Consider the following 228278-nt stretch of genomic DNA (forward strand, 5'->3'; position numbering starts at 1 on the left):
GGCCGCGTCCTTCATCACCATCGAGCCGGCGATCTTGAATGCCATTTCCGACGAGTCGACCTCGTGGTACTGGCCGTCGAGCAGCGTCAGCTTCACACCCACCAGCGGGAAGCCCGCCAGGATGCCGTACTGAAGCGCGTCCTGCGCACCGGCGTCCACCGACGGGATGAACTCCCGGGGGATGCGGCCACCGCTGACGGCGTTGGCGAACTCGTAGGTCGGCGATTCGTTGTCCAGCGGCAGCGGCTCGACGCTCACGATGACGCGGGCGTACTGGCCGGAGCCACCGGTCTGCTTCTTGTGGGTGTACTCGACCTTGTCCACCTTGCGGCGGATGGTCTCGCGGTATGCCACCTGCGGCTTGCCGACGTTGGCCTCGACGTTGAACTCACGCCGCATCCGGTCGACCAGGATGTCCAGGTGCAGCTCGCCCATGCCGGAGATGACCGTCTGACCGGTCTCCTCGTCCAAGCGGACGCGGAAGGTCGGGTCCTCTTCGGCCAGCCGCTGGATCGCGGTGCCGAGCTTCTCCTGGTCGGACTTGGTCTTCGGCTCGATCGCCACCGAGATGACCGGCTCCGGGAAGGTCATCGACTCCAGGATCACCGGGTTCGCCGGGTCGGAGAGCGTGTCGCCGGTGGTGGTTTGCTTGAGACCCTGCACGGCGATGATGTCGCCGGCCTGCGCCGTCGGACGCTCTTCGCGCTTGTTGGCGTGCATCTGGTAGATCTTGCCGATCCGCTCCTTGCGGTCCTTGGTGGAGTTGACCACCTGGGAACCGGACTCGAGAAGACCGGAGTAGACCCGGACGTAGGTGAGCTTGCCGAGGTGCTTGTCCGTCTGGATCTTGAAGGCCAGACCGGAGAACGGCTCCGACTTGGAAGGCTTGCGGAGCAGCGGCGTCTCGCCGTCCGGCGCGGTGCCCTCGATGGCCGGAACGTCCAGCGGCGACGGCAGGAAGTCGACCACGGCGTCGAGCATGGGCTGGACGCCCTTGTTCTTGAACGCCGAGCCGCACAGCACCGGGTTGGCCTTGCCGGCGATGGTGGCACGCCGGATGGCGGCCTTGATCTCCTCGGGGGAGACCTCCTCGCCTTCCAGGTACTTCTCCATCACCGAGTCGTCGACGTCGGCCAGGGTCTCCATCAGCTTCTCGCGCCACTCGGCCGCGGAGTCGGCCAGCTCGGCCGGGATCTCCTCGATCGCGTAGTCGTCACCCTTCTGGGTCTCCCCACGCCAGGTGAGAGCGCGCATGCCGATCAGGTCGACGACACCGATGTGGTCGCCCTCGAGCCCGATCGGGATCTGGAGCACCAGCGGGGTGGCGTTCAGCCGGTCGATCATCATCTGCACGCAGCGGAAGAAGTCGGCGCCGGTCCGGTCGAGCTTGTTGACGAAGCACATACGCGGGACGTTGTACTTGTCGGCCTGCCGCCAGACGTTCTCCGTCTGCGGCTCCACGCCGGCGACACCGTCGTAGACCGCGACCGCACCATCCAGAACCCGCAACGACCGCTCGACCTCGACCGTGAAGTCGACGTGGCCCGGCGTGTCGATGATCTGGATCGTGTGGCCCTTCCACTCACACTTGGTAGCAGCGGAGGTGATGGTGATGCCACGCTCCTGCTCCTGCTCCATCCAGTCCATGACGGCAGCGCCCTCGTGGACCTCACCGATCTTGTACGTGATGCCGGTGTAGAACAGGATCCGCTCGGTGGTCGTGGTCTTACCGGCATCGATGTGCGCCATGATGCCGATGTTGCGTACGTTGGCGAGCGCGTCTGCGGCGGCCACTTCAATCCCTACTTATCGTCGTCTCGACTCAACTGGTGGCGGTTCCGGCGCCGCGAGGGCGCCGGAACCAGGGTGTTACCAGCGGTAGTGCGCGAAGGCCTTGTTCGACTCGGCCATCTTGTGCGTGTCCTCGCGCCGCTTGACGGCGGCACCGAGGCCGTTGCTCGCGTCCAGCAGCTCGTTCATCAGCCGCTCGACCATGGTCTTCTCGCGACGAGCGCGGGAGTAGGTGACCAGCCAGCGCAGGCCCAGCGTGGTCGCCCGGGTCGGGCGGACCTCGACCGGCACCTGGTAGGTGGCGCCACCGACACGACGGCTGCGTACCTCGAGGGTCGGCTTGACGTTGTCCATCGCCCGCTTGAGGGTGACGACCGGGTCGGTGCCGGACTTCTCGCGGCAGCCCTCGAGGGCCGCGTACACGATCGACTCGGCGAGCTGACGCTTGCCGCGGAGCAGGATCTTGTTCACCAGCTGGGTGACCAGCGGCGAGTTGTACACCGGGTCAGCGACCAGTGGCCGCCGCGGAGCGGGTCCCTTACGCGGCATGTCAGCTCTTCTCCTTCTTCGCGCCGTAACGGCTGCGCGCCTGCTTGCGGTTGCGGACACCCTGGGTGTCCAGCGAGCCGCGAACGATCTTGTAACGCACGCCGGGGAGGTCCTTCACCCGGCCACCGCGCACGAGCACGATCGAGTGCTCCTGGAGGTTGTGACCGACGCCCGGGATGTAGGCGGTCACCTCGATCTGGCTGCTGAGCTTCACGCGAGCGACCTTGCGCAGCGCCGAGTTCGGCTTCTTGGGAGTGGTGGTGTACACGCGGGTGCACACGCCGCGCCGCTGAGGGGAACCCTTCAGCGCCGGGGTCTTGGTCTTGGTCGTCTTCGCCTGGCGGCCCTTTCGGACCAGCTGCTGGATCGTGGGCACCGGGTTTCTCCGCTCCCTTCGGCCGCATTCGCGGCCGCGCCGTCGCTCGTTAGCCGGCCTGATGACCGGCTCTCCTACATTCCGACCAGGGTCACCTTGCGGAGACCCCGGCACCCGCGGTCGGGCGTGTCGCCCTCGTCACGGCCCCGTTGCGACGCTTTCGCGTGCGTACCGGGTTTGTTCACCGGTGCGCGGGTCGCCCCGCCCCGGATCTTTGGCTTGTCGTGCCGCCGCCCGGACTCCGGGGACAGCGCACGCACGAGTTGCCCGGGCATGCCCGGGCACAAGGGGAAAGAGTACCTACCACAACCGCCCAGGTCAAAACGGAATGGCCCGGCGACTGTCTCACATCCGCCGGCCGGATCTCGTCCTGCCCCGTCGCCCGCGATGGGCACCTGCAGACATAAGTGTACCGGCTTCCCCCGCGCGGCCACCCGTCGGCCCCGGGCCGGCACCGGGTGGTCGCCGCGGGACCTCCGCATCGCGGACCGGACGGTGACGGGCCTCAGGCCAGGGTGAGAAGCAGCGCCAGGCCCAGGCCCAGGAGGCTGAGCACCCCTCCCGCCACGCCACAGCTGATTCCGGCCACGGCAAGCCCACGGCCGGTGAACCGGACCGCAGGAGGCGCCACCGGCCGACGGATCTGCCGCTGACCGAGCAGACCGGTGACGATCGCCGCCACGCCGGCCAGCACCCCGAGCACGGTGAACGCTCCGGAGGCCCAGGCCCCGCCGTCGTCCTTGAAGCTCACCCCGAAGCAGATCACCAGCAGCGAGACCAGGACGGAGGCCACCCCGGCCACCAGCGCCCCGACGGCCAACCCGGAGGTGACCGGCGCCACGTCCAGGTGCACGACACCGAACGGCGTGCCGGGCACCATCTCCACCCGCTTCGGTGGCCGGCGTTGGTCATCGGTGGGCGGCGGCACCGGATGCCCGGTCATGCCACCCCAACCGGGCGCGTGACCCGGTGGCGGCGGCCCCCAACCCGCAGGCGCGCCGGGCCCGGACGGCGGCGGACCCCAACCGGGAGGCGCGCCGGGCCCGGCAGGCGGCGGCCCCCAACCGGGAGGCGAACCAGGCCCGGACGACGGCGGACCCCAACCGGGAGGCGCGCCAGGCCCAGACGAAGGCGGACCCCAACCGGGCGGGGTCGGCGCACCGGAGACCGGGTACGGCTGGCTGGAGCCGGTCGGGGTGGTCGGGCCCCAGCCGGGGTGCGGCGCGGGAGATGACGGCGCAGGCGATGACGGCGCGCTCGGCGTGGCCGCGGGCGGGTGCGGCTCGCTGCTCGGGTCCGGTCGCGCCCAGTCACTCGGCTCGGGCGGGGTCGGCGCGTCCGGATGACCGGCCGGTTCGTCCGCAGGGGGCCGCGCCGGTTCCGTCACGAGGTCCTCCTGTCGAAAGGGCACCGCCGCCGCACGGCGGACACCGGCCAGGCTACCGCCGAGAGCGCCGCCGTCCGCGCCCGGCGCGGCCACGGGCGGCTCAGTCCATGTTCGCCGGGTAGTCATGGCCGAACGGCGCGCCGGCCAACCGCACCACCCCGATCACCACCGCGACCACCACGGTGACCGCGACCAGCACGAGGCCGGTCCAGGCCATCCGCTCCCCCCGTCGCAGCCAGGCGCCGCCGGTCAGGAAACCCCCCGAGGCGTACGCCTCACGGCGCGCCTGCCGGGCCAGTTGCAGCGCCACCGTCGCCGGCACCACCCCGCCGATGAAGAGCCCGGTCAGCATGCCGAGCAACCCCAGCGCGAAGACCGCCCGCGCCTTGGTGGCACGGGCCGGATCCGGGTCCAGCGGGTGGCGCAGGCCCTGCTGCGCGACGGGCACCTGCCCGGGTGCGGTCGTCATACCCCCATCATGCCGAACTCGGCCCGGGGGTGGGTGGGTCCGGACACGACGAGGCCCCCGGCGGAAACCGGGGGCCTCGTCGTGCGATTGGTGCTTAGCGGTACGACCCGAAGTCGAAGTCGTCCAGCGGCACAGCCTGCCCGCCGGCCGGCCCGAAGCCGTAGTCGGTCTCCGGGTACCCGGTCATCGAGTAGACCTTGGCCTTGGCCTCCTCGGTCGGCTCCACCCGGACGTTGCGGTACTTGCTGATGCCCGTACCGGCCGGGATGAGCTTTCCGATGATCACGTTCTCCTTGAGGCCGACCAGCGAGTCGCTGCGCGAGTTGATCGCAGCGTCGGTCAGCACCCGGGTGGTCTCCTGGAAGGAGGCCGCCGAGAGCCAGGAGTCCGTGGCCAGCGAGGCCTTGGTGATACCCATCAGCACCGGACGACCAGCGGCGGGCTCGCCGCCCTCCGAGACGAGTCGGCGGTTCTCCGACTCGAACAGCGCCCGGTCGACCAGCACACCCGGCAGGAACTCGGTCGAGCCGGAGTCGATGACCGTCACCCGCTTGAGCATCTGGCGGATGATGATCTCGATGTGCTTGTCGTGGATGAGCACACCCTGCGAGCGGTAGACCTCCTGGACCTCACTGGTCAGGTGGACCTGGACCGCCCGCGGACCCATGATCCGCAGAAGCTCGTGCGGGTCGATGGTGCCCTCGGTCAGCTTCTCGCCGACCGCGACGTGACCGCCGTCGTGGGTCCGGAGCTTGACGCGCTTCGAGATCTTGTCGTAGACGATCTCTTCGCTGCCGTCGTCCGGCACCACGATGATCTTGCGCGAGCGCTCGCCGTCCTCGATCCGGATCCGGCCGGGGGTGTCGGCGATGGGCGCCTTACCCTTCGGGACCCGAGCCTCGAAGATTTCCTGAACACGCGGCAGACCCTGGGTGATGTCCTCACCAGCGACACCACCGGTGTGGAAGGTACGCATCGTCAGCTGCGTACCGGGCTCACCGATGGACTGGGCGGCGATGATGCCGACCGCCTCGCCGATGTCGACCGACTTACCGGTCGGCAGCGACCGGCCGTAGCAGGCCGCGCAGACACCCAGCTTGGACTCGCAGGTGAGCACGCTGCGCACCCGGACCGTCTCCACACCGGCGGCGACGATCTTGTCGACCCCGATGGAGTTGATGTCCTGGCCGCGCTCGGCCACCACGGTGCCGTCCGGCCCCTTGATGTCGTCGGCCAGCGTCCGGGCGTGCACGCTGGTCTCGGCGTGGGTGTGGACGACGAGCTTGCCGTCCAGCTTCTCGCCGATCTGCATCGGGATCGCCCGGTCGGTGCCGCAGTCCTCTTCACGGATGATGACGTCCTGCGAGACGTCCACCAGACGACGGGTCAGGTAACCCGAGTCGGCGGTCCGCAGCGCGGTGTCGGCGAGACCCTTACGAGCACCGTGCGTGGAGATGAAGTACTCCAGCACGGACAGACCCTCCCGGTAGCTGGCCTTGATCGGCCGCGGGATGATCTCGCCCTTCGGGTTGGCCACCAGACCACGGATCGCCGCGATCTGCCGGAGCTGGAGCAGGTTACCGCGGGCACCCGAGTGGATCATCTTCCACAGTGGGTTCTCCTGCGGCAGCGCGGTGTCCATCTCCTTGGCGACCTCGTTGGTCGCCTTGGTCCAGATCTCGATGAGCTCGCCGCGACGCTCCTCGGCGGTCATCAGACCACGCTGGTACTGCTTGTCGATCCGGTCGGCTTCCTTCTCGTACTTCGCCAGGATCTCCGCCTTGCGCGGCGGAGCGATGACGTCCTCCATGCCGATCGTCACGCCGGACCAGGTGGCCCAGTGGAAACCGGCCTCCTTGAGCCCGTCCAGGGTGGCGGCCAGCGCCACCTTGGGGAAGCGCTCGGCGAGGTCGTTGACGATCGCGGAGAGCTGACCCTTGCGGATCTCGTAGTTCACGAAGCGGTAGCCCTGCGGCAGCGTCTCGTTGAACAGCACCCGACCCAGGGTGGTCTCCACGGTCAGCGCGTCACCCTCGACGAAGCCCTCCGGAGCGGACCACGCCTCGGCGCCGGCACCGTTGTCGACCTCGACCACACCACGAAGGCGGATCTTGACGGGCGCCTGCAGGTGCAGCTCACCGTTGTCGAAGGCCATCCGCGCCTCGGCGTCCGAGCTGAACGCCCGGCCCTCGCCCTTCTCACCGGCGGTGAGGTGGGTGAGGTGGTAGAGACCGATGACCATGTCCTGGGTGGGCATGGTGACCGGCTTACCGTCGGCCGGCTTGAGGATGTTGTTCGACGACAGCATCAGGATCCGAGCCTCGGCCTGAGCCTCGGCGGACAGCGGCACGTGCACCGCCATCTGGTCACCGTCGAAGTCGGCGTTGAACGCCGTGCAGACCAGCGGGTGGATCTGGATGGCCTTGCCCTCGACCAGCTGCGGCTCGAAGGCCTGGATGCCCAGGCGGTGCAGGGTCGGCGCCCGGTTGAGCAGCACCGGGTGCTCGCCGATGACCTCTTCCAGCACGTCCCACACGACCGGGCGCTGACGCTCGACCATCCGCTTGGCGGACTTGATGTTCTGCGCGTGGTTGAGGTCCACCAGCCGCTTCATGACGAACGGCTTGAACAGCTCCAGGGCCATCTGCTTGGGCAGACCGCACTGGTGCAGCTTGAGCTTCGGGCCGACCACGATGACCGAACGGCCGGAGTAGTCGACGCGCTTGCCCAGCAGGTTCTGGCGGAACCGGCCCTGCTTGCCCTTGAGCATGTCGGACAGCGACTTGAGCGGGCGGTTACCCGGGCCGGTGACCGGCCGGCCGCGACGGCCGTTGTCGAACAGCGCGTCGACGGCCTCCTGGAGCATCCGCTTCTCGTTGTTGACGATGATCTCGGGAGCACCGAGGTCGATCAGCCGCTTGAGGCGGTTGTTCCGGTTGATCACGCGGCGGTACAGGTCGTTCAGGTCGGAGGTCGCGAACCGGCCACCGTCGAGCTGCACCATCGGGCGCAGGTCCGGCGGGATGACCGGGACGCAGTCCAGCACCATGCCGAGCGGCGAGTTGCGGGTGTTCAGGAACGCCGCCACGACCTTGAGCCGCTTGAGCGCCCGGATCTTTCGCTGGCCCTTGCCGGACCGGATGGTCTCCCGCAGGCTCTCGGCCTCGGCGTCGAGGTCCATGTTCTGGACCAGCGCCTTGATCGCCTCCGCGCCCATGGAACCGGTGAAGTACTCACCGAACCGGTCGCGCAGCTCGCGGTAGAGCAGCTCGTCGGTGACCAGCTGCTTCGGCTCCAGCTTGCGGAAGGTGTCCAGCACCTCGTCCAGGCGGTCGATCTCGCGCTGGGCCCGGTCGCGGATCTGGCGCATTTCGCGCTCTCCGCCCTCCTTGACCTTGCGCCGGACGTCCGCCTTCGCGCCCTCGGCCTCCAGCTCGGCCAGGTCGGCCTCGAGCTTGGCGGCGCGCTTCTCGATCTCCGAGTCGCGGCTGTTCTCGGACTGCCGCTTCTCGGCCAGGATCTCGTTCTCGATCGTCGAGAGGTCACGGTGACGCGACTCCGCGTCCACGCTCGTCACGACGTACGAGGCGAAGTAGATGATCTTTTCGAGGTCCTTGGGGGCGAGGTCCAGCAGGTAGCCCAGCCGGCTCGGAACGCCCTTGAAGTACCAGATGTGGGTCACCGGAGCAGCGAGCTCGATGTGCCCCATCCGCTCACGACGGACCTTGGAGCGAGTCACCTCGACGCCGCAGCGCTCACAGATGATGCCCTTGAACCGAACGCGCTTGTACTTACCGCAGTAGCACTCCCAGTCGCGCTGCGGACCGAAGATCTTCTCGCAGAAGAGCCCGTCCTTCTCCGGCTTCAGGGTGCGGTAGTTGATCGTCTCAGGCTTCTTGACCTCGCCGTGCGACCACTGACGGATGTCGTCGGCGGTGGCGAGACCAATGCGCAGCTCGTCGAAGAAGTTGACGTCGAGCACTATGTCCCCTATGTCGTCGTCTGTACTGCTAATTCTCGGGCGGGGTCGGGGGCCGGCGAACCGGCCCCCGACCGCTCACCTCAGACCTCTTCGACCGAGCTCGGCTCGCGCCGGGACAGGTCGATGCCCAGCTCCTCAGCGGCCCGGAACACCTCGTCGTCGGTCTCGCGCATTTCCAGGGCCACACCGTCGCTGGAGAGCACCTCAACGTTGAGGCACAGCGACTGCAGCTCCTTGAGCAGCACCTTGAACGACTCCGGGATGCCCGGCTCCGGGATGTTCTCGCCCTTGACGATGGCCTCGTAGACCTTCACCCGGCCGAGCACGTCGTCGGACTTGATCGTGAGCAGCTCCTGCAGGGCGTACGCGGCGCCGTACGCCTGCATCGCCCAGCACTCCATCTCACCGAAACGCTGACCACCGAACTGCGCCTTACCACCCAGCGGCTGCTGCGTGATCATCGAGTACGGCCCGGTCGAACGAGCGTGGATCTTGTCGTCGACCAGGTGGTTGAGCTTCAGGATGTAGACGTAGCCGACCGCGATCGGGTCGGGCAGCGGCTCGCCGGAACGACCGTCGAACAGCTGCGCCTTGCCGGTACGCCCGATCAGCTGCTTGCCGTCCCGGTTGGGCAGGGTCGACTCGAGCAGACCGGAGATCTCCTCCTCGCGGGCACCGTCGAAGACCGGGGTGGCCACGTTGGTGTCCCCCTCGGACTCGTGCGCGTCGATCGAGCGGAGCTGGCGCTTCCAGTCGGCGTCGTCACCCTCGACCTTCCAACCGGTCTTGGCGACCCAACCGAGGTGGGTCTCCAGAACCTGGCCGATGTTCATCCGGCTCGGCACACCGAGCGGGTTGAGCACGATGTCGACCGGGGTGCCGTCCTCAAGGAACGGCATGTCCTCGATCGGAAGGATCTTCGAGATGACGCCCTTGTTGCCGTGCCGGCCGGCGAGCTTGTCGCCGTCCTGGATCTTGCGCTTCTGGGCGACGTAGACCCGGACCAGCTCGTTGACACCCGGCGGCAACTCGTCGCCGTCCTCGCGGGAGAACGTGCGCACACCGATGACCGTGCCGGTCTCGCCGTGCGGCACCTTCAGCGAGGTGTCCCGAACCTCACGCGCCTTCTCACCGAAGATCGCGCGGAGCAGTCGCTCCTCCGGGGTCAGCTCGGTCTCACCCTTGGGCGTGACCTTGCCGACCAGGATGTCACCGGGGACGACCTCGGCACCGATCCGGATGATGCCGCGCTCGTCGAGGTCAGCGAGCATTTCCTCGCTGACGTTCGGGATGTCGCGGGTGATCTCCTCCGGACCGAGCTTGGTGTCCCGGGCGTCGACCTCGTGCTCCTCGATGTGGATCGAGGTGAGCACGTCCTGCTGCACGAGGCGCTGCGACAGGATGATCGCGTCCTCGTAGTTGTGACCCTCCCAGCACATGAACGCCACCAGCAGGTTGCGTCCGAGTGCCATCTCGCCTTCGTCGGTGCACGGACCGTCGGCGATGACCTGACCGGCCTCGACGCGGTCGCCCTCGAAGACCACCGGCTTCTGGTTGACGCAGGAGCCGGCGTTGGAGCGGCGGAACTTGTGCAGCAGGTACGTCCGGCGGTGGCCGTCATCCTGGTGGATGGTGACGTAGTCGGCACAGAGATCCTCGATCACACCGCCGACCTCGGCGACAACCACGTCGCCAGCGTCGACCGCGGCCCGGTATTCCATGCCCGTACCCACGAGCGGCGCCTCGGCCTTGACCAGCGGCACCGCCTGGCGCTGCATGTTCGCGCCCATCAGTGCCCGGTTGGCGTCGTCGTGCTCGAGGAACGGGATCATGGCGGTCGCGACCGAGGTCATCTGCCGGGGCGAGACGTCCATGTAGTCGACGGCACCGGGGACGACGTCCTCGGTCTCGCCGCCCTTACGACGGCAGAGCACCCGTTCCTCGGCGAACGTGCCGTCAGCCTTCAGGCGCGCGTTGGCCTGGGCCTTGACGAACCGGTCCTCCTCGTCCGCGGTCAGGTAGTCGATCTGGTCGGTGACCCGACCCTCGACGACCTTCCGGTACGGCGTCTCGATGAAGCCGAACGGGTTGACCCGGGCGAAGGTGGACAGGGCGCCGATCAGGCCGATGTTCGGGCCTTCCGGCGTCTCGATCGGGCACATCCGGCCGTAGTGGGACGGGTGCACGTCGCGGACCTCGAAGCCGGCCCGCTCACGGGACAGACCACCCGGGCCGAGCGCGCTCAGCCGGCGCCGGTGGGTCAAGCCCGCCAGCGGGTTGGTCTGGTCCATGAACTGGGACAGCTGCGACGTACCGAAGAACTCCTTGATCGCCGCCACCACCGGGCGGATGTTGATCAGGGTCTGCGGCGTGATCGCCTCGACGTCCTGCGTGGTCATCCGCTCGCGGACGACACGCTCCATGCGGGACAGGCCGACCCGAACCTGGTTCTGGATCAGCTCACCCACGGTGCGCAGACGACGGTTGCCGAAGTGGTCGATGTCGTCGGCCTCGTAGCCGTCCTCACCGGCGTGCAGCCGGCACAGGTATTCCACGGTGGCGACGATGTCGTCCTCGGTGAGCGTGCCAGTGGTGATCGGCACGTTCACTTCGAGCTTCTTGTTGAACTTGTAGCGCCCGACCTTGGCGACGTCGTACCGCTTCGGGTTGAAGAAGAGGTTGTCGAGCAGGGTCTGGGCGTTCTCGCGCGTCGGCGGCTCGCCAGGGCGCAGCTTGCGGTAGATGTCGAGCAGAGCCTCGTCGGCGCCGGCGATGTGGTCCTTCTCGAGCGTGGTCATCATCAGCTCGGACCAACCGAACCGCTCGCGGATCCGCTCAGCCGACCATCCGACGGCCTTGAGCAGGACCGTGACGGCCTGCCGACGCTTACGGTCGATACGTACACCGACCGTGTCGCGCTTGTCGATGTCAAACTCCAGCCAGGCACCCCGGCTCGGGATGACCTTGACGCTGGAGAGGTCGCGGTCGGAGGTCTTGTCCGGCTGCTTGTCGAAATACACGCCCGGAGACCGGACGAGCTGGCTGACCACGACGCGCTCGGTGCCGTTGATGACGAAGGTGCCCTTGGGCGTCATCATCGGGAAGTCACCCATGAACACCGTCTGGCTCTTGATCTCGCCAGTGGTGTTGTTGGTGAACTCCGCGGTCACGAAGAGCGGAGCGCAGTAGGTCAGGTCCTTCTCCTTGCACTCCTCGATCGAGGCCTTGACCTCGTCGAAGCGCGGCGCAGAGAAGGAAAGTGACATGGTGCCGGAGAAGTCCTCAATGGGACTGATCTCTTCAAGGATCTCCGCGAGACCCGAGCGTGCGTGCGGGTCGTCCGCCGACCGGCCCTGCCAAGCCTCGTTGCCGACGAGCCAGTCGAAGGACTCGTTCTGGATGGCAAGGAGGTTGGGGACCTCGAGGTGTTCGGTGATCCTGCCGAATGAAACTCGGCGGGGAGCGAATGCGCTCGACGTACGACTGGTCTTCGCAGGGCGGGAAGCTGCCAAGATGCGTCCTTCCGAGGACCGGTGCTGCAGAACGGCTGGTACGCGTGCACTCCAATGACCCCACCAGAAATATCCGTAAACGGACATTTCCGAGCAGGGGTCAAGTCGGAAGGCAGCGCAAACTAGCAGTGTAGCCGAGAGGCTAACCGCTGTCCAGCCCACCCCGCAGGTCGTTTGCGGAACGTGCCTCGGCCCCCGTCAACCGGGGTCTGCCGGGCCGCTCAGAACGCAACGTCCCCACTGGGCCGCTCGGGTCGAAGCGGCCGATGGTGCCGCCGCTGTCATACCCACGTCGTGGCCGTCGCAAGCGCGGTGTCTTGCTGGTGTCAGCGTGCCTGGCAGCCTGGGGCCGCGTCAAGGGCCGGTATCCGGGTCGCCGCTTCTTTCCTCCTGGCGGGCGACCCTCCGCGCTCGTTCGGACCGCCGGCGCCGGTGGTCCTGGCCCAGCTCAGAGCCGGTCGGCGCCGGATCCACCAACACGGCGGGCGGCGATCCGTGTCGGATCACCGCCCGCCGCGATGCGATCGTGTCCCGGCTCACGAGCCGGGACACGCGCGCTGGTGGAGCTCAGGTCACTTGAGGGTGACCTTGGCGCCTTCGCCCTCGAGCTTGGCCTTCGCCTTGTCGGCGGTCTCCTTGTTGACCTTCTCCAGGATGGCCTTCGGCGCGGACTCGACCGCGTCCTTGGCCTCCTTGAGGCCCAGGCCGGTCAGCTCACGCACGACCTTGATGACCTGGATCTTCTTGCCGCCGTCAGCCTCGAGGATGACGTCGAACTCGTCCTTCTCCTCCTCGGCCGGGGCAGCAGCGCCACCGGCGCCACCGCCGGCAGCGGCAACCGCGACCGGAGCCGCGGCGGTGACCTCGAAGGTCTCCTCGAACTGCTTCACGAACTCAGAGAGCTCGATCAGCGTCATCTCCTTGAACGCGTCGAGCAGCTCGACAGTGCTGAGCTTCGCCATATCTGGCGTCCTTTCCTGATTCTGTTAAGTAAGAACTGGTGCGCCGTGGGGGCCATCAGGCCGCCTCGGCGCCCTCCTTCTCGCGCTTGTCCTGCAGAGCTGCCGCCAGGCGGGCGGTCTTCGACAGCGGGGCCTGGAACAGGGCCGCGGCCTTGCTCAGGTTGCCCTTCATCGCGCCGGCCAGCTTGGCCAGCAGCACCTCGCGGGACTCCAGGTCGGCAAGCTTCGTGACCTCGGCCGCGGAAATGGCCTTGCCCTCGAAGACACCGCCCTTGATGACGAGCTTCGGGTTGGCCTTCGCGAAGTCGCGAAGCCCCTTCGCCGCCTCGACGACGTCGCCCGAAACGAAAGTCAGCGCGGTAGGACCGGTGAACAGCTCGTCGAGGCCGGTGATGCCCGCGTCCGTCGCAGCACGCTTCGCGAGCGTGTTCTTCGCGACCGTGTAGCTGGTGTCGGCGCCGAGCGAGCGCCGAAGCTGGGTGAGCTGGGAAACCGTCAGACCGCGGTACTCGGTCAGCACGGTGGCGCCTGAGCTGCGGAAGCTCTCGGTCAGCTCAGCAACGGCCGTGGCCTTGTCGGCCCGGATCGGCTTGTCCGCCATGTCCCTCCTCTCTCGTTACTCGAGGCTGGTCCCCGTCACCGCCGAGGCGGGAACGGGGGCGGAGGCAGCACGACAACGAAAAAGCCCCGGCGCAGGGCGCACGGGGCGAGGGCCGGAAGATCATCACGGTCGGCGGACCATGAACACTGCCGAGTTACGCTTGCCGCCCTACGCGGGTCGCCCGATGTCGCGGGGCCTTCGACCGTGCCGAAGCACGGTGACCAGCGGTCTCTGGGTGGTTCCTCATCCGTGAGAACACGGATGACGGTTGAAGAGTACGCGCCCCGGCCACCAGCGCCAAATCGCGGTCGGTGAGCCGCGCCACGGACGGCCGGCACCGGTCAGCCCTGGGCCCGCCGCCGCCACAGATAGCCGCCGAGCACCGCAGCGCTCCAGGCCAGCGCCCACCCGCTCAACCCCAGCAGGGTCAGCGCGGCCGCGTCGCCGCCGGTGGTGCGTGCGGCGGCCATGATCGGCGGCGCCAGCCAGGGGGCCACCGACCCACTCAGCCCGAGCACCACCGCGCCGACCCCGCCGAGGGCCAGCACCGCGACGCCGTAACCGGCACCGCCCACCGACGCCCGGCTGGCCAGCGCGCCGAGGGCAACCGCAGCGGGTACGGCGAGCAGGTGCGCCCACACTCCCAGCGCGAGCCCGACCGGGATCGACCGGTCCCCCGGGTCGACCGGGCCGGAGACCCCGCCGACCAGCCACGGAAAGAGCAGCGCCACGGCCACCGTCACCAGAGCCGCCACACCGGCGGCGAGGAGCCCGGCCAGCCGCTCCCGGGCCACCCCGACCGCCACCTGCGCCAGGCGGCGCTGCACGTCCGGCTCCACGTCCAGCAGGATCTTGGTCTGCCAGGCGACGACCGGGAAGAGGACCACGGCCGAGACGCCGTACGCCTCCGCCGGCTGCGCGCGGCCACCGCCGTAGAGGGTGCCGAGAACGACCAGGCCGGCGAGCAACGGGGCCACCGCACGCCCGGTGCGCAGGAAACCGGCCAACCTCATCCGCACCAGGGGGATCACCGGGCCTCCCCCGCTGCTGGCTCGATCATCGGGTCGACGCCCTGGTCGGCCCCGGACTGCCCGGGTGTCGGCTCACCGGTCGCCGATCGGATCGACGGTGCGGCGGGTCGCGCCTGTGCGGCGGCGGTGGAGGCGTCGGCGCGTACTCCCAGGACGTGGTGGCCCTCGGCGCGCAACCGGGCGACGGTGCCGGCGACCCGCGCGGCCGGCACCGCGACCTCGACCACGGCGAACGTCTCGTCCGCCGACGACGTCTCCTCGGTCAGCGAACCGTCGGCCACCAGCCAGCGGCGCGCGGCCGGCAGCCGGATCGTCTCGCCACGGTGGTCGCTGACCAGAACGGCGCCGTCGGCGGCGAGCACCTCGGCGATCAGCTCGGGAACCAGCTCGCGGGTGGCGGCGTCCAGCCCCTCCCACGGCTCGTCGAGCACCAGCAGGCCCGGCGGGCGCAGCATCGCCTGGGCCAGGCCCACCTTCTGCGCGGTTCCCTTGGACAGCTCGGGCAGTCGGACCGAGCGGAAGGCGGACAGCCCGAGCCGGTCGGTCCAGGAGGTCACCGCCTCGTCGGCCGCCGCTCCGCGCAACCCCGCCACCCGGGCCATCCCGGTGAGATAGCGGGCCACGGTGAACGGCTGGTCGGCCGGGAAACGCTCCGGCACCCAGCCCACCCGCGTCGGGCGGCCGGTGACCCGGCCCCGGCCCGGCCGGAGCACGCCAGCGGCCACCTGGAGCAGTGTCGACTTGCCCACCCCGTTGCGGCCCAGCACGACAGCCGCCTCGCCCGGACCGATGTGCACGTCGATGCCTCGCAGCACCCACCGCCCCCGCCGGTGGTACCGCAACCAGACGTCTTCCAGCCGCATGGGCCGAGACTGCCACATCTCAAACGCGCCGGGGCGCCGCCACAGTAGTGGCGGCGCCCCGGCGGAGCGAACTGTCGGCTCAGGCCTCGGCCTGGTCCTCCCGGAGGTTCTTCACCAGGTTCGGGTCGACCGGGACGCCCGGGCCCATCGTGGTGGTCAGGATGACCTTGCGGAGGTACTTGCCCTTGGACGCGGACGGCTTGGCACGCAGCACCTCGTCGAGCACCGCAGCGTAGTTGTCCACCAGCTGGCTCTCCGTGAAGGAGGCCTTGCCGATGATCAGGTGCAGGTTGGAGTGCTTGTCCACCCGGAAGGTGATCTTGCCACCCTTGATGTCCTGCACCGCCTTGGTGACGTCCATGGTCACAGTGCCGGTCTTCGGGTTCGGCATGAGACCGCGCGGGCCCAGGATCCGCGCGATCCGGCCGATCTTGGCCATCTGGTCCGGCGTGGCGATCGCCGCGTCGAAGTCCAGCCAACCACCCTGGATCCGGGCGACCAGCTCGTCGGTGCCCACCTCGTCGGCACCCGCGGCGGCGGCCTCTTCGGCCTTCGCGCCGCTGGCGAACACGATCACGCGGGCGGTCTTACCGGTGCCGTGCGGCAGGTTGACCACGCCGCGGACCATCTGGTCCGCCTTGCGGGGGTCGACGCCGAGGCGCATGGCGACCTCAACCGTGGCGTCGAACTTGACGTTGGTGGTCTCCTTGGCCAGCTTCACGGCCTCGGAGGGGGTGTAGAGCTTCGACCGGTCGATGACATCGGCGGCCTTGCGGTAGCTCTTGCTGCGCTGCATTGCTGATTACTCCTGTGGTCTCTGGCGGGCCGCTCGGCGCGAGCCCTCCCACGGTCGGGTCGAAGGCTTTGGCCGACGTCAGTCGTTGACGGTGATGCCCATCGACCGGGCGGTGCCGGCGATGATCTTCTCGGCCTGGGCCAGGTCGTTGGCGTTGAGGTCGGCCATCTTCTTCTCGGCGATCTCACGCAACTGGGCGCGGCTGACCGAGCCGACCTTCTCGGACTGCGGAACACCCGAGCCCTTCTGCACACCGGCGGCCTTGATCAGCAGCCGGGCAGCGGGCGGGGTCTTCAGCACGAAGGTGAAGGACCGGTCCTCGTAGACGCTGATCTCGGCGGGGACGATGTCGCCCCGCTGGGACTCGGTCTGCGAGTTGTAGGACTTGCAGAACTCCATGATGTTCACGCCGTGCTGGCCGAGCGCGGGGCCGACCGGCGGCGCCGGCGTGGCCTGGCCCGCCGGCAGCTGAAGCGTGAACGTCTTGACGAGCTTCTTCTTCGGAGGCATGTCACTTCCTGGGGCTTGGAGCTGGGAAAATGCGGCTGTCGCCGCCCTCGGAGCGCGCACGGTCAGCGCGGTGCGACAGCGGCGACATTCAAGAGTAGCGCAGGCCGCAGCCCACTCGTCCGCCGAGGTCGAGCGGGAGGGCATACGCCGACGTCGGCGGCGGGCCAGGCCCGCCGCCGACGACCAGTCAGATCTTGGCGACCTGGTTGAAGTTGAGCTCCACCGGGGTCTCGCGACCGAAGATCGACACCAGCACCTTGAGCTTCTGCTGGTCGGCGTTGATCTCGCTGATGGTGGCCGGCAGCGATGCGAACGCGCCGTCGGTGACGGTGACGGAGTCGCCCACCTCGAAGTCGAGGACCTTGATCTCCGGCTTCGACTTCTTCTGCTCGGTCTCGACGGCCGGCGCCAGCCACTTCAGCACCTCGTCGAGGGAGAGCGGGGCGGGCCGGTCGGCCCGGTCGGTCGCGCCGACGAAGCCGGTCACGCCCGGGGTGTTACGGACACAGGAGTACGACTCGGCGGTCAGCTCCATCCGGACCAGGATGTAGCCCGGGAAGACCTTGGCCTGGATCTGGGAACGCTTACCGTTCTTGACCTCGACCTCTTCCCGGGTCGGCACCTCGACCTGGTAGATGAAGTCCTCCATGTCGAGGCTCGTGATCCGGGTCTCGAGGTTGGTCTTGACCTTGTTCTCGTAGCCGGCGTAAGAGTGCACCACATACCAGTCACCCGGCGCGTAGCGCAGCTTCTGCCTCAGCTCGGCAACTGCGTCGAACTCCTCGTCCGGTGCGGGCTCGGTCGTTGGGAACTCCGGCTCGCTGGCGGCCTCAACCGACTCGTCACCAGCCGCCGTCGCGACCGTGGACTGCTCGTCCACCTGTCCGGCGGTCTCGTCGTACTCAGGCACGCTCGCTCACTTCCGTCACTATCGGCTGGAGGCAGCCGGTCAGTCCGAGTTGCCAAAGACAAACAGCACGACCTTGGCGAAGCCGTAGTCCAGCACACCGACGATCGTCAGCATGACCGCAACGAACGTCACCACCACGGCGGTGTAGGTCAGCAACTCCTTGCGGGTCGGCCAGATGACCTTACGCAGTTCGGCTACGACCTCGCGGAAGAACCGGGCGATGCGGCCGAACACGCCCACCCGACCCGTTTCCGACCGGGTGGTCGGTCGGCTGTCCGCCGACTCTGCCCGGGCGCGGGACCGCGTGGCGGTGCCTCCCCGGGATACCGGCTCGTCCGCGCTGGAGGCGTCGTCGTCGGCTACGTCGTCGACGACCTCGTCGTCCAGACGATCGTCGCCGGCGTCCTCGCCGTGCCGCTTGTTGTCGGCCACTTCGCCCTCCGTCGCGGAATCTCGGGTCGCACGCCGAGTGGCGTACGCGGCGCTGGTCACGCCGGCCGGGCCCAACCGTCCCGCGACGGGCCGCGGCCGGTGGATCATCCGGAGGGCCCCGATTGCCTCGGAACCACCCCGCCGATGCCACCACCACGGGCCGGACGCCGCCAAGCTGGCGGCGCGACCCACGGGAACGGTCAGGCCTGAGGCGCAGGGGTGACAGGACTTGAACCTGCAGCCTGCGGTTTTGGAGACCGCTGCTCTGCCAATTGAGCTACACCCCTATGTGGCAACACTCGCCCCACGCGGCCACAGACGACCGAGCAGGGGTCACTTGCCCCACGGCGGACCAGTGTACGGGTAGCCACCCGACTTTCCCAACCGGTCTCCCCGCCACGCGTGGCGGGGAGAGTTCAGCGGGTCGAACGGATGGTCGCCCGTGCCTGTGAGAGCACCTTCTCGCCCCCGCAGACCGCTGTCACATCGATTCGGGTCAGGCCGTCCTCGGTCACCTCACGGACCCGCGCGGTGACCTCGATCTCAGTCCCCTGGTCGTCGTCGGGGACGACCACGGGCCGGGTGAAACGGACGTTGTACTCAACCACCGCGTCCGGTGCCCCGGCCCACTCGGTGATCGCCCGGCCGACCAGCGCCATGGTGAACATGCCATGGGCGATCACCCCGGGCAGACCCACCTTGGTGGCGACCCGGTCGCTCCAGTGGATCGGGTTGAAGTCGCCCGAGGCGCCGGCGTAGCGGACCAGGTCCGCGCGGGTCACCCGGAACGTCTGTGCTGCCAAGTCCATCTCAGGCCTCCCCGCGTACGACGTACTTGGCCCAGACGGACACGACCGGGTCCCCGCCGACGGTGCTCACGTCGGTGCGGGTGGTCAGGAAACCGTGCCCACCCCGGGTGCTGACGTCCTCGATGGTGTTGGTGCAGACCAGCTCGTCACCGGCGACGACCGGCCGGGTGTACGCGAACCGCTGGTCGCCGTGCACCACCCGGCTGTAGTCCACACCCAGGGCCGGGTCCTCGATGATCTGGCTGCTCGCGGCCATCGTGATGATCACCGGGAAGGTCGGCGGGGCCACCACATCGGAGTGGCCCAGCGCCCGAGCGGCCTCCGGGTCGTGATGAGCCGGGTCGGTGGCGCCGATGGCGCTGGCGAACTCACGGATCTTTTCTCGGCCCACCTGATAGGGGGCGGTCGGCGGATAGGTCCGGCCGACGAAGGAAGGGTCGAGAGACATGCCGCGAACCTACACGGAAAGCACAATCGCCGATCTGGTCGGCAGGCGGCGGCGGAGCCGCGCCAAACCGGTCAGATCGGCGATTGAAAGCTTCGACAGCGGCCGGCGTGAAACCGGCCCCGGGTCAGCGGGTCTCGCGGTGGACCGTGTGCCGACCGTCGCGCGGGCAGAACTTCTTCAGCTCGATGCGGTCGGGGTCGTTACGCCGGTTCTTGCGCGTGATGTAGTTGCGCTCCTTGCACTCCACACACGCCAAAGTGATCTTCGGCCGGACATCGGTAGCCTTCGCCACGGCGGAGTGCCTTCCTCGCTAACGGAAACAACTACGACGCGCCAGCCTAGACGCTGACAGCGCGGACATGCAAAGTGGGCGCCAGAAGCGCCCATTTTCTTACGACCACCGGCAACGAGCCCGGAAGACGAGAGTAGCGGTGGCCGGACTTGAACCGGCGACACAGCGATTATGAGCCGCTTGCTCTACCATCTGAGCTACACCGCTGCGATGGGTCCAGCTGAACCCTCGAGCCCCCTTACGGAATCGAACCGTAGACCTTCTCCTTACCATGGAGACGCTCTGCCGACTGAGCTAAGGGGGCCTGCGCGATCTCCCCGTGGGGCGCGCAGGAGTAAGAGTACACGGCCCGGCTCGACAGGTGAAATCGGATCCCCGGTGATCGTTTGCGCCCTGCTCAGGGCACGACACGCAGGCGCGGAAGCTCCCCGCTGGCGACCGTCTCCGTCTCGACCTGGGCACCGAACCAGGCAGCCAACCGCTCGTACGGCAGTGGCCTGCTGAACAGGAAGCCCTGCCCGATCTCACAGCCGATGTCCTGGAGAAGCTCCAGGGTCAACTCGCTCTCCACGCCCTCGGCCACCACCGCCAGGCCGAACTGCTGTGAGAGGGTCACCACGGCGTTGACGATCGCCAGGTCCCCCGGGTCGGTCGCCATGCCCTGCACGAAGGAGCGGTCCACCTTCACCTCGTGCACCGGCAGCCGGCGCAGGTGCGCCAGGGACGAGTCACCCGTGCCGAAGTCGTCCACCGACAACCGCACGCCGAGATCCCGCAGCCGCCGCAGGGTCGGGATGGGCCGGTCCGTGCCGTCCAGCACGCCCGCCTCGGTGATCTCCAGGGTGAGCCGCTGCGCCGGCACCCCGTACTCGGTCAGCAGCTCCTGGACCCGGTCCGGGAAGTGCTGGTCGGTGAGCGTACGGGCGGCGAGGTTGACCGCGATGGGCAGCGGCTGATCGGCCAGCGCCCAGTCCCGGCTGCGGCGCAGCCCCTCGCGGAGCACCACCTCCGTGAGCCGGCTCAACTGGCCGGTGTGCTCGGCCACCGCCACGAAGTCCTCGGGGGCGACAGTGCCGTGCGTCGGGTGCTCCCACCGGGCCAGGCACTCGACACCCACCAGGCGCCGATCCCTGAGAGTCACCTTGGGCTGGAAGTAGACCTCCAGCTCGTCGTCGTCCAGCGCTCGGCGCAGATCGCCGGCCAGACCCAACCGGCGCAGCGATCGGGACTCCAGCGCCGGGTTGAACAGCTGCACGCTGCCCGGCACCGACTTGGCCGCCGTGGCTGCCAGGTCGACCCGCAGCAGCAGGGCCGCCGCATCGCTGCCGTGATCGGGGTGTACGGCCACCCCGACAGCGGTGTTGACGTCGAGGGTGAGCGCGTTGAAGACCATCTCGTCGCGGATCTGCTCACGCAACTGGCCGGCCAGCTCAAGTGCCGCCTCGGCGCTCTCCAACCGCAACGTCACCAGGAACTCGTCGCCGCTCGCACGGCCGACCAGCGCCGACGACGGAGCATTGGCGCGCAACCGGTTGGCAACCTCGGCCAGGACCTTGTCTCCCGCGGCGTGGCCCAACGACTCGTTGACCTGCCGCAACCCGTCCACGTCGAACAGCAGCAGCGCCACCACTTCGCCGGGAAGGCGGATCTTGACCGACTCGTCCAGTGCCCCGGTGATCCGCCGCCGATTGGGCAGCCCGGTCAACGTGTCGTGGTACGCGTCGTGCCGCAGCCGGTCGACCAGCCGCGAGTTTTCCAGCGCAACGGCGACGTGGGCGGCCACGGTCTCGAAGACCGGGATGTCAGCGGCCGTGAAATGGCCGACGTCACTGAGCCGGTTGACCACTTCGAGGGTGCCGATCACCGCCTGGCCGGACCGCAGCGGCACCGCGATCACATCCTTGACCTTCGAGTCGGCAAGTGCGGACCGCAGCGCCGGGTCACCGCCGAAGGCCCGACCGATGGCAACTGTGTGGCCCGACTCACGGACGGTCTCCCGCAACAGCGGCGGGGTCTGGGCGACGTCGAGCAGACCCAGGTCGTCGAGGCGTGACGTCAGCAGGACTTCCGGGTGCCGACCCTGCGCCGGAAGCCACAGCGTCGCATACTCCGCCTGCATCAGAGAGCGGATCCGGCCGAGCAGCACGTCCGCCAGGTTGCCCTCCTGGCCCGCCTCGCTCATGGCTCGGGTCAGTTCGTACATGTCGCCCAGCGTCCGGTGCTGCCGAAGGAACTGGGAGTAGGAGCGGTAGAGCAACGCGCCAGCCACCGCCAGCGAGAGCAGGAGCAAACTCGACCAGAGGGTCGTCACCAACGCGATGAGGATGAGCATCCCGACCGCTACGTTCAGCGCCGAGGTCAGCAGGACCTGGACGACGGTGCTCAACGTCTCCCGGGTGCCCTGCCAGCCCTGCAGGAGGGTGATCACGCCGACCACAGCCGCCAGGCTGATGAGTGAGTTGGCGGTGACGGCCGCGAAGAGCACGCCCCAGGTGGACGGCCGTACCGAGGTCAGCTGCGGCGACGCGGCCAGCACAAGGCCGGCCACCGAAACGCCGGCCGCAGCCCGGGCGACGTTGAACCAGACCTTCGGCGGCGCGTAGCCGCGATGCATCTGGGTGAACACTTCGGCCACCGTGGCGGTGACGATGACGAGCAGCGGCGACAGCCAATACAGCGCGAGCACGAGCGGGATCTCGGTGAGGGTCACCACGACCGCCTGACGGCGGACCACGAAGTTGAGCGTCGGTATCCCGGCGGCGACCATCACCATCAGCAGCACTACGGCGATCGGCCAGTCCGCGAAGCGGATCGGCTCCGACAGCGCGAGGACCAACATGCCCACCAACGCGATCCCGGCGAGGGGAGCCGTGATCAGCCAGGCGTGTTCGGTCGTCCGACGTCGGCTGGCCTCAGATGCCAACGCACTGCCCTGTCATCGTTTGCGCCGTGTTGGCACCAGGATCACCGACCGACGGCTGACTGCGCTCCACTCGAAATCGAAACGCTGTGGCCGGCGGGGGCGCCCCACTCGATGCCGGTGGCTTGGTAGTCCTCGCCGATGTGCGCGCCGAGGAGGCCAACGGCCAGCACAGCGAGGGCGATGGACGCCAAACGCAGCCGGCCATACCTTCGACCAGACATTTGGAGCTCCTGTCGGCAGGGGGCCTGTGAGGGGATGGAGATTCCACGATGGTGCCACAGCGGCGTCCGCCTGGAAAGTTCCCCCACCCGCAATCAGACCGACCGCCCCGCAGGCCGACCCGGTCGGCCGGGCCCGCACATCGTCCGGCCAGATCATCCGCTGATCAACCCACACTCAGATGCTCAAGAAACGACCTAGCGGAGGAAAGCACCCCCACCAGACGTATCGGTTGATACGAACTGCGCGGCCCCCGCCTCGGCTTCGCACACTACTCGCCGCCACCTCGCCGCAACAGGTCACTGTCATCTATATCGTGACCGTTATCGCGCCTTGCGGGACGACCCGAACCTCACTTCGATGGGGTGCGGCGAGCACCCGGGCAACCCGGTCTGCCCAGTCGTCCGTCCTACGGGTCGGCCGCCTCTGGGCCAGCGTCGACAGCACGGTGTGCGTACGGCGACTTCTTGAAGAGTGCGCGACGGTTGTACCGCGACCGCCGTCAGGATGTTCGCAGCGGGCGGAACGCGGCCCGCATCTCGGCGGAGAAGAGCTCCGGCTGCTCCCAAACTGCGAAGTGGCCACCACTGTCGACTTCGTTGATGTACGCGACGCCGGGGTAGGCCGCCTCGACCCAACTGCGCGGGGCGGCCCAGATCTCCCCGGGAACGTCGCGAAGCCGACCGGAACCGTGACCGGAGGAGGAGCCTGACCGGCGGCCTGGAACCGGCCGAACTCCCAGTACCAACGCGGAGACCGGGCGGCCGGTCGCCGGGTCGAAGGGCTCTCCCGCGCTGGCCGCCTGGACCAGATCGGCGCGGAACGAGTGCGCCAGGGCTTTGGTACGAAACATGTCCCCGAAGCGTTGGTTGCTCACCGCCCAACGGACCCGCCACGGTCGAGCCTTCCGGTCAGCGCGTCTACCGATCTCGCAGATCTGCACCGCGTAGCTCTTCACATGGCGTCCTGCTCCAGGTTGCCGAGCCACCGCCCCTACGGCGAGTCGAATCCGGTGGTCCGGGATGCAGGTCCGCCGGTACTGTCCGGGCTCACCAGGAACCCGAGCGGCGAGGTCGACATGAGCAGCGATGGCGGGACGACGGTGCTGTGGCGCCCAACCGGACCGAACGAGCTGGCTCTCGTCCGCGACTCCGGATGGCGGGCGTGGCCGCCGCGCCTGCCGGATCAGCCGATCTTCTACCCGGTCCTGAACGAGGACTACGCGATCATGATCGCCCGAGACTGGAACGTGCCCGCGTCCGGCGTCGGCTACGTGACCCGCTTCCGGGTCGAGTCGGAGTTCCTGAGCCGGTACCCGGTCCGCCAGGCAGGCGGCAAGACCATTCTGGAGCTGTGGGTGCCGGCCGAGGAACTGGACGAGTTCAACGCCCACATCGTCGGGCAAATCGAGGTCGTGCACGAGTTCCGGTAGCCGCCGGCCGGCGGCGGGGGTGGCCGTCATCAGCCGCTGATGCGCACCCCACCCCTCAACACCCCTCGTCTCACCACGGCCACGGGAGCTGCACCACAACCCTCCCGCGACGGGGGCATCAACGCCAGGCCGGGTTGTCGCTTACGCGGAACGTGTTGAAGAGCGACTCATGCATGTCACCGTCGGGGCCGAGCAGAACAAAATCCGGCTCAGTACGGGCAACCGACTCGTGCAGCTTCGCCAGCAGGTCCTCGACCGGCGTCTGCGGCAACCCCAGCTCTCGGCGCAGCGGCTCCTGCTGCTGTTTGGCTTGCGGGAAGTCCTGCTGCAGGTCATGTTCCAGCCGCACTGCAGCCAACCGCATCTCGTCGAGACTGCCTCCTCCAGAAAACTTCAGGCAGTCCTGCCAGTACGGCACCCCAACGATCAGTTCCAATGCCTCGGCGAGGCTCGCCGCGATCAGGCCAGCCTGCCCCTCCGAAGTCGCGAAGATCATCGGCCGGGAGGATCCGACTCCGCAGAGGTAGTAGACGCCACCAGTGCTTTCGCCTGCGATGGCCTCCAGCGCCGCGCCTGACGCCAATCGAGTTTCCTCAGCAGGCTCATCGCCTGTTACCTCAAAGTCGAAGTAGCCGGCCAACAGGTCAGCGGCTACGGCACTGCTCTTGATGCGTGCGAGCATCAGATCAGCATCAGACACGGCCAGAAGGCTAGCGCCAGCCATACCTGAGGCGAGCGCCCGCCCACCGAGACCGGGATGCTGGAATCCGAAGGCCCGGCAGGGCCATCCGTGGGCCAGCAACTATGGCGCGCAACGGGCACGAGCGGGCACGAGACGCAACCTGGCCCGCCGCCGCCCGCAGGCGTTTCGGGCATCACGACCCGCTTGAGCACGCTCTTCCAAACTGGCGGTGCCTCACGACCTCTAACGACGCCCGACACCGGTGCACCCGCTCACGCGCGGCTGGTCCGAGGTTAGAAACAGCATGAACGCACAGGGCGGAACTTTCACTGTCACAGTGCCCAGCCGTACGGATTCCGTCCCGCAATCCCGAAGTCGCTCCGCGGCCTCCTGCAGCCCGATCGTCGGCTGGCCTGTTCTCCGGGCGTGCCGCTCGCGGCGCCGATAGATCGCCTCCAGGTGGGATGCCGGAATTCCGTCATCCCAGATGACAACCTCAGCGCCCTGGAGCAAGGCCTGCCGGCACGCGCGATGGGCCGGCACATGATCAACAAGGGCGCTCAGAAGTTCGTCTCGCGTCACCAACCAGCTCCCGTCTGGGCCGTGCCGCAGCTCCAGGACGTGCCCGCTACGTGCCCGATCGGCCGGAGAGTGAGGGACAGTAGCGGTCAACGGTCGCAGGAGACGACGAAGGCCTCCGAACTGCGTTTACGCAGCTCGGAGGCCTTGTCTTTGCCTGGTGGCGGGTAGAGGATTCGAACCTCTGAAGCTTTTGCGACGGATTTACAGGGCGTCCGCGATCTTGAGGCACCTAGGGGGTCTCAGCTGCGGTTTTGGCTCCGCCGCCCGCCCACTCATGCTCGACTGCCCATCATCTGCCCACGCCCACGCAGACCGTCTAACGTTCCAAACCTAACCATCGAGGCTTTTTTTAAAGCCACTGCTTGCGCTAGGACCCGGGCCAAGCCGAGCAGTCGCAGCCGAGAGGCTACATAGCAAGATCGCGGTTTTTTGCAGACGCGTCAGGACTGAGGGCTGCCGCGCTGGCGGCGAGGGCAGCAGCGATGCCCGACATGATCAGTTGGAATCGCGACGGGGCCTCCGCGAAGCCAGCAGACGCCGCGGTCCAGGTCGCGCCTGCCGTAAAGAAGGCACTCACAACCCTCCGCCGACGCTCACGACTCATTGCCACGGGCACGATAATGGCACTGGGCTGCAACATCAGCCGAGAGCCTCGCCGATCTTGTCGTTCATGGTGTCGTCTCCCCCGTCGATGCAGTTGGCGTAGACGCGGAGCAGGACGGCGACTCCGTGGCCCAGGCGCCGGGCTACCTCGGTCGGCGGGACGCCGGCATTCAGCCAGAGCAAGGCCCCCGCTGTTCACCACATCTCGTCCAGCAGGGCCAGGCGTCGTCGGAACGTGCGAGCGTCCCGCTTGGGCAGCGCATGGGCGACGACTTCGAGGATCGCTCGCGCACAAGGCGGACTGACCAACCGATAAGTGGGCTCATAAGGTGCCCGGTACGCCGAATCATCTATCCGGTGGGCCGGATGCCGCACCGCCTTTTCCCAGATCTCGAGCGCCCGCTCCACGTCGAAAGGCCCGAGCCGCGTGAGTTCAAGATCAAGGATTGCGGCCAGACCGCGACCTGATAGACCAGGTACCACTGAGAAGTGGTAGGCCAGCATCCCGCAGCGGCACAAGGCCGAGCGTGTCGAGCGGGAGCGCCGAAGCTCCCCGGGCCGTCTACGCGGCATGGTCCTTTCGGAGAACAGACATGCCGAGATCTTCGCACGATGGCGGAGCGTGGTCATCCGAGCGCGTCGCCGATCTTGTCGTTCATGGTGTCGTCGCCACCGTCGATGCAGTTGGCGTAAACGCGGAGCAGGACGGCGACTCCGTGGCCCAGGCGCCGGGCGACCTCGGTCGGTGGGACGCCGGGCTGGGGTAATCATGTGGACCGGTCGGGCTCCTACAGCGCCATATAGGGGGCAGACCGTGCTTCAGATTGCTTTCTACTTTTCAGCGAAGCGACGAGGGGTTACTGGGCGGCTTAAGCGAAGCCTTAGCGCCCCTTTCGGGGCCCAGCCGGGCAATCTTTCCGCACGTCGCAGCTCCCGTCTTGCACTCTTGTTCGATAACAGGAGTGGCTAACGCCTGGGTCGGCAGACGGAACTAGCCTCGCGGTCGGTGTGCTGACGTCCTAGCCCGCCGGTGATTCGCCCCGCTGCCGAATTTCTCTGTTCTGGATCAAGGCGCCGCGCTCCGCGCGCCGCGGGCGGTGAGCCGGCCGGCGGCAAGCCGCCCCGGCCGCCTCCGGCGCCGGGGCGGAGAGCCACCGACTGCCGCCGGACCGCCGCCCCCGAACATCCATTGACTAGACGCAGCACGACCACGGCTAGGCGGTACGGAAGCCGTCAGGTCGACCTAACCGAGGGCCAGGGCTTCCGGCTGCCGCGCCAGTCCAACCCCGGGACTGGCTTGCCCCCGGCCTACCTCCGCGGCCAGGCAAGCCCCACGGCACCCGTAACCGGTCGCTCCAGGCGGGTTCGCACCGGGCCGGCCTCCCCAGGGCACGAGCGTTCGCAGCCTCAGAGAAGCCCTGAGAGGCAAGATCGACCTGCCCACCATCTGCCCACAACCAGTCGCCAACGGCTGGACTCAGCCGGACTCGACCAGACAAACGACAACGGCCCCCGATCAGCATCTCTGCTGGTCAGGGGCCGTGTTTGCACCTGGTGGCGGGTAGAGGATTCGAACCTCTGAAGCTTTCGCGACGGATTTACAGTCCGCTCCCATTGGCCGCTCGGGCAACCCGCCAGGGCACCCCACCGCGTCGTAACGCGGCGGCGGAAGCAAGGATAGCGGCTTCCCCCGGGACCTCCGCAACCGGGTACGGTCAGGGGGTCGTGCCGCTGGTCGGCGGCCGACGGCAAGCCCAGACCGCCGGACAGCAGGAGCAGAAACATGGCAGCGAACCCGTCGTTCGACATCGTGAGCAAGGTTGACCGCCAGGAGGTCGACAACGCCCTTCGGCAGGCGGAAAAGGAGCTCGCGACGCGGTTCGACTTCCGCGGCACCGGTGCGGAGATCTCCTGGTCCGGCGAGGAGGCGATCGGTCTTCAGGCAGAGACCGAGGAGCGGGTCCTCGCCGCACTGGACGTGTTCAAGGAGAAGCTGGTCAAGCGGAACATTTCGCTGAAGTCGCTGGACGCTGGCGAGCCGCGCCCGTCCGGCAAGATTTTCAAGATCGACTGCAAGGTGATCCAGGGCATCGAGACGGACAAGGCCAAGGCGATCAGCAAGAAGATCCGCGACGAGGGTCCCAAGGGCGTGCAGGCGCAGATCCAGGGCGACCAGCTGCGGGTCACCGGCAAGAAGAGGGACGACCTCCAGGCCGTCATCTCGCTGCTCAAGGGTGAGGACTTCGGCGTCGCCCTCCAGTTCAACAACTACAGGTAAGGCGGCGACCGCCGGCCTGGTAAGCGGATCGATCATGCTGTCAAGCTGGCCCAGATGACCGCCCAGACTCACTGGCAGGCGTGGCATGAGCCGTACGCCGACGAAAACTCCCCGCTGTCTCGTCGGCTGCGGCTGGTCCAGCAGCACATTGCCTCGTGGCTGGATCAGCGCCTCGACGAACGGCTGACTGCGATAAGCGTGTGCGCGGGGCAAGGGCATGACCTTATCGGCGTCCTCGCCTCAAGGGCTGATGCTCAACGTGTACGTGGAACCCTGCTTGAGTTCGACTCGGGCAATGTGACTGCCGCTCAGGCCGCCGCCGATCAGGCCGGCATCTCCAACATCGTGATCAGGCAGGCTGACGCGGGCCAACTCTCCGCGTATGCGGGGACCGTTCCGGCCGACCTGGTGCTCATGGTCGGGGTCTTCGGCAACATCTCAGACGCAGACGTGGAGCGAACCGTTGCTGCCCTGCCCCGGTTGTGCGCTGAGGGTGCCACCGTGATCTGGACCAGGACCCGGCGAGACCCGGACCTGACGCCAGCTGTACGGGAGTGGCTCCGGGGTGCCGGCTTCGTGGAGCAGGCATTCCACGCTCCGGACGATGCGCAATTTTCTGTGGGCGTTCACCGGTTCGAAGGTTCTCCGCAGCTTCTGGACCCTGCGGACACTGTCTTCACGTTCCTGCGCTGACGCCAACTGGTCGCTGCCCGACAACGGGCAGCCGACGCCTACTCACAGGGCTTCGCCGGTTGCCGTCGTTGATGACTGCTGTTTGACCGCGTTTGGCGGTGTCTTGCGCCCCATCTCCGCCCCGAGCGCCTGCCGGGCGGCTTCGCCCATGGGGTCGTCGCGGGTCGGCATCCCCCGGATGGTCGGCAGCACCTCTTCCCGAAAGACGCCGTGCAGCCGGCGCAGTTCCCGCGCCGGATGCTCGGAATCGTCGACCCGTACGTCCCAGAGCGGGTACGGCTGATCGCCGACCACCGTGACGGTCGCCGACCGTGCGCCGTGCCGGTCACCGCCGGCCTCCTCGCCGGCCCCGATGGCCAGAACGAGCCGCTCCGCCAGGTCGAGTTCGCCGCTCTCCTCGAACACCCGGACGATCTCCGCGAGGGTCTGCGGGCCCACCAGTCGGTTGCCCTGCACCGCGTAACCCGGCCCGTTGCGGTGCCCCGCCCAGTCCTTCGTGCGGGAGCCGGTGAAGGCGTACGAGCTGCCGTTGCCGTCGACCATGCCGACCTGCCGCACCTCCCGACCCGGGTCACGGGCCAGCAGTTCGGTCAGGACGTCCTGCGGCGAGCGGCCCTCGCCGAGCAGCGGCAGGCCGTCGTAGGCCAGGAACGGATTGGGGGTGGCCTGGGTCGCCACCGCACCACTGCCCGACTGGACGTGTGCGACGAGCTTGCCGACGGCGGGCCTGGCCGTCAGGGCTCCCACCCCGAGCTGGCCGGTACGACGACACCGTGCGGCGATCGAGAAGGTCACGCCCGGCAGATACCCGGACGAACTTCCGGCATGCAGGCCCCGCCGTTGCCGTCGTCGGCACCTCCGCATGGCGCCGCGATCCGTTCACACCGTGTCCTACTGCCTGATCCGCTCCGGATGCACACCGTCGACCATGTCGTGCCCCGGCACCTGGATGCAGAGCGCCCCCGGCTCTGCCCCGCACACCGGGCAGCGCCGCCAATCCTCGATCGAGCCCGGATCGTGCCCCAGTTCACCAGCCATGCGGCTGATCTCCACCGCCGCCTGATGCAGGTCTTCGTCCTGATGCCGGGTAGCGGCCCGATGGACCTTGCGCACCGCGCTCTTCGCACGCTCTTCCATGGGGTCGGGGTCGGGGTCGGGCATGGCAGCGTCGTTCCCGGGATGCACGACCTGAAACGGATCCAGTTGCCGAGCGGCGGGGTTCAGCGGTCGGCCGTCGAACCACCCAGGCAGGCATGAACGTCCGGGTCGGCATGGACCCACCCAGGCCGTCGTCAACCACCGGGTCGGCGTCGACCGCCCCGGCCCGGCGGCGGCTCGCTCCGCTCGTCAGGCGGGAGTCCATCGACGACCAGGCATGGACAGTCGGGTTCAGTAGACGACGCTGTACCAGTGCTCGGTCTCGCCGGGCAGTGGCACCAACCGCACCTTGGTGCCGCCCGGGTGGTCGAACATACGCACCCCGTCGCCGAGCAGCACCGGGGCGAAGAACATCAGGATCTCGTCGAGCAGACCAGCCTCGATGCACTGCTTGGCGACATTCGCGCCGAGGATGTTGACGTACCGGTCCCCGGCGGCCTCCTTGGCCTGGGCGACGGCGGTGTGCAGGTCACCGACGAACGTGACGTCGGCGGGTGGCTCGGCCGGTGGTTGGTGGGTGAGGACGAAGACCGGCCCGTGGTACTGGCCGCCGAACGCGCCTTCGCTGTCGGTGCCGCGGTTGGGGTCGTCGCCGCCGAAGGTGCCGTTGCCGGCCAGGATCGCGCCGACGCTGTGCAGCAGGCGCTCCGCCGTCGGGTTTTCGCCGCCGAGGTGGTCGGTCAGCCAGGACATGTCGCCGCCGGGGCCGGCGATGTAGCCGTCGAGTGACGCCGTCGCCGAATATAGAACCTTGGCCATGCGCCCAGGGTAGGCGGCGGAACTCGGATTCCTGGAAGTCGGGGTATCCGCCGCGCAGGAACACCCCGACTTCAAGGAACCCGAGTGGATCAAGCCCGCACGGAACGCACGCCCGCGGAATGCAGCGGGGTCAGACCGTCACGGGCTGTTCGGCGCGTACCGCCGTGTTTTCCGCACGGGCGATGGGCCCGGCGGGCAGCGCGGCGACCGCGGCCCCGACTGCGACGGCCGCTCCGGCGAAGAGGAACGCCCAGCTGACGCCGCCGGTGTGGTCCACGATCAGGCCGGCCACCGAGCCGCCGGCGGCGCTCGACGCGACCGCCACGGTGACCACCCAGGTGTACGCCTCGTTCAGCATTCCGGCCGGGGCGATCCGGCCGACCAGGGTGTTCTCCAGGGTCAGCGCGGGCGCGATGGCGGCCCCGCCGACGACCAACGCGACACCCAGCGCCAGCGGGGTGGGCATCACCGCGAACACCACGAAGGTGCCGGCCACGGCGGAGAGCAGCAGGGCGAACTGGCGGGTCATGTTCGGTGCCGGCTTGCGGACGCCGAACCAGAACCCGCCGATGGCGCTGCCGACCCCCCAGACGGCGAGCAGAATCCCGGCCAGGCTCTCCGGGTCGTCGGTGGTGTGGCCGCTCGCGTACGCCGGGACGATCACCCCGGCGGCGCCGAACGCGATGCCGAGGCTGGCCACGCAGACCAGCAGGGCCGGGAATCCACCGACCCGCAGCGGCCCGAGCCCTCTGGCGTGGTGCTCCTTCGCGTGCGGGCGCCAGCCGCGCATCACCTCGCCGAGGGCCACGGCGGTCGTGCCGACCAGGGTGACCACAGCCGCGCCGATCAGCGCGGCTGCCGCGTCGGCGAACAGCACGAAGCCGGCGACGAGCAGCGGGCCGAGCACGAAGACGATCTCGAACAGCGACGTCTCGGCGGCCAGCGCGGTGTTGCGCAGGGCGTACCGGCCGGAGCTGGGGCTGGTCAGGTCGTTCCAGGCGTTACGGATGGCGGCGGTGAGCGGCGGGTACGTGGCGCCGGCCACGGCACTGGCGAGGTAGATGGTGGGTAGGGCGTCGTCACCCGAGCGGCTGGCCAGCAGCAGCGCGATGAGCGCCACCGGGTGGGCCACGGCGGTGACCAGCAGGACGGGGGTGGGGCCGACCCGGTCGGCGACCCGCCCGGCCACGGGGCTGAGCGCGGCGCCGGCGACGGCGTAGATCCCGCCCGCGATGGCCGCCAGCGCGTACCGCCCGGTCACCTGCTCGACCACCAGGAGCAGCGCCAGTGGGGTCATGCCGATCCCGAGTCGCCCGATGATGCCGGTGATCAGCAGCATCGGTGCGCCCGGGATCCGCCACACACCCAGGTACTGACGCAGCGCGGCCACCGAAACCTCCGAAAATGTAATGAGCGTGAGCCGTTACGACCCTAACGCCGCCGCCGGACGGGACGACACCGGATATCAGCCTCGACACAGCGCTCCGCCCGTACCCGGTGTGACCGGGTACGGGCGGAGACGTGAATCAGCAGCGGGTCAGCGCTGGAACTGCACCGGCCCCGCGTTGGCGGCCATCTGCTCCAGCCGGGCGACCCGGTCCTCCATCTTGGGGTGGGTGGAGAAGAGCGCCGCCATGCCGCCGCCCCGGAACGGGTTGGCGATCATGAGGTGGGCGGTGCTGGTGAGCTGGCCCTGGGCCGGCAACGGCCGGCGGCGGGCCACCGCATCGATCTTGCGGAGCGCGCTGGCCAGGGCCAGCGGGTCGCGGCTCAACTCGGCACCCGAGGCGTCCGCCTGGAACTCACGGCTCCGGCTGATCGCCAACTGGATCACCGTGGCGGCGATCGGGCCGAGGATCAGGGTGAGCAGCAGCACGGCAGGGTTCGGCCGGTCCTCGTCGTCCCCGCCGCCCAGCGGGATGAAGAAGGCGAGGTTCGCCAGCAGGGTGATGATGCTGGCCAGACCCGCCGCCACGCTGGAGATCAGGATGTCCCGGTTGTAGACGTGTGACAGCTCGTGCCCGATCACACCGCGCAGCTCGCGGTAGTCGAGGATCTCGGTGATCCCCTGGGTCACGCACACCGCCGCGTGCTGCGGGTTACGACCCGTGGCGAACGCGTTGGGCTGCGAGGTCGGGCTCACATAGAGGCGCGGCATCGGCTGCTGGGCGTCGGTAGCCAGCTCCCGCACCATCCGGTACAGCTCGGGGAACTGCGCCTCGGTGACTGGTTGCGCCCCCATCGAGCGCAGTGCGAGCTTGTCGGAGTAGAAGTAGGTGACGCCGTTCATGACCAGTGAGACGACGACAGCGATGACCAGACCGCCACTGCCGCCGAACCAGTAGCCCACCGCGAGGATCAGGGCGCTGAGCAGGCCAAGCAGCGCTGCGGTCTTCAGACGGTTGTGGTGCACGATGTCTCCTTCGGTGCACGGATCGCCGGGATCCGCTGACCGGTTCAACAACCCGGTACCCACCAACCATCCGTCTCAACGCTGAGAGTTCACTGAGACCGAAGTGCCAGGTCAGGTCAGCGGCCGGCCAGATCGAGCACCAACTGCGGGGCGACGCCGAGCACCACGGCGGCCACCGTCGCCACCGCCAGCACCACGGCCACCACACCCACCACGGGTACGGCAGCCGCACCGCCACCGGCTTGCGCCGCGGCCGGGCCGGGCGTCGTCGTCGCCGGTGCCCAGAGCGCGGCGGTCACCCGCAGGTAGTAGGCGAGCCCGATCACCGCATTCAGCGCCACCACGAGCGCCAGCCAGGCCGCCCCACCGTCGAGCAGCGCCCGGACCACTGTCACCTTCGCGAACAGGCCGGCGAGCCCCGGCGGCAGGCCGGCCAGGCCCACCAGCGCGAGACCGAGCGCCGCAGCCCGCCAGGGGTGCCGGCGGGCCGCCCCACGGAGGTCGTCCAGCGTGCCGCCGTCCGCACCGGCCGGGCGCAGCGCGGTCACAGCGGCGAACGCGGCCAACTCCAACACCACGAAGAAGACGGCGTACGCCATCGCGGCGGCGTACGCGGCGGAGCGTGCCTCGTCGGTGCGGCCGGCGGCCAGCGCCAACGCCCCCAGCGGGGCGAGGATGTAGCCGGCCTGCGCGACGGACGACCAGGCCAGCAGCCGGACGGTACGCCGCTGGCGCAGCGCGACCAGGTTGCCGACGGTCATGGTGAGCACCGCGAGCAGGGCGAGCACCGGGCCGGTCTGATCCGGTGGGAGTGCCCGCTGCACGACGGCGAGCAGTGCGACAAGGCCGCCCAGCTTCGACGCCGTCGACAGGTACGCGGCCACCGGCAGCGGCGCGCCGTCGTAGGTGGCCGGCGCCCACGCGTGGAACGGCACCGCCGCCACCTTGAAGGCCAGCCCGACCAGCAGCACCGCCACCGCTGCGGTGGTCAGCGGCAGGTCCCGCAACTCCGGCCGTTCGGCGAGCAACGCGCTGAGCCGGTCCAGGTGCAGCCCACCGGTCACCGCGTACAGCAGCGCCGCGCCGAGCAGGGTCAGCGTGGTCGCCACCACGCTGACCACGAAGAACGTCACCGCCGCCTCGGCGCTGGCGAGGCTCCCCCGACGCAGGCCCACCAGCACGTACAGCGGCAGGGTCAGCGTCTCCAGGGCGACGATCAGGGTGATCAGGTCGCCGGCCGCGCCGAGCACCACGCCGCCGGTCATCGAGCAGGCCAGCAGGAAGCAGTATTCCCCCACCGGCGACCGCCCCGCCCGCAGCGCGGGTGCGGAGAGCCCGAGCACGCCCAGGGTGAGCAGGGCCACCACCGCGCCGACCAGGGCGGCCCGGCCGCCGAAGATCCAGGAGCAGTCCGCGCCGACACAGAACGTCCGCCGCTCCCCAGCCGCGCCGACCAGGGCGGCGCCGACGGCGGTGCCGAGCGCGCCCAGCGCGGCCACCACGATGGTGGCCCGTGGCCGGGCCAGCAGCAGGTCGGTGAGGAGCACGAGCACTGCGGTGCCGGCGGCCAGGTAGGCCGGCAGCAGCGCGACGCTGTCCACGCTCTGCACCACGTTCATGTGAGCCTGCCTCTGTTCGCGACTGCGGGGCTCCGCTTCGCCGTACGCCTCGCGCTCACCGGGAGACCACCCCGATCAGGGCGTCGACCGGAGCCTCGGCGACGCCGAGGACCAGCGCCGGGGCCAGCCCGATGGCCAACGCGAGCAGCACCAGCGGCACCCACGCGGTCAACTCCGCACCGGCCAGGCCGGGGCCGACCCGCCCCACGGCGGGGCTCGGACGGTTGTGCGTGACCTGGCGCAGCAACCGCAGGAAGTACGCCGCGGTGAGCGCACCGCCGATCGCGGCCAGCACCCCGAGGGTGGTCCAGAGCGGGCCGCCCACCTGGACGGCCGCGATCACCGCGAACGCCTCGCCCCAGAACCCGGCCAGCCCGGGCAGACCGAGCGACGCGACAGCCGCGAACGCGAGCAGACCGGCCAACCGGGGCGCGGTCTCCCGCAGCCCGGACAACTCGGCGAGGGTGCCCGTGCCGGTTCGGTCCTTCACAGCCCCGGCCAGGAAGAACAGCAGAGCGGTGATCACCCCGTGCGCGATGTTGCCGATCAACGCCGCCTGGATGCCGATGGTGGTCAGCGTAGCGACGCCCAGCAGCACGAAGCCCATGTGCCCCACGCTGGAGTACGCGATCAGTCGCTTGACGTCGGACTGGGCCAGGCAGACCAGTGAGCCGACCAGGATCGCGGCAACGGCCAGCACGCCGAGCACCGGCGCCGCCCAACGGGCGCCCTCCGGCGCCACCCCCACCGCCACCCGGATCAGACCGTAGGTGCCCATCTTCAGCAGTACGCCGGCCAGCACCACACTGCCCACCGTTGGCGCCTGGGTGTGCGCGTCGGGCAGCCAGGAGTGCAATGGCCACAGCGGGCTCTTCACCGCGAAGGCCAACGCCAGCAGGGTGAACGCGGCCAGCTGGGTGCCCCTGGACATCCCCGCACCGCCGGTCAGGGCCACCACGTCCGCGGTGCCGGCGGCGGCGACCACCACGTACACGCCGACCAGCAGCAACACCGAGCCGAACAGGGTGTAGAGCGCGAACTTGCGGGCCGCCCGACGCCGGTCCGCACCACCCCAGCCGGCGATGATCGCGTACATCGGCAGCAGGACGACCTCGAAGAACAGGAAGAACAGCACCAGGTCCAGGGCGAGGAAGGTGCCCAGGATGCCCACCTCGACCACCAGCAGCAACGCGACCAACGCCCGGCCACTGCCGCCGTCCGGAACCCGCCACATCGTGTACGCGCAGCAGAGCAACGTGAGCAGCGCGGTCAACACCACCAGCGGCCACGAGATGCCGTCCACGCCGAGATGGAAGCGCAACTCCAGGCCGGGCACCCAGGGCAGGTCAAGTTGGTGCCACGGGCGCACCGCCGGCGCCCCGGCCGACCAGGCGACCCAACCCCGACCGCCGAACACCAGCGGCACCGCGGCCAGCAGGGTCAGCGCCGCCGCGACAGTGCCGACCAACCTTGCCGCCCGGTCCCGGGGAGTCGCCGCCACAGCGACCGCGCCGAGCGCCGGCACCGCCAGGACGGCGACCAGCAACACCTGCCCAAACGTCATAGGTTCACCCCTATTACGGCGGCCAGCCCGATCAGCAGCGCGCCGGCCAGCACACCGGCGGCGGCCCGGGGCAACGCCGCTCGGTGCAGCGTGGCCAGCCCCGCGCCCAGACCGGATGCGGCCCGGCCGCTGCCCTCGACCACGCCGTCCACCACCACCTCGTCGCCGGTGCGCGCTACGCGGGCCAGCGCGCGGACGGGACGTACGACAAGGGTGTGCTGGACGTCGTCGAGCCGGAACGCGCGGGCGAAGACCGGCCGCAGCGGGCCCAGCGCGACCGCCGGGTCGGCGGTCGGGTCCCGACGCCAGCCCAGCGTGACCAGCCCGGCGCCAACCAGCAGCAACACGAGCGGAAGCAGCACCCCCGGCCCCACGTGGACCAGGCCGTCCTCAGAGCCCGCCACCGGCACGGTCGGGAAGCGCAGGCGATCGGCGAACGCCCCGACGAACCCGGCCAGACCGAGCAGCGCGGCCGGCACGGCCAGCAGCAGCACCGGCCACCGCAGCACCGCCGGCGGGTCGTGCGGGCGAACCAGCGGCAGGCGTGGTGTGCCGAAGAACGCGCGCAGCAGCAGCCGGCCGGCGTACCAGGCGGTGATCGCCACGCCGAGCAGCCCGGCCATCCACACCAGCCAGCCCACCCAGGACGGTGCCGGGCCGGTGCCCTCCAACGCGGCGGACTCGGCGACCGTCAACACGCCGTCCTTGCTCCAGAAACCGGCGAGCGGCGGCACCCCGGCCAGCGCACCCAGGCCCACCACGGTGCACCAGAACGTCACCGGCATGCTGCGCCGCAGCCCGCCCATCTCCGACATCAGGGTCGTGCCGACCGCGTGGATGACCACGCCGGCGGCGAGGAACAGCAGCGCCTTGAACGCGGCGTGGGTGAGCAGGTGGAACAGCGCCGCAGACGGAGAGCCGACCGCCAGCGCGCCGGTCATGTAACCCAACTGGGACACCGTCGACCAGGCCAGCACGCGCTTGATGTCGTCCTGGGCGGTGGCGGCGAGCGCGCCGAGCAGCAGGGTGATCGCGCCGACCACCCCGAGCACGGTCAGCGTCACCGGCGCGGCCGTGAACAGCGGGTAGAGGCGGGCCACGGCGTAGACGCCGGCGGCGACCATCGTGGCGGCGTGGATCAGCGCGGAGATCGGCGTCGGACCGGCCATCGCGTCCGGCAGCCACGTGTGCAGCGGGAACTGCGCGCTCTTGCCGGCGACACCGGCGAGCAGCAGCAGGCCGGCAGCGGTCAACGTCACGCCGGAGTGGTCGTGGGCGAGCACGTCGGCGATCCGGAAACTGCCCGTGGACACGCCCAGCAGCGCGATGCCGAGCAGGAACCCGACGTCACCCACCCGGGTCACCAGGAACGCCTTCATCGCGGCGGCCGGCGCGCCGGGCAGTCGACGGTCGTGGGCGATGAGCAGGTACGAACAGAGGCCCATCACCTCCCAGCCGACCAGCAGCATGATCAGGTCGCCGGCGACCACCACCAGCAGCATCGCACCGGTGAAGAGGCTGATCTGGGCCGCGTACGGCGCGTAGCGGTGGTCGACGTCGATGTCGTCGTGCGGGCCGCGTCGCAGATAGCCGATCGAGTAGACCTGCACCGCCAGGGCGACCGCGGTGACCGCCACCGCGACCAGTGCGGCGGCGCCGTCCAGCCGTACGCCGAGGGTCACCATCAGCCCGCCGACGTCGACCCAGGTGGTCGACGTCTCCGTCGGCCCGTCGACAGTCAGCAGCAGCGCGACGGCCAACGCCAGCGCGACGGCCGCACCGGCGACCCCGAGCGCGACGGCCGCGCTGCGGGCCCGATCGCCGCCGGTCGCGCTGTTGCCCCGTGGGGCCGGTGGCAGCAGCAGGCCGAGCAGGCCGGCGGCCAGCGGTACGGCGGGCAGCAGCGCCCCGATCAGCCCGGTCACCGGCGAGCCTCCGTGTCCAGGACGGCCGGCTCTCGCCCGTCGAAGGGCTGCGCCGGCTCGGTCAGCGGCACGTCATCCACCGCGACGGTGGCCCGCAGCCGGTAGAGCTGGAGGACGATCGCCAGCCCCACGCCGATCTCGGCGGCGGCGAGGACGATGACGAACAATGCGAAGACCTGCCCCGAGTGCGGCAGCACGGCACGGGCGGTGGTGTCCGCGGTGACCAGGATCAGGTTGACCGCGTTGAGCATCAACTCGACCGACATCAGCACCAGCACCGCGTTGCGGCGGCGCAACACGCCGTAGACGCCGAGGCCGAACAGCAGCGCGGCGGTGACGTACGGGATGACCGGCCTCACCGGCGCCCCCCGGGCTCGACGTCGACCCGGGCGTCCGGTGCTGCCGTGGCGTCGCGTTGCGGGGCGGGTCGGCCGATGTCCGGCCGGGACAGCACGATCGCGCCCACCAGCGCGGAGAGCAGGAGCACGGACAGCACCTCGAACGGCAGCACCCAGGACTGGAAGATCTGCTCCCCCAGCCGCTCCGCGGTGCCCGCGGCGGGAAGCGCGACGCTGCTCCAGCGGTACGCGTCGATCAGCAGGACGGTCAGCCCGAGCCCGGCGCCGCCACCGATCAGGGCGGCCGGCCAGCCAGGCCGGTCCAGGTCGTCGGAGGCACCGATCGGGGCCCGGGTCAGCATCACCGCGAACAGCAGCAGGACCACCACCGCGCCCACGTAGATCAGCACCTGCACCCAGGCCACCAGCTCGGCGCTGAGCACCAGGAAGTCACCGGCCAGCGCGCCCAGGCACACCACCAGGTAGAGCCCGGCCCGGACCAGGTGTTTCGTGGTCACCACCAGCACGCCGGCGCCAACCGCCACCGCGCCGAGGGCGAGCAGCAGCACATCCGCTCCGGTCACCGGGCCGCCTCTCCGGCTCGGGCGCTCACGACGCCGGGTCCTGGTCGGCGTCGGAGCGTACCGATGGAGGGGCCGGACGGGCGGCGGCCGCCTTGCGCGCGGCGGCGGTCTCCTCCTTGGCCGGCTCACCGTTCGGGTCGTGCGCGGGCGGCGGCGGAACCGTGGCCATCCACTGACCCAGGTGGTCCTTGTCGTGCAGCAGGTCCTTGATGTCGTACTCGGCGTACTCGAATTCCGGTGACCAGTAGAGCGCGTCGAACGGGCAGACCTCGATGCAGATACCGCAGTACATGCAGAGCGAGAAGTCGATGTCGAACTTGTCGAGCACGTTGCGCTGGCGGGGGCGGGCGGCGCCGGGCACCGCCACCTCCTCCTTGTGCGAGTCGATGTAGATGCACCAGTCCGGACACTCACGGGCGCAGAGCATGCAGACCGTGCAGTTCTCCTCGGACAACGCGATCACGCCACGCGAGCGGGGCGGCAGCTCAGGGGCGACGTCCGGGTACTGCTGGGTGGTCGTCCGGCTGGTCATCGTCTTGAGGGTGACCGCCAACCCCTTCACCAGGCCCGCGCCGGGCAGGCCACGCGCACCGGTGGCGCTGGCCGGGTCGCCGTGCTCGCTGGGGTCGCTCATGCCGACCATCCTGCCCTGTGGCCCCGGCGCGCGCGACCACCACCCACAGGTCCAGGGCGGTACCGTGGTCGCGGGGAGAACGAACGCACCTGGAAGGACCTGCCATGACCGCCGCGCTGCAGAGCGACTACCCGCCCGACGGCGGGTGGACGACTGACGATCTGGATGCGCTGCCCGAGGATGGCCGCCGCCGGGAACTGCTCGATGGAGTGCTGCTGATGTCCCCCTCCCCCACCCGCACGCACCAAATCATCGCTGGGCTACTGATGGCCGAGCTGCACGCTGACTGCCCCGACGGCTATGACGTGACCCAGGGCGTCGAGGTGCGGATCAACCGCACCCGGTCCTTCATCCCCGACGTGCTGATCACCACGGCCACCGCAGCTGCGCGGGAGCCGTCGAAGTACGAGCCACACGAGGTGGTCCTTGCCGTCGAGATCGTCTCACCGAGCACCCGCTCCATCGACCGGGTGTTGAAGCCGGCGCTGTACGCCCAGGCGGGCATCCCGTTCTACTGGCGGATCGAGACGCAGGGTGGCGCGCTGGAGGTCGTCACCTACCGGATCGACGCGGTGAACGAGGTCTACAGCGAGACGGGGCGGTGGACGAAGTTCGTCGACACCGGCGAGCCCTTCCCGATCAACCTGGCGATCAGCCGGATCACGCCCCGGGTCCGCTGACGACGGTCGGTGGGAGCATCTCGACGCCGAGCTGCTGGAGGAGCTGGAACAGCTCGTTGCAGCTCCACACCTCGACGATCCGGCCCGCCCCGTCGAAGCGCAGGAACGTCGCACCGGAGTAGCTGACCACCTGCCCGGTCGGCGGCACCGGCCCGAACTGCCCCACGTGCGTGCCCGCCGCCCGCCAGTGCACGGCCACCCGCTCGCCGGCCGCCACCACGTCCACGATCTTGTAGCGCAGGTCCGGGAAGGCCGCCCGGCGCTCGCGGTGCCAGGCCAGCGTCGCCTCCGGCCCGGTGCCGCCCAGCCCCGGGCAGTCGTCGGCGATCAACTCGTACGCGGACTCCTCCCGGCGCGCGTTCCACACGTCGGCGATGAACCGGCGGGCCGCCGCCTCCACATCCGTCATGCCGGCAGGGTAACCGGGTCCACTCCGCGTCGCTGAGCGGTAGATCCGTAAGGATGGGGTACAGACACTGACCGGACCGGGAGGGTGACGTGGGCGAGGAAACAGGCGGGAAGTACGTCGAGCCGGGTGGCGAGTTCACCCGCGACCAGCGGTACATCGCCACTCGGATCACCGAGGACGGGCGGGACGGGTACCCGGTGGAGCCGGGCCGGTACCGGCTGGCGGTCAGTCGGGCCTGCCCGTGGGCCAACCGCCTGATCATCGTGCGACGGCTGCTCGGCCTGGAGGACGCCATCTCGATGGCGGTGGCCGGCCCCACCCACGACGCCCGGAGCTGGACCTTCGACCTCGACCCGGACGGCCGGGACCCGGTGCTCGGCATCGAGCGCATCCAGGAGGCGTACTTCAAGCGCTTCCCCGGCTACGAGCGCGGCATCACCGTGCCGGCGATGGTGGACGTGCCGACCGGGCAGGTGGTGACCAACGACTACGCGCAGATGAGCCTCGACCTGTCGACGCAGTGGGGCGCGTACCACCGCGACGGCGCTCCGCAGCTCTACCCGGAGCACCTGCGGGCGCAGATCGACGAGGTCAACGCGGTGGTGTTCCGGGACGTCAACAACGGCGTCTACCGGTGCGGCTTCGCCGGCAGCCAGGAGGCGTACGACAAGGCGTACCACCAGCTCTTCGACCGGCTGGACTGGTTGACCGAGCGGCTGACCGACCAGCGTTACCTGGTCGGTGACACCATCACCGAGGCCGACGTGCGACTGTTCACCACCCTGGTCCGCTTCGACCCCGTCTACCACGGTCACTTCAAGTGCAACAGGCAGAAGCTGAGCGAGATGCCGGTGCTGTGGGCGTACGCCCGGGACCTGTTCCAGACCCCCGGTTTCGGCGACACCATCGACTTCGACCACATCAAGCGGCACTACTACGAGGTGCACCGCGACATCAACCCGACCGGGATAGTGCCGCTCGGCCCCGACCTGTCGAACTGGCTCACCCCGCACGGCCGGGAAACGCTGGGTGGCCGCCCGTTCGGCGACGGCACCCCACCCCCGCCGCCGGCCGAGCCCGTCGACCCCGCACACACCCCGTTGCGCTGAGCGGCGCTCCTACAGGGCGACGCGGACGGCTGCCGTGAGGACCAGTTGGGCGAGGGACGCTGGCACCAGCACCAGCCAGCAGAGCCGCTGGAGCTGGTCCTCACGCAGCCGGGGGTAGGACACCCGGAGCCAGATGATCACGAAGGACACGGCGAAGACCTTCAGCAGGGTCCAGAGCCAACCCAACTGGTCGTCCGCGAACGGGCCCTGCCATCCGCCGAGGAACAGCACAGTGGTCAGCGCGGCGATCACCACGATGCCGACGTACTCGGCGAGCAGGAAGAACGCGAAACGCAGCCCGGTGTATTCGGTCATGTAACCGAAGACCAGCTCCGAGTCGGCCACCGGCATGTCGAACGGCGGCCGGCGGATCTCGGCCACCCCGGCGACGAAGAAAATGATCATCGCGGGCGCCTGCCAGAGCAGCCACCACGGTTGCCACGCCTCGACGATGCCCGACAGGCTGAGCGTGCCCGCCGCCATCGCCACCGACGCGGCGGCCAGCACCAGCGGCAGCTCGTAACCGAGCAGCTGTGCGGCACCGCGCAGCCCACCGAGCAGGCTGTATTTGTTGGCCGACGCCCACGCCGACATCAGCACCGCCACCACCCCGACACCGACCACGGCCAGCACGAAGAACAAGCCGATGTCCAGAGGTTGCCCGACCAGGTCGTTGGGGCCGAGCGGGATGACCAGCAGCACCAGCAGGTAGGGCACCAGGGCCACCACCGGGGCCAGCCGGAACACCGCCCGGTCCGCCTCGCGTGGGGTCACGTCCTCCTTCTGCACGAACTTGACCCCGTCCGCGACCAGCTGGGCCCAACCGTGGAAGCCGCCCGCGTACATCGGGCCGAGCCGGCCCTGCATGTGCGCCATCACCTTGTGCTCGGCCTGGCCCACCAGCAACGGCAGGGTGAGGAACGCGACCAGCACGCCACCCACCCGCAGCACCAGCTCCACCCAGAGCGGCATCAGGTCGTACCCCCGTCGTCGTCGGTGCGCTCGGCGCGGGCCGGCGGGTCCGCGACCGGGCCGGGCGCCGGCTGGTCGGGTGAGCCCGGGCCGGCAGCGGGCGCGGGCTGCTCGGGCACGGCCGGGCCGTGGTCGGCCGCTGCAGACCGGGGAGTACGCGCCGGACGGGCCCCCGGAGCGGGCCGTGCCGGACGGTCACCGGCGGGTCTGGCCGGGGTGCCGCCACGCGGCCCCTCCCCCACACCACCCGCGCCGGCCGGGGTGGGCGTGGGGCCCCACTCACCCGGAGCCGGAACACCCGGCGGGCGGATCGGTCGACGCCCACCGCCGGCCTCCGACTCGCCCGGTTCCTTCGCGCCCGGCCAGGGCTTGGCCACCCGGGAAGCGAGCACGAACTCCTTGCGCAGCGGGTGACCCTCGAACTCCGGGGGCAGCAGCAGCGGACGCAACTCGCCGTGGCCGGCGAAGCCGATGCCGAACATCTCGTGCGTCTCCCGCTCGTGCCAGGCGGCACCCGGGTAGACATCCACCACAGAGGCGACAGTGGCATCGGCACGCGGCAACCGGGTACGCAGCAGCACACCGTGCCGCAGCCGCGTCGACCAGAGATGCGCCACCACGTCGAAGCCCTCGGCCAACTCGTCGACGGCGGAGAGCCAGTCGAAGAAGTCGCAGGCCAGCTCGGTGTCGTCGCGGGCCGCGCGAACGGCGACCAGCCAGCTCTCCGGCGGCACGTCAACGGTGGCCCGGGCGAACCGCTGCCCGCCGGAGACCGACGGGGTCGCCTCGACCGGCGCGAGCAGCGCCACCAGCCGAGCACCGAGGGCTTCGGGAGTCATGCCGCTGATCCTAGTGCCGACCGGGCCCGGGCCCGGGCCGCCGCCGATGCCAGATGATCTGCCGGCTTTGGGCGCGGCGCAGCCCTCGGCGAGGAAAGATGAGGGCGTGCGCGCTGTGACTGTGAAACCCGGGGTCGCCAACTCGCTGAACCTCGTCGAGGATCAGCCGGAGCCGGCTGCCGAGGAAGGCTCGGTCCTGGTCGAGGCGCTGGCGGTGGGGATCTGCGGCACCGACCACGAAATCATCGCCGGAGAGTACGGCGAGGCGCCACCGGGGCGGGACCGCCTGGTCATCGGGCACGAGTCACTGGGCCGGGTGATCGAGGACCCGAGCGGCACCATGCAACCCGGCGACCTGGTGGCCGGCATCGTCCGGCATCCCGACCCGGTCCCCTGCCCCAACTGCGCGGTCGGCGAGTGGGACATGTGCCGCAACGGCCAGTACACCGAACACGGCATCAAGGCGCTACCCGGGTTCGCCCGTGACCGCTGGCGGATCGAGCCCCGGTTCGCGGTCGCGCTCGACCCGGCGCTGGCCCAGGTCGGCGTGCTGTTGGAACCGACCAGTGTGGTGGCGAAGGCCTGGGACCACATCGAGCGGATCGGGCACCGGGCCGAGTGGCAGCCGCAGACCGTCCTGGTGACCGGGGCCGGGCCGATCGGGCTGCTGGCCGCGTTGCTCGCCACCCAGCGCGGGTTCACCGTCCACGTGCTGGACCGGAACACCGACGGGCCGAAGCCGGAGCTGGTCGCCGGGCTCGGCGCCACCTACCACACGGTGCCGGTCAACGACCTGCCCTTCGAGCCGGACGTGGTGATCGAGTGCACCGGTGCGCCCACCGTGGTCCTCGACGTCATGTGCAAGGCGGGCCCCACCGGGATCGTCTGCCTGGCAGGGGTGTCCAGCGGCGGCCGGACCATCAACTTCGACGCCGGCGCACTCAACCGGGAGCTGGTGCTGGAGAACAACGTGGTGTTCGGCTCGGTGAACGCCAACCGGCGGCACTGGGACATGGCCGCGCAGGCGCTGGCCGGCGCCGACCAGGTCTGGCTCGAGTCGCTGATCACCCGTCGGGTGCCGGTGAACAGGTACGCCGACGCGTACACCCCGGGGCCGGACGACATCAAGGTGGTTCTGGAGTTCGCGTCCTGAGCGACGCCACGCCCGATCAGATGCCCGGCAGCCGGCCGTTGCGGAACAGGTCGACGAAGAGCTGGTGGTCCTGCCGGGCGCGCACCCCGTACGCGTGGGCGAAGTCCACCAGGTGGGCGACGAAGCCCGGCTCGTCGGCGTCCACCGCCGCGACGATCGCCTCCTCGGTGGAATAGTCCACCAGGTCGTGACTGGACTCGTCGTCGGCGACCGAGTGCATCCGGGCCACCGCCCGACCGAGGTCGACGAGCACCCCGGTCAGTTCCTCCGGCTCGTTGACGTCCGACCAGTCCAGGTCCGCGGCGTACGGGGAGACCTCGGCGACGAGCTGCCCGGCCCCGTCCAGCTCGGTGAAGCCCAGCCACGGGTCGGCGTGTGCCTGCAACGCCCGCTGCGACTCGGCTGTCCGGTGGCCCTGGTGCTGGAAGTAGCCGCGGACCGACTCGTCGGTCACGTACCGCGCCACCGCCGGCACCTGCGCCTGCTTCATGTAGATGACGACGTCGTTCTCCAGGGCCTGGGTGTGCCCCTCCAACAGCAGGTTGTACGACGGCAGCCCGGCCGAGCCGATGCCCACCCCCTTGCGCAGCACCACGTCCTTGATCCGCGCCGCCACCGGCCGAAGCTGCGTCGAAGCGTTCGGCAGTGTGCCCAGGTAGTCCTGGAAGGCGGCACGCACCCGGTCCCGGGTGGCGTCGTCGATCTCGAAGACCCCGTCACCGATGGAGAACCGTCGCTCGTAGTTGTCGATGGTGGTCTGCGCGGCCAGCAGGTCGACGCGGGTGTTGAGCCGGGCCTGCTGAAGCACCCGGCGCAGCACACCGTCGGCGTTCTCCAGGGTGATCGAGCCGATCGCGTCGTCCCCTCCGGCGGCGATCGCCCGCAGCTCGGTCAGGTACGACCGGGCGAAGCCGGCCACCAGATCGCCGATCGCCGTGTCGGAGAGCGCCTTGCCGTAGCCGAGCAGCGCCACGCTGGCCGCGAGCCGCCGCAGATCCCAGGTGAACGGCCCGACGTACGCCTCGTCGAAGTCGTTGACGTTGAACACCAGCTGCCCGGAGGCGTTCATGTAGGTGCCGAAGTTCTCCGCGTGCAGGTCACCGTGGATCCACACCCGGCTGGTCCGCCCGTCGGAGAACCGGTCGTCGGCGAAGTCGCCGAGCTGGTCGGCGTAGAACAACGCCGCGCTGCCCCGGTAGAAGGCGAACGGCGACGCGGCCATCTTGCGAAACTTGCGGCGGAAGGCGGCCGGGTCGACAGCCATCGACGCGCCGAACTCCTCGGTGAGCACGTCGATGATGTGGGCGGACCGCTGGTCTGCGGAATTGCTCATAGTGCGCAGGCTAGCCGGGCCCGGCGAGCACCGGCGTCAGCTCGCGGTGGGTGGGCGGACCGGCGGGGCCGTGAGCGAGTCGACCGAGCGTGGCGCGGCGGCCTCGCGGGGCGGGGCGTCCAGCGGCGCGGCGAGCACATCGCGCTGGGGCACTCCGCCGATTCCGGACTGCTCGGCGGCGATCTTCTCCTGTAGGCGCAGGATGCCGTGCAGCAGCGCCTCCGGGCGCGGCGGGCAGCCGGGCACGTACACGTCGACGGGAATGAGCTGGTCGACGCCCTTGGTCACCGAGTACGAGTCCCAGTAGGGGCCGCCGCAGTTGGAGCACGCGCCGAACGAGATGACGTACTTCGGCTCGGGCATCTGGTCGTAGAGCCGCTTGATGGCCGGGGCCATCTTGTCGGTCACGGTGCCGGAGACGACCATGAGGTCGGCCTGCCGGGGGCCGTGTGCGAACGGGATCACGCCCAGCCTGATGAAGTCGTGTCGACCCATGCTGGTGGCGATGAACTCGATCGCGCAGCAGGCCAGCCCGAAGTTGAAGACCCAGAGCGAGTAGCGGCGCCCCCAGTTCAGCACGAACCGGATCGGCTCACCGAGCACTGCCGGTAGCTGCACCTCGGGCCTCCCTCAGCTGTCTCCGAGTCGACAGTCAACCACAGGCACCACGGCGGCAACCCGCGCAACCGATACCCGCGTCAGGGCGTGTGACCGACGTGACCGCGTTGGCGGCACGCGTACGGGGAGGACCAGATGACGGTGATGAGGGAGCCACGGCTCGACGAGCCGCCACCCGAGGGGACCGCGGAGCGGTCGGCGCGGTCGCAGGAGCGCGAGGTGATCGACTTCGACGGGCTCTACCATGCGCACTTCCGGTCGTTGACGCTGCAGCTCGCCGCCTACTGCGGTGACCTGTCGCAGGCACAGGACCTGGTGCAGGAGGCGTTCTGCCGTGCGTTCGCCCGCTGGTCGCGGGTGTCCCGCTACGACGATCCGGTGGCCTGGGTGCGTCGGGTCGCCTGGAACCTGGCCACCAGCCGCTGGCGGCGGCTGCGGACAGCCCAGTCGTGGCTGCACCGGCAGCGCGAGGAGCACATGCCGGGGCCGGGGCCGGACCGGGTCGCGCTCACCGCCGCCCTGGCCCAGTTGCCGACCACCCAGCGCCGCGCCGTGGTGCTGCACTACCTGGCCGATCTCAGCGTCGTGCAGATCGCGGCGCAGGAGGGAGTGCCGGAAGGCACTGTCAAGTCCTGGCTGCACCGGGGACGGGCAGCTCTGGCGGTCAGCCTGGCCACCGCGAACGAGGTGAACGACAATGACTGAGCTCGACGATATCCTGGTCGGCGGCGAGTTCGCCGCGTTCCGCGAGGCGTACGCCCCGGCGGTGCACCCGGCCGGGACGGCTGCGGTGCGGGAGACAATCCGGCGTCGGCGCCGGCGTACCTCGATGGTCACCGCGGCGGCCGTTGTGCTCGCCGTGGCGATCCCGGTGGGCGCGAACGCAGCCCTGCACCGGCCGCCCGAGCCCGGACCGGCTCAGACCGTGACTCCGACCCCGTCGGGGACGAGCGCCCCGCCCACCTCGCCCGCACCGAGCACGGCCAGCCCCATCTCGGCCGCGCCGGACGGTCGGATCACCCGGTCGCAGCTGCTCGCCGCCCGACTCGCCCTGCCGCGCTGGCCGCAGGGCGCCCCGACGACCTGCCTCACCGACGAAGTCCGGCTCCGGTCCGGGTCGCAGCAGGACTCGGTGGCGACGCTGCTGGGCGACCCCCGCTACGCCGACCTCGACGGCGACGGTGCCACTGAGACGGTCGCCCTGGTCGCCTGCCGCCAGGGCGAGGCCTCGGCCAAGCAGGTGATCGCCTTCGACCGGGACGGGGCCGGCCGCGTGGTCACGATGGGCCGAGTGGTCGGCACCCGGGAGGGGATGGACGACGTCACGGACTTCGCCGTGCAGGCCGACGGAGAGATCCGGGTGCACGTGGCGGACATCCAGCCCTGCTGCAGCACCCCGGAGTGGGCGCCGCAGCGGCAGTGGCGGACGTACGCCTGGACCGGCGAGCGGTTCGACCAGACCGCCGGGCCGACGAAGTTCGGGGTCGACCCCCGGCTGACCGACCTCACCCTGACGGCCGGTGACCTGATCGTCGGGGCACCGGACGCGAAGGGCAAGCGGGCCGCAACGTTGACCGTCACGGTGGTGAACAAGGGACCCGTGGACGTGCCCCTGCTCGGGTTCAGCAACTTCTACACAGTTGGGGAGCCCGCCGGCGGGGACCTGGCCCGGTGCCGGGAGGTGCGCTCCGATGGGCCGGACGCCTGCGTCCTGGACGGCCTGCCGGCCGGGGATCGGAAGACGTACACCTTCACGTTCCGCTACGCGCCGCCGAGCATCGACAATCCGCCGAACCTGCAGGTCATCCACTACGACTCCCAGGAGCGGTGGTGGAGCGACCTGAAATGGAAGGACAACGAGGTCGAGCTGAAGACGGCCGGCTAGCCGCGCGACGACCCGGGCCGCGGTGTCAGATTGGCGACAGGCGCAGCCGCAACCAACCATCCACATAGGACGTGTGCACACCATCGGGCGACGGAGATGCCGCCACCCAGCAACGGGGATCCACGGGAGGACTTCGACATGACCACACGCACCGCACGGCGGCTGGCCGCCCTTGTGCTCGGCCCGGCAGCGGCGCTGCTGGCGTTCAGCGCACCCGCCGCGGCGGCACCTGCCGGCCACGGCCTCGACGCTGACGTCTCGGTGGGCCAGCTGGTGCTCAACCCGACCGAGCGCGGTTACCAGGGCAACCTGCCGATCACGGTGACGAACCGCGGTCCAGCCGACACCTACTTCAGCGTCACGATCGTCGAGCCGGTCGCCGGCTCCATCGGCAACCTGTCGCCGGACAGCGCGTGCGGGTTCCAGGGCCTGCAGGACAACCGCCGGGTCGTCAACTGCTCGGTGCCCGGCGACAACCTCAAGCCGGGCGAGCGGCGGTCGTTCACTGTCGCCTTCCAGGCGCTCACCACGCCACGCGGCGTGGCGATGATCGCGAGGGGAGGCAGGGTCGAGGTGAACGTCGGCGACGGCAGCGAGGCGATCGGGGACGCGGAGAGCTTCGCCGCGCGCTTCCGCTCCACCTCGGGCTCTCTGCGCAACCCCGTGCCGTACGTGCAGGACAGCCAGGCACGAGCGTCGATCAGCACGGCCGCCGCGGCCACGCTGGTGCGGCAGGAGGACGGCAGTTACCAGGGCCGACTGCCGGTGACCGTCCGGTGGGCCGGTGACGCCGCGCACGATCTCCTCTTCGGCGAAGCGACCACGTTGCCGGCCGGCGTGCAGATCTGGGGCACCGACCCGCAGGACATGCCGAGCTTCTTCACCAACTTCGTCGTCCCGGGCGGGCGCTTCATGGCCGGCGAGGAGCGGAGCTTCGACGTGCTGCTCCGGGCGGAGCCCGGCACCGTCCCGGGTGATCTCGGTGCCGCCACCTTCCAGCTCGACACCCAGTGGGACAGCATCGTGGTGGCGGACGCCAGCCCGGGCGACAACACCGCCTCGTTCACCGTGACGGCCGGCTGATCACGAGGCACCGCCCGACCAGGGCCCGGGACCACTGCGGTCCCGGGCCCTCGTCGTCGCCGGGGTCGCACCCGAGCAGCTGTCCGGGACCCGACAGACAGTTCCGCCGGTACCCCGCAACCGGCTGGCGCGTCCGGCTGTGTGATCGATGCGGGCGGACGTACGCCCGTGGCTACCGCGGGGGAGGACGGGTGGTTGTGACGAGAGACGAAGGTGTGGGCGGGCGTCCACCGGACTGGCCGGGAACCGCCGTCCTACCACCGACGAAGCTGGTCTTCGACGACTTCTACCACGCGCACTTTCGGGGGCTGGTGGTGCAGCTGACCGCATACACGGGCGACCGTGGGCAGGCGCAGGACCTCGTCCAGGAGGCGTTCTGCCGGGCCTACACCCGCTGGGACCGGCTCGCAGGGTACGAGGATCCGCTGGCCTGGGTTCGTCGGGTCGCCTGGAACCTCGGCCACAACCGGTGGCGGCGACTGCGGACCGCCCAGTCGTGGCTGCTGCGGCAGCGGGAGACACACGTCGCGGGGCCGAGCCCCGACCGGGTGGCGGTCGACGCCGCACTGGCGAAGTTGCCGCCGAAGCAGCGGCGGGCCGTCATCCTGCACTACCTCGCCGACCTGACGGTCGCCGAGATCGCCGACCAGGAGCGGGTCGCGGAAGGGACCGTCAAGTCCTGGCTGCACCGGGGCCGGGCGGCACTCGCGACCCACCTGCACGACCCCAACGAGGAGGTGCGGGATGTCTGAGCAGGAGCCCCTCGGCATCGCCGAGGAATTCGCCCGCTACCGCCGTACCGTGCTGGCGGAGGTCGAGGCGCCCGGGCCCGCCGCCGTCCGTCGGGCCGCACGGCAGCGCGGCCGGCGCCGGCTGGCCGCGACGACCACGGCGGTGCTCGCGCTGCTCAGCGGTTCCGCCATCGGGTACGCGGCGACGAACGGCCCGGACCCTCAGCCGGGCCCGGTCGAGCCGACGCCGAGCGTGTCGGCGTCGCCGACGCCGAGCGACATCCCCAGTCCCTCCGTGACCAGCGCCAGCCCGACCTCGACAGTGCCCGACGGTCGCATCAGTCGAGCCAAGCTGTTGGAGACTCCGGTGACCCTGCCGGCGTGGCGGGCCGGTCCGGCCTGCCCGACGTCACAGATCCGGCTCACCGCTGACGCTCGTGAGGGCACGAACTGGCTCATGGTGCTCGACCACGGGGACGTGGACGGGGATGGTGCGGTGGAAACCGTGGCGCTCGTGCAGTGCGTGCTCGGCACGGGCGGACCGATGCAGGTGGTCGCCTTCGACCGGAACGAGGACAACGAGGTGATCACGCTCGGCCGCGTGGTGGCGAGCACCCGCGACAAGCCACAGTGGCTGTTCGCACTTGATGTGGTGGACGGCGGCACGGTTAGGGTGCAGGTCGGCGACCTCGCGCCCGGGGGCGGCTGGGACGCCAGGTGGTCGCAGCGGCAGTGGCGGAGCTATCGCTGGACGGGTGACGCCTTCGCGCAGACCTCCGGGCCGACGACCTTCGGTCCGAATCCACACCTCGTGAACCTCTCGGTGACGGCCGCCGACTTCTCCTGGGGTCCGAAGGAGCCCGACGGGACCCGAACCGGCACGATGGAGGTCGTTGTCCGCAACGTCGGCACGACGCCCGCCGCCCTCGTCGAGTTGAACCTGGGCTTGCAGCCCGGTGCCGTCGCCGAGGGCGGAGGCTGGTCCGTCTGCGCGGGCGGACCCCCGTCGAAGTCGCCACTCACCTGCCGCATCGGACCCCTCGCTCCCGGTGCTACGCGCACCCTCCAGCTCGGGCTGCGGGACAAGAGCACGATGAGCGGCAGCGGCATCGCCCGGGTCAGGCCGATCGGTGCCGCTGACAACCCGCTGTTCGAGTCGGCGCAGGAGGACAACGAGGACCGCTACCGCTACCGATGAACCATCCAGTGGTACGGCACGCCCGAATTCCCGGCGTGCCGTACCACCGTCCGTGGCTGCTCCGGACGACGGGCACACGGTCGTCGCCGCGTCACCAGGCGGGACGTTGAAGCAAGCCCACGAACTCCACAAGCAGTCGTTCCCGCAACCGCGCCGGGGCCGCGTCGAGCAGGGTGTTCACGGCCGCCATCCGATCCAGGGCCCCGGTGCCGAGGCCCAGCCCGGCGGCCAGGCCGGCAACCAGTTCCGGGGTGAGCGCGTCCGGGGTCAGCGACGTCGCCAGCGCCCGCAGTTCGGGCGGGAGGGCGACCGGGCCGGTCGCCCGAGCCGCCGTCACCGCGTCGGCCAGGTCCGGGCCGAACTCGGCCACCCGGGGCGCGACCGAGGCGGTCACCGTGAGGTGCACGCTGGCCGGCAGGCCGGCGTACGACAGCTGGGGTTGGGTGTGCCAGCCGCGTGCGGTCAGCTCGTCCACCAGGACGAACAGGTCGGGGCCGTCGTCAGTCGCGGTGAAGCAGACCACCGTGGACTCCGGCTCGGCCATCAGCCGCAGCCCGTCAACGGCGCGGACCGCGTCGGCCAGGCCGGCGACCGCGTCCCGGGTGACGCCGGCCAGCCGCAGGTAGCCGGCGTCGCCGAGGTGTCGCAGGGTGGCGTACGCAGCCGCGATCGGCCCGCCCGAACGGGTGGACGCGATCACCGGGTTGATCATCGTGTAGCCGGGCCAGTCGGCGTACGCGAAGTACTGCGGCGCACGGAGCGCGGCGTCGCGGTGCAGCAGCACCGACACGCCCTTCGGCGCGTACGCGTACTTGTGCAGGTCCACCGACATGGAGGTGACGCCGGGCACCGCGAAGTCGAACGCCGGCACCGGCTCACCGAGGCGACGCAGGTACGGCAGGGTCCAGCCGCCGAAGCAGGCGTCCACGTGGCAGCGCACCCCGGCCTCGGCGGCCGCGCCTGCGATCTCCGCGACGGGATCCACCACCCCGTGCGCGTACGACGGCGCGGAGCAGGCCACCAGCACCGTCTCCGGGCGGATCGCGGCGGCCATCGCGGCCGGGTCGGGGCGCAACGTGTCCACCGAGACCGGCACCACGTCCAGCGCCACCCGCAGGTAGTGCGCCGCCTTGGCGAACGCGGCGTGCGCGCTCGACGGCACCACGATCCGGGGTTCGGCGATCTCCGGGTGGGCGTCCCGGGCCGCCTTGACCGCGAGGATCAGCGACTCGGTGCCGCCGCTGGTGACGCTGCCGACGACGTCCGGCGCGGTCGTGCCCGGCCCGCCGCCGAGCACCCGGCCGGCCGCGCCGACAAGCGCGTTCTCCATGGCCAGCAGGGACGGGAAAGCGGTCGGGTCGAGCCCGTTGACGTGGGCGCTCTCCCGGTGCGCGGCGGCAGCCAGGTCGTCCAGCCCAGGCACCGCCGGGTCATAGACGTACGCGAACAGACGCCCGCCGTGCGTGGGCCGGTCGGCGGCACGCAGTTGGCGAACCTCCGCCAGCGCGACATCCGCGGCCACCCCGTCGGACGACAGTGCCCCGCCCGCAACCCTGCTCTTGTCGATCATGGAGTCGTGGTGCCTTTCTTTTTAGGTTTTGCCGCTTTCATCCCCCACCACAACTCCATGATCGACGCGTCCGTTGCTAGTGGCGGCCGCCAGCACGGCGGGGGTCAGGGTGTAGCGGCGGAGGAGGAGGATCGGAGGGCCGATCAGCAGGGCCGGGAGGACCGTGAACCCGAGGAGGACGCCCAGCCGTGCCGTGTCGGACTGGGCGGCGGCCGTGCCCGTGTCGGAGGAGACGTACCCGGAGAGCTGGAGCACCAGGCCGTAGATGCCCGGGCCGAGGGCCAGACCGAGGGTCTCCCCGGCGGTCCAGAGGCCGGTGAAGACGCCAGCCTGCCGCCGTCCGGTGCGCGCCGTGTCGTACGCGATGCAGTCCGGCAGCATGGCCAGCGCGAACACCTGCTGCCCGGCGTACCCGACGCCGAGCACCGCGACCACCAGGTAGACGGCGACCGGTGGCAGCACCGGGGCGGCGACCAGGGCGAGCGCCCCGGCAGTGAGGATCAGCGCGGCGACGACAAGTGCGACCCGCTTGCCCAATCGGGCGCCGACCCGGGACCAGAGCGGCATCACCAGCAGTGCCGGCCCGACGAAGCAGACGAAGAGCAGGGTCGGGCCGCTCTGCTCGTCGCGCAGGACCTGCCCGGCGAAGTAATTGACCCCGGCGAGGATGGTCGCCACGCCCGCGGACTGCACCACGAAGCAGATCAGCAGCGCCCGGAACGGCCGGTTGGCACCGGCCACGGCGAGTTGGGCGCGCAGTGTCGGCTCGCTGCCGCCCACCACACCCCTCGGCGCGGACCGGGTGCCGAAGAACGCGCCGAGGGCGCCGAGGACGATGAGCGCCGCCACGAACAGCCCCATCCAGCGGTGCCCGGGCACGCCGTCGCCGCCGGCCGTCACCACCAGCGGGGCAACCGCGCCGGAGACCAGGATGGCCAGCGCCAGCACGGCGATCCGCCAGGTCATCAGCCGGGTGCGCTCGGCGTAGTCGTCGGTCATCTCGGCCGGCATGGCCACGTACGGCACCTGGAAGAACGCGAACGCGGTGGCGGTGGCCAGGAAGGCGAGCGCCACGTACGCCACGGCGGCCGGACCGTTGCCGAAGGGCGCGGCGAAGATGGCCGCGAACAGCACGGCGAGCCCGAGACCGGCGACGAGCAGGTACGGCCGGCGAGCGCCCCAGCGTGACCGGGTGCGGTCGGAGATCCGCCCGGCGACCGGGTTGACCAGCACGTCCCATGCCTTGGGCAGCAGCACCAGCAGGGCGGCCATGCCGGCGGCCACGCCCAGCGTGTCGGTGAGGTACGGCAGCAGCAACAGACCGGGCACGGTGCCGAACGCGCCGGTGGCCAGCGAGCCGAGCGCGTACCCGGCGTGCACGCCACGGGGCAGCCGGCCGTTGGCTGACGAGCCGGCGCCCGGCTGCGTTTTCATGGGGACGAATGTTACTCACGTTTGGACGGCGGTCACATCCCCTCATCAGGCGACCAACGGGCCGCCCTGATGTCCACGCCCTCGCCGCGCAACGGCACCCCCTCGGCACGCAGTCGGGCCCGCGCCTCCCGCTCGTGGCCCGGCGGCAGCCGGCCGGCGGAGGTCACCACCCGGTGCCAGGGCACCGAACCGCCGTGGCGGGCCATGATGTTGCCCACCAGCCGAGCCGAGGCGCGGCCCGAGCGCTCGGCCAGGGCGTCGGCGACCCCGCCGTACGACATCACCCGGCCTTCCGGGATCCGCTCGACCAGGTCGAGCACCGCCTCGACGTACTCGTCAGGTGTCACAATCGGCCACCATATGGGAACGCCGCCGGGCGATGCGGCCGTGACCACGCAGAATGGGCGGGTGCGCGACGCAGTCACGACGGCCCGGCGGGTCGTCGTCAAGATCGGATCCTCCTCGTTGACCACCGCCACCGGCGGCCTGGCCGACGAGCGCGTCGACACGCTGGTCGACACCCTCGGTCGGCTCACCGCCGAAGGCCGCGAGGTGGTGCTGGTGTCCTCCGGCGCGATCGCCGCCGGCCTCGCCCCACTCGGCCTTATCCGACGCCCGCGCGACCTGGCCACCCAGCAGGCAGCCGCCAGCGTCGGGCAGGGCCTGCTGATCGGCCGGTACGCGGCCAGCTTCGCCCGGCACGGCCGCACTGTCGGGCAGGTGCTGCTCACCGTCGACGACGTGACCCGGCGCGCGCACTACCGCAACGCGTACCGGACGCTGCGCAAGCTGCTCGACCTGCGGGCGGTGCCGATCGTCAACGAGAACGACACGGTGGCCACCCAGGAGATCCGGTTCGGCGACAACGACCGGCTGGCCGCGCTGGTGGCCGCCCTGGTGCACGCCGACCTGCTGGTGCTCCTCTCCGACGTGGACGCGCTCTGGACCGGCGACCCCGCCAAGCCGCAGTCGACCCGGATCACCGAGGTCCACGGCGACGCGGATCTCGCCGGAATCACCATCGGCGGGGCCGGCCGGTCCGGTGTGGGCACGGGCGGCATGGTGACCAAGGTCGAGGCCGCCCGGATCGCCACCGGTTTCGGCATCCCGGTGGTGCTCACCGCCGCCGACCTGGCCGGTGCGGCGTTGGCCGGCGAGCCGGTCGGCACCCTGTTCCACCCGCAGCGGCAGCGCCCGACGGCCCGGCTGTTCTGGCTGGCCCACGCCACCTCGCCCCGAGGGCGGCTGCACCTCGACCCGGGTGCGGTGGCCGCCGTCGTCGGGCGGCGCAAGTCGCTGCTGCCCGCCGGCATCACCGCAGTGGACGGCACGTTCACCGCTGGTGACCCGGTGGATCTGGTGGACACCGCCGGCGCGTCGGTCGCCCGAGGGCTGGTCAACTACGACGCGGTGGAGCTGCCCGGGCTGCTCGGCCGCTCCACCTCCGAACTCGCCGCGGCGCTCGGCCCGGCGTACGAACGAGAGGTCGTCCACCGCGACGACCTGGTGCTGCTCTAAGGAGTCAACAGTGAGTGAGCGTCAGCGAACGAATCATCGGCTCAGGGCGGTGGTGCCTCAGGGCGGCACGGAGCGCAGCGGAGTGCCGGCATGAGCGTCAGCGAGCAGGCCCGACGGGCGCGGGACGCCGCCGCCGAGTTGGCCGTGGCCACGCGTACGGTCAAGGACGCCGCGCTGGTGGCGATGGCCGACGCGCTGGTGGCGCGTACCCCGGAGATCCTGACCGCCAACGAGACGGACCTGGCGGCCGGCCGGGAGGCCGGGCTGAGCGCGGCCGTGCTGGACCGGCTCGCCCTCGACGCGGGCCGGGTGGCCGTCATCGCCGACGCGCTGCGCCAGATGGCCGCGCTGCCCGACCCGGTCGGTGAGGTGGTCCGCGGCTCGACCCTGCCCAACGGGCTGGAGCTGCGCCAGATCCGGGTGCCGTTCGGCGTGGTCGGCATCATCTACGAGGCGCGACCAAACGTGACAGTGGACGCCGCTGGGATCTGCCTCAAGTCCGGCAACGCGGCGCTGCTGCGCGGGTCGTCCTCGGCGGCGCACTCCAACGCCGCGCTGGTCGCGGTGCTGCGGGACGCGGTCGCCGACGCCGGGCTGCCGGCCGACGCGGTGCAGCTGCTCGACGCCAGCTCCCGCGACTCGGTCAAGGAGCTGATGCGCGCCCGTGGGCTCGTCGACGTGCTGATTCCGCGCGGGGGCGCGTCGCTGATCCGCACGGTGGTCGAGGAGTCGACCGTTCCGGTGATCGAGACCGGGGTGGGCAACTGTCACGTCTACGTCGACGCCGCCGCCGATGTGGCCAAGGCCGTCGCGGTGACGCTGAACGCCAAGACGCAGCGCCTCTCCACCTGCAACACCGCCGAGTCACTGCTGGTGCACGCGAGCGTCGCCGACGCGTTCCTGCCGCCGATGCTGGCCGCTCTCGCCGAGGCCGGGGTGACAGTGCACGGCTCCCCCGAGGTGGCCGCCTACTCCGCCGCCGTGGTCCCGGCCACCGAGGAGGACTTCGCCACCGAATACCTGTCGGCCGACATCTCGGTCGCCGTGGTCGACTCGCTGGACGCGGCGGTCGCGCACATCCGCCGCTTCGGCACCGGGCACACCGAGGCGATCCTCACCGACTCGGCGAGCGCGGCCCGCGACTTCGTCGCCCGGGTGGACGCGGCGGCGGTGATGGTGAACGCCTCCACCCGGTTCACTGACGGCGGCGAGTTCGGGTTCGGCGCGGAGATCGGCATCTCCACTCAGAAGCTGCACGCCCGCGGCCCGATGGGTCTGCCCGAGCTGACCAGCACCAAGTACGTCGTCACCGGGGACGGGCACCTGCGCTGAGGCCTGCGGCAAGGTCCTCGGCCCGGCCGAGGACCTTGGCAGGTTGTAGGCCGGCCTCAGCCCGGCTGCGAGGCGGCTCCGGCCGTCGCGGGCCGGGCGGCCCGGATCGCGGACAACGTGGCGTGCACGTCGAACTGGTGGCCGTCGTCGCTCTCCCAGCCGCCGTCGCTGCGCTGCGTCTCGGTCAGCCGGCGCAACGCCCGCACCATGATCCAGTCCTGCGGGTCGATGCCGGCCCGGCGCAGCGTGGATGCCAACCACGCCACGTCCCCCGGGGACATCTTCGGCATCCGTTCGGCGAGCACCACCTGGATCCGCGCCGACTCCTGGAACATCTCCTGTCGGTGCAGCACGGCCGCGCTCAGCCAGCCGGCGGCGAGGTACGAGGGCCAGCTGCCGTCCGGACGCAGCCGCGCGGCGAGCGAGTGGGCCGCCGCCTGCACCACCCCGGCGTACGCCCCACCGACCCGATGGTCGAGCGGGCCCGACGCGCGGGCGTCCAGGCCGGCGACGGTGAGCCAGAAACCGGCGTTGGCCGTCTGGAGGAACCCGGCCTCCGGATCGCCGGGTCGGGCCCACTCCGGGGCCGAGTCGGCCAGCGACGCGTCCTCGTCCCAACTGCCGTCGGCCTGCTGTCGCGACGCCAGCCAGTCGAGTGCCCGGCGAGCGGCGGGGCGGCCGAGCGCACCCAGGTCGTCCAACTCGGCGAGCCGGAAACAGGTGGCGTCGATCGAGGCCATCGCACCGCCCCAGGTGGCCGGCCAACCACCGTCGGGTGACTGGCCGATCTCGGCCGTCTCCAGCAGCTCGGGGGGCACAGCGGTGCCGTTGCGAAGCCAGGAGAGGCGGGCTCGTTCCACCGCGTCCCCATGCGCCACGACGAACCCGATCGCCGCTTCCAAGTCGACCACGGCGGGAACGCTACCTGCGCAGACGCGATCCCGCCTCGGAGAATCGGTTGGCCCGGAGTGGCTGCGTCGCTCCGGGTGCCCGGTCCGAGCGGCGTCACGTGCGTCGATTGCCGGGGCGGCGGTGTGGGCCGCCCCGGCAATCGATCAGTACGCGGGCAGCGCCGGGTCGATCTGCTTGATCCAGGAGAGCACGCCGCCCTGCACGTGCACGGCGTCCCGGAAACCCGCCGCCTTGAGCGCGGCGAGCGCCTCCGCGGACCGGACGCCGGACTTGCAGTGCAGCACGATCTGCCGGTCCTGCGGCAGCTTCGCGAGGGCCTCGCCGGAGATGATGTCGCCCTTGGGGATCAGCGTGGATCCGGGGATGCGGACGATCTCGTACTCGGCCGGCTCCCGGACGTCGACCAGGAAGATGTCCTTGCCGGCGTCCTGCCACTCCTTGAGTTCGAGTGCCGTGATCGTCGCGTCGAGCGTCGCCTCCTGGGCCTCCTCGGAGACCGCGCCGCAGAAGTCCTCGTAGTCTTCCAGCAGGTCGGTGACCGTCGGGTTCTCGCCGCAGAGCGCGCAGTTCGGGTCCTTGCGGACCTTGATCTTGCGGTATTCCATCTCCAGGGCGTCGTAGACCATCAGGCGGCCGACCAGCGGCTCACCGATGCCGGTGAGCAGCTTGATCGCCTCGTTCACCTGGATCGAACCGATCGACGCGCAGAGCACCCCGAGTACGCCACCCTCGGCGCAGGAGGGGACCATGCCGGGCGGCGGCGGCTCCGGGTAGAGGCAGCGGTAGCAGGGGCCGTGCTCGGCCCAGAACACCGACGCCTGGCCGTCGAAGCGGTAGATCGAGCCCCAGACGTACGGCTTGCCGAGCAGCACCGCCGCGTCGTTGACCATGTAGCGGGTGGCGAAGTTGTCGGTGCCGTCGACGATCAGGTCGTACTGCGCGAAGATCTCGCGGACGTTCTCCCGGTCCAGCGCGGTGTTGTGGATCTCCACGTTGACCAGCGGGTTGATCTCACGGATCGACGCGGCGGCGGACTCGGCCTTGGACCGGCCGATGTCGGACACCCCGTGGATGATCTGACGCTGGAGGTTGGACTCGTCGACGGTGTCGAAGTCGATGATGCCGAGGGTGCCGACCCCGGCCGCGGCGAGGTACATCAGGGCGGGTGACCCGAGGCCACCGGCGCCGACACAGAGCACCCGGGCGTTCTTCAGCCGCTTCTGCCCGGTCACCCCGACATCCGGGATGATCAGGTGGCGCGAGTAGCGGCGGATCTCGTCAACGGTCAGCTCGGCGGCGGGCTCGACGAGCGGGGGCAACGACACGGTGGACTCCCCGGGATCGGCGGTGTGAACCGCGCCATTGTTGCTCGCCGGAGCCCTGCTCGGCCATGAGGGACGACACGTGGTCCGCGATGCGGGAGCGGGAATAACCGACGACCCGGTCGATCAGGGGACGATGTCACCCGCGTAGCGACGGCCGTCGAGGTAGGGCCAGGCGTTGGCGACGCAGCCGTTCAGGCCGTACGTCTGCTGCTGCATCACCGGCGCGGGCTCCCCCGGCCCGGGGCAGGCCTCGTGCTCCTCGCCGAACTCGTGGCCCACCTCATGGTTGATCACATAGGTGCGGTAGGTGTCCAGCGAGGCGCCGTAGTCGGGGACCGCCTCCATCCAGCGGGCCAGGTTGATGATGACCTGGCCCGGCAGGCGGCAGGAGGTGTAGCGCTCGGTGGTCAGCCCGCCCTCGGCACACATCCGCTCGGACGTGACCGGGGTGGCCAGGTAGATGGTGAAGTCGGCGGCCCCCGCGTCGGCCACCCTTTGCACCCGCAGGTCGCCGGAGGCGATCCAACTGCGCGGGTCGCCCAGCACCTCGTCGACAGTGGCGGCGAACGCGTCGGCGTCCTGGCCGGTGCCACGTTCGACAGCGACCCGGTAACGGCGCAGCGGACCGTCCGCACCGTGCTCGGGTGTCTCGCCGTCGGCTGCGGTGAATCGTCCCGCTCCGACCGACGGATAGCTGGTGGGCACCGGGTGCGCGGCCACCCCGCCCCCGTGACCCATGCCGCCCTGGGTCGTGGCGGGAGTCTCGGCTGGCGGCTCGCCGGTGCGGTAGAGCGTCACGCCGATCGCGGTGGCGAGGACGAGCAGGCCGAGCAGCAGGCTGCGGCGGCGGCGCCGGTGCATCCGGACGAGCGTGGGACGCACGTACGCCGGACGGCCCGACGGGTCGGGCGGCTGGGGTGGGCCGTAACGGGACGACGGCGTCATGACGTCGAGCCTGCCAGATTATTCGGGCATTTCTCCGAATTTGCCGCTTTTGCCGCAAGACGCCTGATGGGGGCTGGAACGTCGGCGTGTCGGCCCGTCGGTCAGAGGGCAGGACCGGCGTAACGACGCCCGTCGAGGTACGGCCACTGGTTGACCCGGCACCCGTTGAGGAACAGCGTCTGCTGCATCATCACCGGTGCCGGCCTGCCCGCCCCCGGGCAGCGCTCGTGCCGATGCCCGAGCTGGTGACCCACCTCGTGGTTCACCACGTACGTCCGGTAGACCGTCAGCGGCACTCCGGCCGAGACGAAGTGCGGCACGGACAGCCGCCACCGATCCAGGTTGATGATCACCTGGCCGGGCGCGCGGCAGGACGTGTACGGCCGACCCCCGACCCGGATGTCCACCCCACCATCGGCGCACATCCGACCCGCCGTACGGGCGGTGGCCAGGTAGACGGTGAAGTCGCGAGGCGCGTCCCCGGGCACCTGCTGAAGCCGCAACCTGCCGCTGTCGACCCAACTGCCCGGCCCGGCGAGCGCCGTCTGCACCGCCAGCGCGAACTCGACGGCGTCCTCGTTGCTGCCCGACTCCACAGCGACCCGGTAACGCCGCAGCTCACCCGCACGGCCCAGCACCGGGCCGGAGCGGGCGTCGTAGCCGAAACGCCCCGTGCCGGCACTCGGAACCGCACCGGGCGCCCGCAGCACCGGAGACGGGCTGGACGCAACCGCCTCGGAGGGCGACGGGCTGACCGACGGCGGCAGTGGCGCGGCCACCAGCGGCGGCAGCGAGGCGATCTCGTCGGCGGCCAACCGGTCGGCAGCGGGATGCCCACCCGGCCCCTCGGCGATCACTGTCACCACCGCGCCGACAGCCAACACCACCGCCACCAATTGGGCGAACAGCGCGAAGCGTCGCTGACGGCGACCGGGGAGGGGGGCTGAGCTGGGCATCCACGTCAGCCTGCCAGATCAGGCCGCCTGGCGGTGTCCCCCGTTTCGGCGAGGAGGCCGACCACCGCCCGGGCAACCAGCCGGGGCACCTCCAACTGCGCCACATGACCGACACCGTCGAGCATCATCAGCCGACTGTCCGGGATGACCCGGGCGGTCTGCGGCGCGACCCGTACGTCGACCAGGCGATCCGCTCGGCCGCCCACCACCAGGGTCGGTGCGCGCACCGCCTCGGCGAGGCGCCACAGCGAACCCGGCCCGGGCAGGTACGCCCGCAGAAAGCTGGAGACCAGACCGCGGAACGTCCGGACGTACGCGGCGGCGTAGTGCTCCGCCTCGTACCGGACCCGGATCTCCTCCAGCGCCTCGGCCCGGCGCTGGTCGCAGATGCGGGTCAGATCGGCGACGCACGCCTCCAGCACCTGCTGGGCCATCACCTCGGGAGCGAGCTGGGTGAGGTGCCGGGCGACCAGCCGTTCGCCGCGCGGGATGGCGAGCACCGGCAGCATCCGCCCCTGCAACGAGCGACGGAAGTCGAGGAACGGCAGCGCCGGGGAGATCAGGGTGAGCGTACGGACCAGGTCGGGCCGCAGCCCGGCCACCTGGACCGCGACCGTGCCGCCCAGCGAGTTGCCGAACAGGTGAACCGGGCCCCGACCGGAGTGCTCGATCCAGCGGACCACCAGATCAGCGAACGCCGGAATCGTGTAGCGGGGGCCCGGCTCGCTACGGCCGAAGCCGGGCAGGTCGATGGCCTGACCATCGAGGCGGTCGGCGAGCAGCCCGGCCAGGTCGGTCCAGTTCTGCGACGACCCGCCCAGGCCGTGCACGTACAGTGCCGGCTCCGCGCCGGCGGCGGTGGCCGGGGTGTCCCGTACGTAGGTGACCCGGCCGTCGAGGCGGACCTCCCTGCCCGGCCACGGTGGCGGGACATGGTGGTCGGGAAGCAGGTGGTCCGGCCAGAGGGTGGCGCGTCTCATCGTTCCAGTCTGCCTCGGACCACTCAGGACAGCAGCGCCTCCAGCCGACGGTTCACCGCCGCGAGGGTCGCCCGGACCACCGCCTGCCGGGGATCACCGGCGACCAGAGCCGAGCCGGCGAGCTGCTCGACCCAGCCCTCACAGACGAGCAGTGCCACCACGGTGGCCACCTCGCAGTTGCCGAACGGCACCACCGCCGCGTGCTCGACGAAGCAGCGCCCCCGCTCGGCGTTCTCGGCGCCGCGCAGCAACTCGTCCACCGCGGCGGCGGCCGCGACCGCGCAGAGCCGCAGCACGTAGCCGTCCACCGCCGGCCCGGTCGCGTACCCGGAGGCGCTGTCGCCCCCGGCCAGCAGCCGGACCTCCACGTTCGCGTCCAGGCCGAAGGTGCTGACCTGCACGTGGTCGATCACCACCCGGGGCCCCGGCGTGCCGCCGGTGTCCAGCGGTCGGGACGGCGCCGACTCCGTAGTGGTCACCTGACCACCGGAGTACGACGTGCCGAGCGTCGCCGGGCTCCCGGTCGCGCCACCGGCCGGCGCGGCCGAGACCGATCCCGGCTCCTCGACCGTGGCGCGACCCCGGTGTGGGGCGTTCGACCGGCGGCGGCGCGAGATGTCGGTGGCGGGCCTCTGCTCAATGCCTGCCGGCATGGCCTCCACCCGAGCACCCGACGGACGACCGCTCGTCGGCGTCTCGACCGCCCGCACCTCACCGGTACGCGCTTCGGCGCCGGCATCGCGTGCGGTCACGCTCTGCTCCGGGGTACGCCGTTCGGCGGCCCGGGGTTCGGCAACGCGACGGCGAACCGGCGGCGGCGGCGTGCTGGGCAGACCGGGCACGTTCTGCGGGGCGGCGGCCAGCCCCATCCGATCCTGAAGCAGCCGGGCCACCTGTCGGCTCACCTCGGCCGGGTCGGCGCCGTCAGCCAGGTCGAGCCGGAGACTGTGCGCTCCCGCCGGGGTACGACGCAGCGCAGCGTCGCGGACACCGGCCACCTCGCGGACGGCGTCCAGGATCGCGTTGACGTCGAACCCCTCGGGGCGCTCCCGCAACGGGGCTGGCTCGTCGTCCCGACGAAGGTGGGTGGCGATGCGGGCGAGTTCCGGAGTTTCGGCGGGTGGCTCCACAGCTGGCGGCTCCGGCACGACGGGCACGTCCGGTTCTGCGGGGACGCGCTGCGGCAGCACCACCGCTTTCGGGTCCGACTGCCGGGCGTCGTCGGCCGGTTCGGACGACGACGTCGGGTCGGGTGCGGATCGGCGAGCCGCATAGGGGGAGGCGGACACGGGTCCTGGCCGGTCGTGGGGCTCGGACCCGTTCGTGGCAGGGGGCGGAGTCGATCCCGTCGAGGACGACGTGAGGTCACCGGGTGACGGGGCGTTGGTCGGCGCGGCCGGGCGGTGCGAGTCGACGGGAGACGGGCCGGGCAGGTCTGGCGTCGCCGGGCGGAGCCGGAATGGCGCGGTGGCTGGTCGGATCTCGGGCCGTGGCATTCCCGGGGTCTCGCCGTCGTCACCCCCACGGGGCATGGACGACTGGATCGCCCCCCACGAGGGACGGTCGACGGGGGTGGCGGGGATGCGGCCCTCGGACCAGTCCGGCCGTTCTTCCCGCGCGGTGCTCACCGGGCTGGTGGGCGGCCCGCCAGCCCAGGTGGGGCGCTCGGCGACCAGGGGCGGGCCCGCCGGAGCCGGTGGCGCCTCGGCCAGTGCGGGAGGTGGCCCGGCTGGCGCCGGCGGTGGCGCGTCAGCCGATGCCGGGCTGGCAGCCCAGGAGGGCCGCGCCGGTGGCGCACTGGTCGGCTCGGGATCGGCCGCACCGCCAGCCCACGACGGGCGGAGCGACGGCGTACCGGTCGATGCCGGGTCGGAACCCCCGGCCCAGGACGGCCGCGCCGGCGGGCCACTGGTGGGCTCGGGATCGGCCGCACCGCCAGCCCACGACGGGCGGACCGACGGCGTACCGGTCGATGCCGGGTCGGAACCCCTGGCCCAGGACGGCCGCGCCGGCGGGCCACTGGTGGGCTCGGGATCGGCCGCACCGCCAGCCCAGGACGGCCGGTCGATCCGGGGCGTACGGCTGGCTCCGGGCCCGGCCCAGGACGGCCGGTTGGCCGGCGGACCGCTGGTCGGCGTCGGGCCGTCTGCCCAGGCCGGGCGCTCCACGGCCGGTGGCGGCGTGCCCGGCGGGACCAGCGGCGGCGTGCCTGACGACGGCACGGCCGGCTCGCCGGTCGGGGCCTGGTCCGGGTCGACAGCCCGGAGCGGGCGATCGGTGGGCGGGACAGCGGGCGGGGCTGCCCAGGTCGGCCGGTTGGCCGGGGGCCCGCTGGTCGGTTCCGCCGGGCGCTCCGGCGCCGCCTCGGACGCGACGTCGCTCCGGACGGGGTCGTACCCGCGGGGCGGCTCGGCGCGGACCGGCTCGTACGGGCGGGGTGACTCGGCCCGCACCGGCTCGTACGGCTGGATGGGCTCGGCGACCCAACCCGGCGCGGACTCGTCGGTGGTCGGCGGACCAGCCGGCTCGTCGTCCGGACGGGACCAGGGCGGCGCCCAGCCACCGCCCCAACTCGGGCGGTTCCAGCTCGGCCCCGACCAGTCCGGCTCGATGGCCGACGATTCCCCGGCCCGGTGCGCGTCACCCGGGCGGGGGCCTTCGGCGGCGCGAGCCGGCTCGGTCGCGTCGGCGTGCCCGGCCGGCCCCGGGGTGCGTCCCGGTGCTGCCTGGTGCTCCGGAGCGAGCGGGTCCCGCCGGTCGCGTGACCCGGCGACCGGTGGGTCCTCGGCGGCCAGCCGTTCGGCGTTGGGCGCGTGGAAGCCGGGCGGCACCTCGAAACCCGACGCGGCGGTGCCGACGGGCGGCACCTGGACGGCAGGCGGCGCGGAGGTGGGCAGGCCGGGCTCGGCCCAGCGGGCGCGGTGGGCGGCGGCCGGATCGGCGGCGGAGCGGTCGGGCTCGTCGACCCCCTGCTCCACACGCGGGGCGGGACGTTGGGCGGGCACGACAAGTCGGTCGCTGGCCGGCTCGGGGCGGCCCTCGACGGGCAGCCCGGGGGGTGCGCTCACCGGCGTGGGACGTCCCACTGTCGGTTCGGGGCCGGGGCGACGGACGCCGTTGGCGTCATCGGGATGGTGCACACCGTTGGCGTTGTGGCCGTTGACCCGGGTCGGCGGATCGAGGTCACCCGGCAGCCCGGCCAGCGGCGACGGCAGGTCGCCGTGCCTGGTGGAGGAGGTGCGCCAGCCGGACGCGGGGTCCGGCTGCCAACGCGGCGCCTGCTCCCGGGCATCCTCGTGATCGGCGGCTCGCGGCCACCCACCCGCCGGGGGTGCCCACCCGCTGACGGAACGGCTCGGGTCGTCGTGCTGACCCGCTCCGTCACCGTGCTCTCCCGGGGTAGCGGCTCCGGGTTGACCTGTTTCACTCACCGCGCGCTCCTTGGTCGCCCCCGCTGAGGCTACCGTGTGCCGAGAGTGGCGATAAGTTACAGCGGCGGGCCATTTCCACGACGGTGGTCGCGGGCCTCGCCCGGTCTGGGGGGAAAATGCCGGCTCGTACGGAGAACTCGGAGGAACCCATGACCGCTGCGGGCAACGGTGCACAGACCACTGGACGACCCACCCGTCTGCCCCGCTCCGCGCGTCGTAAGCAGCTTCTCGCTGCGGCGCAGGAGGTGTTCGTCGCACAGGGTTACCACGCCGCCGCGATGGACGACATCGCCGAGCGGGCCGGGGTTTCGAAGCCCGTGCTCTACCAACACTTTCCCGGAAAGATGGATCTGTACCTGGCGCTGCTCGACACGCACTGTGACGCCATCGTCGCTCAGGTGCAGGACGCGATGCACGGCACCAGCGACAACAAGGAACGGGTCAGCGCGTCGGTGCGGGCGTACTTCGACTTCGTCGACCACGAGAGCGAGGCGTTCCGGCTCGTCTTCGAGTCGGACCTGCGCAACGACCCGGCGGTGCGGCAACGGGTGGAGCGGGTCGAGCAGGGCTGCATCGCGGCGATCACCGACACCATCATCTCGGACACCGGCGTGAGCCGGTCGCACGCCGAGTTGCTCGCCTCCGGGCTGGTCGGCGCCGCGGAGACGGCCGCGCAGTTCTGGCTGGCCGGTGGCCGGCAGGTGCCGAAGGCCGAGGCCGAGGCGCTGGTGGCCGCGCTGTCGTGGCGGGGCATCGCGAGCTTCCCGCTGCAAGGTGAGTCAGCCTGACCGCCGACCCCGTGATCGGATAGCCTTCGCAGGGCGGTTCTTTCGCCCCAGTTGAGGAGGCACAGTGGAGGTCAAGATCGGCGTGCAGTACGCGCCGCGTGAGCTGGTAGTCGACAGCGCGCAGTCGCCGGCCGAGATCGAGCAGATCGTGACCGACGCCTTCGCCGGTAACGGCGGCACGCTCTCCCTGACCGACGAGAAGGGCCGACGGGTCATCGTGCCGGTCGAGAAGGTCGCCTACGTCGAGATCGCCGAGGCGTCGTCCCGGGCGGTCGGTTTCACCGTCCGCTGACTGGTCCGGCCATCGCGGCAGGTCGGCATCGGCCCACCTGCCGCAGGCCGGCACCGGCTTCCCGGGCGGTCAGTTGTTCAGCCCGGCGCCGGCCATCCGCGCTGTGTGCGCGGCGGTGAGCCTGCCGAACAGACCCGGCACGTCGACCCGGTCGCCCCGCACGATCAGCGCGGTGAGTGCGACCCGCGCGGCGGCGGAACCGGCTCGCCTGGGACAACGCCTCGCCGACCAGCCGCCGCGCCCACATGGAGAGCCGGCCGGCCACCCGGGAGTCGTCGGCGACGGCCACCCGGATCTCCGCCGCGGCGAAGACCGCGTAACGGGAGTCGTGAGGACGTCCAGCACCAGCCGCCCGGGCCGGTTCTTCCAGCGCGGGACCGGGGATGCTCGGCGTGGACACGAGCGCAGGCCAACGGCATCCCACGAGGCGGATAGACGTGACGTAGGTCACAATTACTTGCCCCGCGTGGCGAGTGGCCGGGTGGGAATCGGGACGGGCGCATCCCTGTTCAGGTAGCATGGAGCAGTTGCCGTGGGCGCCGATCTGATCGAAGCTCAGCCCGCGGCGCGCGTGCGGCCCGGTCCGGCTCGGCAATCTGCCGCCGACCGTGTGGCCCGCGTCATACCGAACGCGCCCTGAGGACATGACGGGCGCACCCACGAGAGGGCACCCCCACATCCACATGAGCGACCTGACTCAAGATTTGATGGACGGCCAGGAACTGGCCCCCACTGCCCCGGTTCGACCGGAGGCCCCCACGTTCGCCGCACTCGGCGCCCGCGCCGAGACCGTCGAGGCCCTGGCCTCGGCGGGCATCACCCGCGCCTTCGCCATCCAGGAATACGCGATCCCGATCGCGCTGCGCGGCGTCGACCTGATCGGTCAGGCGCCCACCGGCACCGGCAAGACCCTCGGCTTCGGCGTGCCCCTGCTGGATCGCGTCTTCGCGCCGGGCGAGGGCAGCGACGGCGTCCCCCAGGCGCTGGTCGTCGTCCCCACCCGTGAGCTGGGCATCCAGGTCGCCAAGGACCTGGCCGCCGCCGGCCGGACGCGGGGCGTCCGGGTGCTGCCGATCTACGGCGGCGTCGCGTACGAGCCGCAGATCGACGCGCTGCGCAAGGGCGTCGAGATCCTGGTCGGCACCCCGGGTCGGCTGATGGACCTGCAGAAGCAGAAGCACCTCCGTCTGGACCGGGTGCACGCGCTCGTCCTCGACGAGGCCGACCGGATGCTCGACCTGGGCTTCCTCGACGACGTCGAGAAGATCCTCGCGATGCTTCCGGAAGACCGGCAGACGATGCTCTTCTCGGCCACCATGCCGGACCCGATCGTCACCCTGTCCCGGCGCTTCCTGCGCCAGCCGATGACGATCCACGCCGGGCACACCGCCGAGACCGGTCCGTCGCCGCAGACCCAGCAGCTGGTCTACCGCACCCACTCGATGAACAAGGTCGAGGTGGTGGCGCGCATCCTCCAGGCGGAGGGGCGTGGGCTGACCATGATCTTCACCCGCACCAAGCGGGCCGCCGACCGCGTCGCCGAGGACCTCGACTTCCGCGGGTTCGCGGTCGCTGCGGTGCACGGCGACCTCGGCCAGGGTGCCCGCGAGCGGGCGCTGCGGGCCTTCCGGGCCGGCAAGATCGACATTCTGGTCGCCACCGACGTGGCGGCCCGAGGGCTGGACGTCACCGGCGTCACCCACGTCATCAACTACGACTGCCCCGAAGACCAGGACACCTACACCCACCGGATCGGTCGTACCGGCCGGGCCGGCGCGACGGGTGTCGCGGTGACCTTCGTCGACTGGGACGACATGCCGCGCTGGCGGATCATCGACAAGACCCTTGGTCTGGAGATGCCGGAGCCGCCGGAGACGTACCACACGTCGCCGCACCTCTACACCGACCTGCACATCCCGACCGAGGTCAGCGGCACCCTGCCGACGGCCGAGCGCACCCGCGCCGGGCTGTCCGCCGAGATCGAAGAGGACCTGGGCGGGACGACGCGCTCCCGTCGGGGCGACAGCGGTGGCGGCCGGAGCCCCCGACGCGGTGAGAGCCGTGGCGAGGGGCGAGGCGAGCGCCGTGGTCGGGGCGACAGCCGCCGTGACCGCTCCGACGCCGGCACGCCGGCAGCGGCCGAGGCCGAGGCACCGGCGATCGCCGAGGCTGGCGACACCGCCGACGAAGGCACCCGTACCCCGCGCCGCCGGCGTCGCCGCCGGGCCGGCGAGACGGTCGTGGGCGAGCCGACCGCGGTGATCTCCGCCGATCCTGGCAGTGACGCCGAGCCGACCGCCGCGTCCGACGGCGAACCGTCGAAGCCGCGCCGCCGCCGGCGCCGCCGTGGTGGCGGTTCCGGTGCGGGTACGCCGGCCGAGGCGACCGCGGACTGACCCACAGCCACACCTGACATCCCCCGCACCGCCTCGCGCGGTACGGGGGATGTTCCCTTCCCACCCCACCTGCCGAAGATGGAACGATGCCGGAACCACTGGATGTTGCCCTGACCGAGGTTCGGGCGCTGCTGCTCGACCCCGCGCTGACCCGGGCGGTCGCCGCCGGACGACGCCGTGGGCGCCATCCCGTGGTGGCTCGGGCCGAACTGCGGCCGGTGCGGCTCAAGGCCGGCCCGCGACTGCAGATCGCCACCTCCGACGGCACGCGCCCGTACACCCGCAACGTCGCCCCCGGTCCGGAGGCGATCCAGGCGATCGACGAGCTGCTGGCCGAACCCTTCGGCAACTGGCACGTGGAGACGGCCGACGCGACGCTCCAACTCCGGGTGACCAAGTCCGGCGAGGCGCAGGTGCACCGCGCCGCGACGTCCCGCCCGGCGGCCACACCGAGCGGGAACGACCGGACGAAGGAATACCTGCTCGACCCCGGTGACCCGATCTTCGCCGAGATCGGCGGCTCGGCGGCCAAACGCCGCCAGGTGGACGCGTTCCTGCGTGCCCTGGCCGCGACCCTGCCCGACGATCTGACCGGTTCGCTGCGGGTGGTCGATCTGGGCTGCGGCAACGCGTACCTCACGTTCGCCGCGTACCGCTACCTGGCAAGTCGAGGGCTCGACGTCCAACTGATCGGCGTGGACGTCCGGGAGGACCAGCGGCGACGCAACACCGAGCTGGCGCAGCGGCTGGGCTGGGCCGACCAGATCAGCTTCGTCGCCGGCACGATCGCCGACGCCGTCGTCGACCCTGCACCCGACCTGGTGCTGGCGCTGCACGCCTGCGACACCGCCACGGACGAGGCGTTGGCCCGCGCGGTGCGCTGGGAGGCCCGCTGGGTGCTGGCCGCGCCGTGCTGCCACCACGACCTGGCGAAGCAGCTCCGCGCCCACCCCACCCCGGCACCGTACGAGCTGCTGACCCGGCAGGGCATCCTGCGCGAGCGGTTCGCCGACGTGCTCACCGACGCGCTGCGCGCCGGGTTGTTGCGGGTGCACGGGTACCGAACCGAGGTCGTGGAGTTCGTCGACTCCCAGCACACGCCACGCAACCTGCTGATCCGTGCCCGCCGCACCGGCAGCGAGGCCAGCGCACAGCAGAACGCGGAGTACCGCGAACTGGTGGACCAGTGGCAGGTCACACCCCGACTGGAGACCCTGCTCTCCGCCGCCGAGGAGCCCACCGCCTAGCGACGGCGATCGCGGCCGCCACTGCGGTCCCGGGCACCGTTGCGCTCGCCGGCGCCACGGTCGAGGACCGATATCCGGTCGCCGCCGTTGCGCTGGGTGGCCCGCTCACCGTCGCCCAGGACGGTCGGAAAGGGCACGACCTTGCCCGCGCTCTCGGCGTTGCCGGCGGCGGCGAAGGCGTTCCAGGAGATGTCCACCAGCAGCTTCTTGGTCTCGGCGTGCCGAATGGCAGCGCTGTGCTGCAACGCCATCCGGGCACCCAGCACGACCGCGACCAGCGTGGTGGTGATCGCACCGGTGGCGGCCAGCACCTGGAGACCGGTCGCAGAACTGGTGCGGAGCACCAGAACCAGCAGCCAGATCCAGAACGCGGCGGCGAAGACGCCGGCCTTGGCAACGAAGAACATGCTCACCGCACCGGGCTGGTACGGCTGGGGGCGGCTCGGTTCGGCCATGGTGCTCCTCGGGCGGTGGTGCGGTCGGACGCGGCAGACGGGACCATGCCGGGACGGGCACCGAGCTTAGTGGAAGAACGATAGTGATCGCTTGATGCAATTTTCGGTTGGCATCATGCTGTCGCGGAAAAGTCTCGTCCACGGGACAGATTGTGCGGTCAGTCAATTGTTTCCGGCTGTGGGCGTACTACCCTCGGAAAGGCGCATCGTCCCGGTGCTGCGGCAAGGGGGAAAGACACACAGGGATGGGACCAGCCGAGGTATCACCGCAGATGGCCTTCGCCCGCTTCGTCCGGCGCGCCATCGATGACGCTCGTGACGAACGTGGCTGGACCGTGACCGATCTTGCCTCGCACACGGGCGTGGGACGTTCCACCGTGTTCCGCTGGTTGGCGGGTGACTGGCAGGATTATCCCGAGCTGGCCAAGGTGCGCGGCTTCTGCGCCGCACTGGACCTACCGGTCGCTGCCGCGTTCCGCGCGCTCGGGCTGCCCGACGCCGGCCCCACCCCCCGTCGACGCCACGACGACGGCCCCGTCGAAGCCGACGTCCGCGCCATCCTGGACCGGCTGGCCGACCCGACGGTCCCCGCCGAGGAGAAGCACCACATCCGCGACCTGCTCCGCTACCTGGCCCGCCGCCCCATCCGCCGAGCCGGCTAACCCCCCACCCCCACGCACCCCGCCCCCACCCGCGGGGGTTGGCCCGGGGGTTAGGGGACCGTGAGGGTGAACTCGGCGGTGTGGACTTCGGTCCCTACCTGGAAGTCCAGGTACAGGCGGTAGCGGCCGGAGCCGGGGGTGGTCAGCCAGAACTTGACCTGGCCGTCCACCAGCTCTGGTTCCGGGTGCACGTGCAGGTAGCCGAGGTCGCCCTCGCGCAACGCCACCAGATGCCCGTACGCCCCGAGGTACCGCTCCAGCGGGGCGGCGCCGCCAGCACCGTCGACCCGGAACGTCAGCGGCACTGTCGCCCCCGCCTGCGGGGTGCCCTGGTAGCCGACCGTGAACCGGTCCACCGTCGTCGAGGTGGCCGGACCCGGCAGCGGGCGGGGCTGGTAGTCACCGGGCACGACCAGGTCCGCGCCGAGGGTCACCGCGGTCTGCGCGCCGTTGTCGGCGACGACGGTGAAATCGGCGTACGCGCGCCAGACCCCGGACTGCGCGAGGGTCAACGGCACCGACCAGGTGCCGTCCGCCGCCATGGTCGGGTGCAGGTGCTGGTAACCGGTCAGGTCCCGGCGGACGACGATGAGGTGCATCGGCTTGTCGTGCACGACGGCGAAGCGGGTGACGGGCCGGCGCTGCACGTCGCGCACCTGGAAGCGGAGCTGACCGGGCCTGCCGGCCGCGAACTCGATCGTCAGGGGCGCCAGGGTGAACCCTGCTGAGCTGACCGCCAGACCGCCCGGCTCGGTGGCCGTGCCCTGATCGGTGCTCGCGGCGCTGCCGTGGTTGTGCGGCCCGGTCCCCGGTGGGTCGGTGTGATCGGCGGCCAACGACGGGCTGCCGGTGGCGGTGCCTGTCGTGTTCATCCGGCCGAGGCCGAAACCGAGCAGCACCGCCAGCACCAGCCCACCGACCACCAGCGCCAGCCGGAGCGTGCTCCGGTCCGGCGCGGCGGAGACCTGGTCAGGCACCGCCGACACCCAGCACGTGGCCCGCCTCGGCGACGGCGGTCCTACCCGTGACGTCGTGCGCGCGGGTGACGGGCTGCTGGTCGGTCATACCGCCCACGGTACCGCCGCGTCGGGGCGGCCCAGGCCGACGCCCGGACGGCGTGGCGACGGTCGCATTCGACGCTGCCCGGGAACTTTCCCACCCGACCGGCGCAGACCGCGCCGCAGCGCCGGTCAACGCCCTCGACCAGGCATGGACGACGCCCCGAACCCGTGCAGCGCCGACGACCGGCCCCACGCCCGTCGGGTCAGCCGGCGACGGCGAGGGCGAGCGGGAGCACGTCGGGCGCACCGGCCCGGCGCAGGGCCCGAGCGACCAGCGTCATCGTCCAACCCGAGTCGATCAGGTCGTCGACGAGCAGCACCGGGCCGTCCAGGCCCGTCAGGGCGTCCGCCAGGTCGGTCGGCACGGTGAAGGTGTCGTGCAGCGCGCGTACCCGTTGGGCGCTGTTGCCGCGCGGCCCGGCCGGACCGCCCGGACCGGCCGGGACGACCTCGCCGAGCAGCGGCAGCCGGCCCACGGCGGCGATCCGCTCGGCGAGCGACCCGACCAGTCGGGGCCGTCGCCGCGAACCGACCGCGACCACTCCCACCGGCCGGCGGGGCCACGGGTCGTCGCCGTGCGCCCACGCCTTCAACACCTCCACCACCGCGCCGACGACGTCGTCGGGCACCGGCGCGTCCGGCGCCTCCGGGCCGACGAGATCACGCAACCGGCCACCCCAACCGAGGTCCGACAGGCGCCCGACGGCACGGCCCGGCAACGCCTGCTCCGCGGGGGCGATCCGGCCCTTGAGGGGTACGCCCACCGCGTCCAACCCGGTCGGCCAGAGCTTCTTCGGGGCGATCTCCACGCCGGGGCGGCCCAGGAAGGTCTGCGCAGCGGCGAGCGCGGCTGTCGACACGTCGGCGGAGAAGAGCGGGTCGGCGCACCTGTCGCACCGGCCGCAGTCGGTCGCCCCGGTGTCGTCCAGGCGTTCCCGTAGATACCGCATCCGGCAGTCGGACGTGGTCGCGTACTCCCGCATGGCCTGCTGCTCGACGGTGCGCGCCTCGGCGACGCGGCGCAACCGGGCCTCGTCGTAGACCCAGGGCTCGCCGGTGGCGAGCCATCCACCGCGCACCCGGCGGACCGCGCCGTCCACGTCGAGCACCTTGAGCATCAGCTCCAGGCGGGTGCGGCGCAGGTCGACGAGCGGTTCGAGGGCCTGGGTGGAGAGCGGACGGTCGGGGTGCAGGGCGGCCAGCACGGCGCGCACCTGCTGCTCCGGTGGGAACGCCAGCGAGGCGAAGTATCGCCAGATGGCGGCGTCCTCGACGCCGGGCAGCAGCAGCACCTCGGCGTGCTCGACGGCGCGGCCAGCGCGGCCGACCTGCTGGTAGTACGCGATCGGCGAGGGCGGCGCGCCGAGGTGGACGACGAAGCCCAGGTCAGGCTTGTCGAAGCCCATGCCGAGAGCGCTCGTCGCGACCAACGCCTTGATCTTGTTGTCGAGCAGGTCCTGCTCGGCGGCGCGCCGGTCGGCGTCGTCGGCCTGCCCGGTGTACGACGCCACCGGGTAACCCCGGGAGCGCAGGAACTCGGCCGTCTCCCCCGCTGCCGCGACGGTCAGCGTGTAGACGATGCCCGAGCCGGGGAGCTGATCGAGGTGGTCGGCGAGCCAGGCCAGCCGGTGTGCCGGGCTGGGCAGGTCGAGGACCCCGAGGCGCAGCGACTCGCGGTCCAGGGTGCCGCGCAGGATGAGGGCGTCGCCCAACTGCTCCGCCACGTCCTGGGTGACCCGCGAGTTGGCGGTGGCGGTGGTCGCCAGCACCGGGGTGCGCTCGGGGAGCTCGGCGAGGAAGGTGCGCAGCCGCCGGTAGTCCGGCCGGAAGTCGTGCCCCCAGTCGGAGACGCAGTGTGCCTCGTCGACCACCAGCAGCCCGGTGGTGGCGGCCAGCTTCGGCAGCACGCCGTCGCGGAAGTCCGGGTTGTTGAGCCGTTCCGGGCTGATCAGCAGCACGTCCACTGCACCGGTCTGGATCTCCGCGGTGATCTCGTCCCACTCGTCGAGGTTCGCCGAGTTGATCGTGCGGGCCTTGATGCCCGCCCGGGCCGCCGCCTCGACCTGGTTACGCATCAGCGCCAGCAGCGGCGAGACGATGACGGTCGGGCCGTGCTCCCCGCGCTCGCGCAGCAGGGCGGTGGCCACGAAGTAGACCGCCGACTTGCCCCAACCCGTCCGCTGCACACAGAGCACCCGTCGCCGGTCGACGACCAGTGCCTCGATGGCCCGCCACTGGTCCTCACGCAGACGGGCGTGGTCACCGGCCAGCCGGCGCAGCACCGCCTCGGCCCGCTCCCGGATTGCCGCCCGCTCTGCTGTCTCCACCCGGCATTTCTACCAGCCCACGCCGCAGAACCCCCACGATCAGCGGGACACAGTGGGCCCCGCCTCCACTGCCGCCGGCGTGTCCGTCGGCAGGACGGGCGGCGGCAGGAACAGCAGGACGCCGCGGAGACCGTCGACAACCGCGAGGGGCAGCGGGCAGCGCGCGGCCAACTCCTCCATCGACGCGTACGGGCCGCGTACCCACCGGTCCATCGCCACCTGCCGGCGTTGCGCGTCGGTGAGCCCGGGCAGTGTGGCGAGCACGTGGTCGGGTACGGCGTTGATGTCCACGAGCCCGCCGTCGTCGAAGGCGCGGGGCAGGTCGGGGCGGCCGATCGCGAACTCCAGACGCGCCGAGGGATAGAGGTGCAGCAGGTTGCGCGCCTGCTCGCGGCGCACCCGGCGCTCCTCGTCGCGTGCCTGCGCCATCTGCGGCCGACCGGTGATCCGCCCCCAGACCCACCGGTTGAGCAGGACCACGTGCAGGGCGCCCACCAGCCAGCAGAGGCCGATCACGCCGAGCCCGAGGAACGCCTCGGCCGCCGAGTCCTCCTTCTCCAGGTCGTCGGTGGCGATCATGAAGACCAGCAGCACCGCGGTGACGAGATAGCCGACGGCCGCGAGGCCGAGCCGTCGACTGCGGCGCCGCACCGCGTACGCCAGCATCACCAGCCAGGTGCCGGTGCCGAACGAGAGCAGTGGCAGGAGGGTGCCGGCGACGGTGGCCGTGGTGCTCACCCACGTCGGCAGCGGCTGCCGCTCCCGGCGCGGCTGGTCGACCGCGAACGGGGACGGCTGTCCGGTGGGCAGGCCGGCCAGAGCGGGGTACAGCGGCGAGGGCAGATCCGCGTACGGCGGGACGGCCGCCTGGGGCAGCGGGCCCGACGCTTGGGGCGACGGGCCCGAGGCCCGGAGCGCTGGGGTCGCCTGGGGCGGTGGCGTCGCCTGGGTCGGGACGGCCTGGGCGGGCGGTGGTGCGGAGGGCGGTGCGGCCGGGGCAGCCGGATGTGAGTCGGCGGACGGGTGCGCCGGCACCCTGTTCTCCGCCTGCCGCGCGGCGGAAGCCGAAGCTGGCCACCCTGTTTCCGGGACGCCGGCGGTGAGGGTCGGGTCGGCGCGCAGGATCCGACCGTGCAACTCGCGTAACGCCTCGCCGGGCCCGATGCCGTATTCCTCCCGGAGCAGGCTGTCGATATCCCGGTAAGCGGCCAACGCCTCGGCCTGCCGTCCGCTGCGGTAGAGCGCCAGCATGTACTGGTGGCGCAGCCGCTCCCGGACCGGGAACTCGGCCACCAACTCGACCAACTCGCCGACCAGCTCGCGGTGCCGCCCGCTGTCCAGTTTCAGCTCCGCGCGGGTCTCCAGGGCGACGGCCCGCAACTCCACCAGGCGGTGCCGGGCAGCCTCGAACACCGCACCGGAGAAGCCGGTGAACGGCTCCCCGTGCCACAGGTCCAGAGCGGCGGTCAGCTCGGCGAGCGCCTGCTCCGTGACGCCGGACTCGTGCCGCCGCCGGGCGGCCTGGACGCCCCGCTCGAAACGGACCGCGTCCACCGCCTCGGGATCCACGCGCAGCAGATAGCCGGCGTCGGTCAGGCTGAGCACCTGCCCCGGTGTACGCGGCGACCGGTCCGGCTCCAGCACCCGGCGCAGCCCGGCGACGTACTTCTGCACCACGTTGGGGCCGTTCGCGGGCGGATCGTCCGGCCAGACCGCCTCGACGATCTGCCCGGTGGCCACCGGACGACCCGTGGAGAGCAGCAGCACGGCCAGCACCGCACGCTGCTTGCCGGGACCGAGGTCGATTTCACGGTCGGCGTACCAGGCCCGCTGAAGCCCGAGGATCTCGAAACGCAGCGTTCCTGACATGCGAATTTCCGCTCCTGACACCCCCGACGATCGCCGGACGGCAGTGCCCGGCAGCCGGACGGCAGCATATCGGCAGCGGTACCGCCGTGCCCGCCCACAACATGGTCATCGGCACAAGCCACGCAGCGAGAAAGAGAAATGTGATGACACAGGCAACGGGCAGCGCGAGCACCATCCGACGGACGATGGGCGTGGTCACTGCCATGCTGGCCACGACCACCCTGCTCGGTGGGTGCGGGCCCAAGAGCGAACCGGCCTCGGCACCGCAGAGCGGCCCGAGCGCCAGCCCGACCGTCGACCCGAAGCAGGCGCTCCTCGACGCCGTCCCGGACGGCACCGAGGGGACGTTCAAGTTCAGTGGCAAGGACTCCTCCAACACGCACAGCGGACGGGTCGACCCGGCTTCGAAGGCTGTCGAGATCAACACCACTGGCGCACCGGGCTCCGATGGCATCACCACGAAGATGTCGTTCCTGCTCATCGGTGAGGAGGTCTGGCTGAAGGCGAAGTTCAGCGGCCAGCCGGGCCTGCCGAAGTTCCCGGACAAGTGGATGAAGCTGGACCGCACGAAGCTGGCCGAGAGCGACACCATCCCGGCCTACGACGGTGCGGACCAGGGCAACGCCGGCCCGCTCATCGAGGCGGCCACCTCCGTCAAGGAGCAGAGCCCCGGGCAGTACGCCGGGGTCGTCGACGTGAGCACTGGCAACGCGGCCCAGGTGCTGGAGGAGGGCGAGGCGGCAGCGCTCGGCGAAGCTGCCAAGTCGGTGCCGTTCACCGCAGTTGTCGACGCGGACAAGCACCTGACCTCGCTGACGCTGAAGATCCCGGCCGCCGGCAAGGCGAAGGCGTACGACTACGTCGTCACCTACGCCGACTACGGCACCTCGCCGAAGATCAGCGTGCCGACCGGTTCCGCCGCGACGAAGGCTCCGGCGATGGCCTACGAGATGCTGAACGGCTGACCCACGACGCAGGAGGGCGGCGGCCACACGGGGGGCCGCCGCCCTTCAGTCGTTCATGGGCGCGCGCGTGCATCAGCGGCCGAGGACCGAGCCCCCGTTGACGCCGAGGACCTGACCGGTGACGTAACCGGCGGCCGGGCTGGCGAGATAGCGGACGGCCTCGGCGATGTCGTCCGGCAGCCCGGCCCGCCCGACCAGGGTCGCCGCGACCCGCTTCGCGTGCCCCTCGGCGGTCATCCGGTCGCCGAAGAACTCGGTCTCTGCGACATAGCCGGGGCTCACCACGTTGACCGTGATCTGGTCCGGGCCGAGCTGAGCCGCCAGGTCGTACGCCCAGCCGTGCAGGGCCGCCTTCGCCGCCGAGTACGCCCCGCCGCCGCCGCGCTGAGCGGCGATCGAGCTGACCAGGATCACCCGCCCGCCGGGGCGACGCAGTGCCGGCCGCAACGCCTCGGTCAGCAGTACGGCGGTGAGCACGTTGGCGTCCAGGTTGGCCCGCCAGTGTGCGGCTGTCCCGGCCAGGGTGCCGGTGTCCCCGCCCAGGTAGCCGCCCGCGTTGTTGACCACCACGTCGACCGGCCGAGCGTCGACCGCCGCGAGCACCCGGTCGAGCTGCTCCGGGTCGGTCAGGTCGGCGGGGACCGCGTTGACAGCGTTGGCCCGACCACACTCGGCGGAGATCCGTTCGGCGGCGGCCGACAGCACATCCGACCGCCGGCCGACGATCAGAACGTCGTACCCGTCCCGAACGAGCGCCTCCGCAACGGCGGCCCCGATCCCGGTCCCACCCCCACTGACAACAGCAACCCGAGAGTCCATCTCCCCCAGCCTCCCCTCCGCGACAACACCCCGTCGATCATGAAGTTATCGCCATCCGCCGCGGCGTGTCGTGGCTATAACTTCATGAACGACGGGGGCAGAAGGGGGTTGGGGTCAGCGTGGGGGGCGGAGGGTGCGGGTCAGGTGGGACAGGCGGGGGGCCAGGCTCGTCAGGCCTCCTGGGAAGAAGTAGACGGCCAGGATGAAGACAGTGCCCAGGACGAACAGCGGCTGGCTCAGCGGGTGGCTGAGGACGGCCGGCAGGTTGTCCACCGCGTCGCTCGTGCCGAATGCGGTGAGCCGGTGGTCCAGGTACATGTAGAGGACACCGCCGAGCACCGGCCCCCACCTGGTGCCCGGCCCGCCGAGCACCACCATGACCAGCAGCGACAGGGTCAGCTCGGAGGACGTGATGTGCGGCGACGCGCCGCCGACGATGAGGACGTAGACCACCCCGCCCGCCGACGCCAGCCCGCCGGCGAGGGTGAACGCCACCAGCTTGTAGCGGTACGGGTCCAGCCCGAGCACACCGATCCGCCGCTCGTCGTCACGCAGCCCGGCGAGCACCCGACCGGTCGGGGAACCGCTCACCCGGTGCACCACGAAGACCACCAGCGTCAGGTACGCGAGCGCCAGCCAGTACAGGTTGACGGTGTTCGTCACCCCCACCAGCCCGGCGGGCAGCCCGGACACGTCCAGCGGCAGACCTTCCTCGCCACCGGTGAGCCCACCGAAGTCCCGGGCCACCAGGATCGCGCCGACCTGGGCGAAGGCCAACGTGACCATGGCGAACGCGATGCCCACGGTGCGCAGCGCCACCGCGCCGAGCAGCGCGGCGAGGATCGTCCCGCCGGTGATGGTCAGCAACGCCGCCTGCCACAGCGGCAGACCGGCCCGGGTGATGAGGATGTCGGTGCCGTACACACCGGCCGCGAAGTACAGCGCGTGCCCGAAGGAGAGCATGCCGGTCCGGCCGAAGAGCAGGTCGTACCCGGCCGCCAGACCGCCGAAGATCAGGCAGATGGCGAGCAGTTGCAGGGTGCCGGGCGAGTTGACCGGCCCCTCGAAGATCCCCGGCAGGGAGATCGTCGAGTACGGCAGGATCGCCAGCACGACCAGCGCGACCAGCGGCAGGAACGGGCGGACCCGGTGCCACCGCCCCCGCTGCGGGGTCAACTCGTCGGGCACCTGCGCGGGAGGCGCGTCGATCACCGTCATGCCGTTGCCACCTTTCCGGCGATGCCCTGCGGGCGCAGCAGCAGCACCACGGCCAGCAGCCCGACCACGCAGATGTCGCCCAGCCCGGACGTGCCGTAGTAGTTGACGAACTGCTGAACCAGGCCGACCACGACCGCCGCGTACGCGGAGCCGACCACCGAGCCCATCCCGCCGATCACCACCACGATGAACGCGAAGATCAGCAGCGAGCTGCCCTGACCGGGCGAGACGGTGCCGAAGTAGACCCCGCCGAGCGCACCGGCGAGCGCGGCGGCCGCCCCACCGATCGCGAAGACCAGCGTGAACGCCTTGCGGACGTCGATGCCGAGGGCGGTCACCATCTCCCGGTTCTCCACCCCGGCCCGGATCACCAGGCCGTACCGGGTCCAGCGCAGGAACGCCAGGATCGCGCCGAGCACCAGCACCGCCGCGATGATCAGCAGCAGGCCGCCGTTGGGCACCTGCGCGCCGAGGATCCCGGTCACCTGCCGAGTCCAGTCGGGGCGCGGAAACGGGCGTGCGTCCGCGCCCCAGGTGGCCTGCAACAACGCCACCCCGGCCAGGGACAGGCCGACGGTCACCAGCACCTGCTCGATGGTGCGGGAGTAGAGCGGGCGGATCAGCACCAGCTCGACCAGGATCGCGACCAGCGTGCCGGCGGCCACCCCGAAGGCGACAGCGAGCACGAAGCCGAACCCGTCGGAGCCCGCGCCCGGCAGGTTGCCCGCCGCCCACCAGGTGCCGTACGCGCCCACGCCGAGGAACAGCCCGTGCGCGAAGTTGAGCACGTCGGCCAGACCGAAGACCAGGGACAGGCCCGACGCGACCAGGAAGTACAGCGCCGCCAGGCCCAGCCCGGTCAACGCCAACAGAATCACGGTCCCCATCAGTGGGACACCTCCGCCGAGCCGACACCCAGCAACGACCTGGTCAGCGCCGTCTCCAACAACAGCTCACGGGCGTCGCCGGTCCAGGCCACCTTGCCGGCGGCCAGCACCACCGCGTCGCGGGCCAGTCGGCGTACGACGGCCAGGTTCTGCTCGACGAGCAGCACCGGCACCGACTCCGCGACCCGTTCCAACACCTCGGCCACCTCGGTCACCACCTTCGGCGCCAACCCCTTGGTCGGCTCGTCGACCAGCAGCAGCCGGTTGTCGTTGAGCAGCACCCGCCCGATCGCGAGCATCTGCTGCTGCCCGCCGGACAGCGAACCCGCCCGTTGCCGTCCGCGCCGGTCCAGCTCCGGGAAGAGCGCGAAGACCTTGTCGTACGCCGGGCTGGTGCCGCGCCGCTCGGCGAGCCGCAGGTTCTCGGCGACGGTGAGGCCGGCGAACACGCAGCGGTCCTCGGGCACGTAGCCGAGCCCACCGCGGACCAGTCGGTGCGTGCGCTGGGCCAGCAGGTTCTGCGCACCCATCCGGATGGTGCCGCGGACCTCCCCGGCGGGTGGGGTGAGGCCGACGATCGCGCGCAACGTGGTGGTCTTGCCGACGCCGTTGCGACCGAGCAGGACGGTCACGCCGGTCGGGGCGACCGCGAAGGACACCCCCTGGAGGATGTGCAGCCCGGAGATCCGGACCGACAGGTCCTCCACAGTGAGAACTGGTTCCATCAGGCCCGCCTCCGTTCGCGACTGCGGGGCTCGCAAACCCGGCTCACTCCTCGCGCTCACAGCGACTCCCCCAGGTAGGCCTCTTGCACCGTGGGGTTCGCCATCACCGTCTCCGGGGTGTCGCAGGCCAGCAGCGCGCCGTGGTGCATGACGGCGATCCGGTCGGCCAGCTCCAGGATGACGTCCATGTGGTGCTCGACCATCAGCACCGCCCGGCCGCTGTCGCCGGTCAGCGACTTGATGACGGCCACCAGTTCGGGGATGTCCTCCGCGCTGACGCCGGCCATCGGTTCGTCCAGCAGCATCACCCGCGGTTCACCGGCGAGCAGCAGGGCAATCTCCAACTTGCGCTTCTCGCCGTGGGCCAGGGTGCCGGCGAGTGCCGTACCCCGGTGGGCGAGACCGACCCGGTCGAGCGCCGCGTCGGCGGCGGCGGCGACCTCCCGGTCGGCCGCCGCCCGCCGCCACAGTGCCATCGAGCCCCCGCGGTGCGCCTGCACGGCGAGCCGGACGTTCTCCCGCACGCTGAGCGAGCCGAAGACCGAGGACGCCTGGAAGGTACGGCCCAGTCCGAGGCGGGCCCGCCGGTGCGGCGGGAGCGCCCCGATGTCCTGACCGTCCAGAACTATCCGGCCCTCCGTGGCCCGGCGCAGGCCAGTGATCAGGTTGAACAGTGAGGTCTTGCCGGCGCCGTTCGGCCCGATCACGCCCAGGAACTCCCCGGGCGCGAGGTCGAGGTAGACGCTGTCGACGATGGCGACCTCACCGATCCGCCAGGTCAGACCGCGGGTGGCGAGCATGGGTCAGCCCTTCATCGCCACGGCCGGTGGCGCGGACTCGTCACCGGTGAGGCTCTTCTGCGCGGTGGCCGTGAACTCGGTGCCGCTGCCGGTCAGCTTGGCCTGGAACATCGGCTGGAGCAGCGCGTGGTCGGCGGCCCGGATGGTCATCTTGCCCTTGACCCCGTCGAAGCTCCAGCCCTCCAGGGCGGTGACCATCTTGTCGACGTCGTCCCCGCCCTCCTGCGCCGCGCGGACCACCATCTGGGCGGCGGCGAAGCCGTCCGGGTGGAACAGGTCGATGGTGGTGACCTTCGCCTTCAATGCCTTGCTGGCCTCGGTGTCGCTGGCACCGTCGAAGTAGTGCGACAGGAAGGAGATCTTGGCGCCGGCGGTGCCGAAGGTCTGCCACGAGGCGCGGATGTCCAGGCCCGTGACGACAGTGGTGGACGAGAGCACGCCCTGCTGGTCGAGGGTCTGCCACATCGCCGGGGCGGTGGTGCCCGCCCAGGCCACGAACAGCAGGTCCGGCTTCGCCGCCTTGATCTGGCTGGCGAACGGGGTGAACTCGGTGGCGCTGGCCGGCGCCCGGACACTGCTCACGGTGGCGCCCGCGCTGCCGATGACGGCCTTGACGGCTGCCTCGTTGGCGTCACCGAACGCGCCGTCCTGGGCGAAGACCACGACCTTCTTGCCGGCCGGGTCGCCGATGAACGACTTGGCGGTCACCACGTCCTGGTAGGACTGCCGGCCGGAGCGGAACGTGTACTTGTTCGCGCCGGTCACCGCGTCCGTGGCGGCCGGGCCGGAGATGAACAGCACCTTGTTCTGCGCCGCGATGGGCGCGACCTGGAGCGCCACGCCCGAGGCGGTGGAACCGGCAATGATCTTCGCGCCCTTGCCGATCAGGTCCTTCGCGGCGGAGACCGCCTTGGCCGGGTCGCCCGCGTCGTCGACCTCGGTCAACTCGATCTTCCGGTCACCGACCTTGCCGGTGCCCTTGGTGGCGAAGTCCAGCCCCGCCTTGAAACCCTCGATGTACTGCTTTCCGTAGCTGGCCAGGGCACCCGACTGGGAGTACACCAGGCCGACCTTGACTGGCGCGGCGTTGTCGCCGCCGCCGGTGGCGGTGTCCTGCGGGCTACCACAGGCCGTGGCGGCCAGCGCCGCGGCCATCATCGTGGCGGCGGAGAGGAACACCCGCCGCGTCGTCCGGACCGTCATTGCGACTCCACATGAGGACTCGGAGGGAGAGAACTTCTTCGTGACGGCTCACGCTAGAAGTGACGTCACCCACGAGCTATGTGGCGGAAACACACAAGTAACAGGAATGAGGTGGCCGGGGGTTACAACGGGCCGCACGGTCACCGGAGAGCCGGCGTTCCCGGTGGCCTGAACCTCCACGGACCACCCGAGGTCTGTGTCGCCTCGCCCCATCTGCCCCGATCGGTCAACCACAGGGACCGTCGTGGGCCGCCGGGCGCGGGCAGCGCAGATGACCGTCGAGCAGGCGAAGATCGCGTCAACTTCCCTGTTGTTGCTGTCTCAACCCGCCGCAAGGCAGCAACATCGGTGAAGTTGCTGCCGCGTCCGGACCCCGGATGTGTCGCTGGCCCGCCGTCCGGGTGGCGGACGGCGGGCCAGCGGGTGGGCCGGGCGTGATCGGCCCGGCGGTCGGCTCGGAGCGGATCAGCTCCGGGCCGAGGTGGGCTCGGTGGCGGCAGGTTCCCCGCCGACGGGGCAGAGAGGTCAGTTTCCGGCTAGGGCGGCGACGGCGGTGTCCGGATGGTCGCTGAAGACGCCGTCCAGGCCCAGGCCGAGGAAGAGTTCGTACTCGGCGGTGATGTCGCCGCGCGCGTTGGGGTCGGTGCCGATCCGGAAGTCCACCGGGAGGAACTGGTTCTCCGCGCGGAACGTCCAGGAGTGCACGAGCAGCCGCTCACGGTGCGCGTCGCGCACCACGTTGGTGGGGGCAAGCAGGGCGCCGGTGGCGTCCCGGGGCACGAGCAGGTTCTTGTTCGCCCCGATGCCGTCGGCGTACCCGGCGATCCACTTCAGCCCGGCTGGCGTGACGAGGTCCTGGTAGCTGCGGGTGTCACCGGCGACGGTGAAGTCGTACGGGCGGCCGGCGGCGTCGAGCAGTTGGACCAGCTTCACGTCGGTGATCCGGCTCAGCCGTCGCAGGTTGGCCGTCTCGAACGACTGGATGAAGACCGGCGAGTTTCTGCGGTCCAGCTTGTTCTGCCGCAGCACCCGCAGCAGCGGCTCCTCCAACGGCAGGCCGATCGACGTGAAGTAGGTCGGGTGCTTGGTCTCCGGGTAGATGCCGATGGTGCGGCCCCGTGTCCGCCCTTCGGTCCGGGCCAGGTCGATGACCTCCTGGAGGGTGGGCACCTCGAAGCGACCGTCGAACGCGGTGTTCGCCACGCGGACCTGCGGCAGTCGTTCCTTGGCCCGCAGCGTCTTCAGCTCGGCCAGTGTGAAGTCCTCGGTGAACCAGCCGGTCACGGCGACACCGTCGATGGTCTTGGTCGCCTTGCGGGCCGCGAACTCCGGGTGCGTCGACACGTCGGTGGTGCCGGAGATCTCGTTCTCGTGCCGGGCGACCAGGACGCCGTCGGAGGTGGACACCAGGTCCGGCTCGATGTAGTCGGCGCCCATCCGGATCGCCAGCCGGTACGCCTCCAAGGTGTGTTCCGGCCGGTAGCCGCTGGCACCTCGGTGACCGATCACGATCGGCCGGTCGTTCGCCCGGGTGCGGTCCGCGCCGGTCGAGGGCTCGGCGGCGGCGATGGTGGGCACGGCCATGGCGGCGGCTGCGAGCAGCACGCCGGCCAGGCCGAGGGTCGAAAGGGTACGTCGCAACGCCGTCTCCTGTCGTCGGGGTGAGCCGCTTCAGGAGACCGCCCCGGATTGGCCGGCAGTTGGTCGAGGGTTGGCCGGGAGGTGAATCTCCGGAATGAGCGTTCCCGCTCCCGGCGACGGGCGGGAAAGGAAGATTGTCTGGTGCGCCGGTTTTTCCGCAACCCCGTGCGGCTGGTGCCGCTGGGGTTCCTGGTGCCGATCCTGCTGGGCACCGGGCTGCTGATGACCCGCTGGTCGACCATCGAGCATCAGCGTCCACCCCTGGTCACCGCGTTGTTCACCGCCACGTCGGCGGTGTCGGTGACGGGGATGGCGATCAACGACACCCCCAACTACTGGTCCGGCGCCGGCCTTGTGGTGATCACCGTGCTCACCCAGCTCGGTGGTCTCGGCATCCTCACGGCGGCGGCGCTGGTCATCCTGGTGGTCTCACGCCAGCTCGGCCTGCGTAACCGGCTGCTGGTGCAGGCCGAGACGGCGGAGTTCGGCATCGGTGAAGTGGGCCGGCTGCTGCGCCGGATCGCGGTCACCGTCTTCGCCTGCGAGGCCGTGATGACCGCTGTGGTCGCCGGCCGCCTCTGGTGGGCGTACGACTATCCGCCCGGACGGGCCCTGTGGTCGGGCGTGTTCCACGCCGTCCAGGCGTTCAACAACGGTGGTTTCGCGCTCTACACCGAGGGTCTGCTGGCCTTCGACCGTGATCCGTGGGTGTCGCTGCCGCTGGTGTTCGGGGCCATCGTCGGTGGGCTGGGGTTTCCCGCCCTGTTCGAGGCCGCCCGGGAATGGCGCAAGCCGGCTGGCTGGGCGGTGGCCACCAAGTTGACCATCTGGGGCAGCGTGGTCCTGCTGCTGCTCGGCTTCGTCGGCCTGCTCGCCGCCGAGTGGACCAACGCCAGCACCATCGGCTCGTACGACGTCGGGGGCAAGGTGCTCGCGTCGTTCACCCAGATCGCGTTGAGCCGCACCGGTGGCTTCAACGTGCTGAACATCGCCGACCTCCAGGAGGAGAGCTACCCGCTGCTGATCGTGCTGATGTTCATCGGCGGTGGCAGCGCCAGCACGGCCGGCGGCATCAAGGTGTCCACGTTCTTCCTGCTCGCGTTCACCATCTGGGCCGAGTTGCGCGGCGAGCCCGACGTGACGGTCGGGCACCGCCGGGTGGCCACCGCGAGTCAGCGGCAGGCCGTGACGGTGGCCCTGCTCAGCGTCGCGCTGGTGACGGCCGGGACCATGCTCCTGCTGCTGCTCACCGAGGGCGTGCGGTTCGTCGCAGCCCTGTTCGAGGTCACCTCGGCGTTCAGCACCACCGGGCTCACCGTCGGTCTGGCCAGCGAGCTGCCGGCCAGCGGCCAGCTGGTGCTGACCGTGCTGATGTTCATCGGCCGGGTCGGGCCGCTCACCGTCGGGTCGGCGATCGCCCTGAACACCCGGCGCAGGCTCTACCGCTACCCCCAGGAACAACCCATTGTCGGCTAGGAGCGAGGAGGGTCGAGGTGTCGGCGAGACGATCGGACGGCGGCGGCATCGTGGTGATCGGGTTGGGTCGCTTCGGCTGCCATCTGGCCGCATCGCTCAACCGGATGGACCGCGAGGTGCTGGCCGTCGACCGCAACCCGGATCAGGTGCAGCGCTTCTCGGCGCAGCTCGACCGGGTGGTCCAGGCCGACGCGACGGAGGACGGTGCGCTGCGGCAGCTCGGCGTCACCAGCTTCGGCCGGGCGGTGGTGGCCATCGGGGCGTCGGTGGAGGCGAGCGTCCTCACCGTGCTGGCGTTGGTCGAGCTGGGTGTGCCGCAGATCTGGGCGCGTGCCACTTCGCAGAAACACGCCAAGATCCTGTCGTCGGTCGGCGCGCACCATGTGATCTTCCCGGAGGCGGAGACCGGCGAGCGGGTGGCGCACCTGATCGTCAGCCGGCTGCTCGACTTCATCGAGTTCGACGACGACTTCGCCATCGCCACCGTCCGGGTGCCGGAGTCGCTCGTCGGGCGCACCCTGCTCGATCTGCGCCCGGAGGAGCGTTCCGGGGTCCGGGTGATCGGCGCGAAGGCACCTGGTGAGCGTTTCCGGTACGCCTCGGACGACACAGCGCTGGCGCAGGGTGGGCTGCTGGTCGTGGAGGGTGGGATCGACCAGGTGCAACGGTTCGCGGGGCGACGCTGACCGTCACTTCTTACCGCCGTGCCCCTTCCCCTTGCCCTTTGTCACTTTCCCGCTTTTCCCGGACCACCACCCGGCCCTTTGCCCTTGCCGGGCTTCTCAGGCTTGGCCTTGGGGCCACCCGAACCCGGGCCGCCGCCAGCTGTCGCCGCCTTCGGCGGGGCCTTGGGTTGGGTCTTCGTCGTGGTGGTCGCCGTGCTCGCCGGGGCGGTGGACGGCGTGCTGCCGGCCACCCCGGAGACGCGTACGCCGCAGGCCACGTCGCCGAGCCGGAACTCGACCGGCAGCTGGTTCGCCCCGCTGTACGTGCCGGTGAGGGTGAGCTTCTCGGCCGCGCCGGGCGCCAGCGTGGTGCGCTCGGCCACCGGCCGGACCAGCACGGTGTTCCCCTGCTGCTGCACCGGCGCGGGCTCCGCCTTCGTGACGGTCTGCTGACCGGGGAAGGTGAAACTCATCGCCCAGTCCCGCAGCTCACTCTCACCGGTGTTGGTCAACGTCAGCTCGGCGGCGAAGTCGGTGCCGGAGTCCGTGCGCAGCGCGTACGCCACCTCGCACGGCACCTTCTCCGGCAGGCCCATCCGGGCCTCGGTGGTCGGCCGGCCCTCGCCGCTGGCCGGGGTACGCGAGGTGAAGCCCCACATCACGCCGGTGACCGCGATCAGCCCGACGGCAGCCACCCCGGCCTCCACCCGCCGACGACGGCTCACCCGCTGGCGGACCCTCTGGTTCCGCTGGCGGGTACGGGAGATCGGCAACGCGTCGGTCTCCGCCGACCAGGGCAGGATCGTGGTGCCCGCGCTGGCGAGCGCGGCCGGGTCCAGCGGCCCTCCGGCCGGGGAGACCGGCACCGCCGCCAGCATCCCCGCCGCGTCGGCGAGGGTCCGGGCCACCTCGGCGGTCGCCGGCCGGTCCGCGGGTTGCTTGGCAAGGCAGCGCCGCACCAGGTCGGTCACCTCGTCGGGCAGCCCCGGCACCTCCGGCATCGGATCCGGGTCGGTGTACATGTGCGCCCGCAACATCTGGGTGGTGGTGCTGGCCTGCCACGGCAGCCGACCGGTGAGCATCCGGTAGAGCAGCAGCCCTACGGCGTACACGTCGGTGGCCGGGGAGACCTGACCGTTGTCCAGCCGTTCCGGGGCGAGGTACGCGGGGGTGCCCAGCAGCGTGCCGTCCGGCCCCTTCTCGCTCTCCCCCACCAGCGCGGAGATGCCGAAGTCGACAACCTTGACCCCGGTCGACGTGAGCATCACGTTGCCCGGGGTCACGTCACGGTGCACCACACCACGGGCGTGCGCGGTGGCCAGCGCCGAGCTGACCTCCGCGCCGATGGTCATGGCCTCCCGCCAGGGAAGCTGGCTCTCCCGGCCCAGCCGGCTGGCCAGGGAGGTGCCGTCGATCAGTTCCATCACCACGTACGGCACGGTCAGCCCGACCTGCTCGGACTCGCCGTAGTCGTACACGTTGGTGATGTTGGGGTGGCAGAGCCGCGCGGCGGCCTGCGCCTCGATCCGGATCCGGTGGCGGAAGGCCCGGTCGCTGGCCAACCGGGAGGCCAGTACCTTCACCGCGACCTGGCGACCGAGCACCTCGTCGTACCCGCGCCAGACCACCGACATGCCGCCCGCGCCGAGCTGCTCGATCAGCCGGTACCGCTGATCGAGCAGTTGCGCGCCGTTCCGGTCCCCACCACCCATGGTGTGCGTTGTTGCCCACAAGCAACCGACCTACACCCGGAGGATCGGAATCGGTCAGGATTGTCACTCGTTCAGGCGGTAGCCAGCAGTTGGTCCACCGGGGCGTAGTCGTCGGTCAACACCATCGCCCCACCGACGAAATCCGTCAGCTCCGCGCCGGACAGCAGGCTGACCTTGGGGTCCACCTCGCTCAGTCGGGTGCGGACGGCGTCCAGCGGCAGCGGCGCGTCGGAGCCGACGATGAGGAAGTTGGAACCCTGCTCCTCGGCGAGCGCCTCCGGCGGCGCGATCAACGCGACGTGCCGGAACTCGGCCGCCACGGTGGCCAGCTCGGCGCGGATGAACCGCAGCGGTGGATAGTCGATGACGTTCTGCACGTACACGCCGCCGGGGCGGGTGACCCGCCGGACCTCGGCGGCCATCTCCCGGGTGGCCAGGTGCCAGGGCACCACCAGGTGACCGAACGCGTCACCGACCACCAGGTCGCGGCTGTCCGTCGGCTCGCCGACGACCAGCATGCGGGCGTCGCCCACCACCGTCCGCAGCTGCGGCCCCGGGCGTACGCCCAGCTCCCGCTCGCCCAGCTCGACCAGCCCGCCGTCTATCTCGAACACGACGTTCTCGGTGCCCGGCCGGGTCGCGGTCAGGTAGGTCGGCACGGTGAACCCGCCGCCGCCCAGGTGCAGCGCGTCCAGCCGCTGACCGGCCGGCGCGGCGACGTCGGCGACGGCGCCGATCCACTTCGTGTACGCGTACTCCAGGTGTTTCGGGTCGGCGAGGTCCACGTAGGAGTGGTGGGCCGAGTTGAGCAGCAGCGTCCGTCCGGTGGGCCGGTCCGGGTCGGCGGTGACCCGGGCGCAGTGGTAGGCCGTCTCGATGTCGCACGGGTTCGGCGCCACGGTGGTCAGCCCTGCCCCGACCAGGCCGAGCACGGCCAGCGCGGCCCGGGTCCGGGCCGGACCGGGCAGCTCGGTGGGCTCCTGCCGGCGCAGGTACCAGCCGAGGCCGAGGCCGACCAGCCCGAGCGCGACCGCGAGGGTCAGCAGGATGACGGTGCTGCGCAGCGCGGCGACCAGCACGAAGCCGGTGAGCAGGGTGGCGGTGATGCCGCCCAGCGTGCCGATCCCGGAGAGTCGACCGACCACCTGGCCGGTGCGGCGCAGGTCGGCGAGCTGGAGCTTCACGACCAGCGGGGTGACGGCCGCCAGCAACGCGGCCGGCACGAACACGGCCAGAGCCACCAGCAGCAGGATCGCGCTGGCCGCGCCGCCCCGCAGCACCTCACCGGCGTACCGGACGACGGGCAGGGTGATGGCGGTGGCGATGCCGGCCAGCACCAGCGCCGGTGCCAGCAGGCCACGCGGGTTGCGCCGGTCGGCCAGCCAACCACCGGACCAGGCCCCGTAGGCGATAGCGGCCAACGCGATGCCGATCACCGAGCTGGTCACCTGGAGGGTCACCCCGACGTAGGGGCCGACCAGGCGCAACGCGACGGTTTCCAGCACCAGCACGGCGCCGCTGGAGAAGAAGACCAGGAAGGCGGCCAGGCCGTTGGGCAGCGCCCGGCCGGTGACCGCAACGGGCGGGGCCGAGGACGCCGGCGGGGCCGCTACGTCGGACGGTGGGGTGCTCATCGTCGCGATGGTACGCAGCGAAGCTGGTGCTCCGGGTCAGTACATCGAGAGATGAACATGGTTCGTGTGGGATGCGGCGGGGCTGCCGCTGCCGCTGTACGAACGCCACCCCGTGCCGGGGTGCCAGATCTGCCTGTACCAGATCACGTAGAGCACGCCGAGACGGTCGGCGTTTCGCACGTGCCAGGCGGCGAGGCTGTCGCCGTACGCCTTGTCGCCACCGGTCGCGTTGCGATCCTCGAAGCCGTTCGTGGCGGCCGCGAAGTCGCAGGCACGCCCCTTCGGGTGCTCGCCGCCACCGCCCTCGCGCTTACAGGAGACGTGCCGCTTGTAGCCGGCCGCCTGGGTCTGCTTGAGCGCGTTCAGGGTGCGCGGGGTGATGCAGCCGGAGGTGGTCGGGTCCTTCACCGAGCACGACTCCGACGGCCAGGACCCGTCCGAGTTGCGCGGGGCCGGCTTCGCCGAGGTGGAACTGCCGCCGCTGAACCCGTTGCTGCTGCCCGAGCTGACCTCGGCGAGCGCCGCCTCGGCCTCCTTCTTCTTCTTCGCCATCACGGCGAGCTGCTTCTGCTGCTCACGGACCTCGGCGTCGATGGCGATCTTGGCCTGCTGCGCCTGCTCCCGAGTCTCGACGAGGTCACGCAGCCGCTTGCTGTCGCGCTGGGCCATCATGTCGAGGTCGCTGACGCGTTCCAGGAACGCCTGCGGCGTGCTGGTGTTGAGCAGCATGGTCGCCGGGGTGAGCCGGCCGACCCGGTACGACTGGGCGGCCACCTCGCCGACCTGGGCGCTCAGCCCGACCAGTCGACCCTCGACCGCCGCCAACTCACCGGTCAGCGCCGTCTGGCGACGCTTGGAGTTGTCCAGTTTGGCCTTCGCCTCTATGTGCCCCTTGGCGGTCAGCTCCAACGCGTCCTGCAGCTTCTTGCTGCCCCCCTCGCCGGGCTCCGCGTACGCGGGCACGGCGGCACCGCCGAGCACGAGCGCGACGGCGGCGAGCAGAGCGAACAGAGTGCGGCGACCGAGCCGCGGGTGGAGCATGGTCCTGGGCACGAAAGCGTCCTTCCGTCGACCGCCGGCCCCCGGTGAACCACTGCGCGGCGGCGTCCCCGCCGGCGCCGGTCGGCGGCCTGCTGGCGGAGACCGCCGGTCACGATACCGGACTGTGGGCTGCTGACCATCCCCCTGACCGCCGGGCCGCCCAGATGTCGACAGAGCGTCCCAGTGCCATCGCGCAGAGCGTCCAGAAGCCTCGCGCAGAGCGTCCAGAAGCCTCGCGCAGAGCGTCCAGGAGCCCGCGCAGCGCCCGGATCAGGGGCTGAGCAGGGCGCCGCGTACCTCGTCCCAGATCTGCTCGTTGGCCGCGACGAGCAGCCCGCGGCCGTCGTCGGAGGGGTGGTAGTCGGCGCCGTCGAACCTGCGGGCGACGCCACCGGCCGCGCGGACCAGCAGGGTGCCCGGGGCGTGGTCCCACGGCAGGGTGCGCCAGAAGAGCACGAACTGCTGCTCACCGGTGAGGATGTCCAGGTATTCGCGGCCGGCGCAGTGCTGGCCGGGCAGCAGCTCACCGAGGTGTCGACCGCCGGCGCGGACCCGGTCCCGGATCTCCGGCGGCAGGAACTTGGTCATCGCCGCGCCCCGCAGCTCGCCGAGCGGCGGCAGCGAGGCGGTGGTGTCGACCGGTCGGCCGTTGAGCAGGGTGCCGTCGTCCGCCGAGCCCACGGCGAGGGTGTCGGCGAGCGGGTCGAGGATCCAGCCGGCGTTCGGCCGCCCGTCGGTCAGCAGCGACACCATCAGGGCGAACGGCCGGCGACCAGCGGCGAAGTTGGCGGTGCCGTCGACCGGGTCGACCAACCAGACGTCCCCACCGTCGCCCAGGTGGCGCAGCAGTCCCGGGTCGTCGGCGACGCCCTCCTCGCCGACCACCATCGAGCCCGGACGCAGTCGGCGCAACCCCGCCGACAGCAGCTCCTCGGCCCGCTGGTCGGCGACGGTGACCACCTCACCGTGCGCCTTCTCCGAAACGTCCGCGTCGTCGAGCTTGCGGAACAGCGGCAGCACGACCTGGTCGGCGGCCTCCCGGAGCAGGTCGCCAACGTCGTCGAGCAGGGTGTCAGCCACGCGGCGGCAACTTGACCACGCTGACGAAGAACTCGTCGATCTGGCGGACCACCGAGATGAAGCGCTCGAAGTCCACCGGCTTGGTCACGTAGGCGTTGGCGTGCAGCTGGTAGCTGCGCAGGATGTCCTCGTCGGCTTGCGAGGTGGTGAGCACCACGACCGGGATCCGGCGCAGTTCCTCGTCCTTCTTGATCTCTTCCAGCACCTCCCGGCCGTCGCGGCGGGGCAGGTTGAGGTCGAGCAGGATCAGGTCGGGGGCCACCGCGTCGGCGTACTGGCCCTCCCGCCGCAGGTAGGCGAGCGCCTCGGCGCCGTCGGAGACGACGGTCAGCCGGTTACGCAGCTTGTGCTCCTCGAACGCCTCCTGGGTCATCAACACGTCACCCGGGTCGTCCTCCACGAGCAGGACCTCGATCGGGCTCTTGCCATCCGCCGGCGCGGTCATCCCACCGTCTCCCTCATGTCACCCGTTCTACCGCTTTCCGGCGCCCCGTCGGCCAGGTCCGGCCGGTCCGACCCTCCGGACTGCTCCGCCGAGTCTGCCGGATCCTCGTTCGAGGCCGTCGTGTCGCCCGCCGCCAGGGCCGGCGGCGTCTCGGCCGAGTCGACAGCGGCAGCCGCCTGCACGTCCGCCGGGAGCGCCGGCAGGGTGAAGCGGATCGCGGTGCCCTCCGGTACGTCGGTGTCCACCCACACCCGGCCACCGTGGTATTCGACGATCTTCTTGACGATGGCCAGCCCGATCCCGGTGCCCGGGTACGCGTCCTTCGAGTGCAGCCGCTGGAAGATCACGAAGATCTTGTCGGCGAACTCCGGCTCGATCCCGATGCCGTTGTCCTGACAGGTGATCTCCCACTCGGCGCCCACCAACCGGGCCGAGATGTGCACCTTGGGCGCGACGTCCGCGCGCCGGAACTTGATCGAGTTGCTGACCAGGTTGGCCAGCAGGTTGGTGAGCAGCGGTTCCTCACCCGAGATCACCGGCAGGTCCGTCCAGGTCAGCTCGGCGTCGGCGTACTGCCGCGCGGCCTCGGTCTGGCCGGCCACGTCGCCCATCACCTTGTTGAGGTCGACCTCGACGAAACCGGTGGTGAGCCGGCCGATCCGGGAGAACGCGAGCAGATCGTTGATCAGGCGCTGCATGCGTTGCGCGCCGTCCACCGCGAAGGCGATGTACTGGTCGGCCCGCTCGTCGAGCTGCCCGGCATAGCGGCGCTGGAGCAACTGGCAGAAGCTGGCCACCTTGCGCAGCGGCTCCTGGAGGTCGTGCGAGGCCACGTACGCGAACTGCTCCAGGTCACGGTTGGACCGGGTCAGCTCCTCGGCCTGCTTCTGGAGCTGGCTGTTGACCCACTCGATGCGCTCGCGGGCAGCCCGCACCTCGGCCAGGTCGGCGGCGATCTTCTGACGCATCGCGTCCACGTCCTCGCCGAGCCGGATGAACTCCGGCGGGCCGACGGTGGCGATGCGGTGCTGGTAGTCGCCCTCGGCGACCTCGCGGACCTGGATGGCCAGGGCGGTCAGTGGCCGGACCACCATCCGGTCCAGCGAGAGCAGCAGGACCGCACCGGCCACGACCACCACCAGGGCGGCGACGATCAGCAGGACGACCAGCACGTTGCTGCTGGTGCGTACGTTCCTGGCGGTCTGTTCCCGGGCGGCCAGGACCTCCTCCTGGAGGTCGTTGACCGCCGTGCGCACGTCGTCGAACTGCTGCCGTGCCTGCTCGGTGACCAGTGCCTGGCCCGCGCTGGTGCCGCTGCGCTCGGTGGTGGTGATCACCGGCTCGGCGACCGACTGCCGCCACTGCGCGATGCGGTCCTCGACGGTCCGCAGCTCCTGGCTGATCTGCGGATAGTTGTCGAGCAGCCCTCGCATCGAGGCGGTGACGCTCTTCTCCTGGGTGAGCCCTTCCCGATAGGGGATCAGGTCGTCCTGGTCACCGCTGACCGCGTAGCCGCGGATCGCCGTCTCCTGGTCGAGCAACGCGTTGAGCAGCTCCTGGGACTGCACCCGCAACGGGCCGGTCTCGTTCAGGACGGCGTCGATCTGGGTGCGGTTGCGGGCGGCCATCGCCGCCTCCGCGCCGGCCAGGGCGATCAACAGGAAGCCCACCACGGTGAGCAGGCTGATGACCCGGCGGCGCAGACTCCAGCCGCCGACCACCGGCTTCACCGGCCACCACCCCGGCTGACCAGCAGCATGGCCACGTCGTCGGCGAGCGCGCCACCGTTGAGCCGCTCGGCCCGGCCGACCAGCCAGGCCGGCAGCTCGGGCAGCGACACCGACCGGTTGGCCGGCTCGTCGAGCAGCCCGGTCAGCCCCGGCACGTCGAGGCGTTCGTTGCCCGCTCCCACCCGCCCCTCGATGAGGCCGTCGGTGTACATCAGCAGGGACCAGTCATCGGTGTCGAACTCCAGGTCGTAGGCGATCGGCCGGCGGGGTCGTACGCCCAGCAGTCGGCCGCCGGGCGCGGGCACCGGGGCGACCCGCCCGCCGGAGAGCAGCAGCGGCGGCGGGTGCCCGGCGAGTCGGACGGTAGCCCGGTTGGCATCCAGGTCCAGTCGGGTGGTGGCCACCGTCGCGAAGATCTCCTGGAGGCGGCGCTCACTCATCAGGACCTGCTCCAGTGCGGGCAGCACCTCGTCGTCCGGCACTCCGGCGAGCACCAGGGCCCGCCAGGCCACCCGCAGCTCGACGCCGAGCGCTGCCTCGTCCACCCCGTGCCCGCAGACGTCACCGACGATCAGGTCGATGCGGTCCGGGCGGGTCTGCACCACGTCGAAGAAGTCCCCGCCGATCAACGCGGCGTGCCGGCCGGGCCGGTAGAAGGTGTGCACCGCCACCTGGTCGGTCGTCATCAGCGGCTGGGGCAGCAGGCCGCGTTCGAGTCGCGCCGACTCGGCCTGACGCAACTCGACCTCGCGCAGCCGTCGGGCGTTCTCGTCGGCGCGCTTACGCTCAACGGCGTAGCGCAGTGCCCGGGTCAGCAGCACCCCGTCGACCTGACCCTTGACCAGGTAGTCCTGTGCGCCCTCGGCGACCGCCACGACACCCAGGTGCTCGTCCGATCGGCCGGTCAGCACGCAGACCGCGGCGCCGCTGGACATCTCCAGCACCTGGCGCAGCCCGTCCAACCCCTGCGCGTCGGGCAGGCCCAGGTCGAGCAGGACGCAGTCGACGTCGGCGATCCGCTGCCGCGCCTCCCAGAGGCTGGTGGCGATCATCAGGTCGATCATCGAGTTCGTCTCGGCGAGCAGCTCGCCGACCAGGAAGGCATCGCCCTCGTCGTCCTCCACCAGCAGCACCCGCAACCGCTCGCCAGGTGGCAGGTTGGCATGCCGCGCCAGACCGCCGTGCGGGTACGGCACTACTGGGGAACCGGTCAGACCGGCTCCCCGGGTCGGCCGGGTCACCGCCGCGAGGCGCGGGAGTTCGCTGGTGATGTCGGGCTCCTTCCGAGTGCCCTGCTGATCCTGTATTAGACAACGGTCGCACACAACACGATGGCTCCGGCGCGGGCGGGGGCGGTGCGGATCACTGCCCGTCGGATGACGAACCGGGCGGGCGGTCGATGGGGGGCCTACCGGCCGTCCCATCGGTGACCGCTGACGGGCAGGATGGTGCCACCCCAGGCCCCACCACCCCCCGAGGAGTTCCCGTGGGCGCACCCACCACCCCGGCCACGACGGGCACGCCGGCCCATTCGGCTCCAGGCGTACCCCCTGCCGACCGGGCCCTGACGCGACCTCGCCGGCGGCTCCTGGCCGCCGCTGCGGCTCTGGTCGCGCTGGCCGCCGTCGGCGCCGGCAGCCTGCTCGACCTGCGCACCCCGGCGCCGAAGCCGGTGGATGCGCCGGCGGGTGAGTTCAGCGCCAGCCGGGCGTACGAGGACGTCCAGGTGATCGCCGCCCGGACGCACGTCGCCGGCAGCCCGGCCAACGACCAGGTCCGCACGCACCTTGAGCAGCAGTTGCGCGGCCTGGGCCTGGAAACCGAGGTGCAGGACACTGTGGCACCAGAGGCCGGCCAGCTCAGCGGGGCGGCGGGCGGGGCGACTCTGGCCCGCGTGCGCAACGTCGTGGCCCGGCTGCCCGGCACCGATTCGACCGGTCGGGTCTTCCTGGCCGCCCACTACGACTCGGTGCAGACCGGGCCGGGTGGCAACGACGACGCCGCCGGCACGTCGGCCATCCTGGAGGTGGCCCGCGCGCTGACCACCGGCCCTCGGCCACGCAACGACATCGTCTTCGTGCTCACCGACGCCGAGGAGGCGTGCCTGTGCGGCGCGGCGGCGTTCGCCACCAGTCACCCGCTGGCCGCCGACGGCGGGGTCGTGCTCAACCTGGAGGCGCGGGGCTCCACCGGGCCGGTGATCATGTTCGAGACGTCCCGGAACAACGCGAAACTGGTGGACGTCTTCGGCCGGGCCGCACCGCACCCGGTCGGCACCTCGTTCGCGGTGGAGATCTACCGGGCGCTGCCCAACGACACCGACTTCACGGCGTTCCTGGACCAGAAGTTCATCGGGCTGAACTCGGCGTACATCGACGGTGGTGCGATCTACCACACACCGTTGGACACGCCGGAGGCCATGGACCGGGGCAGCCTCCAACAGCACGGGGACAACGCGCTGGGCCTGGCCCGGGAGTTCGGCGCGACCGACCTGACCGAGCTGCGCTCCGGGCACGACGCGACCTACTTCCCGGTCCCCGGCGGCCTCGTCCGCTACCCGGGCACACTCACCCTGCCGCTGGCCCTGCTCGCGGTGGCCGCGGTCGCCGCGCTGGGCTGGCTGACCCGTCGGCAGGGCCGGGCCAGCGTCGGCCGGCTCGCCGCCGGCTTCGGGCTGGCCCTGGTGCCGATCGTGGTCGCGCCGGTCGCCGCCCAACTGCTCTGGCTGGCGATCACCGCGATCCGACCGGGGTACGCGGAACTGCTCGACCCGTACCGGCCGATCTGGTACCGCCTGGCCGTCGTGGCGCTCGCCGCCGCCATCCTGTTCGCCTGGTACGCGCTGACCCGCCGCCGGATCGGCCCGGCCGCACTCGCGGTCGGCGGGCTGGCCTGGCTGGCGCTGCTCGGAGTGCTGCTCGCCGTGGCGGTGCCCGGCGGGGCGTACCTCACCACAGTGCCGGCGCTGGCCGGCGCCCTCGGTGGGCTGGTCGCGCTGCGTACCCGGCAGACCGGGCCGTGGCCGGTGGTGGCCGTGACCGCCGCCGCGGCCGTTGGTGTGGTCATCCTGCTGCCCACCGTGGTGCTGCTCTTCCCCGCGCTGGGGATGGGCATGGGCGGGGTTGCCGCGCTGGTCGCGGTGCTGCTCGGTCTGACCGCCCTGCCGGTGGTCGACCTGCTGCACCCGCAGGCCGGCGGCCAGCGCGGCCTGCTGGCACTGCGGGCCCGACGGCTCGGCGTGCTCCCGGCCGCCGCCACGGCCGTGGCGGCGGTGGTGCTCGCCGGGGTCGGGCTGGGCGTCGACCGCTTCGACGCCGACCATCCCGCGCCCACCCACCTGATGTACGCCATGGACGCCGGCACCGGCCAGGCCCGCTGGCTCAGCCACGAGAGTGACCCGCAGTCGTGGACGGACGGCTACGTGGACGGGACGGCCGACGTCGGGGACGACTTCCCCGGGCTCGGCGACGGTGAGCTGCGGGCCGGGCCGGCACAGCCGGCGAACCTGCCGGCCCCGAAGCTGGACGTGGTGGCCGACGCCACGGCTGGTGGAGAACGCACGCTGCGTCTGCGGCTCACCCCGCAGCGGGCCGCCCGGCTCGCCACCCTGCACGTCGACACGTCGACCGCCACCGTGCTGCGGGCCGAGGTCGCCGGGCGGCCGGTGCCGGTGGAGCCCCGCGAGGGCAAGTGGGGCTTCGGGCTGGTGTTCCACGCCCCGCCCACCGAGGGCATCGAGGTCACGTTGACAGTGCGGCCCATCGCCGGGCAGGTGGCGTTGCGGGCCATGGACGCCAGTGACGGGTTGGACGCGCTGCCCGGCTTCCGCGCCCGGCCGCCGGCCGTCGGCGTCGTCGGGTCGCACAGCTCCGAGATGCTGGCGGTCGCCCGCACCTATCCGATCTGACCCGAAGCGGCCCGGCGGAGTTCCTCGTCCGCCGGGCCGCCGCTCTTCGGCGTCAGTGCGGCGCGGCCGGGCCCAGGTCGCTGGGGTCGGTGTTGCCGCCGCAGACGATCACCGCCACCCGCTCCCCCGCCTGCGGCACGTACGCGCCGCCGACCAGCGCGGCCAGCGCGGTGGCGCCACCGAACTCGGCGGCGACCCTCAGCTCCGACCAGAGCAGCCGACGCGCCCGCACCAGATCCTCGTCGCTGACCAGCACGGAGACCACGCCGGTCCGGCGGGCGGTGTCGAACGCGATGTCGCCGATCCGGCGGGCGCCCAGCGAGTCCGTGGCGATACCGCCCACCTCGATGTCGACCGGTCCACCCGCCTTCAGCGCGGAGTGCAGGGTGGGGATCTGCTCGGGCTCGACGGCGACGACACGTACCGACCCGTCGAACCAACTGGCGATGCCGGACACCAACCCGCCGCCGCCGACCGCCACCAGCACGGTGTCGATCCCGTCCACCTGCCGTTCCAGCTCCCGGCCGACGGTGCCCTGACCGGCCACCACCTCCGGCTGGTCGTACGCGTGCACGACCAACGCGCCGGTCTCGTCGGCCCGCTGGGTGCTCGCGGCCAACGCCTCGGCGTAGTGCTGGCCCACCTGGCGCACCTGGGCGCCCAGCCCGGCCAACCGCTGCACCTTCACCGGCGAGGAGGTCACCGGCACGAACACCTCCGCCGGCACGCCCAGCGACCGGGCCGCGTACGCGACCGCGAGGCCATGGTTTCCGCCCGAAGCGGCGATCACCCCCGTCGGCGGCAGCGGCCCCTGGAGCATCCGGTTGAACGCGCCGCGCGGCTTGAACGAGCCGGTGTGCTGGTGCAACTCCAGCTTGAGGCTGAGCTGCCCGGGCACGCCCAGGTCGGCGCCGTCGACAGCGATGACCGGGGTTTCCCGCACCCGCCCCTGCACCAACGCGGCCGCCGCCTCGACGTCGCTTCTGTTCACCATGGGAAACGCCCTTCACTACGACCGTCGTCGGTGAGCCATCCTATGGAGCTTCGCCGGCCATCCTTCGCCGATGCCCTCTGCGACAGTGGCGGGGTCCGCCCACGTCAGCGCGGTGGATGGTCACCGCGGTCGGCGGCGCGCCGCAGCCGGCGGTGTTCGGCGGTCACCACCCCCAGCAGGGCCAGGTCGAGCGCGACCACGGCAACCGCACCGAACTGGTTGACAGTGAAGTTGAAAACCTGCCCGAACAGCAGGTTGACCAGCAGCGCGAGCTTGAAGAACCGGAACGCCTCGGGGCGGTTCGGGCGCAGCAGCCACGCCGCCCGCAGGCTGAGCACCGCCGTGACCAGCGCCGTTGCGGTGACACCGACCACCGCACCCCACTCGCGCTCCTGGTCCAGCTCTCCGGTCACACCGTCCAGCAGCACCGCCACCATGATCAGCACCGGCTCCACGACCAGATAGGCCACCACCAGCCAGACCAGCCAGCGCTGCCTGGTCGCCCAGACGGCGAGATGCCGGAATCGGTCCGCCGCGCGCTGCCAGAACCGGACCGGGGACGGTTCCCGCCGAGGCACCGTGTCCAGCAACTGCTCCATGGCCGCCTTGGTGGCCGGCCCGGCGCCCCGCACGAGATGCCGTACGTCCGCTCTGCGCCGGTCGGTCAGCCCGGCGGGCAGACCGCTGAGCACCATGTCCAGCGCGTTGGCGGTGCGCTCGGCCGAAGTCAGCCGGGACCGGCCGGTACGCCCGCGTACCGCCTGGGTGAGCAGGACGAGCAGGGCGAACGCGACGTAGATGATGGCGGCGGCCGGCGCGTAGAAGTAGTCGGTGCCGGTGGTGACGAACTTGCCCACCTCGTCGATGAACAGCCCGAACCCGATACCGCCGACCACGGCCCCGGCGGTACGCGGCCATTCGCCGAGGAAGACCAGCGGGATCCCCAGGCCGACCGCGAGCAGCAGGCCGCCCCAGAGCACGTGCGCGATGTGCAACCCACCGCCGCCGAGCTGCGGATAGTTGGTGGCCTCCAGGTACGCCCGCAAGGCCAGCACGGTGACCACGCCGGAGAGCACGAACGCCTGGAGGTGGGACGCCGCCTCAACCGCACGGGTCGGCAACCTGGTAGCCACGTGGATCCCTGCCCTCGTTACTGCTCGTCGCCGGTGAGGTGGACGTCGAACTCCACCGGCGCTACCCCACGAGCAAACCACCGCAGCCGTCCGAGACGCGCTGAATGCGGTCCGCCAGCTACACCAGCCGCAATGATCTCATCGCCGCCATCATCTGGCTCCGATGACCGGCACCGCAGTCGAAGTGGCGCACTACCGCGTCACGCTGTGGAACGCGGTAAATGGCGGCGTCGAGAGCAAGGTGCGCTTGAGCGTTGGCCAGTCGCAACTCCACCAGCGGAGCAACGTCCGCCAAGCTCGCCGGCCGAACCGTCAGCATCAGAGTGACCAGGTCTGGACGACGTCGTCAGGGCCCCAGATGAGATCCACGGCCCCGGCCGGGAGGTCGACTCCGGAGCGGCTGACGACGACCAGGCCGCTGGTCCCGGGCTGAAAACCCGGGATCATCGGGGCGTGGCGCCGCAGCTCGTCGAGATGGTGCCGGTCGAATGGGCCGTCCTGCCATTTGATGGAGCCGGCGAACGCGATGCGGGAGGCGATCGGGGCGCGGTCGCCCCCGACAAGATCGATTTCCACGTTGGATTGGCGGTTCCACCAGCCGCCGACCTCCCACGTATCGGTCCAGGGCAAGGCCCCGGCACCGGCGGAGATGGCGAGCGCATCGCGGATGATCGGCTCGACGGCGTTGCCCCGCCAGGTGGACCACCGAAGATCGAGGAGGGCGCGGGCGGCCGCTGTCCGATCGCGCAGAACCAGTTGATGCACATCGCGCAGAATGGCCAGATACAGGCGCAGGTTACTGTCAGCGATCCGGTACTGAGCCAGCTTGCTCGGCTTGGTGGACAGCGGTTTGTCGACAGCGAGAATCTGTTTTTCCTCGACGAGCCGGTGAAGCAGCGGGGACAGGGTGCCGGAGCTGACCGGGCCGCCGCGGTCCCCGGCGGCAGCGGCGATGTTGCTGAACGTGCGGCTACCTGTCCCGCCGACCGCTTCCAAGATGCGCCGGGCAGTGTCCGGAGCGGGAAACTCCGACGCCAGAGACTGTTCAGGGACGGTGAACAATGCTGAAGTCTTGTTGGAGATCTCCTGACTCAGGAAATCGGCGGGTGGCGTGCCCGGGGACCACTCCAGGGCGATACCGGGTAACCCACCAGTGATCAAGTGGGCATCGATCGCGTCCGCGCCGCCCAGCCCCGTCACGGCGGCGGTTTCGGCAGGATTGAACGGGCCGAGAACCATGTTCGCGGCCCTGCCGTAGAAGGGCCGGTCGTACTCGGTGAACCGCTGCATCATGTGCAGATCACTGCCGAGCAGCAGCAGTAGCACTGGCTTGCTGGAGATGAGCCGATCCCAGGCGACCTGAAGGTGCCCGTCGAACGTCGTGTCCTGCTCCGAGATCCAGGGCAGTTCGTCGAGAACGACCACACTCGGCGCATCGGGCAGGACACCCGCCAGGATCCGCAACATGTCTCCCCAGCCACCCGTCGGCGGCTGGGACGGCAGAAGGTCACGACCGCCGGGGGTAAGCAGCGAAGAGTCGCGCAAGGCACCAAGAAAGTAGCCGACCGCTTCGATGCTCGATGCGCCCTTGACCGCGGTGTAGAAGCAGTAGGGCAGATCGACGCGGTCGCACAACTCCTGCACCAGCCGTGACTTGCCCACCTGTCGCCGACCACGGATAGCCACAGAGCGGCCCTCACCGGTGCGCTTCACGTGATCAAGCTGTTTGGTCAGCAGGTCGAGTTCCGTGCGCCGGCCGATGAACATCGACCCTCCCGAAGCTAGATTCAATCTTACTTCGGAACAGTCTACCTAAGCACAGGTCGCTAATGCCGCTCCTACTTCCAGCGGAAGTGCACGAAGAGCCTGCCGAAGTTCTTCGAGTCCTTCTCCACGCGGTGGTAGAGCTGCTTGACGTCCTTCTGGTCGAGGAACCGCAGCACGCGCTTCTTGAGCTGACCGGACCCCTTGCCGGGGATGATCTCGACGAGGGTGGCCTTCTTCGCCACCGCCTCGTCCATGATCCCGCGCAACGCGCGGTCGATGTCCTGGCCCTTGTTGAAGATCTCGTGCAGGTCCAGCTTGAGCTTCATGCCGCAGTCCCCGGCCGGTCAGGTCCCATGTCCGCCATCCTAGGGCCCGTTTCACGAGGACCGGCCGCCCCGCGGCGGGCCCCGAAAGACGAAGGGGCGGCCCCGGAGGACCGCCCCTGCCATGTCACCGTTCCACGCTCAGCGTGTGCCGCCCACCCGGGTCTCCACCCGCTCCAGCGCGATCCGGTAGTCGTCGTTGGTCGCGTACATCGCCGCGGCGATCCGCAGGTGCCGCAGCGCGTCGTTGTGCCGGTTGAGCCGCTCCAGCGTCCGACCGAGCACGTGGTGCGAGTAGTGGTCGCTCGGGTCCCGGTCGACCAGCTCCCGCAGGTGCTCCTCGGCGCGGTTGAGCTGCGCCGACTGGAAGTACGCCCGGGCCAGCAACTGCCGTACTGCCGTGTTGCCGGGTTCGGCGTCGATGATCGGCTCCAGCAGTCGGGCCGCTCCGCTCGGGTCACCGGTTTCGAAGAACATGGTCGCCCGCCGGTAGTCCGCCAGAAGATCCATCTGCCCCACCCCCTCGGGTCGCACCGTCACCTGTTCCGACGCTGGCACAACACCGGGCGTTTGGCGACTGTTCCCGGCAGTCGCGATCGGGTCAGTTGCGGCACCGACAAGGTCAGGTGCGGGCGTCCCGGCGGCCGACGGAGAGCTCCCACGCGCGGACACCGCCGACGATCCCGGCGGTGTTCGGCACCACCACCACGTCGTCGCCCATCCGGGCCAGCTGCTCGGGTCGGATCAGCCGGGAGTTGCCCCCGCCCAGGTAGAGGCGGTCCCAGCGGAACACCGGGCGGAGCCCGTCGACCACCTGCCGGATCCGCCGGGACCAGAAGGCGTCGCCGAGCCGCCGGCGTTCCGGCTCACCCACGTACGTGTCGTAGGTGGTGCCCCACCGCACCGGCGCGTGCGACAGCTCCAGGTGCGGTGCGAGGACCCCGCCGTCGAAGAGCGCGCTGCCCAGCCCGGTGCCCAGGGTCAGCACCAGCTCGCAGCCGGTGCCGGCGACCACCCCGGCGCCGTGCACCTCGGCGTCGTTGAGCACCAGCGCCGGCACCCCGAACGCGTCGGCCAGCGCGCCCCGCGCGTCCCAGCCGGACCACTCGGCGAGCAGATCCGGGTCGACGCGACTGCGGGGGCCGCTGCGGGTCACGTAGTGCGGCGTGGCGACCACCACCCCGTGCCGGATCATTCCGGGTACGCCGACGGTCAGGCGGTCCGCCGTCGGCAGGCGCCCGCCCAGATCGAGCAGGGTCCGGACGAAGAGCTCAGGCGGCAACGGGTACGGCGTGGGCACCCGCAACGGCCGGGCCCGCATCGTTCCCGCCTCGTCGAGCACGGAGGCCTTGATGCCTCCGCCGCCGCAGTCGATCGCGAGTGTGGTCACCACGTCGTTGAGTCTGCCCGCTGCCGGCCGCTCGTATGCGGGGGGCCGGATAGGCTGCCGTCCTGATGAGCGCCACGATGATCGTCAAGGACCTGGCAGCCGGGCACGGCGACCGCCCGCTTTTCGCCGGATTGGACCTGGTGGTCGCCCCCGGTGACGTGATCGGCCTGGTCGGGCCGAACGGGGCCGGCAAGTCGACGCTGCTGCGTACCCTCGCCGGGTTGCTGCCGGTCGAGGCCGGCACCGTGCGACTCAGCCCGCCCTCCGCGAGCGTCGGGCACCTGCCGCAGGAGCCGGAACGGCGGCCGGGCGAGACGGTACGGGACTTCCTGGCCCGACGGACCGGGGTGACCGCCGCGCAGGCGGCGTTGGACGCGGCGACCGAGGCGTTGACCGCCGGGGCGGCGGGTGCTGACGACGCGTACGCCGACGCGCTGGAGCGCTGGCTCGCCCTCGGTGGCGCGGACCTGGACGAGCGCGCCGAGCAGGTGAGCGCCGACCTGGGCCTCGCGGTCGACCTGGACCACCCGACGACCGGGTTGTCCGGCGGTCAGGCGGCCCGGGCGGGGCTGGCGTCGCTGCTGCTCAGCCGCTACGACGTGTTCCTGCTCGACGAGCCGACCAACGACCTGGACCTGGCCGGGTTGGAGCGCCTGGAGGAGTTCGTCACCGGGCTGCGCGCCGGCACGGTGCTGGTCAGCCACGACCGCGAGTTCCTCACCCGCACGGTGACCCGGATTCTGGAGTTGGACCTGCCCCAGCAGCAGGTGCACCACTACGGCGGTGGCTACGCGGCCTACCTGGAGGAGCGCGAGGTGGCGCGCCGGCACGCCCGCGCGGACTTCGAGGAGTACGCCGACACGAAGGCCGGTCTGGAGGCGCGGGCCCGCACCCAGCGTGGGTGGATGGAGAAGGGTGTGAAGAACGCCCGCCGCAAGGCCACCGACAACGACAAGATCGGCCGCAAGTTCCGCAGTGAGTCGAGCGAGAAGCAGGCCGCCAAGGCCAAGCAGACCGAGCGGCTGATCGAACGGCTCGACGTGATCGAGGAGCCGCGCAAGGAGTGGGAGCTGCGGATGGAGATCGCCGCCGCCCCCCGCGCCGGCGCCGTCGTGGCCACGCTGCGAGGTGCTGTGGTACGCCGAGGCGGGTTCACCCTCGGCCCGGTCGACCTCCAGATCGACTGGGCGGACCGGGTGGCGGTGACCGGGGCGAACGGCTCGGGCAAGTCCACCCTGCTGGCCGCGCTGCTGGGGCGGCTGCCGCTGGACGCGGGCACCGCCACACTCGGGCCCGGCGTGGTGATCGGCGAGGTGGACCAGGCCCGAGGGTTGTTCCTCGGCGACGCGCCGCTGATCGACGCGTTCCACGCTGCCGTACCCCACATGTCGCCGGCGGACGCGCGGACCCTGCTGGCCAAGTTCGGGCTGCGTTCGGCGCACGTGCCGCGACCGGCGGCCACCCTCTCCCCCGGCGAGCGGACCCGGGCGGCGCTGGCCCTGCTCCAGGGTCGCGGGGTCAACCTGCTGGTGCTGGACGAGCCCACCAACCACCTGGATCTGCCCGCCATCGAGCAGCTTGAGTCGGCGCTGGCCAGCTACCCCGGAACGCTGCTGCTGGTCACCCACGACCGGCGGATGCTGGCCGCGATCGAGACGAACCGGCGGCTCCGCGTCGACGGCGGGCGGATCGCCGAGGATTGATCCGTGCCGGCGGGCCAGCGCGGGGTGAGAATGACGCCATGCTCAAGTGGGAGTACGCCCTGCTGGTCCGCCGCCGCCAGGCCGCGACCAACGACCTCGGCTGGGAGGTCGTCTTCGTCTGGTACGGCCCGGACGGCTCGATGGTCGACGTGACGCCGTACGGCGACACCGCCCTGGCCCACCTGAACCGGGCCGGTGACCAGGGCTGGGAGTTGGTCGCGATGAGCGAGGACCCGTCCCTGCCCGGCAACAACGAGCTGCACCGCTATCACCTCAAGCGGCCGAAGCCCGCGGAGCCGCCGCCCCGCCAACGGATGCGCGGCGGTCGCCGTACCCTCTCGGGCTGACCCGAGCCGGCTGGCCGGCTCGGCTGGTGACGCGGTGTCTCCTTCGAGCGTGATGCCCCTGAGTCATCTTGATGACTGTGTGGCATCACGACGATTGCCGTCCTGCCCCGCATCCTGCGACACGCCCATGGCCCGCCGCGCCGGAGCAGGCGACGACGAGGACGAGCGGGGCATACCGGGCGCGATTGCGGGTATCGCGCGGCGGGAGGTGGCCCGAATGGTCGCTTTGGCACTGACTCCGCCCTCGGCCGACCGGCTGCGGGCGATCGACGATTCCCTCGCCCAGGCATGGGCGGACCGGGCTCGACACGACGACCGGCTGCGGGGCCTCGCCGTGGAGGTGCGGTTCGACCGGGGGGTGGCCCATCTCAGCGGAGACGTCGCCGAACCGAGCCAGTTACGGCTGGTACGGGACCTGGTGGGCCGGCTGGCCGGCGTCTACGGCATCTGGTGCCGGGTCGGCATCGGTGGGCGGGCGCCGGTGGTCGTGGACCTCGGTTGCGGGCCGACCAAGCAGTGGTCGAGCAACCTGGGGCTGGACATCTATCCGGCGCCGGGGGTGAACGCGGTCGCGGACCTGTCCGGCTCGCTGCCACTCGCGGACAACTCGGTGGACGTCCTGTTCGCGGTGCACATCCTGGAGCACCTGATCGACTTTCTGCCGCTGGTGGACGAGTGTCACCGGGTGCTGCGGCCGGGTGGCGTGCTGCACGTGATGAGTCCCTGGTGGGGGCACGTGAACGCGGTGGCCGACCCGACCCACGTCCGGCTGATGGACGTGCAGACGTTCAAGGGGATCTGCCAGGGCCGCCCACCGGGCACCCCACGGTGGTATCCCCTGCACGCAGGCTGCGACGGCGCCTCGATCTTCGCCGACCTGACTCCGCTCCCACCGGACGCCGACACCGCCCCGAAGTCCCACCTGGCCCGCTTCTTCGACTGACCGGCCGGGCGACGGCTTACGGGGTCCGGGTGGATTCGCGGATTTCCAGGCGGTAGGGGGCGGAGACCTCCTTCGCCGGGGCGGTGCGGTCGCCGTCCAGGCGGTTGGCGAGGAGTTCGACCGCCAGTTGGGCGATCTTCTCTTTGTCCGGGGCGACGGTGCTCAGGGTCGGGATGGAGAACCGGCCGTCCTCGATGTCGTCGAAGCCGACCACCGCCACGTCCTCGGGCACCCGCAGACCCGCCTCGTGCAGCGCGCGTAGGGCACCCAGGGCGAGCGTGTCGTTGAAGCAGAAGACGGCGTCGGGGCGTACGCCGGAGGTGAGCAGGCCCTGCATGGCGGCCGCACCGTCAGCACGGTGCCAGGCCGACGCGGGCGCCACCAGGGCTTCGTCGTAGTCGAGCCCGGCGGCGCGCAGCGCGTCGGCGTAGCCGGCCAGGCGCAGCCGGGCGCTGGCGCCCTCGTCGGTGCGCTGGGAGCCGATGGCGGCGATCCGGCGGTGGCCGAGCTGGATCAGGTGAGCGGTGATCTCCCGGGCCGCGGTCACGTTGTCGATCACCACTCGGTCGGCGGGGCCGTGTTCGACCCGCTCGCCGAGCAGCACCATGGGTGTGCCGTCCAGGCCGGCCAGGTCCTCGGCGGTCAGCGCCAACGGGCTGAAGATGAGCCCGTCGATCAGGTGGTCGGTGATGCCGGAGGCGACCACCCGTTCCTGCTCGCGCCGACCGCCGGTCTGGTCGATCAGCACCGTCCAGCCGTAGGCGGCTGCGGCGTTGACCACGTAGCGGGCCAGCTCGGCGAAGTACGGGATGTCCAGTTCCGGAACGGCCAGCGCGATCACGCCGGTGCGGCCCTTGCGCAGGTGGCGGGCCGAGAGGTTGGGCCGGTAGTTGAGTTCGGCGATCGCCTCCTCGACGCGAGCACGGGTGTCCGGCCGAACGTGCACGTAGCCGTTGACGACGTTGGAGACGGTCTTCACCGACACCCCGGCCCGTTCAGCCACGTCCTTGAGCCTGTGTCGCACTCCGCAACCTCCCCGATGTAACCCAGCGCACCATACCTCGTCATCAGCCCTTTACAACGTTGCCTACAACGTTGTAGAAACGATGGACACCGGGTGAACGGTGACCGCGCTCACCCGGCATCGGCACGAGGAAAGGTGGCACCCCCTTGCGGACCGCGCAGCTGACGATCGACCCGGCCTTCTCCATCGGCCCGGCCGACCGACGCCTCTTCGGCTCATTCGTCGAGCACATGGGGCGGTGCGTCTACGGCGGCATCTACGAGCCCGGCCACCCCAGCGCCGACTCCCGGGGCCTGCGCCGCGACGTGCTGGACCTGACCCGTGAGCTGGGCGTCTCGGTGGTCCGCTACCCGGGCGGCAACTTCGTCTCCGGCTACCGCTGGGAGGACGGGGTCGGCCCCGTCGGCAACCGGCCCCGCCGACTCGACCTGGCCTGGAAGACGATCGAGACCAACGCGTTCGGGCTGGACGAGTTCATGACCTGGGCCGCCGAGGCCGGCGTCGAACCGATGATGGCGGTCAACCTCGGCACGCGCGGGGTCCAGGAGGCACTGGACCTGCTGGAGTACGCCAACCACCCGGGCGGCACGGAGCTCTCCGACCTGCGGCGCAAGCACGGCGCCGAGGACCCGTACGGGGTGCGGCTGTGGTGCCTGGGCAACGAGATGGACGGCCCGTGGCAGGTCGGCCACAAGACCGCCGACGAGTACGGCCGCGTCGCCGCCGAGGCCGCCCGCGCGATGAAGATGATCGACCCGTCGGTCAGCCTCATCGCCTGCGGCAGCTCCAACCGGCGGATGCCCACCTTCGCCTCCTGGGAGGCGACGGTGCTGGAGCACACCTACGAGCACGTCGACTACATCTCGGCGCACACCTACTACGACCCGTCCGACGGCGACCAGGCCAGCATCCTGGCCTCGGCCGTCGACATGGACAACTTCATCACCGAGGTCGTCGCGACCGCCGACCACGTGGCCGCCAAGCAGCGGCACAAGCGCAAGTTGAAGATCTCCTTCGACGAGTGGAACGTCTGGTACGAGTCCCGCCTCCAGGCCGACCTGGACCGGCGCGGTTGGGTCGAGGCTCCGGCGCTGATCGAGGACGACTTCACAGCGGTCGACGCGGTGGTCGTCGGCGACCTGCTGATCACCCTGCTGCGCCACGCGGACCGGGTCGGGGTGGCCGCGCAGGCCCAGCTCGCCAACGTGATCGCGCCGATCCGCACCCGCAACGGCGGCCCGGCCTGGCGGCAGAGCATCTTCCACCCGTTCGCGCTGACTGCCCGGTACGCCCGGGGCACCGTGCTGCGCACCGACCCGGTGTCGCCGCGCTACGACACGAAGAAGTACGGGGACGTGCCGGTGCTCGACACCGTCGCCGTGCACGACGAGGAAACCGGCGAGTTGACCGTCTTCGCGGTCAACCGGGACCAGACGGACCTCGCCTTGGACATCGATTTGCGCGGTCTGCCGGGACTATCCGGTTATTCCTTCCAGAGCATCGCTGCCGGGTCTGACCCGTCGGCGACGAACACCGAGGCCGACCCCGACCGGGTGACGCCTCGGGACCTGCCCACCCCCACCCCCGACGGCGGCCGGTGCACAGTGCGCCTGCCCGCCGTGTCCTGGAGCGTGCTCCGCTTCGGCCCGGCCAACGCGTAGGTGTCACACCGGTTCTGAGCAGGCACAATTCATCCGTCCCCCTCAAGGAGAGATAAAGCATGATCCAGAACGACATGAGCCGGCGTCGCCTGCTCGGCCTCGGTCTCGGACTCGGCGCCGCGGCCTCGCTGACCCTCGCGGGCTGCGGTGGCGGCGACGACAGCGCCTCCGGTCCGGCCGCGGGCAACGGGGGCAAGGAGTACACCGGCCCCAAGGTGGACCTGAAGCTGTGGAACGGCTTCACCGGCGGTGACGGCGAGATCTTCAAGACGCTGGTCAACCAGTTCAACACCGAGCACAAGAACATCGCCGTGTCGGTGGCCACGTACCAGTGGGAGGACTACTACAACAAGCTCCCCGGCGCGGCCTCCAGCGGCAACGGGCCGGACATCGCGGTCATGCACATGGACCAGCTCGCCACCTTCGCCGCCCGCGGCGTGATCACCGAGCTGGACGACGTCGCCAAGAACCTGGAGCTCGCCGAGGGCGACTTCGCCCCCACCGTGTGGAAGGGCGGGCTCTACAACAACAAGCGGTACGGCATCCCGCTGGACATGCACCCGCTGGGCTTCTACTACAACAAGTCCGTCATGCAGAAGGCCGGCCTGGACCCGAACAAGCCGCCGACGACGAAGGACGACTACGTCGCCGCGCTGACCGAGCTGAAGAAGGCCGGCATCCAGGGCTTCTGGGTCAGCCCGTTCCAGTTCACCGGCGGCATGACCTTCTACTCGCTGCTCAACCAGTGGGGCGCCACCCTGTTCGACGCCGAGGTCGCAAAGGCCACCTTCAACTCGGACCCGGCGGTCGAGGCGTGCACCTGGCTGGTCGACATGATCAAGCAGGGCTTCTCGCCGGCCAACGTCGGTCAGGACGCCGACTACCTGTCGTTCAAGAGCGGCAAGAACGCCTTCACCTGGAACGGCATCTGGCAGATCAACGATCTGAAGAAGAGCCCCGAGGTGCAGTGGGGCGTCGCTCCGCTCCCCCAGATCGGCAGCAAGCCGGCGGCCTGGGCCAACTCGCACAACTTCACCATCGTCAAGCAGCGGGCCAACGACGCCAACAAGGTCTCCGGCGCCAAGGTCTTCATCAACTGGCTCAGCGAGCACTCACTGGACTGGGCGAAGGGCGGCCAGATCCCGGCCCGAAAGGCCGTCCGCGAGGGCGCCGAGTTCAAGGCGCTGCCGGAGATCTCGTCGCTCGCCCCCGAGCTGGAGTACGCGGCGTTCCCGCCGGCGGCCCCGGGTCTCGGCGAGGTCATGACCACCTTCTACAACTCCTTCAACGAGGCGGCGCTGGGCAAGAAGTCGCCCAAGCAGGCGCTGGACGACGGTGTGGCGAAGGCCAACAAGCAGCTCGAGGACAACCGCAAGAAGTACGGGAGCTGATACCCCGTGGCGGACGTGATCGAGGTCGGGGCGGCGCGCGGTGACGCGCCGCCCCCGGCGGCCAGGGCTGCCCGTCGGGCCGCCTCGGCGGGTCGGACCAGACGGGCGACGCCATATCTGTTCCTCGCCCCCTACCTGGTCCTGTTCGGGGTGTTCGGCCTGCTGCCGATCATCCTCGGCCTCTGGCTGAGCGTGCACCAGTGGGACTTCCAGCTGCCCAACCGGCCGTTCGTCGGGTTGGACAACTACAAGCAGCTCTTCTCCAGCGACTCCGCCGTCTACGGCGACTGGTGGCAGAGCATCCGGGCCACCGCGATCTTCACTGTGCTGTCGGTGCCGCTGCTGGTGGTCGTACCGCTGGGGTTGGCACTGCTGCTCAACCGGTCCTTCCCGGGCCGGACGTTCTTCCGGGCGATCTACTTCGCTCCGTACGTGCTGGGTGTCGCGGTGATCGGCCTGCTCTGGCGGTTCCTGCTCGACGCCAACCTGGGCCTGGTCAACCGGCTCCTCGGCGTGGTCGGGTTGCCGTCGGACACCCCCTGGGTGACGAACATGCCGTGGGCGTGGATCTCGCTGGTCGGGGTGACCGTCTGGTGGACCTCCGGCTTCAACGCGGTGATCTACCTGGCCGGCCTCCAGGACATCTCGCCGGAGCTGTACGAGGCGGCCCGGATGGACGGCGCGAACGCGTGGCAGCGGTTCCGCAACGTCACGCTGCCCGGGCTGCGGCCGGTGCTGCTCTTCGTGATCACGACGACCGTGCTCGCCTCGGCGAACATGTTCGGCCAGTCGTTCCTGATCACCCAGGGGACGCCCGGCACGGAGACCCGCACTGTGGTGTGGTTCATCGTCGAGGAGGGCCTGCGCAACAACAACGCCGGTCGTGCCGCCGCGATGAGCATCGTGTTCGCCCTGCTGCTGGCGGTCGTGAGCATCGCCAACTTCCGCCTCTTCCGCTACAAGGAAGACTGAGGGGACCGCCATGACGACGCCCACGCCGACCACCGACGGCTCCGCACCGGGGCTGCGCCGGGTCGGGCTCTACGCCACCCTGGTCGCCCTGGCCCTGATCTTCCTGGTCCCGCTGGTGTGGATGGTCATCACCTCACTGAAGACCTACACGGCCGCCCAGCAGATCCCACCGAGCTGGCTGCCGAACCCGCTCGCCGGTTACGGCTACGAGCAGATCCTCAACAACTCGGCGAACCCGGTGCTGCGCTGGTTCCTCAACAGCATGGTGGCCGCCACGCTGCACTCGGCGTTGGTGCTGGTGACCGCCTCGATGGCCGCGTACTCCCTGGCCCGGCTGAAGTTCCGGGGTCGCGGGGTGACCTTCGCACTGATCGTCGGGACGCTGTTCATCCCACCGACCTCGCTGATCATCCCGAACTTCCTGATCGTCGACCAGCTCAACTGGATCGACACCCTCGCCGTGGTCGTGGTGCCCGGCGCGGCCAGCGCGTTCGGGGTGTTCTTCCTGCGGCAGTTCTTCCTCTCCCTGCCGAACGAGCTGGAGGAGGCCGCCACGCTGGACGGCGCCAACCAGTGGCAGATCTTCTACAAGGTGGTGCTGCCGCTGTCCAGGCCGGCGCTGGCCACCCTGGCCGTGCTGTCGTTCCTCACCAACTGGAACGACTTCCTCTGGCCGATCTTCGTGCTGTTCAGCCCGGAGAATCTCACCCTGCCGCCGGGCCTGGGCCTGCTCCAGGGCTCGTACGTCACCGACTACCCGGTGATCATGGCGGGCGCGGTGCTGGCCAGCCTGCCGGTGCTGATCCTCTTCGTGCTGGCCCAGCGGCACATCATCCAGGGTGTCTCCCGCAGCGGTCTGAAGGGATGACGCGTACGACCGCCCGGCGACGTGGCGCGGCGGCGATCGTTCTCGCCGCCGCGTTGCTCGTCGCGGGCTGCTCCGCCGGCACCGAACCCACCCCCACGAGCAGCGGGAGCGACTCCAGCGTGTTCACCAACCCGGTCGTGAAGACCGACGCCCCGGACCCGCAGGCGATCCAGGTGGGCGACACCTGGTACCTGTTCCACACCAACTCCGGCGGCCGCAACGTCCCGGTGCTCACCTCGACCGACCTGGTCAACTGGACCGAGGCCGGGGATGCCCTGCCGGCGCTGCCGGACTGGGCGGACGCCGGGAAGACCTGGGCACCTGAGGCGATCCAGCTCGCACCGGAGGTGTTCCTGCTCTACTACACGGTCGCCGGCCGGGAGTCCGGGCGGCAGTGCGTCGGACGGGCGGTGGCGAGCGCGCCGCAGGGACCGTACTCCGACGACGCGGCCGGCCCGCTGATCTGCCAGGCCGACCTGGGCGGGGCGATCGACGCCAGCCCGTACCGGGACACCGACGGCAGCCTGTGGCTGCTGTGGAAGAACGACGGCAACGCGATCGGGGTGGACACCTGGCTCTGGTCGCAGCGCCTCGCCGACGACGGCCTGACCCTGGTCGGTGAGCCGACGAAGCTGCTGAAGCAGACCGAGCCGTGGGAGGGCACCCTGATCGAAGGGCCGTTCTTCCACCGCCAGGATGGCCGGCTGTACCTGTTCTTTGCGGCCAACGCCTACGACAAGGCCGAGTACGCCGAGGGCTACGCGGTCTGCGAGGGCCCGACCGGCCCGTGCGTGAAGGCAGGCGAGAACCCGATCCTGAAGAGCAACGAGGCGGCCTCGGGCCCCGGCCACGCGTCGATGGTGGTCAAGGACGGGCGAACCTGGCTGCTGTACCACGCCTGGCCGCCGGGCCAGGAGGGCAGCACCGACCCGGGCCGGCAGGTGTGGCTCGACGAGGTGACCTGGGCCGACGGCAAGCCAGTCGTCAAGGGCCCGACGGCCACGCCGCAACCCCGCCCCTGAGCTGGCCGTGCGGAAGGGTCCCGAAGCTGGGGCCCTTCCGCACGTGTCGGTCAGGCGGTCGGCTCGCGGGGGGCCGGGGCAACCGCCGGCTCGTGCTGGGCCAGCCGGTTGCGGCGGTGGCCGTAGCCGAAGTAGATGACCGCGCCGAGCAGCATCCAGGCCAGGAACCGCAGCCAGGTCTCCACCGACAGGTTGAGCATCAGGTAGAAGCAGGCCAGCGCGGAGACGATCGGCAGCACCGGGGAGAACGGCACCCGGAACGGGCGCTCCAGGTCGGGGCGCTTGCGACGCAGGATCGGCACCGCGACCGACACGAGCACGAACGCGCAGAGCGCGCCGATGCTGACCAGGTCGGCCAACGCGGACAGCGGCAGGAAACCGGCCAGCAACGCGACCGCCACCGTCATGATCGCGGAGATCCGGTACGGGGTGCCCCAGCGCGGGTGCACCTTCGCGATCGAGGGCGGGATCAGCCCGTCCCGGGCGATGGCGAACCCGATCCGGCCCATCGCCACCAGGTCGACGAGGATGACGCTGGTCAGGCCAGCGACCGCAGCGATGGAGACCAGCACCGCCGCCCAGCCCGCCCCGACCGACTCGAACGCCGACGCGATCGGGGCGCCCCGGTCGATCTCGGTGTAGGGCACCATTCCGACCACCACGAGCGAGACGCCGATGTAGAGCACTGTGGAGATCAACAGCGTGCCGAGCAGACCCAGCGTGAGGTCCCGCTTGGGCTTCCGGGTCTCCTCACCCAGGTTGGCCACGGCCTCGAAGCCGGTGTACGCGAAGAAGACCACCGCGGCGGCGCTGAGCACCCCCACGAAGCCGAAGACCGACGGCTCCAGCCCGAAGAGCGCCTGCGTGACCGGTTGCTTGATGCCGTCGTCGCCGCTGCCGGCGGGCTCGGCCGGTGGGATGAACGGGGTGAGGTTCGCGGCCTTGACGAAGAACAGGCCGGCGACCACCACGAAGACGCAGATGGCCACCTTGACCAGCACCAGCAGGTTGGTGATCCGGGCGGATTCCCGGATGCCGACGATCGCGACGATGCCGAGGATCAGCACGATGGCGATGGCGCCGATGTTGACAGTGCTGCCCTCCTCGCCGAACCAACGGGTCGGCAGGTCGAGCAGTTCGGCCAGGTAGCCGGACCAGCCGCGGGCCACCACGGCGGCGCCGAGTGCGAACTCCAGCAGCAGGTCCCAGCCGATGATCCAGGCGACGATCTCGCCCATCGTGGCGTACGCGTAGGTGTAGGCGCTGCCGGCGGTCGGCACGCTGGAGGCCAGCTCGGCGTAGCAGAGCGCGGCCAGCAGGGCGACCATGCCGGCGATGGCGAAGGAGATCACCACGCCCGGGCCGGCGCTGTCGCGGGCCTCGATTCCGGTGAGGGTGAAGATGCCGGTGCCGATCACGATGCCGATGCCGAAGCCGGTGAGGTCGATCGCACCGAGCCGCCTCTTCAGCCCCAGCTGGCCGTCACTGCCGTCCGCCTCACCTTGAGCTATCACGTCCTTGATCGGTTTTGTGCGCAGCACGGACATGCGCTCACCCCTCCCACCACCGTGCGACCACCCCCGTGGCGGCCGGTGACCGGCGTTGCTACCCAGCGACAGGAATGGTCAACCACGAGCCCTTGCGGTAACGGCCCGACTGTGAAAATTTCCTACCAGCGGTAGATAGCCGTCGGCGAATCTTGCCGAGGGTGCCGCGCTCATCACACGGGAGCCCCAACGGAGGGACACACCGCATGAAGCCAACTCGCCTCGCAGCCGCCGGGCTGATCACCACCCTGCTCGGCAGCCTCGTCGCCGCCGCCCCCGCGAACGCGGCGCCCGACACGGCCAGCGCCACCAGCACCTCCAGCACCAGCTGCACCACCGACCCCGCCACACCGAAGCGGCAGTTCCGGGCCATGTGGATCTCGTCGGTGGTCAACATCGACTGGCCCAGCAAGGCGTCCCAGACCAGCCCGGACCGGGTCGCCGCCCAGCAGGCCGAATATCGGGAACTGCTCGACCTCGCCGAGCGGCTGAACCACAACGCCGTCGTGGTGCAGGTCCGGCCGACCGCCGACGCGCTCTGGCCGTCGCCGCACGAGCCCTGGTCGGAGTACCTGACCGGCACCCGTGGACAGGACCCGGGCTGGGACCCGCTGGCGTTCCTGGTCGACGAGTCGCACAGGCGCAACCTGGAATTCCACGCCTGGTTCAACCCGTACCGCGTCTCCATGCCGGCCCCCGGCGGCGCCGGCGCGGACCTCAACCTGCTCGCCCCCGGCCACCCGGCCCGGCAGCACCCCGACTGGACCTTCGCCTACCCGCCGGCCGGCGTGGCCGGCAGCCGGCTCTACTACAACCCCGGACTCCCCGAGGTACGCGAGTTCGTGCAGACCGCGATGATGGACGCGGTCAGCCGGTACGACGTCGACGGCGTGCACTTCGACGACTACTTCTACCCCTACCCCAGTGGCAGCTACCAGGTGCCCGACGACGCCGCCTTCGCCGCACACAACCGGGGCTTCACCGACCGGGCGGACTGGCGGCGGGACAACATCAACCTGCTGATCCAGGAGATGAACGGCAAGATCAAGGCGGCGAAGCCGTGGGTGAAGTTCGGGGTCAGCCCGTTCGGCATCTGGCGCAACCAGACCGCCGACCCGCTCGGCTCGGACACCACCGGCAGCCAGTCGTACGACATCATCTCCGCCGACACCCGCAAGTGGGTCAAGCAGGAGTGGATCGACTACGTGGTGCCGCAGCTCTACTGGTACATCGGCCAGTACCCGGCCGCCGACTACGCGCGACTCGTCCCGTGGTGGGCCGAGACGGTGCGCGGCACCCGCGTGCAGCTCTACATCGGCCAGGCCGACTACAAGAGCGGCGACCCGGCGTACGGGCCGTTCTGGCAGAACCCGCGCGAGCTGTCCGACCACCTGACGCTCAACCGGTCGTACCCGGAGGTGCAGGGCAACGTGCACTTCTCCGCCGTCCAGGTGCGGGCCAACCGCCTCGGCGCCACCGACATCTACGCGGCCGAGCACTACTCCCGGCCCGCGCTGGTGCCGGCCATGACGCACCTGCCGGCCAAGCCACTGCTCTTCCCGGTGGTCACCAAGGCGGCCCGACAGGCAGACGGCGGAGTACGGCTGACCTGGCGCCAGCCGGCGGACGGCGCCGGGCCATTCGGCACCGCCACCTCGTACGCGATCTACCGTTTCGACGGCACCACAGTGCCCGGTCGGTGTGCCACGGCGGACGCCGCGCACCTGGTCGACACCGTCCGGGCCACGCCCGGCGGGGCACAGTCCTGGGTGGACACCTCGGCCGTGCCCGGTAAGCGCTACACCTACCAGGTGACCGCGCTGGACCGGTCGGCCAACGAGAGCCCGGCCAGCCCGCCGGCATTCGTCCTGCGCTGACCCGTTCTCCCGAATGCCCCGGGCGCCTCGTGTGCCCGGGGCATTCGTCTGTTTGAACGCATGTCACCAATAGTTGGCGAGGCACATACCGAGCAGTTGATCAGTTGATCGAAACTGATCGACATCCGGTGACCCGCCGGTAACTTCGGTCCCACCCGCCCACCCCCGCGGAGGTAACCCGTGCCCCGACGTCTCGCCACCCTGTTCGCCTCGGGCGCGCTCGCGCTGCTCGCCACCCTCGTCATCGCCTCCCCCGCCGCCGCCGTCACCCCCGCAGAGAAGCTGTCCGTGCTGTCCAGTTGGACGCAGACCAGCTCGTCCAGCTACAACGCCTGGAACAGTGCCCGGGTCAACCGGGCCCCCTGGGCCGAGTACAACTTCAACTGGTCCACCGACTACTGCTCGTCCAGCCCGGACAACCCGCTCGGGTTCACCTTCAACCTGGGCTGCTACCGGCACGACTTCGGCTACCGCAACTACAAGGCGGTCGGCCAGTTCCCCGCCAACAAGTCCCGACTGGACAGCGCCTTCTACGAGGACCTGAAGCGCGTCTGCACCAGGTACAACGCGGTCGTCCGACCGGCCTGCTACAGCCTCGCCTGGACCTACTACCAGGCGGTCAGCGTCTTCGGTTCCGTGGCGGCCGTACAGCAGGCCGACATCGACCGCGCCGCGAAAATGAAGGCCAAGGCCGAAGCCGCAGCCGCCGCAGCCCGCGCCTAACCCCACCCCAACCCCAACCCCCTTGGCGGCGTTGATCAAGAGGTTTCGGTCACCGGGAGCCTGTTTCCTGACGCAAATCTCTTGATCAACAAAGCTGAGGGGTGGGGGTGCGTGGGGCCGGGTGGGGTTAGGCGCGTTCGGTTCGGGTTGCCGGGTGGCGGTCCGGGTCGGCGGGACGACGGGGGGTTGGCTGGGACAGGCCGGTGCTGAAGCGGGTCGAGTCGGCCGCCAGGTCCGGGTGTTCCACGTCGAGGGCCAGCGCCGCCGCCTCGTCCAGCCCCAACTCGGCACCCTCGCCGTACGCGTCGTCGAAGGCCGCGTCGCCCAGCACCGTACGCAGCTGCGCCTGCTGCTCCGCCCAGTAGCCGCCGTAGATGCCCGGGGTCGCCCGCATGCTCGCCCGGGTGGCCTGCGCCGCCCCGAACAGGCGAGCCGCGGTCAACCGGTCCCCGCCGATGGCGCAGCGCACCGCGACCGCGTTCAACGTGTCGCATGCCCGGCCGTGGTAGCCGTGACCCATCCGGGAACGCAGCGCCACCAGCAGGTGCTCGTGTGCGGCGACGACGTCGCCCCGGGCCAGCGCGACCATCCCGAGCAGCATGTCCACCGAACGCCGACCCCGCTCCACAGGCCGGGCCGCCTCCACCGGGCGGACCGCCCCGAGCAGGTCGGCCGCCTCCTCCAGGGCACCCCGCCGCCACAGCAGCTCGGCCAGGCTGAACACCGCGAACAGCGCTTCGCCGACCACGTCCTGCCCGTGCGCCCAGTCGATGACCTCCCGGCACACCCGCTCGGCCTCGACGAACTGCCCCATGTCCACCAGTGGCGCGGCCCTGCCGGCGAGCACCCGGGCCAGCAAGCCGGCGTCACCGGCCTGACGGGCGGCTGCCTCCGCGCGCTGTGAGTAGCGCAGCTCCTCCGCGAACTCGCCGTCGGCGCCGGCGTGCAGCGAGTGCATGTGGTACGCCGCCGCCAGCTCCGCCTCCGGGATCCGCTCGCCCGTTTCGGCGATCCGCCCGTACAGCCGGAACAACCACAGCCGCCCCTCCCGGGCCAGGCCCCGCTCAAGCCACCACTGGTCCAGGCCACCAGCCAGACCGAGACCGGCACGGGCACTGCCACCGGTGGCGCACCATCGCAGCGCGGCGCGCAACTCCCCGGCCAACGGGTCCAGGGCGTACAACGACAACGTGACGGGCCGGCCGTCCTGGCCCAGGTGTGCCTGGCCCAGCGCATGCGCCGACCAGGCCACGTGCCGGTTCCGGGCGGCCTGCTCCTCACCCGCCTCGGCCAACCGCCGCGCCGCGTACGCCCGGATGGGGTCGAGCATCCGGTAGGTGCTGCCCGCCGCACGCGGCTCGGCCAGGACCATCGATTTGTCCACCAGCACCGACAGCGGGTCCAGCGGGTCGTCGCCCAGCAGCCACTCCACCGTGCCGAGGTCAACCGGCCCGGCGAAGACCGCCAGCCAGCGCAGCAGGCGGGCGGCCCGGGGCCCCAGCGTCCGGTACGACCAGGTGACGGTGGCCTGCATGGTCAGGTGCCGCTCGGTGGCCGAGCGATGCACCGCCCTGGTCGCCGGGCTGGGCGGTGTCGCGCCCGCCGCCGCCGCGACCAGGTCCACGGTGTCCTGCTGGTTGCCGGACCAGCCCCGCTCCACCGGCGGCGGCTCCGGGTCTTCCCGGCCGGCGTCCAAGGTGCCGAGCACGTCGTCCAGTCGCTCGGCGAGCTGGCCGACGGAGAGCACCCGCAGCCGGGCTGCGGCCAACTCGATGGCGAGCGGCAACCCGTCGAGCCGCTGCACCACCCGACGCAGATCGGCCGACTCGGCCGGGTCCGGCTGCCGGCCGCCGCGCGCCGCCGCCGTCCGGTCCAACAGGAGCGCCACCGCGTCGCTCTCCGCGCCGTCCGGCCGCGGGTCGACCGAGAGCGGCGGGATCCGCCACACCACCTCGCCCGGCAGGCTGAACGACTCCCGACTGGTGGCCAGCACCCGTACGCCGCTCCCACCGGACAGCAGCCGCGCGATCACCTCCGCGCAGGCGGCCGGTTGGGTGTCGCAGGTGTCCAGTACGACCAGCATGCGGCGGTTGGCCGCGTACTCGACCAGGGTGTCCAGCATCGGCCGGCCCGGCTCGGGTCGCAGGCCGAGCACCGCGGCGATCGCGAACGCCACCAGCCCCGGGTCGGTCACCGCGGCGATGTCGACGAACCAGACCCCGTCCGGGTACGCCTCGACGACGCCGCTGGCCAGCTCCACAGCGAGGCGGGTCTTGCCCGCGCCGCCCGCCCCCAGCACGGTGACCAGGCGGTGTTGTCGCACCAACAGGCCCAGCTCGACGCGCTCGGTCTGCCGACCGACGAACGAGGTCACCTGGGTCGGCAGGTTGTGCGGCACCGTGTCGGCGGTGCGGGGCCGGGGGAACTGCCGCTCCAGGCCCGGTGCGATGAGTTGGAACAGCCGCTCCCGGTCGTCGAAGCCGCGCAACCGGTGCAGGCCCAGGTCGAGCAGGGTCGCACCGGGCGGCAACGGTTCGGCCCGACGGGCGGTGGACGCCGAGCAGAGCACCTGCCCACCGTGGGCGGCGGCGGCCACGCGGGCGGCCCGGTGCACCTCGGGGCTGGCGTACTCGCCGTCGCGCGGCTCGGCGTAACCGGTGTGCAGGCCCATCCGCACCCTGGGTGCGGCTTCCGCTGTGGGCCAGTCGTGGTTGGACAATGCCCGTTGGGCGGTCAGGCAGGCGGTCAGCGCCGAGGCCGGGTCCTCGAAGGCCAGGAAGAACGAGTCGCCCTCGGTCAGCAGCTCCGCGCCACCCGTGCTGGCCAGCGTCCGGCGCAGCAACCGCCGATGCTCAGCGAGCACCGGTCGGTAGTCCGGACCGAGCAGTTGGGCCAGCCGGGTCGAGCCCTCGATATCGGTGAACACGAAAGTCACCCAACCGCTCGGGAGCTGGATCCGTGGCGACATGCGTGGAACCTCCGCCCGTGACGTCGGATTCATGCTGCCTGAATCCGAGCGATCACGCATCGTGAGAACGGCCGGGCAGGTGCCGCCTCAAGGTGCCACTCGGACCCGCTCCCGGCAAGGACTGTCCACCAGGCGGCGGCGAACTGGCCCGATCAGCAGCCGCAGGCGCCACCGCAGCAGCCACCACCGGCGGGCGCCGGAGCACCACCGGCGGAACCACCTCGGCCGGTGACCGCGACGGCGGAAAGCAGCTTGACCGTGTCGGCGTGTCCCTGTGGGCAGGTGGCCGGCTCACCGGCCGCAGCCATCGAACGGTTGACCTCGAAGGTGTCTCCGCAGGCGCGGCAGCGGAACTCGTACCGGGGCATGGCACCCAGGGTACGTGGATCTGGCATTCGGCGGGGCATGGGTGATACTCGAAGGGTGGTGGACGGTGAGGACGACACGCGTGTGCAACCGTTACGACCGGCCGCGCCGCTGGACGGCCCACTGGAGGGCTCGGGGGCCGCGCCCGATCCGGTGCGCGCGGTGCCCCGTCCCCGCAGGCCATGGCTGAGCGGACGGTCCGGGACTGGGCCGACCACACCAGCGGCCACACCCGCACCGACCGCCCCCGACCCGGCCGCGAAGGTCGAGGCCACCACGGTCGCAGACCCGAAGACAGCGGACCCGAAGACAGCGGACCCGAAGATCGCGGACGCCACGGTGGAGGACGCGAAGGCGGACGCCGTGGCCGACGATGCGAAGGCCGCCGCCGTGGCCACCGCGGATCCGGCGAAGACCATGGTGGACGGCGTACCCGTCGTGCCGGCATCCGATCCCGCCCGGCGGCGGCGGGTGCCGTTCGCGCACGCGGTACGGCTGGAGCCACGCCGGGCAGCGGCCTCCGCGGCCCACGCGACCCGCGCCTGGGCTCGTCGACCGAGCGGTCGGCTCACCCTGCCCGGTGTGTTCCTGCTGGCACTGGTGGCCGCGACCGCGGCGGCGGGCGCGCTGCTCGTGCCGGCCACCATCCGCGCACCGCGCCCGGTCGCGGCCGACTCCTCCGCTACGCCGGCCGTACCGCCAGCGGCGCCGTCCGGCTTCCCCACCGGGCCGCTGCCCACCGGGCCGGTGCCGACCGCGCCGCTGCCCAGCGGTGGGCTGCCCGGTGGCGGCCTCCCCGGCAGTGGGCTGCCGACCGGGCCCGCCATCGGGCCGGTGGTCGGGGGTCGACCGTCGGACGCTCTGGCCGGTTGGGCTCAGCAGGTCGGTGCCAAGGTCGGTGTCCCCGCGACCGCCATGCAGGCGTACGGGTACGCCGAGCTGGTGCTCGCCCAGACCAACCGCAGCTGCGCATTGAGCTGGACCACGCTGGCCGCGATCGGCAAGGTCGAGTCGGGGCACGGCTCGGCCAACGGCGCGCGGTTGGGGCCGGACGGCATGGCGCTGCCGAAGATCATCGGGCTGCCTCTGGACGGCAAGGACGGCCGGATGCGGATCATCGACACCGACCGTGGGGCGCTCGACGGAGACCCGGACCTCGACAAGGCGATCGGGCCGATGCAGTTCATCCCGACCACCTGGCAGGAGATCGGCGCGGACGCCGACAACGACGGCAAGAAGGACCCGCACGACCTGGACGACGCCGCCCTGGCAGCGGGGAACTACCTCTGCAAGGGTGGCCGAAACCTGAGCATTCCGGGCGACTGGTGGAACGCGATCCTCTCCTACAACGACGTGCGGCGCTACGCCCAGGCCGTCTTCGACACCGCGAACCAGTACGGACGGGCCAGCCGCTAGTGAAGTGATCGTCTCGATACGTTGGAGAACTGGACACTTCCCCCCGGCCTCTGTTAGCGGCAAGCTAGACGGGTGATGGTGCGCGAGTGGGACCCCAGGACCGCGTCGTCCGCCGAGATCGCGTCGCTGCTGGCGACGCTGAACGCGGTCCTGGCGGCCGATCTGCCGCAGGACCCGCCGTGGCGGGAGACCTCGCTGCGGGAATACCTCGCCGAGGTGATGCCCGGCGAGCGGCGGATCTCCTGGATCGCCCAGGCTGAGCCGACCGACCCCGGCGACCCGGGCGCGTTGCTCGGCCAGGTGCACGTGCTGCTCCTCGGTGACATCGGCGTGCTCGAGGTGTTGGTGCACCCGTCCGTGCGGCGCAGCGGTCTCGGTCGTGACCTGGTGTTGCGCGCCGCCCGCCGGGTCTACCAGGAGGGCTTTCAGTCGATCGGGGTGGAGGTGGTCGGCGACACGCCGGCGGTGGCCTTCTACGAGTCGCTCGGCTTCGCCCGGGAATACGTGGAGACCCGCAGCGTGCTCGACCTGACCGCTGTCGACTGGGCCGAGCTGGCCGAGATGGCGACCGGCATCGGGGCGGGTTACCACCTGGAGTTCTTCCCCGGCGGGCCACCGGATGACCTGATCGAGGCGTACGCGCGGGCGAAGGCCGAGGTGCGCGACGTCGACGACGGTGAGCTGCGCCCCAGCTCCTACGACCCGGAGCGGCTGCGCGACAGCCTCGACACCCTGCACCGGCGGGGCATGAAGCCGTACATCGTGCTCGCCCGGCACGAGCAGAGCGGCGAGGTGGCCGGCCTTACCGAGGTGGTGGTCCCGGCGCAGCACCCGACCCGTGCCGACCAGTACGACACGATCGTCGCGCAGGACCACCGGGGCTACGGCATCGACCGGGCGATCAAGGCTCGGATGCTGCTGGAGCTGCGCTCCGCCGAGCCGGAGCTGATCGAGGTGCAGACCTGGAACGCGCAGGCCAACGAGGCGATGTTGAAGGTCAACGCGGAGTTGGGTTACCGGTCCGACCGGGACTGGTGCGAATACAGCGTGGACGTCGCTGAGCTGGTGCACCGCCTCGACCCACCCCGCTGAGGAATTCACGAAACTGTCCAGTTGGGGATGGACGGCGGACAGCCGCGCACCTTAACGTGCGTTCGACCCCCATCCACCCATCGTGGAGGCCCTATGCGCCCGCGCCGCTCAATCGCCGCGCTCGCGACCGCCACCGCCGCCGTGACCATCACGGCGCTCGGCGTCGCACCCACCGCGGCCAGCGCCGCGCCCACCGACCTGTTCATCTCGGAGTACGTCGAAGGCTCGTCGAACAACAAGGCGATCGAGCTGTTCAACGGCACCGGCGCCGCCGTGGACCTGACGGCCGGCGGCTACCAGTTGCAGCTCTACTTCAACGGCTCCACCACGGCCACCACGATCGCATTGACCGGGAGCGTGGCCGCTGGTGACGCGTTCGTGTTCGCGAGCGCCTCGGCCGGGGCCGCCATCCTCGCCCAGGCCGACCAGACCAGCGGGGCGAGCCTGTTCAACGGTGACGACGCGATCGTGCTGCGCCGGGGCACCACAGTGCTCGACTCGATCGGTCAGGTCGGGGTCGACCCGGGCACCGAGTGGGGGGCCGGCACGACCAGCACCGCCGACAACACCCTGCGCCGACTGCCGATCGTGGCCGCCGGCGACACGGACCCATCGGACGCGTTCGACCCGGCCGCGCAGTGGGCGGGCTTCCCGGTCGACACCTTCGACGGGCTCGGCGCGCACACAGTCGACGGCGGCGGCCCGGTGGACGTGCCGGCCACGCTGATCTGCGGGGGGCCGTTGGTCACCGCGGCGGGCACGGCCGCGACGCGCGAGGTCACCGCCACCGACCCAGACGACACGGTCGTCGATCTGGCGGTGACGGGGGTCAGCCCGACCCCGACCAGCGGCTCGATCACCCGCACCGCGCTCACCCCCGCGGAGGGGTTGGGCGGCACCGCCCGCGCGACGGTCGGCACCAGCGCCGACCTGACCGCCGGGGCGTACACCGTCACCCTGACCGCGACCGACGCGGACGGTGGCACCGCCAGCTGCGCGCTGGTCGTGCAGGTGACCCGGGAGCTGACCGTCGGCGAGGTGCAGGGTCCGACCACCGACGCCGAGTCCGGTCCGAGCGACCGGTCGCCGCTCGCACCGGCGAGCGGCAACGGCACGAGCAGCACGCTGTACGACGTCCGCGGCGTGATCACCCAGTTGACCCTGGCGCGGACCTCGGCGGGGGCGGAGCAGCACGGCTTCTTCCTCCAGAGCCGCACGGGCGACACCGACGGAGACCCGACCAGTTCCGACGGCATCTTCGTGTTCATGGGCACGTTCACCTCACTGGTCGGCGGTTACGTCCCGACGGTCGGCGACGAGGTGGTTTTGCGGGCCCGGGTGTCGGAGTACTTCGGCTTCACCCAGCTCTCCGGCGCCTCGCTGGTCCGCCGGATCGCTGGCGGGCTGGCCGTGGACACCGCGGTCGAGGTCACCGACGCGGTGCCACCGGTCGAGGTGACCGACGCGCAGCGTTTCTGGGAGCGGCACGAGGGCGCCCGGATGCGGGTACGCGCGGGCAGCGGCGCGGTGAGCGGACGGGACGTCTTCTCGTCCACTGCCGACGCCGAGCTGTGGGTGGTGGATCGGGACGATCCACTGCTGGACCGCGCCGACCCGTACACCCGGCGGGTCTTCCGTGATTCGCACCCGCTGGACAACGACCCGACCCGCCGTTTCGACGACGGCAACGGCCAGCGGACGCTGCTCGGCAGCATGGGTGTGAAGGCCACCGCCGGGGACAGCGCCGCGCTGCTCCCGCCGGCGCACACCTTCGACACGCTGCGCGCGGACGCGGTGGGTGGGGTCTACTACTCGTTCGAGAAGTACGGCGTCCAGGTCGAGCGGGCGGAATTCGACGCCGGGGCCGACCCGTCGAAGAACAACCCGCCCAAGCCGGCCGACCGGTCGCAGGAGGTGGCCGTCGCCACCTACAACGTGGAGAACCTGTACGACTACCGGGACGACCCGTTCGACGGCTGTGACTTCACCGGCAATGCCGGCTGCCCGGGCGTCAACCCGCCGTTCGACTACGTGCCGAGCAGTGAGGCGGACTACCGGCAGCAGCTCGGTGCTCTCGCCGACCAGATCGTCAAGGATTTGCACGCACCGGACCTGATCCTGGTGCAGGAGGCCGAGGACCAGGACATCTGCACGGTCTCCGGCGCCACGTTGAGCTGCGGTGACACCGACAACGCGGACGGCGCTCCGGACAGCATCCAGGAGTTGGCGCTGGCGGTGGCGGCAGCCGGTGGGCCGGCGTACGCCGCTGCCTATGACCGGACCGGCGCGGACGCCCGCGGGATCACCGCAGCCTTCCTGTACCGCACGGACCGGTTGTCGCTGGCGGCCGCGACGGCGGACGACCCGCTGCTGGGTTCGGCGCCGACCGTCCAGTACCGCTCTGCGGGGTTGCCGGCCAACGCGGACGTGCAGAACCCGAAGGCCCTCAACGCGGTGCTGCCATCGGACGTGGACACGTCCACCGGTCGGGACGGCAGCAACGTCTTCACCCGCGCTCCCCAGTTGGGCAAGTTCACAGTGGCCGCCGCACCCGGCTCGACGGAGCGGTTCACCCTGTACGCGCTCAGCAACCACTACTCCTCGGGCCCGGACAGCCGGGTCGGGCAGCGGCGGGAGCAGGCGCGCTACGGCGCGGCGATCGTCACCGCGATCGAGGCGGCCGACCAGACCGCCCGGGTGGTCTACGGAGGGGACCTGAACGTCTTCCCCCGCCCGGACGATCCCATCGCGACCGGCAGCCAGCCCACTCCCTCGGACCAGCTCGCACCGCTCTACGAGGCGGGCCTGCACAACCTGTGGGACAACCTGGTGGCGGACGTGCCGGCGTCGGCATACTCGTACAGCTTCGAGGGGCAGGCGCAGACGCTCGACCACCTGTTCGTCAACGACGCGCTCTACGGCGACCTGGTGCAGGTGCGGGCCGCGCACATCAACGCCGACTGGCCGGCGGAGTTCGCCGGCGACGGGTCGCGGGGTTCCAGCGACCACGACCCGCAGGTGGCCCGGTTCCGGTCCCGGGCGTCGTTGACCGTCGCCGACACGGCGGTGGTCGAGGGCAACCAGGGCACCAGGCAGCTCACCTTCACCGCCACGGTGTCCCGGCCGCTGTCCCAGCCGGTGTTGCTCTGCGCCACGACGGTCGGCCTCACGGCGCAGGGTGGTGCGGACTTCGACCCGTACGCCGGTTGCAAGGTGTTGGCGGCCGGGCAGACGTCGGTGGCGTTCCCGGTGTCGGTGCGCGGTGACCGTAAGCGGGAGGCGGACGAGAAGCTGACGCTGCTGGTGGCCGGGGTCCCTGGTCTCCGGCTGGCTGACCCGCTCGCGATCGGCACGATTACCAACGACGACTGACGTCGCGTTTTCCCGGCGAGGCCCGCAGATCCGTTCCGGATCGGCGGGCCTCGCTGGTGTCAAGGTGAGACCACCCCGCGCGGGGGCCACGGCGGTCGGGGCAGGTGCCGGTGTTGAGCCACACGCACCTCCCACTGGCTTCGGCGCCGCATCGCGTCCCGAACTGCCCGGTTGCGGTAGAACGTCTCGGGCGGGCGGGCCAGCCCGTAGATGTCCGCCCACCATTCGCCCGGCTCAGGGTCGAGAATGGTGTCGAGGTGCGACGGGTAGCGACGCTCCGCGCCGTTGTACGTGTCCTGCCAGTCCTGCATCGGTTTGAGCACCCGGCCGAACTCGTCCACCACGGCCAGCCGGCAGCCCAGCACACCGATGATGCGCCGAAGCAGGACGATGCTCGGCACCATGCGGCCGGCCTCGATCCGGCCAATGGTGGCATGGTGCACACCCGCCCACCGGGCCAGCTCGCGCTGGCTCAGGTCGGCGCGACGGCGGACCGCCCGGACGATACCGGCGGCAGGCCAGGGCGCGTCGGAAGGCTCGCTGAGCAGGACCGGCTCGGCTGAGGCTTGCGAATCACTCATGCCGCCACCGTCCCGCCTGGTGGAGTCGGCCGCAATCCCGCTTACCGTGCCTGTGGATAACCAGCTGACCTGTGGACATCGTTTACGGCCCGGCGGATCACTTTCCGTGCTCGCGGCACCGATCGCACCACCACTACAGCGCGTCACAGGGCTTTGCGCTGCTCCGTCGAGCCGCCCCGACCAAGGACAGACACGCCACCGGGCTGAGCAGGGGAATCCCCAACCTCGCCAGCAGACACACCACCCCCCGCCCGCCCCCTTTGCTCTGCAGTTCAATATGCACCGAGAGCGGAGGGTGAGCGTCGCCGTCGTGGGTGCAGAGCAAAGGCGGGAGAGGAGGTGGTGGTGGCGGCTCGTCAGATGGTTACGCTCCGCTAACCGTTATTGCCGGCAGGACCGCAGGCCGCAGGCCGGCCGATCCGCAGGCTGGTCGGTCCACAGGCTGGTCGGTCCACAGGTCAGTCGGTCCACGAGCCGGTACGGCCGGGAAGCTCAACCACGCCGCCCGCCGACGGGACACGCGGTCAGGACGCGCCGGCCGTGCGCGAGCCGGTGCCGCGCCCGCCCCCGCACGCTAGGAAGACAGCGCGGTCAGAGTTGGACCTGGGGTCAGTAGCGCTGGCGCAGCAGCCCGGCGGCCTCGACCGCCCAGTAGGTGAGGATGACCTGCGCGCCGGCCCGCTTGATCGAGGTGAGCGTCTCCAACATCACGCGCTCCCGGTCGATCCAGCCGTTCGCGGCGGCAGCCTCGACCATCGCGTACTCACCGGAGACCTGGTAGGCGGCGACCGGGACGTCCACCGCGGCCCGCACCGCCGACACCACGTCGAGGTAGGGCAGCGCCGGCTTGACCATCACCAGGTCGGCGCCCTCGGCGACGTCCAGCGCCACCTCACGCAGCGACTCGCGCAGGTTGGCCGGGTCCTGCTGGTAGGTGCGTCGGTCGCCCTCCAGCGCCGACTCCACCGCCTCCCGGAACGGGCCGTAGAAGGCGGAGGCGTACTTCACGGCGTACGCCAGCACGGCGACATCCTGGTGCCCGGCTGCGTCGAGCGCCCGGCGCACCACGCCGACCTGGCCGTCCATCATCCCGGACGGCCCGACCATGCCGGCCCCGGCGGCGGCCTGGGCCACCGCCATCTCGGCGTACGCGGCCAGGGTGGAGTCGTTGTCCACCTCGCCGTCGGGGGTGAGCAGGCCGCAGTGCCCGTGCGAGGTGAACTCGTCCAGGCACAGGTCGCTCATCACCACGGTGTCGTCACCCACCTCGGCCACCACGTCGCGGATGGCGACGTTGAGGATGCCGTTCGGGTCGATGCCGCCGGAGCCGGTCGGGTCGCGCCGTTCCGGCACACCGAAGAGCATGATCCCGCCGACGCCGGCCTGGACCGCCTCGGCCGCCGCCTTGCGCAGCGAGTCCCGGGAGTGCTGGAGCACCCCCGGGAGCGAACCGATGGCCCGCGGCTCGGTCAGCCCTTCCTTGACGAACATCGGCACGACCAGCTCGGCCGGGTCGACTCGGGTCTCCGACACCAGCCGGCGGATCGCCGGGGTGCGGCGCAGCCGGCGGGGCCGGATCTCGGGGTACGACATGGAAGGGCCTCCTCGAACGACTACCGGAAGCGCAGAGCGGTCGGGCCCTGCACCTTCGAGCCGCGGCGCTGCTTGGCCGGCATGGCGGCCAACTTCTCGCGCAGCTCGACGGCGTAGGCGGCGAGCGCCTCCACCAGGTCGGGCACCGAGGCGTGTGGCGGCTGGACGTCGACCCGCAGGCCGAACTCCGTCGCGGTCTCCGCCGTCTTGGGCCCAATGACGGCAACAACGGTCCGGGCGTGCGGCTTCCCGGCGATGCCGACCAGGTTGCGCACGGTGGAGGACGAGGTGAAGAGCACCGCGTCGAAGCCGCCCGACTTGATGGCGTCCCGGATCTCGGCGGGCGGCGGCGCGGCCCGCACCGTCCGGTACGCGGTCACGTCGTCGACCTCCCAGCCGCGCTCGGTGAGCCCGGCGGCGAGCGTCTCGGTGGCGATGTCGGCGCGCGGCAGCAGCACCCGGCCCACCGGGTCGAGGATCTCGTCGTGCGGGGAGAACTCGGCCAGCAGCCCTTCGGAGGACTGCTCCCCGGTGGGGATCAGCTCCGGCTGGATGCCGAACGCGCGGACCGCGTCCGCCGTCGCCTCACCGATGCAGGCGATCTTGACGCCGCCGAAGTGCCGGGCGTCCAGACCGTGCTCGGCGAACTTCTCCCAGACCGCGCGGACCGCGTTCACCGAGGTGAAGATCACCCAGGCGTACCGGCCGTCGACCAGGCCCTTGACCGCACGCTCCATCTGCGCCGGGGTGCGCGGCGGCTCGACCGCGATGGTCGGCACCTCACACGGGATCGCCCCGTACGCGCGCAGTCGGGCGCTCATCACGCCGGCCTGCTCCTTGGTCCGGGGTACGAGCACCTTCCAGCCGTACAGCGGGCGGTTCTCCCACCAGCTCAGCTTGTCGCGCTGACCCACCCCGACACCGACGGTGAGCACCACCCGGCCGGTGAAGCCGAGCGCGGCGGCCACGAAGCTGTCCACTGTCGACGTGGTCGTGTACTGGGTCTCGCCGGTGCCGTCGCCGGTCACGCCGACGCCGGTGGTGCCGTCGACCCCGGCGGCGAGCAGCCCGTCCCGGACGGCGGCGAGGTCACCGGCGTCCACGGCGAGCGCGAGCGAACCCCGGCCGACGGCCGTGGCCAGCGCCTCGAAGTCCAGTGTGCTGACGTCCTCGACGTCGGCAGCCGTCCGCACACCCGGCAGCGGCACACCGGCGTAGGTGGCCACACCCTCGGCCTGGCCGACGCCGGGCACCACCTCGAAGTGGGCGGCGGTGCGGGCGACGGCCTGCACCTCCTTGACCACCGAGTCGTGGCCGAACGGGTCGCCGGCGACGAGGTGCACCGCGTTCAACCCGGAACGGGCCGCGGAGATCAGCACCTTCGCCACGTCCCCGGGCGCGCCCTCGGCCGGCGTGAACTCGGCATCGTCCCTGGCATCGGCACGAACGACGGCGAGCAACGACTCCGGGACTCCCCGGTCGTAGATCACCTGGTCGGCGTCGACCAGGGCGTCGTGTGCCCGACGGGTCAGCAGACCTGGGTCACCGGGGCCAGCCCCGACGAACGCGATACGGCCGACGGGCTTACGGGTGCGGGTCATTCTGTGCTCCCAAATTGCTGGGTCCCCGGGCCGGTGTGTCCTTCGTGGCCGAGGATCGAGTCGGCGCCGAGGTCGAGGAGTTCGGCGGCGAGTGCCTTACCGATCTCCGCCGCGTCGGCGGGCGTTCCGGTGCGGGACAGCCGGAGGTCACGAGTGCCGTCCGGGCTGATCACCGCCCCGCGCAGGTAGATCTCATCGCCGTCGTCACCTTCGGCGAGTTCGGCGTAGGCGGCGACGGGTGCACTGCACCCGGCCTCCAGGGTCGCCAGCAACGCGCGTTCCGCGGTGACCGCGGCGCGCGACGGTGCGTGGTCGAGCAGCGCGAGCAGCTCGACCAGGTCCTGGTCATCGACCCGGCACTCGACCGCCAGCGCACCCTGGGCGGGTGCGGGCAGCATGAGCATCGGGTCGAGGGTCTCGGTGATCGTGTCGGTCCGACCGATCCGGGCCAGCCCGGCCCGGGCCAGCACGACCGCGTCGAGGTCGGCCTCGGGGCCGAGCACCCGCGCCAGGCGGGTGTCGATGTTGCCGCGGATCGGGGTGACCTCCAGTTGCAGCCCGAGGGCGTGCAGCTGGGCGATGCGGCGCAGCGCGCCGGTGCCCACTGTGGCACCGGGCGGCAGCTCGGCGAGCGTCCGCCCGCCCTGGGCGATCAGCGCGTCGCGCGGGTCCTGTCGGGCCGGCACCGCCGCGATGTGCAGCCCGGCGGCGGCGGCCGTGGGCAGATCCTTGTAGGAGTGCACCGCGAAGTCGATCGTCCTGGCGGTCAGCGCGTCGCGCAGCGCGGAGACGAACACCCCGACGCCGAGCCGGTGCACCGGCGCGTTGGAGCGGTCGCCAGCGGTGATCACCTCCACCAGCTCGACCGGGCGGCCGGTGGCGGCGGTCAACGCCTCGGCGATCTGGCTGGACTGGGCCATCGCCAGGGCGCTGCCCCGGGTGCCGAGGCGCAGGGGGGCGGTCATCGCGCACCTCCGGTGGGCGGGGTCGGCTCGGTGGCGTCGGCTCCGGACACCGGGTCGGTGCCGAGCAGTGCCGCGCCGAGGTCGGGGGTCAGCACGTCCGGGACGGTGTCCACCGGAGAGGTCTGCGGGACCTCGAGGTCGAACAGCTCGCGCAGCAGGGCCGCGTACTGGTCGCCGCCGGGCTCCGCGGCCAACTGGCGCACCTTGACGGTGGGCTGGTGCAGCAGTCGCTGCACCACCCGGTGCACGGTGCGGGCCACCTCGGCCCGCAGGTCGTCGCCGAGGTCGGGGCGGCGCTGGGCGAGCCGGCGCAGCTCGGCGGTGACCACGTCGTCGGCCCGGCCGCGCAGCGCAGCGACAGTGGGTGCCACGTCGGCGCCGCGCAGCCAGGTGAGGAAGCCCTCCACCTCGGCCAGCACGATCCGTTCGACGGCGGCGGCGTCGGCAGCCGCCGGACCGTCGGCGAGCAGCGCTGCCATCCGGTCGATGTCGATCACCTCGACGCCGGGCAGCTCGGCGACACCATCCTCGACGTCGCGCGGGACGGCCAGGTCGAGCAGGACCAGCGGGCCCCGGGCCGGGTCCCGCTCGGCCAGCGCCGCGCTGACCACCGGACGGGTGAGGACCGGTTCGGTGGACGCGGTGGCGGCCACTACGATGTCCACTGTGGAGAGGGTGTTGGCCAGCTCGGTCATCGGCGCCGCACTCGCCCCGTACGACTCGGCGAGCCGGACGGCCCGGTCGGCGCCCCGGTTGCTGACGGTGAGCGGCCCGGCGCCCAGCCGGGACAGCGTGGCCACCCCGAGCGAGCCCATCGCGCCGGCACCGACCACCAGGGCCGGGTGGCCGTCGAGGTCGCCGTCGAGGTGCCCGGCGGCGAGCTCCAGCGCTGCGGTGACGACGCTCTGGCCGGCCCGGTCGATGCCGGTCTCGGCGTGGGCCCGCTTGCCGACCCGCAACGCCTGCTGCATCAGCTCGTGCAGCAGCCGGCCGGCCGAGTCGGCGCCGGTGGCCCAGTGGTACGCGTCGCGCAGCTGCCCGAGGATCTGCGCCTCACCGACGACCATCGAGTCCAGGCCGGTGGCGACCCGGAAGACGTGGTCGACGGCGGCGGTGTCGTAGTGCACGTACAGGTGGCTGGCGAGCGCCGCCGGCGGACTGCCGGCCTGCTCGGCCAGGACGGCGCAGACGTCGCCGAGCCCGCCGTGGAAACCGGACACGGCGGCGTAGACCTCCACCCGGTTGCAGGTGGAGACGATCACCGCCTCGGCCACGTACGGCTGGGCGATCAGGCGGTCCAGGGTGCGGGTCAGGTCGGCGGGGGGCACAGCCAGCTGCTCCAGCGTGGCGACCGGGGCGGTCCGATAGGACGCGCCGACGACGAGCAGTTTCACGTGCCGATCGCCTCCTGGGTGTCGGTGGCCGCGAACCCGCCCGGCAGGGCGGTGAGAGCGGACCCGCCGGTGGCGGGCAGCGCGGTCAGCGATGCCTTGCGGTGCTCGTGGAAGGACAGAATCTGCAGCTCGATGGCGAGGTCGACCTTGCGTAGGTCGACCCCCTCCGGAACCGAGAGTACGCACGGTGCGAAGTTGAGGATGCTCGTCACACCGACGGCGACCAGTTGGTCGGCGACCTGCTGGGCGGCTGCGGCCGGGGTGGCGATCACGCCGATCGCCAGGGATTCCTCCGCGGCGACCGTCGCCAGGTCGTCGACATGCCGGACAACCAGGCCGTTGATCTCCTCGCCGACCCGGGAGGGATCGGCGTCGAGCAGTGCGGCGATCCGGAAGCCCCGGCTTGCGAAGCCGTCGTAGCCGGCCAGGGCGTGACCGAGATTACCCACGCCGACCAGGGCGACCGCCCGGCGTTGAGTGAGCCCGAGCACAAACTCGATCTGCTCGATCAGCAGCGCGACGTCGTAGCCGACGCCCCGGGTGCCGTACGAGCCGAGGTGGGAGAGGTCCTTGCGGAGCTTGGCGGAGTTGACACCGGCGGCGGCGGAGAGGCCCTCGCTGGAGACAGTCTCGTGCCCGGTGTCGGCGAGGTTGTGCAGCGCGCGCAGGTACTCCGGGAGCCGAGCGACGGTCGCCTCGGGCAGATCCGGTAGCGCCGGTACGGCACCGGCGCGGCCGGGCGCGCCTGGGTGACGGTGCTGACTCATGAGACTCCGTGCGGTGCGATCCTCGGCCAACTCCGCTGGTCGGCCGCTTATGGACTCCCGCTGGCGACCGAGATTGCCGGCTGTGCTAGCAGGGCGCGTCGGAGTCACAGAGTAGGCGCTTGTGAAGACGTGCACAAATCGCGATCTTGTCGCTGCGCCACGCAACCTCACCAGCACCTCCATTCCGCAAGATCGATCCGACGGGCTTCCGCTCACGCCACCCGGGCGATTATTGCTCAATCCCGACTTCTCTGACCAATCCCGCGCCGAGGCTCACAGGGACCGTCCCCCCAGGTGGTAGGGGCAGCACTACGGGGGAGAGGCAGGGCTTCGGGATGGGGACCCGAAGCCCGAATGCCTAGCCTTTTGGGCATGACCGCCGTTGCCGCCACCAGCGACCAACCGACGCTGGCACCGAGCATCCCCCGCCAACTCTTCGTCGACTCCGGGTACGTGCTGCTCGGCCTGCCCCTGGCGGTGGCCAGCTTCGTGGTCCTCATCGTCGGCACCGCGGTCGGCATCGGCCTGGTGGTGACGGTGGTCGGCCTGCCGATCCTCAGCGGCACCCTGTACGCCGCCCGTGGGCTCGCCGACATCGAGCGGCTGCGGCTGCCCGCGGTGCTCCGGCAGCCCCGGATCCGGCCGCACTACCGGCTGCCCGAGGCGGGCGCGAACGCCTGGCGACGGATCTTCGTGCCGATGCGGGACGCCCAGTCCTGGCTCGACCTGGCGCACGGCATCCTGCGGCTGATCGCGGCGGCCGGCACCTTCGTGGTGGCCCTGGTCTGGTGGGCGGGAGCGATCGCCGGCTCGCTGTACTGGGCCTACGACTGGGCCCTTCCCCGAGCCGACGGCGAGGGTGACAAGGACCTGGCGCAACTGCTCGGCCTGGGCGACTCGACCACCGCCCGAATCGGCCTGAACACCGCGATCGGGGTGTTCTTCCTGATCACCCTGCCGATCGTGATCCGGGGTTGCGCGCTTCTCCAGGCCAGCTTCGCCAAGGCCATGCTGACCGGGGTGGCCGAGATGCGCGACCGGATCACAGTGCTGGAGGAGCAGAAACGGGCCGCCGTGTCCGCCGAGGCGTCCGCGCTGCGCCGGTTGGAACGCGACATCCACGACGGCCCCCAGCAGCGCCTGGTGCGCCTGGCGATGGACCTCAGCCGGGCCCGGATGCAGCTCGCGTCCGACCCGGAGGCGGCCGGCCGGACCATCGACGAGGCAGTCACCCAGACCCGGGACACGCTGGCCGAGCTGCGGGCGCTGTCCCGGGGCATCGCCCCGCCGATCCTGGTCGACCGGGGCCTGCCCAGCGCCCTGGCCGCGATCGCCGCGCGTGGGCTGATCCCGATTGAGCTCCAGGTGGATCCGCAGCTCGGCACGCCGGGCGGGCGGCTCGACCCGGCGGTGGAGAACACCGCGTACTTCGTGGTGTCCGAGGCGCTGACCAACGTCGCCAAGCACGCCCGGGCCACCGAGGCCGTGGTGGCCGTCGCCCGGCAGGGCGCCCACCTCCAGGTGCGGGTGGGCGACGACGGTCAGGGCGGCGCACACCTGGCCAAGGGGCACGGGCTGGCTGGCATCGCCGACCGGGTCCGGGCCGCCGGCGGTGAACTGGTGGTGGTCAGCCCGGCCGGCGGCCCCACCGAGATCCGCGCTGAGCTCCCGCTGTGATCAGTCCCGCGCCGCGCCCCCACTACGGGTCGGACGTGGTAGACAACACAGCCATGCGCATCGTGATCGCGGACGACGCCGTCCTGCTCCGGGAGGGGCTGGTCCGGCTGCTCACCGAGAGCGGCCACCAGGTGGTGGCCGCCGTCGGCGACGGCGACGCGCTGGTCGAGGCGGTGGTGGAGCACCGCCCGGACGTGTCGATCGTCGACGTCCGGATGCCGCCGTCGCACACCGACGAGGGGCTGCGGGCAGCGGTGGAGGCACGCCGGTTGGTGCCGCGTACCCCGATCCTGGTGCTCTCCCAGTACGTCGAGGTCTCGTACGCCGATGATCTGCTCGCCACCACCGGCGGTGCCGGCGGTGGGATCGGCTATCTGCTCAAGGACCGGGTGGCCGCGATCGACGAGTTCCTGGACGCGCTGCGCAGAGTGGCGGCCGGCGGCACGGTGCTCGACCCGGAGGTGGTCGGTCAGCTCTTCGCCCGACGCCGCCGAGACGACCCGCTGAGCGAGCTGACTCCCCGCGAGCGCGAGGTGCTCGCCCTGATGGCCGAGGGCCGCTCGAACACCGCCATCGCCCGTTCCCTGGTGGTCAGCGACGGCGCGGTGGAGAAGCACGTGCGCAACATCTTCACCAAGCTCACGCTGCCGCCCGACACCGAGCAGCACCGGCGGGTGCTGGCCGTCCTCACCTACCTGCGGAACTGACCTCCCGGGCCAGGGTCACCGCGTCGGTGAGCGTGTCGGCCACCGGGTGACCGGAGTCACGCAGCCGGGCCGGGTCGGTGAACCCGCCGGTGTAGAGCACCGCACGGCCGCCCACCGCGAGGGCCGCGTCCGCGTCGTCGATGGAGTCGCCGATCAGCACCACCGAGGCGCCGTCCACGCCCAGCTCGGTGAGGTGCAGCTGGAGCGACTCGGCCTTACGGCCGCCGCCGACCGTGGCCCGCAGCCCGTCGACCCGGGCGAAGTGGCCGGTCAGCCCGTACGTGTGCACGGTCGGCACCAGCTCCTCGTGGAACCACATGGAGAGCAGGCTCTGGCCGCCCGGCCAGGCGGCCATCGCGGTGCGCGCGTCGGCGGCCAGCTCACAGGTGGTCAACCCGGTGCGGTACGCGTCGTGGAAGATCCGGTCCAGTCGGCCGAACTCGTCGTCGTCGACGGCCTGGCCGAGCACCTCGGCGTAGTACTCGGCTATCGGTCGGCGGAACCGCACCCGGTGCTCGTCCAGGGTGACCGTCGGCCCGCCCAGGCTCGCGAACACGACGTTGGTGGCGGACACCACCAGGCTGAGGTCGTTGAGCAGGGTCCCGTTCCAGTCCCACACGAGGTGGGGGTGCGCAGGGGTCATCAGAGCACCTTAGGCACCGCTCAGAGCTGCGGAGTGGTCAGGTCCCGCAGCAGCCGGTCCTCCTCGACCCGCCAGTAGCCGTGCTCCTTGCCGTCGAGCATCACCACGGGCAGCCGGTCCCCGTACTCCCGCTCCAGCCCGTCGTCGCCGGTGACGTCCCACTCGACCCACTTGTCGCCGGTGACCGCCACCACCCGGTCGAGTGCGGCCTTGGCGTCGTCGCACAGGTGGCAGCCGGGTCGGGTGATCAGGGCGAGCCGGGCGTCAGTGGCCATCGGTTACCTCCGTGCGGGTGTCGGCGGGTGCGGGTGGGTCGGCTGGCGTCGCCGGCCGGAGCTGGACCTTTTTACCTTGCCGAGCACGGCGGCAGGGTGCCGGCACCACGTACGCCCGCACAGTCTCGCCGGTCCTCGGGTGCGGCACACCCCGTACCGCCGACTCGGCCACCCCGGGGTGGCCGGTGGACACCTGATGACCGGTGACCTACGGCGAAGCGCGCCGCAGCGGCGGGCTCCACCGGCGCCGCGCTGCGAAAGTCCCATGAACGGGACTCACCTGTGTGCCATCGGCGGGCCGTCCAGGTCCTGTCGATGGGACGGGCGGCACCGTCCACAGACGCCTCGGCAAAGCAGGCGCGCCACTCGACGCGGCGGCCCAGCCGAACGGGCAATCAGCCCCCGACCAGGTGATCCATCCTGGAACACCGCGCCGATGCAAAGTCAAACGCACACGACGGACAACCGGTCCGCCACCGGTGCGGCGGAGCGGGAAATACTTCCGCCTTGTGTAACGGACTTGCCACGCGCGGGTGACGTTGGCCCTATCATCACTCGGGTCGGCTCACCCCATTTGCCGTGAGTCGACACCCCTCAGCCCGAGGAGGCCCCCGTGCCTGTGAGCGCATTGGACCAGCACCTCCAGGGGAATTGCCGCCCGCCGGCAACTCCCATGACCGTCCTGCCCGACCGGGATCCCGGTCGGCCCGTCCCGATGACCTACAGACCGGCCCGTCCGGTGGCCAACGGGACGGGGGCAGCCCGGTGACCACCTTCGGTTACGCGGAACGCCCGCTCGGCCTGACCGGTCAGCCGGCCCGCTCCCACGTCAACGAGCGGCCCATGGCCCGTTCCCCGCTGGACGAATCACACGGCACCGCCGTGCGGGGCGACGGCGCGGCGCATCGGACACGCAGTCGGCCACACCACAACGAACCGACGCCACGGCCCGCGGTGCCGGGCGGAAACGGTGGACCGCCCGGGGGTCGCGTCGCCGTACCGCCCCGGCCGCTGCCAGCGCAGGGTCGACGGGTCAGCGACACACCAGCGGTGACCACCGACCCGGCGGCGGGTGAGACAGCGGTGATCCCGGCGGTGCCGGCCACCACCACCACCACCCCGACCGGCTTCCCGAGCCGCCCGGACCCGTCCGACCCGGCCACCGAGGTCTGGACGCTGATCGAGCGGGCCCAGGCCGGCGAGTCCGAGGCGTTCGGTCTGATCTACGACCGGTACGTGGACACCGTGTTCCGGTTCGTCTACTTCCGGGTCGGCAACCGGCAACTCGCCGAGGACCTCACCTCGGACACCTTCCTGCGCGCGCTCAAGCGGATCGGCAGCTTCACCTGGCAGGGCCGCGACCTCGGCGCCTGGCTGGTGACGATCGCCCGCAACCTGGTCGCGGACCACTTCAAGTCGGGCCGCTACCGGCTGGAGGTCACCACCGGCGACGTGCTCGACGCCGACCGGGAGGACCGGGGCCCGGAGGGCAGCCCGGAGGCCGCGGTGGTGGAGCACATCACCAACGTCGCGCTGCTCACCGCCGTGAAACAGCTCAACCCGGAGCAGCAGGAGTGCATCGTGCTCCGCTTCCTCCAGGGGTTCTCGGTCGCCGAGACGGCCCGTGCGATGGGCAAGAACGAGGGCGCCATCAAGGCCCTCCAGTACCGGGCGGTTCGCGCCCTGGCCCGCCTCCTTCCCGACGGCTTCCAGCCGTAGATTGTTTCGGCGGGGCCGATGGACGCCGATCAACGTCCCTGCAGGTCAGAGTCGGTCCCGCCCGGTGACGACGATCACTTTCTGTAATTTCCGGCCCGCCAGGCCCGTAACCCGTGCCCGGTCCGCCGCGTTTCTCCGGGTGCGACCGGTGGATGTCCTGGCAGGCCCGGGACACCGAGGTCCGACCGGCACGCCGGCGGCACCTCACCTCCGTGGTGTCACACTGCCGCCCGGTCGCTGGCAACGACCGCGGCCGACCGGCCGTGACCAGCGAGAGGGAGGTGCCTGCGGTGGACAACATCCTCTTCTCCCGCCGGCGCGCCGAGCGCTTCGCGCAGCTTCTCGACGAGGCCAACGGCGCTCGACGACACCACGTGCGATCCCGGGTGGACGGTCAACTCGCGCCGCTCGTCGCGGTGGGTCAGCAGCTCACCGTCGACCCTCCGGCTGTCGAGGTGAACCCGGACTTCCGTACCGGCCTGCGGGCAATGCTGCTCGCGACCGCCGAACGCGAAGGACTGGGCGCCCCACCGGCGGCCAGCGAACCAACCACCACGACGACGACCCGCGGGCGGCTGCTGCCGGCGGTCACCGCTCGTCGGGCCCGAGCCCGGGGCGCGATCCTGATCGGCATCGCGGCCGGCGCCATCGCGGTCTCCGGCATCTCCGCCGCCAGCGAGAACGCCGTGCCCGGCGACGCGCTCTACGGCATGAAGCGCTCGACCGAACGCGCGCAACTCGCCCTGGCCAGCTCGGACATCAGCCGCGGCCAGCTCTTCCTGGACTTCGCCCGGACCCGGGTCGGTGAGGCAGCCAAGCTGCGCGGCGACCGGATCGGCTACAGCGCGGTCCTCGACGACATGGACGCCGACACCCGGCAGGGCGTACGCCTGCTGACCGCCGCCGCCGTGCAGCGGGCCGAGCCGGGCAGCCTGGACACACTCAACACCTTCGTCTCGGGGCAACGCCGGGCGGTGAGTGGCCTGCTCGACGGGGGCACCCGCGCCGACCGGGCCCGGACCCAGCGGTCGCTGGTCCTCCTGGACACCATCCGGGAACGTTCGGATGCACTGCGTGCGGCAATCGCCTGCGGCCTCCCGGCCCCGACCGCCAGCGACACTCTCGGCCCCAACCCGAGCGCCTGCCCCGGGGCGCGCTGACCCGCACCCCATATACCGCAGGTCCGACCGGCCGCGCCACAGTTCGTTCTGGGCTCGGCCGGTCGACCGTATCCGGCGGCTACCCTTCGCTGGGAGGCATCCGTCGTACCGGTGAGGAAGGGAGTCGCGTGGCGCGCAGCCGTAAGGTGACGGTCAGCACCGACGCCGAGGGGCACACTGCGGGCTGGGCGGAGACCGACCTGGCCCCGGCCACCGCGCCGGATTCGACGGCCGCGGCGTTCTTCGACGTGGACAACACCATGATGCAGGGCGCCTCGATCTACTGGTTCGCCCGTGGGCTCGCCTCCCGCAACTACGTCACCACCTCCGACCTGGCCCGGTTCGCCTGGCAGCAGCTCCGGTTCCGGCTGCTGGCCCGGGAGCACGCCGGTGACATGTCGCTGGCCAAGGAGGCCGCGCTGGCCTTCGTCCAAGGCTGGCGGGTCGACGAGGTGGAGCACCTCGCCGAGGAGATCTTCGACGAGATGATGGCTCCCCGGATCTGGGCCGGCACCCACCAGCTCGCCCGAGGTCACCTGGGCGCCGGCCAGCGGGTGTGGCTGGTCAGCGCGGCCCCGGTGGAGATCGGCCGGGTGATCGCCGCCCGGCTCGGCCTGACCGGTGCCATCGGCACGGTGGCCGAGATCGTCGACGGGGCGTACACCGGGAGGTTGGTGGGTGACCTGATGCACGGGCCGGCGAAGGCCGAGGCGGTCACCCAGCTCGCCGCTGTGGAAGGGCTCGACCTGACCCGCTGCGCGGCCTACAGCGACTCGGCCAACGACCTGCCGCTGCTCCGTGCGGTGGGCAGGGCGGTGGCCGTCAACCCGGACGGCAGCCTGCTGCGGCAGGCCCGCCAGCACGGCTGGGAGGTACGGGACTTCCGCACCGGCCTGCGCGCGGTCAAGATCGCCGTGCCGTCGACCGCGGCGGCCGGTCTGGTCGCCGGCGCGGTCACCGCCGGCCTGGCGTTGCAGCGCCGCCGCCGCGCCGACTGACTCAGGGGCCGAACGGGTCGGGCCGTCGCTCCAGCAACGTGTGCAGGGTCTGCTGGATGGTCTCCCGCACCTGGTCGGCGAGGTTGAACACCACCAGCGGGTCGTCCGCCGAGTCGGTCAGGTGGGCCGTCGGGATGGGTGGGCAGAACTCGATCAGCCACTTGCTGGGCAGCGGCACCATGCCCAGCGGGCCGAGCCACGGGAAGGTCGGCGTGACCGGGAAGTAGGGCAGCTTGAGCAGTCGGGCCAGGGGCTTGATGTCGGCGAGCATCGGGTAGATCTCCTCGCCACCGACGATGGCGACCGGCACGATCGGGGTGCCCGTGCGCAGCGCCGCCGAGACGAAACCGCCCCGCCCGAACCGTTGCAGCTTGTACCGGTCGGCGTAGAGCTTGCCGATCCCCTTGAAGCCCTCGGGGAACACACCGACCAGGTCTCCCCCACCGAGCAGCCGTTCGGCGTCCGGGTTGCAGGCCACAGTGCCGCCGGTCTTGCGGGCGAGCTCGGACACCACCGGCATCCGGAAGACCAGGTCGGCGCCGAGCAGCCGTAGGTAGCGGTGGGCAGGGTGCTTGTCGTGCAGCGCAGCCGAGAGGATCAACGCGTCCAGCGCCACCGTGCCCGAGTGGTTGCCGACCACCAGTGCGGGCCCGTCGACCGGCACGTGCTCCACCCCACTGACCTCGGTGCGGAACCAGTCCCGGTAGAGCAGCCTCAGCAGCGGGTGGAAGACCGCGTCGGTCAACTCCGGGTCGAAGCCGAACTCGTCGACCTCGTAGTCGCCGGCGAGCCGTCGGCGCAGGAACGCCAGGCCGTTGGCGACCTTGCGGTCCCAGTGGTCCCCCGGCCGGTCCGCCACGGCTGGCGGGGTGCCACCCGGCGTCGATGCGTCGACCGGGGCGCCCGCGTCCGCGCCGACGGGCTCGTCGGTGGCCGCGGTGTCGACCTCGTCGGCCGGCGTGGGCGTCGGTGTCGGGGCGACCTGCGCCGCCGGCCGATGACCGTTGCGCCGCGCCGGGTCCGCGTCCGCTGCGGGCGACTGCTGGGGTACGTCGAAGCGCCCGACCCCCTGCGGGTCACGCCCCTCTGCCGGCCCGGTCATGACGCCACCTCGGTTCGCGACTGCGCGGCTCGTACAACCGGCTGACTCCTCGCGCTCATGGCCGCTCCTGAACCGCGGAGCGGACCTGCCGGATGCCGTCCAGGACGAGCTGCTCGGCAACGGCCAACTGACCCCGGGTGACCACCACCCCACCCTGGTGGGCGCGGATGAAGTCCTCGAACGCCTTGGCGGTGGAGCGGGGCGTGAAGCCGTACTCCTGCTCAAGTCGGCTGGTGTCGACCACCCGGCCGTGCACGAAGAGGTCGACCTGGTCCAGGCCGTAACGGCCGAAGCCCATGCTGCGGGCCAGCGCGGCGGCACCGGAGAGGCCCGGTTCCAACACCGGCACGGCCACCCGTCCGGCTCGCCGGATCGCCTGGGACAGCGACAACACCCCTGGGCCGGCGACGTTGTACGTGCCCGGGTGATCTTCCACGATCGACCGGTGCAGCACCTCCAACGCGTCGTCGAAGTGCAGGAACTGCAGACGGGGGTCACGGCCGAAGACGGTCGGCACGAAGGGCTGCGCGAAGTAGCGGGTCAACGTGGTGTCGGCGGTCGAGCCGATGAACGGCGCGAAGCGCAGCACCGTCGCGGTGACGTCGGACCGACGGCGCCGGAAACCGCGGACGTAGCCTTCAAGGTCGAGGATGTCGCGGCCGAAACCGCCGCGCGGGACCTCGCGTGGCTCGGTCTCCTCGGTGAAGACCGCCGGGTCCCGGAACGACACCCCGTACGCGGCGGTGGACGAGCGGACCACGATCTTGCGCAGCCGAGGTGCCCGTTGGCACGCGGCCAGCAGGTGCATGGTGCCGATGACGTTCTGGTCCTTCATGGCCGACCGGCCACCGTGCTGCGGGTCGGGAGAGCTGACCAGCGCGAGGTGCACCACCGCGTCGACGTCCAGGTCGGCGAGGAGCCCACCGAGCGCATCGTTGTCGACGCGGATCCGTTCGACCCGGTCGAGCAGGTCGGTGAACTCGGTGCCCGAGTCCGGTGCGTCCACCCCGATGACCCGCTCGATCCGCGGGTCGGCGGCGAGTCGGGCCGCCACGTGGGCACCCAGATAGCGGCCGACCCCGGTGACGACGACGACCCCCGGAGCACCTGAGGTGCCACCGGGGGTCATCTGACGCACCTACCCCGGCAGGATGGACCGAGCCGGGACGACCACGGCCTGATCACCTGAGCCTCCGGGGGTCGACAGTTTGGCAAGTGACGCCGAACGCCGGGCTCTGAGCCCGGCGGCGATCACTTGCCGAGACGGCGACGCTGGACGCGGGTCTTGCGCAGCAGCTTGCGGTGCTTCTTCTTAGCCATGCGCTTACGGCGCTTCTTGACCACCGAGCCCATACGACAGCCTTTCGATACAACGTTCGGGGCGGACCGGATGACACCACGCAGGTGGCGACGGCGACCGCTTGCGGACAACGGACCGGACCAGTCTGGGCGGCGGGACGCACCGGTGGGGTCTCGGTCGGGCTCCAGGGTAGCCGCAGAGCGTCAGCCGGACCAACGCGCCCCCGTCGGGGCCACCTTTCGCTCGCGACTGCGGGGCTCGCAAGCTCACTCATCACGCTCACCGATGCCGGTTACAAGGCACCTGGAAGGCGGAACGGTGGCTCAGGCGGTTTCCTGAAAAGCACCCCGAAGATATTCGTGCACCGCATGCTCGGGCACCCGGAACGAGCGGCCGACCCGGACGGCGGTGAGCTCACCGCTGTGCACCAGTCGATAGACCGTCATCTTCGACACCCGCATGACCGTCGCCACCTCAGCGACGGTCAGGAACTTGACCTCCGACAGCCGTCCGTCGGACTGCGACCCGGCCATGGCTCACCGACCCATCCCATGCCCGGCGCGTGCCAACCCGACGGATGCTCCGGGCCGGGCCGGCGACGCGCGTGTTACCAGTACGGTAGCGGGGCGGTTGTGACCGGCGCGATCCCTTCGTACAACTGATCATGCTTCGATCGCTGGTTCACCCGATCCGTGCTCCCGGTATCTGCCCGCCTGCGACCGTCGTCCGATTGCTCCGACCCTGCTCATTCGGCGCGCAGCGCGACCACCGGATCGAGCCGGCCGGCGCGCTGCGCGGGCACGACCCCGAAGACGATGCCCACCACCGCCGAGACGCCGAAGGCGAGCGCCAACGACCACCAGGTGATCGCGGCGGGGATCGGCGACAGCGCGTTGACCAGCAGGGCGGTCCCCACGCCCAGCGCCATCCCGGTCAGCCCACCGATCGTGGTGAGCAGCACCGCTTCGAGCAGGAACTGCACCCCGATGTCGCGCGGGCGCGCGCCGACGGCCTTGCGGAGCCCGATCTCCCGGGTCCGCTCCCGGACGCTGACCAGCATGATGTTGGAGACGCCGACGCCGCCGACGAGCAACGAGATGCCGGCGATGGCGGCCAGGACGCCAGTGAGGACGCCGAGGATGTCGCCGAGCACACCGAGGATCTGCTGCTGGGTGACCGCGCTGAACTCGGTGTCGGGGTGGCGGCGGTTGAGTTCGGCGACGATCCGTTCGCCCAGTTCGTCGATGCGCTCCCGGTCGGGGGCCTTCACCGCGATGCCGTCCACCCGCTGGGTGCCCCACAGTCGCTGCGCGGCGGTCACCGGTACGTGCACCTCGTCGTCCCGGTCGACACCGAGGCTCTGCCCCAGTGGCGCGAAGACGCCGATCACCCGGAACCGCACCCCGGCCAGCGCCACCTGCTGGCCGAGCGGGTCCCGGTCGGGGAAGAGCGCGCGGGCCACCGAGTCGCCGAGCACCGCCACCCGCCGACTGGTGTCCACGTCGGTGCCCGTGAGGTAGCGGCCCCGGGCCAGCGACCGGGTGAACACCGCCGGGGTGGTCTCCAGCACCCCCTGCACTGTCGTGAAGTCCGAGCGGGCACCGGCTCGCGCGGTCGCACCGGAGGCGACGGTGACCGCCACCCGGTCCGGGTCGCCGACCACCCTGGTGACGGCGTCCACGTCCTTGAGGGTCAGCGGGGAGACCACCGGCGCGTTGCCCACCTCGATCCGGCCGGGGACGACCAGCAGCAGGTTGGAGCCGAGGCCCTCGACCTGTTGCTCGACCTTCTGCTTGGTGCCGGTGCCGATGGCCACCAGCAGGACCACCGAGGCCACCCCGATGATCACCCCGAGCATGGTCAGCGCGCTGCGCAGCCGGTTGGCCCGTAGGGCGTCCAGTGCCACCCGCCACGCCTCGGCGACCCTCACGTCGCACCTCCGGGCCGCTGGACACCGGGCTCGCCCGGGTCGGCCCCGTGCGGAAGGCGCCCGGTGGCTCCGGCGGCGCCACCGGAGCCACCGGACGGGTGCCCCGGACCGCTTCCGGACGCGGACCGGGGCTCCGCGCTGGGAGCGGGGACCAGTGTCGCAGGTCGACCGTGATCAACGGACGGCGGTCGATCATGGTCGGAGTGCGGGTCGTCGCCGTCCGCGCCTGCCGGGCGTACGGCCGCGGCGCTGTCCGCAACGACCGCGCCGTCGCGCATCGTGATCCGGCGACGCGCCCGCGCCGCCACCTCCTGGTCGTGGGTGACCATCACCAGCGCCACCCCGGACTCCGCGTTCAGTCGCTCCAACAGCTCCAGCACCGCCGCGCCGGTGACGCTGTCCAGGTTGCCGGTGGGCTCGTCGGCCAACAGCACCGTCGGCTCGGTGACCAGTGCGCGGGCGATCGCCACCCGCTGCTGCTCACCGCCGGACATCTGGTTGGGCCGGTGGTCGAGCCGGTGCCCGAGGCCGACGCGGCCGAGCATCGCCGCCGCCCGCTCGCGGCGCTGCCGGGCCGACACCCCCCGGTAGACCAGCGGCAGGGCCACGTTCTCCACCGCCGAGGTACGCGGCAGCAGGTGGAACGCCTGGAAGACGAACCCGATCGTCTCGTTGCGCAGGGTCGCCATCTCCGGCGGGGCCAGCGCGTTGACGTCCCGCCCGCCGATCACCAGACGGCCACCGGTCGGCCGGTCCAGCCCACCGAGCAGGTGCATGAGCGTGGACTTGCCCGAGCCGGACGGGCCGACCAGGGCCACGTAGTCCCCCGGTTGCACGACCAGCGACACCCCCCGCAACGCCTCCACGGACACCCCGTCGAGGTGGTACGTCCGGGACACGTCCACCGCCTCGATCGCCGGCGGGACGCCGGTCACCGCACCTCCTGGCCGTCGCGCACCTGGTCGGTGCCGCGCACCACGATCCGGTCACCGGGTTGGACACCGTTGAGGATCTGCACCAGATCCGACCCCTGGACGCCCACGGTCACCGCCGCCCGGCCGGCCCTGCCGTCGCGGACCACCCAGACCGCGTCCCGGCCGTCGGCGGAGAACACCGCAGAGGCGGGAACGGTCACCGCGTCGGCTGCCTCGCGGACCCGCAGGTGGACGATCGCGTTCATTCCCGGGCGGGGCGTCGGAGCGGGCTCGTCCTCGGCCAGCTTCCCGGCGCCCAGTGCGAGGCGCACCCGGTAGCTGACCCCGCCCTGCGCCGAGCTGGTGGGCAGCACGTCAACCGAGCGGACGGTGGCGTCGTAGCTGGCGCCGGTGACGGCGTCCAGCTCGACAGTGGCCGTCACACCGGCCTTGACCAGCAGCACGTCGGTCTCGTCCACCTCGGCGAGCAGCCCCAGCTGCCCGGTGTCGACCACGGTCAGCACCGGCGTGCCGGCGGTGACCCGGCCGCCGACCGCGACCGCGTCGTCCACCCCGGCCGGCGGTCCACCCTGGCTGGGGGCCAGCACCGACGGGTCGAGGCCGGCGGCCTGAGCGCCACCGGCCTGCTCCAACAGCCCGGCGAGGCCTCCGGTCGCGCCGCCGCCGGCCCGGGTGCCGCCGGGTTGCACCACACCGGCGATCGGAGCGCGCAGGGTCAGCGCGTCGACTGTCGCCTTCGCCAGGTCGTACCCCTGCTGTGCCTGGAGCCGCTGCGCCGCGGACAGCGCGCCGACGGCGGAGTTCAGCCCGCTGATCCCCCGCTGCACCGCGCGGACGGCCTGGTCGGCGCTCCGGGCGGCGGCAGCGTACTGCCGCTGGGCGGACGTCACCTGGGTCAGCAGCGCGTTCTTCAACTGCGGGTCGGCGATCTTCTCGGCGGCCTTCCGGGCGGCGTCGAACGCCTCGTTCGCGGCCTTGTCGGTGTCGCGCCGGCTGCCGGTCAGGTCACCCGTCGAGACACCCCGCCCGGCGCGCTTCGCCGCGTTCAACGCCTCCTTCGCCTGCCGCAGCCGCTGCTGGGCGGAGGGCGAGTCGACCACCGCGAGAACCTGGCCACGCTTCACCGACTGTCCCGGTTGGACACGCAGGCTGGACAGGGTGCCGTCGGCGGGAGCGGTCAGGGTGGCGGCGGCCCGGGCCGTCACCGTCGCCGGCGCGTCGATGACCTCGCTGACCGGGTTGCGGGCGGCCGAGGCGAGCGCGACAGGCGGCTGGTCGTCACCGCACGAGGCGGCGGTGGTGGCGGTGAGGACGGCGACGGCGGTCAGGGCGATGAGCAGGCGGGGCCGCGTGGTGCTGGCGGGCCGCGGCAACTGAGGGCGGCGCACCCATCGATGGTACGACCAGCCGTCCCGGCGACCGCGAGCCGCTCGGTTGCTCCCGCCCCGAGGCCCTGGACGACGAGGTGTCGGTCAGCCGGCGGCGGCGCGGACGTACGCGACGCACTCGTCGTGCAACGTCGACCACTGCTCGCCGAACGCCTTCTCGGCGGCCACGTCGAGGGTCCTGCGATCGTGCACCACGGTCTTGAAGAAGGTGAGCAACCGCAGCGGTCCGTACCGGTCGACGAGGTGCCGGACGGCCAGGTAGCCGACGCCGTAACTGCCGCCGACGCGCTCGGCGGAGGCGTCGTCGGCGGGGTTGATGCCCTCCAACTGGCCATCCCAGCCGCCCCGGACCAGTTTCCGTACGTCGGCGATCCCCTCGTACCGGTCGACCGCCTGGCCGCCGGCGCCGGCGAACTCGGCCAGCCCTTCCACCAGCCACCAGGTGTCCTTGCCCGGGTAGCCGCGCTCCGGCAGTGAGGCCGCGTGGGTCAACTCGTGCCGGAGCAGGTCGTCGGTGCCGCTGCTGGACAGCCCGTCGGCGTTGAGCACCACCTCGTGGTGCCCGCCGCCCACTGTCACGGCGTAACCGCCGGTCCATTCTGGCCGGTCGCCGCCGTACCAGCGTTTCCACTCGTTCCGGCCGGCGTAGAAGATCCGGTAGCGGTCCGGCGGCGAGCCTGTCACCGCGTACCCGTCGGCGACCCTGGCCGCCGCCTCGGCCTGGGCGAGCAGGCCGGGCAGCTTGCCGCGCAGCGCCGGGGTGGTGGCGACAATGGTCCGCGCGCCGATCGCCACGGCCAGGTCGCTGATCTCCCAGGGGCGGGTGCCGGTCTCCACCGACCTGGATTCCTCCATGGCGACCAACCGGGGCTGGTCGCCGTTCTCCCGCCAGCGGGTGCCGATCAGCACCGGGCTGGGCTGGCAGTTCGGTGCGACGAAGCAGTACTGGAACCGCACCAGGAGCCGCCACTCGCCCGGCTTGTCGGTGATCGGCGCGGGCAGACCGCTCGGCTCGGCCCGCCAGACGGTGACCTTCAGCCCGCGTAGGGCGGCGAAGCGGCGGAGCAGGTCACTGTGCGCGGCGGGGTCGGCGACGGCGAGGAAACCGGCGCGGTCGCCGCCGAGCAGGGCCGTGGACTGCCGTTGAAGCTGGGCGGTCATCCGGTCGGCCAGCCCTCGGGCCACCGTGGTGGCGGGATCGTCGGCCGTCGAGACGCCGGCCCGGCTGATCGTGGACCGGGCGCCGTTCTCCCGGATCACTCCGACGACGAGCAGCGCCGGCAGGCCACAGCCCAGCAGCAGGAAGACCACCACGAGCACCGTCCACAGCGGCCAGAGCCGCCGTGGTGCTGGCTGCTGCACCCCGTCAGTCACCCGCCGAAGGGTACGACCAATTGCTGAGAGGGGCGAGGCCGACCCTAGACACCGGTGCACACCGCCAGGAAGCCGAGCAGCTCCTCGGCGGTGCGCTGCGGCCGGTCGGCGTGCGGGTAGTGGCCGGACTCCTCGATCATCCGGGCCTCGGCGGTGCGGAAAAGCCGGCGGGCGGCCCGGGCCTGCGCGCCCGGATCGGGGAAGTCCGGATCCTTGGAACCCATCAGCACCAGCACGGGTTGCCGAACCTGGGGGGCGCGGGCCGTCCAGTGCGGCTCGGCCGGCGCGATCACGCCGCGCGTCGCGGCCATCCGGCCAGGTTCACGCAGGTTGGCCACCATCGACCGGCGGTACGCGGCGTCGTCGGCGGGCCGGTGCACCGGGAAGAGCGTGTTGTGGAACCTCCCGAACAGTCGCGGGCTGCGCAGCACTGCGGCCTGCGTCAGCCGCAGCAGCGGGTTGAGCTTCGGCTGCCCGACGAACGCGCCGATCTGCACGATGCCGGAGACCAGCTCCGGGGCGTCGGTGGCGGCGAAGACCACCGCCGCGGCGCCGGACGAGCTGCCGACCAGCACGGCCGGCCCGGCATCGAGGTCGCGGACCACGGCCAACAGGTCGGCGCCGACCTCGGCCGGTGCGTACGTGGGCCAGCCGGCACTGGACTCCCCGTGCCCCCGGACGTCGACCTGGGCGACCCGGTAACCGGCTGTCACCAGCAGTGGCGTGAGGTGCCGGAAGCTCGCCCGGTTCTCCCCCATGCCGTGCACGAGGACGACCAGCGGGCCCTGCCCGTGCGCCTCGTACGCGATGTGTCCGCCGTCGCGCCGCACCTGGCCACTTGTCACAGCTCAGAAGCTAAGGCTCCTGGTCAAGGTCGTCACCCGGATCACGCGAAACGGGCCGGCGCCGACCCCGGGGGGTGACCGCCGGCCCGTCGACCGATGTCGGGTTACTTCTTGGAGATCAGGGCGCGGCCGAAGAAGACCAGGTTGGCCGGGCGCTCGGCGAGCCGGCGCATCAGGTAGCCGTACCACTCGTCGCCGTACGGGACGTAGGTCCGCACTGTGTAGCCCTCGCCCGCGAGGCGCGCCTGCTCCTCGGGGCGGATGCCGTAGAGCATCTGGAACTCGAAGCGCTCCGGCCCCCGGTCGAACCACCGGGCCCGGTCCTCACCGATGGCGATCATCCGGGGGTCGTGGGTGGCCAGCATCGGGTAGCCGTCGCCGGACATCAGGATGTTCATGCAGCGCACGTACGACTTGTCCACCTCACGGGCCGACTGGTAGGCCACCGACTCCGGCTCCTTGTAGGCGCCCTTGCACAGCCGCACCCGCGACCCGGCCGAGGACAGCTCCCGGCAGTCCGACTCGGTCCGGCGCAGGTATGCCTGGAGCACCGCGCCGGTCGACGGGAAGTCCTTGCGCAGCCTGCCCAGCACCTCCAGCGTCGAGTCGGTGGTGGTGTGGTCCTCCATGTCCAGGGTGACAGTGGTGCCCGCCGCGTCGGCCGCCGCGCAGATCGCCCGCGCGTTGTCGTACGCCAACTGCTCGTCGAACATCTGGCCGAGCGCGGACAGCTTCACACTCACCTCGGCGGCCGGGGTCAGCCCCGCGGCGGCGAGCATCTTCAGCAGCTTCAGGTATTCGTCGCGGGTGGCGACGGCCTGCTCGGGGGTGACGGTGTCCTCACCGAGGTGGTCGAGGGTGACCGCGAGACCGTCGTCGACGAGCCCGCGGGTCGCGCGCAACGCGTCGTCGGTGGCAGCGCCGGCGACGAACCGGCGGACGACGTCCCGGGTGTACGGGGCAGTCGCGACGAGCCGCTCGACCTGGGATGACCGGGAGGCGGCGAGGATGACGGAACGGAGCATGAGCCGAGCGTAACGCCCCTGCCAGGCCCTCCGCCGAGGGGCGGCGGTGCGGCCCGCCCGGATGCCGGGAAGGGTCCGTTCCACAACAAAACCCCTCCTGACCCAGGGGCGGGACGGCGGCGGTGGCGCCGATCGGCTACAACGATGCCGTGGACCAACGCCCCCGCCGCCGGCTCCGGTCGGCCTCCGTGCAGCTCGGCGCGCTCACCGCTCTCGCGCTCGCCCTTTCCGGCTGCAACATGACCTCGGACGACGACGATGACGACGACTGCGCCCTCGGGCCCGTCGGCGGCGGCGACACTGTCGCGCTGGCGATGCGGGTCCCCGACTCCGCCGCCGGTCGTGCCGCCCCGGAGCCGACCACCGCGGCTCTGCCCGATCGCGGCGGGTTCGGCACCCACCTCGCCGCCTGCGGCGGCTGACATGCGCCGTGTGACGGTCACACCCCGACCCGACTGGGACACCACCATCCGGGAGCAGGGGCTGGTCTACGTCGACACCGAACTGCCGGACGGCGGGATCATGTCGTACTGGGACGAGACCGCCGCATACGCCTTCGACCTGGACGAGGTGCTGCGCCTGGAGGAAGCCACCGAGGAGCTGCACCGGATGTCCGTGGCCGCCGCCGAGCACGTGGTGACCCGCCGCCGGTACGCCGAGTTCGGCATCCCGGAGTGGGCGGCCGACGCGGTGGCCCGGTCACTGCGCGAGGCGCCACCCACCCTCTACGGGCGCTTCGACCTGGCGTACGACGGCACCTGGCCACCGAAGATGCTGGAATACAACGCGGACACCCCGACCGCGCTGGTCGAGGCGAGCATCATCCAGTGGTACTGGCTGGAGGAGACCCGGCCGGAGCTGGATCAGTGGAACAGCCTGCACGAGCGGCTGGTCGGCGCCTGGGCCAAGATCGGGGCTGGGTTGCACGAGCGCCGGGTGCACGTGCTCTGGTCGAACGAGGAGGAGTCCGGCGAGGACCACATGACCGCCGGCTACCTCGCCGAGACCGCTCGACAGGCCGGCCTCGACGTCGAGCTGCTCCCCATCCAGAAGATCGGCTGGGACGGCCGGCGTTTCGTCGACGCCGACGACCTTCCGGTGACCACGTGCTTCAAGCTCTACCCGTGGGAGTGGATGCTGGCCGAGCCGTACGGGCCGGCGGCGCTGGCCCCGGGCACCCCGACCACCTGGATCGAGCCGGCCTGGAAGCTGCTGCTGTCCAACAAGGCGCTGCTCGCCGTCCTGTGGGAGCTGTACCCCGACCACGAGTACCTGCTCCCGGCGTACCTCGACTCGCCGCGCGGCATGTCCGAGTACGTGGCCAAGCCCCTGCTCGGCCGGGAGGGCGGCTCGGTGCGCATCGTCACCGCCGACGAGGAGATCACCAACCCGGGGATCTACGGCGACGAGGGCTGGTGCTACCAGGAGTTCCGGGCGCTGCCGCAGTTCGCGGGCAACCGGATGGTGCTGGGCAGTTGGATCGTCGACGGCGAATCGGCCGGGGTGGGGGTGCGGGAGAGCGCCAGCCTGATCACCGACGGCTACGCGCGGTTCCTGCCGCACTACATCGACGCGCCGCGCACCCCGTGAGTCGTCTACCGTTGGGGGCGTGAACTTCGACGCGTACGCCCGGACCGGTGTTGACCTGGTCAACGCCCGCCTGGACGACCTCGACGACCTGCGGGCCCTCTTCCCCGACGACAACGCCTGGATGCGCGACGAAGTCGCGGACCGGGACGTCGCGATCTTCCGACGGGCCCAGAAGCGGTTGCGCGACGTCTTCGAGTACGGCACCTCCGGTCGTGACGGCCTGGCGGTCACCGAGCTGAACGCGCTGCTGGAGGCGTTTCCGGTGCAGCCGCGCATCTCCGGGCACGACTCCAGCGACTGGCACATGCACGTGACCAGCCGGGGCGCCTCGGTCAGTGCCGAATACCTGGCCGGCGCGGTCTGGGGGCTGTCGGTCTGGCTCTGCGAGTACGGCAGCGCCCGGTTCGGGGTCTGCGCCGACGAGCGGTGCGGCAACGTCTACCTGGACACGTCGTCCAACTGCTGCCGGAGGTTCTGCTCGGAGCGGTGCGCCACCCGCTCGCACGTGGCGGCGCACCGGGCCCGCAAGCGGGCGGCAATCGGCGAGCAGGTGACGGTCGCCGCGCAGCCGACCGCCGGCGTCGACTCGCTCTCGCCGGTCAGCTGACACCGCCACCGCCCGGTTCGGGCGGACGGGTCAGACGTCGACAGGTGACGGCGCGGTCAGGTGCTGGCGGGCGAACTCCAGCGCGGCGCGCAGGTCGGCCTCGCGCACCGCGCGGCTCTTCGCGCCCCGGGTGGCGACCTCCACCGCCACCGACCCGGTGAAGCCACGCCCGGCCAGCGAGGAGAGCAGCTCACCGCACGGCTGGGTGCCGCGACCGGGCACCAGGTGCTCGTCGCGGCCCTCACCGGTGCCGTCGCCGAGGTGCACGTGCGCCAGGCCGGCGCCCATCCGGTCGGCCATCTCCAGCGGGTCGCTGTGCGAGGCCGCGCAGTGCGACAGATCCAGGGTGTACGACGGGTAGCCGGTGTCGGTGGGATCCCAACCCGGGACGTACGGGACGAACTGCCGACCGGCCATCCGCACCGGGTACATGTTCTCCACGGCGAAGCGCAGCCCGGGGAACCGGTCCCCGACGGTGGCCAGCCCCTCGGTGAAGTTGCGCGCGTAGTCCCGCTGCCAGGTGAACGGCGGGTGCACCACGACGGTCGGCGCCTCCAGCGTCTCGGCCAGCTCGGCGGCCTTGCGTAGCCGCTCCCACGGGTCCGGGCTCCACACCCGCTGGGTGACCAGCAGGCAGGGCGCGTGCACCGAGAGCACCGGCACGCCGTAGTGCTCCGAGAGGCCGCGCAGCGCGCCAACGTCCTGGCTGACCACGTCGGTCCAGACCATCACCTCGACGCCGTCGTAGCCGAGTGCCGCAGCCAGTTGGAACGCCGCCGCGGTCGGCTCGGGAAAGACCGACGAGCTGGACAGGAGCACGGGAACGCGGGAAGTCACATCAACCAGCGTAGCCCGGCAGCGCCCGGGACATCGTGACGAGCGCCGGCAAACCGACCGAAACCGGGAGCCCGCTCAGATCGGTTCGAGTTGATCCAGCCGACGGAGGATGACCCCCTCGCGCAGCGCCCACGGACAGATGTCCAGCGAGTCCAGATCCAGGCGGCGCATCACCGCCTCGGCGACCACCGCGCCGGCCAGCAACTGGTGGGCCCGACCCGCACTGACACCCTCCAGCTCCATGAGCTGCGCCGGTGGGATGTGCCGAATGAACCCGATGACCTGCCGCAACCCGGCGCGGGTCAGGCTGCGACGCACCCAGAGCCCCGAACCGGACGGTGCCGCCCCGGCCAGTCGGGCCAGGGTGCGGAACGTCTTCGAGGTGGCCACCGTCCGATCCCAGCCGACCTCGGTCATCTGGTCGACCACCTTGTCCAGCCGGCCGTCCACGTACTCGCGGAGCTTCTCGACGGCCTCCGCCGACGGCGGGGCCGCGCTGGCCGGGTCGACCCGCAGTCGCTCCCGGGTCAGCCGGCCGGCGCCGAGCGGCAGCGAGACCGCGGCGGCAGGGTCCTCGTCGATCCCGGCGGCGATCTCCAGGGAGCCACCGCCGATGTCCAGCACCAGCAGCCGACCAGCCGACCAGCCGAACCACCGCCGCACGGCCAGGAACGTCATCCGCGCCTCGTCCGCGCCGGAGAGCACCGCCAGCCGTACGCCGGTCTCGTCCCGGACCCGGGCCAGCACGTCGGCCGCGTTGGTGGCGTCGCGCACCGCGGACGTGGCGAACGCGATGAGGTCGTCGGCCTCCAGCCCGGCGGCCGCCGCCTTCGCCATGCCGACGGCCTTGACCAGCCCGTCGGCGCCCGCCTCGGTCAGCGCACCGTCGGGGCCGATCTGCTCGGCCAGCCGGAGCACCACCTTCTCGGAGTGCGCCGGCCACGGGTGCGCGCCGTGGTGCGCGTCAACCACGAGGAGGTGCACCGTGTTGGATCCAACGTCGAGGACACCCAGTCGCATGGTGAAGACCCTAGGCGCAACACGTTTGCGCGGCTCGCCGGCCTGCGGACGTCACCGCGCGTACGCTGGGCCGGGTGACGATGGAGCTCCGTGTGCTGGTGGACGACCCGGGCGATCCGCGCAGTCGCGAGGTGCCACTGGATTTTCCCCGGGAGTGGATCGAGTTCGCCGACCCGGCTGACGAGACGCACCTGATCCGGGCCGACCTGACCTGGCTGCTCTCCCGCTGGACCTGCATCTTCGGCAAGGGCTGCCACGGCATCATCGCCGGTCGGGCCTCCGACGGTTGCTGCTCGCACGGGGCGTTCTTCACCGACTCGGACGACGAGAAGCGGGTCCGCAACGCCGTCAAGCGGCTCACCCCGGAGACCTGGCAGCACTTCCGGCGCGGGTTCAAGAACTGGACCGACGAGGACACCATCGACGGCAAGAACCCGGCCCGCCGCACCGCCACCCAGGGCGCAGAGGGCCCGTGCGTGTTCCTCAACGACGCCGACTTCGTCGGTGGGGGTGGCTGCGCCCTGCACGCCCAGGCGTTGCGCGACGGGGTGCACCCGCTGGAATACAAGCCGGACGTCTGTTGGCAGTTGCCGATCCGCCGCGATCAGGACTGGGTCAAGCGCCCGGACAACTCCAAGGTGCTGGTCTCCACCCTGTCCGAGTTCGACCGGCGGGGCTGGGGAGCCGGCGGGCACGATCTGGACTGGTGGTGCACCTCCTCGACGGACGCGCACGTTGGCGCCGAGCCGATGTACCTGTCCTACGGGCCGGAGCTGACCGCCCTGATCGGCGCTGCCGCGTACCAGCGGCTGGCCGAGCTGTGCGCGGCCCGGACGAAGCAGGGCATGGTCGCCCCGCACCCCGCCGACCAACTGTGACGCGGCCACGCGACGACGACCCGGCACGGCGAGACGCCACCGACTTCGGCGGCCTCGCGGACGAGATCATCAACCGCCACGCCGCGCTGCTCGCTCGCTTGGAGAGCGACGCCACGACGGCTGCGGACGAGGAGCCCGGGGCATCGGGTGGGACGCCTTTGGAGCTGACTCGTCTACGACATCGGCGGACAGCCTGAAGGGGCCCGCGCCGAGCGCAGGCCCCTTCAGGTACGCCGATCACGGCTCGAACTTGTAGCCCAGACCCCGCACGGTGACGATGAAACGCGGCGCGGACGGCTCCGGCTCGATCTTGGAACGCAGCCGCTTCACGTGCACATCCAACGTCTTGGTGTCACCGACATAGTCGGCGCCCCAGACCCGGTCGATGAGCTGGCCACGGGTCAGCACCCGGCCCGCGTTGCGCAGCAGCAGCTCCAGCAGCTCGAACTCCTTCAACGGCAGCTGCACAGCGCCGCCGTCGACGGTCACCACGTGCCGCTCGATGTCCATCCGCACCGGCCCGGCGGCCAGCGTCGGGGCACCCGCCTCGGCCACCTCCGGGCTCTGCCGGCGCAGCACCGCCCGGATCCGGGCGACCAGTTCCCGCGGCGAGTACGGCTTGGTGACGTAGTCGTCGGCGCCGATCTCCAGCCCGACCACCTTGTCGATCTCGCTGTCCCGGGCGGTGACCATGATGATCGGCACGGCCGAGCGCTGCCGCAGTTGCCGGCAGACCTCGGTCCCCGACATCTCGGGCAACATCAGGTCGAGCAGCACGATGTCGGCGCCGGTCCGGTCGAACTCGGTGAGGGCGTCGGTTCCGGTCGCGGCGACCGAAACCTCGAAACCCTCCTTACGGAGCATGTACGACAAGGCGTCGGAGAACGACTCCTCGTCCTCGACCACGAGAACGCGGCTCAACGGGGATTTCCTTTCCATTGCTGTCAGACCTGCCGTAGCCCAGCCGGACCGGACTCGATCCCAACCGGCGGCAGTGTCGCCAGGAGGTCGTCCGGTGGACTGGCAGGCAGCCGGAGGGTGAACGTCGATCCACCACCAAGAGTGCTCGACACCTCCACCCGTCCGCCATGGTTGCTCGCGATGTGTTTCACGATCGCCAGCCCGAGCCCGGTGCCGCCGGTGGCACGCGAGCGGGCCTGGTCGGCCCGGTAGAACCGTTCGAAGATCCGGTCCACGTCGGTGGGCGCGATGCCGATGCCCTGGTCAGCGACGGCGATCTCGACGTGCTCGTCGTCGCCGCGCAGGGTGACCCGCACCGCGGTGTCCGCGCCGGAGTAGTTGATGGCGTTCTCCACAAGGTTCGCCACCGCCGTGGCGAGTTGCGAGTCGCTGCCGTACGCCGTGAGGCCCCGCTGACCGTCCACGGTCACCTCGACACCTCGGGCGGAGGCGGTGGTGCGGGTCCGATCGACGACCTCGGCGATCACCCAGTCCAGCGCGACCGGCTCCGGTGGCGGCTGCGGTTCGGCGCCCTGCAACCGGGTCAACTCCAACAACTCCTGCACCAGCCGGCCCAGCCGGGTCGACTCGTGCTGGATCCGTTCGGCGAACCGGCGGGCGGCCACCAGGTCCTCGGAGAGGTCGGGCGCCGCCGCGTCGGCCGGTTCGGTCGCGTCCAGCAGGGCCTCGGCCAGCAGTTGAAGCGCGCCGATCGGGGTCTTCAGCTCGTGGCTCACGTTGGCCACGAAGTCGCGTCGCACCCGGGTCAGCCGGTGCGACTCGGTCACGTCGGCCGCCTCGACGGCGATGAAACCGTTGCCCAGACCCATCGCCCGCAGGTGCACGCCGAGCGGGTTCTCGCCCGCGCTGTCGCGACCTCGGGGCAGGTCAAGCTCGATCTCGCGTCGCACGCCGGTGCGTCGCACCTGACCGGCAAGGGTACGAATCAGCGGGTGCGCGGCTATCGAGCCGGGGCTGCTGCCGGCACGCAGAAGCCCCATCGCGCGGGCGGCCGGGTTGATCAGCACGGGCTCGTCGTCGTTGTCGAGTACCACGACACCGGCCCGGAGCGAGTCGATCGTCCGGCGGCCGAGCCCGGTCTGCTGCTCGTCGGCTATCGCGGGCCTCCCCCTGCTCCAGCGGGAGCTCGCGCCGCCCGTCGACGTGGAGCGGCCGTCCCGCGCGGGCAGGAACCGGGGCAGCAGGAAACCGGCGGCCAACCCGGCCACCAACGCCAAGGCGACCACGACCGCCACTGCCCACTCCACCCGGCGATCGTAGGGTCATTGTTAACCTGGCTACCACACAGATCGGGACGAACCACCCTCACTTTCAAAACTGTTCACCCCCGCGTCTGGCGTCGTTCACCGTGGTTCATCCGGGGTCCGTCCGAGCGCCCTACCGTTGGCGTCGCACCTGCTCAACCCCCTGCGCCGGCACCCGTCGGCGGCGACCGACCACAGGACGTGATGATGCGCGACGAGTTCCGGGCCGACCTCCAGATCGTCAGCCAACTGCTGGTGGACATGGCGGAGGGCGTCCGCGCCGCCATGCGCCAGGCCACCCGGGCCCTGCTCACCGCCGACCGGCAGGCCGCCGAGACGGTCATCGAGCGGGACGCCGAGATCGACGACCTCTACCGGCACGTCGAGGAGCGGGTCTGTGACCTGCTCGCCCGACAGGCGCCGGTCGCCTCCGACCTCCGGGCGATGATCACCGCGCTGCACGTGGCCGCTGATCTCGAACGGATGGGCGACCTGGCCGAGCACGTGGCGAAGACCGCGCTGCGCCGGCACCCCTCCCCGGCCGTCCCGGCCGAGCTACGGACGGTCTTCACCGAGATGTCCGAGATCGCCGACCGGATGGCGGTGAAGATCGGCTCGGTGCTGGCGAAGCCCGACGTCGACCTCGCCAGCGAGCTGGACGGCGACGACGACGCCATGGACGAGCTGCACAAGAACCTGTTCGCGGTGCTCCTCGGCGACGACTGGCCGTACGGGGTGGAGACCGCGATCGACGCCACCCTGCTGGGTCGCTTCTACGAGCGCTTCGCCGACCACGCGGTCAACGCCGGCGAGCACGTGATCTACCTGATCACCGGGCAGAGCGCGCCCACCAGCAACTGACGTACGAGACGAGAAAGGGCCCCCGGTCATCGCTTCGCGCGTGACAGGGGGCCCTTTCCGACAGCTCAGCGGCCCTGGTTGGCCACCGCCGCGGCGGCTGCCTTCGCGGCGGTCGGGTCGAGGTAGGTGCCGCCCAACGTGAGCGGGCGCAGCTGCGGGTCGAGGTCGTAGCGCAGCGGGATGCCCGTCGGGATGTTGAGCTTGGCGATCGCCTCGTCGGAGATCTGGTCGAGGTGCTTGACCAGGGCGCGCAGCGAGTTGCCGTGCGCGGCCACCAGCACCGTCCGGCCGGCCAGGATGTCCGGCACGATCGAGTCGTACCAGTAGGGCAGCATCCGGTCGACGACGTCCTTGAGGCACTCCGTGCGCGGCATCAGCTCGGTCGGCAGCAGCGCGTAGCGGGGGTCACCCACCTGCGACCACTTGTCGTCGTCCGCGATCGGCGGCGGCGGCGTGTCGTACGACCGGCGCCAGAGCATGAACTGCTCCTCGCCGTACTCGTCGAGGGTCTGCTTCTTGTTCTTGCCCTGCAGGGCGCCGTAGTGCCGCTCGTTGAGCCGCCACGACCGGCGCACCGCGATCCAGTGCCGGTCGGCGGCGTTGAGCGCCAGCTCGGCGGTGCGGATCGCACGGCGCATGACGCTGGTGTGCACGACATCCGGCAGCAGGCTGTGCTCGCGCATCAGTTCACCGCCGCGCCTCGCCTCGCCCTCGCCCTTCTCGGTCAGGTCGACGTCCACCCAACCGGTGAAGAGGTTCTTGGCATTCCAGTCGCTCTCACCGTGTCGCAGCAGGACCAGCGTCCCGACGGTGGGCCCTTCGCTCGCAGTCATGCGGATCATCCTGCCTCAACCGCCGAGGGGACACGCGGGCAGCCGTCGTGACGACCACCACGTGAAAATCCGGGTGACCAGCGGCTCGGCCCGCCACTAGGGTTGTAAGGCGCGGCAGTCATATCGGTCATTACTTGCAAGCGGGGCGCCATATGCGGACGATGCGGAGCTGGTTCCGGGACACCACCGGCGGCCTGCCCACCACCTTCTGGTACCTGTGGTCGGGCACCCTGATCAACCGGCTCGGCTCGTTCGTCCTCGTGTTCCTCGCCATCTACCTGACCCAGGAACGCGGCTTCTCGGCCTCGCAGGCCGGGCTGGTGATCGGTCTGTGGGGCGTCGGCGGCGCGTTCGGCACCACCGCCGGCGGCACTCTCGCGGACCGGTGGGGCCGGCGGCCGACGTTGCTCACGGCACACGTGGGCGCCGCCGCGATGATGCTCGGCCTCGGCCTGGCCCGGGACCTCTGGGCGGTGGCGCTGGGCGCCCTGCTGCTCGGCATGTTCGCCGAGGCGGCCCGACCCGCGTTCGGCGCGATGATGATCGACGTGGTGCCGGCGAAGGACCGGCTGCGGGCGTTCTCGCTCAACTACTGGGCGATCAACCTGGGCTTCGCCTGCGCCGCCGTCCTCGCCGGTCTCGCCGCGCAGGCGGACTACCTGCTGTTGTTCGTGGTCGACGCGGCCACCATGCTGATCACCGCGCTGATCATCTTCAGCCGGGTGCCGGAGACCCGACAGGCCCGTTCGGTCACCGCCACCGCAACCACCACGGCTCCGCGCGGCGCCCTGCGCACGATCCTCACCGACCGGGTCTACCTCGGCTTCGTGGCACTCAACCTGTTCGCCGCGCTGGTCTTCCTCCAGCACATCTCGATGCTGCCGATCGCGATGGGCGACGACGGCCTGAGCCCGGCCACCTACGGCTCGGTGATCGCGCTGAACGGCATCCTGATCGTGGTCGGCCAGCTCTTCGTGCCCCGACTGATCCGGGGTCGGAGCCGCTCACACGTGCTCGCGCTGGCATCCGTGGTGATGGGCGTCGGGTTCGGGCTGACCGCGTTCGCCGGCACCGCCTGGTTCTACGGGCTGACCGTGCTGATCTGGACGGTGGGCGAGATGCTGAACTCGCCGTCCAACTCCACTCTGATCGCCGAGCTCTCCCCCGCCGAGCTGCGCGGCCGTTACCAGGGCGTCTTCTCCCTCTCCTGGCAGATCGCCGGGGCCAGCGCGCCGATCCTGGGTGGCCTGGTGCGCGAGCACATCGGCAACGACGCGCTCTGGTACGGCTGCGCCGCGCTCGGCGTCGTGACCGCGGTGGCCCACCTGGTGTCGGGGCCGGCCCGGGAGCGGCGTGCCGCCGCGCTGCGCCGCTCCGGCGAGGCGCTGACACCGGTCACCGCCACCCGGGGGTCCCAGCCCGCCGAGGCCGCCGTCTGACGACACGCCCGAGGTTCGGGCTTCAACTGGCGCGACGCGGCCTGGGTTTTCTACCGTGCAGGTGAAACGGTTAAGAAACTGAACTGTAGGGAGGTCGGTTGTACGCCGCGCGGCGCTGGTGGCACGACACCGCAGGCGGACTCCCCGCCACCTTCTGGTACCTCTGGGCCGGCCTGCTGATCAACCGGGCCGGCGCCTTCGCCATGCTGTTCCTCTCGCTGTACCTCACCGACGTACGCGGGGCGAGCGTCGGGCTGGCCGGCACTGTCGTCGGCGCGTACGGGGCCGGTGGAGCGGCCGGAGTGCTGCTCGGCGGGGTGCTCGCCGACCGGTGGGGTCGCCGGGCGACGCTGCTCGCCGCGCACCTGGCAACGGCCGCCCTGATGGTGGCGCTCGCCTTCAGCCGACCCCTTCTCCTGATCGCGGTGCTCGCCGCGCTCGTCGGCGTGGTCCACTCGATGCCCAGCCCGGCGTTCGTCGCGGCGATCGTCGACGTGGTGCCCGCCGAACGCCGCTCACGCGCCTTCAACCTCCAGTTCTGGGCGTTCAACCTGGGCATGGCTGTCGCCTCGTTGCTCGCCGGGGTGCTGGCCGAGGCGAGCTTCACCGCGCTGTTCCTGGTCGACGCCGGTGCCACTCTGACCGCCGCCGCCGTGATCGGCTGGAAGGTGCCGGAAACCCTGCGGCTGGCCAAGCCCACAGCCGACCGTCCGCCGGCCGCTCGTCCGGCCACCGGGTCCGCCCGGCCCCGCCGGCCAGGGCTGCACACCGCGCTGACCGACCGCACGTTCCTGGTCTTCGTCGGGCTCACCTTCGTGCTGGCCGTACTCACCATGCAGACGTCGACGATCATGCCGTTGGCCATGCGGGCGGACGGCCTGGGCCCGTGGGCGTACGGGGTGGTGGTGGCGCTCGGCGGCGCGCTGATCGTGATCGGGCAACTGTTCGTGCCTCGGCTGATCGACCGGCACCGCAAGGACGTCGTGCTGGCCGCCTCCACCGCACTGCTGGCGCTCGGCTTCGGGGTGTTGGTCGTCGCCGACGAACTGGCCGTCTACCTGGGCGCCGCGGTGGTCTGGACGATCGGCTCGATGCTCGCCGCCCCGCCCAACGCGCAGATCAACGCCGACCTGGCACCGCCGCAGTTGCGCGCGCGCTACCAGTCGGTCTTCTACCTGACGTTCCCGGCAGCCGCCTTCATCGCTCCCACCCTCGGCGGAGTGAGCCTTCAGCACCTCGGCGACCTGCACTGGCTGATCGTGGGTGGGGTGGGCCTGCTGGCCGCGCTCGGGCATCTGCTGGCCGGGCCATCCCGGGAACGACACGTCGCCGCGCTGCGTCAGGCCGCCCGGCCGGAATCGACAACAACCGCAGACCGCGTACCAACGGCGTAATCGGCATTCCACGGCAAAGCGCCCACCGTGACCCGAAAGTCATGGTGGGCGCCCGCCGGTGGGGCCGGCGGCGGCGGGCAGACACTCACCCCCGTAAGCGTCGCCCGCTCACGCCGCCGGTCCAAACAGGTGGTAACCGTCCCCCAACGGTTGTCCACCCGTCCCCTCGCACCTCGCCTGGTGCGCGGATCTGATCGATCCGCCGCTCCCCCGAACGTTTCCAAGCGTGGTGCGGTGCAATAAAGCTAGTTCGCCCGGATTCTGGATTCAACCCAGATCGGCTGTCTCGCCCGTCACAACTGGCGAGTATCCGCCGTTCCGGCCTCGGTCATTGGCAACAGCCGCGTACCCGGCAGCCATTCCCGCAAACACCTAACCGTCTTCCCGATCGGGTGACTCGGTCCGGAAGAAGTTGCTCTGCCGGCCGTCGCGCATCTGTTCCTGATAAATCAGGTTCAGCTTGCGCAGGTCGAAAGTATAAAACCAGTCATCCCAGGTGATTTCCCGAATCCGGCTGCTTTCCCGGTATCCGGGGATGTTGAAGGTCAACACACCCGCTCGACCATCCCGCTCGGTGCGGGCGATGGTCGCCGGTTTTGCCCCGCGTTCCCGGGCCCAGCGCTGGATCACCTCGTGATTCGCGGTGATCAGGCTCCGCCCGGGCCGCTCCGGCCGATCCGTCAACGACGAGATCACCTGCGAGCTGCGGACCGACCGTCCGGTTCCCCGTCCGGTTCGGATCCCGCCGGCTGCCGCGCCGCCACCGGCCGGCGCGGTGCGCTTGGCAGGGGCCGCACGCTTTGCCGTTGTGCGCTTGGCGGGCGCCGCCCGCTTCGCCGTCGTGCGCTTCGCCGCTGCCGTACGCTTCGCCGCCGGCCGCGCCGGTGCCTTCTTCGCCGGCGCCTTGCGGGCTGGCGCCGTACGGGCCGTCGCCGTCCTGCGCGCGGCCGTCGACGTCGCCGCCGTCGTCTTCTTGGCGGCTGTCGTCTTCTTCGCCGCCGTCGTCTTCTTCGCCGCCGTCGTCCGCTTGGCCGCCGTCGACTTGCGGGCGGCGGTCGTCTTCTTCGCCGCGGCCCGCTTCGCCGGTGCGCTCTTGTTCGCCGGCGCGGCCTTCGCCCGGCTCGGCGCCGCCCTGGCCGCCGACTTCTTGGTGGCGGCGGCACGACCCGCCGACGCCCTGGTGCCGGTGGCCCGACCCGACGGGCCGGTGCTGCTCCGACCCGCGCCGGCCCGCATCGAGCGCACCAACTGTTTCACCAGGTCGGGCTTACGCAGCGCGGAGATCCCGGAGACCCCGCGTTTGCGCAGTTGCCCTCGGATGTCGTCCACCCGCATCCGGGAGATCTCCGACTCGGAGACTCCCGGGGTGCCCGGCGTCTGGTTGCCGGCCTGTCGCTTCGTCCTGGTCGCAGTCGCGCCGCGACCTGAGCTGTTCCGCTGAGCCATGGGATGCTCCGCTCCTTGGCACTCCGTCCTCGGCGCGCGGGGGTCCCTTGCCGCACCGCGCGGTGCGGCATACCCGTCAGGAGCAGTCCGAACCACCCTCATGTCGGAGGCGCGGAAGGCGCGGGCGCCGAGCGCGGTGCAGCTGTGTGGTCAGGCCGGGTCGGGGCCGGAGCCGGACGGCTCGAAGAGATGGGCGAACGCGGCCAGGTTGGCGGTCGACTCGCCGCGCTTGACCCGCCACTCGTACTCCCGCCGGATCGAACTGCCGAAGCCGATCTCCAGCATCGTGTCGAACGACTCGTCGGAGTAGGTGAGCACGGAACCGAGCAGCCGGTCCAACTCGTCGGCGTCCACGCCGGCCGGGTTGACCCGACCGGTCAGGTACACGTCGCCGACCGCGTCGGTGGAGAAGGAGACGCCGTACATGCGGGCGTTGCGCTGCAACAGCCAGGCCCACAGCTCCTCGCGGCGCTCGTCCGGCTGACGCATCACGAACGCCTCGATGCGCAGCGCGTGCTCGCCGACGATCAGGTTGCAGATCGTCTTGAGCTTGTGGGTGCCCGGCAGGGTCACCGCGTACGAGCCGGGGCCGGTCGACTCCCAGGCCAGGTCACGCTCGGCACAGACCGACTCGATCAGGGTCGCAAGATCGCTCTTCGGGCTCACCGGACCCACTCTACGACCGACCCGGCCGACGCACCGGTTGGCGACCGGTGTACCCGGTCACCAGGAGCAGGACAGCGCCGGATCACCGGCCAGGTCCGCCGCGAGCCGGGCGCGGTGCCCGGCGATCGCCTCGCCGTACACGCCGAGCAGGCCGGTGACCGTGCGGTCCCAGGAGAACTGCCGGGCGTGCTGCTCGGCGCCACGGGCCAGCACCGCCCGGAGTGCCCGGTCCGGCAGCAGGCGGCCCAGCGCACGGGCCCAGTCGACCGGGTCGTGGCCGTCGATCAGTACGCCGCTCACGTGATCCCGTACGGCGGTGACCAGTCCTCCGACGGCGGCGGCCAGCACCGGCGTACCGCAGGCCTGTGCCTCCAGGGCGACCAGCCCGAACGATTCGTTGTGTGACGGCACGGCGACCAGATCGGCGGCCCGGTACAACGCGGGCAGGTCGTCGCCGGTGAGCGGGGGCAGGAACCGCACCCCGTCGGTGACGCCGAGCGTGCCGGCCAGCTCGATCAGGGCGGTCGGCCGGTCCAGGCCGCTGCCGCTGGGCCCGCCGCAGATCACCACTGTCACCTGGTCGGCCAGTGCCGGGTCGCGCTCCCGCAGGGCGGCGACCGCGCGGATCAGCACGTCGGGGGCCTTGAGCGGTTGGATCCGACCGACGAAGGCGACGACGTACCCCTCGGCCGGCAGCCCCAGCCGGCGGCGAGCCTCGCGGGCAGCCGCGGACCGCTCGCCCGGCGCGGGCCGGAACCGGCCCAGGTCGACACCCGGCTGTACGACGGACACGCGGGCGGGGTCGGCGTCGTACCGATCGAGGAGGTCGCTGGCCTCGACCCGGGTGTTGGCGACCAGCCGGTCCGCCTCGGCGACCACCTGCTCCTCGCCGATCACCCGAGCCTTCGGCTCTGGTCGGTCACCGGCAGCGAGCTGGGCGTTCTTGACCTTCGCGAGGGTGTGCGCGGTGTGCACGAGCGGCACACCCCACCGCTCCTTGGCCAGCCAGCCGACCTGACCGGAAAGCCAGTAGTGGGAGTGGATCAGGTCGTAGTGCCCGGGCGGGCGGGACGCCTCGGCGCGCAGCACCCCTGCGGTGAAGGCGCAGAGCTGGCCGGGCAGTTCCTCTTTGGTGAGGCCCTCCAGGGGCCCGGAGGTGATGTGCCGGACCTGCACGCCGGGTGCCATCTCGACAACCGGGGGGAGGTCGCCGGAGGTGGCCCGGGTGAAGATCTCCACCTCGACGTTGGCCTCGGCGAGCCGCCGGGCGACTTCGAGGATGTAGACGTTCATTCCGCCGGCGTCGCCCGTGCCGGGCTGGTGCAGGGGGGAGGTGTGTACCGACAGGGTGGCGATGCGGCGAGGCCGGGGCCACGGTTGGGCACCTCGCTGACGCCCGACACCGGTGTGCATTTCCGCCACATCCGCTCCTTTGCCACGGTTGATGCCGTCCGCACGACCGGCGCTTCTCGGTCAACCTGTACGCCGGATGTCATCTTCCCCATCGGGCTTCGGAAATTCCCGGCGCGGCCCCCACTGGTGACGGACCTCATCAACGGGACGCCGTCAATGGCTGCCCCCGCGCCCGGTCGGGGCGGGTCGTGCGGCCGGGGGACAATGTCGAAATGACCTCTGTCGCCATCGTCACCGGAGCATCCAGCGGGATCGGCGCGGCCACCGCCCGTCGGCTCGCCGCCGAGGGCTTCCACGTGCTCGCCGCCGCCCGCCGCGCCGAACGCCTCGCCGACCTGGTCGCCGAGATCACCGCCGCCGGCGGGCAGGCCACCGCGGTGACCTGCGACATCACCTCGGACGAGTCGGTGGCCGCGCTGGCCGAGGCCGCCGCCCAGGCACCCGGGCCGGTCACCCTGCTGGTCAACAACGCTGGCGGGGCGCGTGGACTGGACCCGGTGGAGTCCGGCTCGGTCGCCGACTGGCAGTGGATGTACGACGTCAACGTGCTCGGCACGCTGCGGGTCACCCAGGCCCTGCTGCCCGCGCTGGAGGCCTCCGGTTCCGGCACCATCGTGGTGGTCTCCTCCACCGCCGGCCTGACCGTCTACGAAGGTGGGGGCGGCTACACGGCGGCGAAGCACGCGCAGACCGCCATCGCCGGCACCCTCCGCCTGGAGCTGTGCGGCCGCCCGCTGCGGGTGATCGAGATCGACCCGGGCATGGTGAAGACCGACGAGTTCGGGCTGGTCCGCTTCGAGGGTGACGCGGAACGGGCGGCCGCCGTCTACGCCGGGGTGCCGGGGCCGCTGGTCGCCGAGGACGTCGCCGACTGCATCGCCTGGTGCGCCACCCGCCCGGAGCACGTCAACATCGACCGGCTGGTGGTCCGGCCACGGGCGCAGGCCGCCCAGCACAAGGTGCACCGAGTCAGCCAGTGAGGCGCGAGGAGTGAGCCGGGTTTGCGAGCCCCGCAGTCGCGAGCACAAGCGGCCAGTGAGGCGCGAGGAGTGAGCCGGGTATGAGCGGCGCGGCGCGGCGTCGGCCGCTCGGCGTGGTCACCCGGGGCACGACCAACCCGAATCGACTGCGTCGGGTGGACAACTGGATCGTCGCCACCTGTGCCGACCGGCTGTCGGCCGCGGCCGACCCCCTGGTGGTCGACCTCGGCTACGGCGCCACCCCGGTGACCGCTGTGGAGTTGCGCGCTCGGCTGGCGGCCGGGGTTCGTCCGGACGTACGGCTGGTCGGGTTGGAGATCGACCCGGCCCGGGTGGCCGCGGCGGCGCCGGCCGCCGACCCACCCGGCCTGACGTTCGCCCGGGGTGGGTTCGAGCTGGCCGGGCTCCGGCCGGTGCTGGTCCGCGCGTTCAACGTGCTCCGACAGTACGACGAGAGCGAGGTGCCGGACGCCTGGCGGACGATGACCGCCGCGCTCGCCCCGGGTGGGGCACTCGTCGAGGGCACGTGCGACGAGTTGGGGCGCCTCGCCAGTTGGCTGCTGATCGACGCCCACGGCCCCCGGACGCTGACTCTCGCGGCGAAGCTCACCACGCTGGGCAGCCCCGCGGAGCTGGCCGAGCGGTTACCCAAGGCGCTGATTCACCGCAACGTTCCCGGTGAGCCGGTGCACGATCTGATCCGCGCGCTGGACGACGCCTGGCAGGCCGCCGCCCCGTACGCCACCTTCGGCCCCCGCCAACGCTGGCTCAGAGCGGTGAGCCGGCTCCGCGAGACCGGCTGGCCCGTCCTCGACGGCCCCAGCCGCTGGCGCCAGGGCGAGTTGACCCTCCCCTGGCCCCTCCCGGCGCGAGCTGGTTAGAGGGCGCAGTTCACCAGGACTGGTTCGGGGTGGAGGGTTACGCCGAAGCGGGCGTGGACCTGGTCGCGAATGTCGCGGGCCAGGGCCAGCAGGTCGGCGGTGTGGGCGGTGCCGCTGCGGTTGGTGAGGGCGAGCGTGTGCTTGCTGGAGATGGCCGTCCCGCCCGGACCGGGGTGACCCTTGGTGAAGCCGGCCTTGTCGATCAGCCAGGCCGCGCTGACCTTGACCATGCCGTCGGCTCCCGGCCAGGCGGGCGGGTCACCGATGTCGGCGGCGCGCTCCCGGAGCAGCTCGTACGTCGCCCCGTCGAGCACCGGGTTGGTGAAGAAGGAGCCGACGGAGCGGGTGTCCGGGTCGGTGGAGTCGAGCACCATGCCCTTGCCGGCACGCAGCCGCAGCACCGTCGCCCGGGCGTCCGCCAGCGGCACCTGGTCGCCCACCTCGACACCGAGCGCCCTGGCGAGCTCGACGTAGCGCACCGGCCCGGAGAGCGGGGACCGGGTGAGCCGGAAGTCGACGGAGAGCACCACCCAGCGGTCCGCGTACTTGAAGATGCTGCCTCGGTAGGCGAACCCGCAGTCGGCGGCGGGGATGATCTGGCGGGTGCCCTCGACCCGGTCGTACACCTCGACGCCGGTGATCGTCTCGGCGACCTCCTGGCCGTAGGCACCGACGTTCTGGATCGGGGTTGCGCCGGTCGAGCCGGGGATGCCGGAGAGGCACTCCAGACCGGCCCAGCCGTTGGCGACCGTGGCGGCGACCAGGTCGTCCCACGGTTCGCCGGCCTCGACCCGTACGGTGACCGACCCGGCGTCCTCCGCGACTACGCGCAGGCCCCGGGAGCGCACCAGGACGACGGTGCCGGGGAAGCCGGAATCGCCGATCACCAGGTTGCTGCCACCGGCCAGGACCAGGACCTGCTCGTCCGCGTCCCGGACCGCACGGATGATCTCTTCGGCGCTGCCGGCGGCGACGATGCGCGCGGCCGACCCACCCATCCCTAGAGTCGTGTAGCTGGCCAGTGGACCAGGGATGGCACGATCGGCTGCGGTTGTCGGCTGGGCGGAGGCGTCTGGCACGCCCTTCACCTTAGGCTGAGTAGTAGCCGTGGCACCCACTGGTCGCCCGGCACCCCCGGGAGGATGGCGATGAGCAGACTGCAGGGCAGCAAGGATTTTTGGATCGGGGCGCTCCGGGCGGAGGGTCCGGCATTCGCGGCGGCGGTGGCCGAGGCGCCGCCGGAGACACCGGTGCTGTCCTGTCCGGGCTGGACGGTCAACGACCTGACACTGCACCTCGCTGGCATCTATCACTGGGTGTCGTCGTTCGTCGGCTCCGGCGCGACCGCGCAGCCGGCCCGCCGCGAGCCGCTCGAGGCGGACCCGGGCGCGAGCCCGCTCCAGCTCTGGCAGCAGGGGTACGACCGGCTGTTGACCGTCCTCGACGGCCTCGACCCGGAGGCACCGGCGTGGAACTGGGCGCCGCAGCCGAAGAAGGCCGGCTTCTGGCCGCGCCGGATGGCTCACGAGACGGCGGTGCACCGCTGGGACGCCCAGCTCGCCATCGGGGCCGGTGACCCGGTCGAGGCGAAGCTGGCGGCCGACGGGGTGAGCGAGGTTCTGGACACCTGGCTGCCGGCGGGCCGGCGGCACGTGCCGGGCGACTGGCACGGGGTGGTGCAGCTTTCCGCGACTGACGCGGCCCAGGAGTGGTATCTGCGGCTGCGCGGCGAGGGGGTGGCGCTGCTCGACACGGCGACCATCTTCGACCACGACGACCACCATGCCCGGGTGCAGGTCAGCGGCAACGCGAGCGACCTGCTGCTGGCGCTCTGGGGTCGGGTGAGCTTCGAGACGCTGGATGTCGCCGGCGACCGGGGCCTGCTGGAGGGTCTGCGCCCCGACTGAGCGGGCCTCTTCGACGAGGGCGTCACCCATTGACGGGGGGCGCCCTCGAACTCGTCGTGGGTCACGTCCGAATATCAAAGAGAGCGCTCTCTTGACAGGGCCGGACACGTCCCAGCACCCTGTCCGTGAGAGCGCTCTCTTAACCATCTGCCACCACCGACCACCTTGAGAGAGGTCGAAACCCATGGCTGTCTTCCCGCGCCGCCGGCTCGCCGCGGTAGCCCTCGCCGCGACCACCGCCCTGCTCGTCACCGCCGGCTGCGGTGGCGGCGACGAGCAGAGCGGGGACGGGCCCGTCACCCTGACCGTCGACGTCTTCGGTCAGTTCGGTTACGAGCAGCTCTACCAGGAGTACATGACCGCGAATCCCGACGTGAAGATCGTCGAGCGCGGCACCGGCACCAACCTCGACGAGTACTCACCGAAGCTCACCCAGTGGCTCGCCGCCGGCCGGGGCGCCGGCGACGTGGTGGCCATCGAGGAAGGGCTGATGGTCGAGTACAAGGCCAACCCCGGCAACTTCGTCAACCTGCTGGACCACGGCGCCGCCGACCTCAAGGGCAACTTCCTCGAGTGGAAATGGAACGCCGGCCTGACCGCCGACGGCAAGCAGCTCATCGGCCTCGGCACCGACGTCGGCGGCATCGCCATGTGCTACCGCAAGGACCTCTTCGAAAAGGCCGGCCTGCCCACCGAGCGCGACGAGGTCTCCAAGCTCTGGCCCACCTGGCCGGACTACATCGCCACCGGTGAGAAGTTCGCCGCGGCCAAGACCGGGGCGTCCTTCCTCGACGCGGCCACCAACACGTTCAACACGATCCTGCTGCAGACCGCCGGCAACAGCAGCGGCTACAGCTACTACGACACCAGCGAGAAGCTGGTCGTCGACAGCAACCCGGCCGTGCGACAGGCCTACGACACCACCATGGACATCATCGACTCGGGCCTCTCCGGCAAGTACGGCTCCTGGTCGGAGGAGTGGGTGTCCGCCTTCAAGCAGTCGAAGTTCGCCACCATCGCCTGCCCCGCCTGGATGACCGGCGTCATCGAGGCCAACGCGGGCCCGACCGCCCAGGGCAAGTGGGACATCGCACGGGTGCCCGGCAACGGCGGCAACTGGGGCGGGTCGCACCTCGCCGTGCCGAAGCAGAGCAAGCACCAGGCCAAGGCGATCGAGCTGGCCAAGTTCCTCACCAGCGCCAAGGGTCAGATCGGCGCGTTCAAGGCCAAGGGCCCGCTGCCCTCGTCCCCGCAGGCGCTCGACGACCCGGCGATCACCGGCGCGACCAACGCGTACTTCTCCGGGGCGCCCGTCGGCTCGATCTTCGGCACTGGCGCGAAGAGCCTCAAGCCGGTCTACATGGGCCCGAAGAACCAGGCCGTCCGCACCGAGGTGGAGAACGCCGTGCGGACCGTGGAGCTGGGCCAGCGCAGCCCCGCGCAGGGCTGGACGGACGCGGTGACCAACGCCAAGAAGGCCGCCGCCAAGTAGCCCGAGCGATCGTGCGGGCGGGCCCCGGTCACCGGAGTCCCGCCCGCACGGCGAAAGGAGTCCCCGGGCATGACCGCCCAGCTCGAAGCCCGCCCGCCGGTCGCACCGGCACCCCCGCGTCCGACAGGTCGCTTCAGCCGGCTCGACACCCGGTTCTCGCCGTACCTCTACATCGCCCCGTTCTTCCTGATCTTCGCGATCTTCGGGGCCTACCCGCTGGCGTACACCTTCTGGGTCTCGCTGCACGACTGGGACCTGCTCGGCACCGACCACCCGTTCGTCGGCGCCGAGAACTACACGCGGCTGCTCGCCGACACCGACTTCTGGCACGCGCTGGTCAACACGCTGGGCATCTTCGTGATCTCCACCGTCCCACAGCTGCTCGCCGCGCTCTGGCTTGCCAATCTGCTCAACCGGGGCCTGCGGGCGCGTACCGGCTGGCGGATGGCGGTGCTCGTCCCCAACGTGACCTCCACCGCCGCCGTGGCGATCGTGTTCGGAGTGCTCTTCGGCCGTGAGTTCGGCATGATCAACTGGCTGCTCGACCTGGTCGGGATGGACCCCATCGGCTGGAAGTCCAACCGGTTCGCCTCCTGGGTGGCCATCTCCGCCATGGTCGACTGGCGGTGGACCGGCTACAACGCGCTGATCCTGCTGGCCGCCATGCAGGCCATCCCCAGGGACCTGTACGAGGCCGCGGCGATCGACGGCGCCAACCGGGCGCGGCAGTTCTGGTCGGTCACCGTGCCACTGCTCAAACCGACGATCATCTTCTGCACCATCATCGCCACCATCGGCGGGTTGCAGCTCTTCACCGAGCCCCGGATGTTCCACTCCGGCACCAACCCGATCCGCGGCGGGCCGCTGCGCGAGTCGCAGACCCTGACCATGTACATGTTCGAGAACGCCTTCGCCCCGCACTACAACTTCGGCTACGGCTCGGCGGTCGCCTGGCTGCTCTTCGCGCTCATCGCGATCGTCGCGGTGGTCAATGTGCTGATCCTGCGCCGCCTCGGCGGCGGATCGGGCCCCGACGCACGGAAGGGATCGGCGCGATGAGCCGGCTCTGGCGGGCCAGCCCGCTCACCTACCTGGCCCTGGTCGTCGCGGCCGGCCTGTCGATCTTCCCGATCTGGTGGATGATCGTCGTCGCCAGCCGCTCCAACGACGCGATGGGCCAACTGCCACCCCCGGTCACCCCCGGCGGCAACCTGGGCGCGAACATCTCCCGGCTGTTCGACAACACCGACGCGTACTTCGCCACCGGCCTGATCAACTCGACGATCGTGGCCACCACGGTCACCGTGTCCGTGGTGTTCTTCTCCAGCCTGGCCGGGTTCGCGTTCGCCAAGCTGCGGTTCCGCGGCCGCAACGCGCTGCTGCTGGTCATCATCGCGACGATGATGGTGCCGACCCAGCTCGGCGTGATCCCGCTCTACCTGCTGATGACCCGGCTGCAGTGGAACGACCGGCTGCCCGCGGTTATCGTCCCGGTGCTGGTCACCGGGTTCGGGGTGTTCATGATGCGGCAGTACGCCGGCCAGGCCATCAGCGACGAGCTGATCGAGGCCGCCCGGATGGACGGCTGCGGCACCGCCCGGATCTGGTGGCACGTCGTCGTGCCCGCGCTGCGCCCCGCCGCCGCCGTGCTCGGCCTGCTCACGTTCATGACCACCTGGAACGACTTCCTGTGGCCGTACGCTGTGCTGAACGACCCGGCGAATCCCACAGTGCAGCTCTCCCTGCGGGCGCTGTCGGACGGTTACTACCAGGACATGTCGCAGGTGTTCACCGGGACAGCGATCGCGACGCTGCCCCTGCTACTGGTCTTCGTGTTGTTCGGCCGGCAGATCATCGGCGGGATCATGGAAGGTGCGGTCAAGGCGTGAGCGAGCGAACCAGCAGGCACAGCAACGAGGCGTCGACGACGCCGCGAAGCGGTGGCGTCGACGAACTCCGTTTTCCCGACCATTTCCTCTGGGGGGCGGCCACCGCCGCGTACCAGATCGAGGGCGCGGCCCGCGACGACGGTCGCGGTCCGTCCATCTGGGACACCTTCAGCCGTACGCCGGGCAAGGTGTACCAGGGTCACACCGGCGACGTCGCCTGCGACCATTACCACCGGTACGCCGACGACGTGGCGCTGATGGCCGAACTGGGCCTGCGGGCGTACCGTTTCTCGGTCGCCTGGCCCCGCATCCAGCCCGACGGCACCGGCCCGGCCAACCCGCGTGGGCTGGACTTCTACGACCGCCTCACCGACGCGCTGCTCGACCGGGGAATCGACCCGATCGTCACCCTCTACCACTGGGACCTGCCGCAGGCCCTGGGCGACCGTGGTGGCTGGACCAACCGGGACACCGCCGAGCACTTCGCCACCTACGCCACCGCCGTGTACGCCCGCCTCGGCGACCGGATCGACGTGTGGACCACGCTCAACGAGCCGTGGTGCTCGGCCTACCTCGGCTACGGCAACGGGGTGCACGCCCCGGGCGAGCAGGACCCGGGAGCGGCGTTCACCGCCGTACACCATCTGCTGCTGGGCCACGGCCTGGCGGCGCGGGCGCTGCGGTCAGCCGGCGCGCGCAGCGTCGGCATCACCGTCAACCCGGCCGACGTGCGACCGGCCGACCCGGAGAGCGCGGCGGACGCCGCCGCGGTGCGCCTGGTCGACGGCCTGCACAACCGGATCTTCCTCGACCCGCTGCTGGCCGGTGGCTACCCGGACGACGTCCGCGAGCACGTGGCGCGGATCATCGAGCCGACGTTCATCCGCGACGGTGACGAGAAGCTGATCGCCGCGCCGATCGACCTGCTGGGGATCAACTACTACGCGCCCGGTTATGTGGCCGGCCGACCCGACGGCGCCGGCAACGACGCCTACCCGGGCACCGAGGGCGCTGTGCACTTCGTGCCGCCGACCGGGCCACTGACCGACATGGGCTGGATGATCGAGCCGGCCGGGCTGACCCGGTTGCTGGAACGGATCGCCACCGACTACCCCGGCGTGCCCCTGCTGATCACCGAGAACGGTGGGGCGTTCCCTGACAAGCCGGGCGCCGACTCGCCCGACGGTCCGACGCAGGTCATGGACACCGATCGCATCGCCTACCTCGACGGGCACCTGCGCGCGGCGCACGAGGCGATCTCCCGGGGCGTGGACCTGCGCGGTTATCTCGTATGGTCATTGCTGGACAACTTCGAGTGGGCGGAGGGTTACCGCAAGCGGTTCGGGATCGTGCATGTCGACTACCTGACCCAGCGGCGCACACCGAAGGCCAGCGCCCGGTGGTACCAGGAGGTGATCTCCCGGAACGGGCTGTGACAAGCGGGGGGAAGGGCGCGATGACGACGGCACAGCGGCCGACGCTCGAAGCGGTGGCGGCGCGGGCCGGGGTGTCCCGCGCCACCGTTTCGCGGGTGGTCAACGGCTCCACCACCGTCGCGGAGCCGATCCGGGAGGCGGTCACCCGGGCCGTCGCCGAGCTGGGGTACGTGCCCAACCTGGCCGCCCGCAGCCTGGTCACCCAGCGCACCGACTCGATCGCCCTGGTCATGCCGGAGGCGGCCACCCGGGTCTTCTCCGACGACCAGGTCTTCCCCGGCATCATCCGTGGCGTCAGCCAGGAGCTGGAGGCGGCCGACAAGCAACTGGTGCTGATGCTCGCCGGTTCGCCGGCCGGGCATCAGCGGGTCGAGCGGTACACCACCGGTCGGCACGTCGACGGGGTGCTGTTCGCCTCGCTGCACGGCGCCGACCCGTTGCCCGGCACACTGGCGCGGCTTGGCATCCCGGTGGTGGTCAGCGGTCGGCCGCTCGGCGACGTGCCCGTGCCGTACGTCGACGTGGACCACGTGGCCGGGGTGACCACAGCCGTCCGACACATGATCGACATCGGTCGGCGGCGGATCGCCACCATCGCCGGCCCACAGGACATGGTCGCCGGCATCGAGCGACTCAGCGGTTACCGCAGCGCGGTCGCCGACGCGGGGCTGCCCGAGCTGATCGCCGTCGGCGACTTCACCCGCGAGTCCGGTGCGGCGGCGATGCGTCGCCTGCTCACCGAGCACCCCGACCTGGACGGCGTCTTCGCCGCCTCCGACCTGATGGCGCACGCCGCTCTGCGGACGCTGCGCGAAGCCGGCCGGCGGGTGCCCGACGACGTCGCGGTGGTCGGCTTCGACGACATCGAGACGGCCGCGTACACCGAGCCACCGCTGACCACCGTCCGGCAGCCGATCGTGGAACTCGGCCGCCGGATGACCCGGCAACTGCTCCGGCTGGCCGCCGGGGAGGAGATCGAGCAGGCGGTCATGCTCCCCACCGAGCTGATCCGACGAGCCTCCGCCTGACCACGCCGCCCGCGGCAAGATCCGGGCAACTTCGGTGTTAATGGTTCGCTCGGGTCTGCGTTCGTCGCTAGCCTCGCCGGCATGCCGGATGCTGTCGCGTTGCTGCACGTCCCCGCCCTGTCCGACGTCGCCGAGTACGCGTACGCGGCCATCGTCGAGCCGCCCGCCCGGCTGGTGTTCACCGCCGGGGCGTGTCCGCTGGACGCCGAGGGACGCACCGTCGCGCCGGGCGACCACGCCGCGCAGGCCCGGCAGGTGATGGCGAACCTGGAGACCGCCCTCGCGGCGGCCGGCGCCACGCCCACCGACGTCGTCAAGACCACCGTCTACGTGGCGTCGTCGCAGCAGAAGGACCTGGTGACCGTCTGGGAGGTGGTGCGGGACTTCTTCGGCGACCACGACCCACCCAGCACCCTGCTCGGGGTCGCCGTGCTCGGCTACACCGACCAGCTCGTCGAGGTCGAGGCCGTCGCCGCCGTACGGACGGAGGCCTGACATGCGCATCCGTGTGGCGCGATCCGACGACGCCCCGGCCGTGGTGGCCCTGCGGGCGGCTGTCTACCCGTACCTGGTGCGCGGGGTCGAGTCGACCCGGAAGATGATCGCCGAACCGCCGCCCGGGGAAGACTGGACCGCGTTCGTGGCCGAGGTCGACGAGCGGGTTGTCGGTTGGGTGTCCGCCGAACGCATCGGCACGACATCGGCGGCGGACGTCGGTGGCATCAACCTGCTGCACGTGCACCCGGAACACCGGCGGCACGGCATCGGCACCGCCCTGCTGACCGCCGCGACCGACTTCCTCCGCCCGTTGGGAATCCGCCGGGTGCGTGCCATGGCGCAGCCCGACGCGCTGCCGTACGCCCGGCGGCACGGCTACGAGCCCAGCCGGGAGGTGCGCTACTCGGCGCTCGACCTGAATCCGGCACCCGCGCTGCCCGACCCGCCTCCGGGGGTGCGGCTGCTTCCGATCGCCGACCTGGACCCGCACCTCCTGTACGCGGCGGACGTGGCCTCGGCGGCGGACGAACCGGGGGACGTGCCGGTCGACTCGAAGAGCTACGAGAGCTGGCAGTACGACGTGTGGGACAACCTCGGGCTGGACAAGGCGTCCAGCATCGCGGCCGAGGTCGGTGGTGAGGTGGTCGCGTTCAGCCTGGTGAAGCGGGACGGGGACCGGATGTGGTCGGACTACACCGGCAGCATCCCGACGTACCGGGGCCGAGGGCTGGCGCGGCTGGCCAAGGCGGCCGCGCTGCACCGGGCCGCCGCCACAGGCGTACGCGTCGCGTACACCTCGAACGACGAGGCGAACGCGCCGATGTTGGCGATCAACGCCCGACTGGGCTATCGGCCGGTGACATCGCAGTGGTCCTGCCTGGCCGACCTGAGCTGATCGTCGTCGCCCGGTCGGGCCGAACCCTCAGCCGCTGTCGAGATCGAGGTACGGGCTGAGGAGTTCGCGGGCGAGGCCGGTTGCGGTCCGCAGCGGAAGCCCTCCCTCGATCATCCGGCTCAGGGCGTAGACGATCGACTGGACCAGTTCTGCCATGCGGGCCGGGTCCGACGAGCCGTGGTCAGTGAGCGCGGCCCGCAGCGGGGCTTCCAGGCTGTCGTGCATGAGCCGACTGGACGCGGCGAGTGTCTCGCTGCTGCCGGCCGATGCCAGCGCACGGGCCAGTGCGTGATCGCCTCGGGCAACCAGTTGCAGGTTGGCTTCCACGTACGCCTGGATCTTCGGTCCGGGGGCGGCGGCCTCGTCCATGTGCTTCTCGACGTACGCCGACCAGCGGGGGAACGTGTCGATGACGAGTGCGTCGAACATGTCGGCGCGGGACTTGAAGTACGAGTAGACGCTGGATCGGGCGAGGCCGGCATGCTGGGCGACCTCGGCCAGCCCAGGGATCTGCTCGGGGTGTTTCGACAGCAGGGCGCGGGCCGCGTCGAGCAGCGCGGCGCGTTGGGAGGCCCGATGCTCGGCGACAGTCGCGGCCTGGATCTTCGGCACGCCGCCCCCCTTGTTCCGGACGGACGTGGCCGGCCTGGTCGTGCGCCGCGCCCGCACCCTGCCGTCGTGGCTAGCTGCTGGCCGCCAGCTTGCCGTCGACCATCTCGTAGACGGTGTCACAGTATTCCAGCACATCGTGGTCGTGAGTGACCATGACCACCGCGACCGACCGCTGCCGGGCCTCGTGGGCCAGCAGCCGCACGATGTCGTGGCTGCGCGCCCGGTCCAGCGCTGCTGTCGGTTCGTCGACCAGCAGCACGCTGGGCTCGGTGACCAGCGCTCGGGCGATCCCGACCCGTTGGCGTTCGCCACCCGACAGTTGGTGCGGGCGGCGGTCGGCCTTGTCGGTCATACCGACGTCGGCGAGCAGCTCCAGCGGGTCTCGGCCGGACCGCGTCGACCGTGGTCCCAGGCGCAGGGGCAGCCGCAACTGGTCGACGGCGGTCAGCGCGGGCAGCAGGTTGCCCGACTGGAACACGAACCCCACATGCTGACGGCGCAGGGCGGTCCGTGTGCGGCGGCTCGGCACTGTCATGTCCTGACCGGCCACCGTGACGGTCCCCTGGTCGGGCCGGGCCAGGCCGCCGGCGACGGCCAGCAGACTGGACTTGCCAGCACCGGACGGGCCGACGATCGCGGCCAGCTCACCGGGTCGCACCGTCAGGTCGACGTCGTCGAGCGCCTGCACGGTCTCGGCGGCGTCGCCGTGCCGCAGGGACACCGCACGCATCACCAGGCCGAGCCGCTCGGACGAGTCAGCGGGTGCGGTCGAAGCGGTCGGAGCGGAACTGCTGCTCATCGGTTTCCTCCCAGAGCGGTGGCCGGGTCGACTGAGGTGATGCGGATGACCGCCGCGGCGGCTCCCACCAGGCCGAGGACGACGAGGCCGATCCCGGCGGCGGAGATGCTCGGCAGGCTCAACGCGAACGGGACACCGCTGCCTGTGATGAAGGCACCGAGCGCCAGCCCGAGCCCCACGCCGACGAGGACAGCGACCGCCAACAGGACGAACGCCTGCGTCAACGCGTCACGCAGCACCCAGCCGGTCGAGGCGCCCAGCGCTCGCAGGACGGCCACCTCGGGCTTGCGCTGGATCGCCCACACCGCGAAGAACGCTCCGGCCACCAGCGCCGAGATCGCGTACAGGAATCCCTGAATCAACTGCAGCGTCGTCGTCTCCGCCGTGTATCCGGGCGAAGCCCCGTAGGACTCCTTCAGGGTCAGGCTCTCGGTTCCGGTGGCGGCGTCGCCCGCGGTCAGATCGACGGACTTCCCGTCGTCCGAGCGGACCGCAACCGCCGTGATCTCCGTTGCGGCCCTCGGCGGCAGATCCGCGTCGGGGGCGGTGCCGGACTTGATCGCCTGCCATGCCGCCAACGGCACGTACGCCACGTCCACGTGCCCGAAGGTGTCCTGTTGCTCGGTGACACCGACGACCCGCAGCCGCGTACCGAGCCGATCCACGGTGACCGTGTCGCCCATCCGCAGCCCCGCGTCCAGCGCCGTGGGACTCACCACGATCCCGTCCGCGGTGCCCAACCGCTCGCCCTGGCTGACCCGGGGCGACAGGAACGAGGCGGGTTGCACTCCGAACAGCGCGAGATCGACCTCAGTTCCCCGATCGGTACGAGTGTTCACCAGCGTGTTTCCGAACGGCGCCGCGTCCGCGACGCCCGGCTGGGCACCCCAGCTGTCGACCGCCGACATGTCCACGACGCTTCGTGAGAACGCGGAGTCCCGCTGGACGCCGTGCGCGAAGGCGAACGACGTGACCGGCAGGTTCTGCAGCCCGGAAACGCCGTCGCGCACCAGGCCGACCGACAGCCCCGACAGCATCACCATCAACACGGCGATCAGCGCGATCACGGCGCCCATCAGAGCGAACCGCAACCGGGCGAAGCTCAGCTCACGAATTGCGAGGAACATCAGCGCCCGCCCTCGTGGATTGTCGACATCATGTCGGCATCTTATCAACACGCTGTCGGCAAAACTTCGCCTGCTGGTGGCACGGTGGCCGGGCGTACCGCTCAGGCGTCGTCGAAGACCCGGCGGGCCGCGGCATGGGTCGCCGCCCCGAACAGCACCAGGCGGGCCTCGACGACGGTGGCGGGCGTGGCCGCGCGCAGCACCGTCAGTGCCTGCCGGACCGCGTCGTCGATCGGCCAGCCGTAGATGCCGGCGGAGATCAGCGGAAAGGCCACGGTGGTCGCGCCCAGCTCGTCGGCCACGCGGAGACTGTTGGCGTAGCAGTCGCGCAGCAGCGCCGACCGGTCTTCGCTGGCGGACCAGACCGGCCCGACGGTGTGGATCACCCAGCGGGCCGGCAGCTCCCCCGCGGTGGTCGCCACCGCCTGGCCAGTGGGCAGACCCCTGCCGTAGCGGGATGCCCGCAGCGCGCGGCACTCGGCCAGGATGGCGGGCCCGCCACGTCGGTGGATGGCGCCATCGACCCCGCCGCCACCGAGCAGGGACGAGTTCGCGGCGTTCACGGTGGCGTCGACCTGCTGTGTGGTGATGTCCCCCTCGACCAGGGTGATCTCCATGTCAGTCCTTCTCGATGGACTGGCCGAGCGACCGGCGGGCCAGCAGAGTGGCGCCGGCGACCGCCGCCGGCATGATCAACACTGCGCCGAGCGGGATCAGAAAACAGAGGAAGACGGCCACCCCGAAGCCGAGCGCGGTGGGTCGATCGGCCTTCAGGATCGTCCGGCGCTGCGGCAGCCGCATACCGCGCCGGTAGAACGGCGCCCCGACCAGCTCCACGGCGAGGAACCAGCCACCCACTGCCGCGCCGATCACCGGGACGACCGTCTGGCCGACCACGGGGATGAAGCCCGCGAGGAAGAGCGGAATCCCGACCAGCGCGGTGAGCGCCACCAGTCGTACCGAGTCGGCGAGGCTGCGCCGCAACGACGACCAGAAGGGCACGTCCACCGCGCCCGGCGTGCCGCCGTACCGCTGCTCGACCTGCTCGGAGATCTTCTCGTAGAACGGGTCGCCGATGACCAGGGTGACAGCGGTGAAGGTGAGCACGCCGAGCAGGCCGCCGAGCCCCAGGAAGGCCAGCCCGGCGATCACCCGGACCAGGCTGCGGGTAGTGCTCGACCAGTCGTCGGCGAACGGGGTGACCAGCGCGGCGAGGTCGTCCACGAAGTACACCAGGGTGGCGAGCGCGGCCAGGAAGAACGCGCCGGAGATCAGCGCCGGCACGACCCCGAGCAGCATCAACCCCGGGCTGCGGACATAGAGACCCAGCCCTCGCACGAGCAGCCCCGCCCCGGCGAGGAAACGGCCGACGACTCCGGTGACCGGGCTGGCGACTCTGCTGACATCCACGATCGAGCAGCCTATCGACCGATGATCCGGTCCGCCGGGTGGAGCCGTAGCAGCGACTGTTCGCGTCCACATCAACCGGTTGGCGGACGGGAGTGATCCACCGGGAACGCCGGGGATCATCGCCGACCAGTCGATTCGCCGGCGGGCCACCCCGACAACCCTTGAGGGGGTACGAAGCCAGCGGCGGAAGGGCGGCACGATGTCGGTCATCGAGGTGACCCACCTGAGGAAGCGGTACGGCGATCTGGTGGCGGTGGACGACGTGTCGTTCGCGGTGGAGCCCGGGGAGATCTTCGGCGTGCTCGGCCCGAACGGCGCCGGCAAGACCACCACCGTGGAGTGTGTCGCGGGGCTGCGTGTCCCCGACGGGGGCGGGGTGTCGGTCCTCGGGCTCGACCCCCGAAGGGACGCGGCCCAACTCCGGCAGCGGGTCGGTGTGCAACTCCAGGAGAGCCAACTGCCGGACCAGTTGCGGGTGGCGGAGGCGCTGGAGCTGTACGCCTCGTTCTACCGCAACCCGGCCGCCCCCGCCGAGTTGATCGAGAGGCTGGGGCTCGGCGAGAAGCGGAACACCGCGTACAAGAAGCTCTCCGGCGGTCAGAAGCAGCGGCTCTCCATCGCGTTGGCCCTGGTCGGCAACCCGGAGATCGCGATCCTCGACGAGCTGACCACCGGGCTGGACCCGCAGGCCCGGCGGGACACCTGGAGCCTCATCGAGCAGGTCCGGGACAGCGGAGTGACGATCGTGCTGGTCACCCACTTCATGGAGGAGGCCGAGCGACTCTGCGACCGGATCGCTGTCATCGACAGAGGCCGGGTGGTCGCGCTGGACACCCCGGCGGGGCTCGTGTCGTCGGTGGCTCCCGAGCAGCGGATCCGGTTCCGGCCGTCCGCCCCGGTCGACGACCGGCTCCTCACCGACCTGCCCGAGGTCTCCGCCGTGCAGCGCACCGGCAACCAGGTGGTGGTTACCGGCACCGGTGACCTGCTGCACGCTGTCACCTCGGTGCTCGCCCGCCACCAGATCGTCGCCGCCGACCTGCGGCTGGAGCAGTCCACCCTCGACGACGCCTTCGTCGAGCTGACCGGGCGCCAGCCCGCCGCCTGAGGGAGAACCGACATGCACGCCTTCGGGCAGATCCTGAAGATCGAGACACGACTCTTCCTGCGGGACTTCGGTTCGCCGCTGACCACCATCGTCCTACCGCTCGCGCTGCTGGTGGTGTTCGGGCTGATCCCGGCGACACGTCAGCCGGAGACCCAGTTCCGGGACCTGTCCTTCATCCAGTACTTCGCACCCTCACTGCTGGTGATCACGCTCGCCATGTCGGCGGTCAACATCCTGCCCACGGTGCTGGCCACCTATCGGGAACGTGGGGTGCTGCGCCGGCTGGCCACCACGCCGGCCAGCCCCGCCGCGTTGTTGACCGCCCAACTGCTCATCTCGCTCGCCACCATCCTGGTCAGCGCCGTACTGCTCGTCGCGGTGGGCTGGTTGGCGTTCGACGTTCCGTTGCCCCGGCGTCCGCTGGGCTTCACACTGGCCCTCCTCCTCGGCACGGCGGCCCTGCTGGCGCTCGGCCTGCTCGTGGCGGCGGTGGCGCGGACGGCGAAGTCGGCGCAGGCGATGGCCGTGCCCCTGTTCATGGCGGTCATGTTCTTCGGTGGTGTCTACGTCCCCCGGTTCATCCTGCCGGACTTTCTGGTCCGAATCGGCGACTACACACCACCCGGGGTGCAGGCGCTCCTCGACGCCTGGACCGGCACCTCACCGCAGCCGCTGCACCTGGGGATAATGGCGGTGGTCGCCGTGGCGGCCGGCGCCGGCGCGGCAAAACTGTTCCGCTGGGAGTGATCGGGGATTCGATGACCAGCAGCGGTGCGCACGACCGTCTGGCCAGGTGGCGAGAGCACGAGGCGACCCTCTATCGCGTGGTCCCCTACGGCGGGCTGGCTCTGGGCACCCTGCTGGCCCTCGTCGCGCCAGCACCCCACGGCTTCGGGGTGACCCCCACCGTCGCCGTCGCCGTGGCCGCCGGGTGCTGGGTCACCTGGTTCGTGACCCTGCACCCCGACTGGCAGAGCCGGCGCAAGCTGATGGCGGTCTACTACGCCGGGCTGATCACGTTCGCCGCCGCACTGGTGGCCGCCAGTCCGTGGTACGGCCTCTTCGCCTGGATCGGTTACATCCACGCCTTTCCGGTCCTGCCCCGGCGCTGGCGGATCGCCGGGGTTACAGCCACCGCCGCACTCATCGCCACCTCGCAGGGCGGTGGCCTGGCGATAGCGATCTCGCACTGGCCGCTCTGGCTGCTGTTGGTGCTCTTCAACCTGGTGGTGGCCGGTTCGGTGAGCTGGTTCGCGATGATCGCCGAACAGGAGGACGCCAAACGCCGACGACTGATGGCAGAACTCGGCGAGGCCAACCGTCAACTCACCGAGACGGTCCGGGAGAACGCGGGGCTGCACGTCCAACTGCTCACCCAGGCACGGGAGGCCGGCGTGCTGGACGAGCGGCAGCGGATGGCGCGGGAGATCCACGACACCCTGGCCCAGGGGCTGACCGGGATCATCACCCAACTGGAAGCGGCCGAGCAGACCCGCGACCGCTCCGCCGACTGGCGGCGGCACGTCGACAACGCGCTCGCGCTGGCCCGGGAGAGCCTCACCGAGGCCCGCCGCTCGGTGCGGGCCGTCCGCCCGGAGACGTTGGAGACGGCCCGGCTGCCGGACGCGCTGGTCGAGCTGGGCGGGCGCTGGTCGGCTCTGAACGGGGTACGGGCCGAGGTCGCCACCACCGGTACGCCCCGCCCCCTGCACCCGGAGGTCGAGGTGACCCTGCTCCGGGCCGCCCAGGAGGCGCTGGCCAACGTGGCCCGGCACGCCGCCGCGTCACGGGTCGGGCTGACCCTGTCGTACATGACGGACGTGGTCACCCTCGATGTCCGTGACGACGGGACGGGCTTCGACGTCACCGGGCAGCCGGCGCCCCGCGAGCCGGGCGGCGGGTACGGGCTGACCGCGATGCGGCAGCGGGTGACCCGGGTCGGTGGCGAGTTGGCCGTCGAATCCGAACCGGGAGGCGGCACCGCCATTTCGGCGTCCGTCCCCGCGCTGCCGGGAGGTGCCGGTTGACCGCCTCGATACGGCTGCTGATCGTCGACGACCATCCGGTGGTGCGCGACGGGTTGCGGGGGATGTTCACCGGCGACCCCGGCTTCGAGGTGGTCGGCGAGGCCGCGGACGGCGCGGAGGCGTTGACCCTGGTCGCGACTGTGCGGCCGGATGTGGTGCTGATGGACCTGCGGATGCCCGGAATGAACGGGGTGACCGCCATCGGCAGGCTGGCCCGCTCCGGCAGCACCGCCCGGGTGCTGGTGCTCACCACGTACGACACGGACGCCGACGTGCTGCCCGCCATCGAGGCCGGTGCCACCGGCTATCTGCTCAAGGACACGCCCCGCGAGGAACTGGTCCGCGCGGTACGGGCCGCCGCCCGGGGCGAGTCGGTGCTCGCACCGAGCGTCGCCGGGCGGTTGATGGGCCGGCTGCGTGCACCGGTCGAGGAGCCGCTCAGCCAGCGTGAGCTGGAGGTGCTCACCCTGGTGGCCCGTGGTGCCTCCAACCGGGAGGCGGCGGCTCGGCTGTTCATCAGCGAGGCCACCGTCAAGACGCACCTGCTGCACGTGTACGCCAAGCTCGGGGTCAACGACCGGGCCGCCGCGGTGGCCACCGCGTACGACAGGGGGTTGCTGACCCCCGGCGGGCGGTGAGTGAGGGCCGGGCAGGATGGGCGGGTGCGCGCGTCCCGGCTGATCTCGCTGCTCCTGTTGTTGCAGGCGCGCGGGTCGATGACGGCGGGTGAGCTGGCGCGGGAGCTGGAGGTTTCCGAGCGGACCGTCTACCGGGACGTGTTGGCGCTCTCCGCCGCCGGGGTGCCGGTCTACGCCGACCGGGGCCGCGTCGGCGGGTACCGGTTGCTCGGCGGGTACCGCACCCGACTGACCGGGCTGACCCGGGACGAGGCGGAGGCGCTCTTCCTCTCCGGGCTGCCCGGCCCCGCTGGCGACATGGGGCTCGCCGACGCGGTCGCTGCCGCCGAGTTGAAGGTGCTCGCCGCCCTGCCGCCGGCCCTGCGCGACGCCCCGGCCCGTGCCGGGCAGCGGTTCCATCTGGACGTGCCGGGTTGGTTCCGGGAGACCGCGCCGCCGCCGTGGCTGACCGAGCTGGCCCGGGCGGTCTGGCGCGACCGGGTGGTGGAGCTGCGCTACCGGCGCGGTGACCGGGAGGTGGCCCGGCGGGTCCAGCCGTACGGGCTGGTGCTCAAGAGTGGTGTCTGGTATCTGATCGGCCGGGTCGACGACGACACCCGCACCTATCGGGTGGACCGGGTCACCGGGGTCGAGGTGGGCGAGGAGAGCTTCGAGCGGGACGAGGGCTTCGAGCTGGCCGGGCACTGGCGCGAGCAGGCAGGGTCGTTTCTGCGGACCGTACTGCGGGCCAAGGTCACCGTCCGGCTCAGCCCGGCGGGTCTGCGCCAGCTCCGGCACCTGGTGGATGCCCCCTTCGTGTACGACGAGCTGGTCGCCGCCGCCGGAGCACCCGACGGGCAGGGCTGGGTGGTGGGCCAGCTGCCCGTCGAGTCCGTCGAGGTCGCCTACCACCAGCTGCTGGGGCTCGGCCCCGAGGTGGAGGTCCTCGGCCCGCCCGAGCTGCGGCGGTTGTTCACCGACGCGGCCGACCGGTTCCGGGCGCTCTACCGGTAGCCGGTGACGTCCGAGGGCTTGCCCGCGTCGACCACCTCGACGATGTACCGGAACCCCTCCGGCTGACTGCCGTCGAGGTCGGTGAATCCGTACACCTTGGACAGTGTGCCGGCGTCCACGGACTGGCCGTTCCAGCGGGCCTTCTCCTCGTCGGCGGCGAGTGCCGCCACCGCGCGGCCGACGAAGGCCGGGGTCTCCGAGATGAGGAAGTTCGGGTCGGTGGCAGCGCCGTCGCGCCAGTTGTCCTCGGTCACTCCGAAGTGCTCCAGCATCGCCTCGGAGCGGATCCAGCCGGGGGTGAGCGCCACCGCCGTGCAGCCGTGCGGCTTCAGCTCGTGCGCCTGGCTGAAGGCGAGCCGGTTGACCGACACCTTGGCCAGGTCGTAGAAGACCGAGAGCCGGTAGTTGTCGTCGTTGTACGCCTTGGTGCCGTCGCCCATCTCCACCAGCAGCCCACCCGGCTTGCGGATCAGCAGCGGCAGGGCGAAGTGGCTGGTGATGATGTGGGTGTCGATGGCCAGTCGCAGGGTCCGGAAGCCCGCGTCCAGTGGCTGCTCCCAGACCGGCTTGTCCCAGGTGACCAGCGGGTCGCCGCCCCAGATGTCGTTGACCAGCACGTCGAGTTGGCCCTGCTCGGCGTCGATCCGGGCGACGAGGTCGCGGACCTGCTCGGGCACCAGGTGGTCGACCTGGACGGCGATGCCCGTGCCCCCGGCCTCGGTGACCAGCTCGGCGGTCTCCTCGATGGTCTCCGGCCGGTCCATCTCCGAGCGACCGGTGCGGCTGCTGCGACCGGTGGCGTACACCGTGGCGCCAGCGGCGCCGAGCTGGACAGCGATCTGCCGACCCGCGCCCCGGGTGGCACCGGCGACGAGCGCGATCTTTCCTGCGAGCGGTTGTGTCATACCTGCGAGGTTGTCAGCGATACCTGACAACCAGCGTCCGAATTCCCGGATCGCTCTGATGAACCGGGGAGGGGAGACCTCGACGCTCCCTGTAGAGCTGCCCCACAGACGGGGCAGCACTCGCCGTCCGCACCGCGCCCCATATGTGGGGCAGCTCTACAGGGCCACTGCAGGTATCCCGCCGCCCGACGACCTCTACTGGTCCAGCCCGAGCCGTCTCAGTCCACCAACCGGACGCGGACCCGGCGGTTGGCTCGGCCCTTGCTCTCCACCTTCACGACCTGCACCTTGCCGATCTGGGCGGTGGACGCGACGTGGGTGCCGCCGTCGGCCTGCACGTCCAGGCCGACGATGTCGACGATCCGGACCTCCTGCTCATCCGGCGGGATGAGGTTGGACTGGGTACGGATGATGTCCGGCAGGGCCAGCGCCTCGGTGCGCGGCAGCACCCGGGTGGCAACCGAGCGGTCGGCGGCCACCTCGGCGTTGACCAGCTCCTCGATCCGACTCTTGAAGTCCGGCGGGACCTCGGGGAGGTTGAAGTCCATCCGGGCCTCGCCCGGTTCCATCGAGTTGCCGGTCACGAGCGCGCCGAAGTCGCGGAACACCACACCGCAGAGCACGTGCAGCCCGGAGTGGGTACGCATCAGCCGGGTGCGGCGCTCGTCCTCCAGCGCGCCGACGACCTCGGTGCCGGCGGGCGGCAGCGGGTCACCCTCGGCGGGAATCAGGTATGGGTCGTCGCCCTTGCGGGTGCCGACGATCCGGGTCTGCACGCCCTGCCACAGCAGCACGCCGTGGTCCGGTGGTTGGCCGCCGCCGCCCGGGTAGAACGCCGAGCGGTCCAGCACGATGCCCTGCTCGGCGTCGGCGTGCAGGACCGTGCACGTCCACTCACGCAGGGTCGGGTCAGCTAGGTCGAGCCGGTGCGTCCGGCCATGTTGTGTGACGCCCATGACAGGGCACGTTACTCGTTGAGGAAGCCGGCGATGCGGTCCCGCAGGTCGGCGCGTTCCGACCAGAGGACGCCGGGCCGGTCGTACACGTGCAGGGTGGCCTGGGGCAGCGCGGCGGCGAGTCGCTCGGCGACCTCGACCGGGTGCAGGTCGTCGCCCGCGTTGGCGATCACCAGCGCTGGCGCGGTCACCGCCGCGAGGGCGGTGGTGTCGCGCAACGGCGTCTGCTCGGCGAGGCCCGCCAGGCCGGCTGCCAGACCGTCGCGGAGCAGCTGGTCGAGCCGTTGCCGCAGGTACGCCCAGCCGGCGGGAGTGTTACGCACCGCAGGAGGCAGCTCCAGGGTGACGACGTCGGCGACCGCCGAGGCGTCCCCGCTCTCCACCGCCTCCAGCAGGTCCGTGATGCGTTCCTGCGCGACCGGGCCACGCGGCCGGTCGAGCACCGCGGGCAGGAAGAAGACCAGCTTCTCGAAACGGTCCGGGCTCTCCACGAGCAGCCGGCAGAGGGCACCGGCGCCGAGGCTCGCGCCGAACGCCCGACTGGCCCCGCCGAGGTCCGCGATCGCCCGCAGGTCCCGGGCGAGGTCCAGGTAGTTCCACGGCCCGTCCGGTGCCTCGGAACGGCCATGCCCACGGAACTGGAAGAACACCTTGCGGCCCGTCACCCCACTGCCGAACGGGCGGGTGGTGGCGATGCCGTTGCCCAGCCCGTGCGCGAACACGGTCACCGGGTCACCGGTGCCGGTGACCAGCCGCTCCAGCCGTACGCCGTGCGGGGTGGCGACCAGGTCGGTGTCCGGCTCCGGCAGCGCCGGGCGGCCGGTACGCGGCCCACCCGGACCGGGCCCCCAGGTGCGGGGGCCGCTGTCCGGTGGGGGTGGCCAGCGGAAACCTCTCACCAGAACCCTTTGCCGTCGCTGAGGTCGCGAAGGCCGACCCGAACGTCGAGCAGGTAGATGAGACCGGCGGCGATGCCGATCAGTCCGAAGAGGCTGATCGGCCCGAAGCCGAGCAGGGTCAGCACGAGACAGACCGCCAGGATGGCGATCCAGCCACCCTTGGGAAGTGTCCCGATGGCGGGGAAGGCGTCGGAGCGCTGGGTGATCGCGTGGACCAGGGCGACGCCCTGGACGATCAGCGCGAAGACGAGCAGGATCAGCTCGATCACGTAGCGGACTTCGAACGCGAAGATCGGCGCGGCGTTGGCCATGCCGGCAAGCTTATGTCGAGGACCCCGGCTACGTCCGACAAGGACGCCGCCGGGGTCGTCGACATGGCGAACTACTCGGCCGCCGGGCGGGTCCGCTTGGTGGCCCGGGGCAGCTTCGCCGACGGGGTCGCGGCCGGCTTGGCGGCCTTCGGTGCACGGGCCGCCTTCTTGACGGCGGCCGGCTTGGCCTCGGCGATCTCGGCCACGTCGGCCGGGGTCGGCACGTCGGCCGGGGCCGTGGCGGCGGGAGCCGCGGCCGTGGTGGCGGGAGCCGGGGTGGTGGCGGTGGTCGCCGGCACACCCTCGGTGGCCTCGATGTCGGCGTTGACCGTCTCGGCGGCCTCCAGCACACCGGCGCCGACGACGCGCTCACCCCGGGCGACCAGCGCACCGTACGCGGCGAAGGCCCGCTCCTGGGCGGCCTGGGCGCCCGCGTACACCATGATGGCGTTGCGGGTCGCGGCAGCGCGCAGCTTGTCGAGGTCGGTGACCTCGCGCAGCTTGGCCAGGTCGGCGGCCTCGCGCAGCTTGGCCAGCTCGGCCGAGTCGCGCAGCTTGGCCAGGTCCAGTTCGGCCTGCGCCCGCTCGCGCAGCGTGCCGGCGGTCTCGTTGGCGGTACGCAGGGTCTCGGTGGCCTTCTGGCGCAGCTCGTAACCGGTCAGCACGGCCCGACCGCCCAGGTCGGCGACGACCCGGGTGCTGAGGACGCCGACAACGGCCGGCAGCTTGCGCAACTGCTCGATGGCCAGCTCACCGGCGCCAGCGGCGGCGTAGATCGGGGCGGGGATGCGGTTGGTCTTCGGCTCGCTCATGACGTCTCCTCTTCGGCCGCCGTGGCGGCCTCGCGGACCGCCGGACCGGCGGCCTTCTTCTCGGGGGTGTTGGTGCTGCCCGGGGCGGGTGCGGTGCCCGCCTCGGTGACGGCGACCGACTCGAGTACGGCCTCGGTCGGGGTGCCGCCAGCGGTGGTGGGGCCGGTGGCGGCCAGGTTGGCCAGGTCGGCGGGTTGATCGCCGACATCGGTCGGGGTGGTCGCCCCGGCCGTGCCGCCGGTGGACCCGGTGCCGCTGCCCTCGGCGGGGGCCTGGGCGTCGGCCAGCCGGGTGTTCTCCCGGCGGAACGTCTCGTAGATCTGGGTGAGTGACTGCTTCTGGGCCATCGTCAGGTCGGCGTCAACGGCGATGGCCGCGAGCACGCCGTGACCTTCCTTGTCGTCGAGCAGCCCGGCGCGCAGGTACATCGCCGGGGTGGAGACCCGCAGCGCGCTCGCCAGTTGCTGAAGCACCTCGGCGCTGGGCTTGCGCAGGCCGCGCTCGATCTGGCTGAGGTACGGGTTGCTGACCCCCGCCTGCTCGGCGAGCTGACGGAGCGAGATCTTGGCGTTCCGCCGAAGATCGCGGATGAACCCGCCGACGTCGGGAAGGTCCTTCGGTGTGGCCATGACCGCGACATTAACCGGCCGCGCTAGCTCCTGCAAGCAAAACGCTAGCCACAGTTAGCAAGGTCTCAGCGGTCGCTTGCGCCGCACTCCCCCGATTCCGTACGGTCCGTCCGTGCACAAGATCACAGTCAATGGAGCAAGCATCGCGTACGACGAGGCGGGCACCGGTTCGCCCGTCGTACTGCTGCACGCTGGCATCGCCGACCGGCGGATGTGGCGAGGGCAGCTTCGCGCGCTCGCCGCCCACCACCGGGTGATCGTCCCGGACCTGCGCGGCTACGGGGACTCGGAGCTGCCGCCGACGCCGTTCGCGCACCACGACGACGTGGCCGGGCTGCTGGACGCACTCGACCTGCCCCGCGCCGCCCTGGTCGGCTGCTCCTTCGGCGGGGCGGTCGCCATCGACACCGCACTGGCCCACCCCGACCGGGTGAGCGCACTCGCGCTGTTCGACACGGCGGTCTCCGGCAACGAGTGGTCCGAGGAGGCGAACGACCTCTGGGACGACCTGGTCGGCGAGGTCGACCCCGACGACTTCGTCGCCGGCGCTGCCGGTGAGGTGCGGTTCTGGGTGGTCGGCCCGGGTCGCCAGCCGCAGGACGTCGACCCCGCGCTCCTCGCGTTCGCGCAGGAGATGGACCAGCGTGCGCTCGCCGCCGAGTTGGCGCTCGGTGCGGTCGAGGTGGGAGAGCTGACGCCGCCCGCGATCGGTCGCCTCGGCGAGCTGACAGTGCCCGTCCTGGTCACCGCCGGCGCCGCCGACGTACCGGACATCAGCCGGCTCGCCGACCGGATCGCCGCCGAGGTCCCCGGCGCGGTACGGCTGCCGGACGTGCCGGACGCCGCACACCTGTTGCCGCTGGAGCGTCCGGAGCCGGTCAACGCCGCACTGCTCGACTTCCTGCGCTAGACGACAGTCACCAGAGCGGGCGGACCGCGCCGACCGGGACACCGCCGCCGAAGAGCGGCACCTCGGCGTACTCGGTCAGCACCGGGGCGTCCACACCGAGCCGGCGCAGCGCGGAGACCAGCACCGGCATCCGGGCCCGGTCGGCGCCGTCGTCGATCTTCAGTGCGACGGCGCCGACACCCGGCAGGGCCACCGCGATCACGCCCTCGGCACCGACCTTGGCCAGCAGGTCTGGAACGCCGCGCATCAACCGGGTGTCGTCGGCCTGGGTGCCACCGACGATCTCCGGGTACGCGCGCATCGCGTCGGCCACCGTACGCGGCACCGAGCCGGGCTCGGCGTCGACCAGCCGGAGGAACGCCCCGGCCAGGCCGGTGAGCGACACCGCGAGCACCGGGGCGCCGCAACCGTCCACGCCCACCGCCGCCGCCTGCTCGCCGGTGAACTCCTCGATGGCCGCCCGCAACCGGTGCTGCAACGGGTGCTCCGGCCGCCAGTAACCATCCAGCGGCCAACCGGCGGCCTCGCAGGTCAGCAGCATGCCGCTGTGCTTGCCGGAGCAGTTCATCTGCACCCGGTTCGGGCCGCCCCCGGCGCGCAGCACGGCCTCCCGGGCCGCCACGCCCACCGGCAGGTCGGGCGGGCAGTGCAGGGCCGAGGCGTCCAACCCGGCCCGCTGGAGCAACGCACCGACCCGGGCCAGGTGGAAGTCCTCACCGGCGTGACTCGCCGAGACCAGCGCCACGTCGGCCGGGTCGGTCAACGGCAGGCCGGCACGCAGCATCCCGATCGCCTGCATCGGCTTGCTGGCCGAGCGGGGGAAGATCGGCGACGTCACGTCCCCGGCGGACGCCACCGCCGCACCGGCGGCGTCCAGCACCACCACCGAACCTCGGTGCGCCCCCTCCACGAACCCGGAACGGACCACCTCGGCGAGTGGGGCGCCACCCTCGTACGTCTTCGTCACGCGCTGGACGGTACCGACGGTGCCGGGGTGCCCGTCGGCGGGGTGACCAGGTGGTCCTCCGCTCGGGTGACAGGAGCGTGGGACCGGCCCGGCCTTACAGACCGAGCAGCTCGCGAGCCTCGGTGGTGGTCAGCGGCGGGCGTTGAGCGAGCTGGGCGAAACCCACAGCGCGGGCGACCAGTTGCATGTTGGACTCCACCGGACGGCCCTTGGCGTACGTCACTGTGTCCTCCATACCGACCCGCAGGTGCCCGCCGGTCGACAGGGAGGCCAGCAGCACCGGAATCGTGCTGCGGCCGACCCCGGTGGCCGAGAACGTGGTGCCCTCGGGCAGGTCCCGCAGCATCCGGTGCGCCGCGACCAGCGTCTCGGTGGTGCCCGGCATACCGCCCGGCACGCCCATCACGAAGTCGACGTGCACGTGCCCGCCGGCCGGCAGGCCGTACCTGCCGAGCAACCGCTGCAACGCGGACAGGTGGCCGAGGTCGAAGATCTCGTACTCCGGCACGATCCCGCGTTCCTGCATCCGGGTGTGCAGGTCGACGATGAACTCCCAGCGGTTGAGGAAGACGTCGTCGCCGAAGTTGACGGTGCCCATCGTGCACGAGGCCATGTCCGGCCTGGCGTCGAGGACGGCCAGCCGAGCAGCCTCCGGATCGGTCACCGCGCCGCCGGAGGAGAGCTGCACGATCAGGTCCGTGCTCTCCCGCAGCGCCGCCACCGTGTCGGCCAGGCGCACCGGGTCGAGACTCGGCCGCGCCTCGTGGTCGCGGATGTGAACGTGGATCACGGCGGCGCCGAGCGCCTCGCACTCCTTGGCGGTGAGCAGCAACTCGTCGAGGGTCACCGGCAGCGCCGGCACCTCTGCCTTGGCCGACTCAGCGCCGGTCGGGGCCACCGTGATCAACGTCCCTGTCGTCATGCCGGCGATCCTAGACGGCCCGCTCAGGACGGGTCGATCGCCGCCGCGGTCTCGCCGATCATCAGCGCGGCGTCGTCGGAGACGTTCCGCTTGATCACGGCGAGGGCGACCTGACCCAGCTCGTGGTGCAGCACCGCGGTGCCGACGAAGCCGACCGCTCGGCCGTCGAGGGTCACCGGCGTACCGGCCGCCGGCGGCTGGTCGGTGGTCACACCGTCCAGGTGCAGGAGTACGAGGCGGCGCGGCGGCCGACCCATGTTGTGCACCCGGGCCACCGTTTCCTGCCCCCGGTAGCAACCCTTGTCCAGGTGCACCGCCGGGCCGATCAGGTCCACCTCGGCCGGGATGGTCCGGTGGTCGGTGTCCACCCCGACCCGGGGCTGGCGCGCGGCCACCCGGATCGCCTCGTACGCCCAGAGCCCCGCGACCGGCACGCCCGCGCCGCGCAGCTCCGCCACGACCTGGTCCATCGCCGAGCGGGGCACCAGCAGGTCCACCCCGAGCGGGCCGCGGCGGGCCCAGCCACCGATCGGCAGCGGTCGTACGTCGTACCGGGCGCTCGCCCGGAGTGGCACGGCACCGTGCGGGAACTTCGGACCCGGCACCGCGACCTGGTCCGGCGCGGCGAGCCCGGTCACGCCGAGCGTGCTCAGCGCCTCCGTCGCCGCCGGCCCGACCAGCGACAGCAGTGCCCGCTCGGCGGTCGCGTCGCGCGGCTCGACCTTGCTGAAGAACCGCATCTTGTTCAGGTAGGCCAGCAGACCCTCGGTGGCCCCCGGCTCGGTGTCCAGCCAGGTGGTCTCGCCGTCCTCGGCGACCATGGCGTGCTGCTCGATGTGGCCGTGCGGGGACAGCACCAGCAGTTCGGTGCCCTCACCGGCGGCCAGTGCGCTCAGGTGCTGCGAGGTGACAGTGTGCAGCCAGCTGGCCCGCTCTTCCCCGGGCACCGCGATGATCCCCCGGTGCGACCGGTCGACCAGACCGACAGCGGTGTCGAGGGTGCGCTGCTCACGCAGCGGGTCGCCGTAGTGTGCGGCCACCCCCCGCACCCCGGCCGCGACATGCGCCGGATCCGGCTGGTCACGGCTGGCCTCGTCGATGCCCTCGACGGCCACCGCGCCCGCGATGTCGATCATTTATCGTCCCCGTTCTCGCAGCGTACGCAGACGCCGAAAAGTGACACGTGCCCGATATCCACCCGGAACCCCCGCTGCGTGGCCAACTGGTCGGCGAGCGGGCGCAGCAGCTCCGGATCGATCTCGTCGATCGCGCCGCACTCCCGGCAGACCAGGTGGACGTGTTGGTGCTCACCGGCGGCGTGATAGGTCGGTGAGCCGTGCGACAGGTGCGTGTGGGTGACCAGGCCGAGCCGTTCCAACAGCTCAAGCGTGCGGTAGATGGTGGTGATGTTGACGCCGGCCGCGACCTCCCGGACGGCGGTGTGCACCTGCTCCGGGCTGGCGTGCCCCAGATCGAGCACCGCCTGGAGGACGAGCTGCCGTTGGGCCGTCAGCCGCAGCCCACGGGCCCGCAGCATTTCCGCGAGGGAGGATTCGGACACCGTCCGATCATAGTTCGGCCACCAGGCTGCTCCTCACATCGCGATCGACCGCCACTACGCTCGACGGTCATGGTGAAGTCGTCCGGCGGGGAGGGCGCGGCCGCGCGGATCGCCGTGCTCGGGCGCGGCCTGATTCCGACCGGCGACCCCGTGCTTCGCGGCGACGATCTCGGCGTCCTGCACGGCGACGGCATCTTCGAAACCATGCACCTGCGGCACGGCCGGCCGTGGCTGCGCGACGAGCACCTGGCCCGCCTGGTCGCGGCGGCCTCCGCCATCGACCTGCCGCTACCCCCCACCGCAGCGCTGACCGACCTGCTCGACGAGGTACGCGCAGACTGGCCGACGCCCGCGGAAGGGGCGCTCCGGCTGGTCTGCACGAGGGGCCCGGAGGCCGGCGGCCCCCCGACGGTCTACGCCACGCTGGCCGAGGTGCCGGCGCCTTCCCGGGCAGCCCGGCGGAACGGGATCAATGTGGCCACCCTGCCGCTGGGGGTGCCCGCCGACACTCGCCCCGGGCTGAGCTGGCTGCCGGCCGGGATCAAATCCACGTCGTACGCGGTCAGCAGCGCCGCCCGCCGCTGGGCCGGCCGGGCCGGCGTGGACGACGTGCTGTGGGTCTCCTCCGACGGCTACGCGCTGGAGGGCCCCACGGCCAACGTGGTGTGGCTCACCAACGAGACGCTCTGCACGGTGCCGGCCGCGATCACCGGCATCCTCGCCGGCACGACCGTCGCCTGGTTGCTCGCCCACGCCGGCGAGTTGGGCCTGAACACCGCCGAGCGGCTGGCCACGGTGGCCGAGCTGCACGCCGCGGACGGCCTGTGGTTCACCTCGTCGCTACGCGGAGCCGCCGAGGTGCACACGCTGGACGGGGTGCGTCGAGCTCGCTGCCCGCGCACCCCCGCCCTGCACGCCCTGCTGGGTTTCCCGGTCTAGTCAGCCGCCGACCCGGACGAGCCGGGCGGAGAGGTGCGGGCTGAGACCGTGGCCCATGGCGGCCATCTCCTGGGCGTAGAGCAGCGCACCCTCGACGATGCCGAAGAGCCGCTTCCCACCGGTGACCTCCTTGGCAGTCGGAGTCCGGACCACGGCGTCGGTGGCGAACTCGACCTGGGTGCCGGTGCGCTTGCCCAGGTGCAACTCCATCACCCCGGTCGGGGTGCTCAGCAGCGCCTCCAGCTCGTCGGTCGCCCGCCCGTCCACCAGCACCGGCCGCCACCAGCCGATCTCACGACCGGCCGGCCGGACCGGCTTGCTCTGCTCGTCCAGGATCCAGGCGCGGGACTCGTAGTGCAGGAACGGTCGGCCGTCGTGGCTGATCCGGATCTCCTGCGCGTAGTCGAAGTCCTCGATGGTGGGGAAACCACCCTTGCCCCGGCCGCGCCACAGCCCGATGTAGGGCAGCAGGCCATCCAGCGCCGGGTGCAGCTTCGGCCCGACCCGCAGGTCGTGGCTCTCCTCGAACGGGTACTCCTCGACCGGCGGCGCGTTCAGCCACGGCGGCTGCAGCGGGTTCTCGCTCACAGGGCCACCTTCGTTCGCGACTGCGGGGCTCGCAGACCCGGCTCACTCCTCGCGCTCACAGGGCCACCTTCGTTCGCGACTGCGGGGCTCGCAGACCCGGCTCACTCCTCGCGCTCACCAGCGTCCTCTCGAAATGCGTACGGCAAGGTAGACCAGGCCACCGGCGAGCCCGCCCAGGCCAGCGACCAACAGGCTGACAAACCCGATCTCGGTAACCATCCCGGCCATCCTATGCTGGGCCACATGGCCCGCACTCTCGTCGTCAAGGCCACCGCGGGGGCGGACGCCCCGGAGCGGTGCGCGCAGGCATTCACTGTCGCCGCGACGGCTGTCGCGGCCGGGGTGGACGTGTCGCTCTGGCTGACCGGTGAATCGACCTGGTTCGCGCTGCCCGGTCGCGCCCAACAGTTCGAGCTGCCGCACTCCGCACCGCTGGCCGAGTTGCTGCACGTCATCCTGACCAGTGGCCGGGTGACCGCCTGCACCCAGTGCGCCGCCCGCCGGGAGATCGGCCCGGACGACGTGTTGCCCGGGGTGCGGATCGCGGGCGCTGCGGTTTTCGTCGAGGAGGCGTTGGCCGAGGGCGCGCAGGCACTCGTCTACTGACCATCCGACCCGGTGGGGCTGATCCGGGCGGAGTGCCGATACCGACCCGACATCTCGGACGGCTGCCTACGATTCGGATGTGACCGAGGCGGCGGAGAGGTTCTTCGAATCACTGCCGGCGCGCGCCCCGGACGTCCTGGGCGGCCTGGCCGACGGAACCCTGCAGATCGACCTCGGCAGCGACCACCGGACCGAGCACTGGCTGGTCCGGATGCGGCCCGGATCGGTGCAGGTCAGCCGCGAACGCGGGCCGGCCGACGCCATCTGGTTCAGCAGCGCCGCCCTCTTCGATCGACTGATCACCGGCGAGGCGCAGGGTGTCGCGGCGGTGCTACGCAACGAGAGCACGTTCAGCGGAAACGTGGTGCTCTTCCTCGCCTTCCGTCGGTTCTTCCCCGACCCACCCGGCACCCGCGACCCCCGTGAGGTGGCCCGCCGGGCGGCCAGGCGACCGACGTGAAGGAACTCGTCAGCATTCTGGACGGCAACACGTTCCTGGTCAGCGACCGGCGGGGGGACATCGAACCGTCCTACGACTTCCCCACCGGGCTGTTCTCCTTCGACACCCGGTTCCTGTCCAAGTGGGTGCTCACCCTGGACGGCCAGCGGCTGCACGCCCTCTCCGTCGACGACACCCAGTCGTACCGCACCAAGTTCTTCCTCGCCCCCGGCGAACCCACGCACTACCTGGACGCCAAGGCGTCGGTGATCCGCAGCCGGGCGATCGTGGGCAGCTTCGCGGAGGAACTGACCGTCCTCAACCACACCGAGGCGGACGTCGAGTTCACCGTCCGGATCGACATCGCGGCCGACTTCGCCGACCTGTTCGAGATCAAGCACCGCCGGCAGAAACAGGGGCGCACCACTGTCACGGTCGCGGAGAACGAGTTGCGGCTGACCTACCGCCGGGAGGCGTTCCACCGGGAGACGACGGTCAGCACCAGTGCGCCGGGGCAGGTCGACACCACCGGGATGACCTTCCGGATCCGGATAGCCCGCAACGGCAGGTGGACCACCCGGCTACGCGTGTCCAGCGTCGTCTTCGGGGCGCGCGGTGAGGACATCCGCGCGACCCTCCCCTACGGCGGCAGCCGCAGCGCGGACGCCATCCGGGCCGAGCAGCAGGAACTGATCGACCGGGCGCCGAAGCTCGGCTGCGACTGCCAGCCACTGGCCGGGGCGTACCGGCGCAGCCTCAACGACCTGGCCGCCCTGCGCTACGAGTCGATCGCCCTGGGCGTGCGGCTGATCGCCGCCGGACTGCCCTGGTTCATGACCCTGTTCGGCCGGGACAGCATCATCACCTCGTTGCAGGTGCTGCCGTTCCTGCCGGAACTGGTCCCCCCGACCATCCTGATGCTGGCCGGACTACAGGGGCACCGGGTGGACGACTTCAGGGACGAGGAGCCCGGCAAGATCCTGCACGAGCTGCGGTACGGCGAGACCGCCGGCTTCGAGGAGCAGCCGCACTCGCCGTACTACGGGTCGGCCGACTCCACACCACTGTTCATCATCCTGCTCGACGAGTACGAGCGGTGGACCGGTGACGCCACACTGGTCCGCAAGCTGGAACCGCAGGTCCGCGCGGCGTTGCAGTGGATCGACACGTACGGGGACCTGCTCGGCACCGGCTACCTCTGGTACCAGACCCGCAACCCGGAGACCGGTCTGCAGAACCAGTGCTGGAAGGACTCCTGGGACGCCATCTCGTACGCCGACGGCGAGATGCCCGGCTTCCCCCGGGCGACCTGCGAACTTCAGGGGTACGCGTACGACGCGAAGATCCGGGCCGCCCGGCTGGCCCGGACCTTCTGGAACGACCCGGCGTACGCCGACCGGCTGGAGCGGGAGGCCGCCGACCTCAAGCGGCGGTTCGACCGCGACTTCTGGATCGCCGACCGCGAGTACTACGCGCTCGCGCTGGACGCCGACGGCCGGCAGGTGGACGCACTCACCTCGAACATCGGGCACCTGCTGTGGAGCGGCATCGTGGACGAGTCCCGCGCCGGCAAGGTGGTCGAGCACCTGCTCGGGCCGCGCTTGTTCTCCGGGTGGGGGGTGCGGACGCTCGCCGAGGACGAGGGGCGGTACAACCCGATCGGGTACCACGTCGGCACTGTGTGGCCGTTCGACAACTCGATCATCGCCTGGGGGCTGTGGCGGTACGGCTTCCGGAATGAGGCCGGGCTGATCTGCGACACGATGCTGGCCGCGTCCCGCTACTTCGAGGGGCGGCTGCCGGAGGCGTTCGCCGGCTACGCCCGCGACCTCACCGACTACCCGGTGGAGTACCCGACCGCGTGCAGCCCGCAGGCCTGGTCGACCGGCACTCCGCTGCTGCTGCTCCGGGTGATGCTGGGCCTGGAGCCGCAGGGCGAGCACCTGATCATCGACCCGGCCGTGCCACCGGGCATGGGCCGGGTCGAGCTGCTGGACATCCCCGGTCGGTGGGGGAAGGTCGACGCGTTGGGCCGCAGCCGTGACGCGGAGGATCAGCCGGGCGGCGGCTGATCCGAGCGAGCCGCCCGGCTCAACCCGGGCAGCCGACGGTGGCGGCCAACCGGGTCGCGTCCTGGTTGAGCTCGGCCAGCACGGTGACCGGGCCGGTGCGGTACGCGTACACCGGGGGTTGGTCCAGCAGTGGGGCGTTGCCGGCCAGCGCGGCCAGCGCGGCCGTCGGCGCGGCCGGGCCGGGGCCCTCAGCGGAACGGACGGTGTGGGCCGACCCGCCGCCCGGGCAGGGTGCGGTGACCAGCTCCGGCGCGGCGTCAGCCGGGCGGTCGAGCGCCCGCAGCGCCGCGGTCAGGGCGGCGGCCTCGGGACCGGCGGTGGCCGCGACCGGTGTGTAGCCGGAGCCGACCGGCCGGCAACCGGTGTCGACGACCACTCGCACCCGGCCGTCCGCGGTCGGCCGTCCCTGGACGGCCACGAACTCTCCGGCGTCGGCGTACAGCTCGATGCCGTTCAGCCCGGGGCCCACCCCGGCCCGCCAGCTCGCCGGCAGACGCTCGGCGATCCCCTTCAGCACGGTCTGCTCGGAGCCGGTGGGCGCGAGCACCCCGACGTCACGCCGCAGCCTCGCCCCGTCGGCGAACGGGGTGACCCGGCAACCCTCCGCGATCCGCGCCGGGCCCAGCTCCAGCAGACCGGCCGCACCGGCCGCCCGGGCCAGCTCGCCGATCGCCCGGTCGACCACCGGGCCGGCCTGGTCGAGGGACCGCTGCTCGCGCACGGTCGGTGGGTCGTCGCGGACCGACGTCCAGGTGAGCAGGGCCAGCAACACGGCCCAGGCCGCTGTCGCGGCCAGCAACACACGCCGCCACGACCGGGCAGGAGGCGGCGCGGTGGGACCGGCCGAAGGAGCCCAACCCGTCTGGACAGCACCGTTCACCCGGCCATGGTGTCACGGGTGTGCCGCCGGCCCACCGGCGGTCAGGTCGAGCGGGGTGGTGGATCGAGCCGGTAGCCGATCCCCTGGACGGTGTGCACCTGCGGCCCTCCCGGGAGACCACGCAGTTTGTGCCGGAGCTGCTTGACGGCGGAGTGCAGGATGGCGCTGCCCCGGTACGGGCCGCTCCACACGGCGGCGAAGAGCTGTTCGTAGCTCCACACCACCAGCGGTGGGCCGATGAGCAGGGCGAGCAGTTCCCGTTCGGTGGGGGTGAACGGAAGCGGGTCCCCGCGCCAGGTGACCCGGTGTCCCGCCCGGTCGACGACCAGCTCACCCCAACTGACCAGGCCCTGCGGCACGCCGGGCGGCACGATCGCGGGACGGGCCGGAGCGGCGGGCGGCACGGTCGCGGGGCGGGCCGGCGGCGGGGCGGTCGGCGACGACAGCAGCTCGCGCAGCTCGGTCAGGTCGGCACAGCTGAGCACCGGGCCGAGCCCGTCGAGTTGACGCAGCACCCGCTCCCGCATCGACATGTCCGCGCTGACGCAGACGACGATCGGAACCTCTTCGCCGGACATGCCACCCTCACCCGTGATTTCCACCAGTAGATAGTGACGTATGCCGATTGATTTCGCGGCCCGTCCCGGCGGGACGGCGGTGACCGCCGAGGACCGGTGACCGGCGGTGGCCCACACCACTGGCGCATCGCCGAACACACGACCGGGGCCGACCACCCCAGGAGGGTGACCGGCCCCGGTCGATCAGAGCAGTGGGTCAGGCGACGGTGACGCCAACCTCGTTGACGCCACGGCCAGCGGTGACGGCGGTGTCGCCGTTGCCGTGCCGGGACAGCGCCCGAAGCGTCCAGGAGCCCGGCGCGGCGAAGAACCGGAACTGGCCGGCTGCCGAGGTCACCACCTCGGCGGTGAACTCACCGGTCGAGTCGAGCAGCCGGACGTACGCGCCCGGCACCGGCTCGTCCTCGGTGGAGCGGACGATCCCGGTGATGACGGTTTCCTTCTCCAGGTCCAGACTGGCCGGCAACGGTGCGGCCTGGTCCGGTGCGGCGCAACCCGCGGCGATGGGAAGCGTCATGATCAGGCCTCCCCGGGTTCGTCACCGAGCGCGACCGGCACGCCGACCAGCGAGCCGTACTCGGTCCAGGAGCCGTCGTAGTTCTTGACGTTGCGGTGGCCCAGCAGCTCCTGGAGCACGAACCAGGTGTGCGAGGAGCGCTCGCCGATCCGGCAGTAGGCGATGGTCTCCTTGCCGTCGTCGAGCCCCGCGTCGCCGTAGATCTTGCGCAGCTCGTCGTCGGACCGGAAGGTGCCGTCCTCGTTGGCCGCCTTGGACCACGGGACGCTGATCGCGGTGGGGATGTGCCCGGCCCGCTGCGCCTGCTCCTGCGGCAGGTGGGCGGGGGCGAGCAGCCGGCCGGCGAACTCGTCGGGGCTGCGCACGTCGACCAGGTTCTTGGTGCCGATCGCGGCCACGACCTCGTCCCGGAAGGCCCGGATCGACGTGTCCGGCTCCTGCGCGACGTACTGCGTCGCCGGGCGGGCCACCGAGTCGGTGACCAGCGGGCGGGCATCCAGCTCCCACTTCTTGCGACCGCCGTCGAGCAGCTTCACGTCGCCGTGGCCGTAGAGCTTGAAGTACCAGTAGGCGTACGCGGCGAACCAGTTGTTGTTGCCGCCGTAGAGGATGACGGTGTCGTCGTTGCTGATGCCCCGCTCGGAGAGCAACGCCTCGAACTGCGTCTTGTTGACGAAGTCCCGGCGGACCTGGTCCTGCAGGTCGGTCTTCCAGTCAATCTTGATGGCGCCGGCGATGTGGCCGGTGTCGTAGGCCGAGGTGTCCTCGTCGACCTCGACGAAGACGACGCCCGGGGCGTCGAGGTTCTTCTCGGCCCATTCGGCCGAAACGAGTGCGGTGTCGCGACTCATCGAATCACTCCCTGGTGAGGATGGATGGTGAGCCAACGCGCGAGCATTGATGGGTGTAACTGTCGCACCACGCGCGGGACCCAGCGGAAGGACGGGATCACGGGTTCGTGCGACGGCGCCGCTGCCGGGCATTCGGTGGGATCACCGGAGGGCGCGAGAACCCTGTGCCGGTGGCCGCCGTCAGGCGGCCGGAGACAGCCCCGCCGTCAGATGACGGGGCGACACAGGCAGGTGGCCACGCGGCACAGGTCGACCGCGCGCCGTTTGGTGAGGTGGGTCCCCATGGCCAGGGAGCCTACCAGCCAGTGACCGGGCTGCCACTGAGCCGACCACCATCCGGGAATCGACCGGATCACCGGCCGGATGGGGTTCCCACTCAGCTGACGGAATTGATCGGTACGTTCTTCGCGTCGGCGGTGACCGCCAACCCTTCCGGCAGCGGCCGGACCTCCCGGACGGCGAGTTGGAACGGCAGGTCGGGCAGGGGCACGTCGATGGAGATGTCCTTGGCGAAGTTGTTCAGCAGGCCGCGCGCCAGCGGCAGGTTCGGCAGACCTGTGGCGTCCAGGTCGTTGAAGCGCAGGGCGACGGCGCCGTTGTCGGCGACGGTGACGTCGGCGGTGCCGCTGATCGTGATCTTCTGACCGAGGATGTCGGCCGGACCCGTGACGGCGAGCTTGCCGTTCTGCTCGCCAAGCGTGAGACCCGGACGCTTCAGCAGCGCGGCGAGGCTGTCGTAGCTGATCGTGCCGGTGCCGTCGACCGTGTCCGCCACGATGTCACCCTGGCCGGTGCGCAGAGTGTCCAGTGAGGCCCGGACGTTGCGGGCGTCCACGTCCAGCACCGACAGGCGCACGACGTCGCCCTGGACCGGGGCCTGCACGTCCCGCAGGTTGATGGTGATCCGCTGGTAGCGGCCATCGAGCACCTGGGTGAGGAACGGGGTGCCGCCCACCTCCACATCGGGCTCGGCGGATTGCGCGCCCTGCTTGGTGATCTCCTGGCGGACCCGGTCGGCGATCATCCGCTCGGCGACCCCGACCGCCACCCGGTCGGCGACGACCAGCAACCCCGCCACCACCAGGAGCAGGACGAACAGGCCGATGAGCAGCTTGCGGCCGCGCCGTCGGGGCCGCGCCCCGTCCGCCGGATAGTCCTCCGCCACGCCGCCTCCTGTCTCCACCCGCCGCACCGCGACGGGTCGTCCACACCGGTGCCGCTGCGCGGCGCACCCGTAGGTACCCGACCGGCTCCAGGCTCAACCGTGACTCAGAGGAAGAGCATGCACATCGCGTACGCGGCCGGTGCCGCCAGGGCGAAACCGCCGAGCGGACCCTGCATGTGCCGGGCCACCCACATGGTGGGCGGTTCTCCGGCCATCAGCCGGCCCGCCTCCGCGTACCCGACGGCGAGGTCGGAGAGCACGGCGGTGACCGCCGCGGCCAGGCCGATCACGGCGGCCCGGGTCGGCGTGAAGGGTGCCACCAGGTAGCTGCCGAGAAGTGCGCTGGTCAGCGTGCCGACCATCGCGCCGGCCACCACGCCAGCCGCGCCCCTGGGCACCTGCGGGGCCAGCCGGGGCCAGGGCAGTACGGCGTCGGTGAGCCGAGCGACGGTCAGAGCGACGCCGCTCGCCGTCAGGCAGACGGTGATCGCCTGGGTGCCGGCCGGGATCCGGCTGAGCACGATCAGGGTGCCGAAGGCCACCACTCCGACCACGATGAGCAGCGTGGCGCCGAGGGAGTCGGTGACCCGGACCCGGTCGACGCGGCGGACCAGCTGGCCGAGCACCGCGGCGAGGAAGCCACCGGCGGCCAGGTAGCCCAGCGGCGCCAGACCGGCGACGTCGGTCTGCACCGCGGCGATGTCGGCGAGTGCGGCGACAACGACGCTGATCCCGGCGACCACCAGCATCGCGGGAGGGCGCATGGCGATCGTCCAGGCGAGCACGAAGAGCAACTGGACGCCGAAGATGATGAAGGCGAACGGCAGCCGGTGACCAGGCCCGGATGTCTGCGCGCCGAGCACCAGGCCGACGCCGAGCAGCGCGGCGAAGCCGGCGATGGTCAACGCGAGCTGACGGTGCACCTCGACCGGGGGTATGACCTCCTCTTCCGGCTCGTCGATCTCGTCTTCGGATCGGCGCGCCGGTTCGCCGGAGCGACGGGCTCGGCGAGGCCCGCTTCGTTCGCGGCGATCGCCGTCGGTGGTGGCCGGACCGGTACGCGGCGCGGGCGGGTTGCCGCGCGTCGCTGCGGCGGCCGGGCCCGGGTGGGGCCCGGCGGGCCACGATTCGCGGCCGGCCTCGGGCGAGGTGGAGGGAAACACGACCCGATCGTGCCAGACCGGCGGCCGGACACGACGGTCACGGGTTTCAGCAACGTTAAAATCTGCTCCACGATCAGGGGCAAGGTAGACAAACGGGAAATGGCCAGGCGGCGCGGCCGAGGCGATCGGTTACGCTCAACCCCGCTACCCCGCCCGTCAGCGACGCCGGGACCACGCAATTTCTCAGCACACTCCCCCGCGAGTGTGTCTGGTCGCGTGCGGCCGAGCGCCGCCGGGACGGAGGTGATCGTGGAGATCCTGCTGCTGGTGACCGCGCGCGCAGGCGAACCGTCGGCTGTGCTGCCGGCACTCGACCTGTTGCCGCACTCGGTCCGCACCGCGCCGCGCGACGTCCGCACTCTGGTCGCGGGCCCCAGCCCCGACGCGGTGCTGGTGGACGCCCGGTCGGAGTTGAGCGAGGCCCGGGCGACCTGCCGCATGTTGCACGCCACCGGGCTCGGCGTGCCGCTGGTCGCGGTGGTGACCGAGGCCGGCCTGATCGCGCTGAACGCCGACTGGGGCGTCGACGACGTCATCCTCGCCTCGGCCGGTCCCGCCGAGGTGGAGGCGCGACTGCGGCTCGCGGTCGGCCGACTGAGCAACGCGACCGCCGGCGCCGGCGGCTCGATCCGGGCCGGCGAGCTGACCATCGACCCCGACACGTACGCGGCCAAGCTCAAGGGCCGCCCTCTCGACCTCACCTACAAGGAGTTCGAGCTGCTGAAGTTCCTGGCCCAGCACCCGGGGCGGGTGTTCACCCGGGACCAGCTCCTGCGGGAGGTCTGGGGCTACGACTACTTCGGCGGCACCCGCACTGTGGATGTGCACGTCCGGCGACTGCGCGCCAAGCTCGGCTCGGAGTACGAGTCGATGATCGGCACCGTCCGCCAGGTCGGCTACAAGTTCGTCGTCCCGCCGTCACGGTCCCTGCCCGAGGCGGAGCACGCACCCCTGCCCGTCTGATCGGCGAGTCACTCAGCTTTCCCATATGCCCTTTTTGTGCAGCTTGGCGGTTCTATTCTGACTGCCGGGTTTGTCGGAGAAAGGGGCGACGGTGCGCGCAGTGACCACGGGGGCGACGGGTCGGCCTGGCCGGCAAACCGGGCGGAACCCATGACGCGGGTCAGTTCGACCGCGCGGGCGACGGGAATCGTGACGCTGGTGTTGGCGGCGCTGCTCGGCTCGGCGTACGCGCTGGGCCGCAGCCTCGTCGTCGACCCGACCCCCCGGCGTCCCACCGATGTCACCGCGCACGCCGACGGGCCGCACTACGCCGACCAGCCCAGCGACGGCGAGCCGGGCGACGTCCCGAACCCCGGCGCCAGCAACGGCCCCACCGAGGCCGGCCAGGACGGGTCGGAGCGGGACGGCGGCGGCGACAAGCTGTTCGGCGCGCACGCCACCACCGGCTCGCCACGGCTCGCGCTGACCTTCGACGACGGGCCCGACCCGCGGTACACCCCGCAGGTCCTCGCCATGCTGCGCGAATTCGATGTGAAGGCAACGTTCTGTGTGGTCGGCGAGAACGCTCAGAACCACCCCGACCTGGTCCAGGCGATCGTGGGCGACGGCCACACCCTGTGCAACCACTCCTGGCACCACGACGTCGGCCTGGGCGCCCGGTCGGCCGACGCGATCCGGGCCGATCTCCTGCGCACGAACGAGGCGATCAGGGAGGCCGTGCCGAACGCGCCGATCGTCTGGTACCGGCAGCCGGGCGGCGCCTGGACGTACCCGGTGGTGTCGGTGGCGCGCCAGCTCGGCATGACCCCGCTGCACTGGTCGGTCGACCCGTCGGACTGGGATCTACCCGGTGCCGCCAAGATCACCGCGACGGTGCTGAGCCAGGCCGAACCGGGCTCGGTGGTGCTGCTGCACGACGCCGGCGGCGACCGGCAGGGCACCGTGGACGCGTTGCGCCGGATCCTGACCGACCTGACCGCGCGGTTCGACCTGGAGGCCCTGCCCACCGACCCGACCTGAGTCACAGCTTTCGCTCGGCGACGGACCGGGCGTCACGACACGCAACGGATACGGTGACGGGATGAGCAGCGCGGAGCCGACCAGCGACCAGGTGACCCGGACCGACCGACTGGCACCGGCGGACATCGCCGACGTGCTGGCCCTCGCCAGCTCCGCGGGCGACACCGACGGCGCCGACCCGCTCGACGAGCACGTCCTGCTCCGACTGCGCGACCCGGACGCCCCGGCCGTGCACCTGATCGCCCGCGCCGACGACGGCGCCCTGACCGGGTACGCGCACCTGGACACGACCGACCCCGTCGGCGGCATCGGCGTCGAGCTGGTGGTGCACCCCGCGTACCGGCGGCGAGGCACCGGCCGCGCACTGGCCCGGGGCGTGCTCGCCTCGGCCACCGGGCCACTGCGGGCGTGGGCGCACGGCGACCACCCGTCCGCCGCCGCGCTCGGCGTCGATCTCGGGTTCACCCGGGCGCGGGTGCTCTGGCAGTTGCGCCGACCACTGGCCGCCCCGCTCGGCGAGCCGCGCCTGCCCGACGGGGTGGCGCTGCGCGCGTTCCAACCCGGTGCGGACGACGCGACCTGGCTCAGTCTCAACGCGCGCGCCTTCGCCGAGCACCCCGAGCAGGGCCGGTGGACCTCGGACGACCTGGCGGCCCGCCTTGCCGAGCCGTGGTTCGACCCGGCCGGCTTCCTGCTCGCCGAGGAGACCTCGACCGGGCGGCTGCTCGGCTTCCACTGGACCAAGGTGCACGAGCGGCCCGGATCGGCCCGGATCGGCGAGGTGTACGTCCTGGGAGTGGAGCCGACCGCGCACGGCGGTGGGCTCGGCCGGGCGCTGACCACCGCCGGGCTGGCGTACCTGCGGGACAAGCGCGGCCTGGACCGGGTGATGCTCTACGTCGACGAGTCGAACACCGGGGCGGTGGCGCTCTACGAACGGCTGGGCTTCGCCCGCTGGTCCGCGCACATCAACTACCACCTGGGCTGACCGCGGTCACCGGCGGTAACGGCCGGGCGTCGGCGGCATAACGCCGAACCGGAAATATACCCATACTTCCGACAGGCGTATCCCGGTTCACTTAACGGACAACTCACCCTCGGCAAGCGGTCACCTCGGGGGCCGCACGTGTTCACCCTGCGTTCACTTGTGACCGGCGAACCGGCTACCTGGCACTTCTAACTTTCGTGTCAGCCGGTCAGTGCCGGTCCTCGGCCCCCGGGATCGGGGCGCCAAGTCAGACGCGAAGGGAAACCCCTCAGGTGAAGCTCCAGCGGTACGGCACTATTGCCTGCCTCGCCCTTGCCGCGACGCTCGGCCTCAGTGCATGCGGCTCGGACAACAACGAGCCCGCCTCCGGCGCCAGCGCTTCGGGCTCGACCGCCGCGGTCGACTGCGCTACCGGAACGCTGAACGCCCAGGGCTCGTCGGCGCAGAAGAACGCCATGGCCGAGTGGATCAAGGCGTACCAGCAGAAGTGCCAGGGCACCACGATCAACTACGAGCCGACCGGCTCGGGCGCCGGCATCCAGGCGTTCATCGCCGGCACCGCCGACTTCGCCGGCTCCGACTCCGCGCTCAAGCCGGAGGAGCAGCCGCAGGCCGACGCCAAGTGCGTCGGTGGCAAGGCGATCCACCTGCCGATGGTGATCGGCCCGGTTGCCGTCGCCTACAACGTCAGCGGCGTGGACAACCTCCAGCTCAAGCCGGCCACCCTGGCGAAGATCTTCGCCGGCAAGGTCACCAAGTGGGACGACGCGGCGATCAAGGGCGACAACCCGGACGCCAAGCTCCCGTCGACCACCATCCAGACCGTCCACCGCTCGGACGAGTCGGGCACCACCGACAACTTCACCAACTACCTGTCGAAGACCGCTGAGACCGACTGGACCCTCGGCAAGGCCAAGGCGTGGAAGGCCCCGGGCGGCACCGGCGCCAAGGGTTCGGACGGCGTGGCCAGCTCGGTCAAGGGCGCCGACGGCTCCATCGGCTACATGGAGTGGTCGTTCGCCGAGAACGCCGGCCTGAAGATGGCCAAGATCGGTAACGGCGCGGGCGAGTTCGCCGCGCTGACCGCCGAGGCGGCCGGCAAGACCATCGCCGGCGCGGCGGTCGAGGGCCAGGGCGACGACCTCAAGCTGAAGATCGACTACAACACCAAGGAGGCCGGGGCCTACCCGATCGTCCTGGCGACGTACGAGATCGTCTGCAGCAAGGGCCTCGCGGCCGACAAGTTGAAGCTGGTCAAGGGTCTGCTGGGCTACGCCGCCAGCGCCGAGGGCCAGACCTCGCTGACCGACCTGGGCTACGCCCCGCTGCCCGAGACGGTCCGCACCAAGGTCGAGACCGCGGTCAAGAACCTCTCCTGACCCGACCCCACCACCTCCGCAACCGAATCGAGCGAGCAGATGGGTGAAACCCCTCACCGCTCGGCCGACGCCGGCACCGGCGGGACGCGCGTGACCCAGAGTCACGAGTGGCCCGCCGGTGCCTCGGCGCGTGTGGCCGAGGCACCAGTCAGCACCCGTTCCCCGGGCGGCACCGGACTGGGCGGCGGCGGCGCACTGCCGCGCAGCCGCAAGTTCGGCGCCGAGCGGGCCTTCCGCGGTCTCACACTGGCCGCCGGCACCGCCGTTCTGGTCATCATCGCCGCCATCGCGATCTTCCTGATCGCCAAGGCGGTGCCGGCCCTCCGCGCCAACACCGAGAACTTCTGGTCCTACGAGGGCTGGTCTCCCAATGAGACGCAGCCGAAGTTCGGCATCGGCACACTCGCCTTCGGCACCGTGCTCAGCTCGGCGCTGGCGCTGCTCATGGCGGTGCCGGTGGCGTTGGGCATCGCGCTCTACCTCTCGCACTACGCACCCCGCCGGCTGGGCACCGCGCTCGGCTTCCTGGTCGACCTCCTCGCCGCCGTGCCGAGCGTGGTCTTCGGCCTCTGGGGGCGGGACATCTTCATCAACCCGGTCCGGGACTTCTCCGTCTGGCTGAACGAGTACTTCGGCTGGATCCCGATCTTCGGCGGCGACGGCCCGTTCGGTAAGTCGATCATGCTGGGTGCCCTGGTCCTCGCGATCATGGTGCTGCCGATCATCACCTCGCTCTCCCGCGAGGTGTTCCTCCAGACGCCGACCGCGAACGAGGAGGCCGCCCTCGCCCTGGGCGCCACCCGCTGGGAGATGCTCCGCACCGCGGTCCTGCCCTACGGCCGCCCCGGCGTTATCGCCGCGGTGATGCTCGGCCTCGGCCGGGCGCTCGGCGAGACCATCGCCCTGGCGCTCACCCTCGGCATCACCTTCGGCATCTCGTTCAACCTGATCCAGAACGGCGGCAACACCATCGCCGCCAACATCGCCAACGCGTTCGGCGAGGCGAACGAGACCGGCCGGGGCGCGCTCATCGCCTCCGGTCTGGTGCTGTTCACCATCACGCTGATCGTCAACATCACGGCGCGGGCGATCATCTACCGCCGCCGGGAGTTCACGGAGTCGGCCGCATGACCACAACCGTCACCTCCGACCGCACCCGGCCGCCGGCCCAGCCCGCCTCGCTGCGGGCCAGGCGGCTGCCCTGGTACGCCGCCCCGGCCATCGCCGTGGCAGCCCTGGTGCTCTCCGCCGTGATCGTCTACGGCACCGACATCGGCGGCCCGATCCTCGTGGTCGTCCTCGGCGCGATCCTCTACCTGGTTGGGCTCTTCGCCGCCGCCAACGCGGTCGAGGGGCGCCGGTCGGCGCGCAACCGCACCTGGAGCGCACTGATCCACTCCGCCTTCGTGCTGGCGGTGCTGCCGCTCGTCTCGGTGGTCTGGACGCTGGTCAGCAAGGGCGCCCAGCGGTTCGACGCCAACTTCTTCCAGACCTCGATGAACAACATCGGGGCCCGGGACGCCAACGGCGGCGCGTACCACGCGATCGTCGGCACGCTGGAGCAGGTCGGCATCGCCACAGTGATCACCGTCCCGCTCGGCGTTCTCTGCGCGATCTACATCGTCGAGTACGGCCGGGGCAAGTTCGCCTTCGCGATCCGGTTCTTCGTGGACGTGATGACCGGCATCCCGTCGATCGTCTCCGGCCTCTTCGTGTTGGCGTTCTGGGTGCTGGTCGTGTCGCCGTGGTTCAACGACGGCCGGCCGAGCTTCTCCGGCTTCGCCGCCGCGCTCGCGCTGAGCGTGCTCATGCTGCCCACCATCGTCCGGTCCACCGAGGAGATGCTCCGCCTCGTCCCGGCGCCACTGCGCGAGGGCGCGTACGCGCTCGGCGTACCCAAATGGAAGACCATCCTGCGCGTGGTGGTGCCGACGGCACTGCCCGGCATCGTCACCGGCGTCATGCTCGCCATCGCCCGCGCTGCCGGCGAAACCGCGCCGGTGCTGCTGGTCGCCGGCGGCGGTGCCGCGATCAACACGAACCCCTTCGAGAACAACCAGTCGTCGCTGTCCCTCTTCGTCTACCAGCAGGCCGGTGACGCGTCGAAGTACGCACCGGCACGGGCGTGGACCGCGGCACTCACCCTGGTCGCCCTCGTGCTCATCCTGACGATCGCGGCGAAGCTGCTGGCCCGTCGCAACCGGCTCAGCCGATGAACCCCGGAGGTACCACCATGGCCAAGCGCGTCTCAGCCTCGAACGTCACCGCGTACTACGGCGGATTCAAGGCGATCGAGAACATCAACCTGACCGTCGAGCCGAAGACGGTCACCGCCCTCATCGGGCCGTCCGGTTGCGGCAAGTCCACGTTCCTGCGGTCGATCAACCGCATGCACGAGGTGCTGCCGGGTGCCCGGGTCGAGGGCAGCCTGACCATCGACGACCAGGACATCTACGACCGGGACGTGGACGTCACCGCGGTCCGGCGCACGATCGGCATGGTCTTCCAGCGGCCGAACCCGTTCCCCACCATGAGCATCTTCGAGAACGTGGTGGCCGGGCTGAAGCTCAACGGGGTCCGCAAGAAGTCGATCCTGGAGGACGCGGCCGAGAAGGCGCTGCGCTCGGCGAACCTGTGGGACGAGGTCAAGGACCGGCTGGGTAAGCCCGGCGCGGGCCTCTCCGGCGGTCAGCAGCAGCGGCTCTGCATCGCCCGGACCATCGCGGTCGAGCCGCAGGTCGTGCTGATGGACGAGCCGTGCTCGGCGCTCGACCCGATCTCCACCCTGGCGATCGAGGACCTGATGTTCCAGCTCAAGGACAAGTTCACGATCATCATCGTGACGCACAACATGCAGCAGGCCGCGCGGGTGTCGGACCGGACCGCCTTCTTCTCGATCGAGAAGACCGGCGACCCGGGTCGGCTGATCGAGTACGACAACACCCAGAAGATCTTCAGCAACCCGAGCGTGAAGAAGACCGAGGACTACATCACCGGCCGCTTCGGCTGAGCCGCATACCCCTACCCAGACCGCGCCCAAGATCTGCGCAACTACCCGGATACTGCTGTCTCCCGCGCGTCCGAGGCAGCAGTATCCCTGAAGTTGTGCGGATCTTGACGGCGCGCGTCGGACACGCGCGCCGCCGGCAGCGGGTCAGCTCAGGACGAAGCGGGGTTCGCCGTTCGGGGGCAGGTCCAGGCGCGGGGTGATCGGGGTGGCCGCGTCCCGTTCGGCGGCCGCTCGCGCCACTCCGGCCAGGTCGCCGGCCGCCGCAACCTGCGCCAGCGTGACCAGGGTCGGCGGCAGCATGGTCAGTTCCCCGGCCTGGGCCCGGGCCAGCGCGTCCGCCGGCCGGATCCACAGGGTGTGGTCGGCCTCGCCGGAGACGTCGCGGGTCCGCTGCCCCGCCGGCAGCAGGGCGACGAAGAAGTACGTGTCGAAGCGGCGCGGCTCGAACTCGGGAGTGATCCACCGGCTCCACGGCAACAGCAGGTCCGACCGCAGGGTGAGTTGACGCTCGGCGAGCAGCGCGGCGAAGCCCAGCCGGCGCCCCTCCAGGTCCTGCCGGGCGGCCTCCCAGTCGTCGCCGCTGACGTCGCCCACCACCGTCTCGCGGTCCGGGCCGGCGAGCAGCACGCCCGCCTCCTCGAAGACCTCCCGGGCGGCGGCGCAGACCACCGCCTGGGCGGCGTCCGGGGTCACCCCGAGCCGCCCGGCCCACTCAGTGGGTGCCGGCCCGGCCCAGTCCAGGTGTGCCTCGGAGTCGGAGCGGTCCACCCCGCCGCCGGGGAAGGCGTACATCCCGCCGAAGGTCATGGCGGCGACCCGACGGATGACGTACACCTCGAAGTCGGCGTCGGTCGGACGCAGCAGCAACACGGTGGCCGCGACCCGCGGCGTCGCCGGGGTGCCACCCTCGGCCTGGAACCGGCGGGCGTGCTCGACCAGTGCGGCCGGGGCTGCGAAGCCAGCGCTGTCGATCGTCATGCCGCGAGCCTAGTTCCCCGACCGGCGGGGCTGGTTGGTGTGCCAGGCACCTCGGTGCGGCGGCCCGACCACTCCCACCGCCCCTTTGCTCTGCTTACGCGGATGCACCGGTGACGTTCGGTAACTGTCGCATCCGCGTAAGCAGAGCAAAGGACGTGCACAGCAGTGGGCGGACCACCGATCGGCAGAGGTTCGGCGGACGAGTCATCGGTCATCGGGCCGGGCGGCGGGTGGTTCACCTGGCTGGGCTAGCGTGCCCGACATGACTCGTTGGGGCATCCTGGCCACCGGCCACATCGCCAGCCGTTTCGCCGAAGACCTCCGGCTGGTGCCGGACGCCGAGCTGGTCGCGGTCGGCTCCCGCGCCGCGGAGAGCGCGCGGCGCTTCGCCGACACCTACGGCGCGAAGCGCGCGTACGGCTCCTGGGTGGAGCTGGCCGCCGACCCGGAGATCGACGCGATCTACGTGGCGACGCCGCACTCCGCGCACTACGAGGCGGCGATGACCTGCCTGACCGCCGGGCGCGCGGTGCTGTTGGAGAAGCCGTTCACCCTTGACCTGGCTACCAGCACCGAACTGGTGGACACTGCCCGCGCCTCCGGGGTCTTCCTGATGGAGGCCATGTGGATGCGGCTGAATCCGATGATCCTGCGCGTGGTCGAGCTGATCGCGGACGGGGCGATCGGCACGGTGACGGGCGTCCGGGCCGACTTCGGGGTGGCCGGGCCGTTCCCGCCGGAGCACCGGATGCGCAACGCGGCGCTGGGCGGGGGCGCCCTGCTCGACCTGGGGATCTATCCGATCAGCCTGGCTCACCTGCTGCTCGGCGTGCCGCAGCACATCCGCTCGTGGGCGCAGCTCGGCCCGGAGGGGACGGACGAGAACACCGGCATGCTGTTCGGCTACGACACCGGAGCGCTGGCAACCCTGAGCTGCGGCATGGTCGGGTTGAGCGGGCAGACCGCCTCGATCACGGGCACCACTGGGCGGATCGACCTGCCGGAGCCGTTCTTCCGGCCGGGTTCCGTGACAGTGCACCGGGCCGGCGCGGAGCCGGAGTCGATCGTCGCCGACGGGGCCGGCAACGGCTACCAGTACGAGGCGATCGAGGTGCAGCGCTGCCTGGCCGCCGGCCTGACCGAGAGCCCGGTGGTGCCGCATTCCACGACCCTTGAGGTGATGGCGCTGCTGGACACGGTCCGCGAGCAGATCGGCGTGCGCTACGTCTGACGGAACGGGCCCCTTGTTGACGCGCGAGGCGTCGACAAGGGGCCCGGGGCCGGGTCAGCCGAAGAGCGGCCGGACCAGCAGGTAGGTGACGCAGGCGATCAGCGCTGCGGCCGGGAACGTGACGATCCAGGCGAGCACGATGTTGCCGGCGACGTTCCAGCGGACTGCGGAGAGCCGCTTGGTCGCGCCCACGCCCATGATCGCCGAGGTGATGGTGTGGGTGGTCGAGATCGGGGCCTTCAGCACCAGGGCGTTGAAGTAGAGCACCGCGCTGGCGACCGTCTCGGCGGCGAAGCCCTCCGGCGGGCCCAGGTCGATGATCTTACGACCGAGGGTGCGGATGATCCGCCAACCGCCGGCGTAGGTACCGAGGGCGAGCATCGTGGCCGAGGTCCAGAACACCCAGCCGGGGATGTGCGTCTTGTCGTCCTGGAAACCGCCCGTGTACAGGGCGAGAACCACGATGCCCATGGTCTTCGCGGCGTCCTGCATGCCGTGACCGACCGACATGGCGGCTGCCGAGACGGTCTGGGCCCACCGGAAGCCACGGTTGAGCTTGCCCGGCTGTCCCTTGCGGAACAGCCAGAGGATGGCCAGCATCAGCACGTAGCCGAGGGTGAGACCGACGATCGGCGACAGGATCATCGGCAGGATGACCTTCTCGCCGATGGTGACCCACTGCACGATGCCGCCGGTGGACAGCAGGGTCGCGCCGACCAGACCGCCGAAGAGCGCGTGCGAGGACGACGAGGGCAGACCGAAGTACCAGGTGATCAGGTTCCAGGCGATGGCGCCGAGCACACCGGCGAAGACCACACCGAGGCTGGCAACCCCGGTGGGGAGCGTGACCAGGCCGTCGCCGACGGTCTTGGCCACCCCGGCACCGAAGTGCGCGCCGACGAAGTTGCCGACCGCGGCGAGCCCGAGGGCGATCCGGGGTGTCAGCGCCCGGGTGGAGACGCTTGTTGCGATCGCGTTGGCGGCGTCGTGGAAGCCGTTGGTGTAGTCGAACGCCAGGGCCACCGCGATCACCGCCAGCACGGCGATGAGTTCAGGGGACACCGGCTCAGGACTCCTTGACGGCGATGGTCTCGACGGTGTTCGCCACGTGCTCGAAGGCGTCGCAGGCGGCCTCCAGCTCGTCGGCGACCTCCTTCATCTTCAGCACCGTCAACGCGTCGTACTCGCCGGAGAAGAGGCGGACGAGCAACTGCCGGTTGATCCGGTCGCCCTCGTTCTCCAGCCGGTTGCACTCGATCCAGTAGTCCTCAAGATCCTTCATCGACTTCAGCCGGGGCATCGCGTCGGCGGTCAGCTTGGCCTGCTGGTCGAGCACGTTCACCATCTCGTGCAGCTCACGGGGCAGCGCCGGCAGCTCGGTCAGCCCGTACAGGTAGAGCAGGTCACCGACGGCCTCCAGGTGGTCCATCACGTCGTCGAGCAGCGAGCCGAGCCGGTAGATGTCCTCCCGGTCGAACGGCGTGATGAAGGTCGAGTTGATCTTCTTGTACAGGTCGTGGGTGATCTGGTCGCTGTCGTGCTCGACCTCGGTCAGCCGCTCGCTCACGGACTGCACGTCGACACCGGGCAGGGCCAGCTCGTTGAGCAACGCGGTGCCCCGGACCAGGTTCTGCGCGGCCCTGGTGAAGAGCTCGTAGAAGGCGCCCTCGGTGGGGCGGAAGGAAAACTTCACAGCACAGACCTCGTCGCGTCGGTGGAAGGGTGGCGGCGCCCGAAGAGCGTCCGCTTGGTGAATGCTAGGAGCCGACAGAACCGCGAATTCGCCGGCCCACCCCTGGCCAGGCCTCATTCACCGCTCGTTCACCTGCTGTTCATCTCGGCCGTCCCACCCGCACCCGGTCCCCCAGCAAGCAACCGTTCCCGCTCTTGAGCCACGTCGAAATCGGCAGCCGGATACCCCAGATCAAGCGTGTCGAACGTCTCACGCAGCAGATGGGCCACCGCCCAGTCCCGGTACCACTTGCGGTCCGCCGGCACCACGAACCAGGGCGCGGCGTCCGTCGCGCACCGGCTGAGGGCCTCGGCGTACGCGGCCTGGTAGTCGTCCCAGTGCCCCCGGGAGTCGATGTCGGAGGGGTTGTACTTCCAGTGCTTCTGCGGGTCGGTGAGCCGTTCCAGCAGGCGGTTGCCCTGCTCCTCGTACGAGATGTGCAGCATCACCTTGACCACTGTCATCCCGCCCTCGGTCAGCTCCCGCTCGAACGAGTTGATCGCGTCATAGCGGGCCCGCCAGGTCGCCTCCGGCACCAGCCCACCGACCCGGGCGATCAACACGTCCTCGTAGTGCGAGCGGTTGAACATCCCCACGTACCCCGCCGGCGGCAGCTCCCGCCGGATCCGCCAGAGGAAGTCGTGCCGCAGCTCCTGCCGGGTCGGCGGCCCGAACGAGCGGATGTGCAGACCCAGCGGGTTCATCGCACCGGCCACCCGCTTGATCGTGCCGTCCTTGCCACCGCAGTCCATCGCCTGGAGCACCAGCAGCACCCGGTGCGCGGGCTGCTCGGACCCGGTCTTGGCCATCGCGAAGAGCATCTCCTGCTGCCGGCCCAGCTCTCCGCCGACCAGCTCCACCTGCTCTCGCGCCCAGGCCTTACGGCGCTCACCGCGACCGACAGTCTCCGGCAGGCCGGGCGTGGAACGGGGGTCGATCGCGCCGAGATCCACCGGTGCGGTGACCCGCAGCAGCTCCCGCACGGAGCCGCCGGCCGGTGCCACGATCTGCCCTTGCTGGGGTGCGCTCATCCACGGATCATCGCCCACCCGCAGGCCTTCCGCCCGCCGAGGGCCACCCCTCGGGTGACGGGCGGGGCTGCCAGCGCGTGCGGTCGACGGGAGGATGTAGGCCAGGACGGTGCCGACCGGGAGGGTGGTGGGTCGTGCGGGACCTGGCGACGGAGTTCGAGGCCGAGCGGGGCCGGCTGCTCCTGGTGGCCCACCGGATGCTGGGCAGCCGCAGCGAGGCGGAGGACGCGGTGCAGGAGACCTGGCTGCGCTACGCCGGGGCGCTCGCCGACCCGACGGCCCGCGCCGAGATCCGTGAACTGTCCGCGTGGCTGACCACCACCTGCGCCCGGATCTGCCTGGACGTGCTCCGCTCGGCACGGGTGCGGCGGGAGGCGTACCCCGGGCAGTGGCTGCCGGAACCCGTGGTGAGCGCGTTGGGCGGCCCGTCGTCGGACGCGTACGCCGCGGACCCGGCGGAACGGGCGGTCCGCACCGACCAGGTCGGCGCGGCGTTGCTGGTGGTGCTGGAACGGCTCGCGCCGGAGCAGCGGGTCGCCCTCGTGCTGCACGACGTGTTCGCGGTGCCGTTCGCCCGGGTCGCCGACGCGCTCGGCACCACCGAGGTGGCCGCCCGTCAGCTCGCCTCCCGCGCACGACGGGCGATCACCTCGTCGGACGTCCCCCGCCACACCGCCGACCTCGCCGAGCAGCGCCGGGTGCTCGAAGCGTTCGTCGCCGCCACCGAGTCCGGCGAGCTGGACCAGCTGCTCCGGGTGCTCGCGCCGGACGTGGTCTTCGTCGGCGACTCCGGCGGGCACTTCCCCGCGGCCCGGCAGCCGGTGCTCGGCGCACCGGCGGTGGGTCGCTTCACGCTCGGCCTGTTCGGCCGTGCCGGCCGGTACGCCGACCGCGTGCGGTCGCGACCGGTTCTGGTCGACGGCGCGCTCGGCCTGCAGATGGAGACGGTGCACAGCGACGGGCGGCCGATCCGCCTGGTCACCGCGTTCGCCGTGGACCAGGGGCGGATCACCGCGATCTACAACCAGCTCAACCCGGAGAAACTGACCGGCCTGGTGCCGTTGGGCGACGACGACGCCTGGCCGCCGCGCTGGTGAGCCGCACGAGCGGGGTGCGGCCTCAGACCACGAGGGCCAACCACTTGCGGTACGCGGTGGCGAACGGCTCGGTGCCGTCGCCGAGTGACCCGAGCAGCCGCTGGGCCGCGGCTTCGGCCTCGGCCACCACGTCGTCCGGGTAACCGAACCGGGCCCGGTGCTCGGCGAACTCGTCCTCGTCGAGCAGCTCCACCAGGCCGGTGGCCCGACGCCGGACCACGTCGAGGTCCAGGTCGATGATGTGCACGACGTCGTCGGATTCCCAGTGGGCCGGGGTGGTGATGTCGCAGTAGACCTCGCTGGTGCGGGGCGGCGGGTTGAACATGGCCGTCCACCAGGCGCGATGTGGCACCAGCAGCACGAACGGGATCTTCTCCACCGATGGCCGGCCGTGGTAGACCGAGGCGGTGCCCTCGGGCACGCCGAGCCAGATGCCGAGATCGTCCTCGGTGAGCCGACGGGCCGGGTAGTCGCGGTGGGCGCTGCCGTCGTACTTGCGGTAGATCACTCGGACCATGTCGCTCGGCATGATTCGCACCCTAACCGATACTGCCCACGCGTCGTAGCGCGGCGGTAACCGGACGGCACGGGCCGGACCGGCCGGTCGTGCCGGCATCTCGCCACGCAGCGGATGGGCGCGGCCGGTGTCGGCGGCGACGGGTACCGTCGCACGGTGACTCCGCCCCGCACCGCCACCGGTTCCGCCACCCCGTCGGCTCGCGGCAAGGGCCGCCGGCGGGGTGCCCGGCCCAGCGGCACGGAGCTGCTGGCGGCTGCGGTCGGCGCGGTGCCCGGCGGCGCGGAACGCCCCGGCCAGCAGCAGATGACCGAAGCGATCGAGGAGTGCGTGGCCGGCGGCGAGCATCTGCTCGTGCAGGCCGGCACCGGCACCGGCAAGTCGCTGGCCTACCTCGCGCCGGCGCTCACCGTGGACGGCCCGGTGGTGGTTTCCACCGCCACCCTGGCGTTGCAGTCCCAGCTGGTCGACCACGACCTGCCCCGGCTGGCCGACGCGGTCGAGCCGGTGCTGGGGCGTCGGCCCACCTTCGCGGTGCTCAAGGGTCGCCACCACTACCTCTGCCTCGCCCGACTGGACAACTCCACCGAGGAGGAGCCGGAGGACACCCTCTTCGACGCCCCGGCGGCCCGCCCCGGCGGTGGGACGAAGTGGCTCGGTGAGGCGGGCCGGCTGGGCAAGCAGATCGAGCGGCTGCGTGACTGGGCCGAGAAGACCGCCACCGGCGACCGCGACGAGCTGGACCCAGGCGTCGAGGACCAGGCCTGGCGGCTGGTGTCCATGCCGGCCCGCGAGTGCGTCGGCGCGACCCGGTGCCCGTTCGGGCAGGAGTGCTTCGCCGAGGCGTCCCGGGCCCGTGCCCGCGAGGCCGACATCGTGGTGACCAACCACAGCCTGCTCGCTGTCGACATGCTCGCCGACCGGCACATCGTGCCACCGCACAAGCTGCTCATCGTCGACGAGGCGCACGAGCTGGCCGACCGGGTCTCCTCCGCGGCCCAGGCGGAGCTGGTGCCCGAGCTGATCGACCGGACCACCCGGCGGGCCCGTACGCTGCTGCGGCCGGAGACCGCCGAGGCGCTCACCGCTGCCGGTGACGCCCTCGCGGTCGGGCTGGCCGAGGCGCCGGCCGGGCGACTCACCGCCGGGCTGCCGACGCCCCTTCGGGAGGCGTGCACGCTGCTCGACGCGGCGACCCGCTCCGCCCTGGACGCGATCGGCGACATCAAATCCGACGGCCCCGACCCGGTGCGCAAGCAGCAGGCCAAGGCCGCACTGGACGAGCTCTCCACCACCGCGCAGCGGCTGCTGGAGGAGGCCGACCACGACGTGGCCTGGGTGGAGAAGAACGACAGCGGCAGCCGTCGTGCGCTGGTGGTCGCGCCGCTCTCGGTGGCCGGCACCCTCGCCACCCACCTGTACGACGAACGCACAGTCGTCGCCACCTCGGCGACCCTGGCGCTGGGCGGCCGGTTCGACACGGTGGCCCGCGCCCTCGGGCTGGACGCGCCGCCGCCCGCCCCGCCGACTCCCGCCGCGGCCGCGCTGGCCGCCCGCACCGGCCCGGGCCGTCCGGCCGCGGAGGCGCCGGGCCGTCGCCTCGCTGGAGACGTCACCCTCAGTCCCGTCGTGCCGGCCACCGAGGGCCCCGGTTGGCGGTCACTCGACGTCGGGTCGCCGTTCGACTACGCCCGGCAGGGCATCCTGTACGTCGCCGCGCACCTGCCCCGCCCCAGCGTCTCCGGGCTGCCCGAGGCTGCCGGGGAGGAGTTGCTCGGGCTGGTCGAAGCGCTCGGTGGTCGTACTCTCGGGCTCTTCTCCTCCCGGCGGGCCGCCCAGCAGGCGGCGGAGCTGCTGCGCGCGCGGACCGACCTGCCGGTGCTGCTCCAGGGCGAGGAGGCCCTGCCCCTGCTGGTCCGCCGGTTCCGGGAGGAGCGGGCGAGCTGCCTGTTCGGGGTGATGTCGCTGTGGCAGGGGGTGGACGTGCCGGGTGACGCCTGTCAGCTCGTCGTCATCGACCGGCTGCCCTTCCCCCGTCCGGACGAGCCGCTGGCCGCCGCCCGCGCGGCGGCTGTGGACGCCGGCGGCGGGTCCGGCTTCTCCGCCGTCAGCGTGCCGATCGCGGCGGTCCGGCTGGCTCAGGGTGTGGGCCGGCTGATCCGGGCGACCGGCGACCGGGGCGTGGTCGCGGTGCTCGACTCCCGACTGGAGACGGCCCGGGGCTACGGGCCGTTCCTGCGCCGCTCGCTGCCGCCTTTCTGGTACACGACCCGCCCCGAGGTGGCCCGCGGCGCCCTGGAACGCCTCGCCAAGTCCTGAGCCCGCGTCGCCAGGATCGCGCTACAACACGAAACAGTGGCCTCCCCGAGCGGGGAGACCACTGTTTCCACGATCGTGCGCGATCTTGTCGCCGGCGGCCTGGGAGGTCAGGGTGCCTGGGAGGCGACGACCACGGCGTCGGGTGGGGTGTCCGGGACCCTTCGGGCGGCGAGCCGGCGGACCGCGGTGTTCAGCACCGCGATGAGCGGCACGGAGACCAGGGCGCCGGTGATGCCGGCGAGTACGACACCGGCGGCGATACCGATGATCACGGCGAGCGGGTGGAGAGCGACCGCCCGGCCCATGATCAGCGGCTGGAGCACGTGCCCCTCGATCTGCTGCACACCGATCACCGCACCCAGGATGATCAACGCGGTGACCGGGCCGCTGTCGACCAGCGCCACCAACACCGCCACGCCACCGGAGAGCGCCGCACCGACGATCGGGATGAACGCGCCGAGGAAGACCAGCGCGGCCAGTGGGAAGGCGAACGGAACGTCGAAGATGACCAGGAAGATGCCGATGCCGACCGCGTCGATGAAGGCGACCAGCACTGTCGCGCGGACGTAGGCGCCGAGCGTGTGCCAGGAGGCGCGGCCCGCGTCGTCGACCTTCCACCGAGCGGCGACCGGCAGGAGCCGGACCAGGAAACGCCAGATCCGGTTGCCGTCGCGCAGGAAGAAGAACGTCGCGAAGAGCACCAGCAGCGTGCCGGTCAGCACCTCCGCCAGCGTCGCGGCCGTGCTCAGCGCGCCGCTGGTGAACTTCGAGGTGTTGTCGTTGATCCAGGCCTGCGCCTCGTCGATGTAGCGGTCGAGTTGGCCGTCGGAGAGGTGCAGCGGGCCCGTCTTCAGCCAGTCCTGAATCTGCCGCACGCCCTCCGAGGACTTCTCGCTGAGCTCCGGCACACCACGGATGAACTCGTTGACCACCAGCGTCAGCGTGCCGATCACCGCGGCCAGGCCGCCGACCAGCACCACCGCCGTCGCCAGTGACCGGGGCAGTCGGGCCCGCAGCAGCCAGCCCACCGCCGGCGCGAGCAGCGCGGAGAGCAGCAGTGCGATGGCCAGCGGGATGATCACGATCTTGATCGTGCCGACGATCCGGAGCAGGGCCCAGGCCACCACACCGATCACGATCAGGCGCCAGCACCACGCGGCGGCGATCCGCAGCCCATGCGGGACGTCGGCGTCATCCCGGCTGGAGGTCGAGCTGTGCAGGTCCACCGGAGGCTCCGCGCCGAAGACCGAGGCGCTCGGCGGTGCGGTCGGCCCCGGAACGGCCGGCGACGCCACCCGGGCGGCGTCGGACACGCCGCTCAACTCCTCGCTCGTGCTGCCCTCGTCGGAGCGCGCCGGCTCCTGTCGTGACTGGTAGGCGCGGCGCAGCCGCCCGCGTACCCGCTCGAAGCGGCTCAAGCGCACCTCCTGGCAGAAGAAATCGGTCCGCCCACGGCGACAGGTCGGACAGCATACGTCCGTTGCCGACACCGTAGGGCAGTTCCGCCACACATTGCCCTCGCCACCACCGGCGTAACCACCGGCGGCCGGCCGTCGGCCACACGGTAGCGTCTGCGGCGTGACCGTCGACAACGATCTCGACGCTGGCCTGCCGATCCGCCTGCTGCACGACCGGGTGCTGGTGCGGATGGAGGGCAGCGAGGGCGAACGTCGCTCCACCGCCGGCATCGTCATCCCGGCGACCGCCCAGGTCGGCAAGCGCCTCGCCTGGGCCACCGCCGTGGGGGTGGGCCCGAACGTCCGCGCCATCGTCTCCGGCGACCGGGTGCTCTTCGACCCGGACGACCGCTCCGAGGTCGAGCTGCACGGCCGCGGGTACGTGCTGCTGCGCGAGCGGGACGTGCACGCCGTGGCCGCCGAGCGGATCGAGAACGACCCCACCGGCCTCTACCTCTGACGCACCTCCCCGGGCCACCACGCCCCGCCGCGCGCCGTTTGCCCGGCCGCACGACGGGAAGCCATCCGGCGACCGTGGCCCTGGGGAGGGACGATGCCGGTATTCGTTAAGAAGTTGTTGACCTGGGGCAGCGTCGCGTTCCTGATCTACTTCGTGGCCTTCCGGCCGGACGGCGCCGCACAGATGTTCAAGGCGATCGGGGCGGCGCTGATCGCGATGTTCCAGGGTTTCGGTGACTTCCTCACCACCCTGATGACCTGAGCTGGGCCGCCGGCCGGCCGTCAGGGGTGATTCGGCGGCCAGGGCGCGGGCGGTCGCAGGGCAGCGGGCCAGCCGGACGGGGCGTAGCCCACCGGAGGCGCGGCAGGGGCCAGCACCACCGGAATCGGCACCACCGGCTCGTCCGGTGCGTCCACCGGGCGCTGCGTACCGTCCGGGAAGCGCAGGTGGTAGCGGCTGCCGTCCCAGACCCCGGTCGGGGCCTGCGGGTCCCGGCCGACGAAGAACGACCGGTACGCGGTGATCGCGTCCAGCAGCTCCCGCTCCTCTCGCGCGCTCCGGTCCTGGTCGGCAGGCTTGCGGTCCAGGCCGCGCAGCGTGCCGTCACGCAACAGGGCCAGCCGGGTGGCGGCGGACTGGTAGCCGCGCATGGCGCGCACCCCGGCGTCGCCGGCGACCCGCCGGGCCCACCTGCGGGCCGCGTGCCGCCGGCCGAGGCTGCTCAGCGCAGCCACCTCGGGCGGGCTCAGCCAGCCGGCGCGTACGTAGTCCGGCAGGGTCCGCTCGGTGAGCCGCCCCTCCCAGGCGCGCAGCCACACCGCCAGCCCCACCATCCCGAAGAACACCGGCACCATCAGGCCCAGGAAGCCGTACAGCATGATCAACGCCTGGCCGGTGGCCTGGGTCAGCGTGGGCAGCAGGTTCCACGTGCCGTGCAACATCATCGCCAGCAGCAGGCCGCCGATCGGGGCGAGCACCCGGACCCGCCGGTCGGCCGTCCGCGCCGCGATGCCCAGCCCCACACCGGTCATCGAGGTGAAGAGCGGGTGAGCGAACCCGAACAGCAGGATCCGCAGGATGAAGATCGCGATGACCTGCTGGATGCCGGTGGCCGGGCCGTACCGGTCGACACCGGACGCGTAGCCCAACCCGCCCAGGTAGAGGATGTTCTCCACCATGGCGAAGCCGACCGCGGACAGCCCGCAGTAGACCAGGCCGTCGGTGATCCCGGACCACTCGCGGCGGCGGAACACCAGCAGCAGGATCGGGCCGAGCGCCTTGGTCAGCTCCTCGATGAACGGCGCCACCAGCACCCCGGTGAGCGCGGACGGCAGACCCCAGTCCTCGAAGCGGTTGGCCGCGAAGTCGTTCACCGTGAGCGAGGCGGCGGTGGAGACGAACGCTCCCCAGGCGAAGCAGAAGATCAGATATTTCAGCGGCTCCGGTTCGTACCGGTCCAGCCAGAGGAAGCAGGCGACCAGCACCGGCACCGGCAGGATGGCGGCGGCCACCCCGATCAGCAGGGCCTGCACGCCGAGCGACTGGCCGAGCGTGAAGACCATGAACACCGCGCAGGCGGCGATGAGCAGCACCACCCCAGCCAGCGCCAGGAACCGTCGCCAGCCCAGTCGGCGCAGCGGCATCCGGGGTGCCTCGCCGACGGACGGGGCCGCTGGCGCGGGCGACGACGGCAGGGGTGAACCGGGCGGGGTGTCGGCCATGCGGTCAGCGTAGCGATCTGCCGCCGGCTGGTCCGGTCGCATCGGCAGCCGCTATGCTGCCGGCAGGTCACGAGCGCCAGCGTCAAGCCCCGGCTTGCTGGCCGGCAACCCTCGTCGAGTTCGCGGTGGGGTGCCCCGGGTGATGACCGGGCCCAGCCCGATCGGTGTGCTGGGCAAGCGCGGACCCCGTCCCGATGCCGCACCCGGGGTCCCTGACCCCGGAGGTTCCGGCGTGTCCGTCACCCTTGTCTCCTCGCTGCCCATCCGCGTCGACGCCGCGCCCCGGCCGGCCTCGTCGCGACCGCTGGACGTCCTCGGCGTACCGGGCGAGATCAACCTGGACTACGCGGCCAGCGCACCGTGCGCGCGGGCCGCCGCCGACGCGGTGACCGAGCTGCTGCCCTGGTACGCGAGCGTGCATCGTGGGGCGGGAGCGCTGTCCCGGCGCTGCACCCTCGCCTACGAGCAGGCCCGCCAGACGGTCGGTGACTTCTTCGGCGGCCGCGCCGACGACCACGTGATCTTCACCCGCAACACGACCGATGCGCTCAACCTGCTGGCGCGGGCCCTGCCGGCCGGCACGACAGTGGTCACCAACGCCTCCGAGCACCACGCCAACCTGCTGCCCTGGCCGCGCGGCTCGGTGCGGTTGCCGGTGCCCACCGACCCCGACGCGGCGGTACGCGACCTCGCCGCCGCCCTCACCGAGCTGCGCCGGGGCAGCAACCCGGCGCTGCCGGTGCTGGTCGCGGTGACCGGTGCCAGCAACGTGACAGGTGAGCTGTGGCCGGTCGCCGAGCTGGCCCGGGTGGCACACCGGCACGGCGCCCGGATCGTGCTGGACGCCGCGCAACTCGCCCCGCACGTCCCGGTCGACCTGCTCGCCCTCGACGTCGACTATCTGGCCGTGTCCGGCCACAAGCTGTACGCGCCGTTCGGTGCGGGTGTGCTCATCGGCCGGGCGGACTGGCTGGACGACGCCCCGCCGTACCTGGCCGGTGGTGGTGCCACCAGCCACGTCGGGCCGGCGACCCACGACGTGACCTGGGCGACCGGCCCGGCCCGGCACGAGGGCGGCACCCCGAACCTGCTCGGCGCGGTGGCGCTGGCAGCCGTGTGTGCGGCGCTCGACGACGCCGACCGGGCCGCACTGGCCGCCCACGAGCAGGCGCTGCTGGCTCGACTGCGCTCCGGCATCGCCGCCCTGCCGCACGTCGTGGAGCTGCGCACCTTCGGTCCGGACGCGCCCCGGGTCGGGATCGTCTCGTTCGTGGTCGCCGGCTGGGAATCCGGCGACGTGGCCGCACGGCTGGCGGCCGAGCACCACATCGGCGTACGCGACGGCTTGTTCTGCGCTCACCCGCTGGCCCGGCGGCTGCTCACCGAGGCGGCGGGGCGTAGCGGTCGGCGGGACCTGCCGCCCACCGCGCTGCGTGCCAGCATCGGCCTGGGCAGCACGGCGGCCCAGGTGGACCGGCTGCTCGCCGCGCTCGCCGAGCTGGGCTGAGGCCTCCGCGCGACTCGCTCAACCGACCGGCGGGGCGGTGGGTGGTTTCGGCGCCTCGCCCGGCTCGGCGGGCTCTCCGACGGGGCGCTCCTGCTCACCGAAGGCGGTGCGGATCCACCGGTTCGCCTCCTCCTGTTCGATTCCGGAGGCCACCAGCAGGTCGCTCGCGGTGGTCCGGATCTGGGCGACCACCACACTGCCGGAGAAGCCGACCCCGTCGCCGTACGCTCGCCCGGCCTCGCTGACGGCCCGAAGCGACCGCTCGCGGGCCTTCTCCGGTTCCTCGCCGGCAGCGAACTCGTGTTTGAGCAGCCGGACCGACTCGGCGAGGTGGTTGATCGCGTCCGGCATCGGATCGGGCACCGGTTCCTCGTCCTCGACCAGGGTCACGGACCTGCGGATCAGCGTGCCGCTGTTGCGCATCGCCCGGTCGATCGGGTCGGCCGCCTCCGCGTAGTGGGTCAACTCGTCGCGGCGGTGCCACCGGGCCGGGGAGAGGGTGGCTGTCTCCTTCGCGCCCTCGATCGCCTCCCCCAGCGTGGCCAGCTCCTCCTTGTTGTTGCGCAGCCGGTCCAGTGCCCGCTGGATGCCGGCGCGGTCCCGGTTGCGCAGCCCGTCGGCGGTGGCGTCGAGTTGGGCGGCGAGCAGGTCCAGCGCCGGCCGGGCGGCCCGGTTGATCACCCGGAGCGGGTTCAGTGGCAGCAGCACAGCCGTGACCAGCAGCGCGATCCCACCGCCGAGGAACGCGTCGACGAAGCGGGGGATCTCCAGGTTCTGGGTCGACGGGCTCAGCGTGACGATCAGCAC

Annotated in this window: 216 protein-coding genes, 4 tRNA genes, 2 pseudogenes and 1 riboswitch (2 of these 223 only partly in view); of the genes and pseudogenes, 81 read left to right on the top strand and 141 right to left on the bottom strand. The window is 71.3% G+C overall.

The window, feature by feature from the left end; all coding sequences use genetic code 11:
• The 23 genes from fusA to CLT68_RS03100 all read right to left on the bottom strand — a co-directional run.
• A protein-coding gene (gene fusA / locus CLT68_RS02990; RefSeq protein ID WP_088950240.1) for an elongation factor G crosses the window boundary here: on the bottom strand, positions 1-1794 show its 5' portion. Its footprint begins 303 nt before the window's first position; only the first 1794 of its 2097 coding nucleotides appear in the window; the start codon lies at positions 1792-1794; its stop codon lies off the left edge, out of view.
• Positions 1795-1869: 75 nt separating this feature from the next.
• Complete coding sequence (rpsG, locus tag CLT68_RS02995) at positions 1870-2340, bottom strand: 30S ribosomal protein S7 (protein WP_007465317.1); 471 nt, start codon at positions 2338-2340, stop codon at positions 1870-1872.
• Position 2341: 1 nt separating this feature from the next.
• Positions 2342-2716, bottom strand: coding sequence for a 30S ribosomal protein S12 (gene rpsL, locus CLT68_RS03000; protein WP_007465318.1), 375 nt, complete (start codon positions 2714-2716; stop codon positions 2342-2344).
• Positions 2717-3221: 505 nt separating this feature from the next.
• Complete coding sequence (locus CLT68_RS03005) at positions 3222-3602, bottom strand: hypothetical protein (protein WP_088952026.1); 381 nt, start codon at positions 3600-3602, stop codon at positions 3222-3224.
• 601 nt (positions 3603-4203) lie between these two features.
• Complete coding sequence (locus CLT68_RS03010; RefSeq protein WP_099848682.1) at positions 4204-4572, bottom strand: hypothetical protein; 369 nt, start codon at positions 4570-4572, stop codon at positions 4204-4206.
• A gap of 94 nt (positions 4573-4666) precedes the next feature.
• Positions 4667-8554: a DNA-directed RNA polymerase subunit beta' gene (locus tag CLT68_RS03015; protein WP_088950242.1), complete on the bottom strand. Its 3888-nt coding sequence runs from the start codon at positions 8552-8554 to the stop codon at positions 4667-4669.
• An 80-nt stretch (positions 8555-8634) separates the two neighbouring features.
• Positions 8635-12066 carry a DNA-directed RNA polymerase subunit beta gene (gene rpoB, locus CLT68_RS03020; protein WP_099848684.1) on the bottom strand — a complete coding sequence of 1144 codons (3432 nt, stop codon included), beginning with the start codon at positions 12064-12066 and terminating at the stop codon, positions 8635-8637.
• A gap of 572 nt (positions 12067-12638) precedes the next feature.
• Positions 12639-13028: a 50S ribosomal protein L7/L12 gene (gene rplL, locus CLT68_RS03025; protein ID WP_099848686.1), complete on the bottom strand. Its 390-nt coding sequence runs from the start codon at positions 13026-13028 to the stop codon at positions 12639-12641.
• A 55-nt stretch (positions 13029-13083) separates the two neighbouring features.
• Complete coding sequence (rplJ, locus tag CLT68_RS03030) at positions 13084-13629, bottom strand: 50S ribosomal protein L10 (RefSeq protein ID WP_030329872.1); 546 nt, start codon at positions 13627-13629, stop codon at positions 13084-13086.
• A 341-nt stretch (positions 13630-13970) separates the two neighbouring features.
• On the bottom strand, positions 13971-14660 hold the full coding sequence (locus tag CLT68_RS03035; RefSeq protein ID WP_088950245.1) for a hypothetical protein: 690 nt from the start codon (positions 14658-14660) through the stop codon (positions 13971-13973).
• Positions 14657-15523: an ABC transporter ATP-binding protein gene (locus CLT68_RS03040; RefSeq protein WP_099848688.1), complete on the bottom strand. Its 867-nt coding sequence runs from the start codon at positions 15521-15523 to the stop codon at positions 14657-14659. The genes CLT68_RS03035 and CLT68_RS03040 overlap by 4 nt, the downstream gene beginning before the upstream one ends.
• Before the next feature lie 79 nt (positions 15524-15602).
• Complete coding sequence (gene rplA / locus CLT68_RS03045; RefSeq protein ID WP_088950246.1) at positions 15603-16319, bottom strand: 50S ribosomal protein L1; 717 nt, start codon at positions 16317-16319, stop codon at positions 15603-15605.
• A 78-nt stretch (positions 16320-16397) separates the two neighbouring features.
• A complete protein-coding gene (gene rplK, locus CLT68_RS03050; RefSeq protein ID WP_088950247.1) occupies positions 16398-16829 on the bottom strand; it encodes a 50S ribosomal protein L11 in 432 nt (143 codons plus the stop codon).
• Between the two features lie 187 nt (positions 16830-17016).
• The gene (gene nusG, locus CLT68_RS03055; protein ID WP_088950248.1) at positions 17017-17739 is read right to left on the bottom strand and encodes a transcription termination/antitermination protein NusG; all 723 of its coding nucleotides are present in this window, start codon (positions 17737-17739) and stop codon (positions 17017-17019) included.
• Positions 17740-17778: 39 nt separating this feature from the next.
• Entirely contained in the window at positions 17779-18171 is a 393-nt protein-coding gene (gene secE / locus CLT68_RS03060) for a preprotein translocase subunit SecE (protein ID WP_088950249.1), read from the bottom strand.
• Between the two features lie 214 nt (positions 18172-18385).
• Positions 18386-18458, bottom strand: a tRNA-Trp gene (locus CLT68_RS03065).
• A 129-nt stretch (positions 18459-18587) separates the two neighbouring features.
• Positions 18588-18980 (bottom strand): MaoC family dehydratase, encoded by a 393-nt coding sequence (locus CLT68_RS03070; protein ID WP_099848690.1) that lies wholly within the window; start codon positions 18978-18980, stop codon positions 18588-18590.
• Between the two features lies 1 nt (position 18981).
• Positions 18982-19428, bottom strand: coding sequence for a MaoC family dehydratase N-terminal domain-containing protein (locus CLT68_RS03075; protein WP_088950251.1), 447 nt, complete (start codon positions 19426-19428; stop codon positions 18982-18984).
• Between the two features lie 124 nt (positions 19429-19552).
• Entirely contained in the window at positions 19553-19720 is a 168-nt protein-coding gene (rpmG, locus tag CLT68_RS03080; RefSeq protein ID WP_007073056.1) for a 50S ribosomal protein L33, read from the bottom strand.
• Between the two features lie 134 nt (positions 19721-19854).
• Positions 19855-19927, bottom strand: a tRNA-Met gene (locus CLT68_RS03085).
• Positions 19928-19951: 24 nt separating this feature from the next.
• Positions 19952-20024 (bottom strand) — tRNA-Thr (locus tag CLT68_RS03090).
• Between the two features lie 93 nt (positions 20025-20117).
• The gene (locus CLT68_RS03095) at positions 20118-22643 is read right to left on the bottom strand and encodes a putative bifunctional diguanylate cyclase/phosphodiesterase (RefSeq protein ID WP_486482060.1); all 2526 of its coding nucleotides are present in this window, start codon (positions 22641-22643) and stop codon (positions 20118-20120) included.
• 721 nt (positions 22644-23364) lie between these two features.
• Positions 23365-23715, bottom strand: a complete 351-nt coding sequence (locus CLT68_RS03100; RefSeq protein ID WP_486482061.1) for a hypothetical protein — start codon at positions 23713-23715, stop codon at positions 23365-23367.
• 225 nt (positions 23716-23940) lie between these two features.
• Between CLT68_RS03100 and CLT68_RS03110 the strand changes: the two genes are divergently transcribed.
• Positions 23941-24294 carry a hypothetical protein gene (locus CLT68_RS03110; RefSeq protein WP_099856734.1) on the top strand — a complete coding sequence of 118 codons (354 nt, stop codon included), beginning with the start codon at positions 23941-23943 and terminating at the stop codon, positions 24292-24294.
• Between the two features lie 118 nt (positions 24295-24412).
• Here CLT68_RS03110 and CLT68_RS03115 read toward each other — a convergent pair whose 3' ends face one another.
• The 4 genes from CLT68_RS03115 to CLT68_RS03125 form a co-directional block, all read right to left on the bottom strand.
• Positions 24413-24994 carry a hypothetical protein gene (locus CLT68_RS03115; protein WP_143743121.1) on the bottom strand — a complete coding sequence of 194 codons (582 nt, stop codon included), beginning with the start codon at positions 24992-24994 and terminating at the stop codon, positions 24413-24415.
• A gap of 1203 nt (positions 24995-26197) precedes the next feature.
• A complete protein-coding gene (locus CLT68_RS03120) occupies positions 26198-26344 on the bottom strand; it encodes a site-specific integrase (protein WP_199176975.1) in 147 nt (48 codons plus the stop codon).
• Between the two features lie 12 nt (positions 26345-26356).
• Entirely contained in the window at positions 26357-26665 is a 309-nt protein-coding gene (locus tag CLT68_RS32785; RefSeq protein WP_158240856.1) for a hypothetical protein, read from the bottom strand.
• A 1048-nt stretch (positions 26666-27713) separates the two neighbouring features.
• Positions 27714-27797 (bottom strand) — tRNA-Tyr (locus CLT68_RS03125).
• A gap of 147 nt (positions 27798-27944) precedes the next feature.
• Between CLT68_RS03125 and CLT68_RS03130 the strand changes: the two genes are divergently transcribed.
• Both CLT68_RS03130 and CLT68_RS03135 read left to right on the top strand, forming a co-directional pair.
• On the top strand, positions 27945-28439 hold the full coding sequence (locus CLT68_RS03130) for a YajQ family cyclic di-GMP-binding protein (RefSeq protein WP_088950253.1): 495 nt from the start codon (positions 27945-27947) through the stop codon (positions 28437-28439).
• A gap of 54 nt (positions 28440-28493) precedes the next feature.
• A complete protein-coding gene (locus CLT68_RS03135) occupies positions 28494-29132 on the top strand; it encodes a class I SAM-dependent methyltransferase family protein (protein ID WP_099848694.1) in 639 nt (212 codons plus the stop codon).
• 42 nt (positions 29133-29174) lie between these two features.
• On the opposite strand, the gene CLT68_RS03140 is transcribed toward CLT68_RS03135, so the two are convergent.
• The 11 genes from CLT68_RS03140 to CLT68_RS03190 all read right to left on the bottom strand — a co-directional run bounded on the left by CLT68_RS03140 (position 29175) and on the right by CLT68_RS03190 (position 40135).
• Positions 29175-29927, bottom strand: a complete 753-nt coding sequence (locus CLT68_RS03140) for a DUF1028 domain-containing protein (protein ID WP_099848696.1) — start codon at positions 29925-29927, stop codon at positions 29175-29177.
• A gap of 96 nt (positions 29928-30023) precedes the next feature.
• Positions 30024-30293 carry a zinc finger domain-containing protein gene (locus tag CLT68_RS03145; protein WP_099848698.1) on the bottom strand — a complete coding sequence of 90 codons (270 nt, stop codon included), beginning with the start codon at positions 30291-30293 and terminating at the stop codon, positions 30024-30026.
• Between the two features lie 228 nt (positions 30294-30521).
• Positions 30522-31049, bottom strand: a complete 528-nt coding sequence (locus CLT68_RS03150; RefSeq protein WP_088950256.1) for a dihydrofolate reductase family protein — start codon at positions 31047-31049, stop codon at positions 30522-30524.
• Between the two features lie 130 nt (positions 31050-31179).
• Positions 31180-32439 (bottom strand): MFS transporter, encoded by a 1260-nt coding sequence (locus CLT68_RS03155; RefSeq protein WP_099848700.1) that lies wholly within the window; start codon positions 32437-32439, stop codon positions 31180-31182.
• Positions 32440-32586: 147 nt separating this feature from the next.
• The gene (htpX, locus tag CLT68_RS03160; protein WP_099848702.1) at positions 32587-33462 is read right to left on the bottom strand and encodes a zinc metalloprotease HtpX; all 876 of its coding nucleotides are present in this window, start codon (positions 33460-33462) and stop codon (positions 32587-32589) included.
• Positions 33463-33578: 116 nt separating this feature from the next.
• A complete protein-coding gene (locus tag CLT68_RS03165; protein WP_099848704.1) occupies positions 33579-35081 on the bottom strand; it encodes an NADH-quinone oxidoreductase subunit N in 1503 nt (500 codons plus the stop codon).
• 55 nt (positions 35082-35136) lie between these two features.
• Complete coding sequence (locus CLT68_RS03170; protein ID WP_099848705.1) at positions 35137-36645, bottom strand: complex I subunit 4 family protein; 1509 nt, start codon at positions 36643-36645, stop codon at positions 35137-35139.
• On the bottom strand, positions 36642-38570 hold the full coding sequence (locus CLT68_RS03175; RefSeq protein WP_099848706.1) for an NADH-quinone oxidoreductase subunit L: 1929 nt from the start codon (positions 38568-38570) through the stop codon (positions 36642-36644). The genes CLT68_RS03170 and CLT68_RS03175 overlap by 4 nt, the downstream gene beginning before the upstream one ends.
• A complete protein-coding gene (gene nuoK, locus CLT68_RS03180) occupies positions 38567-38929 on the bottom strand; it encodes an NADH-quinone oxidoreductase subunit NuoK (protein WP_099848708.1) in 363 nt (120 codons plus the stop codon). The genes CLT68_RS03175 and nuoK overlap by 4 nt, the downstream gene beginning before the upstream one ends.
• Positions 38926-39492, bottom strand: a complete 567-nt coding sequence (locus CLT68_RS03185) for an NADH-quinone oxidoreductase subunit J (protein WP_099848710.1) — start codon at positions 39490-39492, stop codon at positions 38926-38928. Before CLT68_RS03185 ends, nuoK begins: the two co-directional genes overlap by 4 nt.
• Positions 39493-39517: 25 nt before the next feature.
• Positions 39518-40135: a NuoI/complex I 23 kDa subunit family protein gene (locus CLT68_RS03190; RefSeq protein ID WP_099848712.1), complete on the bottom strand. Its 618-nt coding sequence runs from the start codon at positions 40133-40135 to the stop codon at positions 39518-39520.
• Between the two features lie 95 nt (positions 40136-40230).
• Between CLT68_RS03190 and CLT68_RS03195 the strand changes: the two genes are divergently transcribed.
• Entirely contained in the window at positions 40231-40806 is a 576-nt protein-coding gene (locus CLT68_RS03195; protein ID WP_099848714.1) for a Uma2 family endonuclease, read from the top strand.
• On the opposite strand, the gene CLT68_RS03200 is transcribed toward CLT68_RS03195, so the two are convergent.
• Positions 40787-41215, bottom strand: a complete 429-nt coding sequence (locus tag CLT68_RS03200) for an ester cyclase (protein WP_099848716.1) — start codon at positions 41213-41215, stop codon at positions 40787-40789. The genes CLT68_RS03195 and CLT68_RS03200 overlap by 20 nt on opposite strands.
• Positions 41216-41304: 89 nt before the next feature.
• On the opposite strand from CLT68_RS03200, the gene CLT68_RS03205 reads away from it, so the two are divergent.
• A complete protein-coding gene (locus CLT68_RS03205; RefSeq protein ID WP_099848718.1) occupies positions 41305-42324 on the top strand; it encodes a glutathione S-transferase family protein in 1020 nt (339 codons plus the stop codon).
• Positions 42325-42333: 9 nt separating this feature from the next.
• Here CLT68_RS03205 and CLT68_RS03210 read toward each other — a convergent pair whose 3' ends face one another.
• On the bottom strand, positions 42334-43296 hold the full coding sequence (locus CLT68_RS03210; protein WP_088950268.1) for a complex I subunit 1/NuoH family protein: 963 nt from the start codon (positions 43294-43296) through the stop codon (positions 42334-42336).
• Between the two features lie 242 nt (positions 43297-43538).
• Positions 43539-44135, bottom strand: a pseudogene (locus CLT68_RS03215) (NADH-quinone oxidoreductase subunit C); the annotation flags it as partial.
• A 106-nt stretch (positions 44136-44241) separates the two neighbouring features.
• Between CLT68_RS03215 and CLT68_RS03220 the strand changes: the two are divergent.
• On the top strand, positions 44242-45288 hold the full coding sequence (locus tag CLT68_RS03220; RefSeq protein ID WP_199176976.1) for a glucose 1-dehydrogenase: 1047 nt from the start codon (positions 44242-44244) through the stop codon (positions 45286-45288).
• 16 nt (positions 45289-45304) lie between these two features.
• Here CLT68_RS03220 and CLT68_RS03225 read toward each other — a convergent pair whose 3' ends face one another.
• On the bottom strand, positions 45305-46621 hold the full coding sequence (locus tag CLT68_RS03225) for a DUF2252 domain-containing protein (protein ID WP_099848725.1): 1317 nt from the start codon (positions 46619-46621) through the stop codon (positions 45305-45307).
• Positions 46622-46657: 36 nt separating this feature from the next.
• The gene (locus CLT68_RS03230) at positions 46658-47239 is read right to left on the bottom strand and encodes an NADH-quinone oxidoreductase subunit B (RefSeq protein ID WP_091402527.1); all 582 of its coding nucleotides are present in this window, start codon (positions 47237-47239) and stop codon (positions 46658-46660) included.
• A 135-nt stretch (positions 47240-47374) separates the two neighbouring features.
• Here CLT68_RS03230 and CLT68_RS03235 point away from each other — a divergent pair, with 135 nt between their 5' ends.
• From CLT68_RS03235 to CLT68_RS03255, 5 genes are all read left to right on the top strand, one after another.
• On the top strand, positions 47375-47944 hold the full coding sequence (locus CLT68_RS03235) for a SigE family RNA polymerase sigma factor (protein ID WP_099848727.1): 570 nt from the start codon (positions 47375-47377) through the stop codon (positions 47942-47944).
• Positions 47937-49124: a hypothetical protein gene (locus CLT68_RS03240; RefSeq protein WP_099848730.1), complete on the top strand. Its 1188-nt coding sequence runs from the start codon at positions 47937-47939 to the stop codon at positions 49122-49124. The genes CLT68_RS03235 and CLT68_RS03240 overlap by 8 nt, the downstream gene beginning before the upstream one ends.
• A 138-nt stretch (positions 49125-49262) precedes the next feature.
• On the top strand, positions 49263-50207 hold the full coding sequence (locus CLT68_RS03245; RefSeq protein ID WP_143743122.1) for a hypothetical protein: 945 nt from the start codon (positions 49263-49265) through the stop codon (positions 50205-50207).
• A gap of 191 nt (positions 50208-50398) precedes the next feature.
• Positions 50399-50959: an RNA polymerase sigma factor gene (locus CLT68_RS03250; RefSeq protein ID WP_088950275.1), complete on the top strand. Its 561-nt coding sequence runs from the start codon at positions 50399-50401 to the stop codon at positions 50957-50959.
• Entirely contained in the window at positions 50952-52136 is a 1185-nt protein-coding gene (locus CLT68_RS03255) for a hypothetical protein (RefSeq protein ID WP_099848734.1), read from the top strand. Before CLT68_RS03250 ends, CLT68_RS03255 begins: the two co-directional genes overlap by 8 nt.
• A gap of 91 nt (positions 52137-52227) precedes the next feature.
• Here CLT68_RS03255 and CLT68_RS03260 read toward each other — a convergent pair whose 3' ends face one another.
• The 3 genes from CLT68_RS03260 to CLT68_RS03270 are packed head-to-tail and all read right to left on the bottom strand — an operon-like array spanning position 52228 to position 55487.
• Positions 52228-53706, bottom strand: coding sequence for an aminotransferase class V-fold PLP-dependent enzyme (locus tag CLT68_RS03260; RefSeq protein WP_099848736.1), 1479 nt, complete (start codon positions 53704-53706; stop codon positions 52228-52230).
• A 21-nt stretch (positions 53707-53727) separates the two neighbouring features.
• On the bottom strand, positions 53728-55140 hold the full coding sequence (locus tag CLT68_RS03265) for an MFS transporter (protein ID WP_099848738.1): 1413 nt from the start codon (positions 55138-55140) through the stop codon (positions 53728-53730).
• Positions 55141-55172: 32 nt separating this feature from the next.
• Positions 55173-55487, bottom strand: a complete 315-nt coding sequence (locus CLT68_RS03270; protein WP_088950279.1) for an MGMT family protein — start codon at positions 55485-55487, stop codon at positions 55173-55175.
• A gap of 13 nt (positions 55488-55500) precedes the next feature.
• Here CLT68_RS03270 and proB point away from each other — a divergent pair, with 13 nt between their 5' ends.
• Together proB and CLT68_RS03280 are read left to right on the top strand one after the other, a co-directional pair.
• Positions 55501-56658, top strand: coding sequence for a glutamate 5-kinase (proB, locus tag CLT68_RS03275; protein WP_099848740.1), 1158 nt, complete (start codon positions 55501-55503; stop codon positions 56656-56658).
• A 90-nt stretch (positions 56659-56748) separates the two neighbouring features.
• On the top strand, positions 56749-57990 hold the full coding sequence (locus tag CLT68_RS03280) for a glutamate-5-semialdehyde dehydrogenase (RefSeq protein WP_099848742.1): 1242 nt from the start codon (positions 56749-56751) through the stop codon (positions 57988-57990).
• A gap of 56 nt (positions 57991-58046) precedes the next feature.
• Here the strand turns inward: CLT68_RS03280 and CLT68_RS03285 are convergent, their stop codons facing one another.
• The 6 genes from CLT68_RS03285 to CLT68_RS03310 all read right to left on the bottom strand — a co-directional run bounded on the left by CLT68_RS03285 (position 58047) and on the right by CLT68_RS03310 (position 65276).
• Positions 58047-59009, bottom strand: a complete 963-nt coding sequence (locus CLT68_RS03285) for a prenyltransferase/squalene oxidase repeat-containing protein (RefSeq protein ID WP_099848744.1) — start codon at positions 59007-59009, stop codon at positions 58047-58049.
• A gap of 36 nt (positions 59010-59045) precedes the next feature.
• Positions 59046-60227: an adenylyltransferase/sulfurtransferase MoeZ gene (gene moeZ / locus CLT68_RS03290; RefSeq protein WP_088950282.1), complete on the bottom strand. Its 1182-nt coding sequence runs from the start codon at positions 60225-60227 to the stop codon at positions 59046-59048.
• 123 nt (positions 60228-60350) lie between these two features.
• A complete protein-coding gene (locus tag CLT68_RS03295) occupies positions 60351-61172 on the bottom strand; it encodes a DUF3152 domain-containing protein (RefSeq protein WP_099848746.1) in 822 nt (273 codons plus the stop codon).
• 101 nt (positions 61173-61273) lie between these two features.
• Complete coding sequence (locus CLT68_RS03300; RefSeq protein WP_099848748.1) at positions 61274-62128, bottom strand: DUF3152 domain-containing protein; 855 nt, start codon at positions 62126-62128, stop codon at positions 61274-61276.
• Positions 62129-62133: 5 nt separating this feature from the next.
• Positions 62134-63108, bottom strand: a complete 975-nt coding sequence (locus CLT68_RS03305; RefSeq protein WP_099848750.1) for an alpha/beta fold hydrolase — start codon at positions 63106-63108, stop codon at positions 62134-62136.
• 23 nt (positions 63109-63131) lie between these two features.
• Entirely contained in the window at positions 63132-65276 is a 2145-nt protein-coding gene (locus CLT68_RS03310) for a hypothetical protein (RefSeq protein WP_099856736.1), read from the bottom strand.
• A gap of 1412 nt (positions 65277-66688) precedes the next feature.
• Between CLT68_RS03310 and CLT68_RS03320 the strand changes: the two genes are divergently transcribed.
• The 3 genes from CLT68_RS03320 (at position 66689) to CLT68_RS33615 (ending at position 67939) form a co-directional block, all read left to right on the top strand.
• Positions 66689-67327 (top strand): TetR/AcrR family transcriptional regulator, encoded by a 639-nt coding sequence (locus CLT68_RS03320; protein ID WP_099848754.1) that lies wholly within the window; start codon positions 66689-66691, stop codon positions 67325-67327.
• Positions 67328-67391: 64 nt separating this feature from the next.
• Positions 67392-67619 carry a DUF3107 domain-containing protein gene (locus CLT68_RS03325; RefSeq protein WP_088950288.1) on the top strand — a complete coding sequence of 76 codons (228 nt, stop codon included), beginning with the start codon at positions 67392-67394 and terminating at the stop codon, positions 67617-67619.
• 176 nt (positions 67620-67795) lie between these two features.
• Positions 67796-67939, top strand: coding sequence for a hypothetical protein (locus CLT68_RS33615; RefSeq protein WP_486482473.1), 144 nt, complete (start codon positions 67796-67798; stop codon positions 67937-67939).
• On the opposite strand, the pseudogene CLT68_RS33620 reads toward CLT68_RS33615, so the two are convergent.
• Positions 67876-68304, bottom strand: a pseudogene (locus CLT68_RS33620) (hypothetical protein); the annotation flags it as partial. The gene CLT68_RS33615 and the pseudogene CLT68_RS33620 sit on opposite strands and share 64 nt — an antisense overlap.
• Between CLT68_RS33620 and CLT68_RS03335 the strand changes: the two are divergent.
• Positions 68303-70015, top strand: coding sequence for a DEAD/DEAH box helicase (locus CLT68_RS03335; protein ID WP_099848756.1), 1713 nt, complete (start codon positions 68303-68305; stop codon positions 70013-70015). The pseudogene CLT68_RS33620 and the gene CLT68_RS03335 overlap by 2 nt on opposite strands.
• 86 nt (positions 70016-70101) lie before the next feature.
• On the top strand, positions 70102-71262 hold the full coding sequence (locus CLT68_RS03340; protein WP_099848758.1) for a class I SAM-dependent methyltransferase: 1161 nt from the start codon (positions 70102-70104) through the stop codon (positions 71260-71262).
• On the opposite strand, the gene CLT68_RS03345 is transcribed toward CLT68_RS03340, so the two are convergent.
• Complete coding sequence (locus CLT68_RS03345) at positions 71259-71717, bottom strand: hypothetical protein (protein ID WP_099848760.1); 459 nt, start codon at positions 71715-71717, stop codon at positions 71259-71261. The genes CLT68_RS03340 and CLT68_RS03345 overlap by 4 nt on opposite strands.
• 245 nt (positions 71718-71962) lie before the next feature.
• Here CLT68_RS03345 and CLT68_RS03350 point away from each other — a divergent pair, with 245 nt between their 5' ends.
• Positions 71963-72379, top strand: coding sequence for a helix-turn-helix domain-containing protein (locus CLT68_RS03350; RefSeq protein ID WP_199176978.1), 417 nt, complete (start codon positions 71963-71965; stop codon positions 72377-72379).
• 50 nt (positions 72380-72429) lie between these two features.
• Here CLT68_RS03350 and CLT68_RS03355 read toward each other — a convergent pair whose 3' ends face one another.
• The 3 genes from CLT68_RS03355 to CLT68_RS03365 all read right to left on the bottom strand — a co-directional run bounded on the left by CLT68_RS03355 (position 72430) and on the right by CLT68_RS03365 (position 77636).
• A complete protein-coding gene (locus CLT68_RS03355) occupies positions 72430-73356 on the bottom strand; it encodes a hypothetical protein (RefSeq protein ID WP_099856738.1) in 927 nt (308 codons plus the stop codon).
• A 287-nt stretch (positions 73357-73643) separates the two neighbouring features.
• Positions 73644-75767, bottom strand: coding sequence for a RecQ family ATP-dependent DNA helicase (locus CLT68_RS03360; RefSeq protein ID WP_099848764.1), 2124 nt, complete (start codon positions 75765-75767; stop codon positions 73644-73646).
• 39 nt (positions 75768-75806) lie between these two features.
• The gene (locus CLT68_RS03365) at positions 75807-77636 is read right to left on the bottom strand and encodes a BTAD domain-containing putative transcriptional regulator (RefSeq protein WP_099848766.1); all 1830 of its coding nucleotides are present in this window, start codon (positions 77634-77636) and stop codon (positions 75807-75809) included.
• 143 nt (positions 77637-77779) lie between these two features.
• Between CLT68_RS03365 and CLT68_RS03370 the strand changes: the two genes are divergently transcribed.
• Positions 77780-78601, top strand: coding sequence for a hypothetical protein (locus tag CLT68_RS03370; RefSeq protein ID WP_143743123.1), 822 nt, complete (start codon positions 77780-77782; stop codon positions 78599-78601).
• Positions 78602-78673: 72 nt separating this feature from the next.
• Here CLT68_RS03370 and CLT68_RS03375 read toward each other — a convergent pair whose 3' ends face one another.
• The 7 genes from CLT68_RS03375 to CLT68_RS03405 form a co-directional block, all read right to left on the bottom strand.
• Positions 78674-79420, bottom strand: a complete 747-nt coding sequence (locus CLT68_RS03375; RefSeq protein WP_099848770.1) for an SDR family oxidoreductase — start codon at positions 79418-79420, stop codon at positions 78674-78676.
• A gap of 114 nt (positions 79421-79534) precedes the next feature.
• The gene (locus CLT68_RS03380; protein WP_099848772.1) at positions 79535-80638 is read right to left on the bottom strand and encodes a branched-chain amino acid ABC transporter permease; all 1104 of its coding nucleotides are present in this window, start codon (positions 80636-80638) and stop codon (positions 79535-79537) included.
• Positions 80635-81525: a branched-chain amino acid ABC transporter permease gene (locus CLT68_RS03385; protein WP_088950297.1), complete on the bottom strand. Its 891-nt coding sequence runs from the start codon at positions 81523-81525 to the stop codon at positions 80635-80637. Before CLT68_RS03385 ends, CLT68_RS03380 begins: the two co-directional genes overlap by 4 nt.
• On the bottom strand, positions 81525-82250 hold the full coding sequence (locus CLT68_RS03390) for an ABC transporter ATP-binding protein (protein WP_199176979.1): 726 nt from the start codon (positions 82248-82250) through the stop codon (positions 81525-81527). Before CLT68_RS03390 ends, CLT68_RS03385 begins: the two co-directional genes overlap by 1 nt.
• A 56-nt stretch (positions 82251-82306) precedes the next feature.
• On the bottom strand, positions 82307-83050 hold the full coding sequence (locus CLT68_RS03395; protein WP_088950298.1) for an ABC transporter ATP-binding protein: 744 nt from the start codon (positions 83048-83050) through the stop codon (positions 82307-82309).
• A 3-nt stretch (positions 83051-83053) separates the two neighbouring features.
• Complete coding sequence (locus CLT68_RS03400) at positions 83054-84253, bottom strand: substrate-binding domain-containing protein (RefSeq protein ID WP_088950299.1); 1200 nt, start codon at positions 84251-84253, stop codon at positions 83054-83056.
• 525 nt (positions 84254-84778) lie between these two features.
• A complete protein-coding gene (locus tag CLT68_RS03405; RefSeq protein ID WP_099848774.1) occupies positions 84779-85894 on the bottom strand; it encodes a glycerophosphodiester phosphodiesterase in 1116 nt (371 codons plus the stop codon).
• Positions 85895-86035: 141 nt separating this feature from the next.
• On the opposite strand from CLT68_RS03405, the gene CLT68_RS03410 reads away from it, so the two are divergent.
• Together CLT68_RS03410 and CLT68_RS03415 are read left to right on the top strand one after the other, a co-directional pair.
• Complete coding sequence (locus CLT68_RS03410; protein WP_099848776.1) at positions 86036-87370, top strand: potassium transporter TrkG; 1335 nt, start codon at positions 86036-86038, stop codon at positions 87368-87370.
• 17 nt (positions 87371-87387) lie between these two features.
• Positions 87388-88056, top strand: a complete 669-nt coding sequence (locus CLT68_RS03415) for a potassium channel family protein (protein ID WP_099848778.1) — start codon at positions 87388-87390, stop codon at positions 88054-88056.
• A gap of 41 nt (positions 88057-88097) precedes the next feature.
• Here the strand turns inward: CLT68_RS03415 and CLT68_RS03420 are convergent, their stop codons facing one another.
• The 7 genes from CLT68_RS03420 to CLT68_RS03450 all read right to left on the bottom strand — a co-directional run bounded on the left by CLT68_RS03420 (position 88098) and on the right by CLT68_RS03450 (position 96918).
• Complete coding sequence (locus CLT68_RS03420; RefSeq protein ID WP_099848780.1) at positions 88098-89747, bottom strand: serine/threonine-protein kinase; 1650 nt, start codon at positions 89745-89747, stop codon at positions 88098-88100.
• Between the two features lie 71 nt (positions 89748-89818).
• Positions 89819-91381 (bottom strand): fused MFS/spermidine synthase, encoded by a 1563-nt coding sequence (locus CLT68_RS03425; protein WP_088950303.1) that lies wholly within the window; start codon positions 91379-91381, stop codon positions 89819-89821.
• 36 nt (positions 91382-91417) lie between these two features.
• On the bottom strand, positions 91418-92422 hold the full coding sequence (locus tag CLT68_RS03430; RefSeq protein ID WP_099848782.1) for a VldE C-terminal domain-containing protein: 1005 nt from the start codon (positions 92420-92422) through the stop codon (positions 91418-91420).
• Between the two features lie 270 nt (positions 92423-92692).
• Complete coding sequence (locus CLT68_RS03435; RefSeq protein WP_099848784.1) at positions 92693-93502, bottom strand: inositol monophosphatase family protein; 810 nt, start codon at positions 93500-93502, stop codon at positions 92693-92695.
• Entirely contained in the window at positions 93495-93947 is a 453-nt protein-coding gene (locus CLT68_RS03440) for a response regulator (protein WP_088950306.1), read from the bottom strand. Before CLT68_RS03440 ends, CLT68_RS03435 begins: the two co-directional genes overlap by 8 nt.
• Positions 93944-95677, bottom strand: a complete 1734-nt coding sequence (locus tag CLT68_RS03445) for a sensor histidine kinase (protein ID WP_099848786.1) — start codon at positions 95675-95677, stop codon at positions 93944-93946. The genes CLT68_RS03440 and CLT68_RS03445 overlap by 4 nt, the downstream gene beginning before the upstream one ends.
• Positions 95674-96918, bottom strand: a complete 1245-nt coding sequence (locus CLT68_RS03450; RefSeq protein ID WP_486482062.1) for a PP2C family protein-serine/threonine phosphatase — start codon at positions 96916-96918, stop codon at positions 95674-95676. Before CLT68_RS03450 ends, CLT68_RS03445 begins: the two co-directional genes overlap by 4 nt.
• A gap of 245 nt (positions 96919-97163) precedes the next feature.
• Here CLT68_RS03450 and CLT68_RS03455 point away from each other — a divergent pair, with 245 nt between their 5' ends.
• Positions 97164-99584: a M28 family peptidase gene (locus CLT68_RS03455; protein ID WP_486482063.1), complete on the top strand. Its 2421-nt coding sequence runs from the start codon at positions 97164-97166 to the stop codon at positions 99582-99584.
• 52 nt (positions 99585-99636) lie between these two features.
• Here the strand turns inward: CLT68_RS03455 and CLT68_RS03460 are convergent, their stop codons facing one another.
• The 6 genes from CLT68_RS03460 to CLT68_RS03490 form a co-directional block, all read right to left on the bottom strand.
• Positions 99637-100578 carry a threonine/serine dehydratase gene (locus CLT68_RS03460; protein ID WP_099848790.1) on the bottom strand — a complete coding sequence of 314 codons (942 nt, stop codon included), beginning with the start codon at positions 100576-100578 and terminating at the stop codon, positions 99637-99639.
• Positions 100579-100682: 104 nt separating this feature from the next.
• Complete coding sequence (locus CLT68_RS03465; RefSeq protein ID WP_199177203.1) at positions 100683-101699, bottom strand: hypothetical protein; 1017 nt, start codon at positions 101697-101699, stop codon at positions 100683-100685.
• Positions 101700-102029: 330 nt separating this feature from the next.
• Positions 102030-103478 carry an ATP-binding protein gene (locus tag CLT68_RS03475; protein WP_099848793.1) on the bottom strand — a complete coding sequence of 483 codons (1449 nt, stop codon included), beginning with the start codon at positions 103476-103478 and terminating at the stop codon, positions 102030-102032.
• A gap of 71 nt (positions 103479-103549) precedes the next feature.
• Entirely contained in the window at positions 103550-103804 is a 255-nt protein-coding gene (locus CLT68_RS03480) for a Smr/MutS family protein (RefSeq protein WP_007465523.1), read from the bottom strand.
• Positions 103805-103942: 138 nt separating this feature from the next.
• Positions 103943-104311 carry a tetratricopeptide repeat protein gene (locus CLT68_RS03485; RefSeq protein WP_099848795.1) on the bottom strand — a complete coding sequence of 123 codons (369 nt, stop codon included), beginning with the start codon at positions 104309-104311 and terminating at the stop codon, positions 103943-103945.
• A gap of 112 nt (positions 104312-104423) precedes the next feature.
• Positions 104424-105194 (bottom strand): ROK family protein, encoded by a 771-nt coding sequence (locus CLT68_RS03490; protein ID WP_088950313.1) that lies wholly within the window; start codon positions 105192-105194, stop codon positions 104424-104426.
• Between the two features lie 62 nt (positions 105195-105256).
• Here CLT68_RS03490 and CLT68_RS03495 point away from each other — a divergent pair, with 62 nt between their 5' ends.
• From CLT68_RS03495 to CLT68_RS03505, 3 genes are all read left to right on the top strand, one after another.
• Positions 105257-106894 (top strand): ABC-F family ATP-binding cassette domain-containing protein, encoded by a 1638-nt coding sequence (locus tag CLT68_RS03495; protein ID WP_099848797.1) that lies wholly within the window; start codon positions 105257-105259, stop codon positions 106892-106894.
• 38 nt (positions 106895-106932) lie between these two features.
• Positions 106933-107241, top strand: a complete 309-nt coding sequence (locus CLT68_RS03500) for a hypothetical protein (RefSeq protein WP_088950315.1) — start codon at positions 106933-106935, stop codon at positions 107239-107241.
• 217 nt (positions 107242-107458) lie between these two features.
• Complete coding sequence (locus CLT68_RS03505; RefSeq protein ID WP_099856745.1) at positions 107459-108184, top strand: BON domain-containing class I SAM-dependent methyltransferase; 726 nt, start codon at positions 107459-107461, stop codon at positions 108182-108184.
• A gap of 16 nt (positions 108185-108200) precedes the next feature.
• On the opposite strand, the gene CLT68_RS03510 is transcribed toward CLT68_RS03505, so the two are convergent.
• Positions 108201-109208: a LacI family DNA-binding transcriptional regulator gene (locus CLT68_RS03510; RefSeq protein WP_099848799.1), complete on the bottom strand. Its 1008-nt coding sequence runs from the start codon at positions 109206-109208 to the stop codon at positions 108201-108203.
• A 146-nt stretch (positions 109209-109354) separates the two neighbouring features.
• Here CLT68_RS03510 and arfA point away from each other — a divergent pair, with 146 nt between their 5' ends.
• Genes arfA through CLT68_RS03535 form a run of 5 tightly spaced genes read left to right on the top strand, consistent with a single transcriptional unit; the run spans position 109355 to position 115122 of the window.
• Complete coding sequence (gene arfA, locus CLT68_RS03515; protein ID WP_099848801.1) at positions 109355-110869, top strand: arabinosylfuranosidase ArfA; 1515 nt, start codon at positions 109355-109357, stop codon at positions 110867-110869.
• Between the two features lie 59 nt (positions 110870-110928).
• Positions 110929-112260, top strand: a complete 1332-nt coding sequence (locus CLT68_RS03520) for an ABC transporter substrate-binding protein (RefSeq protein WP_088950319.1) — start codon at positions 110929-110931, stop codon at positions 112258-112260.
• A 6-nt stretch (positions 112261-112266) separates the two neighbouring features.
• Entirely contained in the window at positions 112267-113232 is a 966-nt protein-coding gene (locus tag CLT68_RS03525) for a carbohydrate ABC transporter permease (RefSeq protein WP_099848803.1), read from the top strand.
• A 10-nt stretch (positions 113233-113242) separates the two neighbouring features.
• Positions 113243-114100: a carbohydrate ABC transporter permease gene (locus tag CLT68_RS03530; RefSeq protein ID WP_172862114.1), complete on the top strand. Its 858-nt coding sequence runs from the start codon at positions 113243-113245 to the stop codon at positions 114098-114100.
• Entirely contained in the window at positions 114097-115122 is a 1026-nt protein-coding gene (locus CLT68_RS03535; RefSeq protein ID WP_099848805.1) for a glycoside hydrolase family 43 protein, read from the top strand. Before CLT68_RS03530 ends, CLT68_RS03535 begins: the two co-directional genes overlap by 4 nt.
• Before the next feature lie 50 nt (positions 115123-115172).
• Here the strand turns inward: CLT68_RS03535 and CLT68_RS03540 are convergent, their stop codons facing one another.
• Entirely contained in the window at positions 115173-116669 is a 1497-nt protein-coding gene (locus tag CLT68_RS03540) for an amino acid permease (protein WP_088950322.1), read from the bottom strand.
• Between the two features lie 206 nt (positions 116670-116875).
• On the opposite strand from CLT68_RS03540, the gene CLT68_RS03545 reads away from it, so the two are divergent.
• Together CLT68_RS03545 and CLT68_RS03550 are read left to right on the top strand one after the other, a co-directional pair.
• A complete protein-coding gene (locus CLT68_RS03545; protein WP_099848807.1) occupies positions 116876-118546 on the top strand; it encodes a family 10 glycosylhydrolase in 1671 nt (556 codons plus the stop codon).
• A 180-nt stretch (positions 118547-118726) separates the two neighbouring features.
• On the top strand, positions 118727-119269 hold the full coding sequence (locus CLT68_RS03550; protein ID WP_099848809.1) for a phospholipase: 543 nt from the start codon (positions 118727-118729) through the stop codon (positions 119267-119269).
• Between the two features lie 127 nt (positions 119270-119396).
• On the opposite strand, the gene CLT68_RS03555 is transcribed toward CLT68_RS03550, so the two are convergent.
• Both CLT68_RS03555 and CLT68_RS03560 read right to left on the bottom strand, forming a co-directional pair.
• On the bottom strand, positions 119397-122237 hold the full coding sequence (locus CLT68_RS03555; protein WP_099848811.1) for an ATP-binding protein: 2841 nt from the start codon (positions 122235-122237) through the stop codon (positions 119397-119399).
• 152 nt (positions 122238-122389) lie between these two features.
• Positions 122390-122605 carry an FmdB family zinc ribbon protein gene (locus tag CLT68_RS03560; RefSeq protein ID WP_088950326.1) on the bottom strand — a complete coding sequence of 72 codons (216 nt, stop codon included), beginning with the start codon at positions 122603-122605 and terminating at the stop codon, positions 122390-122392.
• A 55-nt stretch (positions 122606-122660) separates the two neighbouring features.
• Here CLT68_RS03560 and CLT68_RS03565 point away from each other — a divergent pair, with 55 nt between their 5' ends.
• The 3 genes from CLT68_RS03565 (at position 122661) to CLT68_RS03575 (ending at position 128483) form a co-directional block, all read left to right on the top strand.
• On the top strand, positions 122661-124019 hold the full coding sequence (locus CLT68_RS03565) for a lytic transglycosylase domain-containing protein (RefSeq protein WP_099848814.1): 1359 nt from the start codon (positions 122661-122663) through the stop codon (positions 124017-124019).
• A 75-nt stretch (positions 124020-124094) separates the two neighbouring features.
• Complete coding sequence (locus CLT68_RS03570; protein ID WP_099848816.1) at positions 124095-125111, top strand: GNAT family N-acetyltransferase; 1017 nt, start codon at positions 124095-124097, stop codon at positions 125109-125111.
• Between the two features lie 93 nt (positions 125112-125204).
• A complete protein-coding gene (locus CLT68_RS03575; protein ID WP_099848818.1) occupies positions 125205-128483 on the top strand; it encodes a lamin tail domain-containing protein in 3279 nt (1092 codons plus the stop codon).
• A 59-nt stretch (positions 128484-128542) separates the two neighbouring features.
• Here CLT68_RS03575 and CLT68_RS03580 read toward each other — a convergent pair whose 3' ends face one another.
• The 6 genes from CLT68_RS03580 to CLT68_RS03605 form a co-directional block, all read right to left on the bottom strand.
• Complete coding sequence (locus CLT68_RS03580) at positions 128543-129064, bottom strand: helix-turn-helix domain-containing protein (protein WP_099848820.1); 522 nt, start codon at positions 129062-129064, stop codon at positions 128543-128545.
• A 609-nt stretch (positions 129065-129673) separates the two neighbouring features.
• On the bottom strand, positions 129674-130657 hold the full coding sequence (gene hemB, locus CLT68_RS03585) for a porphobilinogen synthase (protein WP_088950331.1): 984 nt from the start codon (positions 130655-130657) through the stop codon (positions 129674-129676).
• 20 nt (positions 130658-130677) lie between these two features.
• Positions 130678-132258, bottom strand: a complete 1581-nt coding sequence (locus tag CLT68_RS03590; RefSeq protein WP_088950332.1) for a bifunctional uroporphyrinogen-III C-methyltransferase/uroporphyrinogen-III synthase — start codon at positions 132256-132258, stop codon at positions 130678-130680.
• Positions 132255-133223 carry a hydroxymethylbilane synthase gene (gene hemC, locus CLT68_RS03595; protein ID WP_088950333.1) on the bottom strand — a complete coding sequence of 323 codons (969 nt, stop codon included), beginning with the start codon at positions 133221-133223 and terminating at the stop codon, positions 132255-132257. The genes CLT68_RS03590 and hemC overlap by 4 nt, the downstream gene beginning before the upstream one ends.
• Entirely contained in the window at positions 133220-134617 is a 1398-nt protein-coding gene (locus tag CLT68_RS03600; RefSeq protein WP_099848822.1) for a glutamyl-tRNA reductase, read from the bottom strand. The genes hemC and CLT68_RS03600 overlap by 4 nt, the downstream gene beginning before the upstream one ends.
• Complete coding sequence (locus CLT68_RS03605) at positions 134614-135384, bottom strand: redox-sensing transcriptional repressor Rex (protein ID WP_099848824.1); 771 nt, start codon at positions 135382-135384, stop codon at positions 134614-134616. Before CLT68_RS03605 ends, CLT68_RS03600 begins: the two co-directional genes overlap by 4 nt.
• Positions 135385-135756: 372 nt before the next feature.
• On the opposite strand from CLT68_RS03605, the gene CLT68_RS03610 reads away from it, so the two are divergent.
• Complete coding sequence (locus CLT68_RS03610) at positions 135757-137061, top strand: sensor histidine kinase (protein WP_099848826.1); 1305 nt, start codon at positions 135757-135759, stop codon at positions 137059-137061.
• Positions 137062-137114: 53 nt separating this feature from the next.
• On the top strand, positions 137115-137768 hold the full coding sequence (locus tag CLT68_RS03615; protein WP_088950337.1) for a response regulator transcription factor: 654 nt from the start codon (positions 137115-137117) through the stop codon (positions 137766-137768).
• On the opposite strand, the gene CLT68_RS03620 is transcribed toward CLT68_RS03615, so the two are convergent.
• Genes CLT68_RS03620 through CLT68_RS03630 form a run of 3 tightly spaced genes read right to left on the bottom strand, consistent with a single transcriptional unit; the run spans position 137749 to position 138879 of the window.
• Complete coding sequence (locus tag CLT68_RS03620) at positions 137749-138411, bottom strand: HAD hydrolase-like protein (protein WP_099848828.1); 663 nt, start codon at positions 138409-138411, stop codon at positions 137749-137751. The two genes, CLT68_RS03615 and CLT68_RS03620, sit on opposite strands and share 20 nt — an antisense overlap.
• 20 nt (positions 138412-138431) lie before the next feature.
• Positions 138432-138686, bottom strand: a complete 255-nt coding sequence (locus CLT68_RS03625) for a glutaredoxin family protein (protein ID WP_088987465.1) — start codon at positions 138684-138686, stop codon at positions 138432-138434.
• Entirely contained in the window at positions 138676-138879 is a 204-nt protein-coding gene (locus tag CLT68_RS03630) for an AMP-binding enzyme (RefSeq protein WP_099848830.1), read from the bottom strand. The genes CLT68_RS03625 and CLT68_RS03630 overlap by 11 nt, the downstream gene beginning before the upstream one ends.
• 572 nt (positions 138880-139451) lie before the next feature.
• Here CLT68_RS03630 and CLT68_RS03635 point away from each other — a divergent pair.
• The 3 genes from CLT68_RS03635 (at position 139452) to CLT68_RS03645 (ending at position 142563) form a co-directional block, all read left to right on the top strand.
• The gene (locus CLT68_RS03635) at positions 139452-140405 is read left to right on the top strand and encodes an ECF subfamily RNA polymerase sigma factor, BldN family (protein WP_099848832.1); all 954 of its coding nucleotides are present in this window, start codon (positions 139452-139454) and stop codon (positions 140403-140405) included.
• Positions 140406-140686: 281 nt separating this feature from the next.
• Positions 140687-141565 (top strand): DUF5667 domain-containing protein, encoded by an 879-nt coding sequence (locus tag CLT68_RS03640; protein ID WP_486482410.1) that lies wholly within the window; start codon positions 140687-140689, stop codon positions 141563-141565.
• 128 nt (positions 141566-141693) lie between these two features.
• Positions 141694-142563 (top strand): HAD-IB family hydrolase, encoded by an 870-nt coding sequence (locus CLT68_RS03645; RefSeq protein ID WP_099848834.1) that lies wholly within the window; start codon positions 141694-141696, stop codon positions 142561-142563.
• A 1-nt stretch (position 142564) separates the two neighbouring features.
• Here the strand turns inward: CLT68_RS03645 and CLT68_RS03650 are convergent, their stop codons facing one another.
• From CLT68_RS03650 to CLT68_RS03695, 10 genes are all read right to left on the bottom strand, one after another.
• Positions 142565-143422: a lysophospholipid acyltransferase family protein gene (locus CLT68_RS03650; RefSeq protein ID WP_088952038.1), complete on the bottom strand. Its 858-nt coding sequence runs from the start codon at positions 143420-143422 to the stop codon at positions 142565-142567.
• A 298-nt stretch (positions 143423-143720) separates the two neighbouring features.
• The gene (locus CLT68_RS03655; protein ID WP_088952039.1) at positions 143721-144794 is read right to left on the bottom strand and encodes an NAD-dependent epimerase/dehydratase family protein; all 1074 of its coding nucleotides are present in this window, start codon (positions 144792-144794) and stop codon (positions 143721-143723) included.
• Positions 144795-144916: 122 nt separating this feature from the next.
• The gene (locus tag CLT68_RS03660) at positions 144917-145018 is read right to left on the bottom strand and encodes a 30S ribosomal protein bS22 (protein WP_007465623.1); all 102 of its coding nucleotides are present in this window, start codon (positions 145016-145018) and stop codon (positions 144917-144919) included.
• A gap of 270 nt (positions 145019-145288) precedes the next feature.
• Positions 145289-145498, bottom strand: coding sequence for a helix-turn-helix domain-containing protein (locus CLT68_RS03665; RefSeq protein ID WP_007465625.1), 210 nt, complete (start codon positions 145496-145498; stop codon positions 145289-145291).
• Between the two features lie 212 nt (positions 145499-145710).
• On the bottom strand, positions 145711-146895 hold the full coding sequence (locus tag CLT68_RS03670) for an ABC transporter permease (RefSeq protein ID WP_088950342.1): 1185 nt from the start codon (positions 146893-146895) through the stop codon (positions 145711-145713).
• Positions 146892-147830, bottom strand: a complete 939-nt coding sequence (locus CLT68_RS03675) for an ABC transporter ATP-binding protein (protein ID WP_099848837.1) — start codon at positions 147828-147830, stop codon at positions 146892-146894. Before CLT68_RS03675 ends, CLT68_RS03670 begins: the two co-directional genes overlap by 4 nt.
• Positions 147827-149218: an efflux RND transporter periplasmic adaptor subunit gene (locus CLT68_RS03680; RefSeq protein WP_099848839.1), complete on the bottom strand. Its 1392-nt coding sequence runs from the start codon at positions 149216-149218 to the stop codon at positions 147827-147829. Before CLT68_RS03680 ends, CLT68_RS03675 begins: the two co-directional genes overlap by 4 nt.
• Before the next feature lie 84 nt (positions 149219-149302).
• Entirely contained in the window at positions 149303-150592 is a 1290-nt protein-coding gene (locus tag CLT68_RS03685) for a hypothetical protein (RefSeq protein ID WP_099848841.1), read from the bottom strand.
• Between the two features lie 44 nt (positions 150593-150636).
• Complete coding sequence (locus tag CLT68_RS03690; protein WP_099848843.1) at positions 150637-151437, bottom strand: alpha/beta fold hydrolase; 801 nt, start codon at positions 151435-151437, stop codon at positions 150637-150639.
• Positions 151438-151541: 104 nt separating this feature from the next.
• The gene (locus CLT68_RS03695; RefSeq protein ID WP_088950347.1) at positions 151542-152462 is read right to left on the bottom strand and encodes a proline dehydrogenase family protein; all 921 of its coding nucleotides are present in this window, start codon (positions 152460-152462) and stop codon (positions 151542-151544) included.
• A 149-nt stretch (positions 152463-152611) separates the two neighbouring features.
• On the opposite strand from CLT68_RS03695, the gene CLT68_RS03700 reads away from it, so the two are divergent.
• The 3 genes from CLT68_RS03700 to CLT68_RS03710 are packed head-to-tail and all read left to right on the top strand — an operon-like array spanning position 152612 to position 154659.
• Entirely contained in the window at positions 152612-152884 is a 273-nt protein-coding gene (locus CLT68_RS03700) for a hypothetical protein (RefSeq protein WP_343059842.1), read from the top strand.
• A 1-nt stretch (position 152885) separates the two neighbouring features.
• On the top strand, positions 152886-154052 hold the full coding sequence (locus tag CLT68_RS03705; RefSeq protein ID WP_099848845.1) for a glutathionylspermidine synthase family protein: 1167 nt from the start codon (positions 152886-152888) through the stop codon (positions 154050-154052).
• A gap of 19 nt (positions 154053-154071) precedes the next feature.
• Positions 154072-154659 (top strand): CGNR zinc finger domain-containing protein, encoded by a 588-nt coding sequence (locus CLT68_RS03710; protein ID WP_099848847.1) that lies wholly within the window; start codon positions 154072-154074, stop codon positions 154657-154659.
• 30 nt (positions 154660-154689) lie between these two features.
• On the opposite strand, the gene CLT68_RS03715 is transcribed toward CLT68_RS03710, so the two are convergent.
• Positions 154690-155496, bottom strand: coding sequence for a sugar phosphate isomerase/epimerase family protein (locus tag CLT68_RS03715; protein WP_088950350.1), 807 nt, complete (start codon positions 155494-155496; stop codon positions 154690-154692).
• A 75-nt stretch (positions 155497-155571) separates the two neighbouring features.
• Complete coding sequence (locus CLT68_RS03720; RefSeq protein WP_088950351.1) at positions 155572-156516, bottom strand: Ppx/GppA phosphatase family protein; 945 nt, start codon at positions 156514-156516, stop codon at positions 155572-155574.
• 80 nt (positions 156517-156596) lie between these two features.
• Between CLT68_RS03720 and CLT68_RS03725 the strand changes: the two genes are divergently transcribed.
• A complete protein-coding gene (locus tag CLT68_RS03725) occupies positions 156597-157394 on the top strand; it encodes a DUF3109 family protein (RefSeq protein WP_099856753.1) in 798 nt (265 codons plus the stop codon).
• 237 nt (positions 157395-157631) lie between these two features.
• Here the strand turns inward: CLT68_RS03725 and CLT68_RS03735 are convergent, their stop codons facing one another.
• Positions 157632-158315 carry a response regulator transcription factor gene (locus CLT68_RS03735; RefSeq protein WP_030329696.1) on the bottom strand — a complete coding sequence of 228 codons (684 nt, stop codon included), beginning with the start codon at positions 158313-158315 and terminating at the stop codon, positions 157632-157634.
• Between the two features lie 23 nt (positions 158316-158338).
• Positions 158339-159622 (bottom strand): ATP-binding protein, encoded by a 1284-nt coding sequence (locus CLT68_RS03740; protein WP_099848851.1) that lies wholly within the window; start codon positions 159620-159622, stop codon positions 158339-158341.
• Positions 159623-159826: 204 nt separating this feature from the next.
• On the opposite strand from CLT68_RS03740, the gene phoU reads away from it, so the two are divergent.
• Positions 159827-160480 (top strand): phosphate signaling complex protein PhoU, encoded by a 654-nt coding sequence (gene phoU / locus CLT68_RS03745; protein WP_088952041.1) that lies wholly within the window; start codon positions 159827-159829, stop codon positions 160478-160480.
• Between the two features lie 65 nt (positions 160481-160545).
• Here phoU and CLT68_RS03750 read toward each other — a convergent pair whose 3' ends face one another.
• A complete protein-coding gene (locus tag CLT68_RS03750) occupies positions 160546-161313 on the bottom strand; it encodes a phosphoglyceromutase (protein ID WP_099848853.1) in 768 nt (255 codons plus the stop codon).
• 152 nt (positions 161314-161465) lie between these two features.
• Here CLT68_RS03750 and CLT68_RS03755 point away from each other — a divergent pair, with 152 nt between their 5' ends.
• A complete protein-coding gene (locus CLT68_RS03755) occupies positions 161466-162752 on the top strand; it encodes an MDR family MFS transporter (RefSeq protein ID WP_088950354.1) in 1287 nt (428 codons plus the stop codon).
• A gap of 98 nt (positions 162753-162850) precedes the next feature.
• A complete protein-coding gene (locus CLT68_RS03760; protein WP_099848855.1) occupies positions 162851-164146 on the top strand; it encodes an MFS transporter in 1296 nt (431 codons plus the stop codon).
• Between the two features lie 372 nt (positions 164147-164518).
• Here the strand turns inward: CLT68_RS03760 and CLT68_RS03765 are convergent, their stop codons facing one another.
• The 3 genes from CLT68_RS03765 to mshA all read right to left on the bottom strand — a co-directional run bounded on the left by CLT68_RS03765 (position 164519) and on the right by mshA (position 167680).
• On the bottom strand, positions 164519-165382 hold the full coding sequence (locus CLT68_RS03765) for a hypothetical protein (protein WP_486482411.1): 864 nt from the start codon (positions 165380-165382) through the stop codon (positions 164519-164521).
• A 360-nt stretch (positions 165383-165742) separates the two neighbouring features.
• A complete protein-coding gene (locus tag CLT68_RS03770; protein ID WP_088952043.1) occupies positions 165743-166258 on the bottom strand; it encodes a type III secretion system chaperone family protein in 516 nt (171 codons plus the stop codon).
• A gap of 57 nt (positions 166259-166315) precedes the next feature.
• Positions 166316-167680, bottom strand: coding sequence for a D-inositol-3-phosphate glycosyltransferase (gene mshA, locus CLT68_RS03775; RefSeq protein WP_099848857.1), 1365 nt, complete (start codon positions 167678-167680; stop codon positions 166316-166318).
• Between the two features lie 203 nt (positions 167681-167883).
• On the opposite strand from mshA, the gene CLT68_RS03780 reads away from it, so the two are divergent.
• Together CLT68_RS03780 and CLT68_RS03785 are read left to right on the top strand one after the other, a co-directional pair.
• Entirely contained in the window at positions 167884-168651 is a 768-nt protein-coding gene (locus CLT68_RS03780; protein WP_099848859.1) for an SDR family oxidoreductase, read from the top strand.
• Between the two features lie 80 nt (positions 168652-168731).
• On the top strand, positions 168732-169532 hold the full coding sequence (locus CLT68_RS03785; protein WP_099848861.1) for an SAM-dependent methyltransferase: 801 nt from the start codon (positions 168732-168734) through the stop codon (positions 169530-169532).
• Here the strand turns inward: CLT68_RS03785 and CLT68_RS03790 are convergent.
• Positions 169529-170611, bottom strand: a complete 1083-nt coding sequence (locus tag CLT68_RS03790) for a UDP-N-acetylmuramate dehydrogenase (protein WP_099856758.1) — start codon at positions 170609-170611, stop codon at positions 169529-169531. The two genes, CLT68_RS03785 and CLT68_RS03790, sit on opposite strands and share 4 nt — an antisense overlap.
• A gap of 69 nt (positions 170612-170680) precedes the next feature.
• Between CLT68_RS03790 and CLT68_RS03795 the strand changes: the two genes are divergently transcribed.
• From CLT68_RS03795 to CLT68_RS03830, 8 genes are all read left to right on the top strand, one after another.
• Entirely contained in the window at positions 170681-171439 is a 759-nt protein-coding gene (locus CLT68_RS03795) for a maleylpyruvate isomerase family mycothiol-dependent enzyme (RefSeq protein WP_099848863.1), read from the top strand.
• Positions 171440-171623: 184 nt separating this feature from the next.
• Positions 171624-172931: an extracellular solute-binding protein gene (locus CLT68_RS03800; protein ID WP_099848865.1), complete on the top strand. Its 1308-nt coding sequence runs from the start codon at positions 171624-171626 to the stop codon at positions 172929-172931.
• Positions 172932-173000: 69 nt separating this feature from the next.
• Positions 173001-173990, top strand: a complete 990-nt coding sequence (locus CLT68_RS03805) for a carbohydrate ABC transporter permease (RefSeq protein ID WP_099848867.1) — start codon at positions 173001-173003, stop codon at positions 173988-173990.
• The gene (locus CLT68_RS03810; protein ID WP_099848869.1) at positions 173987-174820 is read left to right on the top strand and encodes a carbohydrate ABC transporter permease; all 834 of its coding nucleotides are present in this window, start codon (positions 173987-173989) and stop codon (positions 174818-174820) included. Before CLT68_RS03805 ends, CLT68_RS03810 begins: the two co-directional genes overlap by 4 nt.
• A complete protein-coding gene (locus CLT68_RS03815) occupies positions 174817-176256 on the top strand; it encodes a GH1 family beta-glucosidase (protein ID WP_099848871.1) in 1440 nt (479 codons plus the stop codon). Before CLT68_RS03810 ends, CLT68_RS03815 begins: the two co-directional genes overlap by 4 nt.
• A 20-nt stretch (positions 176257-176276) precedes the next feature.
• On the top strand, positions 176277-177284 hold the full coding sequence (locus CLT68_RS03820) for a LacI family DNA-binding transcriptional regulator (RefSeq protein ID WP_088950365.1): 1008 nt from the start codon (positions 176277-176279) through the stop codon (positions 177282-177284).
• 81 nt (positions 177285-177365) lie between these two features.
• On the top strand, positions 177366-177779 hold the full coding sequence (locus CLT68_RS03825; protein ID WP_099848873.1) for a RidA family protein: 414 nt from the start codon (positions 177366-177368) through the stop codon (positions 177777-177779).
• A gap of 1 nt (position 177780) precedes the next feature.
• Positions 177781-178677, top strand: coding sequence for a GNAT family N-acetyltransferase (locus CLT68_RS03830; RefSeq protein WP_099848875.1), 897 nt, complete (start codon positions 177781-177783; stop codon positions 178675-178677).
• A 27-nt stretch (positions 178678-178704) separates the two neighbouring features.
• Here the strand turns inward: CLT68_RS03830 and CLT68_RS03835 are convergent, their stop codons facing one another.
• From CLT68_RS03835 to CLT68_RS03855, 5 genes are all read right to left on the bottom strand, one after another.
• Positions 178705-179289, bottom strand: a complete 585-nt coding sequence (locus CLT68_RS03835; RefSeq protein ID WP_099856759.1) for a TetR/AcrR family transcriptional regulator — start codon at positions 179287-179289, stop codon at positions 178705-178707.
• 70 nt (positions 179290-179359) lie between these two features.
• Positions 179360-180088, bottom strand: a complete 729-nt coding sequence (locus tag CLT68_RS03840; RefSeq protein WP_099848877.1) for an ABC transporter ATP-binding protein — start codon at positions 180086-180088, stop codon at positions 179360-179362.
• Positions 180085-181215, bottom strand: a complete 1131-nt coding sequence (locus CLT68_RS03845) for an ABC transporter permease (protein WP_099848879.1) — start codon at positions 181213-181215, stop codon at positions 180085-180087. The genes CLT68_RS03840 and CLT68_RS03845 overlap by 4 nt, the downstream gene beginning before the upstream one ends.
• A gap of 101 nt (positions 181216-181316) precedes the next feature.
• Positions 181317-181832: an O-acetyl-ADP-ribose deacetylase gene (locus CLT68_RS03850; protein WP_099848881.1), complete on the bottom strand. Its 516-nt coding sequence runs from the start codon at positions 181830-181832 to the stop codon at positions 181317-181319.
• A gap of 1 nt (position 181833) precedes the next feature.
• Positions 181834-182625, bottom strand: a complete 792-nt coding sequence (locus tag CLT68_RS03855) for an EI24 domain-containing protein (protein ID WP_099848883.1) — start codon at positions 182623-182625, stop codon at positions 181834-181836.
• A 199-nt stretch (positions 182626-182824) separates the two neighbouring features.
• Here CLT68_RS03855 and CLT68_RS03860 point away from each other — a divergent pair, with 199 nt between their 5' ends.
• The 5 genes from CLT68_RS03860 to CLT68_RS03880 are packed head-to-tail and all read left to right on the top strand — an operon-like array spanning position 182825 to position 187391.
• Positions 182825-183733: an ABC transporter ATP-binding protein gene (locus CLT68_RS03860; protein ID WP_099848885.1), complete on the top strand. Its 909-nt coding sequence runs from the start codon at positions 182825-182827 to the stop codon at positions 183731-183733.
• Between the two features lie 12 nt (positions 183734-183745).
• Positions 183746-184480 (top strand): ABC transporter permease, encoded by a 735-nt coding sequence (locus CLT68_RS03865; protein WP_099848887.1) that lies wholly within the window; start codon positions 183746-183748, stop codon positions 184478-184480.
• A gap of 11 nt (positions 184481-184491) precedes the next feature.
• On the top strand, positions 184492-185760 hold the full coding sequence (locus CLT68_RS03870) for a sensor histidine kinase (protein ID WP_486482064.1): 1269 nt from the start codon (positions 184492-184494) through the stop codon (positions 185758-185760).
• Positions 185757-186398 carry a response regulator transcription factor gene (locus tag CLT68_RS03875; protein WP_099848890.1) on the top strand — a complete coding sequence of 214 codons (642 nt, stop codon included), beginning with the start codon at positions 185757-185759 and terminating at the stop codon, positions 186396-186398. The genes CLT68_RS03870 and CLT68_RS03875 overlap by 4 nt, the downstream gene beginning before the upstream one ends.
• Positions 186399-186422: 24 nt before the next feature.
• The gene (locus CLT68_RS03880) at positions 186423-187391 is read left to right on the top strand and encodes a helix-turn-helix transcriptional regulator (RefSeq protein WP_099848892.1); all 969 of its coding nucleotides are present in this window, start codon (positions 186423-186425) and stop codon (positions 187389-187391) included.
• Here the strand turns inward: CLT68_RS03880 and CLT68_RS03885 are convergent.
• The 6 genes from CLT68_RS03885 to CLT68_RS03910 all read right to left on the bottom strand — a co-directional run bounded on the left by CLT68_RS03885 (position 187382) and on the right by CLT68_RS03910 (position 191903).
• The gene (locus CLT68_RS03885; protein WP_088950377.1) at positions 187382-188296 is read right to left on the bottom strand and encodes an SDR family oxidoreductase; all 915 of its coding nucleotides are present in this window, start codon (positions 188294-188296) and stop codon (positions 187382-187384) included. The two genes, CLT68_RS03880 and CLT68_RS03885, sit on opposite strands and share 10 nt — an antisense overlap.
• Positions 188297-188514: 218 nt before the next feature.
• Positions 188515-189252 carry an alanyl-tRNA editing protein gene (locus tag CLT68_RS03890; protein ID WP_099848894.1) on the bottom strand — a complete coding sequence of 246 codons (738 nt, stop codon included), beginning with the start codon at positions 189250-189252 and terminating at the stop codon, positions 188515-188517.
• A gap of 11 nt (positions 189253-189263) precedes the next feature.
• Entirely contained in the window at positions 189264-190151 is an 888-nt protein-coding gene (locus tag CLT68_RS03895; protein ID WP_088950379.1) for an alpha/beta fold hydrolase, read from the bottom strand.
• A complete protein-coding gene (locus CLT68_RS03900; protein WP_088950380.1) occupies positions 190148-190462 on the bottom strand; it encodes a DUF2516 family protein in 315 nt (104 codons plus the stop codon). Before CLT68_RS03900 ends, CLT68_RS03895 begins: the two co-directional genes overlap by 4 nt.
• A 71-nt stretch (positions 190463-190533) precedes the next feature.
• A complete protein-coding gene (locus CLT68_RS03905; protein ID WP_099848896.1) occupies positions 190534-191274 on the bottom strand; it encodes a hypothetical protein in 741 nt (246 codons plus the stop codon).
• Entirely contained in the window at positions 191271-191903 is a 633-nt protein-coding gene (locus CLT68_RS03910; protein WP_099848898.1) for a helix-turn-helix domain-containing protein, read from the bottom strand. The genes CLT68_RS03905 and CLT68_RS03910 overlap by 4 nt, the downstream gene beginning before the upstream one ends.
• Before the next feature lie 112 nt (positions 191904-192015).
• Between CLT68_RS03910 and CLT68_RS03915 the strand changes: the two genes are divergently transcribed.
• Positions 192016-192813: an alpha/beta fold hydrolase gene (locus CLT68_RS03915; RefSeq protein WP_199176981.1), complete on the top strand. Its 798-nt coding sequence runs from the start codon at positions 192016-192018 to the stop codon at positions 192811-192813.
• A 7-nt stretch (positions 192814-192820) separates the two neighbouring features.
• Here the strand turns inward: CLT68_RS03915 and CLT68_RS03920 are convergent, their stop codons facing one another.
• The 4 genes from CLT68_RS03920 to CLT68_RS03935 form a co-directional block, all read right to left on the bottom strand.
• A complete protein-coding gene (locus CLT68_RS03920; protein ID WP_099848902.1) occupies positions 192821-193780 on the bottom strand; it encodes an asparaginase in 960 nt (319 codons plus the stop codon).
• A gap of 94 nt (positions 193781-193874) precedes the next feature.
• Positions 193875-194702, bottom strand: a complete 828-nt coding sequence (locus CLT68_RS03925) for a beta-keto acid cleavage family enzyme (RefSeq protein WP_099848904.1) — start codon at positions 194700-194702, stop codon at positions 193875-193877.
• Positions 194703-194725: 23 nt separating this feature from the next.
• Positions 194726-195838, bottom strand: a complete 1113-nt coding sequence (gene ygfZ / locus CLT68_RS03930; protein ID WP_099848906.1) for a CAF17-like 4Fe-4S cluster assembly/insertion protein YgfZ — start codon at positions 195836-195838, stop codon at positions 194726-194728.
• On the bottom strand, positions 195835-196263 hold the full coding sequence (locus CLT68_RS03935) for a Fur family transcriptional regulator (RefSeq protein WP_088950387.1): 429 nt from the start codon (positions 196261-196263) through the stop codon (positions 195835-195837). Before CLT68_RS03935 ends, ygfZ begins: the two co-directional genes overlap by 4 nt.
• Positions 196264-196332: 69 nt before the next feature.
• Here CLT68_RS03935 and CLT68_RS03940 point away from each other — a divergent pair, with 69 nt between their 5' ends.
• Positions 196333-197202 carry an aminotransferase class IV gene (locus tag CLT68_RS03940; protein WP_099848908.1) on the top strand — a complete coding sequence of 290 codons (870 nt, stop codon included), beginning with the start codon at positions 196333-196335 and terminating at the stop codon, positions 197200-197202.
• Here the strand turns inward: CLT68_RS03940 and CLT68_RS03945 are convergent, their stop codons facing one another.
• On the bottom strand, positions 197203-197790 hold the full coding sequence (locus CLT68_RS03945) for a heme-binding beta-barrel domain-containing protein (RefSeq protein WP_099848910.1): 588 nt from the start codon (positions 197788-197790) through the stop codon (positions 197203-197205).
• A gap of 114 nt (positions 197791-197904) precedes the next feature.
• The gene (mtfM, locus tag CLT68_RS33625) at positions 197905-198009 is read right to left on the bottom strand and encodes a small membrane protein MtfM (protein ID WP_030327764.1); all 105 of its coding nucleotides are present in this window, start codon (positions 198007-198009) and stop codon (positions 197905-197907) included.
• A 12-nt stretch (positions 198010-198021) separates the two neighbouring features.
• On the opposite strand from mtfM, the gene CLT68_RS03950 reads away from it, so the two are divergent.
• The 3 genes from CLT68_RS03950 (at position 198022) to CLT68_RS03960 (ending at position 200907) form a co-directional block, all read left to right on the top strand.
• Entirely contained in the window at positions 198022-198396 is a 375-nt protein-coding gene (locus tag CLT68_RS03950) for a DsrE family protein (RefSeq protein WP_088950390.1), read from the top strand.
• 79 nt (positions 198397-198475) lie between these two features.
• Positions 198476-198856, top strand: a complete 381-nt coding sequence (locus tag CLT68_RS03955) for an SCP2 sterol-binding domain-containing protein (RefSeq protein WP_088950391.1) — start codon at positions 198476-198478, stop codon at positions 198854-198856.
• Positions 198853-200907, top strand: coding sequence for an amylo-alpha-1,6-glucosidase (locus CLT68_RS03960; protein ID WP_099848912.1), 2055 nt, complete (start codon positions 198853-198855; stop codon positions 200905-200907). The genes CLT68_RS03955 and CLT68_RS03960 overlap by 4 nt, the downstream gene beginning before the upstream one ends.
• Before the next feature lie 19 nt (positions 200908-200926).
• On the opposite strand, the gene CLT68_RS03965 is transcribed toward CLT68_RS03960, so the two are convergent.
• The 7 genes from CLT68_RS03965 to CLT68_RS03990 all read right to left on the bottom strand — a co-directional run bounded on the left by CLT68_RS03965 (position 200927) and on the right by CLT68_RS03990 (position 206061).
• Positions 200927-201787, bottom strand: coding sequence for a hypothetical protein (locus CLT68_RS03965; protein ID WP_099848914.1), 861 nt, complete (start codon positions 201785-201787; stop codon positions 200927-200929).
• Between the two features lie 41 nt (positions 201788-201828).
• A complete protein-coding gene (locus CLT68_RS03970) occupies positions 201829-202365 on the bottom strand; it encodes a winged helix-turn-helix domain-containing protein (protein WP_099856760.1) in 537 nt (178 codons plus the stop codon).
• A gap of 196 nt (positions 202366-202561) precedes the next feature.
• Positions 202562-202882, bottom strand: a complete 321-nt coding sequence (locus CLT68_RS03975; protein ID WP_099848916.1) for a DUF1416 domain-containing protein — start codon at positions 202880-202882, stop codon at positions 202562-202564.
• Positions 202883-202884: 2 nt separating this feature from the next.
• The gene (locus tag CLT68_RS03980; protein WP_088950396.1) at positions 202885-203733 is read right to left on the bottom strand and encodes a sulfurtransferase; all 849 of its coding nucleotides are present in this window, start codon (positions 203731-203733) and stop codon (positions 202885-202887) included.
• Positions 203734-203939: 206 nt separating this feature from the next.
• Positions 203940-204017, bottom strand: coding sequence for an Ms5788A family Cys-rich leader peptide (locus CLT68_RS33630; protein ID WP_310503780.1), 78 nt, complete (start codon positions 204015-204017; stop codon positions 203940-203942).
• Between the two features lie 92 nt (positions 204018-204109).
• Positions 204110-204898: an LmeA family phospholipid-binding protein gene (locus tag CLT68_RS03985; RefSeq protein ID WP_099848918.1), complete on the bottom strand. Its 789-nt coding sequence runs from the start codon at positions 204896-204898 to the stop codon at positions 204110-204112.
• Between the two features lie 104 nt (positions 204899-205002).
• Positions 205003-206061, bottom strand: a complete 1059-nt coding sequence (locus CLT68_RS03990; protein WP_099848920.1) for a hypothetical protein — start codon at positions 206059-206061, stop codon at positions 205003-205005.
• Between the two features lie 243 nt (positions 206062-206304).
• Here CLT68_RS03990 and CLT68_RS03995 point away from each other — a divergent pair, with 243 nt between their 5' ends.
• The 7 genes from CLT68_RS03995 (at position 206305) to pstB (ending at position 213421) form a co-directional block, all read left to right on the top strand.
• Positions 206305-207024, top strand: a complete 720-nt coding sequence (locus tag CLT68_RS03995; protein WP_179781168.1) for a winged helix-turn-helix transcriptional regulator — start codon at positions 206305-206307, stop codon at positions 207022-207024.
• 150 nt (positions 207025-207174) lie between these two features.
• A complete protein-coding gene (locus tag CLT68_RS04000; RefSeq protein ID WP_099848922.1) occupies positions 207175-208044 on the top strand; it encodes a polysaccharide deacetylase family protein in 870 nt (289 codons plus the stop codon).
• Between the two features lie 61 nt (positions 208045-208105).
• Positions 208106-209032 carry a mycothiol synthase gene (gene mshD / locus CLT68_RS04005; protein ID WP_099848924.1) on the top strand — a complete coding sequence of 309 codons (927 nt, stop codon included), beginning with the start codon at positions 208106-208108 and terminating at the stop codon, positions 209030-209032.
• Positions 209033-209304: 272 nt separating this feature from the next.
• The gene (gene pstS, locus CLT68_RS04010; RefSeq protein WP_099848926.1) at positions 209305-210411 is read left to right on the top strand and encodes a phosphate ABC transporter substrate-binding protein PstS; all 1107 of its coding nucleotides are present in this window, start codon (positions 209305-209307) and stop codon (positions 210409-210411) included.
• Positions 210412-210450: 39 nt separating this feature from the next.
• Positions 210451-211542, top strand: coding sequence for a phosphate ABC transporter permease subunit PstC (gene pstC, locus CLT68_RS04015; protein ID WP_099848928.1), 1092 nt, complete (start codon positions 210451-210453; stop codon positions 211540-211542).
• Complete coding sequence (gene pstA, locus CLT68_RS04020; protein WP_099848930.1) at positions 211539-212627, top strand: phosphate ABC transporter permease PstA; 1089 nt, start codon at positions 211539-211541, stop codon at positions 212625-212627. Before pstC ends, pstA begins: the two co-directional genes overlap by 4 nt.
• 17 nt (positions 212628-212644) lie before the next feature.
• Positions 212645-213421, top strand: a complete 777-nt coding sequence (pstB, locus tag CLT68_RS04025; protein WP_099848932.1) for a phosphate ABC transporter ATP-binding protein PstB — start codon at positions 212645-212647, stop codon at positions 213419-213421.
• Positions 213422-213565: 144 nt separating this feature from the next.
• Here pstB and CLT68_RS04030 read toward each other — a convergent pair whose 3' ends face one another.
• The gene (locus CLT68_RS04030) at positions 213566-214399 is read right to left on the bottom strand and encodes an NUDIX domain-containing protein (RefSeq protein WP_099848934.1); all 834 of its coding nucleotides are present in this window, start codon (positions 214397-214399) and stop codon (positions 213566-213568) included.
• A gap of 262 nt (positions 214400-214661) precedes the next feature.
• Between CLT68_RS04030 and CLT68_RS04035 the strand changes: the two genes are divergently transcribed.
• On the top strand, positions 214662-215630 hold the full coding sequence (locus tag CLT68_RS04035) for a Gfo/Idh/MocA family protein (protein WP_099848936.1): 969 nt from the start codon (positions 214662-214664) through the stop codon (positions 215628-215630).
• A 54-nt stretch (positions 215631-215684) separates the two neighbouring features.
• On the opposite strand, the gene CLT68_RS04040 is transcribed toward CLT68_RS04035, so the two are convergent.
• The 3 genes from CLT68_RS04040 to CLT68_RS04050 form a co-directional block, all read right to left on the bottom strand.
• A complete protein-coding gene (locus CLT68_RS04040) occupies positions 215685-216692 on the bottom strand; it encodes an inorganic phosphate transporter (protein WP_088950406.1) in 1008 nt (335 codons plus the stop codon).
• Between the two features lie 4 nt (positions 216693-216696).
• On the bottom strand, positions 216697-217323 hold the full coding sequence (locus tag CLT68_RS04045; protein ID WP_053655020.1) for a DUF47 domain-containing protein: 627 nt from the start codon (positions 217321-217323) through the stop codon (positions 216697-216699).
• A 128-nt stretch (positions 217324-217451) separates the two neighbouring features.
• Complete coding sequence (locus CLT68_RS04050) at positions 217452-218393, bottom strand: PPK2 family polyphosphate kinase (RefSeq protein WP_099848938.1); 942 nt, start codon at positions 218391-218393, stop codon at positions 217452-217454.
• Between the two features lie 134 nt (positions 218394-218527).
• Between CLT68_RS04050 and sigJ the strand changes: the two genes are divergently transcribed.
• On the top strand, positions 218528-219490 hold the full coding sequence (gene sigJ / locus CLT68_RS04055) for an RNA polymerase sigma factor SigJ (RefSeq protein ID WP_099848940.1): 963 nt from the start codon (positions 218528-218530) through the stop codon (positions 219488-219490).
• A 22-nt stretch (positions 219491-219512) separates the two neighbouring features.
• Here the strand turns inward: sigJ and CLT68_RS04060 are convergent, their stop codons facing one another.
• Positions 219513-220019, bottom strand: a complete 507-nt coding sequence (locus CLT68_RS04060) for a DUF402 domain-containing protein (RefSeq protein ID WP_088950409.1) — start codon at positions 220017-220019, stop codon at positions 219513-219515.
• Between the two features lie 102 nt (positions 220020-220121).
• On the opposite strand from CLT68_RS04060, the gene CLT68_RS04065 reads away from it, so the two are divergent.
• On the top strand, positions 220122-222326 hold the full coding sequence (locus tag CLT68_RS04065; protein ID WP_199176982.1) for an ATP-dependent DNA helicase: 2205 nt from the start codon (positions 220122-220124) through the stop codon (positions 222324-222326).
• Positions 222327-222433: 107 nt separating this feature from the next.
• On the opposite strand, the gene CLT68_RS04070 is transcribed toward CLT68_RS04065, so the two are convergent.
• Positions 222434-223744, bottom strand: a complete 1311-nt coding sequence (locus CLT68_RS04070) for an AI-2E family transporter (RefSeq protein WP_486482065.1) — start codon at positions 223742-223744, stop codon at positions 222434-222436.
• 160 nt (positions 223745-223904) lie between these two features.
• Between CLT68_RS04070 and CLT68_RS04075 the strand changes: the two genes are divergently transcribed.
• Both CLT68_RS04075 and CLT68_RS33060 read left to right on the top strand, forming a co-directional pair.
• A complete protein-coding gene (locus CLT68_RS04075; protein WP_088950411.1) occupies positions 223905-224243 on the top strand; it encodes a GroES family chaperonin in 339 nt (112 codons plus the stop codon).
• Positions 224244-224336: 93 nt separating this feature from the next.
• A complete protein-coding gene (locus tag CLT68_RS33060) occupies positions 224337-224504 on the top strand; it encodes a hypothetical protein (protein ID WP_172862117.1) in 168 nt (55 codons plus the stop codon).
• Between the two features lie 20 nt (positions 224505-224524).
• Here the strand turns inward: CLT68_RS33060 and CLT68_RS04080 are convergent, their stop codons facing one another.
• Entirely contained in the window at positions 224525-226006 is a 1482-nt protein-coding gene (locus CLT68_RS04080) for a PrsW family intramembrane metalloprotease (RefSeq protein ID WP_088950412.1), read from the bottom strand.
• Positions 226007-226029: 23 nt separating this feature from the next.
• Positions 226030-226150: riboswitch (SAM riboswitch) on the top strand.
• A gap of 76 nt (positions 226151-226226) precedes the next feature.
• On the opposite strand from CLT68_RS04080, the gene CLT68_RS04085 reads away from it, so the two are divergent.
• Entirely contained in the window at positions 226227-227471 is a 1245-nt protein-coding gene (locus CLT68_RS04085) for an aminotransferase class V-fold PLP-dependent enzyme (RefSeq protein WP_099856763.1), read from the top strand.
• Positions 227472-227489: 18 nt separating this feature from the next.
• On the opposite strand, the gene CLT68_RS04090 is transcribed toward CLT68_RS04085, so the two are convergent.
• Positions 227490-228278, bottom strand: partial view of an FUSC family protein gene (locus tag CLT68_RS04090; protein WP_099856765.1) — the 3' portion only. Its footprint extends 447 nt past the window's final position; 789 of the gene's 1236 nt are visible here — the last part of the coding sequence; the start codon falls outside the window, past its right edge; the stop codon is at positions 227490-227492.

The sequence above is a fragment of the Micromonospora sp. CNZ299 genome (assembly GCF_002754415.1).

Excerpts from the sequence above, each read along its gene's own strand:
- CLT68_RS33630 (WP_310503780.1), bottom strand. The coding sequence starts at position 204,017 with ATGGGGACCCACCTCACCAAACGGCGCGCGGTCGACCTGTGCCGCGTG.
- CLT68_RS03765 (WP_486482411.1), bottom strand. The coding sequence starts at position 165,382 with ATGCGGGCCGGCGCGGGTCGGAGCAGCACCGGCCCGTCGGGTCGGGCC.
- CLT68_RS03265 (WP_099848738.1), bottom strand. The coding sequence starts at position 55,140 with ATGAAAACGCAGCCGGGCGCCGGCTCGTCAGCCAACGGCCGGCTGCCC.
- CLT68_RS03010 (WP_099848682.1), bottom strand. The coding sequence starts at position 4,572 with ATGACGACCGCACCCGGGCAGGTGCCCGTCGCGCAGCAGGGCCTGCGC.
- pstB (WP_099848932.1), top strand. The coding sequence starts at position 212,645 with ATGGCCAAGCGCGTCTCAGCCTCGAACGTCACCGCGTACTACGGCGGA.
- CLT68_RS03940 (WP_099848908.1), top strand. The coding sequence starts at position 196,333 with ATGGTGAAGTCGTCCGGCGGGGAGGGCGCGGCCGCGCGGATCGCCGTG.
- CLT68_RS03720 (WP_088950351.1), bottom strand. The coding sequence starts at position 156,516 with ATGCGACTGGGTGTCCTCGACGTTGGATCCAACACGGTGCACCTCCTC.
- CLT68_RS03870 (WP_486482064.1), top strand. The coding sequence starts at position 184,492 with ATGACCAGCAGCGGTGCGCACGACCGTCTGGCCAGGTGGCGAGAGCAC.
- CLT68_RS03695 (WP_088950347.1), bottom strand. The coding sequence starts at position 152,462 with ATGCTCCGTTCCGTCATCCTCGCCGCCTCCCGGTCATCCCAGGTCGAG.
- pstC (WP_099848928.1), top strand. The coding sequence starts at position 210,451 with ATGGGTGAAACCCCTCACCGCTCGGCCGACGCCGGCACCGGCGGGACG.
- CLT68_RS03785 (WP_099848861.1), top strand. The coding sequence starts at position 168,732 with ATGAGCGGCGCGGCGCGGCGTCGGCCGCTCGGCGTGGTCACCCGGGGC.
- CLT68_RS03705 (WP_099848845.1), top strand. The coding sequence starts at position 152,886 with ATGCGCCGTGTGACGGTCACACCCCGACCCGACTGGGACACCACCATC.
- rplJ (WP_030329872.1), bottom strand. The coding sequence starts at position 13,629 with ATGGCGGACAAGCCGATCCGGGCCGACAAGGCCACGGCCGTTGCTGAG.
- CLT68_RS03530 (WP_172862114.1), top strand. The coding sequence starts at position 113,243 with ATGACGACGCCCACGCCGACCACCGACGGCTCCGCACCGGGGCTGCGC.
- CLT68_RS03755 (WP_088950354.1), top strand. The coding sequence starts at position 161,466 with ATGCGGACGATGCGGAGCTGGTTCCGGGACACCACCGGCGGCCTGCCC.
- CLT68_RS03500 (WP_088950315.1), top strand. The coding sequence starts at position 106,933 with ATGCTCAAGTGGGAGTACGCCCTGCTGGTCCGCCGCCGCCAGGCCGCG.
- CLT68_RS03280 (WP_099848742.1), top strand. The coding sequence starts at position 56,749 with ATGAGCGTCAGCGAGCAGGCCCGACGGGCGCGGGACGCCGCCGCCGAG.
- CLT68_RS03400 (WP_088950299.1), bottom strand. The coding sequence starts at position 84,253 with ATGACGGTCCGGACGACGCGGCGGGTGTTCCTCTCCGCCGCCACGATG.
- CLT68_RS03100 (WP_486482061.1), bottom strand. The coding sequence starts at position 23,715 with ATGTTTCGTACCAAAGCCCTGGCGCACTCGTTCCGCGCCGATCTGGTC.
- CLT68_RS03135 (WP_099848694.1), top strand. The coding sequence starts at position 28,494 with ATGACCGCCCAGACTCACTGGCAGGCGTGGCATGAGCCGTACGCCGAC.
- CLT68_RS03225 (WP_099848725.1), bottom strand. The coding sequence starts at position 46,621 with ATGAGCAATTCCGCAGACCAGCGGTCCGCCCACATCATCGACGTGCTC.
- CLT68_RS03395 (WP_088950298.1), bottom strand. The coding sequence starts at position 83,050 with ATGCTCGCCACCCGCGGTCTGACCTGGCGGATCGGTGAGGTCGCCATC.
- CLT68_RS03950 (WP_088950390.1), top strand. The coding sequence starts at position 198,022 with ATGCTGGGCCACATGGCCCGCACTCTCGTCGTCAAGGCCACCGCGGGG.
- CLT68_RS03535 (WP_099848805.1), top strand. The coding sequence starts at position 114,097 with ATGACGCGTACGACCGCCCGGCGACGTGGCGCGGCGGCGATCGTTCTC.
- CLT68_RS03850 (WP_099848881.1), bottom strand. The coding sequence starts at position 181,832 with ATGGAGATCACCCTGGTCGAGGGGGACATCACCACACAGCAGGTCGAC.
- CLT68_RS03910 (WP_099848898.1), bottom strand. The coding sequence starts at position 191,903 with ATGGCCACACCGAAGGACCTTCCCGACGTCGGCGGGTTCATCCGCGAT.
- CLT68_RS03505 (WP_099856745.1), top strand. The coding sequence starts at position 107,459 with ATGGTCGCTTTGGCACTGACTCCGCCCTCGGCCGACCGGCTGCGGGCG.
- CLT68_RS03070 (WP_099848690.1), bottom strand. The coding sequence starts at position 18,980 with ATGGACTTGGCAGCACAGACGTTCCGGGTGACCCGCGCGGACCTGGTC.
- CLT68_RS03130 (WP_088950253.1), top strand. The coding sequence starts at position 27,945 with ATGGCAGCGAACCCGTCGTTCGACATCGTGAGCAAGGTTGACCGCCAG.
- CLT68_RS04065 (WP_199176982.1), top strand. The coding sequence starts at position 220,122 with ATGGGCGCGGCCGGTGTCGGCGGCGACGGGTACCGTCGCACGGTGACT.
- CLT68_RS03825 (WP_099848873.1), top strand. The coding sequence starts at position 177,366 with ATGCCGGATGCTGTCGCGTTGCTGCACGTCCCCGCCCTGTCCGACGTC.
- CLT68_RS03150 (WP_088950256.1), bottom strand. The coding sequence starts at position 31,049 with ATGGCCAAGGTTCTATATTCGGCGACGGCGTCACTCGACGGCTACATC.
- CLT68_RS03625 (WP_088987465.1), bottom strand. The coding sequence starts at position 138,686 with ATGGCCACTGACGCCCGGCTCGCCCTGATCACCCGACCCGGCTGCCAC.
- CLT68_RS03075 (WP_088950251.1), bottom strand. The coding sequence starts at position 19,428 with ATGTCTCTCGACCCTTCCTTCGTCGGCCGGACCTATCCGCCGACCGCC.
- CLT68_RS03200 (WP_099848716.1), bottom strand. The coding sequence starts at position 41,215 with ATGACGGATGTGGAGGCGGCGGCCCGCCGGTTCATCGCCGACGTGTGG.
- CLT68_RS03885 (WP_088950377.1), bottom strand. The coding sequence starts at position 188,296 with ATGACACAACCGCTCGCAGGAAAGATCGCGCTCGTCGCCGGTGCCACC.
- CLT68_RS03980 (WP_088950396.1), bottom strand. The coding sequence starts at position 203,733 with ATGAGTCGCGACACCGCACTCGTTTCGGCCGAATGGGCCGAGAAGAAC.
- CLT68_RS03575 (WP_099848818.1), top strand. The coding sequence starts at position 125,205 with ATGCGCCCGCGCCGCTCAATCGCCGCGCTCGCGACCGCCACCGCCGCC.
- CLT68_RS03970 (WP_099856760.1), bottom strand. The coding sequence starts at position 202,365 with ATGTCCGGCGAAGAGGTTCCGATCGTCGTCTGCGTCAGCGCGGACATG.
- CLT68_RS03375 (WP_099848770.1), bottom strand. The coding sequence starts at position 79,420 with ATGGACTCTCGGGTTGCTGTTGTCAGTGGGGGTGGGACCGGGATCGGG.
- proB (WP_099848740.1), top strand. The coding sequence starts at position 55,501 with ATGGGAACGCCGCCGGGCGATGCGGCCGTGACCACGCAGAATGGGCGG.
- CLT68_RS04035 (WP_099848936.1), top strand. The coding sequence starts at position 214,662 with ATGACTCGTTGGGGCATCCTGGCCACCGGCCACATCGCCAGCCGTTTC.
- CLT68_RS03240 (WP_099848730.1), top strand. The coding sequence starts at position 47,937 with ATGACTGAGCTCGACGATATCCTGGTCGGCGGCGAGTTCGCCGCGTTC.
- CLT68_RS03370 (WP_143743123.1), top strand. The coding sequence starts at position 77,780 with ATGACACAGGCAACGGGCAGCGCGAGCACCATCCGACGGACGATGGGC.
- CLT68_RS33060 (WP_172862117.1), top strand. The coding sequence starts at position 224,337 with ATGCCGGTATTCGTTAAGAAGTTGTTGACCTGGGGCAGCGTCGCGTTC.
- CLT68_RS03485 (WP_099848795.1), bottom strand. The coding sequence starts at position 104,311 with ATGGATCTTCTGGCGGACTACCGGCGGGCGACCATGTTCTTCGAAACC.
- CLT68_RS03605 (WP_099848824.1), bottom strand. The coding sequence starts at position 135,384 with ATGAGTCAGCACCGTCACCCAGGCGCGCCCGGCCGCGCCGGTGCCGTA.
- hemB (WP_088950331.1), bottom strand. The coding sequence starts at position 130,657 with ATGTCGTACCCCGAGATCCGGCCCCGCCGGCTGCGCCGCACCCCGGCG.
- CLT68_RS03420 (WP_099848780.1), bottom strand. The coding sequence starts at position 89,747 with ATGGGTGGTGGGGACCGGAACGGCGCGCAACTGCTCGATCAGCGGTAC.
- CLT68_RS03520 (WP_088950319.1), top strand. The coding sequence starts at position 110,929 with ATGATCCAGAACGACATGAGCCGGCGTCGCCTGCTCGGCCTCGGTCTC.
- CLT68_RS03350 (WP_199176978.1), top strand. The coding sequence starts at position 71,963 with ATGGGACCAGCCGAGGTATCACCGCAGATGGCCTTCGCCCGCTTCGTC.
- CLT68_RS03620 (WP_099848828.1), bottom strand. The coding sequence starts at position 138,411 with ATGACCCCTGCGCACCCCCACCTCGTGTGGGACTGGAACGGGACCCTG.
- CLT68_RS03660 (WP_007465623.1), bottom strand. The coding sequence starts at position 145,018 with ATGGGCTCGGTGGTCAAGAAGCGCCGTAAGCGCATGGCTAAGAAGAAG.
- rplK (WP_088950247.1), bottom strand. The coding sequence starts at position 16,829 with ATGCCTCCGAAGAAGAAGCTCGTCAAGACGTTCACGCTTCAGCTGCCG.
- CLT68_RS03235 (WP_099848727.1), top strand. The coding sequence starts at position 47,375 with ATGACGGTGATGAGGGAGCCACGGCTCGACGAGCCGCCACCCGAGGGG.
- phoU (WP_088952041.1), top strand. The coding sequence starts at position 159,827 with ATGCGCGACGAGTTCCGGGCCGACCTCCAGATCGTCAGCCAACTGCTG.
- CLT68_RS03570 (WP_099848816.1), top strand. The coding sequence starts at position 124,095 with ATGGTGCGCGAGTGGGACCCCAGGACCGCGTCGTCCGCCGAGATCGCG.
- CLT68_RS03780 (WP_099848859.1), top strand. The coding sequence starts at position 167,884 with ATGACCTCTGTCGCCATCGTCACCGGAGCATCCAGCGGGATCGGCGCG.
- CLT68_RS03320 (WP_099848754.1), top strand. The coding sequence starts at position 66,689 with ATGACCGCTGCGGGCAACGGTGCACAGACCACTGGACGACCCACCCGT.
- CLT68_RS04050 (WP_099848938.1), bottom strand. The coding sequence starts at position 218,393 with ATGAGCGCACCCCAGCAAGGGCAGATCGTGGCACCGGCCGGCGGCTCC.
- CLT68_RS03810 (WP_099848869.1), top strand. The coding sequence starts at position 173,987 with ATGAGCCGGCTCTGGCGGGCCAGCCCGCTCACCTACCTGGCCCTGGTC.
- hemC (WP_088950333.1), bottom strand. The coding sequence starts at position 133,223 with ATGACCGCCCCCCTGCGCCTCGGCACCCGGGGCAGCGCCCTGGCGATG.
- CLT68_RS03540 (WP_088950322.1), bottom strand. The coding sequence starts at position 116,669 with ATGTCCGTGCTGCGCACAAAACCGATCAAGGACGTGATAGCTCAAGGT.
- CLT68_RS03725 (WP_099856753.1), top strand. The coding sequence starts at position 156,597 with ATGGAGCTCCGTGTGCTGGTGGACGACCCGGGCGATCCGCGCAGTCGC.
- CLT68_RS03195 (WP_099848714.1), top strand. The coding sequence starts at position 40,231 with ATGACCGCCGCGCTGCAGAGCGACTACCCGCCCGACGGCGGGTGGACG.
- rplA (WP_088950246.1), bottom strand. The coding sequence starts at position 16,319 with ATGCAGCGCAGCAAGAGCTACCGCAAGGCCGCCGATGTCATCGACCGG.
- CLT68_RS32785 (WP_158240856.1), bottom strand. The coding sequence starts at position 26,665 with ATGCTGGCCTACCACTTCTCAGTGGTACCTGGTCTATCAGGTCGCGGT.
- rplL (WP_099848686.1), bottom strand. The coding sequence starts at position 13,028 with ATGGCGAAGCTCAGCACTGTCGAGCTGCTCGACGCGTTCAAGGAGATG.
- CLT68_RS03335 (WP_099848756.1), top strand. The coding sequence starts at position 68,303 with ATGAGCGACCTGACTCAAGATTTGATGGACGGCCAGGAACTGGCCCCC.
- CLT68_RS04080 (WP_088950412.1), bottom strand. The coding sequence starts at position 226,006 with ATGCGACCGGACCAGCCGGCGGCAGATCGCTACGCTGACCGCATGGCC.
- CLT68_RS03610 (WP_099848826.1), top strand. The coding sequence starts at position 135,757 with ATGACCGCCGTTGCCGCCACCAGCGACCAACCGACGCTGGCACCGAGC.
- rpsG (WP_007465317.1), bottom strand. The coding sequence starts at position 2,340 with ATGCCGCGTAAGGGACCCGCTCCGCGGCGGCCACTGGTCGCTGACCCG.
- CLT68_RS03665 (WP_007465625.1), bottom strand. The coding sequence starts at position 145,498 with ATGGCCGGGTCGCAGTCCGACGGACGGCTGTCGGAGGTCAAGTTCCTG.
- CLT68_RS03900 (WP_088950380.1), bottom strand. The coding sequence starts at position 190,462 with ATGGCCAACGCCGCGCCGATCTTCGCGTTCGAAGTCCGCTACGTGATC.
- CLT68_RS03840 (WP_099848877.1), bottom strand. The coding sequence starts at position 180,088 with ATGAGCAGCAGTTCCGCTCCGACCGCTTCGACCGCACCCGCTGACTCG.
- CLT68_RS03260 (WP_099848736.1), bottom strand. The coding sequence starts at position 53,706 with ATGATCGACAAGAGCAGGGTTGCGGGCGGGGCACTGTCGTCCGACGGG.
- CLT68_RS03860 (WP_099848885.1), top strand. The coding sequence starts at position 182,825 with ATGTCGGTCATCGAGGTGACCCACCTGAGGAAGCGGTACGGCGATCTG.
- pstA (WP_099848930.1), top strand. The coding sequence starts at position 211,539 with ATGACCACAACCGTCACCTCCGACCGCACCCGGCCGCCGGCCCAGCCC.
- ygfZ (WP_099848906.1), bottom strand. The coding sequence starts at position 195,838 with ATGATCGACATCGCGGGCGCGGTGGCCGTCGAGGGCATCGACGAGGCC.
- CLT68_RS03820 (WP_088950365.1), top strand. The coding sequence starts at position 176,277 with ATGACGACGGCACAGCGGCCGACGCTCGAAGCGGTGGCGGCGCGGGCC.
- CLT68_RS03305 (WP_099848750.1), bottom strand. The coding sequence starts at position 63,108 with ATGAGACGCGCCACCCTCTGGCCGGACCACCTGCTTCCCGACCACCAT.
- CLT68_RS03925 (WP_099848904.1), bottom strand. The coding sequence starts at position 194,702 with ATGACGACAGGGACGTTGATCACGGTGGCCCCGACCGGCGCTGAGTCG.
- CLT68_RS03300 (WP_099848748.1), bottom strand. The coding sequence starts at position 62,128 with ATGCCCAGCTCAGCCCCCCTCCCCGGTCGCCGTCAGCGACGCTTCGCG.
- CLT68_RS03390 (WP_199176979.1), bottom strand. The coding sequence starts at position 82,250 with ATGGAACCAGTTCTCACTGTGGAGGACCTGTCGGTCCGGATCTCCGGG.
- CLT68_RS03795 (WP_099848863.1), top strand. The coding sequence starts at position 170,681 with ATGAGCAGACTGCAGGGCAGCAAGGATTTTTGGATCGGGGCGCTCCGG.
- CLT68_RS03655 (WP_088952039.1), bottom strand. The coding sequence starts at position 144,794 with ATGACCCCCGGTGGCACCTCAGGTGCTCCGGGGGTCGTCGTCGTCACC.
- CLT68_RS03475 (WP_099848793.1), bottom strand. The coding sequence starts at position 103,478 with ATGTTCATCGGCCGGCGCACGGAACTCGACCTGCTGACCAAACAGCTT.
- CLT68_RS03190 (WP_099848712.1), bottom strand. The coding sequence starts at position 40,135 with ATGGTCGGCATGAGCGACCCCAGCGAGCACGGCGACCCGGCCAGCGCC.
- CLT68_RS03805 (WP_099848867.1), top strand. The coding sequence starts at position 173,001 with ATGACCGCCCAGCTCGAAGCCCGCCCGCCGGTCGCACCGGCACCCCCG.
- CLT68_RS04000 (WP_099848922.1), top strand. The coding sequence starts at position 207,175 with ATGACGCGGGTCAGTTCGACCGCGCGGGCGACGGGAATCGTGACGCTG.
- CLT68_RS03615 (WP_088950337.1), top strand. The coding sequence starts at position 137,115 with ATGCGCATCGTGATCGCGGACGACGCCGTCCTGCTCCGGGAGGGGCTG.
- CLT68_RS03480 (WP_007465523.1), bottom strand. The coding sequence starts at position 103,804 with ATGAAGCTCAAGCTGGACCTGCACGAGATCTTCAACAAGGGCCAGGAC.
- CLT68_RS03110 (WP_099856734.1), top strand. The coding sequence starts at position 23,941 with ATGAGCAGCGATGGCGGGACGACGGTGCTGTGGCGCCCAACCGGACCG.
- mshD (WP_099848924.1), top strand. The coding sequence starts at position 208,106 with ATGAGCAGCGCGGAGCCGACCAGCGACCAGGTGACCCGGACCGACCGA.
- CLT68_RS03430 (WP_099848782.1), bottom strand. The coding sequence starts at position 92,422 with ATGCTCCACCCGCGGCTCGGTCGCCGCACTCTGTTCGCTCTGCTCGCC.
- CLT68_RS03340 (WP_099848758.1), top strand. The coding sequence starts at position 70,102 with ATGCCGGAACCACTGGATGTTGCCCTGACCGAGGTTCGGGCGCTGCTG.
- CLT68_RS03750 (WP_099848853.1), bottom strand. The coding sequence starts at position 161,313 with ATGACTGCGAGCGAAGGGCCCACCGTCGGGACGCTGGTCCTGCTGCGA.
- CLT68_RS03975 (WP_099848916.1), bottom strand. The coding sequence starts at position 202,882 with ATGACGCTTCCCATCGCCGCGGGTTGCGCCGCACCGGACCAGGCCGCA.
- CLT68_RS03555 (WP_099848811.1), bottom strand. The coding sequence starts at position 122,237 with ATGTCGCCACGGATCCAGCTCCCGAGCGGTTGGGTGACTTTCGTGTTC.
- CLT68_RS03545 (WP_099848807.1), top strand. The coding sequence starts at position 116,876 with ATGAAGCCAACTCGCCTCGCAGCCGCCGGGCTGATCACCACCCTGCTC.
- CLT68_RS04030 (WP_099848934.1), bottom strand. The coding sequence starts at position 214,399 with ATGACGATCGACAGCGCTGGCTTCGCAGCCCCGGCCGCACTGGTCGAG.
- CLT68_RS03170 (WP_099848705.1), bottom strand. The coding sequence starts at position 36,645 with ATGACGTTTGGGCAGGTGTTGCTGGTCGCCGTCCTGGCGGTGCCGGCG.
- CLT68_RS03145 (WP_099848698.1), bottom strand. The coding sequence starts at position 30,293 with ATGCCCGACCCCGACCCCGACCCCATGGAAGAGCGTGCGAAGAGCGCG.
- CLT68_RS03365 (WP_099848766.1), bottom strand. The coding sequence starts at position 77,636 with ATGTCAGGAACGCTGCGTTTCGAGATCCTCGGGCTTCAGCGGGCCTGG.
- CLT68_RS03890 (WP_099848894.1), bottom strand. The coding sequence starts at position 189,252 with ATGGGCGTCACACAACATGGCCGGACGCACCGGCTCGACCTAGCTGAC.
- CLT68_RS03495 (WP_099848797.1), top strand. The coding sequence starts at position 105,257 with ATGAGCGCCACGATGATCGTCAAGGACCTGGCAGCCGGGCACGGCGAC.
- CLT68_RS03800 (WP_099848865.1), top strand. The coding sequence starts at position 171,624 with ATGGCTGTCTTCCCGCGCCGCCGGCTCGCCGCGGTAGCCCTCGCCGCG.
- CLT68_RS03210 (WP_088950268.1), bottom strand. The coding sequence starts at position 43,296 with ATGCCGCTCTGGGTGGAGCTGGTGCTGCGGGTGGGTGGCGTGCTGGTC.
- CLT68_RS03385 (WP_088950297.1), bottom strand. The coding sequence starts at position 81,525 with ATGGGGACCGTGATTCTGTTGGCGTTGACCGGGCTGGGCCTGGCGGCG.
- CLT68_RS03560 (WP_088950326.1), bottom strand. The coding sequence starts at position 122,605 with ATGCCCCGGTACGAGTTCCGCTGCCGCGCCTGCGGAGACACCTTCGAG.
- CLT68_RS03460 (WP_099848790.1), bottom strand. The coding sequence starts at position 100,578 with ATGGTGAACAGAAGCGACGTCGAGGCGGCGGCCGCGTTGGTGCAGGGG.
- CLT68_RS03580 (WP_099848820.1), bottom strand. The coding sequence starts at position 129,064 with ATGAGTGATTCGCAAGCCTCAGCCGAGCCGGTCCTGCTCAGCGAGCCT.
- CLT68_RS03440 (WP_088950306.1), bottom strand. The coding sequence starts at position 93,947 with ATGACCGCGCCGGCGGATGGCAAGAGCCCGATCGAGGTCCTGCTCGTG.
- CLT68_RS03905 (WP_099848896.1), bottom strand. The coding sequence starts at position 191,274 with ATGAGCGAGCCGAAGACCAACCGCATCCCCGCCCCGATCTACGCCGCC.
- CLT68_RS03295 (WP_099848746.1), bottom strand. The coding sequence starts at position 61,172 with ATGACGCCGTCGTCCCGTTACGGCCCACCCCAGCCGCCCGACCCGTCG.
- CLT68_RS03380 (WP_099848772.1), bottom strand. The coding sequence starts at position 80,638 with ATGACGGTGATCGACGCGCCTCCCGCGCAGGTGCCCGACGAGTTGACC.
- CLT68_RS03845 (WP_099848879.1), bottom strand. The coding sequence starts at position 181,215 with ATGTTCCTCGCAATTCGTGAGCTGAGCTTCGCCCGGTTGCGGTTCGCT.
- CLT68_RS03830 (WP_099848875.1), top strand. The coding sequence starts at position 177,781 with ATGCGCATCCGTGTGGCGCGATCCGACGACGCCCCGGCCGTGGTGGCC.
- CLT68_RS03245 (WP_143743122.1), top strand. The coding sequence starts at position 49,263 with ATGACCACACGCACCGCACGGCGGCTGGCCGCCCTTGTGCTCGGCCCG.
- CLT68_RS03590 (WP_088950332.1), bottom strand. The coding sequence starts at position 132,258 with ATGACCCGCACCCGTAAGCCCGTCGGCCGTATCGCGTTCGTCGGGGCT.
- CLT68_RS03255 (WP_099848734.1), top strand. The coding sequence starts at position 50,952 with ATGTCTGAGCAGGAGCCCCTCGGCATCGCCGAGGAATTCGCCCGCTAC.
- CLT68_RS03165 (WP_099848704.1), bottom strand. The coding sequence starts at position 35,081 with ATGAACGTGGTGCAGAGCGTGGACAGCGTCGCGCTGCTGCCGGCCTAC.
- CLT68_RS04060 (WP_088950409.1), bottom strand. The coding sequence starts at position 220,019 with ATGCCGAGCGACATGGTCCGAGTGATCTACCGCAAGTACGACGGCAGC.
- CLT68_RS03865 (WP_099848887.1), top strand. The coding sequence starts at position 183,746 with ATGCACGCCTTCGGGCAGATCCTGAAGATCGAGACACGACTCTTCCTG.
- mtfM (WP_030327764.1), bottom strand. The coding sequence starts at position 198,009 with ATGGTTACCGAGATCGGGTTTGTCAGCCTGTTGGTCGCTGGCCTGGGC.
- CLT68_RS03345 (WP_099848760.1), bottom strand. The coding sequence starts at position 71,717 with ATGGCCGAACCGAGCCGCCCCCAGCCGTACCAGCCCGGTGCGGTGAGC.
- CLT68_RS03040 (WP_099848688.1), bottom strand. The coding sequence starts at position 15,523 with ATGCGGCTGGAAGACGTCTGGTTGCGGTACCACCGGCGGGGGCGGTGG.
- CLT68_RS03425 (WP_088950303.1), bottom strand. The coding sequence starts at position 91,381 with ATGAGCACCCCACCGTCCGACGTAGCGGCCCCGCCGGCGTCCTCGGCC.